This window comes from Chryseobacterium sp. (assembly GCF_029240215.1).
Classification (GTDB): Bacteria; Bacteroidota; Bacteroidia; order Flavobacteriales; family Weeksellaceae; genus Chryseobacterium.
In genome coordinates, this window is the sequence record NZ_JARBTK010000003.1 from 346,028 (window position 1) to 535,598 (window position 189,571).

175 protein-coding genes and 1 other RNA gene (1 of these 176 only partly in view) are annotated in these 189,571 nt (G+C 33.9%); 117 read left to right on the forward strand and 59 right to left on the reverse strand.

What is annotated here, in order from left to right; translation table 11 throughout:
- Nucleotides 1–980, forward strand: the final stretch of a protein-coding gene (gene cphA / locus K0R77_RS08750; protein WP_300351247.1) for a cyanophycin synthetase. It extends 1,648 nt beyond the left edge of the window; only the last 980 of its 2,628 coding nucleotides appear in the window; the start codon falls outside the window, past its left edge; the stop codon is at nucleotides 978–980.
- A gap of 97 nt (nucleotides 981–1,077) precedes the next feature.
- Here the strand turns inward: cphA and K0R77_RS08755 are convergent, their stop codons facing one another.
- The 8 genes from K0R77_RS08755 to K0R77_RS08790 form a co-directional block, all read right to left on the reverse strand.
- Nucleotides 1,078–2,259: a hypothetical protein gene (locus K0R77_RS08755; RefSeq protein ID WP_300351250.1), complete on the reverse strand. Its 1,182-nt coding sequence runs from the start codon at nucleotides 2,257–2,259 to the stop codon at nucleotides 1,078–1,080.
- 78 nt (nucleotides 2,260–2,337) lie between these two features.
- Complete coding sequence (locus tag K0R77_RS08760; protein ID WP_300351253.1) at nucleotides 2,338–3,171, reverse strand: GMP synthase; 834 nt, start codon at nucleotides 3,169–3,171, stop codon at nucleotides 2,338–2,340.
- Between the two features lie 33 nt (nucleotides 3,172–3,204).
- A complete protein-coding gene (locus tag K0R77_RS08765; RefSeq protein WP_300351257.1) occupies nucleotides 3,205–4,323 on the reverse strand; it encodes a carboxylate-amine ligase in 1,119 nt (372 codons plus the stop codon).
- 24 nt (nucleotides 4,324–4,347) lie between these two features.
- Nucleotides 4,348–5,301, reverse strand: a complete 954-nt coding sequence (locus K0R77_RS08770) for a RimK family alpha-L-glutamate ligase (protein ID WP_264750139.1) — start codon at nucleotides 5,299–5,301, stop codon at nucleotides 4,348–4,350.
- Between the two features lie 42 nt (nucleotides 5,302–5,343).
- On the reverse strand, nucleotides 5,344–6,057 hold the full coding sequence (locus K0R77_RS08775) for an alpha/beta hydrolase-fold protein (protein WP_300351262.1): 714 nt from the start codon (nucleotides 6,055–6,057) through the stop codon (nucleotides 5,344–5,346).
- A 137-nt stretch (nucleotides 6,058–6,194) separates the two neighbouring features.
- Nucleotides 6,195–7,406 carry an ATP-grasp domain-containing protein gene (locus tag K0R77_RS08780; protein ID WP_300351265.1) on the reverse strand — a complete coding sequence of 404 codons (1,212 nt, stop codon included), beginning with the start codon at nucleotides 7,404–7,406 and terminating at the stop codon, nucleotides 6,195–6,197.
- Nucleotides 7,407–7,546: 140 nt separating this feature from the next.
- Entirely contained in the window at nucleotides 7,547–8,962 is a 1,416-nt protein-coding gene (locus tag K0R77_RS08785; protein ID WP_300351268.1) for a leucyl aminopeptidase family protein, read from the reverse strand.
- A gap of 8 nt (nucleotides 8,963–8,970) precedes the next feature.
- Nucleotides 8,971–10,092 carry an alpha/beta hydrolase-fold protein gene (locus tag K0R77_RS08790; protein WP_300351270.1) on the reverse strand — a complete coding sequence of 374 codons (1,122 nt, stop codon included), beginning with the start codon at nucleotides 10,090–10,092 and terminating at the stop codon, nucleotides 8,971–8,973.
- Between the two features lie 217 nt (nucleotides 10,093–10,309).
- Here K0R77_RS08790 and glgB point away from each other — a divergent pair, with 217 nt between their 5' ends.
- From glgB to apaG, 8 genes are all read left to right on the forward strand, one after another.
- Entirely contained in the window at nucleotides 10,310–12,256 is a 1,947-nt protein-coding gene (glgB, locus tag K0R77_RS08795) for a 1,4-alpha-glucan branching protein GlgB (RefSeq protein ID WP_300351726.1), read from the forward strand.
- Complete coding sequence (locus tag K0R77_RS08800) at nucleotides 12,253–12,798, forward strand: hypothetical protein (RefSeq protein WP_300351273.1); 546 nt, start codon at nucleotides 12,253–12,255, stop codon at nucleotides 12,796–12,798. The genes glgB and K0R77_RS08800 overlap by 4 nt, the downstream gene beginning before the upstream one ends.
- Before the next feature lie 37 nt (nucleotides 12,799–12,835).
- Nucleotides 12,836–14,242 (forward strand): glycogen synthase, encoded by a 1,407-nt coding sequence (locus K0R77_RS08805; RefSeq protein WP_300351275.1) that lies wholly within the window; start codon nucleotides 12,836–12,838, stop codon nucleotides 14,240–14,242.
- A gap of 135 nt (nucleotides 14,243–14,377) precedes the next feature.
- Nucleotides 14,378–15,646 (forward strand): glucose-1-phosphate adenylyltransferase, encoded by a 1,269-nt coding sequence (locus K0R77_RS08810; protein ID WP_300351277.1) that lies wholly within the window; start codon nucleotides 14,378–14,380, stop codon nucleotides 15,644–15,646.
- A gap of 145 nt (nucleotides 15,647–15,791) precedes the next feature.
- Entirely contained in the window at nucleotides 15,792–16,832 is a 1,041-nt protein-coding gene (locus K0R77_RS08815) for an SRPBCC domain-containing protein (RefSeq protein ID WP_300351280.1), read from the forward strand.
- Between the two features lie 123 nt (nucleotides 16,833–16,955).
- On the forward strand, nucleotides 16,956–19,772 hold the full coding sequence (locus K0R77_RS08820; RefSeq protein WP_300351282.1) for a 2-oxoglutarate dehydrogenase E1 component: 2,817 nt from the start codon (nucleotides 16,956–16,958) through the stop codon (nucleotides 19,770–19,772).
- Nucleotides 19,773–19,812: 40 nt separating this feature from the next.
- Nucleotides 19,813–21,063, forward strand: coding sequence for a 2-oxoglutarate dehydrogenase complex dihydrolipoyllysine-residue succinyltransferase (gene odhB, locus K0R77_RS08825; protein WP_300351285.1), 1,251 nt, complete (start codon nucleotides 19,813–19,815; stop codon nucleotides 21,061–21,063).
- Between the two features lie 79 nt (nucleotides 21,064–21,142).
- Entirely contained in the window at nucleotides 21,143–21,529 is a 387-nt protein-coding gene (gene apaG, locus K0R77_RS08830) for a Co2+/Mg2+ efflux protein ApaG (RefSeq protein WP_300351287.1), read from the forward strand.
- 10 nt (nucleotides 21,530–21,539) lie between these two features.
- On the opposite strand, the gene K0R77_RS08835 is transcribed toward apaG, so the two are convergent.
- Genes K0R77_RS08835 through K0R77_RS08845 form a run of 3 tightly spaced genes read right to left on the reverse strand, consistent with a single transcriptional unit; the run spans nucleotide 21,540 to nucleotide 24,001 of the window.
- Nucleotides 21,540–22,094, reverse strand: a complete 555-nt coding sequence (locus K0R77_RS08835; RefSeq protein WP_300351290.1) for a 3'-5' exonuclease — start codon at nucleotides 22,092–22,094, stop codon at nucleotides 21,540–21,542.
- A gap of 32 nt (nucleotides 22,095–22,126) precedes the next feature.
- Nucleotides 22,127–23,110 (reverse strand): glycosyltransferase family 2 protein, encoded by a 984-nt coding sequence (locus K0R77_RS08840; protein WP_300351292.1) that lies wholly within the window; start codon nucleotides 23,108–23,110, stop codon nucleotides 22,127–22,129.
- A gap of 6 nt (nucleotides 23,111–23,116) precedes the next feature.
- Nucleotides 23,117–24,001, reverse strand: a complete 885-nt coding sequence (locus K0R77_RS08845; RefSeq protein WP_300351295.1) for a lysophospholipid acyltransferase family protein — start codon at nucleotides 23,999–24,001, stop codon at nucleotides 23,117–23,119.
- A gap of 162 nt (nucleotides 24,002–24,163) precedes the next feature.
- Between K0R77_RS08845 and K0R77_RS08850 the strand changes: the two genes are divergently transcribed.
- Complete coding sequence (locus tag K0R77_RS08850; protein WP_300351298.1) at nucleotides 24,164–24,751, forward strand: thioredoxin family protein; 588 nt, start codon at nucleotides 24,164–24,166, stop codon at nucleotides 24,749–24,751.
- A gap of 33 nt (nucleotides 24,752–24,784) precedes the next feature.
- Here K0R77_RS08850 and K0R77_RS08855 read toward each other — a convergent pair whose 3' ends face one another.
- The 7 genes from K0R77_RS08855 to K0R77_RS08885 form a co-directional block, all read right to left on the reverse strand.
- Complete coding sequence (locus K0R77_RS08855) at nucleotides 24,785–26,146, reverse strand: aldehyde dehydrogenase (protein ID WP_300351301.1); 1,362 nt, start codon at nucleotides 26,144–26,146, stop codon at nucleotides 24,785–24,787.
- A 112-nt stretch (nucleotides 26,147–26,258) separates the two neighbouring features.
- Entirely contained in the window at nucleotides 26,259–26,777 is a 519-nt protein-coding gene (gene rplI, locus K0R77_RS08860) for a 50S ribosomal protein L9 (RefSeq protein WP_300351304.1), read from the reverse strand.
- Between the two features lie 182 nt (nucleotides 26,778–26,959).
- The gene (rpsR, locus tag K0R77_RS08865) at nucleotides 26,960–27,262 is read right to left on the reverse strand and encodes a 30S ribosomal protein S18 (protein ID WP_034757623.1); all 303 of its coding nucleotides are present in this window, start codon (nucleotides 27,260–27,262) and stop codon (nucleotides 26,960–26,962) included.
- A gap of 32 nt (nucleotides 27,263–27,294) precedes the next feature.
- Entirely contained in the window at nucleotides 27,295–27,636 is a 342-nt protein-coding gene (rpsF, locus tag K0R77_RS08870) for a 30S ribosomal protein S6 (RefSeq protein WP_264750155.1), read from the reverse strand.
- A gap of 132 nt (nucleotides 27,637–27,768) precedes the next feature.
- Nucleotides 27,769–29,133, reverse strand: a complete 1,365-nt coding sequence (locus K0R77_RS08875) for a chloride channel protein (protein ID WP_300351316.1) — start codon at nucleotides 29,131–29,133, stop codon at nucleotides 27,769–27,771.
- Between the two features lie 444 nt (nucleotides 29,134–29,577).
- Nucleotides 29,578–30,894: a dihydrolipoamide acetyltransferase family protein gene (locus tag K0R77_RS08880; protein ID WP_300351319.1), complete on the reverse strand. Its 1,317-nt coding sequence runs from the start codon at nucleotides 30,892–30,894 to the stop codon at nucleotides 29,578–29,580.
- A 63-nt stretch (nucleotides 30,895–30,957) separates the two neighbouring features.
- The gene (locus K0R77_RS08885) at nucleotides 30,958–31,785 is read right to left on the reverse strand and encodes an SAM-dependent chlorinase/fluorinase (protein WP_300351322.1); all 828 of its coding nucleotides are present in this window, start codon (nucleotides 31,783–31,785) and stop codon (nucleotides 30,958–30,960) included.
- A gap of 127 nt (nucleotides 31,786–31,912) precedes the next feature.
- Here K0R77_RS08885 and K0R77_RS08890 point away from each other — a divergent pair, with 127 nt between their 5' ends.
- The 5 genes from K0R77_RS08890 (at nucleotide 31,913) to K0R77_RS08910 (ending at nucleotide 35,845) form a co-directional block, all read left to right on the forward strand.
- Nucleotides 31,913–32,869: a PhoH family protein gene (locus K0R77_RS08890; RefSeq protein ID WP_300351325.1), complete on the forward strand. Its 957-nt coding sequence runs from the start codon at nucleotides 31,913–31,915 to the stop codon at nucleotides 32,867–32,869.
- A 95-nt stretch (nucleotides 32,870–32,964) separates the two neighbouring features.
- Nucleotides 32,965–33,621 (forward strand): porin family protein, encoded by a 657-nt coding sequence (locus K0R77_RS08895; protein WP_300351328.1) that lies wholly within the window; start codon nucleotides 32,965–32,967, stop codon nucleotides 33,619–33,621.
- A 129-nt stretch (nucleotides 33,622–33,750) separates the two neighbouring features.
- Entirely contained in the window at nucleotides 33,751–34,254 is a 504-nt protein-coding gene (locus K0R77_RS08900) for a hypothetical protein (RefSeq protein WP_300351331.1), read from the forward strand.
- 209 nt (nucleotides 34,255–34,463) lie between these two features.
- The gene (locus K0R77_RS08905) at nucleotides 34,464–35,120 is read left to right on the forward strand and encodes an outer membrane beta-barrel protein (RefSeq protein ID WP_300351334.1); all 657 of its coding nucleotides are present in this window, start codon (nucleotides 34,464–34,466) and stop codon (nucleotides 35,118–35,120) included.
- Between the two features lie 89 nt (nucleotides 35,121–35,209).
- Nucleotides 35,210–35,845 (forward strand): OmpW family outer membrane protein, encoded by a 636-nt coding sequence (locus tag K0R77_RS08910; RefSeq protein ID WP_300351338.1) that lies wholly within the window; start codon nucleotides 35,210–35,212, stop codon nucleotides 35,843–35,845.
- A 118-nt stretch (nucleotides 35,846–35,963) separates the two neighbouring features.
- On the opposite strand, the gene ffh is transcribed toward K0R77_RS08910, so the two are convergent.
- Nucleotides 35,964–37,325 carry a signal recognition particle protein gene (ffh, locus tag K0R77_RS08915; protein ID WP_300351341.1) on the reverse strand — a complete coding sequence of 454 codons (1,362 nt, stop codon included), beginning with the start codon at nucleotides 37,323–37,325 and terminating at the stop codon, nucleotides 35,964–35,966.
- Between the two features lie 459 nt (nucleotides 37,326–37,784).
- Here ffh and atpB point away from each other — a divergent pair, with 459 nt between their 5' ends.
- From atpB to K0R77_RS09100, 37 genes are all read left to right on the forward strand, one after another.
- Nucleotides 37,785–38,936 (forward strand): F0F1 ATP synthase subunit A, encoded by a 1,152-nt coding sequence (gene atpB, locus K0R77_RS08920; RefSeq protein WP_267607490.1) that lies wholly within the window; start codon nucleotides 37,785–37,787, stop codon nucleotides 38,934–38,936.
- A gap of 38 nt (nucleotides 38,937–38,974) precedes the next feature.
- On the forward strand, nucleotides 38,975–39,193 hold the full coding sequence (locus K0R77_RS08925) for an ATP synthase F0 subunit C (RefSeq protein WP_056014715.1): 219 nt from the start codon (nucleotides 38,975–38,977) through the stop codon (nucleotides 39,191–39,193).
- 104 nt (nucleotides 39,194–39,297) lie between these two features.
- Nucleotides 39,298–39,792, forward strand: a complete 495-nt coding sequence (locus tag K0R77_RS08930) for a F0F1 ATP synthase subunit B (protein WP_300351354.1) — start codon at nucleotides 39,298–39,300, stop codon at nucleotides 39,790–39,792.
- A 2-nt stretch (nucleotides 39,793–39,794) separates the two neighbouring features.
- Nucleotides 39,795–40,334, forward strand: coding sequence for an ATP synthase F1 subunit delta (atpH, locus tag K0R77_RS08935; RefSeq protein WP_300351357.1), 540 nt, complete (start codon nucleotides 39,795–39,797; stop codon nucleotides 40,332–40,334).
- 17 nt (nucleotides 40,335–40,351) lie between these two features.
- Entirely contained in the window at nucleotides 40,352–41,929 is a 1,578-nt protein-coding gene (gene atpA, locus K0R77_RS08940; RefSeq protein ID WP_300351360.1) for a F0F1 ATP synthase subunit alpha, read from the forward strand.
- Nucleotides 41,930–42,001: 72 nt separating this feature from the next.
- The gene (gene atpG / locus K0R77_RS08945) at nucleotides 42,002–42,871 is read left to right on the forward strand and encodes an ATP synthase F1 subunit gamma (RefSeq protein ID WP_300351363.1); all 870 of its coding nucleotides are present in this window, start codon (nucleotides 42,002–42,004) and stop codon (nucleotides 42,869–42,871) included.
- 96 nt (nucleotides 42,872–42,967) lie between these two features.
- A complete protein-coding gene (locus K0R77_RS08950) occupies nucleotides 42,968–44,329 on the forward strand; it encodes a hemolysin family protein (protein ID WP_300351365.1) in 1,362 nt (453 codons plus the stop codon).
- Between the two features lie 12 nt (nucleotides 44,330–44,341).
- The gene (locus tag K0R77_RS08955; RefSeq protein WP_300351367.1) at nucleotides 44,342–44,647 is read left to right on the forward strand and encodes an ATP-dependent Clp protease adaptor ClpS; all 306 of its coding nucleotides are present in this window, start codon (nucleotides 44,342–44,344) and stop codon (nucleotides 44,645–44,647) included.
- A gap of 132 nt (nucleotides 44,648–44,779) precedes the next feature.
- On the forward strand, nucleotides 44,780–46,633 hold the full coding sequence (locus K0R77_RS08960; protein ID WP_300351369.1) for a T9SS type A sorting domain-containing protein: 1,854 nt from the start codon (nucleotides 44,780–44,782) through the stop codon (nucleotides 46,631–46,633).
- A gap of 114 nt (nucleotides 46,634–46,747) precedes the next feature.
- A complete protein-coding gene (gene udk / locus K0R77_RS08965; RefSeq protein WP_129536889.1) occupies nucleotides 46,748–47,362 on the forward strand; it encodes a uridine kinase in 615 nt (204 codons plus the stop codon).
- Nucleotides 47,363–47,365: 3 nt separating this feature from the next.
- Nucleotides 47,366–47,722, forward strand: coding sequence for a septum formation initiator family protein (locus K0R77_RS08970; protein WP_300351375.1), 357 nt, complete (start codon nucleotides 47,366–47,368; stop codon nucleotides 47,720–47,722).
- Nucleotides 47,723–47,829: 107 nt separating this feature from the next.
- A complete protein-coding gene (locus tag K0R77_RS08975) occupies nucleotides 47,830–48,993 on the forward strand; it encodes a methylmalonyl-CoA mutase family protein (protein WP_300351377.1) in 1,164 nt (387 codons plus the stop codon).
- Nucleotides 48,993–49,433, forward strand: coding sequence for a DinB family protein (locus tag K0R77_RS08980; protein WP_300351380.1), 441 nt, complete (start codon nucleotides 48,993–48,995; stop codon nucleotides 49,431–49,433). The genes K0R77_RS08975 and K0R77_RS08980 overlap by 1 nt, the downstream gene beginning before the upstream one ends.
- Before the next feature lie 5 nt (nucleotides 49,434–49,438).
- Nucleotides 49,439–50,587, forward strand: coding sequence for a class I SAM-dependent methyltransferase (locus K0R77_RS08985; protein ID WP_300351383.1), 1,149 nt, complete (start codon nucleotides 49,439–49,441; stop codon nucleotides 50,585–50,587).
- 126 nt (nucleotides 50,588–50,713) lie between these two features.
- Nucleotides 50,714–50,971, forward strand: a complete 258-nt coding sequence (locus tag K0R77_RS08990; RefSeq protein ID WP_300351386.1) for a hypothetical protein — start codon at nucleotides 50,714–50,716, stop codon at nucleotides 50,969–50,971.
- 137 nt (nucleotides 50,972–51,108) lie between these two features.
- Complete coding sequence (locus tag K0R77_RS08995) at nucleotides 51,109–52,488, forward strand: dipeptidase (RefSeq protein ID WP_300351389.1); 1,380 nt, start codon at nucleotides 51,109–51,111, stop codon at nucleotides 52,486–52,488.
- A 115-nt stretch (nucleotides 52,489–52,603) separates the two neighbouring features.
- On the forward strand, nucleotides 52,604–53,596 hold the full coding sequence (locus K0R77_RS09000) for a T9SS type A sorting domain-containing protein (protein ID WP_300351392.1): 993 nt from the start codon (nucleotides 52,604–52,606) through the stop codon (nucleotides 53,594–53,596).
- A gap of 127 nt (nucleotides 53,597–53,723) precedes the next feature.
- On the forward strand, nucleotides 53,724–54,470 hold the full coding sequence (locus K0R77_RS09005) for a hypothetical protein (RefSeq protein ID WP_300351395.1): 747 nt from the start codon (nucleotides 53,724–53,726) through the stop codon (nucleotides 54,468–54,470).
- 25 nt (nucleotides 54,471–54,495) lie between these two features.
- The gene (locus K0R77_RS09010) at nucleotides 54,496–56,226 is read left to right on the forward strand and encodes a T9SS type A sorting domain-containing protein (protein ID WP_300351398.1); all 1,731 of its coding nucleotides are present in this window, start codon (nucleotides 54,496–54,498) and stop codon (nucleotides 56,224–56,226) included.
- Nucleotides 56,227–56,305: 79 nt separating this feature from the next.
- The gene (locus tag K0R77_RS09015) at nucleotides 56,306–57,013 is read left to right on the forward strand and encodes an SDR family oxidoreductase (protein ID WP_300351400.1); all 708 of its coding nucleotides are present in this window, start codon (nucleotides 56,306–56,308) and stop codon (nucleotides 57,011–57,013) included.
- Between the two features lie 192 nt (nucleotides 57,014–57,205).
- Nucleotides 57,206–57,952 carry an electron transfer flavoprotein subunit beta/FixA family protein gene (locus K0R77_RS09020; protein WP_300351404.1) on the forward strand — a complete coding sequence of 249 codons (747 nt, stop codon included), beginning with the start codon at nucleotides 57,206–57,208 and terminating at the stop codon, nucleotides 57,950–57,952.
- Nucleotides 57,953–57,993: 41 nt separating this feature from the next.
- Complete coding sequence (locus tag K0R77_RS09025) at nucleotides 57,994–58,941, forward strand: electron transfer flavoprotein subunit alpha/FixB family protein (protein ID WP_300351406.1); 948 nt, start codon at nucleotides 57,994–57,996, stop codon at nucleotides 58,939–58,941.
- Between the two features lie 175 nt (nucleotides 58,942–59,116).
- A complete protein-coding gene (locus K0R77_RS09030; protein WP_300351409.1) occupies nucleotides 59,117–59,716 on the forward strand; it encodes a bifunctional nuclease family protein in 600 nt (199 codons plus the stop codon).
- A 17-nt stretch (nucleotides 59,717–59,733) separates the two neighbouring features.
- Nucleotides 59,734–60,993, forward strand: a complete 1,260-nt coding sequence (locus tag K0R77_RS09035; protein ID WP_300351411.1) for a nucleoside permease — start codon at nucleotides 59,734–59,736, stop codon at nucleotides 60,991–60,993.
- 205 nt (nucleotides 60,994–61,198) lie between these two features.
- Nucleotides 61,199–62,173, forward strand: coding sequence for a M43 family zinc metalloprotease (locus K0R77_RS09040; protein ID WP_300351414.1), 975 nt, complete (start codon nucleotides 61,199–61,201; stop codon nucleotides 62,171–62,173).
- 107 nt (nucleotides 62,174–62,280) lie between these two features.
- On the forward strand, nucleotides 62,281–62,835 hold the full coding sequence (locus K0R77_RS09045) for a sigma-70 family RNA polymerase sigma factor (protein ID WP_300351416.1): 555 nt from the start codon (nucleotides 62,281–62,283) through the stop codon (nucleotides 62,833–62,835).
- Nucleotides 62,801–63,496, forward strand: a complete 696-nt coding sequence (locus tag K0R77_RS09050; RefSeq protein WP_300351418.1) for a hypothetical protein — start codon at nucleotides 62,801–62,803, stop codon at nucleotides 63,494–63,496. The genes K0R77_RS09045 and K0R77_RS09050 overlap by 35 nt, the downstream gene beginning before the upstream one ends.
- Before the next feature lie 80 nt (nucleotides 63,497–63,576).
- Nucleotides 63,577–64,659, forward strand: a complete 1,083-nt coding sequence (locus K0R77_RS09055; protein WP_300351420.1) for a hypothetical protein — start codon at nucleotides 63,577–63,579, stop codon at nucleotides 64,657–64,659.
- Between the two features lie 158 nt (nucleotides 64,660–64,817).
- Nucleotides 64,818–65,201 (forward strand): hypothetical protein, encoded by a 384-nt coding sequence (locus K0R77_RS09060; RefSeq protein WP_300351423.1) that lies wholly within the window; start codon nucleotides 64,818–64,820, stop codon nucleotides 65,199–65,201.
- Nucleotides 65,198–65,602, forward strand: a complete 405-nt coding sequence (locus tag K0R77_RS09065) for a hypothetical protein (protein WP_300351425.1) — start codon at nucleotides 65,198–65,200, stop codon at nucleotides 65,600–65,602. Before K0R77_RS09060 ends, K0R77_RS09065 begins: the two co-directional genes overlap by 4 nt.
- A gap of 24 nt (nucleotides 65,603–65,626) precedes the next feature.
- Nucleotides 65,627–66,805 (forward strand): acetyl-CoA C-acyltransferase, encoded by a 1,179-nt coding sequence (locus tag K0R77_RS09070; protein ID WP_300351427.1) that lies wholly within the window; start codon nucleotides 65,627–65,629, stop codon nucleotides 66,803–66,805.
- A 7-nt stretch (nucleotides 66,806–66,812) separates the two neighbouring features.
- The gene (locus tag K0R77_RS09075) at nucleotides 66,813–67,022 is read left to right on the forward strand and encodes a gliding motility protein GldL (protein WP_300351429.1); all 210 of its coding nucleotides are present in this window, start codon (nucleotides 66,813–66,815) and stop codon (nucleotides 67,020–67,022) included.
- Between the two features lie 525 nt (nucleotides 67,023–67,547).
- Nucleotides 67,548–69,038, forward strand: a complete 1,491-nt coding sequence (locus K0R77_RS09080) for an MFS transporter (RefSeq protein WP_300351431.1) — start codon at nucleotides 67,548–67,550, stop codon at nucleotides 69,036–69,038.
- Nucleotides 69,039–69,100: 62 nt separating this feature from the next.
- On the forward strand, nucleotides 69,101–70,027 hold the full coding sequence (locus tag K0R77_RS09085) for a mevalonate kinase (RefSeq protein WP_300351433.1): 927 nt from the start codon (nucleotides 69,101–69,103) through the stop codon (nucleotides 70,025–70,027).
- A gap of 11 nt (nucleotides 70,028–70,038) precedes the next feature.
- Nucleotides 70,039–70,968: a UbiA family prenyltransferase gene (locus K0R77_RS09090; RefSeq protein ID WP_300351436.1), complete on the forward strand. Its 930-nt coding sequence runs from the start codon at nucleotides 70,039–70,041 to the stop codon at nucleotides 70,966–70,968.
- A 65-nt stretch (nucleotides 70,969–71,033) separates the two neighbouring features.
- Complete coding sequence (locus tag K0R77_RS09095; RefSeq protein ID WP_300351439.1) at nucleotides 71,034–72,200, forward strand: proline dehydrogenase family protein; 1,167 nt, start codon at nucleotides 71,034–71,036, stop codon at nucleotides 72,198–72,200.
- 187 nt (nucleotides 72,201–72,387) lie between these two features.
- Nucleotides 72,388–73,407 carry a T9SS type A sorting domain-containing protein gene (locus tag K0R77_RS09100; protein WP_300351442.1) on the forward strand — a complete coding sequence of 340 codons (1,020 nt, stop codon included), beginning with the start codon at nucleotides 72,388–72,390 and terminating at the stop codon, nucleotides 73,405–73,407.
- A gap of 53 nt (nucleotides 73,408–73,460) precedes the next feature.
- Here K0R77_RS09100 and K0R77_RS09105 read toward each other — a convergent pair whose 3' ends face one another.
- Nucleotides 73,461–73,997 (reverse strand): helix-turn-helix transcriptional regulator, encoded by a 537-nt coding sequence (locus K0R77_RS09105; protein ID WP_300351445.1) that lies wholly within the window; start codon nucleotides 73,995–73,997, stop codon nucleotides 73,461–73,463.
- 847 nt (nucleotides 73,998–74,844) lie between these two features.
- On the opposite strand from K0R77_RS09105, the gene K0R77_RS09110 reads away from it, so the two are divergent.
- Nucleotides 74,845–75,954, forward strand: a complete 1,110-nt coding sequence (locus K0R77_RS09110) for a M14 family zinc carboxypeptidase (RefSeq protein ID WP_300351448.1) — start codon at nucleotides 74,845–74,847, stop codon at nucleotides 75,952–75,954.
- Nucleotides 75,955–76,002: 48 nt separating this feature from the next.
- Here K0R77_RS09110 and K0R77_RS09115 read toward each other — a convergent pair whose 3' ends face one another.
- Nucleotides 76,003–76,509 carry a DUF4920 domain-containing protein gene (locus tag K0R77_RS09115; protein WP_300351451.1) on the reverse strand — a complete coding sequence of 169 codons (507 nt, stop codon included), beginning with the start codon at nucleotides 76,507–76,509 and terminating at the stop codon, nucleotides 76,003–76,005.
- A 142-nt stretch (nucleotides 76,510–76,651) separates the two neighbouring features.
- Between K0R77_RS09115 and K0R77_RS09120 the strand changes: the two genes are divergently transcribed.
- From K0R77_RS09120 to K0R77_RS09130, 3 genes are all read left to right on the forward strand, one after another.
- The gene (locus K0R77_RS09120) at nucleotides 76,652–78,067 is read left to right on the forward strand and encodes an APC family permease (protein WP_300351454.1); all 1,416 of its coding nucleotides are present in this window, start codon (nucleotides 76,652–76,654) and stop codon (nucleotides 78,065–78,067) included.
- Between the two features lie 625 nt (nucleotides 78,068–78,692).
- Nucleotides 78,693–79,133, forward strand: a complete 441-nt coding sequence (locus K0R77_RS09125; RefSeq protein WP_300351457.1) for a GPW/gp25 family protein — start codon at nucleotides 78,693–78,695, stop codon at nucleotides 79,131–79,133.
- A gap of 20 nt (nucleotides 79,134–79,153) precedes the next feature.
- Complete coding sequence (locus K0R77_RS09130) at nucleotides 79,154–81,037, forward strand: type VI secretion system baseplate subunit TssF (protein WP_300351460.1); 1,884 nt, start codon at nucleotides 79,154–79,156, stop codon at nucleotides 81,035–81,037.
- Between the two features lie 214 nt (nucleotides 81,038–81,251).
- Here the strand turns inward: K0R77_RS09130 and K0R77_RS09135 are convergent, their stop codons facing one another.
- On the reverse strand, nucleotides 81,252–82,688 hold the full coding sequence (locus tag K0R77_RS09135; RefSeq protein ID WP_300351463.1) for a hypothetical protein: 1,437 nt from the start codon (nucleotides 82,686–82,688) through the stop codon (nucleotides 81,252–81,254).
- Between the two features lie 271 nt (nucleotides 82,689–82,959).
- On the reverse strand, nucleotides 82,960–84,555 hold the full coding sequence (locus K0R77_RS09140) for a helix-turn-helix domain-containing protein (RefSeq protein WP_300351466.1): 1,596 nt from the start codon (nucleotides 84,553–84,555) through the stop codon (nucleotides 82,960–82,962).
- Between the two features lie 856 nt (nucleotides 84,556–85,411).
- On the opposite strand from K0R77_RS09140, the gene uvrA reads away from it, so the two are divergent.
- The 4 genes from uvrA (at nucleotide 85,412) to K0R77_RS09160 (ending at nucleotide 90,195) form a co-directional block, all read left to right on the forward strand.
- Nucleotides 85,412–88,240 (forward strand): excinuclease ABC subunit UvrA, encoded by a 2,829-nt coding sequence (gene uvrA / locus K0R77_RS09145; RefSeq protein ID WP_300351468.1) that lies wholly within the window; start codon nucleotides 85,412–85,414, stop codon nucleotides 88,238–88,240.
- A gap of 432 nt (nucleotides 88,241–88,672) precedes the next feature.
- A complete protein-coding gene (locus K0R77_RS09150) occupies nucleotides 88,673–89,077 on the forward strand; it encodes a hypothetical protein (RefSeq protein ID WP_300351471.1) in 405 nt (134 codons plus the stop codon).
- Between the two features lie 107 nt (nucleotides 89,078–89,184).
- A complete protein-coding gene (locus K0R77_RS09155; protein ID WP_300351474.1) occupies nucleotides 89,185–89,697 on the forward strand; it encodes a DUF421 domain-containing protein in 513 nt (170 codons plus the stop codon).
- A 3-nt stretch (nucleotides 89,698–89,700) separates the two neighbouring features.
- Nucleotides 89,701–90,195 carry a GNAT family N-acetyltransferase gene (locus K0R77_RS09160; RefSeq protein WP_300351477.1) on the forward strand — a complete coding sequence of 165 codons (495 nt, stop codon included), beginning with the start codon at nucleotides 89,701–89,703 and terminating at the stop codon, nucleotides 90,193–90,195.
- A 712-nt stretch (nucleotides 90,196–90,907) separates the two neighbouring features.
- Here the strand turns inward: K0R77_RS09160 and K0R77_RS09165 are convergent.
- Nucleotides 90,908–91,222, reverse strand: coding sequence for a DUF4286 family protein (locus K0R77_RS09165; protein ID WP_300351480.1), 315 nt, complete (start codon nucleotides 91,220–91,222; stop codon nucleotides 90,908–90,910).
- 147 nt (nucleotides 91,223–91,369) lie between these two features.
- Here K0R77_RS09165 and gyrA point away from each other — a divergent pair, with 147 nt between their 5' ends.
- The 7 genes from gyrA (at nucleotide 91,370) to K0R77_RS09200 (ending at nucleotide 99,929) form a co-directional block, all read left to right on the forward strand.
- The gene (gene gyrA / locus K0R77_RS09170) at nucleotides 91,370–93,964 is read left to right on the forward strand and encodes a DNA gyrase subunit A (RefSeq protein WP_300351483.1); all 2,595 of its coding nucleotides are present in this window, start codon (nucleotides 91,370–91,372) and stop codon (nucleotides 93,962–93,964) included.
- A gap of 24 nt (nucleotides 93,965–93,988) precedes the next feature.
- Nucleotides 93,989–95,044, forward strand: a complete 1,056-nt coding sequence (locus K0R77_RS09175; protein WP_300351486.1) for a tetratricopeptide repeat protein — start codon at nucleotides 93,989–93,991, stop codon at nucleotides 95,042–95,044.
- A 166-nt stretch (nucleotides 95,045–95,210) separates the two neighbouring features.
- Nucleotides 95,211–96,047 (forward strand): 1,4-dihydroxy-2-naphthoyl-CoA synthase, encoded by an 837-nt coding sequence (locus K0R77_RS09180; RefSeq protein WP_300351729.1) that lies wholly within the window; start codon nucleotides 95,211–95,213, stop codon nucleotides 96,045–96,047.
- Nucleotides 96,048–96,175: 128 nt separating this feature from the next.
- Nucleotides 96,176–96,721 carry a PH domain-containing protein gene (locus K0R77_RS09185; protein WP_300351489.1) on the forward strand — a complete coding sequence of 182 codons (546 nt, stop codon included), beginning with the start codon at nucleotides 96,176–96,178 and terminating at the stop codon, nucleotides 96,719–96,721.
- A complete protein-coding gene (locus K0R77_RS09190) occupies nucleotides 96,705–98,204 on the forward strand; it encodes a PH domain-containing protein (RefSeq protein WP_300351491.1) in 1,500 nt (499 codons plus the stop codon). Before K0R77_RS09185 ends, K0R77_RS09190 begins: the two co-directional genes overlap by 17 nt.
- Nucleotides 98,205–98,214: 10 nt before the next feature.
- A complete protein-coding gene (gene menA, locus K0R77_RS09195) occupies nucleotides 98,215–99,144 on the forward strand; it encodes a 1,4-dihydroxy-2-naphthoate octaprenyltransferase (RefSeq protein WP_300351494.1) in 930 nt (309 codons plus the stop codon).
- Between the two features lie 98 nt (nucleotides 99,145–99,242).
- Complete coding sequence (locus K0R77_RS09200) at nucleotides 99,243–99,929, forward strand: metal-dependent hydrolase (protein ID WP_300351497.1); 687 nt, start codon at nucleotides 99,243–99,245, stop codon at nucleotides 99,927–99,929.
- 66 nt (nucleotides 99,930–99,995) lie between these two features.
- Here K0R77_RS09200 and ffs read toward each other — a convergent pair.
- An RNA gene (ffs, locus tag K0R77_RS09205) (signal recognition particle sRNA small type) lies at nucleotides 99,996–100,093 on the reverse strand.
- Between the two features lie 132 nt (nucleotides 100,094–100,225).
- On the opposite strand from ffs, the gene K0R77_RS09210 reads away from it, so the two are divergent.
- The 9 genes from K0R77_RS09210 (at nucleotide 100,226) to K0R77_RS09250 (ending at nucleotide 108,630) form a co-directional block, all read left to right on the forward strand.
- Nucleotides 100,226–100,819, forward strand: coding sequence for a DUF4199 domain-containing protein (locus K0R77_RS09210; protein ID WP_300351499.1), 594 nt, complete (start codon nucleotides 100,226–100,228; stop codon nucleotides 100,817–100,819).
- A gap of 17 nt (nucleotides 100,820–100,836) precedes the next feature.
- The gene (locus K0R77_RS09215) at nucleotides 100,837–101,787 is read left to right on the forward strand and encodes a glycosyltransferase family 2 protein (RefSeq protein WP_300351502.1); all 951 of its coding nucleotides are present in this window, start codon (nucleotides 100,837–100,839) and stop codon (nucleotides 101,785–101,787) included.
- A gap of 1 nt (nucleotide 101,788) precedes the next feature.
- On the forward strand, nucleotides 101,789–102,490 hold the full coding sequence (locus tag K0R77_RS09220) for a DUF2807 domain-containing protein (RefSeq protein ID WP_300351504.1): 702 nt from the start codon (nucleotides 101,789–101,791) through the stop codon (nucleotides 102,488–102,490).
- A gap of 94 nt (nucleotides 102,491–102,584) precedes the next feature.
- On the forward strand, nucleotides 102,585–102,866 hold the full coding sequence (locus K0R77_RS09225) for a hypothetical protein (protein ID WP_300351507.1): 282 nt from the start codon (nucleotides 102,585–102,587) through the stop codon (nucleotides 102,864–102,866).
- A 26-nt stretch (nucleotides 102,867–102,892) separates the two neighbouring features.
- Nucleotides 102,893–104,608 carry a phospho-sugar mutase gene (locus K0R77_RS09230; protein WP_300351732.1) on the forward strand — a complete coding sequence of 572 codons (1,716 nt, stop codon included), beginning with the start codon at nucleotides 102,893–102,895 and terminating at the stop codon, nucleotides 104,606–104,608.
- Nucleotides 104,609–104,699: 91 nt separating this feature from the next.
- A complete protein-coding gene (locus tag K0R77_RS09235) occupies nucleotides 104,700–105,953 on the forward strand; it encodes an aminotransferase class I/II-fold pyridoxal phosphate-dependent enzyme (RefSeq protein ID WP_300351509.1) in 1,254 nt (417 codons plus the stop codon).
- Between the two features lie 535 nt (nucleotides 105,954–106,488).
- Nucleotides 106,489–107,211: a 3-deoxy-manno-octulosonate cytidylyltransferase gene (gene kdsB / locus K0R77_RS09240; RefSeq protein ID WP_300351511.1), complete on the forward strand. Its 723-nt coding sequence runs from the start codon at nucleotides 106,489–106,491 to the stop codon at nucleotides 107,209–107,211.
- Nucleotides 107,212–107,367: 156 nt separating this feature from the next.
- On the forward strand, nucleotides 107,368–108,030 hold the full coding sequence (locus tag K0R77_RS09245; RefSeq protein ID WP_300351514.1) for a histidine kinase: 663 nt from the start codon (nucleotides 107,368–107,370) through the stop codon (nucleotides 108,028–108,030).
- Nucleotides 108,031–108,054: 24 nt separating this feature from the next.
- Nucleotides 108,055–108,630: a glutathione peroxidase gene (locus K0R77_RS09250; protein ID WP_300351517.1), complete on the forward strand. Its 576-nt coding sequence runs from the start codon at nucleotides 108,055–108,057 to the stop codon at nucleotides 108,628–108,630.
- A 91-nt stretch (nucleotides 108,631–108,721) separates the two neighbouring features.
- Here the strand turns inward: K0R77_RS09250 and K0R77_RS09255 are convergent, their stop codons facing one another.
- Entirely contained in the window at nucleotides 108,722–109,378 is a 657-nt protein-coding gene (locus K0R77_RS09255) for an NAD(P)H-binding protein (protein WP_300351519.1), read from the reverse strand.
- 133 nt (nucleotides 109,379–109,511) lie between these two features.
- On the opposite strand from K0R77_RS09255, the gene K0R77_RS09260 reads away from it, so the two are divergent.
- From K0R77_RS09260 to K0R77_RS09270, 3 genes are all read left to right on the forward strand, one after another.
- Nucleotides 109,512–109,865, forward strand: coding sequence for an MmcQ/YjbR family DNA-binding protein (locus tag K0R77_RS09260; RefSeq protein WP_300351521.1), 354 nt, complete (start codon nucleotides 109,512–109,514; stop codon nucleotides 109,863–109,865).
- 226 nt (nucleotides 109,866–110,091) lie between these two features.
- The gene (locus K0R77_RS09265; RefSeq protein ID WP_300351524.1) at nucleotides 110,092–110,322 is read left to right on the forward strand and encodes a hypothetical protein; all 231 of its coding nucleotides are present in this window, start codon (nucleotides 110,092–110,094) and stop codon (nucleotides 110,320–110,322) included.
- A 62-nt stretch (nucleotides 110,323–110,384) separates the two neighbouring features.
- Nucleotides 110,385–111,236: a GLPGLI family protein gene (locus K0R77_RS09270; RefSeq protein ID WP_300351527.1), complete on the forward strand. Its 852-nt coding sequence runs from the start codon at nucleotides 110,385–110,387 to the stop codon at nucleotides 111,234–111,236.
- Here K0R77_RS09270 and K0R77_RS09275 read toward each other — a convergent pair.
- Entirely contained in the window at nucleotides 111,233–112,153 is a 921-nt protein-coding gene (locus tag K0R77_RS09275) for a bifunctional riboflavin kinase/FAD synthetase (protein ID WP_300351529.1), read from the reverse strand. The two genes, K0R77_RS09270 and K0R77_RS09275, sit on opposite strands and share 4 nt — an antisense overlap.
- 208 nt (nucleotides 112,154–112,361) lie before the next feature.
- Here K0R77_RS09275 and atpD point away from each other — a divergent pair, with 208 nt between their 5' ends.
- The 3 genes from atpD (at nucleotide 112,362) to K0R77_RS09290 (ending at nucleotide 115,143) form a co-directional block, all read left to right on the forward strand.
- Entirely contained in the window at nucleotides 112,362–113,870 is a 1,509-nt protein-coding gene (gene atpD / locus K0R77_RS09280) for a F0F1 ATP synthase subunit beta (protein WP_300351734.1), read from the forward strand.
- Nucleotides 113,871–113,952: 82 nt separating this feature from the next.
- Complete coding sequence (locus K0R77_RS09285) at nucleotides 113,953–114,234, forward strand: F0F1 ATP synthase subunit epsilon (protein WP_300351532.1); 282 nt, start codon at nucleotides 113,953–113,955, stop codon at nucleotides 114,232–114,234.
- 78 nt (nucleotides 114,235–114,312) lie between these two features.
- Nucleotides 114,313–115,143: a hypothetical protein gene (locus K0R77_RS09290; RefSeq protein WP_300351534.1), complete on the forward strand. Its 831-nt coding sequence runs from the start codon at nucleotides 114,313–114,315 to the stop codon at nucleotides 115,141–115,143.
- A 198-nt stretch (nucleotides 115,144–115,341) separates the two neighbouring features.
- On the opposite strand, the gene K0R77_RS09295 is transcribed toward K0R77_RS09290, so the two are convergent.
- The 3 genes from K0R77_RS09295 to K0R77_RS09305 form a co-directional block, all read right to left on the reverse strand.
- Nucleotides 115,342–117,534, reverse strand: coding sequence for a radical SAM protein (locus tag K0R77_RS09295; protein WP_300351537.1), 2,193 nt, complete (start codon nucleotides 117,532–117,534; stop codon nucleotides 115,342–115,344).
- A 191-nt stretch (nucleotides 117,535–117,725) separates the two neighbouring features.
- Complete coding sequence (locus K0R77_RS09300; protein WP_300351539.1) at nucleotides 117,726–118,988, reverse strand: pyridoxal phosphate-dependent aminotransferase family protein; 1,263 nt, start codon at nucleotides 118,986–118,988, stop codon at nucleotides 117,726–117,728.
- 74 nt (nucleotides 118,989–119,062) lie between these two features.
- A complete protein-coding gene (locus tag K0R77_RS09305; RefSeq protein WP_162089074.1) occupies nucleotides 119,063–120,100 on the reverse strand; it encodes a PLP-dependent cysteine synthase family protein in 1,038 nt (345 codons plus the stop codon).
- A 224-nt stretch (nucleotides 120,101–120,324) separates the two neighbouring features.
- Here K0R77_RS09305 and K0R77_RS09310 point away from each other — a divergent pair, with 224 nt between their 5' ends.
- From K0R77_RS09310 to K0R77_RS09345, 8 genes are all read left to right on the forward strand, one after another.
- Nucleotides 120,325–123,810 (forward strand): DUF2723 domain-containing protein, encoded by a 3,486-nt coding sequence (locus K0R77_RS09310; RefSeq protein WP_300351544.1) that lies wholly within the window; start codon nucleotides 120,325–120,327, stop codon nucleotides 123,808–123,810.
- 98 nt (nucleotides 123,811–123,908) lie between these two features.
- Nucleotides 123,909–125,399 carry a hypothetical protein gene (locus K0R77_RS09315; RefSeq protein ID WP_300351547.1) on the forward strand — a complete coding sequence of 497 codons (1,491 nt, stop codon included), beginning with the start codon at nucleotides 123,909–123,911 and terminating at the stop codon, nucleotides 125,397–125,399.
- A 140-nt stretch (nucleotides 125,400–125,539) separates the two neighbouring features.
- Nucleotides 125,540–126,073 (forward strand): DUF1697 domain-containing protein, encoded by a 534-nt coding sequence (locus K0R77_RS09320; RefSeq protein WP_300351549.1) that lies wholly within the window; start codon nucleotides 125,540–125,542, stop codon nucleotides 126,071–126,073.
- A gap of 104 nt (nucleotides 126,074–126,177) precedes the next feature.
- Entirely contained in the window at nucleotides 126,178–126,987 is an 810-nt protein-coding gene (gene kdsA, locus K0R77_RS09325) for a 3-deoxy-8-phosphooctulonate synthase (protein WP_300351552.1), read from the forward strand.
- Nucleotides 126,988–127,029: 42 nt separating this feature from the next.
- Nucleotides 127,030–129,234 carry a TonB-dependent siderophore receptor gene (locus tag K0R77_RS09330; protein WP_300351555.1) on the forward strand — a complete coding sequence of 735 codons (2,205 nt, stop codon included), beginning with the start codon at nucleotides 127,030–127,032 and terminating at the stop codon, nucleotides 129,232–129,234.
- Between the two features lie 133 nt (nucleotides 129,235–129,367).
- Complete coding sequence (locus tag K0R77_RS09335) at nucleotides 129,368–129,745, forward strand: hypothetical protein (protein ID WP_300351558.1); 378 nt, start codon at nucleotides 129,368–129,370, stop codon at nucleotides 129,743–129,745.
- A gap of 97 nt (nucleotides 129,746–129,842) precedes the next feature.
- Nucleotides 129,843–130,316: a DUF3347 domain-containing protein gene (locus K0R77_RS09340; RefSeq protein ID WP_300351561.1), complete on the forward strand. Its 474-nt coding sequence runs from the start codon at nucleotides 129,843–129,845 to the stop codon at nucleotides 130,314–130,316.
- Nucleotides 130,317–130,416: 100 nt separating this feature from the next.
- Nucleotides 130,417–133,200 (forward strand): multicopper oxidase domain-containing protein, encoded by a 2,784-nt coding sequence (locus K0R77_RS09345; protein WP_300351564.1) that lies wholly within the window; start codon nucleotides 130,417–130,419, stop codon nucleotides 133,198–133,200.
- A gap of 79 nt (nucleotides 133,201–133,279) precedes the next feature.
- Here K0R77_RS09345 and K0R77_RS09350 read toward each other — a convergent pair whose 3' ends face one another.
- The 4 genes from K0R77_RS09350 to K0R77_RS09365 all read right to left on the reverse strand — a co-directional run bounded on the left by K0R77_RS09350 (nucleotide 133,280) and on the right by K0R77_RS09365 (nucleotide 137,144).
- Nucleotides 133,280–134,398 (reverse strand): FAD-dependent monooxygenase, encoded by a 1,119-nt coding sequence (locus K0R77_RS09350; RefSeq protein WP_300351567.1) that lies wholly within the window; start codon nucleotides 134,396–134,398, stop codon nucleotides 133,280–133,282.
- Nucleotides 134,399–134,407: 9 nt separating this feature from the next.
- Entirely contained in the window at nucleotides 134,408–134,875 is a 468-nt protein-coding gene (locus K0R77_RS09355) for a hypothetical protein (protein ID WP_300351570.1), read from the reverse strand.
- Nucleotides 134,876–134,941: 66 nt separating this feature from the next.
- The gene (locus tag K0R77_RS09360; protein WP_034757900.1) at nucleotides 134,942–135,808 is read right to left on the reverse strand and encodes an RNA polymerase sigma factor RpoD/SigA; all 867 of its coding nucleotides are present in this window, start codon (nucleotides 135,806–135,808) and stop codon (nucleotides 134,942–134,944) included.
- A 544-nt stretch (nucleotides 135,809–136,352) separates the two neighbouring features.
- Nucleotides 136,353–137,144, reverse strand: coding sequence for a S1/P1 nuclease (locus tag K0R77_RS09365; RefSeq protein ID WP_300351577.1), 792 nt, complete (start codon nucleotides 137,142–137,144; stop codon nucleotides 136,353–136,355).
- Between the two features lie 277 nt (nucleotides 137,145–137,421).
- Here K0R77_RS09365 and K0R77_RS09370 point away from each other — a divergent pair, with 277 nt between their 5' ends.
- The 3 genes from K0R77_RS09370 to K0R77_RS09380 are packed head-to-tail and all read left to right on the forward strand — an operon-like array spanning nucleotide 137,422 to nucleotide 140,486.
- The gene (locus tag K0R77_RS09370) at nucleotides 137,422–138,363 is read left to right on the forward strand and encodes a type VI secretion system baseplate subunit TssG (RefSeq protein ID WP_300351580.1); all 942 of its coding nucleotides are present in this window, start codon (nucleotides 137,422–137,424) and stop codon (nucleotides 138,361–138,363) included.
- Between the two features lie 53 nt (nucleotides 138,364–138,416).
- The gene (locus tag K0R77_RS09375) at nucleotides 138,417–139,316 is read left to right on the forward strand and encodes a TssN family type VI secretion system protein (RefSeq protein ID WP_300351582.1); all 900 of its coding nucleotides are present in this window, start codon (nucleotides 138,417–138,419) and stop codon (nucleotides 139,314–139,316) included.
- A gap of 24 nt (nucleotides 139,317–139,340) precedes the next feature.
- Nucleotides 139,341–140,486, forward strand: coding sequence for a hypothetical protein (locus tag K0R77_RS09380; protein ID WP_300351584.1), 1,146 nt, complete (start codon nucleotides 139,341–139,343; stop codon nucleotides 140,484–140,486).
- A 79-nt stretch (nucleotides 140,487–140,565) separates the two neighbouring features.
- Here K0R77_RS09380 and K0R77_RS09385 read toward each other — a convergent pair whose 3' ends face one another.
- On the reverse strand, nucleotides 140,566–141,219 hold the full coding sequence (locus tag K0R77_RS09385) for a metal-dependent transcriptional regulator (protein ID WP_300351586.1): 654 nt from the start codon (nucleotides 141,217–141,219) through the stop codon (nucleotides 140,566–140,568).
- Between the two features lie 85 nt (nucleotides 141,220–141,304).
- Here K0R77_RS09385 and K0R77_RS09390 point away from each other — a divergent pair, with 85 nt between their 5' ends.
- On the forward strand, nucleotides 141,305–142,336 hold the full coding sequence (locus K0R77_RS09390) for an aminotransferase class V-fold PLP-dependent enzyme (protein WP_300351589.1): 1,032 nt from the start codon (nucleotides 141,305–141,307) through the stop codon (nucleotides 142,334–142,336).
- A gap of 69 nt (nucleotides 142,337–142,405) precedes the next feature.
- Here K0R77_RS09390 and K0R77_RS09395 read toward each other — a convergent pair whose 3' ends face one another.
- The 8 genes from K0R77_RS09395 to K0R77_RS09430 all read right to left on the reverse strand — a co-directional run bounded on the left by K0R77_RS09395 (nucleotide 142,406) and on the right by K0R77_RS09430 (nucleotide 152,361).
- On the reverse strand, nucleotides 142,406–142,909 hold the full coding sequence (locus K0R77_RS09395) for a hypothetical protein (protein WP_300351592.1): 504 nt from the start codon (nucleotides 142,907–142,909) through the stop codon (nucleotides 142,406–142,408).
- 583 nt (nucleotides 142,910–143,492) lie between these two features.
- The gene (locus tag K0R77_RS09400; RefSeq protein WP_300351595.1) at nucleotides 143,493–145,376 is read right to left on the reverse strand and encodes an LTA synthase family protein; all 1,884 of its coding nucleotides are present in this window, start codon (nucleotides 145,374–145,376) and stop codon (nucleotides 143,493–143,495) included.
- Nucleotides 145,377–145,571: 195 nt separating this feature from the next.
- The gene (locus K0R77_RS09405) at nucleotides 145,572–146,771 is read right to left on the reverse strand and encodes a HAMP domain-containing sensor histidine kinase (RefSeq protein WP_300351598.1); all 1,200 of its coding nucleotides are present in this window, start codon (nucleotides 146,769–146,771) and stop codon (nucleotides 145,572–145,574) included.
- A gap of 92 nt (nucleotides 146,772–146,863) precedes the next feature.
- Entirely contained in the window at nucleotides 146,864–147,541 is a 678-nt protein-coding gene (locus K0R77_RS09410; RefSeq protein ID WP_300351601.1) for a response regulator transcription factor, read from the reverse strand.
- 110 nt (nucleotides 147,542–147,651) lie between these two features.
- Entirely contained in the window at nucleotides 147,652–149,493 is a 1,842-nt protein-coding gene (locus K0R77_RS09415) for a chloride channel protein (protein ID WP_300351604.1), read from the reverse strand.
- Nucleotides 149,494–149,798: 305 nt separating this feature from the next.
- On the reverse strand, nucleotides 149,799–150,389 hold the full coding sequence (locus tag K0R77_RS09420) for a nucleosidase (protein ID WP_300351606.1): 591 nt from the start codon (nucleotides 150,387–150,389) through the stop codon (nucleotides 149,799–149,801).
- A 21-nt stretch (nucleotides 150,390–150,410) separates the two neighbouring features.
- Nucleotides 150,411–151,109, reverse strand: coding sequence for a DsbA family oxidoreductase (locus tag K0R77_RS09425; protein WP_300351608.1), 699 nt, complete (start codon nucleotides 151,107–151,109; stop codon nucleotides 150,411–150,413).
- Nucleotides 151,110–151,164: 55 nt separating this feature from the next.
- On the reverse strand, nucleotides 151,165–152,361 hold the full coding sequence (locus tag K0R77_RS09430) for an MFS transporter (protein ID WP_300351610.1): 1,197 nt from the start codon (nucleotides 152,359–152,361) through the stop codon (nucleotides 151,165–151,167).
- A gap of 165 nt (nucleotides 152,362–152,526) precedes the next feature.
- On the opposite strand from K0R77_RS09430, the gene K0R77_RS09435 reads away from it, so the two are divergent.
- Entirely contained in the window at nucleotides 152,527–153,567 is a 1,041-nt protein-coding gene (locus tag K0R77_RS09435; RefSeq protein WP_300351612.1) for a serine hydrolase, read from the forward strand.
- Here K0R77_RS09435 and K0R77_RS09440 read toward each other — a convergent pair.
- The 4 genes from K0R77_RS09440 to K0R77_RS09455 form a co-directional block, all read right to left on the reverse strand.
- Nucleotides 153,560–154,474, reverse strand: a complete 915-nt coding sequence (locus K0R77_RS09440; protein WP_300351615.1) for a helix-turn-helix transcriptional regulator — start codon at nucleotides 154,472–154,474, stop codon at nucleotides 153,560–153,562. The two genes, K0R77_RS09435 and K0R77_RS09440, sit on opposite strands and share 8 nt — an antisense overlap.
- Nucleotides 154,475–154,517: 43 nt before the next feature.
- Complete coding sequence (locus K0R77_RS09445; RefSeq protein ID WP_300351618.1) at nucleotides 154,518–155,417, reverse strand: SDR family oxidoreductase; 900 nt, start codon at nucleotides 155,415–155,417, stop codon at nucleotides 154,518–154,520.
- A 93-nt stretch (nucleotides 155,418–155,510) separates the two neighbouring features.
- Nucleotides 155,511–156,425, reverse strand: a complete 915-nt coding sequence (locus K0R77_RS09450) for an AraC family transcriptional regulator (RefSeq protein WP_300351621.1) — start codon at nucleotides 156,423–156,425, stop codon at nucleotides 155,511–155,513.
- Nucleotides 156,426–156,561: 136 nt separating this feature from the next.
- The gene (locus K0R77_RS09455; RefSeq protein WP_300351623.1) at nucleotides 156,562–157,401 is read right to left on the reverse strand and encodes an SDR family NAD(P)-dependent oxidoreductase; all 840 of its coding nucleotides are present in this window, start codon (nucleotides 157,399–157,401) and stop codon (nucleotides 156,562–156,564) included.
- Between the two features lie 291 nt (nucleotides 157,402–157,692).
- Between K0R77_RS09455 and K0R77_RS09460 the strand changes: the two genes are divergently transcribed.
- The 5 genes from K0R77_RS09460 to K0R77_RS09480 all read left to right on the forward strand — a co-directional run bounded on the left by K0R77_RS09460 (nucleotide 157,693) and on the right by K0R77_RS09480 (nucleotide 162,532).
- Entirely contained in the window at nucleotides 157,693–158,400 is a 708-nt protein-coding gene (locus K0R77_RS09460; protein ID WP_300351626.1) for a DUF2071 domain-containing protein, read from the forward strand.
- A gap of 30 nt (nucleotides 158,401–158,430) precedes the next feature.
- Entirely contained in the window at nucleotides 158,431–158,820 is a 390-nt protein-coding gene (locus K0R77_RS09465) for a 2-dehydro-3-deoxyphosphooctonate aldolase (RefSeq protein ID WP_300351628.1), read from the forward strand.
- Nucleotides 158,821–159,017: 197 nt separating this feature from the next.
- Complete coding sequence (locus K0R77_RS09470) at nucleotides 159,018–160,031, forward strand: SDR family NAD(P)-dependent oxidoreductase (RefSeq protein WP_300351631.1); 1,014 nt, start codon at nucleotides 159,018–159,020, stop codon at nucleotides 160,029–160,031.
- A gap of 239 nt (nucleotides 160,032–160,270) precedes the next feature.
- On the forward strand, nucleotides 160,271–161,506 hold the full coding sequence (locus tag K0R77_RS09475) for a hypothetical protein (RefSeq protein ID WP_300351634.1): 1,236 nt from the start codon (nucleotides 160,271–160,273) through the stop codon (nucleotides 161,504–161,506).
- Between the two features lie 276 nt (nucleotides 161,507–161,782).
- On the forward strand, nucleotides 161,783–162,532 hold the full coding sequence (locus K0R77_RS09480; RefSeq protein ID WP_300351635.1) for an NUDIX domain-containing protein: 750 nt from the start codon (nucleotides 161,783–161,785) through the stop codon (nucleotides 162,530–162,532).
- A gap of 43 nt (nucleotides 162,533–162,575) precedes the next feature.
- Here K0R77_RS09480 and K0R77_RS09485 read toward each other — a convergent pair whose 3' ends face one another.
- Together K0R77_RS09485 and K0R77_RS09490 are read right to left on the reverse strand one after the other, a co-directional pair.
- Nucleotides 162,576–163,202 (reverse strand): chloramphenicol acetyltransferase, encoded by a 627-nt coding sequence (locus tag K0R77_RS09485; RefSeq protein ID WP_300351637.1) that lies wholly within the window; start codon nucleotides 163,200–163,202, stop codon nucleotides 162,576–162,578.
- A 46-nt stretch (nucleotides 163,203–163,248) separates the two neighbouring features.
- Complete coding sequence (locus tag K0R77_RS09490; RefSeq protein WP_300351640.1) at nucleotides 163,249–163,596, reverse strand: helix-turn-helix domain-containing protein; 348 nt, start codon at nucleotides 163,594–163,596, stop codon at nucleotides 163,249–163,251.
- A gap of 135 nt (nucleotides 163,597–163,731) precedes the next feature.
- Between K0R77_RS09490 and K0R77_RS09495 the strand changes: the two genes are divergently transcribed.
- The 9 genes from K0R77_RS09495 (at nucleotide 163,732) to K0R77_RS09535 (ending at nucleotide 171,485) form a co-directional block, all read left to right on the forward strand.
- Complete coding sequence (locus K0R77_RS09495) at nucleotides 163,732–164,793, forward strand: NADH:flavin oxidoreductase (RefSeq protein WP_300351643.1); 1,062 nt, start codon at nucleotides 163,732–163,734, stop codon at nucleotides 164,791–164,793.
- A 358-nt stretch (nucleotides 164,794–165,151) separates the two neighbouring features.
- Nucleotides 165,152–166,135, forward strand: a complete 984-nt coding sequence (locus K0R77_RS09500; RefSeq protein WP_300351645.1) for an aldo/keto reductase — start codon at nucleotides 165,152–165,154, stop codon at nucleotides 166,133–166,135.
- A 36-nt stretch (nucleotides 166,136–166,171) separates the two neighbouring features.
- A complete protein-coding gene (locus K0R77_RS09505; protein WP_300351647.1) occupies nucleotides 166,172–167,293 on the forward strand; it encodes an aldo/keto reductase in 1,122 nt (373 codons plus the stop codon).
- A gap of 118 nt (nucleotides 167,294–167,411) precedes the next feature.
- Nucleotides 167,412–168,257: an NAD(P)-dependent oxidoreductase gene (locus tag K0R77_RS09510; RefSeq protein WP_300351649.1), complete on the forward strand. Its 846-nt coding sequence runs from the start codon at nucleotides 167,412–167,414 to the stop codon at nucleotides 168,255–168,257.
- A 37-nt stretch (nucleotides 168,258–168,294) separates the two neighbouring features.
- On the forward strand, nucleotides 168,295–168,810 hold the full coding sequence (locus tag K0R77_RS09515) for a cupin domain-containing protein (protein WP_300351652.1): 516 nt from the start codon (nucleotides 168,295–168,297) through the stop codon (nucleotides 168,808–168,810).
- Between the two features lie 11 nt (nucleotides 168,811–168,821).
- Nucleotides 168,822–169,217 (forward strand): MauE/DoxX family redox-associated membrane protein, encoded by a 396-nt coding sequence (locus tag K0R77_RS09520; RefSeq protein ID WP_300351655.1) that lies wholly within the window; start codon nucleotides 168,822–168,824, stop codon nucleotides 169,215–169,217.
- Between the two features lie 4 nt (nucleotides 169,218–169,221).
- The gene (locus tag K0R77_RS09525; RefSeq protein WP_300351658.1) at nucleotides 169,222–169,677 is read left to right on the forward strand and encodes a PPC domain-containing DNA-binding protein; all 456 of its coding nucleotides are present in this window, start codon (nucleotides 169,222–169,224) and stop codon (nucleotides 169,675–169,677) included.
- A 36-nt stretch (nucleotides 169,678–169,713) separates the two neighbouring features.
- Nucleotides 169,714–170,295, forward strand: coding sequence for a Crp/Fnr family transcriptional regulator (locus K0R77_RS09530; protein ID WP_300351660.1), 582 nt, complete (start codon nucleotides 169,714–169,716; stop codon nucleotides 170,293–170,295).
- Between the two features lie 116 nt (nucleotides 170,296–170,411).
- Nucleotides 170,412–171,485, forward strand: coding sequence for an SDR family oxidoreductase (locus K0R77_RS09535; RefSeq protein ID WP_300351663.1), 1,074 nt, complete (start codon nucleotides 170,412–170,414; stop codon nucleotides 171,483–171,485).
- 237 nt (nucleotides 171,486–171,722) lie between these two features.
- On the opposite strand, the gene K0R77_RS09540 is transcribed toward K0R77_RS09535, so the two are convergent.
- Both K0R77_RS09540 and K0R77_RS09545 read right to left on the reverse strand, forming a co-directional pair.
- Entirely contained in the window at nucleotides 171,723–172,547 is an 825-nt protein-coding gene (locus tag K0R77_RS09540; protein WP_300351665.1) for a tyrosine-protein phosphatase, read from the reverse strand.
- 9 nt (nucleotides 172,548–172,556) lie between these two features.
- On the reverse strand, nucleotides 172,557–175,421 hold the full coding sequence (locus K0R77_RS09545; RefSeq protein ID WP_300351668.1) for a TonB-dependent receptor: 2,865 nt from the start codon (nucleotides 175,419–175,421) through the stop codon (nucleotides 172,557–172,559).
- 260 nt (nucleotides 175,422–175,681) lie between these two features.
- Here K0R77_RS09545 and K0R77_RS09550 point away from each other — a divergent pair, with 260 nt between their 5' ends.
- From K0R77_RS09550 to pdeM, 5 genes are all read left to right on the forward strand, one after another.
- A complete protein-coding gene (locus tag K0R77_RS09550; protein WP_300351671.1) occupies nucleotides 175,682–176,827 on the forward strand; it encodes an AraC family transcriptional regulator in 1,146 nt (381 codons plus the stop codon).
- Between the two features lie 68 nt (nucleotides 176,828–176,895).
- The gene (locus tag K0R77_RS09555) at nucleotides 176,896–177,918 is read left to right on the forward strand and encodes a ligase-associated DNA damage response exonuclease (protein WP_300351674.1); all 1,023 of its coding nucleotides are present in this window, start codon (nucleotides 176,896–176,898) and stop codon (nucleotides 177,916–177,918) included.
- Nucleotides 177,919–178,230: 312 nt separating this feature from the next.
- On the forward strand, nucleotides 178,231–179,811 hold the full coding sequence (locus K0R77_RS09560) for an ATP-dependent DNA ligase (RefSeq protein WP_300351677.1): 1,581 nt from the start codon (nucleotides 178,231–178,233) through the stop codon (nucleotides 179,809–179,811).
- 169 nt (nucleotides 179,812–179,980) lie between these two features.
- Nucleotides 179,981–182,437 carry a ligase-associated DNA damage response DEXH box helicase gene (locus K0R77_RS09565; RefSeq protein WP_300351680.1) on the forward strand — a complete coding sequence of 819 codons (2,457 nt, stop codon included), beginning with the start codon at nucleotides 179,981–179,983 and terminating at the stop codon, nucleotides 182,435–182,437.
- Nucleotides 182,438–182,542: 105 nt separating this feature from the next.
- Nucleotides 182,543–183,187 carry a ligase-associated DNA damage response endonuclease PdeM gene (gene pdeM, locus K0R77_RS09570; RefSeq protein WP_300351683.1) on the forward strand — a complete coding sequence of 215 codons (645 nt, stop codon included), beginning with the start codon at nucleotides 182,543–182,545 and terminating at the stop codon, nucleotides 183,185–183,187.
- A gap of 3 nt (nucleotides 183,188–183,190) precedes the next feature.
- On the opposite strand, the gene K0R77_RS09575 is transcribed toward pdeM, so the two are convergent.
- Nucleotides 183,191–183,493, reverse strand: a complete 303-nt coding sequence (locus K0R77_RS09575; RefSeq protein WP_300351686.1) for a LuxR C-terminal-related transcriptional regulator — start codon at nucleotides 183,491–183,493, stop codon at nucleotides 183,191–183,193.
- Nucleotides 183,494–183,834: 341 nt separating this feature from the next.
- On the opposite strand from K0R77_RS09575, the gene K0R77_RS09580 reads away from it, so the two are divergent.
- On the forward strand, nucleotides 183,835–184,428 hold the full coding sequence (locus K0R77_RS09580; protein WP_300351689.1) for a Crp/Fnr family transcriptional regulator: 594 nt from the start codon (nucleotides 183,835–183,837) through the stop codon (nucleotides 184,426–184,428).
- Between the two features lie 38 nt (nucleotides 184,429–184,466).
- Here the strand turns inward: K0R77_RS09580 and K0R77_RS09585 are convergent, their stop codons facing one another.
- Both K0R77_RS09585 and K0R77_RS09590 read right to left on the reverse strand, forming a co-directional pair.
- Nucleotides 184,467–185,210 (reverse strand): SDR family oxidoreductase, encoded by a 744-nt coding sequence (locus K0R77_RS09585; RefSeq protein ID WP_300351692.1) that lies wholly within the window; start codon nucleotides 185,208–185,210, stop codon nucleotides 184,467–184,469.
- Between the two features lie 49 nt (nucleotides 185,211–185,259).
- Nucleotides 185,260–185,874, reverse strand: a complete 615-nt coding sequence (locus K0R77_RS09590) for a Crp/Fnr family transcriptional regulator (RefSeq protein ID WP_300351695.1) — start codon at nucleotides 185,872–185,874, stop codon at nucleotides 185,260–185,262.
- Between the two features lie 359 nt (nucleotides 185,875–186,233).
- Here K0R77_RS09590 and K0R77_RS09595 point away from each other — a divergent pair, with 359 nt between their 5' ends.
- Both K0R77_RS09595 and K0R77_RS09600 read left to right on the forward strand, forming a co-directional pair.
- Nucleotides 186,234–186,740: a pyridoxamine 5'-phosphate oxidase family protein gene (locus tag K0R77_RS09595; RefSeq protein ID WP_300351697.1), complete on the forward strand. Its 507-nt coding sequence runs from the start codon at nucleotides 186,234–186,236 to the stop codon at nucleotides 186,738–186,740.
- Between the two features lie 27 nt (nucleotides 186,741–186,767).
- Nucleotides 186,768–187,121, forward strand: a complete 354-nt coding sequence (locus K0R77_RS09600; protein ID WP_300351700.1) for a hypothetical protein — start codon at nucleotides 186,768–186,770, stop codon at nucleotides 187,119–187,121.
- 48 nt (nucleotides 187,122–187,169) lie between these two features.
- Here the strand turns inward: K0R77_RS09600 and K0R77_RS09605 are convergent, their stop codons facing one another.
- The 5 genes from K0R77_RS09605 to K0R77_RS09625 are packed head-to-tail and all read right to left on the reverse strand — an operon-like array spanning nucleotide 187,170 to nucleotide 189,426.
- Nucleotides 187,170–187,763, reverse strand: a complete 594-nt coding sequence (locus K0R77_RS09605) for a Crp/Fnr family transcriptional regulator (RefSeq protein WP_300351703.1) — start codon at nucleotides 187,761–187,763, stop codon at nucleotides 187,170–187,172.
- Entirely contained in the window at nucleotides 187,760–188,143 is a 384-nt protein-coding gene (ytxJ, locus tag K0R77_RS09610) for a bacillithiol system redox-active protein YtxJ (protein ID WP_300351706.1), read from the reverse strand. Before ytxJ ends, K0R77_RS09605 begins: the two co-directional genes overlap by 4 nt.
- The gene (locus tag K0R77_RS09615) at nucleotides 188,140–188,601 is read right to left on the reverse strand and encodes a DUF1569 domain-containing protein (protein ID WP_300351709.1); all 462 of its coding nucleotides are present in this window, start codon (nucleotides 188,599–188,601) and stop codon (nucleotides 188,140–188,142) included. The genes ytxJ and K0R77_RS09615 overlap by 4 nt, the downstream gene beginning before the upstream one ends.
- Nucleotides 188,595–189,131, reverse strand: a complete 537-nt coding sequence (locus K0R77_RS09620; protein WP_300351711.1) for a YfiT family bacillithiol transferase — start codon at nucleotides 189,129–189,131, stop codon at nucleotides 188,595–188,597. The genes K0R77_RS09615 and K0R77_RS09620 overlap by 7 nt, the downstream gene beginning before the upstream one ends.
- A complete protein-coding gene (locus K0R77_RS09625) occupies nucleotides 189,118–189,426 on the reverse strand; it encodes a hypothetical protein (RefSeq protein WP_300351713.1) in 309 nt (102 codons plus the stop codon). Before K0R77_RS09625 ends, K0R77_RS09620 begins: the two co-directional genes overlap by 14 nt.
- Nucleotides 189,427–189,571 lie beyond the last annotated feature (145 nt).

Here is a 189,571-nt window from a genome sequence, read left to right on the forward strand (position 1 = left end):
TTCTGGAAACTGCAAGAGGTGGAATTCTTCGTTCAGGATTAGGTTTTTCTCAATGCGATATTGGGGTTTTAACCAACATTAAAGAAGATCATTTAGGTTTGAATGATATCCATAACCTCAAAGATTTAACCAAAGTAAAAAGGGTAGTGCTCGACAGTGTGAAGAAAAACGGCTGGAGCGTTCTGAATGCCGAAGATGAGTATTCGATGAGAATCATCAACGATTTACCGAGCAATGTTGCAATTTTCAGTCTGGATGAAAATAACGAATACATAAAAAAGTTTGCAAAAGAAGGTAAAACAACCTGCGTTTACGAAGAAGGTTTTGTAACCATCAAAAAAGGTGACTGGAAAATCAGAATCGGAAAAGCCAAAGACTTCCCAATTACGATGGATGGTAAGGCGAGATTCATGATTGATAATGTTTTGGCGGCAAGTTTAGCGTGTTACCTGTATGGTTTCGGAATTGAGGATATTTCAAATTCACTTCGTACATTTATTCCAAGTGCGCAGCTTACACCGGGTAGATTAAATGTTTTTAAATTTAAAAACTTTAAGGTTCTTATTGATTTTGCCCACAATCCTGCAGGATATGAAGCAATTGAAGATTATCTTAAGAATGTGGAATCTACCAAAAAAATTGGTATTATTTCCGGAGTTGGTGACAGAAGAGATGAAGATATCACACTTTGCGGAAAAATTGCCGGAAGAATGTTTGATTATATTATTATTCGCAATGAAAAGCATCTTCGCGGAAGAAAAGAAGAGGAAATCAATGGTTTAATCATCGACGGAATTCAAAACTCGGGAAGAGATGTGAGCTATGAAATTATTCCAAAAGAAATCGAAGCCCTAAAACATGCGATGAGCATGGCAGAAGAAGGAACTTTTATCACGGCATTGAGTGATGTAATTTCTAATGCTATCGATTTGGTACAGGAATATCAGGCGAGAGAATTGCTTGAGGATGGTAAGATTTAATAAGATTCGGCGGGCTTCGGAGAAGCCCGCCGAAAATCAATATCATAAAAAAAACTCAGAAATATTTCTGAGTTTTTTTTATGATATTGATTTTGATTTATTCAGCAAAAAACGCATTAGAACTTCCAATCCAAATGGCATCTTTTTTATTAAAGTCAACGTTGACCATTGCAGCTTTCGTCATTCTACCCAAATTTTCCAGTAAAATCGGACGTTCATCCTGCTCTCTCCAGATGTAAAGCAAACGAATCTCTGCCTTTGAAAATTCGCCGTTAATGTCTTCAAAAATCGGCTCGTAGGTTACTTTTCTTTGCAAAATATAGTTTTCTTTATCTTCAATTGCATCTGCAATTTCTTTTGTTGGATTTAAATTAACTCCGCTTCCTGCGAATGAAAACAAGGGTTTTAGAACGAAATTTTCAAGATTTTCGCTCTCGGGAAATTCATGTAAGAAATAACTTTTCGGAACAAATTGATGTTTCAGCATCGGCAAAAGGAATTTTGAAATTTTAAAAAACCAATTCGGATGCGTGATCCACTTTACATCTGCATCTTCACGGAAATCAAATTCAAGCTTTAGATCAGGAATTCTGTCTAATTCGTCAAAAATTACACGGTTGTAAATTCTATTAATCTGAATTTTTTTACCGTCATTTTCGTAAAATAACTTTTTACCTTCTTTTTTTACTTTCGTCAGACAAACTGTTTTTATTCCCAATAGCTTTTCAGTTAAAGCAAAATCAATGGCAGTTTTTTGTTTTTCAGGATAAATTTCAAGTAAAATAACGTTTTCTGGATTTTCACCTCCAACAATGAGTTCTTTCAAATAATTCTGAAATTCTTCCTGTGGCATTTTACTTTTAATTTCATTTAAAAACGGGTAAACTTGACAGAATGTTTCTTCAAAAACTTTCTGAAAAGCATACAATGAAGGGAAAGCTTGCAACTCTATCAATTGTGGTTCTATTTCGCCGTTTTCACTTCTACAGATTCCAAAATCAATCGTGAAAAAATGAGGCTGCTTTGTATCGTTTGGAACTTTACAGTTTTCGGGAATGGCTTTCTCTAATGTGCCTTCCGGTAAAGCTTTGATCTGATCAATAATGCTTTCACTAGCATCAATCAGTTTGCTTTTAAATTCATTCGTAAGAAACATCGGACTTTCGGAAAGTCTGAAAGAAGGTATTAAACCACTTTTTTCCTTTAAGATTTCTTTAAACTGTTCATATTTTTCCTGAGTAAACTTCTCATTAAACTGTTTTCTGTATTTTGGAATCATATTCTTTTTCTTTTGTGATTTAAAAAATCGAGCAGCTTTGCTCGATTTTTATTGATAATTTTATTTTTTAGTCATGTTTTAAGCCATCACTTCAATCTCTTTCAAAATGTTTTTTTTTGCAAGTCTCAAAAATCTTGGAAGAATTTGTGCCTGTGTAAGTACGATCTTATCTTCATCATCCATTCTGTCAATAGTTTCAAGATATTTTTCCATTCCGAAATTTTCGATCATGGCATTTTTGTTCTTTTCATCTTTAAGGTTTTCTATCATGCCTTCAGGATTGGCTTCAGGATGAAACTGAGTTCCGAAGATCTCTTCTGAAAAACGAATCGCCATTACTGCTCTTTCTAAATTCACATGAGGACGGAATTTTTCAATTGCTGCGATTTTCATTCCCAATTCTTCAAAACGATCATGATCCGGCTCTATAAACTGATACGCTCTCGAATCTACGGCATAAAAAGGATCCGGAAGATTTTTAAATAAAAATTCCTGCTCACCATCTTCAGTTTTATGTACAGGCATTACTCCAAATGAATAAGAATTTCTTTTGCAGATATTTCCCAATTTCCAGTGAATGCTTGCTAACTGAAATGAATGACAAATTAAAAACAGAAATTTTTTAGCTTCATTCTGTTGATTATGCCTGTAAACTGAATCTAAAAAGTCTGCGAATTTCTGTTCCCAGTCATGTCCTTCTCTATGAGGATTTCCGGGACCTCCCGACGATATGAAAATGTCAAAATCTTCAATATTCGGAATTTCATTTTTAAATCTTACGTCAAAAACTTTAATACTTATATTTTCTTCAGATTGTTGCTGAAAGGCTTCAGATATCTCTTTAATATTTTTAAATCCCTGATTTGCCTGATTATTGTTCATATCCAGCAAAGCAATTCTTACATCTCTCATAACTTCATATTTTATGCAAAGTTATTAAAAATATTATGAAGCATTTCCGCCGTGAGTGATTCCATATTCGGTCTCAGAGATCATGTAATCAACGACTTTCTTCAGATCACCGGTTTCTTCGAATACTTTAAGCTGTCTGTCGGCACCTGTGCCGTTTTCTAAAATTTTCCATGCATATTCCACTTCTTTTCTGCATCCTAAATCGTCTACTACATCATCGATGAACTCAAGCAATTCTTTTAACAAATCAGGATAAGGTACAGATTCTTCTTTACCAAAATCAATTAAATGAGAATGAATTCCGTCTCTTGAAGCGCGCCATTTATTTTCATTAAGCAACAATCTTCTGTAACTTCTGAAACTTAAATTCTGCTGATGCAGCTTGTAAATTTTGGCCACTAAACTTTGCATAATTGCAGCCAGACAAACCGTTTCTTCGATTCTTAAAGGCATATCGCAAATTCTGAATTCGATAGTAGGGTAGAATGGATGTACGCGTAAATCCCACCAGATTTTCTTAGCGTTATCAATCGTTCCGGTTTTCACCAAAAGATCGACATAGCTGTCAAATTCAGCCAAAGAATTGAAGTAACTTGGAATTCCTGTTCGTGGAAATTTAACGAAAATTTCCTGTCTGTAAGATCTGAATCCTGTATTTCTGCCAATCCAAAAAGGAGAATTTACAGAAAGCGCGTAAACGTGCGGAAGAAAATAACGCATCACATTCTGAATTCTTACCCCTTCTTCACGATTTGGGATTCCAATGTGAACGTGCAGACCAAAAATAAGATTTCCACGGGCAACGTCGCCCATATCGTCAACAATTTTGTTGTAACGTTCACCGTTTGTGATGGTATTGTGTTCCCAATTTGAAAAAGGGTGTGTTCCGCCACCGGAAACGCGAAGTCCCTGTTCGTGAGCTGTATTGATAAGATGTCTTCTCAAATTCGTCAGTTCAGCCTGTGCTTCCTGAATGTTTTGGCAGATTCCGGTTTCCATTTCAATCATTGATTCGTGCATTTCGTGCTTTAAGTTTTCACTCAAAACAGCTTTTCCGCCTTCAATGATTTTAGAAACGTGAGAAACCAAATCTCTGCTTTCTAAATCGATGATTTGATATTCCTCTTCAATTCCAATAGTAAACTGATGCATTTTTAATTTGTGTTTTGTATGGTTTTATTTTACTGAATCTTTCACGAAAGTTCCCCAAGAGATATTCTGTTTTCCCGGAACATATTCTTTAGCTTTTTCGATTGCCAATTTTGCAGAGTGCTCAACAATCCATGCGAAGTTTTCTTCACCAACAGAATTTCTGTCAGCATCCGGAGCAGGGTTACAGAAGTCGATTGCGTAAGGAATTCCGTCTCTTACGGCAAATTCTACAGTATTGAAATCATATCCCAAAGCTTCATTCATTTTAATCGTATAATCATGAATTACTTTTAGCAATTTTTCTAAATCTTTCCCTTCTGTCTGGTGTGTCGTTGCATATCTCAAATGGTGAGGATTTCTCGGTTCGTAAGGCATGATGTGAACATATTTCTTGCCTAAACAATACACTCTGTAATAATCCTGAAAGACAATTTCTTCCTGTACCATCATCACCAATTGCTCTGTCTCAGAAAGTTTATCCCAAAGATCTTCAGGGCTTTCAACTCTGTAAACACTTTTCCAGCCACCACCGTCATGAGGTTTCATATAAGCCGGGAAACCAACGTAATTGAAGATATAATCCCAATCGTGTGGAAATTTAAGGTTTCTGAATGATGTTTCCGAAGTATCTGTCGGTCTTTCGTATGATGGTAATAAAACTGTATTGGGTAATGGAATTCCGAGTTTAGACATCAATGCATTATTGAAAAACTTTTCGTCTGCACTCCACCAGAATGGATTGTTGATGACGTAGGTTCCGTTCAATGCAGCATTTTTAAGATATGCTCTGTAAAAAGGAACGTCTTGGGAAATTCTGTCAATAATAACGGCATAACCGTAATCTGCACCTTGCTCCAATTTATCGATTGTTACAGCTTCTGCAACTATTTCCCCTTTTCCAAGTTCGTTAACTTTATCTATAAATGCCCATGGAAAAGTGTCTTCCATACCAAATAAAATTCCTACTTTTTTTGCCATAATTTGTTTTTTAATGTTTTAATATTGAATAGTTTTTAAAATTTAAGAAAAAAATGTTCCTATAAAATTAGGAAAAGCCATTCTCCAAAGAGGCCAGTCGTGGTTGATCCATTTTTTTTCGTCATACCAGAAATCAATCCCTTTTGATCTGAGAATTCCTGCCATTTCTACGTTCTTATCTTTGCAAATGTCTTCATCTGAAGTGCTGAGAACGATGTGCATGTGTTTGTATTTCCAGGCTTCGTCATTTTTGACAAATTCTCTCGGACAGTTAAAATATACAAGCTCGTCAGAATATCCATCCATGAAATTTCTGATGCTGAATGCTCCGGAAAGACTGAATAAATGCGAAACTACGTCAGGAAATCTAAATGCAAAATTTGATGCATGATAACCTCCGAAACTTGCTCCGGCTACAGCTACACGATGTGTACCATGAAGTTTCTGGATGTACGGTACAAATTCCTGAATCAGAAACTGTACATATTTTTCGTAATTTCTGATTCTCTGTTGTGGTGAAATGCTTTCATCATAAAAGCTCCACGCATCAATCGTCTGAATATTATATAATTTTACTTTTCCCTGCTCAATAAACCAATTGATGCTGCTGTTCAGATGAAAATCATGATTTTGGGTATACTGTCCTTGTGAAGTTGGAAACATGATAATCGGATAGCCAAAATGTCCTGTAACTTCCACTTTAAGGCTTATTCCTAATATGTGTGAGTAATAATCTGTGTGTTCTATATGTGGCATGTACTATAGATTTTTAGTTTTTTTGTTTAAATTTTACAACGAAAGAATATTTTAAATTATCACTACCCAAGTTCCAAATTAATTCATTTCAAACTAATAAGTCTTTGGATTTCAATTAATTTAATAATAACTAATCGTTACGCAGTCGGTTTTTCTTTCGGAGGAATAATGTTGAGCAAATGCGCATGAATTTTTTCTGCAGCACGATCCAGTCTTTCTACCACTTTCTCAGAATCTTTCGATTTATAAACGATTCCTATATGATAATCTATCGGAAGAAATTTTACCACTTCTTCACATTCAAATTCATTATAATCGGGTTCTTTATCTTTAATTAAAGCAACGATCAATCCTGAATAATAACCCGTGGGTTTAGAAACTTCGTAATTTTTTCCTCTCAGAAGTGCATCTTCAATTTTTGCCCATTCACGCCAGATATTGATGTTGCTGGAAGCTTCTACCAAATCCGGAATGTGTGCACCACCAACTCTTGAAGAAGTTTCCAGAAAATACCATTTTCCATCTTCTTTTCCACGGATAAATTCTGTGTGAGTAGCACCATTCATCAAGCCAAAGTTCATCAAAACTTTAGAATTGGCTTCATCCAATGCGATAAATTCTTCAGAATATCTTCCTAATGTTTTAGTTCGGAAAACACCGCCTTCGTGAGAAACTTCCATTGGTGGAGCGAGATATTTTGAAGCTGATGTAAAAACAATTTTTTTATTAAAAGTAAGGCTGTCAACGTGATAAACATCGCCAGGTTTAAAGCTTTCCAAGAGAAAAAGATGACGCTCTTCGCCTAATTTTTCTAAAGCTTCCCAAAGTTCTTCTTTGGTTTTTAATTTTTTAATTCCTGATGCTGAAGCTTCTGATCTTGGTTTTAAAACCCAAGGTGCATTTATTTTATTAGTAAAATTTTCTACTTCCTGATCGTTGAATACCGCGGTAAATTCCGGGACATTGATTCCCGAATCTTTAGCTTTCTGGCGCATTGCCAGTTTATCTCTAAAATAGCGGTGTGTAGTCTGTCCCATCCCCGGAATACGGAACGTTTCGCGAATCAGTGCAGCTTTTTCTACATCATAATCATCTAATGCAATTACGGCATCAACTTTTCGGGTTTTCATGAGGTGTGAAAATCCCTGAATAAGATGGTCAAGATTCCAGACAGACGGTTTCATTTCGGGCATATAGAAAACCTCATCAATAGCGTGCCACGGCCAGTTTTTTTCTTTGAGGTTTTCAGATGTTACTAAGATAACTTTATTGCCAAGATTCTTCATCTCGTCCATAAAATCATAACCCTTGTAATAGCACGAAATGCATACAATAGTTTTCTCCTCCATATAATGTTTTTTAAAATTTAATGAATATTCAAAAATAAAAGCAATTTTTTATTGATATTTTAATGTTAAAAACCAATAATCGATGCGTATTTGAAAATCACTAATCAATTATACAGAGATTTTTTGAAATAAACTAATTTTTAGTGATAATTTTCAATTAAATCGGCTAATAATTGTACGCCATAACCCGTTGCGGCTTTATCTTTTGCATATCCTACATTTCCAAACGCAACTCCGGCAATGTCTAGGTGAGCCCAGTTTTTGTGTCCTCCTATAAATTCTTCTAAAAATTTTGCTGCAACAATGCAGTCACCGATAGGTTTCATTGAGATATTTTTAAAATCAGCCACATCAGATTTAAAATCATTTTTCCAGATATCCCATAAAGGTAAATTCCATAATCTTTGGTTGGTTTTATCGCCTGTTTTAATCAAGAGATTTTTCAGGTTCTCATTATTTGAAAACATAGCTCCACAAGTATCACCAAACATTCTTACTGAGCTTCCCGTTAAGGTTGCCAAATCAATTAAAACATCAGTTTTAAAGTTTTTAGACATATATGAAAGTCCGTCAGCCAAAGTCATTCTTCCTTCTGCATCGGTATTCAGAACTTCTATCGTTTTTCCGTTATAAGCTGTGATAACGTCGCTTGGTAAATAAGCGTTTTCAGAAACAGCATTGTCTGTGATTGGTAAAATTGCAATAATGTTGACAGGCAATTTCATTTGTGAAGCATAGATTAAAGCGCCGATCACGGCTGTTGCACCGCCCATGTCAGATTTCATGTAATGCATATTGTCGGATGCTTTAATGGAAATTCCACCGGTATCAAACAAGACACATTTTCCGACCAAGCCAATTGTTTTAGCATTTTTTACAGCTGTTTTGTATTCTAAAATAGTGAATGCAGCATCGTAAGCGCTTCCCTGATTGACAGAAAGGAAAGCGCCCAATCCTAATTCTTCACATTTTTTTCTATTGAATGCAGTATATTTTAATTGATTTTTTTTAGCTAAATTTTTCAGATAAGCATTGACAGCATCAGGTCTTTTTAAGTTGGCGGGTTTGTTGAGCCAATCCTGGCAAGCGGTTTGTCCTTCGCAAATTGCATCGGCTTTGCTGATGATATTATCTAATTTTTTCTGACTTAAATTTCCAAAATGAAATTCAAATTTTTCATTCCAGAATGGATGGTTTTTCTCAAAAGGATAATTGTAAGTTCCAAGAAAAAGTCCTTTCACGAATTCTTCAAACTGTTTTTCATTAATAAAATCTGCTAAAATTAAAGTTGAAACTACTTGAAAGTTTTTCTTCTGACTCTGAGAGAATTTTGTGGCAACCTGTTGAAATTCAAAATTCTGCAGATTAGATTTTCCAAATCCGATAAAATAAGTAATGGTTTCTTCTTTAGCATCAATGAAAACTTCATTTTTCTTTCCTGAAAAAAGAAGAGAGATATTCTTATTGTATTTTTTGCTGTTTTCCGACCAAGATTCTTCTGTGAAAAGTTCGAAAATCTGTGCGTAATTTTTATTTCTTTTATTTAATAATTTCATAATTTTTTTTAGTTTTCTATTGTATCCTGATGTGGCGTAACTTCCACAGGATTTTCTGTATTATTGTAAAATAACCATTCAATTGCTCTCGGAAATTCCTGCGACCAGTAAAATTCATTATGAGAACCTTCAGGATTGATGTTGGTTTTAAATTCAAAATCAAAAAGGTTTTTCTTTTCCCATCTTTTCAGATAATTTTCAAAAACCTGTATTCTTTTCACCATTTTTGATCCTTCCTGTTCACCTCCATAAAGGTAAATCTTAGTTTTAAACGGAACTCTGAAACTCATCATCGGAAAATTGTTATTCGGCTCAACCCAAAGCGATGGGGAAAAAATCAAAAGCTTTGAGTATACTTCAGGATATAAAAATCCGCTGTAAATGCTGATTAATGCTCCTAAAGAACTCCCTCCAATTCCGGTATTTTCACGATCTCTTTTTGTGCGGTAATGTTCATCAACAAAAGGTTTTAAAGTGTCTGTAATAAAACGGATATATTTTTTGCCTTCAGAACCATTGGCAACATTATCATTGTCGAAAATATATTCTTTAATTCTTTCTTCACTTCCGTGTTCGATAGCGATGATAATTACATCACCACGACCATATTCTGCAAGGATTGAGAGTTTTTTGTCGATTTCCCAGTTTCCGTAAGGGCTTCCTTCATTAAATAAATTCTGCGCATCCTGAAGATAGAGAACAGGATATTTTTTGTCTGAAACATAATAGTCGTAAGGTAAAAGTGCCCAGACTTTACGGTGTCTTTCAAGCTGAGGAATATAGAATTCTTCCGAAATAATCTCAACAATAGGGAAAAACTCTTTTTTAAAAGGCCCCCAATTGAATCTCCACTTTTCTACGGTGTGAGAGATTGATCCCTCAGATTTCTGAACTTTTTTGTTGGGAGTAATGCTTCCGTATTTATCTAGTTCAACGTTTTCCCAGCCGCCTTTTGTGAATTTAAATTCAACAATGTCCGGTAGAAATTCATCAGATATTTCAATGTAGTAATTGTTTTGATCTATTTGTGCGAGTTGATAACGCAGGTCTTTAGGATTCCAGATATTGAAGTTACCGGTGATAAATATCGGTCTTTCATCTGCCTCCTCTGTGTAAAGTATAAACTTCATTTTTGTGTTTAAAAAGTAGGTAATTCAATTAAACCGATAAAAGTATAAAAAATCTTTTTATATAAGTTATTTAAAATTAATAAAAAAACTAAGTCTTACCACAAGAAAAATTTATATATTTGATAGTCATCGAAACTTACAGATAAGCCATTTAACATAATATTCTTTGGTTTTTTTATAAAAGTTAATGATGCTGTCGGGTTAAAAAAACACTATGATGAACTCTGTAAAAACGTATACACTTTTCACGGATCATGACGTATATCTTTTTAAAGAAGGTAAACATTATCGTCTGTATGAAAAATTTGGGGCACATTCAGTTGAAAAAGACGGGGTGAAAGGTGTTTACTTTTCAGTCTGGGCTCCTAATGCAAAAAAAGTTTCGGTGATCGGTAATTTTAATAACTGGAATCATCAGGATCATATTCTTTTCCCGAGATGGGATGGGTCGGGAATCTGGGAAGGCTTTATAGCGGGTCTTACCTGGGGAACATTGTATAAATACGCCATAGAAAGCTTAGGGAAAATTTTGGAAAAAAGTGATCCTTATGCCTTAAGCTGGGAGCAGAATCTTCAGGCTGCATCATTGGTTTCCACAACGTGGTACGAATGGGATGATAATCTCTGGCTTGAAAACCGCTGGAAAAAAAACAGTCTTGAATCTCCGATTTCTGTGTACGAAATGCATTTGGGATCATGGGTCAGAGACATTGATAATCCTGAAAGATTTCTTAATTACAGAGAGATTGCTGCAAAATTGGTTCCTTACATCAAAGATTTGGGCTTTACTCATGTAGAATTCATGCCCGTAATGGAATATCCGTATGATCCGAGTTGGGGATATCAGATTACAGGATTTTTTGCTGCGACTTCACGCTTCGGTTCGCCACAGGATTTAATGTTTTTAATTAATGAGCTTCACAAAAATGATATCGGAGTTATTTTAGACTGGGTTCCTTCTCATTTTCCCGGTGATGCTAATGGTTTGCATCGTTTTGACGGAAGTTATCTGTATGAGCCTGAAGATCCTCGAAGAGGCTTTCATCCAGACTGGAAATCCTATATTTTTAATTACGGAAGAAATGAGGTTAAATCTTTCCTGATTTCTAACGCAATGTTCTGGCTCGATCGTTATCATGCAGACGGTTTGCGCGTAGATGCAGTAACATCGATGCTTCATCTTGATTATTCAAGAAATGAGGGCGAATGGGAACCGAACATTTACGGTGAAAACGTTAATCTTGAAGCTAAAACTTTTTTACAGGAATTCAATACAGCAGTTTATAAAGAATTTGGTAACAGTATTATTACGATTGCAGAAGAAAGTTCAGATTTTCCTTTACTGACAAAACCCGTTCATGACGGTGGAGTAGGTTTCGGGATGAAATGGATGATGGGCTGGATGCACGATACTTTAGATTACTTTAAAGAAGAACACAACGCCAGAAAATATCATCATCATAAACTGACGTTTGCATCGATGTATATGTACAATGAAAATTATATGATGCCTTTGTCTCATGATGAAGTTGTACACGGAAAAGCGAGTCTTATTTATAAAATGAAAGGTGATGAATGGCAAAAATTTGCCAACCTCAGAGCTTTATTTGTGTATATGTTTACTCATCCCGGTGCAAAACTGCTTTTCATGGGGGATGAATTTGGACAAACTGGTGAATGGAATTTTAAACAAAGTTTAGATTGGCATTTATTGGATTTTCCTGTACATAAAGGTTTGCAGAATTTGGTTAAAGATTTGAATCATTTATATAAAAAAGAAACGGCTTTTTACGAAAATCAGTTTAATCAAAATGGGTTTGAATGGGTAGAAGCTGATGATACTGATAATTCTGTATATATTTATTTAAGAAAAGGAAAGAAAAGAGATGATGTTTTGATGGTGATTTTAAATCTTACCCCAAACTGTTTTGATTATAAAGTAGGTGTTGATGACGGAACTCATTGGAATGTAATTTTCAATTCAGATGAAAAAAAATACAGCGGAAGCGGTGTAGAAAGCATCGTTTTCAAAGAAGAAAATGAAGAATGGATGAACCGACCGAAATCAATTTTCCTGAAATTGCCGCCACTTGCAGGAATCGTTTTGAAAATGAAAAAAGATAAAAAGTATAAGATTCAAAGAATAAAACAACACAAAAAATGATTCAGGTTTCAGATATTTTAGGTAAAGATTATGATGACATCAAAGATTTAATCATAAGAACAGACTTTGATGAGGAAACGTTAAAATCGTTTTCTGATGCTGGTATTAATCCACCTTTGACTGACGCAAAACTCAAAAAAGAAATTTATTTTTTTGAGTTTAAAATTGAGAGGAACAAGATTTCTTTTTTCGAAAATAAAGTTTTTGAAATTCTTTTTGCTTGTGACAGACAGAAAACTGCTGACATTATTCAGGATCTTTTAAACCAGAATATTTTTGAATTTAAATTTTATACTAATAAGCAGATTGAAAATACTGAATGGTTAAATAAGGATGATGATTCAGAAGAGGGATTTTTAGAATGGAAATTCAAAAGACTTGAATTCGATAATTCGTTAGTTTTTGACGTTAATAATCTTGATATGTATAGTCGTATAACATTTCATTCAGAAAAATTAAGTATCATTATTAAAAATCAGATTATTGATGATGAGGCTGTATATTTATTTGAGTTAAATCAAAATCTTAATAAAAGTTTTTAAAGATAATTTCTTAAAATAATTAAATTATAAAATAAGAATGACAATTTATCACCTTAGCACAGAATGTTATCCCGTAGCCAAAGTCGGAGGTTTAGCAGATGTTGTGGGAGCGCTTCCAAAATATCAGAACAAAATAAAAGATGTTGACGCCAAAGTAGTAATGCCATGGTACAACAAAGCTTTTGTGTACGATCATGACTTTGAAGTGGTTTTTGACGGCTTCATTCATCAGGGGCAAAATATGCTTCAGGTTCAGGTAATGAAAGAGAAAACAAACACTTTAGGTTTTGAATTGTTTTTGGTTAAAATTCCGGGACTTTTAGATCGCGAAAATCCTTACGGTTATCAGGATGAAAGTTTTCAGTTTCTGGCATTTCAGCACGGTGTTTTGCATTGGCTGACTGCAATGAAGATTCGTCCGGATGTTCTTCACTGTCACGATTACCATACAGGATTGGTTCCTTTTATGGTAGAGCATTGTGATGAATTTCAGTTTCTAAAAGGAACTAAAACGATAGGGACCATTCACAACGGGGAGTATCAGGGAATGATGCGTTGGGACATGATTCATTTCATGCCTGCATTTGATCACCACAAATGGGGACTTCTCGACTGGAACGGGTTTATCAATCCTTTAGCAAGTATGATTAAATGTTCTCATGCATTCACAACAGTTTCCGAAGGGTATCTTGAGGAACTTTTTGTGAGTTTTAAAGGTCTGGAGAGCTTAGTAAGAGATGAGTTTGGCAAAGCATACGGAATCATCAACGGTATCGATACTGATGTTTGGAATCCTGAAACCGATCCTATGCTTGATTTTAATTTTAATAAAAAAAATGTTCTTAAAATTAAAAAGAAAAATAAACAAAAACTTTGTAAAGAATATGGTCTGAATCCTGATTTACCACTTTTTGCCTTCATAGGCAGGTTTGCTACAGAAAAAGGAGCAGACTTGCTTCCTGAAGTAGTATGGAGAAGTATAAAGCAGACTTATGGTTCGCTTAATATTATGGTTTTAGGTTCCGGGAATTCCTATATTGAAGATAAATTAAAAGAATTAAATTACGTTTACGCCAATTTTGCTACAGATATTGGTTATAAAGAACATTTATCTCACAAAATATACGCTTCGGCAGATTTTTTGTTGATGCCTTCAAGAATAGAGCCTTGCGGTCTCAATCAGATGTATGCAATGCGCTACGGAACAGTACCTGTTGTAAGCTACACCGGTGGATTGAGAGATACTGTGAAAGATATTTCTACAGGTGGCTCAGGATTAAATTTTACCTATCCGGGAGTTGATGATATTATTCATGCAATGGTTCGCGGTTTAGCAATTTATAATCAGAAAAAAGCAATGGATGATCTTGTGCTTTCAAATATGAATTTTGATTTTGCATGGGAGAAATCTGCAGAAAAATATATAGCTTTATATAAGAACTAAAATTTCAGAATTTAAGGATCAAATTATTTAAATTTAAGCGTAAAATAGTTTTAAATTTTTCGCATTGAAGAATGATTGAAATGTAATTAAAAAGTCAAAAAATATACTAATATAAGGTAAACCACAAATAAATTTATGAATCCAAATGTTATTTCAATCGTTTTAGGAGGGGGAAGAGGTACAAGGCTTTTCCCGTTAACATACTCAAGATCAAAACCCGCTGTCCCAATTGCCGGAAAGTACAGATTGGTAGATATTCCCATTTCAAACTGTCTAAATTCAGGATTAAATAAAATCTTGGTTTTAACGCAGTTTAATTCGGCATCATTAAATGCTCATATCAAAAACTCATATCACTTTGATATCTTCAGTAAAGGTTTCGTAGATATTTTAGCTGCCGAGCAGAATGTGGAAAACGAAAGTTGGTTTCAGGGAACTGCTGATGCAGTACGTCAATCGATGAAGCATTTGGAAAAATATGATTATGAATATATCTTAATTCTTTCGGGAGATCAACTGTATCAGATGGATTTTAACGCAATGCTGGATTTCCATATTGAAAATGGCGGAGATGTTACTATTGCCACAATTCCTGTAAATGCAAAAGATGCCACAGGTTTTGGTATTTTAAAATCTGATGACGAAGGAAACATCACTTCGTTTATTGAAAAACCAAGCTATGAAATGTTAGACGGTTTGCAGTCTGAGGTTTCCGAAAAAAATAAAGCTGACGGAAAAGAATATCTTGCCTCAATGGGGATTTATATTTTTACTAAATCTATCTTGAAGAAAATGTTTGAAGATGGAGCAGGAGACGATTTCGGTAAAGATATCATCCCAAGCTCAATCGGGAAATACAGCACTTTAAGTTATCAGTACGAAGGATATTGGACGGACATTGGTACAATTGAGTCATTTTATGAAGCTAATTTAGATCTCTGTCAGGATTTCCCTCAGTTTAATCTGTTTTCATCTTCCCCCATTTATACCAGAGCAAGAATGCTTCCGCCTTCAAAAATCAACGGTTCATATGTGAGTAAGGCTGTTTTTGGTGACGGATGCATCATCTTAGCGGATAAAATTGAAAATTCAGTGATTGGGAACAGAACGAGAATTGATAAAGGCAGTACGATCGTTAATTCTTATGTAATGGGAGCCGATTTTTATCAAAAAACAACAGAAATTGTACACAATGACAGCAAAGGGCAACCTAATATGGGAATCGGAAAATACTGTTATATTGAAAAAGCAATTCTTGATAAAAACTGTTACATCGGAGATAATGTGAGAATTATCGGAGGTAAACATCTCAGTGACGGAGACTACGGAACACACTCTGTACAGGATGGAATTGTCTGCGTGAAAAAAGGAGCAGTTTTGCCTCCAGGAACACATATCGGATAAAACTTTCATTTTAATTTTAAACAGTTTATAAGAATAAACATTGTTTCTGGAACATATAAATTATAAAATTAAACAAGTTCTAAATTAATAACACAAGAGTGACCAATATATTGGTCACTTTTTTTATTTGTATTACTTTTGTGCGATGCGTTTTTTCAAAATCATAGCCGTAATTATCATTTTGCTTGTGGGTGCTTATGCTGCTTCCATGTATTATTTCGTGGACGAAAGCAAAAGTTTTAAAGTAGAAAAAGAAGTAGATTTTCCTCTTGATAAAGTTTATAATCAATTTAATAATCTCCAGCATTTCACAAGATGGAATAATTTCTTTACGAGTTCAAAAACCATTACCATTGATTATTACACACCATACGAAGGGCAGGGAAGTGCGATCAGTTATAATGATCCTAAGAGCGAGGACGGTGGCGAAATGTTTATCCGTTATGAAAATCCAAATAAAACTTTGAGATATCAGCTTTTCGAAGATGAAGATGAAAATCCGACGCTAATTGATGTCAAATTCACACCCGTTTCTGCTGAAAAGACAAAAATTACCTGGTTTGTACACACTCCGAAGTTATCTGTTTTGACGAGAGCTCAAAACTTCTGGACTGAAGATAAATTCACCGAAAATATTGAAAAAAGTATGGTGAATCTGAAAAACGTTTTAGGAAATAAGGTTTCAAAAGACAATCAGCTAGCTTCCATAAAATACGACAGTTTGATGGTTGAAAATGAAGAGGCGAGAATGCTCTTGGGAATCAGCGTAAGCACTTCCAATAAAAAAGATGCATTGTACAGAAATATTGTGATGAATTACAATAAAGTCTACAATTTTGTGACGATGGATTTAGGCAAAAAAGATGACGAATTCGGTTATCCAATCCTGATTACAGATGCAGACAATTTTAAAGACAACGAGGTTTCGTATTATTTCGGAATTCCTCTTTCAAAGAAATTTGGAGTGAATGATAATAATTTTAGTTTCAGATCTGTCAATCCTACCCAAAATTATGTAATTTATTACAAAGGAACTTATGCGGGGAGAATAAAAGCAATACAGCAATTGATGCAAAAAGCAAAAACTGACGAAATGAGATATGGCGACATTTATCAGACTTTCATAGAACAGCCTGTAGAAGATAAAGATGTCAATATGAAGCTTTCTCTATCTGTTTATAAATAAATATGATACAAATCATTTCTTTATGTTTTTTTTAATAGTTTGGTTCTGCCCAAAGTCGGTTTTTTTTATTAAATTTGAGGATTAATATTACTAACAAAATTTAATAATAGATAAACTGTAATAATGGACAGATTTTCATTCCTAAACGCAGCTCATTCTCAGTTAATTGAGGATTTATACCAACAATACTTAAAATTCCCGGATTCTTTAGAACCATCATGGAAAGCCTTTTTTCAAGGCTTTGATTTTGCATTGGAGAACTACAGTGATGACGACAGCATTCAGATTGTACAGAATTCTGTGAATTCTGCACCTGCAGTTCAGCAGATTTCTCAGGCAGCAGTCAATGGTGAAGTTCCGGAGCATATCAAAAAAGAGTTTAAAGTGGTAAATCTTATCGAGGCTTACAGAACGAGAGGTCACTTATTCACAAAAACCAATCCTGTCCGTGAAAGAAGACATTATACGCCGACTTTAGATATCGAAAATTTCGGTTTAGATCAATCAGATTTAAATACAAAATTCAACTGCGCTACAGAAACAGGGATGAAAGGTCCTGCAACTTTACAGGAGTTGATCAGACATCTTGAGAACATCTACTGCGACTCAATTGGTGTAGAATATACCTATATCAACAATGTTGAAGAGAAAGACTTTATCAAGCAGTGGATTCAGGTAAACGAAAATCATCCAAGCTTAAATGCAAACGAAAAAACTGAGATTTTATTAAAATTAAATCAGGCTGTAGCATTTGAAAACTATCTTCACACAAAATTTGTAGGTCAGAAAAGATTTTCATTGGAAGGAGGTGAAACTCTTATTCCTGCTTTGGATCAATTGATTTCAAGGTCTTCTCAATTAGGAGTTGATGAGGTTGTTTTGGGGATGGCTCATAGAGGGAGATTAAATGTTTTGTCTAATATTTTCGGGAAATCTTACAAGCAGATTTTCTCAGAATTTGAAGGGAAAGAATTTGAAGAAGATGTATTCTCAGGTGATGTTAAATATCACTTAGGTTCGTCTAAAAAAATAAAAACGGCGTCAGGAGAAGAAGTTTCTATCAACTTGACTCCGAACCCATCTCACTTAGAAACTGTTTCTGCTTTGGTAGAAGGTATTTGCCGTGCAAAAGTAGATGACCGATACAAAGGTGATTTTTCTAAAATTTTACCAATCGTTATTCATGGTGACGGAGCTCTTGCCGGACAGGGAATTGCTTACGAAGTTGCTCAAATGATGACTTTGGAAGGTTACAAAACCGGTGGAACTGTTCATATCGTTGTGAACAATCAGGTTTCATTTACTACAAACTATGCAGACGCAAGATCTTCAACATATTGTACAGATATTGCTAAAGTTACAGAATCTCCTGTAATGCACGTGAATGCAGATGATGCTGAAGCGGTAGTTCATGCAATCCACTTTGCGGCTGATTTCAGAGCTAAATTTGGTAAAGATGTATATATTGATTTATTAGGCTACAGAAAATATGGTCATAACGAAGGGGATGAGCCAAGATTTACACAGCCTAATTTGTATAAATTAATTTCAAAACATCCGAATCCAAGAGAAATTTATAAAGATAAATTGATTCAGGACAGCGTGATTTCTGATGAAGTTCTTAAAACTATGGAAACTGATTTCAAAGCGCTTTTAGATAAAGACTTTGACGCTTCCAAAGAGATTGAGAAAAACGTAATGGATTTATTTATGTCAGAAGACTGGACTAATTTCCCGATTGCAAAAAGAGGAGCCGTTCAGAATGCTGTTGATACAAAATATGATTTGGCTAAATTGAAAGAGTTGGCAATCAAAATGTCAACCCTTCCTGCTGATAAAAAATTCATTAATAAAATTACAAGGCTTTTTGATAACCGTCTGAAAGCGATTGATGCCAATTCTTTAGACTGGGCATTAGGAGAATGGTTGGCTTATGCTACATTGCTTACAGAAGGGCATAATGTAAGAATTTCCGGTGAAGATGTTGAAAGAGGAACTTTTTCTCACAGACATGCTGTCATTAAAACTGAAGATACGGAAGAAGAATATATTCCATTAAGACACGTTTCAGAAAGTAGATTTGATGTATTCAATTCTCACCTTTCAGAATATGGAGTTTTAGGATTTGATTATGGTTATGCGATGGCATCTCCAAACACGTTAACGATCTGGGAAGCTCAGTTCGGAGATTTCGTGAATGGAGCACAGATTATCGTTGACCAATATTTGGCTGCAGCAGAAGAAAAATGGAAGATTCAGGATGGTTTGGTGATGTTATTACCTCACGGTTCAGAAGGACAGGGAGCAGAGCACTCTTCAGCAAGACTGGAAAGATTTCTTACACTTTGTGCTAATGAAAATATGGTGGTGGCGAATATTACCTCTCCTGCCAATTATTTCCACTTGTTGAGAAGACAGTTAAAATGGTCTTTCAGAAAACCATTAATTGTAATGAGTCCGAAATCTTTGTTAAGACACCCAAAAGTGGTTTCTCCGCTTGAAGATTTCTCAGAAAAAGGATTCCAGCCTATTTTAGATGATCCTACAGCTGATCCTAAAAAGGTTGAAAAATTAGTTCTTTGTTCTGGTAAATTGTACTTCGAACTATTAGCTAAAAAAGAAGAATTAAATTGTGAAAATGTTGCTTTAGTGAGATTTGAGCAGTTATATCCTCTTCAGACTGATGCTATCGAAGCTGTTTTTGCTAAATATGAAAACAAAACATCAATCGTTTGGGCTCAGGAAGAACCGGAAAATATGGGAGCTTGGTCTTACATTTTAAGAAATTTCAGAGACACAGGGATCCAGGTAATTTCCCCGGTAGCAAGTGGTGCTCCGGCTCCCGGAAGTCACAAAATGTTTGAGAAAAACCAAAACTTAGTAATCAACAGAGTTTTTGACAGAGATGATGCTCCTGCAAAAAGACCTGTTACCGCTTAATTTTAAATAATATTCAATTAAAAAATAAAAAATACTCAATATGTCAATTTTAGAAATGAAAGTTCCTTCACCGGGCGAATCAATTACAGAAGTTGAAATTGCAACTTGGCTTGTAAAAGATGGTGATTACGTAGAAAAAGATCAACCTATCGCTGAAGTAGATTCAGACAAAGCAACTCTTGAATTGCCTGCAGAACAAAGTGGTATCATCACTTTAAAAGCTGAAGAAGGTGATGTGGTACAGGTAGGTCAGGTAGTTTGTTTAATTGATATGGATGCTGCTAAACCTGAAGGTGCTGCTGCTCCTGCTGCTGAAGCTCCAAAACAGGAAGAAGCGCCTAAAGCTGCTGAACCTGCAAAACAAGAAGCTCCAAAACCGGCTCCTGTTGCTGCTCAATCTTACGCTACTGGTTCTCCTTCTCCGGCTGCAAAGAAAATTCTTGACGAAAAAGGAATTGACGCTTCTCAGGTTGCAGGACAGGGAAGAGACGGCAGAATCACTAAAACTGATGCTGAACTGGCTGCTGTTCCTGCAATGGGCGGAAATTCATTAACTGCTACAGGTACAAGATCTACAACAACAACAAAACTTTCAGTTCTTAGAAGAAAAATTGCTCAGAGATTGGTTTCTGTAAAAAACGAAACTGCGATGTTAACGACTTTCAACGAAGTTGATATGTCTGAAATTTTCAGATTAAGAAAGCAATATAAAGAAGAATTTGCTCAGAAGCACGGGGTAGGACTTGGTTTCATGTCTTTCTTTACAAAAGCGGTTACAAGAGCTCTTAAATTATATCCGGATGTGAATGCATCAATCGACGGAGATTTTAAAATTAATTATGATTTCTGCGATATTTCAATTGCGGTTTCAGGTCCTAAAGGATTGATGGTTCCTGTATTGAGAAATGCTGAAAATATGTCTTTTAAAGGTGTTGAAGCTAATATCAAAGATCTTGCGGTAAAAGTAAGAGACGGTAAAATTACAGTTGACGAAATGACTGGTGGTACTTTCACGATTACAAACGGAGGTACTTTCGGATCAATGTTGTCAACTCCTATTATCAACCCTCCTCAATCTGCAATCTTAGGAATGCATAATATCATTCAGAGACCGGTTGCAGTTGACGGACAAGTTGTGATTCGTCCGATGATGTACGTTGCGATGTCTTATGATCATAGAATTATCGACGGAAAAGAGTCTGTAGGATTCTTGGTTGCTGTAAAAGAAGGTATCGACAATCCTGTTGAGTTCTTACTTGGCGGTGATGAGAAGAAAGGTTTAGAGCTTTAATTGATTATTTCAATATAATTTACAATCTCGCCTTTCAAAAAAAGGCGAGATTTTTGTATAAAATATAAAAACCAACAAAATGTTTTCTAAAATTACTTCGAATATCAAGGTGTCTGTGACGCCTGAATATGATAGCAAAAACAGTTATCCTTCCGAAAACCGATTTGTTTTTAAGTACAATATTGTGATTGAAAACGAAGGGGATTTTCCTATAAAAATTCTAAAAAGAAAATGGTTGATTTTCGATGTAGGATTTGGATTTACAGAAGTTGTAGGTGATGGTGTAATCGGTCTCACTCCGGAAATAGTTCCTAATGATCAGTTTGCTTATTTTTCTAACGTAATGCTGCGCTCGGGAGTAGGTAATATGAGCGGTAAATATTTGGTAAGGAATGAAGAAACGCAGGAGAATTTTGAGATTGATATTCCCAAATTCAATTTACTTTCGGCAATTCTTATCAACTAAAAATATTTTGCTAAAGTTTTTTTAGCTTTGATTGGAAACTCTCTTGAATTTCCTCATTCCTTGTGATGAATAGTTTTTCGAAAGCTAATAAAGAGATTCTTGCGCAAGCTTCTGCATCGTCTCCGGCTCTGTGATGTTTAAATTTGATCTGATGTGTCTCTGCCAGATGTTTTAAGCCATATTTCGGAAGATAGTTCCATGATTTTTTTGCCACCTGAATGCTGCAGAGATAGTTTAAATTGGGTTTAAACATTCCATAATAATCAAGACAACTTCTTAGAACCCCTGCATCAAAACTCGCATTGTGAGCGATCATTAAAGTTCCGTACATCATTTCCTGAACTTCATACCAAATTTCGTCAAAAGTTGGTGCATCTTTTACATCATTTGGCAAAATTCCGTGTACATCGATATTTCTTTGGTTAAAATAAGGAAAACTAGGCGGTTTGATGAGCCAGGTTTTAGTAGAGATAATCTGTGAATTTTCAACTACGCAAATTCCCAACTCGCAAGCCGAATGTCTTTCGTGGGTAGCCGTTTCAAAATCTATTGCGCAGAAATCCATAAATTATTGTAAATGATAAGTAATTGTTGATTTTAACTTTTTTTACCTCCTAAAAAGTGCTTAAAAATGAGCCATTCAGTTTGATAATATTTTTTGATCTGGTTATTTTGTCTGAGTTTCAAAGTTCCCGGAATATGTGTGTAAAAACCAAAATGTCCCCGTAAAACTGCCCAAAGATGTGAAAAACCATTCTTGTAAGCAAAATAAAAAGCTGCCGCTCCGTCGAGAATCATTCTTGAAAATAATACCCAGATCAAATTCGGAAACGGTAAATTTTTCAACATCATTGAAAGATTATTTCTGATGTTTAAAAAAGTTTTTTGAGGACTTTGTTTGTTTAAAGTTCCGCCGCCAACGTGATAAACTTTTGATTTTCCGGTGTAGTATATTTTTTTACCAGAATTTTTTAATCTCCAGCACAAATCAATTTCTTCCTGATGGGCAAAGAATCTTTCGTCAAAGCCATTTTGTTCCCAAAAATCTTTAGATCTGATAAATAAACAACATCCTGAAGCCCAGAATATTTCAGTCTCATCATCATATTGACCTTTATCTTCTTCCACATCGTCAAAAACACGACCTCTGCAGTAAGGATAGCCTAAATTGTCAATCAATCCGCCTCCTGCTCCTGCAAATTCGAAATAATTTTTATGAGTGAAAGACAAAATTTTTGGTTGAATTGCTGCAATTTGAATGTTTTTTTTAAACAAATCTAAAATAGGATCAACCCAGTTTTCTGTTACTTCTACATCAGAATTCAGAAGACAGTAAAATTCTGCGTCAATTGATTTTAAACCTTCATTATAACCTCCTGCAAAACCATAATTTTTATCATTTCTGACGATTTTAACTGTGGGAAACTGAGTTTGCAGAAAATTTACGGAATCATCTGTAGAAAAATTATCAATAACATACACTTCAGCATTTTGGGAATAGCTGATTACGCTTGGAAGAAATTTTTCAAGCCAGTTTTTTCCGTTCCAGTTGAGAATGACAATTGCTAAGTTTTCAGACATTGCTTTTTAAATTTTTTCAGAATCAAAAGTTTTGATAGAATCCTGATATTTCCATTTTCTGTGTGACCAAAGATAATTATCGGGTCTTTTTTTAATGGTATTTTCAAGCAAATGATGAAACTTTCTGACCACCTCATTATTGACGAATTTTTCCCCATCAGGTTCGATTCTGTAATAATTAATCTGATAATGACCTCGTTTTACTTTCTTCATCTCAGTGTAAATAAAAATCATATCCATTCTTGTCGCCAATTTATCATAACCGATAAAAGCCGGTGTTCTTTGATTAAGAAATTCTAATCCGTAGTTGACGTGAGATGAGTGAGGTGTTTGATCTGCAACAAAAAGATAAATGGAATCACCATCATTTTTGCTCCTGAAAATATTCATGATTACTTCGTTGGCTTCCAAAGCTTCATTTCCAAATTTACTCCTTACTTTCTTCATCTGTTTTTCCCAAAATTCACTGTTTACCTTTCTGTAAACGGGATGACAGTTGTTTTGCGGAACTACGGTTGCCAAAGCATTCATCCATTCCCAATTGAAGACATGACCTGCCAAAAGAATAATGTTTTTACCTTCCTGTTTGGCTTCGTGAAACAGATGTTGATTGATGTGCTGCATTCTCACCCGCGTCTCTGTCTTAGACATGGTAAATGACTTTACCGTTTCAGCCAAATAATCTGAGAAGTTTAAATAAAATTTCTTTCTGATTTCGGCAATTTCTTTAGCCGATTTTTCCGGGAATGAATTTTTAAGATTCTGGGTGATGATTTTCTTTCTGTAACCGACAAAATTATAATTTAAAAAGAAAATAATGTCCGAAAAAATATACAATATTTTAAGCGGCATCTTCGAAATTAAGTAAAGTATTTTGATCAGAAAATTCATAAAGTTTACAAATTTAGCAATAATAAAATTATGGTTTCATTTTTGCTGCAAATAAGTATTATTTTTTTAATTTTATAGTATGAAATCGCCGTACTTTAGAATCACAAAGCCGATATAAAGTGCGCGATTACATATGATCTTTTAAACAATTTTAATTTACATATGAAAAAGATTTCAAAAAACATAGCAATTCTGGGATTTCTCTTCATTGGAAGTTTAGCGTTTGCTCAAAATACAAAAGAAATTCCGGCAGTAAAAAATTCTGATGATAAAGCTCTGATTGTAAAAACAGATCATCAGGAACTTGAAGCCAAGAAAAAAGCTGCTGAAGAAAAAGCGAAACTCCCAAAACCTTATGATGCCAAAGCAGATGCTGAAAAAGATATTGAGAATTTGGTTGCAAAAGCTAAAAAGGAGAAGAAAAACATTATGATTCAGGCGGGAGGAAATTGGTGTATCTGGTGTTTGAGGTTTAACCAATATGTGCAGACAACTCCTGAACTTAAAAAATTGGTAGATGATAATTATTTGTATTACCATCTGAATTATTCACCGGAAAATAAAAACGAAAAAGTTTTTTCTAAATATGGAAATCCAGGAGATAAGTTTGGTTATCCTGTGTTTATTGTTTTAGATCAAAACGGGAAGATGATTCATGTGCAGCAAAGTGATGTTCTTGAAGAAGGAAAAGGGTACAGTCTTGAAAAAGTAAAAGAATTTTTCAAGACATGGACTACTACAAAATCATAACAAAAAAACCGAGAATTTTCTCGGTTTTTTATTTTACAAAAGTTTCTTAATCCACTTTATTTTATTTTCAGAGTAGGGCGGGTATTTCAAATCCGGTTCTCCCCAAGTTACACGATCTAAAACTGCTTTTTGATGCGAAAAAGTTTCAAAACCAAATTTCCCGTGATAACTTCCCATTCCTGAGTTTCCAACTCCGCCAAACGGAAGATTATCATTTCCTAAATGCATGACCACATCATTGATACAACCGCCTCCAAAAGATAATTTTTGCGTAAACAGATTTTTTTCTTCATTATTATTTGTGAAAAGATATGCTGATAAAGGTTTTTCTAATTCTAAAACAGAATTCAATGCCTGATGAAAATTGGTAAATGAAATTACCGGAAGTATCGGTCCAAAAATTTCTTCCTGCATCACATCATCTTCCCAATTGACATTATATAAAATTGTTGGTTCTATGAAAAGAATTTCTTCAGTGCATTTCCCTCCAAAATAAATTTTGTCAGGATTAATCAGTTTCACAAGTCTTTCGAAATTTTTCTTGTTGATAATTTTTGTGTATTGTTCAGAATTTGGTTCGTACTTAAATTCATTGATATATTTTCTCAGTATTTCTAGAAATTGCTCTTTCACTGATTCCTCAACTAAAATGTAATCTGGTGCAACGCAGGTTTGTCCGGCATTTAAGAACTTACCCCAAACAATTCTTTTGGCAGCAACTTCTATATTAGCTTCTTTAGTGACGATTACGGGTGATTTTCCACCCAATTCTAATGTTACGGGAGTCAAATGCTCTGCGGCAGCTTTATAGACGATTTTACCAACTTTTGTACTTCCTGTAAAAAATATTTTGTCGAATTTTAATTTTAAAATTTCCGTTGTCTCATCAATTCCGCCCTCAAAAACGTAAATGTATTCTGGTGGAAAATTTTCATTGATAATTTTCGCCATTGCTTTCATTGTGTTTTCCGCCATTTCACTGGGTTTTAGGATACAGCAGTTTCCGGCGGCAATTGAGGCAATTAAAGGCGATAAAGAAAGTTGATAAGGGTAATTCCAAGCTCCGATAATTAAAGTGCAACCAAGAGGCTCAGAGTGAATTTTACTGGTTGCAATCTGATTGGATAAATTGGTGGTAACTTTCTTCGGTTTTGAAAGTGAAGTTAAATTTTTCAAATAATAATCAACATCTTTCAGAATAAATGAAATTTCTGTAACATATGTTTCAAACTGAGATTTTCCAAAATCTTTATCAATCGCTTCGTAGAGTAAATTTTCATTCTGAATAATTAAGTCTCTCAGTTTTTCAAGATAAATTTTTCTGAATTTTACATTTTTGGTTTTATGTGTATTGAAGAATTCTCTTTGCGATAAAAGTATATCCTGATAATTCATTTTCTGTAATTTAATAATAATGGAATAAGGTAAAAAATATGCCAAAGTAACTGCACAAAAAAAACCACTTCGTAAGAAGTGGTTTATATATTTGAGAAAATCTCTTGAAATCTTAAGCTTCTTCAGCTGGAGTTTCTTCTACCTTTACAGGCTTAGGAGCAGCTGGTTTAGGAGCTTCTACCGGAGCATCAGATACTACATCAAACTCGAAGTTGTACTCTACATTTCTGTGAAGTCTAACTACTGCAGTTACTTTACCAGTTCTCTTAATCGTGTTTCCTGGGATTTTAATGTATTTTTTCTCAACTTGTACACCAGCTTTAGCCAATGCTGCAGAAAGATCTGCATTGTTGATAGATCCGAATAATTTGTCACCAGAACCTACTTTTGCAGGAATAGTGATAGAAGTTTTCTTCAATTGATCAACGACAGCGTTTGCAGCAGCAACCAATTTAGCTTCTTCTTCTTTTCTAGCTTCCAAAGTAGCCTCTAAAGTCGCTTTGTTTTTTGGTGTAGCTAAAAGAGCGATTCCCTGAGGTAACAAGAAGTTTCTTGCGTAACCTGGTTTTACATTTACTGTATCGAATTCAAGACCTAAGTTTTCTACGTCTTTTTTAAGGATAATTTCCATTGTTGTTGTCCGTTTTTTAGTTTTAGAGAAAAGAACAAAGAAAAAAGAAGAAAGACTGTTGTCTTAAAAATTATTTCTTTTCTTCAATCTAAAAATCGTTAGAATTAATTATTTATTCAGCAACTTAAAAAAAGAGAAAAAGACTAAAAATCTTTTCTCTTTTCTCTTGTTTCTTTTTTGTCTTATTTTAATAAGTCAGCTACGTAAGGCATCATTGCAAGGTGTCTTGCTCTTTTGATTGCCGAAGAAACTTTTCTTTGGTATTTTAAAGAAGTACCAGTATATCTTCTTGGTAAAATTTTACCTTGCTCGTTAACGAACTGTAATAAGAAATCAGCGTCTTTGTAATCAACGTGCTTGATTCCGAATTTTTTGAATCTACAGTACTTTTTATCAGTTTTTGTATTGATATCAAGTGGAGTAAGGAATTTTACTTCAGATTCACCTCCAGCAGAGGCTTGTTTAGCCATATCATCTATTGCCATGTCTTTGTCTTTTTTAAATTTGGGGTTAGTAATTAAGCTCTTGAAGCTTTAAGTTTAGTTCTTCTAGTTACAGCGTACTCTACAGCGTGCTTGTCTAGTTTTGTAGTCAGGTAACGAATTACTCTTTCGTCACGTTTGAATGCCAATTCTAAGTCAGCAACTACAGTTCCTTCACCTTTAAACTCGATTAAAGTGTAGAATCCATTCTTTTTTAATTGAATTGGATAAGCTAATTTCTTCAATCCCCAATTTTCTCTAGTGACAATCTCACAGTTTTTTTCTTTGATAAGATCTTCAAATTTTTTCACTGCTTCCTCCACCTGAGCATCAGATAGAACGGGAGTTAAAATGAAAACAGTTTCGTAATTGTTCATAATGTAAATGAATTTGTTAATTATTTCGAGGTGCAAAAATATGAATTATATTTATAATACACAATGAATCAGATGTTATATGATGAAATTATTTAATGATTTTTGTGGATTTAAATTTTTAAATAGAAAAATCTAAACCGTTTCATTTTCTTTACTTCTAATTTCAGCAAGGAAATTAACTTTCAACACATCATATAAGGAATGCCTGCTTACTAATATTGAAGCAATGGAAGAAACCATTCCTGCCAACATCAGGTGGAAAATCAATGAATGTCTGTCTGTCATTTCCAAAACGATAATTGCGGAAGTAAAAGGAGCTCTTGTAATTCCTGTAAGAAATGCAACCATTCCTGCAAGAATTACCACATTTGTTTCATTTGGAGTTAAATGAATTGCTCCTGAAATAACCGACCCTATACTTGCACCTGCTGTCAAAGCCGGAGCAAAAATTCCACCTGCGCCACCAGAAGTAAAAGATAGGGCAGGACCCAACATTCTTAGAATAGGAACATACCAGTCTTCATGCTTATCCTGAGTGAAAAGGACACGTTCCATAATTTCTTTACCCGAACCTAAAATTTCTTTACTGATGAAAAAGGAGATAGAAGCAATAATTAAAGCACATAATATTAAAAAGGCTACATTGGCTCTGTCATTTTTTAATTTTCTTTTCTTCCACTCATTGATTTTAAGCATGGTTACCGAAAGCTGACTTGCCAAAATTCCTGCAACTCCACCAACTAAAATAATAGGAAACATCACCATTAAGGAAACATCATTTGTTTTCGGATAACCTAAATATAAATAAGAACCAGCTAAAGTCTGTGCCGTTAAACCTGCAATGATTACCGCTGTGAAAAGTGCTGTTTTAAAGTAATTAATATGTGTTTTTGAAAGTTCTTCAACCGCAAATACAATTCCACCAAGCGGAGTATTGAAAGCAGCTGCCAATCCTGCGGCGGCGCCAGTCATAATCATATTTTTCTTCGAAATTTTCGGCCACCATTCCGGAAGATATTCATTGACTTTTCTAAAAATTGAACCGGCAATCTGAATAGTTGGACCTTCACGACCTACTGCACCACCTCCAATTACTAAAACAACGGAAGAGATGATTTTAAAAACAATAATTTTTAAGCTTAAAAGACTTCGTATTTTTTTGTGTTCTTTCGGGTTTGCCAATTCTACGGCAGCCATCACTTGTGGAATTCCGCTGCCTTTTGCGTTGGGTGCAAATTCTTTTACCAGCCACCACGACAAAACAAAACCGATCGGAGCAACAATAAAGATCATCCAGTCGTGCCAGTTAAGCATCCAATCTAAAAGCTTTTCTCCCCAAGCGAAAATTTCAGCATACATCACTGCAAAAAAACCGGTAATCACTGAACCAATCCAAAAAGGAATTGCCTGAAGCAGGTTGTACTTCAGTTGTTCGTTTCGGATGTTGTCGAAGGATTTTTTGAGTCCTTTGCGGATCGATAACAAAATTTTGCGCATAACTCAAAAATAGATTAATTTTTATTAAAATGAAAATTTCAGGTGTTAATGATGTTTAATAATTTCGATATTTATAATTACAGATGTGATTATTTAATACAGTACATAATTTTCAGGAATAATTAGGATCAGTAATTAACAGCTGGCTTGTCATGCTGTAAGCATCTCTATAAGTTTATTTAGATTCCACCGCAATGACAAATTTAGCGTTGGATGACAAATAAAAAGGCTGTTGAATAATAATTTGGATTAGGACTTTTGAATAATTGTAACAGCATCTTTGTCATTCCGGGGGAATCTAAACAACGCATATAAAAGCCATACCGAGATTCCTACGGAATGACAAACTTTGTGTGCTAGAATAACAAAAAAACCTCCGGAAAAATCCGAAGGTTTATATTTAAAAGAACAATTGGCAATTACTCATTACCAATTATCCATTACTTATATCTCAGTGTTAAGATCCCAATTTTGCAGGTAATCGTGAACGTGCTTCAACATCATTCCACCTAAAGAACCGTCTACCACTCTGTGATCGTAAGAGTGAGACATGAACATTAACTGACGGATTGCAATCACATCACCATCTTTAGTCTCAAGAACAGCAGGTTTTTTAACGATTGCTCCAATGGCCATAATTGCAACCTGAGGTTGAGGAATAATAGGAGTTCCCATCAAATTTCCAAAACTTCCTACATTTGAAATTGTATAAGTAGCTCCTTGAGTATCTTCTGGTCTTAATTTTTTGTTTCTTGCTCTATAAGCCAAATCGTTGATTGCTTTTGCCAATCCGGAAAGTGACAACTGATCTGCGTTTTTGATTACAGGAACGATAAGGTTTCCGTCTGGTAAAGCAGTTGCCATACCAATATTGATGTTTTTCTTCTTAATGATATTATCACCATTAATAGAAACGTTGATCATTGGGAAATCCTGAATTGCTTTCACAATCGCTTTCACGAAAATTGGCATGAAAGTCAGTTTTTCACCTTCACGTTTTTCGAACATGTCTTTGTTTTTAGCTCTCCATTTTACAACGTTGGTTACGTCTGTTTCGATGAAAGAAGTCACATGAGGAGCAATATGTTTTGCTTTTACCATGTTTTCAGCGATGATTTTTCTCATTCTGTCCATAGGAATGATCTCGTCACCTGCAGCTACTGAAATTGTAGAAGCAGGAGCTGAAGTTACCGCTGGTGGAGTAGACGCTGCCTGAACCGGAGCAGATTGTTGTGGAGCTGATTGAGGCTGATTTCCTCTGTTGGAAACGTGTGCCAAAATATCTTCTTTAGTGATTCTTCCTTCTAAACCGCTCCCTTTAATGGTTTTCAGTTCAGTTTCAGAAATATTTTCCTGTTGAGCAATAGATTTTACAAGAGGTGATAAGTAAAGATCACCCGAAAATTCTACGTGAGAAGTAGAAGTTGGATTTAAAGGCTTTTCAATTGCTTTGATTGTTTCTGCATCCGGAGCTGGAGTTTCAGTTTTTACTTCTTCTGCAGCTGTGCTTCCGCTTTCTCCTTCAATTTCTAAAATAGCGATGGCTTCACCTACTTTTGCAACTTCGTCTTTTTGTTTAAGGATTTTTACAATTTTCCCCGAAACCGGTGTTGGTACATCCGAATCTACCTTGTCTGTTGCAATTTCTACTACCGAATCATCTTCTTTTACCTGATCACCTTCATTGAATAACCAAGTGATCACCGTAGCTTCCATCACGCCTTCACCCATAGAAGGAAGCAATAATTTGTATTCTGCCATTTTCTAATTTTAGATTTTGACAAATATATAAAAAAAATCGGTTTTTTTATGAAATAGATAATTTTAGAAAAATTCGATGTAAATATTTTCGCCGACATTTAATCCGAAAAGGGTTTTGGCACCGTTCTTTTTGCTGCCTTTGTAAATGGTCAGTTCCAGTTGTTGACTGTCGTTGAAAATGGCCGCTGATTGCCCGTGGTATTCGGTTTCTCTGTCCCAGTCGGTGACTACTTCGGTATGGCTTGAGTATATTTTCGATAAACTCAAATTTCTGAACTTTATGGTAAATTTTTCGAAACCTTTCGCTAAAGTTTCAAAGAATTCTTTACTGATATTTGATATTATGTTTCCGAAATTATCAATGTACATTACTTCACCGATTATCATCTTTTCGGGTTCATTATAAACCGGTTTTGGAAACAAAAGCTGTTTTACATCCTCAATTTTTCTTCCAATCACTTCAGGAAGTCCGCCATTTGCCAAATGTACAGCAACGGGAACGAAAACATCCGTCGACGTAAAATTTACGACATCATCAAATCTGTTGTTTAAAGTAATTTCGTAAATCGCTTCAGGTTTAATATCAAAAAAAATCAAACTCAGCAATCCGTTGTCAGCTGCTAAAAAATAAGAGCCATCAGCTTTATATAAAATGTTTCTTCTTGATTTATGAAAAAAGCTGTCAACGGCGATAATGTGAATGGTTCCTTTGGGAAAATAACGGTACGCATTCCTTACAATGTAGGAGGTCTGAATAAGGTTATATGCCTGAATATCATGACTGATATCGATACTGTTGACTTTAGGATTCAAAGACAGGATTTTCCCTTTCATAGCCGAAACTCTGTAATCTAAACGTCCGAAATCTGAGGTAAGGGTAATAATTGACATGAATAAATCTGATAGAAGTGCAAATTTATCTAAAATAAAAGGAAAGAAATAAATAATGTGGATAAGAATTTGATTTGAATCTGAAAAAAAACTTCTAAATTTAAAATCTAATAATAAAAATATTTGCATGTTTGAATTAACGTATGATTTAGAAGGTATTGATGCAAAAAACTTTTACGGAGTTAATAACCAATATTTCAATTTAATAAAATCCAGCTTTCCAACCCTTAAAATTACCGGCAGAGATCACCATATTTTTGCGATGGGAAATCAGGAAGCTCTTGATATATTTAAGCAGAAACTTGATGATATTGTCAGTTTCATTTCCAAAAACAATTCTATCGGGCTCAAAGACATAGAAAATTTTCTTAATCTGAAGGATGAGAATGAAAAACACCTGGTTTTTGATCAGGACATCATTGTAAAAGGCGTCAACGGAAAAATAATAAAAGCTAAGACTACCAATCTTAAAAGACTCGTAAAGGAAACCGAGAAAAAAGATATGGTTTTCGCGATCGGACCTGCAGGAACGGGTAAAACGTATACAAGTGTTGCTTTGGCAGCAAGAGCTTTGAGAGATAAGGAAGTGAAAAGAATTGTTCTGACAAGACCTGCAGTTGAAGCAGGGGAGAGTCTTGGGTTTTTACCGGGAGATTTAAAGGAAAAGCTTGATCCTTATTTGCAGCCTTTATATGATGCGCTTCGGGATATGATTCCGCATGAGAAGCTGGAAGGTTTTATGGAAAAGAAAATTATTGAAGTTGCTCCGCTAGCATTTATGAGAGGAAGAACTTTGGATGATGCGTTTGTAATTTTGGATGAAGCTCAAAATACAACCCACGCTCAGATGAAAATGTTTTTGACAAGAATGGGTATGAATGCTAAATTTATCATCACAGGAGATCCAACACAAATAGATTTGCCACCGAAACAACATTCAGGTTTAAAAGAAGCCATGAGAATTCTGAAAGATGTGAAAGAAATAGGTTTTGTTTACCTTACGGAAGAAGACGTTGTAAGACATCCTGTAGTAAAGAAAATCATTCTTGCATACAACGAAGAAGACAAGAGGTCAAGAGAATAAGTTTTTTTAAGTTTTGATATTTTTTTTGAAAATATTTTGTCATTCTATAAAAAGTGATATATTTGGGCTCTTAAAATTTGTTAAAACTTTAAACTATGAAAAAATTATTATTAGTTGCCTCTGTTATTTTAATGGGAGTTACAGTGAAAGCTCAAGAAACAAGATTTGGTGTGAAGGCTGGTTATTCTTTATCAACAATAAAGGTTGACGAAGATCAAGACGACTTGGAAGAAAGAAGCACAGATCCATCACATACTTTTTATATAGGTGGGCTTGTAGAACATAAGTTCAGTGATACATTTGGTATTCAGGGAGAATTGCTATATTCACCTCTAGGTGGTAAGGAAGATTATAATGTAAGCGAGGGTCAGACTTATTTCAGAGAAAAAACAAAAATTACTTTTGGAACTCTATTAATTCCTGTTTCGGCAAAATATTTTATTACTGAAAATCTTTCGGTAGCTTTAGGTGCAAGTTTTGGAGTAATTCTTTCTGCAAAGCAAAAAACTGTTGTAGATGCAGGTATCGGTATTCCTGGTTTAGAACTTGAAGGTGATGATGATGTAGATATTAAAGATGAAGTTAACACTTTAAATATAGCTCCTTTTTTAGGTGCAGAATTCATGTTGGAAAACGGTTTGTTCTTTGATGCAAGATATAACTATGGTGTATCAGATCTTTCTAAAAGTGAAGGAAAGGTAACTAACAGCTTCTTACAAGTTGGTGTAGGTTTTAAATTCGGAGGAAATTAAGATTTAAAAATTAATAAATACAATAGAGCAGGGCAAATTTTGTCCTGCTTTTTTTATGATGTGGTATCAAGCGGCATCTATTTTGCTGTAGAGAATCATTAATTGATAATAAACTTTAAATAATTAGAAATGAAAAAATTACTATTATTAGGTGCATTTGCATTGTTTGGTGGTGCAGCTCAGGCGCAGGAAGGTTTTAAATTGGGAGGTCACATTGGTGCTCCGGTTGGTGATGCGGCAGATTATGCTTCATTTACTTTGGGGGTAGATGCAGCGTATATGTGGACTGTGATGAAGGGTCTAGATGTAGGTATCGCAACAGGATATTCACATTTTTTCGGGAAAGACCGATGGGATGATTTCGGATTTGTTCCTCTGGCAGCTTCAGGTAAATATAAATTCAGCAGCGTTCCACTTTTTGTAGGTCTTGATCTTGGTGGAGCTATTTCTACAAAAGACGGTATCGACAGCGGTTTGTATGTTTATCCTAAAGTAGGATTTCAGTTGCCAAAAGCTGAAATTTATTTGGGATACCAGAATATAGGAAGTGAAAGAGGAGATTTCGACAGAGACAGAAGGGTAGATTCTAATTTCGGGGCCGTCAACTTAGGAATCAATTTCTTCTTAAAGTAAAATATTTTTAAAACAAGTAATATTAAACTCCAGTTGCAAAATTGGAGTTTTTTATTTGGTTTCTTTAAATTTTATTTAATTAATTCTCTCTGATTTGATTTTAATCCGAAAAAGTCAATATCCATGAGTGATTTTTATCATGTTAACAAATTTTAATATTAGATTTGGTCATTATACATTTGCACTCAGAAAGTATAAAATTATTCAAAATGAAAAAATTATTAATTGCAAGTGCTGTTGCACTTTTCGGTTTATCAAACGCTCAGATCGCTAAAGGAACTGTATATTTATCAGGATCTGTTGGTTATTCTCAAGAAGAAACTAACAACGGAAATTCTAAATCAGAAAACTTTAACGTACTTCCTACAGCTGGATTTTTCGTAGCACCAAACTTTGCAGTAGGTTTAGGAGTTGGTTTCCAAACTCAAAAAGATACTTCAATTACAACTACTATTAATCCTTTATCAACTACAGTAAACACTTTTGAAACTAAGAACCCAGCTTTCGTTGTGGCTCCTTTCGCAAGAAAATACTGGACTTTATCTGACAAATTGTATTTCTTCGGTCAATTGGCTGTACCAATGCAGTTCGGAAAAACTGAAGTTGAAAATTCTTCTGTAACTACAACAGGAACTACTACGTCTACTTCTTCTGTTTCTTCTGAAGCGAAGTATACTTCTGTAGGGGTAACTGTAAAACCAGGTTTAGATTATTTCTTAAACAAAAACTGGACTATTGAAGCTACAATCGGAGAATTTGGTTACAATAACTTCAAACCAAAAGACGGTGATGCTACAAATAACTATAGCTTTGGTTTAAACCTTGCTAATGTAGGAATCGGTGTTAAATATGTATTTGCAAAGTAATTAAACAATTACAAAATATATAAAATTAAGTCCTGAGTTAGTTCTCAGGACTTTTTAAACTTAATAAAAACTTTTAAACTATCATTACAATGAAAAAAACATTACTTATTGGTGCAATTGCACTTTTCGGATTGTCAAATGCTCAAATGACTAAAGGTGACTGGGTATTCAGTGGAAATACTGGTGCTGGATTTAACAATGTAAGCACAAAATTTAAAGCAGAAGGAATGTCTGAGGACGGACCAAAAGTGAGTACTTTTTCTGTATCACCTTCTGTAGGATATTTTGTTATTGATAAATTAGCTGTTGGTATTGAAGCAAATCTTTTGACTGCCACTACTAAATACGAGGGAATTAAATCTACTGCTACAAGCTTTTCTATCATGCCAAATGCAACGTATTATTTTGCTAATGACAGCAAATTAGTACCTTATGTTGGTGCAGGGATTGGTTATGCATCTGTGAAAAACAGTGGAGAAACAGAATTCTTAGGTGAAACTTTCAGTGATGAGACTACGACAGATGGTCTTGCATGGAAAGCTAAAGCGGGAGTTACTTATATGGCTACTCAATCTTTGGGTATTAATTTAGGTGTTTCTTTTGATCAGTTTTCAAACAAAGAAACGTATTCAGGTGTTGATGTAAAAACTCAGGTAAATACTTTCGGTGTTAATTTAGGTTTTTCTTACTTCCTGAAATCTAAATCTCAAAAAACAGATAAATAATCTGTCATTTTGATTTAAATAGAAAAATCCGATTCAAAACTGAGTCAGATTTTTCTATTTATCACAAAAAAACTCCCAGAGAATTCTGAGAGTTATATGTGTTTTGAAATTGAGATAATTATTTGCCAAACATTCCGCCCATTCCAGGCATATTTGGCATTTTGCTCATCATCTGCATCATCTGTTTTCCTTGTGGTCCCTGCATCATCTTCATCATTTTTCCCATTTGGTCAAACTGTTTCATCAAAGCGTTGACATCTTCAATTTTTCTTCCTGCACCTTTGGCAATTCTGCTTTTTCTTTGAGTATTGATAATAGAAGGTCTTCTTCTTTCGTCCGGAGTCATAGAATAAATAATTGCTTCAATATGTTTAAATGCATCATCGCTTATCTCAACATCCTTAATGGCTTTTCCGACTCCCGGAATCATTCCCATCAAATCTTTCATATTCCCCATTTTTTTGATCTGATTGATTTGCTTCAAGAAATCATCAAAACCAAATTCATTTTTAGCAATTTTCTTATGAAGTTTTTTTGCTTCCTCTTCATCAAACTGTTCTTGAGCTCTTTCAACCAAAGAAACAACGTCTCCCATTCCTAAGATTCTGTCGGCCATCCTTTCCGGGTAGAAAAGATCTAAAGCTTCCATTTTTTCTCCGGTAGAGATAAATTTGATTGGCTTTTCAACCACAGAACGTATCGTTAAAGCAGCTCCACCACGAGTATCACCGTCTAATTTCGTTAAAACAACACCGTCAAAATTCAAAGCTTCGTTAAATGCTTTTGCCGTATTCACAGCATCCTGACCAGTCATTGAGTCAACAACAAATAGAGTTTCATTTGGTTTAATGAAATAATGAACCGATTTGATTTCGCTCATCATCTGCTCGTCAATTGCTAGACGACCAGCTGTATCCACGATAACAACATCGTGACCATTAGATTTAGCAAAGCTGATAGCATTTTCAGCAATTGTAGAAGGATTTGTTGCACCTTCTTCAGTATAAACAGGTACACCGATTTGTCCACCAAGAACTTTCAGCTGATCAATTGCAGCAGGACGGTAAACGTCACACGCAACCAATAAAGGTTTTTTATTCTTTTTAGTTTTTAAATAATTAGCAAGCTTTCCAGAAAAAGTAGTTTTACCCGAACCTTGAAGACCTGCGATCAAAATTACAGACGGTTTTCCTGAAAGATTGATTCCTTCCTGAGAACCTCCCATCAAATCTACCAGCTCATCATGAACAATCTTCGTCATCAACTGTCCCGGAGTAAGAGAGGTAAGAACGTTTTCACCTAAAGCTTTATCCTGAACTCTTTTTGTAAGGTCTTTAGCAACTTTATAATTAACGTCGGCATCTACCAATGCTCTACGGATCTCTTTTACGGTTTCCGCAACGTTGATTTCGGTAATTTTTCCACGTCCGGAAAGATTGTGAAGTGCTTTGTCTAATTTATCCTGTAAACTATTGAACATATTGATTGTAAATTATAGTGTGCAAAAATAAGGAATTTTTAATAATTTATCATATATAGTATAAAGAGATTTGTTTTGAATGTAAATTATAATCTTATTTTTGCAAAATGAATTTTTGGGATAGCTTTATTGTCATTTCTTTAATAGCAATTTTGAATATTATCGTATTTATAATATTTAAAAAATATCTGTACGGGAAAGAAAACGCCGGAATGAAATTTCTGACACTTAATATTTCTAAAGATTTATTGTGGCTGATCATTTCATTATTAATAATAGAGAAGACAAAAAATAATTTTTTATTGATTATAATTTGCTTTATCGTTGCATCCGTAACTATATATACGCCGGTAATAAAGCAGATTAACAAACCGTGATTTTTTTGATGATAAATATCAATTTTTAATATTGGTAGAGTTTAATAAAATCAATATATTTGCACACGATTAAAAAAGAGATATGAACAGAAAAGTTTCTTCGTTATTTTTCGCATTTTTATTTGTGTTTATGAGCAGTTTTGCCGCTGCACAGCACGAGACTGAAGGTGAAAAATCAGCTGAAAAGGTAGAGCATGCAGAAGGCGACAAGCCCTTCAATGCTACAAAGATGATCATGGAACACATCAGTGATTCTAACGAATGGCATTTATGGACTACTAAAGATGAAAACGGAAAAGAAGATCATTTTTCTATCCCATTACCTATTATTATTAAAGATAATACAGGATGGCATACTTTCTTATCTAAAGATATTGCTCACGGTCACGAACATGATGGCTATACTTTACATGAAGGTCAGGTTGTCTCAACTAAAGGAATCGAAAAAGCAACTCTTTTTGCTGTGATTTCAGGAAAACAAAAAGCAAGCGACGTATTTTTTGATATGTCGATCACAAAGAATACTGCATCAATGTTTTTATCAGTAATCTTTATGCTGGTGATTTTCTTAGGAATGGCTAAAAATTACAAAAAATCTCAGTTACCGAAAGGAGCAGGGAAATTATTAGAGCCAGTAATTGTATTCATCAGAGACGAAGTGGCTATTCCAAATATCGGTTCTGTAAAGTATAAAAGATATATGCCTTATTTATTGACAGCATTTTTCTTTATCTGGTTCAACAACTTATTCGGATTGATTCCTTTCTTTCCTGGTGGAGCTAACTTAACAGGAAATATTGCAATCACTTCAGTTTTGGCAATCATTACATTGTTGATTACATTATTCAGTGCTAATAAAGATTATTGGAAACACATCTTTATGCCACCGGTTCCATTATTGTTATACCCAATTATGGTTCCAATCGAGATCATCGGGATCTTTACAAAACCTTTTGCTTTGATGATGCGACTTTTCGCAAACATTACTGCAGGTCACATTATGATCTTAGCGATTATCTCATTGATCTTTATTTTTAAATCACCATTCTTAGGATTTGCATCTGTACCATTGGCATTATTTGTTTCTGTATTGGAACTTTTGGTTGCGGCATTACAGGCTTATATCTTTACAGTATTGTCAGCATTGTTTATCGGTATTGCAGTTGCAGAGCACGATCACGATCATGCACATAATGATGATGATAGTGTAGGTCACGACACAATGGTAGCTTAATTAAACGAAAAATAATTTTAACTAAATATTTATTTATTATGGACATCACAACTGGAACAGGATTAATTTACGTAGGTATCGGTTTAGCAGTATTAGGAGTAGGTCTTGGTATTGGTAAAATCGGTGGGCACGCTATGGATGCTATCGCTAGACAGCCAGAACAAGCTGGTAAGATTCAAGGAGCAATGCTTATTGCTGCTGGTCTTATCGAAGGTGCTGGTCTTATTGCGATTATCTTTGGTGCTTTCATCAAGTAATTATCCTCAGAAAAAATATTCTTAGCAGTGAAGCGGTTGGCTGCTGCTAAGGATTTTTAAAAAAGATATCCATAAATTATTACACTAAAAAAAGAATTACAGATATGGGAATTATAGAACCTGGAATTGGACTTTTGTTTTGGATGACGCTTACATTCGCTATCCTATTATTTATCCTTGCTAAATTTGCTTGGAAACCAATTGTAAATGCAGTAAATGACAGAGAAGCTTCTATCGTTGATGCTTTGAATCAGGCTAAATTGGCTAAAAAAGAAATGGAAGATCTTAAATCTGATAACGAAAGAATCATTCGTGAAGCTAAAATTGAGAGAGATTCTATCCTTAAAGAAGCAAGAGAAATTAAAGACAGAATTGTAGGAGAAGCTAAAGATATTGCTAAAGCTGAAGGAGATAAAATCATTGATGCTGCTAAGCAAACCATCCAAACTGAGAAAAATGCTGCAATGTCAGAAATCAGAACTCAGATTGGTGCTTTATCTGTAAATATTGCAGAATCTATCTTACAGAAAAATTTAGAGGACAGCGAAGCTCAGAACGAGCTGGTTCAAAATTATTTAAACAAATCTAATCTTAACTAAGAATGCTTACATCTAAAGTAGCTAAAAGATACGCACAAGGTTTACTTGATTTCGCAAACGAATCAGGACAAACTGCTGCTGTGTTTTCTGAAATGAAAGATGTTAAGAAAGTGATGTCTGAATCTGAGGATTTAAACAAATTTTTCAAGACGCCTTACATCGATGCAAAAAAGAAAGAGGACGTTGCTAAAGAGATTTTTAAAGGTTTCTCACTTGTTTCTCAGAATTTGATTACTTTAGTGATCAGACATGGTCGTGAAAATCATTTAAAAAATATTGCTCAGGAATTCATCAATAAAGTTGAAGATATCAATGGCGTACAGAGAATCACTCTTACAACAGCAACTCAGCTTTCAAAAGAAAACATTGATCAGATTTTAAAATCTACAGACTTAGTAAAAGCAGGTTCAAACTTTGACTTAAATCTTACCATCAATCCTGATATTTTAGGAGGATATATTTTAAGAGTAGGTGATCAGCAGATTGATGCATCTGTAAAATCTAAGCTTAATAATATCAAAAAAGATTTTCATTTAAATTAAGAAAAAACAACCATATAATGGCAGAAATAAATCCGGCAGAAGTATCTGCGATCTTAAAACAACAGTTGGCCAACTTCGACACTCAATCAAACGTTGAGGAAGTAGGTACAGTTTTGACCATCGGTGATGGTATTGCTCGTGTATACGGGTTAGAAAATGTACAATACGGTGAGTTGGTAAAATTTGCTAGCGATGTAGAAGGTATCGTACTAAACTTAGAAGAAGACAACGTAGGTGTAGCTCTTTTAGGTGAAAGTAAATTGGTAAGAGAAGGAGATACAGTAAGAAGAACAAACAGAATCTCTTCTATCAAAGTAGGAGAAGGTATGTTGGGTAGAGTAGTTGATACTCTTGGTAACCCAATCGATGGTAAAGGACCTATCGAAGGTGAATTGTACGAAATGCCGTTGGAAAGAAAAGCTCCTGGTGTTATTTACAGACAGCCGGTAACTGAACCTTTACAGACAGGTATCGTTGCAATAGACTCTATGATCCCTGTAGGAAGAGGCCAGAGAGAATTGATCATTGGTGACAGACAGACAGGTAAAACTACTGTTGCAATTGATACGATCATCAACCAAAGAGAATTTTTTGATGCAGGAAATCCTGTATATTGTATATATGTTGCAATCGGGCAAAAAGCTTCTACGGTAGCTCAAATTGTTAAAACTCTTTCTGATAAAGGAGCTTTAGCATATACCGTAATTGTTGCTGCGAATGCTTCAGATCCGGTTCCTATGCAGGTTTACTCTGCAATGGCTGGTGCATCTATTGGTGAGTTCTTCAGAGACACTGGTAGACCGGCTTTGATCATTTATGATGATTTATCTAAACAAGCAGTTGCTTACCGTGAGCTTTCTCTACTATTGAGAAGACCACCGGGACGTGAGGCTTATCCTGGAGACGTTTTCTATCTTCACTCAAGATTATTGGAAAGAGCTGCAAAAGTTATCGCTGATGATACAATTGCAAGCCAAATGAATGATTTACCAGAGTCATTGAAGCCAATCGTAAAAGGTGGTGGTTCATTAACTGCACTTCCGATTATTGAAACTCAGGCAGGTGACGTTTCTGCATATATTCCAACAAACGTAATCTCTATTACTGACGGACAGATCTTTTTGGAGTCTGATTTATTCAACTCAGGGGTGCGTCCTGCGATCAACGTAGGGATCTCTGTATCAAGAGTAGGAGGTAATGCTCAGATCAAATCAATGAAAAAAGTTTCTGGTACTCTTAAATTAGACCAGGCTCAATATAAAGAACTGGAGGCATTTGCTAAATTCGGTTCTGATCTTGATGCTTCTACTTTAGCGGTTATCTCTAAAGGCGAAAGAAACGTTGAACTTTTGAAGCAGCCGGTAAACTCTCCGCTTCCTGTTGATAGCCAGGTAGCTATGATTTATGCAGGTACAGAGAACTTATTGAGAAACGTTCCTATCAACAAAGTAAAAGAATTCCAGATCGAGTACATCTCTTTCCTAAGATCTAAGCACCCTGAAACAATGGCTGCAATCAAAGCTGGGAAAATTGATAACGATATCACAGGTGTTCTTAAGCAGGCAGCTAATGATTTAGCTTCTAAATATAACTAAAAATCAAATGTTTAAGGTTTAGATTTATTTTAAACCTTAAACTTTAGACCATAAACTTTTGAATCCAAATTAATGGCAAACTTAAAAGAAATACGAGGAAGAATCAGTTCAATTTCATCTACGATGCAAATCACGCGTGCTATGAAAATGGTTTCGGCAGCGAAACTAAAAAAAGCGCAGGATGCCATCGTAATGTTGAGACCGTATTCTGAAAAATTGCAGGAGATCATTCAGAATGTAAATTCTAGTTCAGATCCTGATCAGGTTTCTATTTATGCTCAAAAAAGAGAGGTTAAAAAAGTACTTTTCATCGCTGTTACATCAAACAGAGGTTTGGCTGGTGCATTTAACTCAAATATTGTGAAAGAACTGAATATTCAGTTTCAGAATAATTCTCAGTACGAAATTGAAGTTCTTACTATTGGTAAAAAAGCTTATGATGCGGTAAGAAGAAACCGTACAGTGTTTTCAAATGAAAGCAGTGTTTTTGATAAGTTAAGTTTTGATGTAGTTTCAAACGTTACCGAAACGGTAATGAGCAACTTCAGAGAAGGTAAATTTGATGAAGTGTATGTAATTTACAATAAATTCGTTAACGCTGCTACACAGGAAGTGATCACGGAAAAAGTTCTTCCGATTTCAATGGTTGAAACTGATGCTGTAGAAACTCAGGTTGAAACAGATTATATCTTTGAACCAAACAGAAACGAAATTTTGGATAATTTAATTCCAAAATCGATCAAAACTCAGGTTTTCAAAGCAGTTTTAGATTCTGTAGCTTCAGAGCACGGTGCCAGAATGACAGCGATGCACAAAGCAACAGACAATGCACAGGAACTGAAGAATGATTTGGTGATCTTCTACAACAAAGCAAGACAGGCTGCTATTACAAATGAGATCTTAGAAATCGTTTCAGGAGCAGAAGCTTTGAAAAACTCGTAATAAAATATTCAAAAAATATTAAAGCATCGATATCTTCGGTGCTTTTTTTGTTAGTTTTATTTTGTATATCTTTGTACAATAAATTATAATTTCTAAATGGACTCGGACATAGTCAGGCTACTATTAGCTTTGTTTCTTGTATTATTAAATGGCTTTTTCGTAGCCGCAGAATTTTCAATTGTTAAAGTTCGTTATTCTCAAATTCAGCTCAAAGCCGCCGAAGGTGATTCTATGGCGAAGCAGGCAGAGCATATTATCAAACATCTTGATGAGTATCTTTCTGCAACGCAGCTTGGGATTACTTTAGCTTCACTAGCTTTAGGTTGGGTAGGTGAAAGTGCAATGCATCATGTAATAGATAACTTATTTCATTCACTTAATATTAATTTTAGCGAATCTACTGTCACTACTATTTCTGTTGTGATCAGTTTTTTGATTATCACGGTAATGCATATCGTTTTTGGTGAATTGATTCCGAAATCCATTGCCATCAGAAAAGCTGAAGCTACGACAATGGCAACCGCAGTTCCGTTGAGAGTGTTTTATACCATTTTCAAGCCATTTATCTGGTTGATGAATTTAATGTCAAACGGAGTTTTAAGATTAATGAAAATTCATCCCGCATCTGAACAGGAAATTCACTCTACAGAAGAACTTCAGCTTCTGGTAAAACAAAGTGCAGACAGCGGTGAAATTGAAGAAGAAAACTACGAGATTATCAAAAATGCATTTGATTTTACAGACCATTCTGCAAAACAAATCATGGTTCCGAGACAGAATATCACGTCAATTGATTTTGCAGATGATTTAAACGAAATTATCAATAAGATCATGGACAGCGGATATTCTAGAATTCCGGTGTATGAAAACTCTATTGATAATATAATTGGTGTCTTTTACACAAAAGAAATCATCAGAGAATTCGTTAAAAGAAAAGGAGAATTGAGCCATGAAGATCTTAGAGAACTGATGCGTGAATCATTCTTTGTGGTCGGAAGCAAGAAGATTTCAGATTTGCTTAAAATTTTCCAGCAGAAAAAACAACATTTGGCAATCGTAATTGATGAATTTGGTGGTACTGAAGGAATTATTACTTTAGAAGATATTTTAGAAGAATTGGTAGGAGAAATTCAGGATGAAGAAGATGATGAAGAAAAATTGGTTGATAAAGTAGGAGACAATATATTTTGGGTAAAAGCGACTCAGCCTTTGGATGAGATTAACGAATCTTTACCTAAAAAACTAACGGTCTCTGAAGAAAGTGAGTACAATACTTTGGCCGGATTTATTCTGCACGCCTTAGAAGACATTCCTGAAGAGAACCAGGAATTTGATTTAGAAAATTATCATTTCAAGATCTTAAAAATGAATAATAAGAGTGTTGAAATGGTAGAGTTGATTTATAATGGACCTAATAATATCGTAGATGATATTTTAGATAAATTTGGAGATGATTAAAATTTTTAGGAAATGATTTTTTATAATAGAATAAAAGATTACGAAAATCCGAAACGTCAGTACGAAGAAGAAGTTCTTGTTTTGGATGAAACTGATGAAGTGTACAAACTGATCTTGCATAACGATGATATTCATACTTTTGATGATGTGATCGAAGCATTGATAGAGATTTGTAAACATGATCTCATACAAGCCGAGCAATGTACAATGCTCGTACATTACAAAGGCAAATGCACAGTAAAAACAGGCTCTATGGATGTTTTGAAACCCATGCACGAAAAATTAATTTCAAGAAGCTTAACAAGCGAAATCGTATAATATAAACTCTAACAATTGTTGGAGTTTTTTTGTTTAATTATTAGTTTTTTATATTTTTTTAATACGGATTTTTGAATAAATTGTTGTTTTTCAAATAAATTAACTATTTTAGTAGGCAATAATTAAGCAAATATGAAGTTAAAAATTAATTCTCTGTTATTAGGATGTTTGTTATCCTATTCAAATGTAGTTGCTCAAGAGTCACCATTAGAAGGTCCTGCAAAGAAATGGATCACCGAAAACTCAAGGAATTTGCAAATTCCGAATTACACTTCTTTACAATTAAGCTTTGTCAAAAAAGGATTTTCGGGAGAAACACTACGTTTTCAACAGACGATAAAGAATGTTCCGGTTTTTCAGTCCGAAATTATAGTTCATTTTAATAAATCAGGAAATATTTCTTATACAGGAACAGAAAATCTGAAAAATGGTATAAAAGAAATCAATACAATCCCTTCATTTTCCGCTTCGGAAGCTTTAACAAAAGCACATATTGCTGCAAAATCAGCAGGTAAAACGATCTATGAAGAAAATAAACTGTTTGTTTATCTTACAGATATTGGTGATACAAAATTGGTATATAGAGTTTTAACCAATTCTCATGACAATCCCGGAAGTTGGGAAACAATTATTGACGCACAAACAGGAGAAATCATTAGCGTGAAAGATATTGCTGTATATCATCATGATGAAAAGGAAGATCCTAAGAAAAAAAATAAAGAAAAAAAGTCTGAAAGCCAAAAAACGATATTAGGAACAGGTTCCGGTTATATTTTTGAACCAGATCCGCTATCCAAAGTGCAGATAGCTTACGGAGGACAATATGTTGACGGAAGTGATGCTACCAATGCAAGTCTCGATGCAGCACGAACTTTAGTTACAATTCCCGAATTGGAGTTGGCTGGAGGTGTTTATAAATTAAAAGGAACCTTTGTTGAGATTCAGGAATTAGAATCTCCTGCGACAGGATTATTTACACAGGCATCAAATCAGTTTCTTTTTAACAGAAATGAGCAGGGTTTTGAAGCTGTAAATGCTTATTGGCATCTCGATAACAACCTTCGTTATATTAATCTTACTTTGGGAATCCAATGTGTGCCTTTACAATATAATGGAGTATTAAGGTTTGACCCTCACGGGTTGAGCGGATCTGATAATTCTCATTACATTCCATCAAATGATACGTTAGCTTTTGGGGAAGGTGGTGTTGATGATGCAGAAGATGCAGATGTAATTATTCATGAATTGGGGCACGGTATTCATGATTGGCTGACCAATGGAAATGCATCTCAGACTCAAGGCTTGGGTGAAGGCTCCGGAGATTATTGGGCACAATCTTACAGCAGAAGTTTGAATCAGTGGAGCTCATCTGCTCCTGCTTATCATTGGATGTTTAGTTGGGATGGTCACAATCCGTTTTGGGCAGGTAGAGTTACCAATTATACAGCAACTTATCCATCCGGAATCGTAGGTTCAATTCATACTGACGGACAGATCTGGGCTTCGGCTTTGATGAGAATTTACAGTCAGATCGGAAAAGAAAAAACTGACAGAGCTTTTCTGGAAGGCTTATCATTAACAGGATCTTTTACGAATCAGCAAAATGCAGCAATCGCAGTAAGACAGGCTGCAATTGATATGTTGGGACAATTTGGCTTTACCTGTAATGATGTCGATATAATTACACAGGAATTTACTACTACAGGATATGTACTTCCGGCTTACAGTTGCCAATTAAGTGTAAGTGATGTTGATAAGAGAGATATTATTTCAATTTATCCTAATCCTGTTTCGGATATTCTAAATGTATCTTTAAAATTCACCAAGAATGAAAAGGTAGAAATTTATAACATGGAAGGCAGATTGGTGTTGGAAACAACCCTTGGAAAAGATAAAAATAAAATCGATGTTTCAGGTCTTGAAACCGGAAATTATCTTTTAACCATAAAAGAGTTAAATCTCTCAAGCAAGTTTATTAAAAAATAAAATTAAAGAATCCGATGTATTTTACGTCGGATTTTTTTTTGAATGATGAATTCCAAATACAATAAATTTATTTGCTTTAAAGTAAAATAGTATATTTGTAAAAACTATATTAGAATGCTTGTAATAGGAATTGCGGGAGGAACAGGATCCGGCAAAACTACGGTTGTTGATAAGATCATTCAGCAGCTTGACATTGAAGGAATGAATATTTTGTCTCAGGATAATTATTATCATGACAATCATAATCTTACATTGACGGAAAGAGAAGCGTTGAACTACGATCATCCCAAGTCAATAGATTTTGAACTGATGCTGAAACACGTAAAAGCATTAAAGAATAATGAAGCGATTGAGCAGCCTGTTTACAGTTTTGTAACGCACTCAAGAACTGGAGATCACGTTACCGTAGAACCGAAAAATGTATTGGTTGTAGAAGGTATTTTGGTTTTAACGAACAAAGAATTGTTGAAAGAATTTGATTTAAAAGTCTTTGTACACGCAGATTCTGACGAAAGACTGATCAGAAGGATCAGAAGAGACACTCAGGAAAGAGGAAGAGATCTTAACGAGGTTTTACATCGTTATCAAACAACCTTGAAACCGATGCACCAGGAATTCATCGAACCATCAAAAAATGATGCAGATTTGATAATTCCCAACATGAAACAGAATTCTGTAGCGATAGATTTTTTAACGACAGTTATTAAAAATTCACTTCGAAAACATTAAAAAATGGCTGAAAAAGAATTAATTAAAGACATTCAACCCAAATCGGAAACCATTAAGTTTTTTCAGAATTATGTTTTGAATAAATATGTGATTGCGATATGTCTTTTTTTGGTGTGGATGATATTTTTCGATAAAACCTCGTTTCTCGTAATCAATGAACTGAACGGTGAGATTGGTAAATACGAAGAACAGCTCGAATATTATAAATCAGAATACGAAAAGAACGACAAATTCTATAAAAAGCTGATGAATAATAAATCTGAAAAAGAAAAATATGCCAGAGAAAATTATTTCATGAAAAAACCGAATGAAGAAATTTTTATTCTGGTGGTAGACAGCGCAAATATTGCCAAAAAATAATATTTTTAGTGAATGGTCAAATGTCAATTTTGCTCCGTAAGTGAATTTGAAATTGACAAGCAAAGCGAATTGACCTTTCACAATTGATTAATTCATACTCATTATTTATGTCACACATAGAAACTTTTTCCAACTGGGAAAATTTAGTTAAAAAGCAGCTGAAAACTGAAGATATTTATACCATTCTGAAAAAAGAAAATTTAGAAGGAATTGATGTAAAGCCCTTTTATAATGACGTTCAAAAGCTATTGACCAATCTTCCGAAAGTTGAAGAAAATACTCATTTGGTAGCAACTTATCACGAAACTTTGGAAGAGGATGTTTTTGCATTTTTGCTTAATGAAAATGTAGAAAATCTTGTAAACAAGACAATATTTATCAATAATAAAGACTTGGCAGAACACATCAGTCCGCAAGACGAGGATCAATATTTTTCTCTGATTGATGTTTTTGATGAAAATAATGCAGTGATTGATGATCAATTAGTCAGAGAATTATTGGCAAAAAGTTTCAAAAGAAATATCTGTGTTGATATTTCAATTCACCAAAATTCAGGAGCGTCTATCGTTCAGCAGTTGGCAATTGCTTTGGCAAAAACAAAAGAATTAGTTGAAATTTATGGCGCTGAGATTTTAAATAAATTAATTTTCAGATTGGCAATTGGAGGAAACTACTTCTTTGAAATGGCTAAAATCCGTGCATTTAAGCTTGTTTTTAATCAGCTTTCTAAAGAATACGGTTTGGATGATATTCCTTACATTTTTACTGAAACATCTTTAAGAAATAAATCAATTTCAGACAGTGAAAATAATTTGATTCGTTCTACTTTAGAACTCGCAGCAGCGATGATTGGCGGTGCAGATGCAGTTTTCAGTATCAATTATCAGATAGGAAAAAATACTGAGAATTCTGAGGAAATTTCATTCAAACAACAGATTGTTCTGGCTTACGAAAGTATTATTAATGTTTTCGAAGATGCGGCCAACGGAAGTTATTATATTGAAGATATCACCCGGCAAATTGCAGAAAAATCTTGGAATTTCTTTTTAGAAATTGAAAATTCAGGAGGTTATTTGGAAACTTTAAAAAAAGGAATCCTTCAGAAAAAAATCTACGATCAAGCTGTAGAAGAACAGAAATGGGTTGAAGAAGGAAAGATAAAACTGATTGGAGTTAATTTATATCCGAAATTAGACGTTAAAAAGTCTGTAGAAGAGCTTTATAATGAAAAAGAAATTAAAGCCGTTCGTTGGGCTGAAATGTTTGAATAATGAAGGATAAGTTAATTGATCTGTTCGAATACACCTATCATTTCAACAAAGAAATGATAAAAACTATTTCTGAAAATATTTCAAAAGCAGACGAAAAAGCAATCAGCTTAATCAATCATACCTTAAATGCCCAACAGATTTGGAATTCAAGGATTTTGAATGAAAAATCTTTTGAAGTCTGGCAAATTAATCCATTTGAAAGTTTAAACGAAATCAATCATCAAAACTATCTGAAAAGTATTGGAATTATTAAAAATTCAGATTTTGACAAAAGAATTGAATATCACAATTCAAGAGGTGCAAAATTTGAAAATACTGTTTTCGAAATACTTTTTCATGCAGTCAATCATTCGACTTATCACAGAGGTCAGATCAATTCTTTATTGAAACAAAATGGTATTAAACCAATACTAACAGATTATATTTTCTATAAAAGATAAGCTCTTTGGAAATTCCAATTTTAAATAAAGAAATTCAAAATTATATTGACGCAAATCTACATGCAGATCTGCATTCTTTATTATTGAAAAAATCACCCTTTCCAGAAGTTTCCATGCAGGAAATCGTCCAGCAGATTAAAGGAAAACAGGTTGCACAGAAAAAGTTTCCGTTTTTGTTGAAAAAAGAAATTGTTTTTCCACCACAGCTCAGTCTTGAGCAATCTTCATCGGAAAAGACAGCTTTTTATAAATCTCAAATTTTAAATGGAAAGAAATTCATTGATCTCACAAGCGGCTTTGGGATTGATGCTTATTATTTTTCTGAAAATTTTGGTGAAATTACTCTGATCGAACAAAATACTGAGCTTTTAAAAATTGTAGAACATAACTGGAGTATTTTAGACAAAAAAGCAAATTTCATTAATCAAAAACTGGAAGATTTTCTCAATGAAAACACTGAAAATTTTGATGTAATCTATCTTGATCCGGCGCGAAGAGACAATCAAAAAAATAAAGTTTTTCTTTTGGAAGATTTGTCGCCAAACATTCTTGAAATCCAGGAAAAGTTGCTCTCAATTTCTAAGCAAGTTGTAATTAAACTTTCTCCGCTTATAGATTTGAAATATCTCATATCTGTTCTGAAAAACATTTTGAGAATTGATATTATTGCGGTTAAAAATGATGTGAAAGAAGTCGTTGTTTTTTTATCCAACGAAAATTCGGGAAAGATTAAATGCCACTGTATCAATTTAGAAAGTGAAGAATCTGAATTTATTTTCGAATTTGGAAGCGAGGAAAATGCTCATGCAGAGTTTTCGGAACCCGAAAAATTTATTTATATTCCCAATAATACGATTTTAAAGGGAGGAATTTTTAATTTAATTTCTGAAAAATTTAATCTGAAAAAACTTCATCCAAACACTCATATTTATACTTCTGAAAATAAAATCAATGCCTTTCCAGGAAGGATTTTTGAAATGGAAGTAATTGACAGTAAGCAGATTAAAAAGAAAGAACAATTTAATATTATTTCTAAAAACTATCCGCTAAAACCTGAAGACATTAAGAAAAAATATGGATTGAAAGATGGCGGAAATGACTATCTTATTTTTACACAATCCAAAAAAGGGAAAATAATATTAAAATCAGTATAAAAATGTTGCCGAAAAATGCAATATTTCTTACTTTTGGGCAATCAAAATTTAGACATGAAATCGCTCTGCCTGTCATCAATGAAGATTTAGCGATTGCAAATGACCTTTAAAAAATAAATAAATCATATGAAAAAATTCATTATATGTTTGGCCATCGCAACAGTTGCAGTAAGCTGCAAAAAGATTCAGGCAGGAGGAAACAAGAATACTTTGAAACTTGAAGAAGGAGTAGAAAGATATTCTGACGATCATCAAGGCGGTCACGACGGTCACACTGCTGAAGCAGCAAGTGAAACTCCGGCTCATGGCGCTCACGAAACTGAAGCTCCTAAGAAAGACAGCGCAACAGCAAAACACGCAGATTCTGCAAAAGCAGGACACTAATTGTTTTCAAAAAAATATACGTAAATCCTGCACTTGTGCGGGATTTACTGTTTTTAAAGCTTTCCTAAAATATAAAACAAGGTTTTTGTTTGTTGGGACAGTTCAATTTTTTTAAATTTATCCAAATTAAATTTACAATGCAAGAGACATTAAATTACATCAACGAAAACAAACTCCGTTTCGTAGATGAATTGTTTGAATTATTGAGAATCGCTTCAATTTCTGCTGATCCGGCTTATAAAAATGAAGTATTATTATGCGCTGATAAAGTAGCAGAACATCTTAAAAATACAGGTGCAGACAATGTAGAAGTTTGCCAGACAAAAGGTTACCCAATTGTTTTCGGAGAAAAAATCATCGATAAAAATTTGCCAACGGTTTTGGTTTATGGTCATTATGACGTTCAGCCACCAGATCCGCTAGAATTGTGGAGAAAACCACCTTTCGAGCCTTACATTGAGAAAACAGAACTTCATCCTGAAGGAGCTATTTTTGCAAGAGGTTCTGCAGATGATAAAGGACAGTTTTTTATGCAGATCAAAGCTTTTGAGGCGATGATGAAAACAAATTCTCTTCCCTGTAATATTAAATTTATTTTTGAAGGTGAAGAAGAGGTAGGTTCTGTAAGTTTAGGTGATTTTGTGAATGAATTTAAAGAAAAATTATCTTGTGATTGTATTTTAATTTCTGATACTCATATTTACAGTAACGAGCAACCGACTGTGACTACCGGTCTGAGAGGTTTAAGCTATGTAGAAGTGGAAGTGGAGGGTCCAAACAGAGACTTGCACTCAGGTCTTTATGGTGGGGCAGTTCCGAATCCTATTCATGTACTTTCAAGAATGATTGCTAAATTGATTGATGATGACGGACAAATTACCATTGATGGTTTTTATGATAATGTAGAAGATGTTTCAGACGAAGAAAGAGCTGAAATGAATAAGCTGAAAGATAATCCTGAAGAATTCAAAAAATCTATCGGCTTAAATGGAGTGGAAGGTGAGGCTGGTTACACCACTTTAGAGAGAACTTCGATCCGTCCGACTTTAGACTGTAATGGAATTTGGGGTGGTTATACGGGAGAAGGTGCAAAAACTGTCATTCCATCAAAAGCTTCTGCGAAAATCTCTATGCGTTTGGTTCCTTATCAGACCCCGGAAGAAATTACAGAAAAGTTCACGAAATATTTTGAAAAAATAGCTCCTGATAATGTGAGAGTAAAAGTTACTCCGCATCACGGTGGATTACCTTATGTTTTGCCAACTGATACAAAAGAATATTTAGCCGCTAAAAATGCAATGGAAACTGCTTTCGGAAAAGAAGTTCTTCCTTACAGAGGTGGTGGAAGTATTCCTATCACGTCAATGTTTGAGCAGGTTTTGGGTGCAAAATCTGTACTGATGGGATTTGGTCTTGATTCTGATGCAATACATTCACCGAATGAACATTACGGTTTATTCAATTTCTATAAAGGAATTGAAAGCATACCTTTATTTTTTGAAAACTATTCTAAATAATGATAATAAGTCCTTAAGAATTTTTTCTTGAGGATTTTTTAAATTTTAACAGTTTTTTTTAATTCACTATGTTAAACTTTATTATATTTACGCTAAATAATTTAAAATTAATTTTATGAAAAAAATTCTATCTTCTTTATTGTTGACTTCTGCAACAATGATGATGTTTGGGCAGGTTATAGTAAACGAAAATTTTAGCTCATTAATATCAGGTAATCTTGGAACGCAAAATTCTTGGTTAACATCTGGTGGTACAGCTACTGACTATCAAATTACTACGATAGATGCGGCACATGGTCTATCATTAACTACTACAAGTGGAAATGGATATGTAGCAACATCAAATCCTAATAATAGAACTGCAGCAAGAGTAACAACCGTTGTTGCTACAACTTCAAATAATATTGTACAAGCTACAGCTGATATTTATACAGGGTCTTCTAACGGAGCAGGCGAGTACAGATTTGTTGTAGTAGGCACCGCAGGTACAACAACAGTAGCTATTGGAGGATTTACATATAATGTTACTACGAAAAAGTTGAATGGATTAGGAACTTTTTATAATGCTACTAGTGTACCAACTCTTTATCTTGCTGTAGCAGATGCTAGTGCACCAGTTTTTCCTGTTAATACTTGGGTAACTGTAAGTTATACATACAATAAAACAACAGGAGCTATGACGTGGTCTTGGCCAGGAGGGGGAAGTTCTGTTACCACTGATCCTGATCAAATTATTGGAATGGTTGCAAAAGATGTATATCTTCAAAATCTAACTGCAACTGGAAACACAGTAAATAATACTGTTGGTATTGATAATATTTTGGCACAATTTGGAAATACTGCAACATTATCCATTAATGATGTAAATACTGTCCCTGTAAATAAAAGAAGTGTCATTTCTGTTTATCCTAACCCAACTTCAGATATCCTAAACATCAAAACAGATTCTAAAATCAATAATGTTTCTGTAACTGATATGACAGGTAGAAAAGTAAGTGTAAAATTAGATGGAGATAAAGTAGATGTTAAATCTCTTTCAGCTGGAACTTATTTAATCAACGTAGAAACTAAAGATGGTATTTCTACTGAGAAATTCATCAAAAAATAAATACTAATACATTTAGTATAATATAAACGCTCCAATTGGGGCGTTTTTTTGTTAAAATAAGAAAATTTAATTTTTATATATTAATATTTTAACTAAATTTATAACTTAATCATAAAAATCAATAACCATGAAAAAAATTGCTTTACTGGCGACGTGTGCCTTGTTTTCAAATTCTTTATTCTCTCAACAATGGGATGGTGCAACAAATTCTACAGATTATATTTTTAGAAATGGAAAAGTTAGCATAGGAACAGATAATAATAATGATAAGCTAAATCTTAATGGCAATTTAAGGTTAACTGGAAATTTTGGAAATAAAATTGTTTTTGGTGGAGGCTCTACGTCATCTAATGGTTCTACGATTGTAGGTGATGGTGGTGATTTTCATATGGAATTAAGTGGCTTTAAGCTTTATCTGCATCCTAACGTTTCCGCTTATTTCGGAGATATAGACCCAAATCCAGAGTTAAAAAAGTCATTCTCAATGGGCCTTAGCGGATTAATTGGAATGGGAACAGATAATTTTTATTGTAGCCAATGTACAGATTACCGCCTCTTTGTAAAAGACGGTATTAAAACAGAAAAAGTAAAAGTAGAAATTGCAGCTAACAATGGCTGGGCTGATTATGTTTTCAAAAAAAATTATAAACTAATGCCTTTACAGGATCTCCAATCTTACATTGATGAGAAAGGGCATTTACCTGAAATTCCTACTACAGAAGAAGCGATTGCTAATGGTATCGAGCTTAAAGAAATGAATATTCTTTTGCTTAAAAAAGTGGAAGAACTTACTTTATATACTTTGCAACAACAAAAGAATATTGAAGAGCAGAATAAACGTATTGAAACGTTGGAGAAAAAATTGAATAAATAATTATTAATCATGTAATAAATTATTTATGAAAAAGTTTTTTTTAATAATGCTTTTGTGTTTATATTCTTGGGGATATTCACAGGGTGAGAATGATAATTGGTATTTTGGGCAAAAAATCGCAATAAATTTTGCAGGAACAAGTCCCCAGCTCTTAACTAACAGTTCGATGATAGCAAATCTTTCATCAGCAACAGTCAGTGATGACAATGGAAATTTATTATTTTATACTGATGGAAACTACGTTTGGAACAGGCAGCATGTAATCATGCAAAATGGAAATGTTGATCAGTATGGAATGCAGATTTCAATTGTGAAACATCTGACAAATCCTAATTTGTATTATATTTTTAGTGCAAATACAGCAGGTTATGTTGCTCGTTATTCAATAGTCGATATTTCATTAGGTAACATTGGCTCAAACGGACAGCCTTTAGGAGCTGTTTTACAGAATTTCAAAAATATTCCAATTTTAGATGAATTTGGTAATGACTTTACAAATGCTAGAGGAATAACGGTTGTTCCACATGGAGATAATAGTTCTTTTTGGGTCTTAATAACAACAGGATTAAAGATTTACTCTTACTTATTAAATAATTCAGGAATGAGCAGTACTCCAATTGTAAATAATCTAAATACAACTGGTTTCTTTACCTATTATAACGGAATTTCTATTAAAGCATCACCAGAAATAAAAGCTTGTAACTTTTCACAATTTTTAAGTATAACCATGGCTAATCTAGGCACTGGTGAAAATGCAGGACTTGTTCGTTCATTTGATAATCTTTCAGGTTTATTAACTACAGATTATAATTTGTCAATTGCTTCTAGTGAACCTATATATACTGAATTTAATAAAAATTCAGATATATTATATATAGCAAGATACGAAAATGGAATTTCAACAAATCAGATGATTTATAAAATAGATCTGTTAAATTCTACAAATAGTAATATTATTTACAGTCCGTTAGATACTGGACAAGCAGATATGTATAATACAGGATCTATACTTACTATACAGAGAAATACAAAGGGGGACATATACTTTTATATACCCTATTATAATTCAGGAAAATATTTAGGTAAAATTAATAATCCTGATATTTATGGATTAAGTAGCGCCAACTTAAATGGAATTGACTTATCATTTTATCCAGATAACGCAATCTATGTAGGCTCTACAAATAATTTACCACAATTAGTACCAAATCTTCAAGAGTCTGGGATTAACTCATGTTTAGCATCTATTCATTTATCATCACCTGAAATTAATAGTACGTATAATTATCAAGTTAGTAATACGATTTTAACAGATCAGGATTACACTATCTCCGCAGGAAAAAATATTCTAATGAAAGCTGGTAATAGTATTACACTTTTACCCAATACAAATATAGAATATGGGGCAACTTATTTGGCTAAAATCGAGGATTGTAATTGTTCTGGTGAAGAAATTGAAGGCAAAGCTCACAAATTAAAAAATAATATGTTTTTAGATTTAAGAAATTTACCATTTAAATATTCAATTAAAAATATTAAAGAAATAGAGATTTACCCCAACCCAACTTCAGACATCCTACACATCAAAACGGACTCTAAAATCAACGTAGTTTCTGTTTCAGATATAACAGGTAGAAAAGTCAATGTAAAATTAGATGGAGATAAAGTAGATGTAAGAGCTCTTCCGGCTGGAACTTATTTAATCAATGTAGAAACTAAAGATGGTATTTCTACAGAGAAATTCATCAAAAAATAAAATACTGATAAATCTTAGTATATTAAAAACGCTCCAATCGGAGCGTTTTTGTTATTTTAGAGAAATAAATTTTAATAATATGATTGAAAATAAAGTAGCATACATCACAGGAGGAACAAAAGGAATTGGTTTTGGCATTGCTAAAATTTTACTCGAAAACGGAATCTCAGTTGCATTTTCGGGAAGAAAAAAAGAAGATGTTGTAGAGGCAGAAAAGGAACTGCAAAAATATTCTGCACAAGTTTTAGGAATCGTTTCCGATGTCAGAAGTTTAGAAAGTGAAGAAAAAGCAGTTCAAAGTATTGTAGAGAAATTCGGGAGATTAGATTTTGTAATTGCCAATGCAGGATTAGGAATTTTCAAACCCGTTGACGAATTAACTTCCGAAGAATGGAATTCTATGATAGAAACTAATCTTACCGGGGTTTTCCATACTTTGAAAGCTTCAATTGAAGAATTAAAGAAAAATGAAGGATATTACATAACCATTTCAAGTTTGGCAGGAGCAAATTTCTTTGAAAACGGAACAGGCTATAATGCGTCAAAATTTGGTGTTGTAGGTTTTACCCAGGCTGCTATGATCGATTTGAGAAAATACAATATTAAATCTACTGTCATCATGCCTGGTTCAGTAGCAACTCATTTTAACGGAAATGAGCCTTCTGAAAAAGATAATTGGAAAATTCAACCTGAAGATATGGGGAATTTGGTCTTGGATATTTTAAAAATGAATCCGAGAGTTTTACCAAGCAAGATAGAGTTTAGAGCAACAAAACCAAAGAGTTAGAAACTTATAATGCGCTGAATAATAATTAAATAAGTATTATGCATGCATAATATATTTTTTATTTATATTTACAAAACTTAACAAACAAAAATTGCTTCCTCAATTTTATTATCTGATGAAGTAAAAAGAAAAATATATAATTTATGAAACCGTAAGGTTGCATATGGTAAATAAAAATAATTAAAACAACATATGAAAATATTAGTTTGTATTAGTAGTGTTCCGGATACTACTTCTAAAATTAACTTTACAGCAGATAAATCTGCGTTCGACAAAAACGGGATTCAATGGGTGATCAATCCTCTTGATGAATTTGCTTTAACAAAAGCAATCAAATTACAGGAATCTCAGGGAGCAACTGTAACGGTAATGAATGTTGGAGATGCTACTACAGAACCTGTGATCAGAAAAGCTTTGGCAATCGGAGCTAACGATGCGGTAAGAGTGAACTTAGATCCTAAAGACAGCTATTCTACAGCAAAAGAAATTGCTTCTGTTGCTAAAAACGGAGGTTATGACTTAGTTCTTTGTGGTAAAGAATCAATCGATTATAATGGTGGTTGTGTTCCCGGAATGGTTGCCCAGTTATTGAATCAACCTTTCGTAAATGCTTCAGTTGGTTTAGACGTAAACGGAAGCGAAGCGACTGCTGTAAGAGAAATTGAAGGGGGTAAAGAAACTATTTCTGTGAAATTACCTGCTGTAATTGCAGGTCAGAAAGGATTGGTAGATGAAAAAGATTTGATTATTCCAAATATGAGAGGGATTATGTCTGCAAGAACAAAACCTTTGCAGGTTGTTGAGCCTACTTCTTCTGAAGTAAAAGTTCAGGGAGTTTCTTATGACTCTGTTCCGCCAAGAGCAGCGGTAAAAATCGTTTCTCCTGATAATTTAGATGAATTGGTAAGATTACTTCACGAAGAAGCTAAAGTTATCTAATCTTTTTAATTATTAAATTTTTTAATCTTAAATTCAAGAAAATGGCAGTATTCGTATACGCAGAAAATATAAACGGAGTTTACAAAAAAGCAGCTTTTGAGGCAGTTTCTTATGCTAAAGCAGTTGCAGATCAGGCAGGTGAAACTGTTACAGCGATCTCGGTAAACCCAACAGATTCTTCAGATTTATTGTATAAATATGGAGCAACAAATGTAATCAATATCAAAGACGAAGGTCTTAAAAATTTCTCGGCAAAAGCTTATGCTCAGGCAGTAAGTGAAGTTGCTGACGGAAACATCATCGTTTTTCCTCACACTACAGATGCTTCTTCGGTTGCGCCAATGTTGGCAGTGATGAAAAATTTTTCATTAATTACTAATGTTTTGGAAGCACCGGAAAGCCAGTCTCCATTTCAGGTAAAGAGAAAAGCATTTTCAGGAAAAGGATTTATGCATGCAAAAGCTGAAGGAACAGGAGTAATTCTTACCGTTTCTCAGAATGCTTTTGGTGTAAAAGAAAATGCAGTTTCAGGTTCTGAAGAAGTGAAAAATCTTTCAGTAGCTAATGAAGATACAAAAGTGATTTCTCACGAGCAAAGTTCAGGAAAATTAGACCTTAAAGAGGCTGAAATAGTAGTTTCTGCAGGTAGAGGAATGAAAGGTCCTGAAAATTGGGGAATGGTAGAAGAATTGGCAAACGTTTTAGGTGCTGCTACAGCTTGTTCAAAACCAGTTTCAGACATCGGTTGGAGACCTCACACAGAACACGTTGGACAAACTGGTAAAGCAATTTCGCCAAATTTATATATTGCGATCGGTATTTCAGGGGCAATTCAGCATTTGGCTGGAGTAAACTCTTCTAAAACGATCGTTGTAATTAACAGTGATGCAGAAGCTCCGTTCTTCAAATCAGCTGATTATGGTGTTGTGGGAGATGCTTTCCAAATTATTCCTGCATTGACGGAGAAAATCAAAGCACTTAAAGGATAGTCGATTGTGAATTTTACTTCGCAAGTCAATGGTGAATTTTTAAAATTGACAAAGAAGTAAATTGACATTTGACCATTTAAAATTCAAATAAATATAATAAAAGCTCGGCTTCCGGGCTTTTATTTTTGTCTAAAAAGTAAAACCTACAATAAAAAATTAATTTATATTTGTAGTCATGGATTATAAACAGCTAATCATTCGCGGAATATCGTACAGCCAGACCCAATCGGGAGCTTACGCATTGTTATTGGAACATGAAGAAACACACATTAAATTACCTGTTGTTATAGGAAATTTCGAGGCGCAATCCATTTCATTAGGCCTTGAAAAAGATATTCATCCGCCGCGTCCGCTTACTCATGATTTATTTACGAAATTTATAGTTTCTGCACAGTTTGAATTAGTGTCTGTCATCATTTATCAGATTGTTGACGGAGTTTTCTTTTCAAATATCAATTTTAAAAATAAACTTAACGAAGAAGAGTTGATCTTGGATGCCCGAACTTCTGATGCTGTTGCGATGGCAGTAAGATTTGATGCACCTATTTTTACAACGCAGCAGGTTTTGAATGAGGCGGGAATTCTTCTTGAATTGGAAGAAACAGCTAAAGAAGATGATGTTTTCTCAGAAGCTGTTCAGGATGAAGACAATTTGAAGCATATTTCTATGGAAGAGCTTCAGAAATTATTGGACGAAGCAGTAAAAGAAGAAGATTTTGATACGGCTCTTGAGATTCAGGAAGAGATCAAAAGAAGAAAAAAGAAAATTGATTAAGATATTATAAATATACAATGAATTTAAAATTACGATTGACGATCCTCAGCTTTCTTCAGTTTTTTGTTTGGGGAGCATGGCTTATTACCTTTGCCAATTATTGGTTCGGAACGATGCAATGGGGAGGAGAGCAGTTTGGAATTGTTTTCATGACTTTAGGAATTGCTTCCATCATTATGCCTGCTGTTACCGGAATTATCGCTGACCGATGGATGAATGCCGAAAAACTCTACGGAATTTTGCATTTAGGGTATGCCATCACTTTGCTTTATTTACCACAAGTAGATAATCCTACGACATTCTTTTGGGTAATGCTGATTGCGATGCTTTTTTATATGCCTACAATTTCTCTTTCAAATTCTATTGCATATTATGTCTTAAAAAATAATAATTTCGATGTAGTAAAGGTTTTCCCGCCAATACGGGTTTGGGGAACTTTAGGTTTTATTGCTGCGATGTGGATTACAAATTTAACGGGTAACAAAGCTTCAGCAAATCAATTTTATATTGCGGCAGCTTTTGCGGTAATTTTGGCTGTTTATTCATTCACATTACCTCCTTGTAAACCACAGAGTCTTATTCCAAAAGATGCATCAATTGCGGAAAAATTAGGTCTAAATGCCTTTAAGCTTTTCGGAAATTATAAATTAGCATTGTTTTTCATATTCTCAATGTTTTTGGGAGCTGCATTGCAACTAACGAATATGTATGGAGATGTGTTCTTATCAGATTTTGGTAAAAATCCGGTTTATGCAGAGAGTTTTGTAGTGAAACGTTCTACACTGATCATGTCGATATCGCAGTTTTCAGAAACCGCATTTATTCTTGCAATTCCGTTTTTCTTAAAAAGATTTGGAATTAAAAATGTAATGTTGATTTCCATGTTTGCCTGGGTTTTGCGTTTCGCATTCTTCGCTTATGGCGATCCTTACGGATTTGGATTAGGTTTGATAATCCTTTCTTGTATTGTTTACGGAATGGCGTTCGATTTTTTCAATGTTTCCGGTTCTCTTTTTGTGGAAACAACAACAGATTACAAAATTAGATCTTCTGCACAAGGTCTGTTTATGATGATGACCAATGGTTTTGGAGCGATAGCAGGAAGTTTTGGAAGTGGATGGATTATTTCAAATTTCTTTACCTTAGAAAACGGAGATAAAATGTGGCATGAAATATGGCTTATTTTTGCGGGTTATGCATTAATTATTACCATTTTATTTGCTATTTTCTTCAAACATAAACATGATCCGGAAGCTGTTGCTAATGTCAATCATTGATTTTTTTAATTTAAATACAATATTTATTAATTTTTTTTAAATCACTTATCTAAGTTTAATGCTTATTTTAAATATATTGGGTGAATTTTTTTTCTTTTTTTTTCGTAAAATGATTTTCATTTAATTAAATTTTTTATATTTGTTAAAGAACTGTTATTTTATTAAGAATAATAAAATAATTTATATTAATTAATACAAATATAGAATGAAAAAGACAATTTTTATGCTAGGAATAGTAAGTGCTATTTTAGCTGGCTGTGAATCAGACGAGAAAATGGAAACCCTTTCCGACGAAAATCAAATTTCTAATACTAATGTACGTAGAGGTTGTGCTTCTGATGAGGTTTTAAAAGATCAGATTGCAAATAATCCTGAATTGGCGAAGAAAATTGCACAAATTGAATCCTTTACTCAATCAAAGATGAATGATAATTTTCAATCTAGGCTGGTAAATGGCGTTATTGAAATTCCTGTTGTTGTAAATGTACTTTATAGAACTGCTGCCGAGAATATTTCTCAAGCACAGATTCAATCTCAAATTGATATTTTGAATAAAGATTTTAATGCTACAAACAGCGATTTCAATAATGTACCTACTAATTTTTCTAATGTGAAAGCTAATGTAGGAATACGTTTCGTTTTAGATCAGGTTGTAAGAAAATCTACTAAAAAAACTTCTTGGGGTACTAAAGATGCAATGAAAAAATCTGCTCAGGGAGGTTTAAATCCTATTTCGCCTACAACAAAACTTAATCTTTGGGCATGTACGATTGGTGGCGGAATATTAGGATATGCACAATTTCCCGGAGGTGCAAGTGCAACAGATGGTGTTGTTATAGATTCTAAATATTTAGGAAATACAGGAACGGCAACTTACCCTTTTAATTTAGGTAGAACTGCTACTCATGAAATAGGTCACTGGATGAATCTTCGTCATATTTGGGGAGATGCTACCTGTGGAAATGATTTGGTTGCTGATACACCTTCGCATAATGCTGCTAACTATGGCGCACCGGCATTTCCTCATTATAGCACTTGCTCAGGAAGTCCGATAGAAATGACAATGAATTATATGGATTATGTAGATGACAGAGCAATGTATATGTTTTCTACAGACCAGAAAAGTAGAATGTTGGCAATTTTCCAGTCTGGAGGACCAAGATATTCTTTTGCTCAATAATTTTTTTAATTTATTATATGATTGCACTTTTGAAAAAAAGTGCAATTTTTTTTTATTTTCGGGCAACCATTTCAAACTTTTGCCGTCTTATAGATAGAAACCGATACATGAAGAATTTAGAAGAGAATTTTAAACTTGCCAAAAAACAAGACCGGAGAGCCCAGAAAGCTCTTTATGAATTGTTTTCAGCTAAAATGTTGGCGGTTGCAAATTCTTACACAAATAATATTCATGATGCTGAAGATATTTTATTGAATGCCTTTTTGAAGTGTTTCAATAAAATAGAAGACTGTAAAGAATGGAAAAGCTTTCCGTTTTGGCTGAGAAAGATTGTGGTAAACGACTCTATCACTTTTGTCAGGAAAAACAGAAATATTCTTTATTCAGATATTGAGATTGCAGATGATCTTCCGGAAGAAAATTTAGATGAAAAACTAAACGAAATTAATCTCGAAGAAATATTCTCTCAAATGCCTGAAGGATATAAACTGGTATTTAATCTTTACGTATTTGAAGATAAAAAGCATCAGGAAATTGCCGAAATCCTTAACATTTCAGAAGGCACAAGCAAAAGCCAATTAAGCAAAGCTAAAAAATGGATTGCTGATTATTTAAAAGCAAAAGAAAATGGAAAGAAAAATACTGAAACAATTAAAATCTGATTACGAAGAGCTCGAAATAAAGCCTTCTGCAGATCTTTGGGATCAGATAGATGCAGCTTTGGAAAAAGAGTCTGAATCGTCTCTGAAATCATCTTTCTCTCCTAATTGGTGGAAATATGCAGCTGTTGTTTTATTATTGATTTCTTTTGGAACATTAATTTATTATAACCGTGATTTTAATACTGAAAAAACTGATTATATCGTAAAAGAAAATCTAAGGAAAGAAGTTTTAAAAACTGAGGATAATTTTGAAATAATTCCACAAAAAGAGAATCCAATCAAAGAAACTGATCCGAAAATTGTAAAAGATGTTGGTCAGAATTTACAGGAAAATAATTTTCAGAATTTAAAGACAAAAAAAGAAATTTCTCAACCTCAAATTTTAGAATCTAAAGAATCAAAAATCGTTATTCATCAACCTGAAAACAATATTGACAAGCAAGAAAATATTGAAAATAGTAATCAGCCCATTATTTCAGATGCAAAAAAAATCAGCTACATCAGTGCAGATGATCTTTTGTTAGGAAGAGAACTCGACAAGTCCCGCGAAAAAGCTAATATGGACACAAGAAAATTTGGAGTTATCCATATTGATAAAGTGATTCCTAAGTTGGGTAATGTGACTGTTTTGGGAGTTACGGTTTACATAGATCCTAAATAATTTAACAACTTTTTTAATGAAAATTAACTGTTACATTTTATGTACGGTCGTAAAATAATGTCTAAAAATAATTACTAAATATGAAACCAAAAATTGCCTTACTCGCTGCTGTCATTGCATTTTCCTATACAAATGCTCAGGAAAATCCTTATACAGACATTCATATGAGAAACTATTCCAAAAAAATTGATAGTATTATCGTCTCCGAAAAAGCTAAAATGAATAATGAGTTGGATGATTTAGAAAAAACTTTTAAAGAAAATAAATTATCTGCAGAAGAAAAACAAAAACAGAAAACCGAAGTTGCAAAAAAATACGAGCAGATCATCAATGGGAAAGTTGATGATGAGAAAGTTAATTTAGAAAATGCAACAAGAGAATTGGTAAAAAGTTCTGTGATGGGAAAAGGAAAAGTTTTTGATCAGATAGGTTTTGCACAGAACAATGCGATTCTTAGTTTTAGAGATACGAAACGCACCAAAAAAGAATTGCTGAAAGCAGATGATTTAAATATATCTTTTGCCTTTCCAAATCTTACAAAATCGGCAGGTTCTTTGAATCTGGCAAACAAATCTTCTGAAGCTAAATTTGGAAAATCTACGTCTACTGTTTTTGAATATCGTGCTACGAGACAGTTTGGTGCACTTACTTCTCCTGTTTTCTACAGAATCGGATTGGGATTAAGAAGTGATACTTATGGATTAGATAATTCTAAAGTTTTTGTACAGCAGGATCGCCAGATTTACCTTACAGATTTCACTCAGGGAAATTTAAAAAAATCAAGAATTTCTAATTATTATGTGACCGTTCCGATTGATTTTGTTTTTGTATTAAATCCTAAATACACAACTGAAAACGATGTGAAAATGCTTGATAATTCCAAGGGGAATTTTAGAGTTTCAGCCGGAGTTTATGGTGGTGTGAGATATTTAAGTCAAAACCAAATCATTTACAAAAACTTTGAGGATCATAGAACAAGTTACAGAGAAAACATCAATGGATCTGTGAATAACTTCCTTTTTGGAGGTAAGATATCTTTAGGATATGGTGCATTGAATGTTTTTGTGAAAAAAGATTTTACCCCGATTTTTAACGATAATGCTAAAATCAATAACAAATATGGGATACAGATTGGTTTAGAATTACTGTATATTAATTTTTAATTATTAATCATTATTTAATTTTTATTAAATAATGATTAATTTTTTATTAAATATTTTGTCGATATTAATAGTTAGTAGTCAAATAATTGATTTTGAAACACACTCAAAAAAAGTGTGTTTTTTTTTGTACTTTGGCTTTCTAAGAATCTTATAAAAAGATGAAAAATATACAGTTGATCGGATTGATTTTAGTGGTTGTGGGAAGTTTCCTTCCGCTCGTTCATGTTCCTGTTATTGGTAACTGGAATTATTGGAAAGTCGACCATTATCTGGCAATTGCTTGTTGGGTTTTCTCGGCAATTGCATTATTTGGGATCATGAATAACAGTCCGAAAATCGTCAAAACCTTTGCTGTTTTGCTAATTCTGTTGTTTCTGTTTACCATTTTCGCTACAAAATATCAGGCGTTCAGCTACTTCAGTTTTCTTCCATTCAAATCATGGACAGAAGCTTTAGCCGCAACAGTAAAATTAAAATGGGGTTGGGCAGTTGAGTTTTTAGGAGCTATAATCATGTTAATTGCGACGAAGAAAAAAATATGAAAGCATACTCAATTTTAGCAAGCATATTGATTTTCTGTTCATCTCAACTGAAATCTCAGGAGCATTTTTTGCTGCCAGATTCTCCTGCAAAATGTCACCTTATCAAAGAAGGCAAATTCATTAAAGAAGGTGATTCTGCTAAAAAATGGAATATAGTTATCAAAAAAGATTCACAGCGAGAATATTTCAATAATAATAAAGATTACATCAAATACAAAATCGAATTTCTTGATGACTGCACTTACAAAACTACAGTTACAGGAAAATCAGACGGCAAAAACCCAATGAGAATAGGTGATGTCATCACCAATAAAATTATAGAAACAGACCATCATTTTATTAAAATTCAATCTCAGTACTTTAATAAAACTGATGAATTTGTTCTTGAAAAAATAGAGTAAATTAAAATTAAATAAATATATAAAATGAAAGAAGTATTCATAGTTTCCGCAGTAAGAACACCAATGGGAAGTTTTATGGGAAGCTTATCTACAGTTCCTGCTACAAAATTGGGCGCAACTGCAGTAAAAGGAGCGTTAGACAAGATCAATCTTGATCCAAGAAACGTTCAGGAAATTTATATGGGTAACGTGTTACAGGCGGGTGAAGGACAGGCTCCGGCTCGTCAGGTCGCTTTAGGAGCAGGACTTTCAAACGAAACTCCATCTACAACAATTAATAAAGTTTGTGCTTCAGGAATGAAGGCTGTAACAATGGCTGCACAGGCGATAAAAGCTGGTGATGCAGATGTGATCGTTGCAGGAGGTATGGAAAATATGTCTTCAGTTCCGCATTACTATAACGCAAGAAATGCTACAAAATTAGGAGATGTGAAAATGCAGGACGGAATGGTTTTAGACGGTCTTACAGACGTTTACAACAAAGTTCACATGGGAGTTTGTGCAGAAAAATGTGCTGCAGATTATCATTTCACAAGAGAAGATCAGGATAATTTTGCCATCGAATCTTACAAAAGATCTGCAAAAGCTTGGAGCGAAGGGAAATTTGCTGAAGAGGTAGTTCCTGTTTCTATTCCACAAAGAAAAGGAGATCCGATCATTTTTTCTGAGGATGAAGAGTATAAAGCGGTTAATTTCGATAGGCTTCCAACACTTCCTACAGTTTTCAAAAAAGAAGACGGAACTGTTACGGCAGCCAACGCATCTACTTTAAATGACGGTGCTTCTGCATTAATCCTTGTTTCAAAAGAGAAAATGGAAGAATTGGGATTGAAGCCTTTGGCAAAGATCATTTCTTACGCTGATGCAGCTCAGGAGCCTGAAAACTTTACTACTGCACCTTCAAAAGCATTACCTATAGCTCTTAAAAAAGCAGGTTTAGAAATTTCAAATATAGATTTCTTTGAATTCAACGAAGCATTTTCTGTAGTTGGTTTAGCAAACAATAAAATCTTAGGATTAGATGCTGCAAAAGTAAACGTAAATGGTGGAGCAGTAGCTTTGGGACATCCGCTTGGCAGTTCAGGATCAAGAATCATCGTTACTTTGATCAATGTTTTAAAACAAAACAACGGAAAATACGGTGCTGCAGCAATCTGTAACGGCGGCGGCGGAGCTTCTGCAATTGTTATTGAAAATATGTAAGATACTTATGAAAACAAAATACGCCATTATGATTTTTTTAGTAGGCTTACTTATCAATTTATTTGGAGCCTTGCTGAAAATTACACACTTCTCATTTGGACCGCTTAATGGTAATATTTGCCTTACAGTAGGTTCTATTGTTCAAGGGTTGGGTATTTTGCTAATTATCTTTAAAGTTCTGACTAATCAAAGATTTAAAGATTTTTTAAATAAATAAAATTTTTTACGATAAAATTAAAGCCAAAAACATACATGTTTTTGGCTTTTTTTATTTAATTATTGATACAAATTTGAATTTAATTGCATTCAAAACGATAGTTAACTCTGTGAGATGCTCCGTAGGAGCAAAATGTTTGTAAAAAAATGATCAACTAAATGAATAAGCTCCGTAGGAGCGACACTTTAAGAGCCTGTAATTTCTACACAAACAGATATTCTTTACAATAAATATTCATTTACTTCAAGAAAATCAACACTAAGAATTTCTCCTGCAATACTAAAATATTGTTATGCTGGAATTCCCGACCATCAAAACCAAACGAGGAGAATGCAGTCGGAACTTTCGACAAAGTAGCCCTAAAAATAAAGAATCATTGAAGTTCAAACGATGGGAAAAATAAACTATTATTAAAGAAAAATAACACTCATTATTAATTCTTAGCTAAATATGAAAAATAACAAACAAAAAACAACCGAACATTCAGCGGTTTTTCTATTTTTGTGCAACTAATTCATTTGAAAAATGTCTGAAACTGAAATTCAACCAACAAATAATATCAAAAACAATCCGAAGATCATGAAAGCCTGGGCAGTTTACGACTGGGCAAACTCTGTATATTCTTTGGTAATAACATCCACTATTTTTCCAATTTATTATTCTATTCTCACTACAAAATTTGAGCAAAAAGAATATGTAGAAGAGACGGGAAAATATATTGATGTACCTATAAGGCATCTGATAAAAATTTTCGGAAAAGAATACCAGCCAGATGCTGTATATGGATATTCACTTACGATTTCGTTTTTTATTGTGGTTTTGCTTTCTCCATTTTTGTCGTCATTGGCAGATACTATTGGTAATAAAAAGTCTTTTTTACAGTTTTTCTGTTATTTGGGCGCTACTTCTTGCATGGGACTGGCAATGTTTACAGGGATGCATAACGTTTTTTTAGGATTGCTTTTCAGTATTACCGCAAGTGTTGGATTTTGGGGAAGCCTTGTGTTTTATAATTCATTTCTACCCGATATTGCCACACGGGACAAGCAGGATGCACTTTCTGCAAAAGGATACGTTTACGGGTATATTGGTTCTGTAGTTTTGGTGGTTCTTTGCTTAGTTTTGATCATGGTTTTAGCTAAAGGAGAAGAACAGAAACTCATTTTTACAAGAATTACTTTCCTTTTGACAGGAGCTTGGTGGTTTGGTTTTTCACAATATACCTTTAAACATTTACCTCAGTTTGGAGACGTAAAAGAAAAACTTCCGAAAGATTTAGTATTATTAAATTATAAAAATATCTTCAAAAGACATGAAGAACAAGGTGGTTTTTTTGAAGTTCTGAAAGATAATGTCAGCTTCTATAAAGATATTGCCAAAGAAAGTTTCAATGAATTATTCAAAGTAGGAAACGAGTTGTTTAAAGACAGAAACCTTAAGTTTTTCTTATCAAGTTTTTTCTTTTACAGTGTGGGAATGCAAACAATTTTCCTGATGGCAACATTATTTGGAAAGAGCGAAATAAACCTTGCGCAGGATAAACTGATTGGTACACTTTTGATTATTCAGATAGAAGCAATTGTTGGTGCGATTCTATTCTCAAGACTTTCAAGAAAAATAGGGAATAAAAATGTTATTTCAATTGCTATCGTGTTATGGATTGTTGCCTGTACATGGGCTTATTTTCTGAATAAAGAAAATCCTAATGTAGAGTATCAGTTTTATGGTGTTGCAGCAGTTGTAGGTCTGGTAATGGGTGGTCTTCAGGCAATGTCGAGGTCTACATATTCTAAACTTCTTCCGGAAGACTCTATGGAAAACACAACATATTTCAGTTTTTATGATGTACTAGAAAAATTAGCAATCATTGTCGGAACATTTATTTTTGCAACTCTGATTGATCAATTTAACAATATGCGGTATGCTGCACTTTCTATGACTCTTTTTTTCGCAGCAGGTTTGGTCTTAATTCGCTTCCTCAATGTGAAGATGACAAAAAACAGGGATATATTATAAATGGCTTAAATTTTGTTAATATTTAGCAAAATGAGTTAACTTTGCAAAAAGATTTATTATCAATGACAAACCCTCTATTTTACGCTAAAATAATTCTTTTTGGAGAATACGGAATGATAGAAGATTCTCAGGGTCTTGTAGTTCCTTATAGTTTCTATAAAGGCACATTGAAATTCTCAGATTCTGAATCAGAATTTGAAAAAAAATCAAACAAACATTTACAAAAATATTCTGATTTTCTTATTAATTTAGATTTGCCGGAAAATTTCAGATTAGATGTTTCCCGTTTTAAAGAAGATATTTCAAATGGACTTTTCTTTGATTCAAATATTCCTCAGGGATACGGAGTAGGAAGTTCAGGAGCTTTGGTAGCCGCTATTTTTGAAAAATATTGCTTCACAAAACACGATCCTGAAAACATTTCGAAAGACGATCTGAAAAATATAAAAGCTATTTTTGGCGAAATGGAAAGCTATTTCCATGGTAAAAGTTCAGGAATGGATCCTTTGATCTGCTATATGAATTTACCGATTCTTATCGAAAACAAAGAAAATTTAGGAAAAGTTGCCATTCCGACGGGCGAAGAAGGAAAAGGAGCAATTTTCCTTATCGATTCAGGAATTACAGGAGAAACCGGGCCAATGATTCAAATTTTCTTTGAAAAAATGAAGACTGAAGGTTTCCGTAAGACTCTGAAAGAAGAGTTTATTCGTTACAATAATGCTTGTATCGATTCTTTCCTGAAAAAAGATATGAATCCGTTCTTCAGAAATCTTAAAAAGCTTTCACACTGGGCTTACGAACATTTCCGTCCTATGATTCCTGAAAGTATTTTCAACATCTGGAAAAAAGGGTTGGATTCTAATGCTTATTACCTTAAACTCTGCGGAAGCGGAGGTGGCGGTTATATTTTAGGATTTACCAAAGACTATGAAAAAGCTGAAAAAATGCTTGATGGTTTCCATAAAGAAGTGATTTACAGATTCTAAAAATACCGGGAATGAATTCTGAAAAAGAAACTTTCCAGGAAAAGAATTTTGTTTCCAAATCTCTGTTTTACAGACTTTCACAATTTGTCGGTTTTTTATTAGGAGCAAGATTTTTTGTTGCTATTCTGTTAACATTTGCATTATACGTTTCTACTTTTTTCCTGTTTAATCAGGAAGAATCTTTCAGAAATTTCGTTTTTGATTTTAAAGTTCACGGTATCATTTTCTGTACTGTTCTGTCGATTCTTGCTGGCGGAATTATCAATCAGTTTTATGATTTTGAAAAAGATCACATTATTAAGCCTTTCCGGACAAGAATTCAAAGTTTTATCAAGCAGAAATACTTTTTGTATGCATATCTTGCTCTTACGGTAATTTCTTTGGGAGTTGCAAGTTTTATTTCTTACAGAGTTTTGATTTTCTTTATTGTTTATCAATTTTTTATGTGGTTTTACAGTCATAAACTGAGCCGTATTTTAATAGTAAATAATCTTACGTTTGTAAGCCTTACTTTATATCCATTCTTCGGAATGATGGTTTATTATGAGACTTTTTCAAAAAAAGTTCTTCTGATGGCGATCTTTTTATTTCTGATTCTTCTGTGCATTGATATTGTGAAAGATACTTTGACAAAAAGAGCAGATAATGTTTTTGGGTACAGAACGATTCCCAATTCATTGAAAGATAAAACTTCAAAATCAATTATTATATTCCTGATTATTTTGACAATGGCAGTTTCTATGAAGCTGATAGCAAAAACGGGAATTTCAGGATTTATGTCTTATTACTTTTCTGCCGGATTATTTGTGATGATTTTCTGTATTTATTTACTTTTAAATTATACTAAAAGGAGTAAGTTTATCACAATCAATATATTACGTTTCTGGGTTTTCATCGGAATTCTCTCAATGCTCCTCAACGGAATCGAAGGTAAATTGTAGAAAATATATTTTAATAACGTGACGGTTATTCTTACATTTGCCAAAATCAAAATTTAATAAAAAGAATGCCCATTTTTAACGATACTAAAGTTGCGTTTGCTGATAAAACAGATGCACAGTTAAGAAAAGCGTATTGGATGTTTAAAATGATAGAACAGCCCGCTTTGACAAGTCTTGGAACTTCTGTCCTTAATTTCACCGTTCATAACAATTTTCCGTTCGTTACCGGAATTGTAAAGAAAACCTTGTTTGAACAATTCGTAGGTGGAGAAACGCGTGAAGAAAGCATGAAAGCGGTAAAGCAGCTTTTCAAAAGAGGGGTCGGAAGTATTTTCGATTATTCGATTGAAGGCAAAGAAGATGAGGAGACTTTTGATGCTGTTTGTCAGGAAATTAAAGATATTATTAAGTTTTCCGTAGGAAATCCTGCGATTCCTTTTATTGTTTTTAAACCCACAGCTTTCGGAAGAATTGATCTGTACGAAGCCGTTGGAAAAAATGCAGAACTGACTTCAAGCCAGAAAGAAGAATGGGCAAGAGTTGTGAAAAGATTTGATGAAGTCTGCAAACTTTGCCATGAGCATGATAAAAAAGTGATGATTGACGCAGAAGAATCCTGGATGCAGGACGCAGCAGATCAGCTTTGCGAAGAAATGATGGAAAAATACAATCAGGAAAAACCGATTGTCTGGAATACTGTCCAGATGTACAGAACTCACCGTTTGGAATACATGGAAGAGAATCTTCAGAGAGCAAGGGAAAAAAATTATTTTATTGGGTATAAAATCGTTCGTGGTGCTTACATGGAAAAAGAAAGAGCGAGAGCTGCCGAAAAAGGATATGCAGATCCCATCCAGCCAACCAAAGATGCTTCAGATAAAAATTATAATGCAGGAATTGATTTCGTATTGAATCATCTCGATAAAGTTTCGGCTTTCTTTGGAACCCATAATGAGATTTCTTCTGAACTTGTGATGGACAAAATGAAAGCGAAAGGTCTGGAAAACGATAATCCTCACATCTATTTTGGACAGCTTTATGGGATGAGTGATAACATTAGTTTCTATCTGTCAGATAAAGGTTATAATGTGGCTAAATATCTTCCCTACGGGCCTGTGAAAGATGTTGTTCCGTATCTTACAAGAAGAGCCAGAGAAAACACTTCTGTTGCCGGACAAACAGGAAGAGAATTGGGTTTGATTAAAAAAGAACTTGACAGAAGAAAAAAATAATTTTCAGTAAATAAAACTTTAAAAAACTTCATTTTAATATGAAGTTTTTTTGTTTTTTAATTATTTATAAAATTAATTAAAAAGCTTTCATTTATTGATTTTCGTTATAATATATTAAATTATATTATAATTAGTTATTAATATAATATTATTTTTATAATTTCGTTATGAACTTAAAATTAATAACATGAAAAAAACTCTACACATTGCTATTTTTTTATTAGCTAATCTTACAGTCGCCCAAACTTACAACAATGGTGGATTAAGTACCGGAGCTACATCAAAAAGTGGTACAGCAGCACCTGCAGGTTATACTTGGTCCGAAGTACAGAATGATACTGCAAATCTTACTGAAACGAATACCAGTGCAGGATTTTCTGGCAGCTATGTATCGGCAACAAATAACTTTTATTTAGCTGACGATTTTGTAGTGCCACCCGGTGCAAATTCATGGCAAATCTCAACGATAGATTTCTTTGCATACCAAACAGGTTATACAGGAACTGCAAGTCCATTTAATACTGTTAGGGTAAATATTTTCAGTTCAGATCCATCAGTTACTGGAGCTGTGAGCGTATTTGGTGATGATACTACCAATAGATTTGCCTCAAGTTTAGATTCTAATATGTACAGAATTTTCAATAGTTCTGTACCTGCTCCTGGTAGCGCAGTGGGCAGTACAAGAAAGATATGGAAAGTTACCGCAAACGTACCTAAAACTCTTGCTCCCGGAACGTATTGGGTTAAATTTCAACTACAAAATTCTACCTCAACTGCTAATTTCCTGCCATCTGTTACGATCCCAGGAAGTCGTGGTCTTGCATCATTTAATGCAAAGCAATTTAACGCAGTTGTTCCTACAAGCTGGTCAGCTATTATCGATGACGGACTTCCTACAACTGCACCTGATGTAACTGTTGATATGCCTTTTGTAATCACCTATACTTCTGTATTAGGTACAGATGAAGTGATGCAATATGATAATAGAATTCAGGTGTACCCGAATCCTGTAAAAGAATCGTTTAAAATTAATAATCCCGGGAAAATTAATATCAGTATCGTAGAAATTATGGATGTTTCAGGAAAGTTGGTAAGAACTTTAAAAGGTGCAGAAGATTATAATGTCTCAGATTTACCTAAAGGAAATTACATTTTAAAAATTAAGAGTAATGAAACAACAAAAATTACAAAAATGATAAAGCAATAAATTTCATTTTCATAAATTTTAAAAATCTGATCTGTTTGTAAGATCAGATTTTTTTATGGTTCAAAACTTTCAAATTTTCCGTTTTCGTAGAACAAAACAATACGTTTTATCTTATGATTTTGATTTTCAATAACTTGATTGATTATTTGTTCATTAGATTTTTCTAATCGCTGAGAATCGGATATTTTTTTATCAGCTTTACTTTGATGCGAAATAGCGGATTCTCGCATGACCGGAATTTCTTCAGTTTTTTCTTCTTCACTTCCAAAATCTTCATCATCATTCATCATCGTAAATAAATCGGGAAGTGATGTTGGTTTTGTTTTCTCTTCAGAATTTTCTTCGCTTATAATATTTTCTGTTTCAGGCAATTCGGACTTTAGCATTTCACCATCGCCATTTACCAACCAGTCCCATAAAATCTCTGGAAATCTAGATTTTATTTTTATAATAAATTCTAGAGAAGGTTTATTTCGCCCAGAAGTAATATGCGAAATGGAAGAACGCTGTACATCGATTTCATCTGCAAATTCAGATGAACTCAATTTTGAGTATTCTATAACCTTTGAAATTCTCTCATTTAAACTCATAAAATAAGCTTTTAACTTGTTACAAATGTAAAAATAATGTTTACAATTGCAAAATACAAATGTAAATAGTTTGAAATTATTTAAATATACAAAAGTAAATTATTTAACGTGTTATTTATCAGTACTTTATGTTTGTATTGTTAATAACATTCAAATTTGTTACAAAATTTAATTGATAAATATCTTTCTAACATTGCACTTAAAGTATAACTCGAGATAATATTTTTAACTAAAAATTTATTCTATCAACTCACTTGATAAATCGCTTATAATTCCCGACATCTCCCATATACAGCTATTTTGCTCCCATTACAATCTTGTAGAGTGGGAGAGTGGCTATATGATTGGTTTTGTAGTGAATTAGAGTCTTGACGTATTATCAATAGATCGTTTACCGCTAATAAAGCTTGATGTATGCATGTTTTAACAAATTTTTAAGAATTAAATACGTACCTAAAAAGAAGAAATTGTGAATTTATTTTAAAGCGAATACTTCTACCATCATTAACTTATAATAACTAAGAAATTACTACAAATAAATATAGTTTACATTTGTATAATATGCTTAATACTAAGCTTAATCTACATTCGGCATGTTTAGCAAAATAACACTCATTTTCAGATATTTACACTTATCTACACTTAAAGCATATCTATTGTAACTGTTGAGTTAAAATTTATAAATTACTGATTTTAAATGTTTTAAATAGTGTTAATTAAATTATTATCAATCCACAATTTAACTAACAGACTTTTTGGCAATTCACACTGTTTAATGAGGTTACAAATGTGAATTTTATTTTATCGCCAAAAAACATTATTTTTGACTCTTGTAAATTGAGTTTAAATGAGTTTTGAACATTTGTATATCCAAAATCCTGATTTCCAAAATCGCTATATTTCCCCGGAAAAATTATTTTCTTATTTACAGACCAATCTCAGCGATTATATTGTCGAGATAGGAAGATCTTATTTAGATAAACCTATTTATAAATTAACTATAGGAAACGGGGAGATAAAAGTTTTGGCATGGTCACAAATGCACGGCAACGAATCAAACGCTACTCATGCAATGCTTGATCTTTTGACAACATTGGATAAAACTCCTCAGATGAAAGATGAACTTTTCAGTCAGATAAGTTTAGATTTTATCTTTATGTTAAATCCTGATGGCTCGGAAAGATGGACGAGACTTAATGCTGTAGAAATTGATCTGAACAGAGATTTCCATAATGAAGCAAGTACAGAAATCAAATTCCTAAAAAAATTGGCTGCTGAGAAAAAATATGATTACGCTTTGAATCTTCATGAGCAACGTACGATTTTCACAACTGACGGAGTTCATCCTGCAACACTTTCCTTTTTGGCTCCTTCAGAAAATGAGGAAAGAACTGTAACGGAAAACAGAAAAAAATGTATGGCTGTAATCGGACAGGTTTATGAGCGTTTAAAAGAACTAATTCCCAATCAGATCGGAAGATATTCTGATGAGTTCTATCCCACTTCTACGGGTGATAATTTCATCAAAGCAGGAATGCCGACTATTTTATTTGAAGGCGGACATTTCATCAATGATTATACAAGAAAAGGAACGAGAAAATACTATACAATTGCTCTTTATTATGCCTTAAAAGCAATCGGCGAATTAAAATCTGGAATTACAGGCTGGGAAAAATATCTGGAAATCCCGGAAAACCAGGAAACACATTATGATATTGTGTACAGAAATGTCAAGTTGAATACAGATCATGAATGTATTCTTGATATTGCAGTTCAGTACAGAGAAATTTTGGAAAAAGGAAAAGATGAAATATCATTTATCCCGTTTGTAATGGAAGTCGGAGATGTAAATAAAAGAAAAGGCTGGCTGGAAATCGACTGTACAGGAAAAAAATTCCTAAGCGATACAAAATACCCGAAATTGGATGCAGAAGTCAATTTCAAAATAGAAGAATAAAAAAAGCGGAACCAATTGTTCCGCTTTTCTTTTAAATTTTATCGTGTATTAGTTGACAACTTTAATTCCGTTGGCTACAAATCTGATCTCTTCTTTTGGTTTTATAATAGCGTCAATTTCGGCTTGAGGTTTTTTAGCATCTTCTGCGTAATGTTTCTGTTCGTCGATAGAAGTTACTTTTCTTTCAGCATTACCTTCTAAAACTACATTTTTACCTTTTAAAGCAGTCGGTACGAAAAACCCATAATCTTTCATTTTTACGAAAAACTGAGTATCATCTTCAGTTTGAATCGTCAACCAGCAACCTTTTTTATCGCAAACATCAACTACTTTTCCTTTGATGGCTACATTTTCAACTTTTTTGTTGTCTTTCTTAAGCTTTTTCGCAAGTTTATCAACAGTTATTGCTTTAGATTCTGACGAAGTCACGACAGATCCGTAAGTGTCACCCACGATTGCGTTTCCTGCAGGTGGACCAGATTTCTTCTGTTCCTGTGCGAATGCTAATGATGAAGCAGTTACTGCCACTAAAAATAATATGGATTTTAATTTCATTTTTAATATTTTTTCCAAAATTAATAATAAAATTTGAATTGAGAATGATTATCAGGTTGATAAAAAACAGGTACTTCTCAAATTCAAAACAAAATTCAAAAACAATTGCATATTTATCTATATTTGAGGGTAATATTTCAATATGCAAAAAAAACTAAAACTCTGGGACGCAACCATGCTCGTAATGGGCTCCATGATCGGTAGCGGAATCTTTATCGTAAGTGCAGATATGATGCGAAACCTCGGTTCAGGCTACTGGATGATCGTTGTCTGGATCATTACTGGAATCATGACAGTTGCTGCAGCAATCAGCTATGGTGAACTCTCTGCATTATTTCCTAAAGCTGGCGGACAATACACTTATCTTACAGAAATTTTCGGTAAAAAAATGGGTTTCCTTTACGGTTGGGGATTATTTACGGTGATTCAGACAGGAACGATTGCCGCCGTTGCAATGGCTTTCGGTAAGTTTACTGCTTATCTGATTCCTTCGCTTAATGATGCAGCTCCTATTTTCCAAAGTGGAGAGTTTAAAATTACATGGATTCAGATGTTGGCAATAGCCATCATTTTGCTTCTTACCTACATTAATACAAGAGGCGTAGAAAGCGGAAAAATTCTTCAAAATGTATTTACAGGTTCAAAAATAGTAGCTTTATTAGGATTAATTGCTGCAGGATTTATTTTCGTAGATTTTTCTCATTTGGCAGAAAACTTCAGTTTCGGAAACAATGCATTTAACAATATCGATAAAGACGCAGAAGGAAATTTTCTGAAAACCGGTTGGGAATCGATTGACGGAATGACTTTAATGGGCGGAATTGCCGCAGCAATGGTGGGTTCAGTTTTCAGTTCTGTAGCTTGGGAAAGCGTAACCTTCGTTTCAGGTGAAATTGAAAATCCAAAGAAAAATGTTGTAAAAGCAATGATCTTAGGAACTTCGGCCGTGATGCTTTTATATATTGCAGTAAATTTTGTCTATTTAAATGCTATCGACCGAGACTCTATCGCATTTGCGGCGAATGATAGAGTAGCGGTTGCTGCATCTCAGAATATTTTCGGAAGTGCAGGTACTGTCATTATTGCTGTTCTCGTAATGGTTTCGACTTTCGGTTGCAACAACGGATTGATTTTAGCCGGCGCAAGAGTTTTCCAGACGATGGCAAAAGATGGTCTGTTTTTCAAATCTGCCATCGAGAACAATAAAAACGATGTTCCGTCAAATGCATTGTGGATGCAGGGAATATGGGCATCTGTTTTATGTCTGAGCGGACAGTATGGAAATCTTTTAGACATGATTTCATTCGTCATCGTTTTGTTTTATATGATCACCGTTTTCGGAGTTATTTATCTGAGATTCAAACAGCCTAATCTTGAAAGACCTTATAAAACCTGGTTGTATCCCATTACTCCGATTATTTATCTGGTAATAGGAACGGTTTTTTGCGTTCTTCTTCTGATCTACAAACAGCAATACACCTGGCCAGGTTTTTTGATCGTTTTACTCGGACTTCCTGTGTACTATATTATCAATATGAATAAGAAAAGAGATTCCTGATTTTTTCAGGAGCTTAATCCCGCTTTCACTACTCGCTTTTTCTTGAATTTCGGCGGCGGCTTTGCCGCCGCCGAAATTCAAGAAAAGAGCTCAAACATGCCGTTCAATCGGGGCTAGGAATTTGTGTATAGTTCAAGTTTCGTCATTGCGAGGAGCGCAGCAACGAAGCAATCTTTAAATAAAATAAAGAGCATTTTAATAGAATGTCAATTTTTCAAACTAAACAATTGTAAGTTATAAAAAACTTTGTGACCTTCTTATAAGTGAAACGCCTTCGTGTAACTTAAAAGTAGGAAGTAATCAAAAATCTTTTTGAGCTCTGCATTTAAAATAATTTTAGCTAATAACTTAGTATGGATGTACGTTTTTAATCATAACACTAAATTATCATTCATTTTGTCATTCCGGAGGAATCTAACCTGCTTTATTTTCAGTGTGTTGAGATTCCTCCGGAATGACAAACAAACCGTTAAAAACTAAGTTATTACTAATTACGGACATTCATTTAACTTAGACAAACAATTAAAGTTTCAAAATATTACTGTACATTATTTCCCGAAAATGATTAATTTGGTATTTCATTTTAAATAATGACACCAAAAAAATAAAATAGAGAATAAAATCTATGGACACACCAAATTACAGAATGCCTTTTGTACCATCTATACTGATGTCTGAAGGTGGGAGTATAGACACCTGCGATATGGGTGAAAGTATAGCCCACAACATCATGCTCCTGATCACGACAAAAAAAGGCGAAAACAGATATGATGAAAATTACGGAAACGACGTTTGGAATCTGGAATTTGATAACGGAGTTACATCAGCCGTATGGGAAAGCGTCTTTATAAAAAGCCTTAAACGGCAGATTCAGGAATTTGAACCCAGAATTGTTCAGCCACAGATTGATGCTCATGTAGAAATTGTGGAGCACAACTACGACACCAAAGAACATACGGAAATCAAGAAAAAAGTAAAAATAGCCATCAATGCTAAAATGGAAGATTCAGGAGAACGATTCAGTTTTTCTACTGAGCTTTTTCTGAGTCCTATGTCTATCGATTAATCACCTACCTTATCACAAACATGAATTTAGATCAGAATATATATTCAAAAGAATCTGTAAAAGCCAGAATGTTGCAGAACGCGACCAAAGTCTGGGGATTAAAAAGTCCGCAGTCGCTGGATCCTTTTGTTAAACTTTTAATTGATGCTTTCAGTACGGAAGTTTTTAAAGCCAATAATGAAATTCAGACTGTTAATGCGAGAATTTTAGAAAAACTGGCAAAACTTTTGACACCATCAATTTACACCCATCCGATTCCGGCTCATGCTGTTGCATATACTTTACCTTTTGAATCATCAGAGATTTTGCTGGAGCATACAGAATTTTTCTTTAGAAAACAGATGAATTCCACGGTAAAATCCGAATCAGATAAACAGCTCAATATTCCTTTTACACCGATTGGAAGTGTAAGAACCAATAAAGCGCAAACTGCCATTATGTTTGTAGGAAATACCTGCTACAGCATTGATGAGCGTCTAAACAAAATTCCGATTTCAAGATTTCAGGGAAGACCTTCTGATTACAGAAAAGTTACAATAGGAATTGATGTTTCAAAATATTCAAACGAGAAATTTCCGAGAACATTAGGGATTTTCTGTTCAAATCCTGCATTTGAGCATTTGGATTATGTGTATAAACTACTTCCCTACATCACAGTTTCAAGCAACGGAAATCCGTTATTTATAAAAGAAGGTTTAACGTATATTAAAAAAGAACAGTCTGAAGGATATGAACAGCTTTTTCACGAGCAGTCGATTCAGACAAAAATCATTGAAGATATCAAAAGTATTTATCATCATAAATTCATTGAGGTGATGGGACTTTCGAGAGATCTGTTTTCAGAATCCGGAAAGCTTCCCCAGGATTTAGATTTTCTAGATGGCAGAGAAGAAATTGAAAAATACATCAACGGAAAATCTTTTCTTTGGTTAACTTTTGAATTTCCACCTCAGTTTTCGGCTGAGATTTTAGATAATTTTACGTTTGTACTCAATGCGTTTCCAATATACAATCGTGGTTGGAAAAAAACTGAGTACAGTCTTGATATCATGGGAAATAATATTCCTCTCATTACGGAAGAAGGAGAACATTTTCTATACGTAGATGAAGTGCAGGATGGCGACGGAAGAAAATATACAGAGATACCTTTCACGCCTTCGGATGATTTAAAGAAAGGTTTATACACCGTAAGAAAAGGCGGAATGGAGCGTTTCAACAATAGAAATGCCGTTGATATGATTTCCAATGTTCTGGAATTGACAAGAGATGAAATCGCCGCTTTCTCATTATTAAACCGTGATAATGTAAAAGGAATGCTCAGCGAAATGTCTGACAAAATGAAATCGATGATGCAGAAAGTCAATAATGCTAAAAGGAACATCAGACAGGAACTCAATTATGTTATCATGGAACCAGTGGAGAAAACCGATCATACTTACGCTTCTTTTTGGATCACACATTGCACATTTGCTAATCATATGCGACCGGGAACTGAACTTTCCAATCAATTAAAATCCCAATCACTGGTGCTTTTAACAGAAACCATAGGTGGTGCAGAAGAACAAAAGGGTTCAGACAGTATTCAGGCTTACAAATATGCTTTGACGACACGAGATAAAATAATTTCTCTGGAAGATGTGAAAAACTATGTTAGAATGGTTTTGAAGGACGAATTAAAAGATGTCCGTGTAAAGCGAGGAACGATGATCAGTAACAAGCCAAAAGAAGGTTTTGTTCGTACGGTTGAGGTAGAAGTTATTCCACAAAATTATGCTTTCTACGGAAGAGTGTATTGGGAAAACGTGGCAAATATTCTACGGAATCAAATTATTTCCAAAGCGATTGACGGAATTGAATATCGTGTAATGATTACCAATGAGGATGTAGATTTTTTTGAGAATTAATCCTTAATTGGAATGACAATATGATTTATCAATTTATACAAACAATATTAAAAATTTCTTTCCACCATTTTGATAAAAAAACTGTCATTAACTTAAAAGTTAACAACAGTCAATATTATTAAAATAATCTAAATAGCCTGATTACAAGTTGAAAATTTGTATTGCTTAATTTATTAGAATATTTAAGGGTGTCTGAATAGAATTCTAAATTTACTTATAATTTAATTCTGATTTCGCCAGTACTTGTTTTGTATAACTTACCAACTGCCAAACCTCCTGTAGCCGCAGCTGCATCATTAGCATATGTTGGAAGGGTACTAAAATTAAAATCTGCGGCAGAAACAGACGCTCTTGTTACAGATTTTATAACACCTGTAGAAGTTGCAACTACAATTCTGTCTGCTGATGTTCCTGTGTAAGCAGCTGCATTGATATTTCGGATTCTTAGACCACCTCTTCCTGCAAATTGTGTACCTCCTAAGTCTAATAATTCAGTCGGTTTTGCATCATCTTCTTCACCATTTACGCCTATTGCAGTGTTACCATTTCTAAGTACAGTCATCGCATTATTGAAAGTGTAAGGTGGTGTATAAGAATTACCATTACCTATCTGAAATAAAGCATCATCCTGTACGGGTGTGGAAGTAAGTGATCCTGTTCGAATAGCATTTCTTTCTCCAATGGCAGTTGAAACAAATCCGGCTGCTAATGTCTGTCTTCCCATAGCAGTCGAAGCATTTCCTGCAGCAGTTGTATAGGCTCCAATGGCTACGGACTGATCTCCGCTTGCAACAGCCGTATGTGTACTTAATGCTAGAGCGTAGATACCACTAGCTTTTGCATTCAAACCAACAGCAACACTGTAAATATTGCTGGATTCAGGCTGTATACCAATTGCTGTCGAGCCATAACCGCTAGCTTTCGCATAAAACCCAACTGCAGTTGATATATATCCTGTAGCTTCTGAACTTTGGGGTCCTGCTGCAAAAGAATATTCTCCACCGGCAATATTGAAATTTCCGATTGCTTGAGACCTGTCACCACTTGCCACATTTCTCCAGCCAATTGCAGAAGAAGTTAAGCCGGATGCTTTATTTTCCAGCCCTAACGCAGTAGAATTTACTCCAATTAAAGAGCTGCCATTAAGTTCATCTGCGTGTGGTGTTCCCCCTCGCAAAGCACCACGCACATCTAATTTTGCGATAGGATTAGCTGACGAGAAATTACCTATTCCCACATTGCCATTTTGATAAATACTCTGATTATTCAGAGTAGCTGTTGCTGTTGTGTTTTCCAAATTCCATGGGCTTGTAAAAGCTGTTCCCGTTCCGGTCATTTTTTGCCAAATACTTCCATCAAAATAGAAATAGCCTACTGCTGTTACATTTAACGTTTTTGATGATGTGTCGGCGGGCATCAATGCCTCGGTAACATATACAATTGCACCCGTTTGCGGTGCCGCATAGTTGGTGTCTTTTGCTTTCAGCTCAGAGCCTTTTAGTCGTGGAGCAATAAATCCGTCTGTTTTACTAAGATCTGTGGGCGATGCTATTACATCTAATGTAGCTTTGGGAAATTCTGTATTGATTCCTACTTGCGAAAAAGTAAATCCGGTGATTAGACTGCTTAAAAAAATAAATTGTTTTTTCATTTGTTTGTAGATTTTAGAACTGTATATTTTATTTGTATTTTTTGTGTTTTCAGAATTAATATTTGTGAATTTGTGTTTTTGTTATGTTTCAAAAGTACATTTGTAAAATTACTTAGACAAACAATGATTTATTTTAATTCGGGAAAATGGATGCTGTAATAATCTATTTAAGTTATTGAATTATAGTGTTTTAATTTGTTTTTTTTGAAAAAAAATGAATAAATGTAAATTCGTGGTTTTTATAAAAGAAAATTGAATGATTTAAAAGATATTAGTCATTTTTTTTATCTTTTAATGTCTGCAGATAATGAGATGGAGAGGTATTCGTAATTTTCTTAAATGCAGTTGCAAATTTACTTTGGGATGAGAAACCTGCTTCAGCAGCTAAACTTGCTATTTTATACTTCTGATATTTTGAATCACTTTTGAGCTTTCCAATAATATAATTGATGCGTAGCTCATTGATGTAGTTATTGAAATCTTTATGCTTAAAATTATTGATTATATAGGATAAATATTTGGTATTAGTATCACAGTAAGTTGCTAAATAGGGAAGAGATATAGAATTTCGTGTAAAAAGGATAGAGTTTTCAAATTTTTCAAGTTTAGCTAGAAGTTTTTTTTCGGTAGCCGGTGTCATCATTGAAAATTGGTCATATTCAAGAACAGGAATGACTTCTGTGTTATCATTGTTTTTTTGAATACTTTCTTTCAAATTAATATATTCTCGATGTTTCTCTTGTGCTTGATAAAAATTTTGTTCTAGATTTTTCACATGGGCTTTTTGTTTCCTGTTGTCTAAAAATCTTACGATAGTAGATATAGTAAACAATATAATAAGCAAAATCAATAAAAGAGTATTTGTAGTAGATTTTTTTTCATCATCTGTATTTTTTTGTTGTGACTCGTTATATTGTTTATCTATAAATGCTAATATGTTATGTGAAATTTTCTCCCTTGTTGAATCTTGTTTAATCTTTACTTCTGCTAATTTTTCAATATTTTTTGTAGCAAAATAGTATTTTTGAGAAGTGTCATAGATTTCATTTTTTAAGCTGAGATGATTAGACTTTTCAGCAATGCTTTCCGCTCTTTTAAAATATAATTTTGCTTTTTTAAGATTTTTTGTTTCTATGTATACTTGTGCAATTCCACTAAATACTAAGCCTTTTAAATAATTATCAGGCATTAACTCTAAAATAGATTCCGCAGCTCTATAGCATGTAAGAGATTTATTATAATTGCCTAATCTATCATAACAAAGACCTTCAACCTGCCTATTATTGGCAATCAGAAAGAGCTTTTTATTCCCCGAAGCATTAAAAAGACTGTCTGATTTATAAATAAAATTTAGTGCTTTTTTATAATTTTTAAACTTTATCTCATAGTAGGCTTTCTCCAACATTACAAAAGCCAGCAGATTATTAGTGATGAGTATATTATCAATTTTTTTGATTGCATACTCAGATTTAATAACGTAATTTTTAGATTGACTAAACAATCCGAGGCTTCGATACTGAGAAGATAAAAAGCCATAAATCTTTGATTGCAACACATAATCCTCAGAATTTGCAACATACTGTTCTGCTGTGAGAGCATATTCTAATGATTTTTTATCATCACCATATTGTTGTAGAAGAGTTGCAGAAAGCATAAGACTCTTTGCTTTGAATTTTGGAGTTTCTGAATTAATATAAAGAGAATCTGCAACTAATAAAGCTTTTTTAAAATTTTTCTGAGACGTTTCTAAATAAGTTTTATTGTAAGTTTTGTTATAGCTTTCTGGGTTTTGTGCATTCAGATTTTCTGAAAGGATTAAAAATAGAACAAAATACAATGGTAGTCTTAATAGTTTTTTTATCAGCATATGCTTAACTTAAATTCGTTACATTACAATTCAAAATTTCAATGATAACTTAGCAGAATATTATTAAATAGGTAGGAATGTAATATTAAGCTTTGAGCTAATTGAATCATTATTTATTGAAGGTTTATGAATTTTAAGCTGCATCATTAATCTGAAATTTATAAATGAGCAGTTTTTTATATTTAATTTCTAAGTCATTAAAATATAATATGATAATTCAAAGTATTTTATGAATTATTTCAGTAAAAATATGGTTTTGAGAATAGTTTGAAAAGAAAAGGTTTGCCGTATTCCTGAAAACGAATAGTTCAGTTAATTGCTTTATATCTTTAATATATTGAGTATTTGCTTCTTATATTTTATTATCATATTATCAAAGTTTTTTTATAAAAAGCACAATAGCCCCAATTTAGATTTTCTTTCTGAGTTTATTAGCTATCATGGTAAAAGCTCAAAATCCTGGATTGAAAAATGAGTTTGATGCAAAAATATATTAATCTCTGTTTTCATGAAAATGATCAAATTTCTGTTTTATTATTCATTCAACTAGTGTAAATTTATATTTAACATATAAATCACTTACAGATGTTAGCATATTTTAAGGAATGTAGATTTTGTTCACTTTTTAACTATTAAAAACTAAAATATCTTTATCTGGAAATCTTGCTAATTTTACAGACTATTAGACTTGCATCAATTTGATTGAAATTGGGAACATAATGATAATATAGAAAAATAATTTTGTTTAAAAATATTTGATATTATGATTTTAATCGATACTATTTTTAGCTAAAGAAATTCCATAAAATTCCGTAATTTTGCAAATCGTGATTTTCATGTAAGGTCACCCCAAATTATGAGTGAATCAAAAGAATATATAGAAGTTTACGGAGCCAGAGAACACAATCTTAAAAACATTGATGTCAAAATTCCGCGTAACGAACTTGTCGTGATTACCGGACTTTCCGGAAGCGGAAAATCGTCATTGGCTTTTGATACCATTTTTGCCGAAGGCCAGCGTCGTTACATAGAAACTTTTTCTGCTTATGCCCGTCAGTTTTTAGGAGGTTTGGAACGTCCTGATGTAGATAAAATCGAAGGACTTTCTCCCGTAATTGCGATTGAGCAGAAAACGACTAATAAAAATCCACGTTCTACTGTCGGAACGGTGACTGAGCTTTATGACTATCTTCGACTTTTGTTTGCGAGAGTTTCAGATGCTTATTCATTATCTTCAGGAAAAAAATTGGTGAGTTATACGGAAGATCAGATTCTGGATACCATTAAAGAAAACTACAAAGGCGAAAAGCTGATGTTGATGGCGCCTGTTGTCCGTTCGAGAAAAGGTCATTATCACGAACTTTTTGTTCAGATGGCTAAAAAAGGATACGGACAGGCAAGAATTGACGGTGAATTGCAGGATATCGAGTATGATCTAAAACTCGACCGTTACAAAACCCACGACATCGATATCGTGATTGACCGTTGGATCATTGGTGAATCTGCTTCCGAAGCCAGAATGGAGAAATCACTGAGAACCGCAATGGAAATGGGTGAAGGCGTAATCGGAATTCAAAAGCTTGGGAGTACAGAAATCGAATATTTTTCAAAAAATTTGATGGATGCCGAAACAGGTCATTCATTGGCTTTACCGGAACCGAATACGTTTTCTTTTAACTCACCGAAAGGAAGCTGCCCAAGCTGTAAAGGTTTAGGAACAATTAAAAAAATCAATACCGATTATTTTGTTGAAAATCCTAAATTATCAATCAACCAGGGAGGTTTATTGCCTTTAGAAGATATTAAATCGAATAAATGGATTGTAGCTCAGATCAAAAATATTCTTGAAATATTTGGTTTGGGATTGACGACTCCGTTTAAAGATATTCCGCAGGAAGCTCTGGATTATATGTATCATGGTTGTCATAAAGAATTTAATAAAGACCTGAAATACGCAGGAATTACCAAAAAAATAAAGATCAGTTTTGATGGTTTGATTCCTTTTATGGAAGAAATCATCGATGAAAAAGAATCTTATGAAGGTATTTTGCTTGAAAGACATTTTACGACCGAAGAAACCTGTCCTGAATGTAAAGGAACACGTCTTCAGCCCGGAAGTTTAAGCTTTAAAATAGACGGAAAAAATATCGCTGAAATTAATGCTTTGAGTTTATCTGATCTGAAAGAATGGTTAGCAGATGTGAAAGATAAATTTTCAGAAAAAAATGGAATTATTGCTCACGAGATTTTAAAAGAAATCGAAACCAGACTTCAGTTTTTACTGGATGTAGGTTTAGAATATTTAAGTCTCAGCAGAAGTTCAAAAACGCTTTCTGGAGGAGAATCTCAAAGAATCCGTCTCGCAACGCAAATTGGTTCTCAGTTGGTGAATGTTCTCTATATTCTGGATGAACCAAGTATCGGTTTGCACCAGAGAGACAACGAAAGACTGATCAAATCACTAAAGAATCTTCGCGACATAGGAAACTCTGTGTTGGTGGTAGAGCATGACAAAGATATGATCATGGAAGCCGATGAGGTTTTGGATATTGGTCCGAGAGCCGGAAAATTCGGTGGAGAAATTCTTTGGCAGGGAAAACCGAAAGATTTATTAAAAGCAGATACAATTACTGCAGATTACATCAACGGGAAAAGAAAAATTGCCATTCCGGAAGTCAGAAGAGAAGGAAATGGTAAAAGTATTGTCTTAAAAGGTGCTACAGGAAACAATCTCAAGAATGTAACGCTTGATATTCCATTAGGAAAACTGGTTGTTGTGACAGGAATTTCAGGAAGCGGAAAATCTTCTCTGATCAACGGAACTTTATATCCGATTCTGAACAAACATTTTTACAGAGCCGTTCAGGAACCTTTGCCATACAAAAAAGTAGAAGGTCTTGATAACATTGATAAAATTGTAGATGTAGACCAGACTCCGATTGGAAGAACGCCCCGTTCAAATCCTGCAACCTATACAGGAATGTTTACCGATATCAGGAATTTATTTTCTGAATTGCCTGAAAGTAAAATTCGTGGCTACAAACCCGGAAGATTTTCTTTCAATGTAAAAGGCGGAAGATGCGAAACCTGTCAGGGAGGCGGCTTGAAAGTCATTGAAATGAACTTTTTACCCGATGTTTACGTGCATTGCGAAACGTGCAACGGAAAACGTTTCAACAGAGAAACACTGGAAGTCCGTTACAAAGGAAAATCAATTTCTGATGTGTTGGATATGACGATTGATGAAGCGGTAGATTTCTTCCAGCCGATTCCTAAGATTTTTGCAAGAGTGAAAACTTTACAGGATGTTGGTTTGGGTTACATCACAATGGGACAACAATCGACCACACTTTCAGGAGGTGAAGCGCAGCGTATTAAGTTAGCAACAGAATTAGCAAAAAGACAAACCGGAAATACTTTATATATTCTTGACGAGCCAACAACCGGACTTCATTTTGAAGATGTGAAAATTTTGATGGATGCGATCAATAAGTTGGTAGAATTAGGAAATTCATTCATCATCATCGAACATAATATGGATGTCATCAAGTTGGCAGATCACATTATTGACGTTGGCCCTGAAGGAGGGAAGTATGGTGGTGAGATTATTGCCAAAGGAACTCCTGAGGAAATTATTAAATCGAAGAAGAGTTTGACAGGGAAGTATTTGAAGAAGGAGATGTAATAAATTTAAATCTAAAAATTTAAACACATATTTTTAACCATCATCTTTGTCATTCCGTAGGAATCTAAACTGTTACTTTAAAATTCACTGTCGAGATTCCTACGGAATGGCAAACACAATATAAAAAGGCTAAACTGATGATGTTTAGCCTTTTTTATGCACATAATCCAAACTCCAATGTTAACAATTCAATTATTTTTTAAATTTAATTAATTGAATATCAAGGTTTTAAATTTTAATGTTAACCCAATATTAACTGAATGTGAAATTAATATGAATATTTTTTTATATCTTTGAATTAGAAATCAAAACAAGTTTAATATATAATTTAAAATCAAAGACTTATGAAATCACTATTTACACTTTTTATGTAAAAAACTAAAACAGGTGGTGATAACATATGACAATTAAAAACAATAAAAAAATCTACATATGAAAAATAAAATCCAAATATTTGTTGCTTCTCTTTTCGTGTTAGGATTAACAGCAATCGCAGGAAATGTAAAAGCTCAAACGACTTCTAGCAATACCATTCAGGAAGTTCAGTTAAATAAAAATGACGCCTTCAATGAAATCAGAAATTTATTAATTGCAAATTTTGACTTTACAAACTCTGATTATAAGCAGGGCGTTGTAAATTCTGAAGTGAAATTTGATATTGCAGAAAACGGAAAAATCGTTAATGTACGTTCAAAAGGAGACTGTAAAAATGTAAGCAAAGAAATTGAAAATGTTTTAAGTCACCTTCAGTACAAGATTGATGCAAACAAACTTAATGAAAATATGATCGCATCATCTTTCGTAATGCCGGTAAGAGTTGACATTAACAACAGATAATCAGAATTAATTGTTAATAAACTATATAATAATTTCCTTAAACTGCTTGAAAAAGCAGTTTTTTTATTTCCGTGAATTGTATACATTTGATCTCAAATTTTCATAGTGTGAATTCTATTCTCGATGTTGTTGTCCGTTCTCTTTGCGTTTATCTTTTTATGGTAATTGCGATTCGTCTGTTTGGGAAAAATCAGCTTTCACAGCTCAATGCGGGTGATGTTGTTTTGCTGTTATTAATTTCAAATGCAGTGCAGAATGCAATGGTCGGCGAAAATACATCGCTTGAAGGCGGAATTGTTGCTGCTTTGGTTTTGTTTGCTGCTAATTTTACATTAAAAAGACTGATGTTTTCCAACCGCTCATTTGCCAGTTTCATGGAGGCAGATCCTGTAATTTTGGTGAAGGACGGAACTGTAGATCATGTCGCTTTGCGAAAAGTAAAAATTACCTTTGACGAAATCAACGAAGCAGTCCGAGAACACGGAATTGAAACTATTGAGAATGTAAAACTCGCAATTCTGGAAGTTGACGGAAATATAAGTGTGATTTCGGAGGACGAGAAAGACAAGCAGACGCATTATTCGAGAATTAAGAGAAAAAATAAAAGAAAATATCATTAAAAAATGAACTACGAAATAAGAGAAATGCTTCCTAAAGACGAAATTCGTGTAATGGAAATTTTTCAACAAGGTATAGACAGCGGAATTGCGACTTTTGATACCGAACTTCCCAACGTTGAGGTTTGGAATACCAGTTTCATCAACGACTGTCGTTGGGTTTTGGAAATTGAAACGAGCGAAGTGATTGGTTGGTGTGCTTTAAAGCCCGTAAGCAAAAGAGAATGTTTTAAAGGTGTGGCTGAAGTAAGTATTTATTTTGACCAAAATTTTGTAGGAAAAGGTTTGGGTACACTTTTGTTGAAAAAACTCATTATCGACAGCGAAAACCATGGATTCTGGACTTTACAATCCAATATTTTTCCGGAGAATGAAGCCTCAATTAAATTTCATTTAAAAAATGGTTTCAGGAATGTAGGGGTTCGTGAAAAAGTGGGTCAACTTCATGGTGATTGGAAAGATCTTGTGATGTTGGAAAGAAGAAGCCCTAATATATTGTAGGATTTAAATTAAATATTTTTTAAAATTACAGTAATAATCTTTTGGCATTTTGATTGTATCATTAATATCGTCAATTAAATTTCAAAGATTATGAAACCTATCAAAAATATAGTCGTAATAATAGTTATTGCAGGATTTTTTTCATCATGTGTTCCACATCCCAGCCGAAGACCAATGCCACCTGGTCACGATAAAAAAGTAGAAGAGCTAAAAGAACGTCATCCCAGTAACAGAAATAGATAAAGGTTTATACATATTATTTTAGGGAATATTCCGTGATTCAATTTTAATCTTCTCAATTTTTGGCATCAGTATTGTAATTTTTGAGAAGCTAACTTTAAATTTATTATCATTATGAAATTTTTATCTAAAGTAATTGGAGTGTTCTTAGTTATTTTTGCTGTAGCATTTTATCAGGCAGAACCGATCCAAAAACGTCACCATCCTCACTCATACAAAAATCATCATAGAGGACATCATAAAGTAAAGTATAAAAGAGTTGCGTACCACAAGGCTCCTAGGCATTATTACAAAAAGCATCATTATAGACCTGTAAGACCTCGCAGATATTATGTTCAAAAGAGGTATAGACAACCTCGAGTTTATCATAGCAGACCGGTTGTTGTAGTAAATTTATAAATAATTAGGCTGTCTTATTTTTGAGACAGCCTAATTATTTTATTAGTTTAAAAGTATTTTTACTAGAGTACACCTAAATTTTCTTTTTCTTAGGATTTAAAGAAGTAGTGAAGATCATTACATCCTGTCCAAATTTATTTTCGATTCTTTCAGAGATATTTAATAATTCACTTTCGATAAACTCAGTCCTTTTTTCATCATCATCAAAAATCAGAAGAAGATTATAGTTTTTACCGTCATCAATGTAGTCACTGTGCACTTCAGACAAGATATATTTTTCCACATCCATTAGATTTTCAGTCATCAGAACCAACGTGTCGTCAACGTAATTTTCCCATTCTCCGATATTGTTTTTTGTACAATGGAAAGTAATGCTCAATACGCTCATTTTTTAAGAATTTTTAAGATTATTGAATAAATAGTTCGGCAAAAATCGGTAAAATTTTCGTAAATTAGCCCGTTATTAAATATTCAAAATAAATAGTTTTCAGGTTGTTTTTTAAACATCTGATTATCATTACAATAAAAGTTATATATGCAAAAAGAAGGAGAAAGATTGATTCCTATCAACATCGTTGATGAAATGAAGTCATCTTATATTGATTATTCAATGTCCGTTATTGTTTCAAGAGCTTTACCGGATGTAAGAGATGGCTTGAAACCTGTTCATAGAAGAGTACTTTACGGTATGTATGGATTAGGGGTTTTTTCAAACAGAAAATACTTAAAATCTGCAAGAATCGTAGGGGATGTTTTAGGTAAATATCACCCACACGGAGATTCTTCTGTATACGATGCAATGGTAAGAATGGCTCAGCCGTGGAGTTTACGTTATCCACAGGTTGACGGGCAGGGTAACTTTGGTTCAATGGATGGTGATCCGCCTGCAGCAATGCGTTATACCGAAGCGAGATTAAAGAAAATTTCAGACGATATATTATCAGATCTTGATAAAGAAACGGTAGACTTTCAGAATAACTTTGATGACAGTTTAACGGAACCAAGCGTGATGCCTACAAAAATTCCAAATCTTTTGGTAAACGGTACTTCAGGTATTGCAGTAGGTATGGCAACCAATATGGCTCCGCACAATTTATCTGAAGCCGTTGACGCAATCACTGCATACATCGATAACAGAGAAATTACAATTGATGAATTGATGCAGCACATCGTTGCTCCCGATTTTCCAACAGGTGGAATCATCTATGGATATGACGGTGTAAGAGATGCTTTCCATACAGGAAGAGGAAGGGTAGTTTTGAGAGCAAAAGTAAGTTTTGAGGAAGTTCATAACAGAAATGCTATTATTGTAACTGAGATACCTTATCAGGTGAACAAGGCTGAAATGATTGCCAGAACAGCTGAGTTGGTGAAAGACGAAAAAATTCCAGGTATCTTCGAAATCAGAGATGAATCTGACAGAAACGGGATGCGTATTGTTTATGAATTGAAAAACGATGCGATTCCTAATGTTGTTTTAAACTTATTATATAAATATACTTCGCTTCAGACTTCTTTCAGTGTCAACAATATTGCGTTGGTACACGGAAGACCGGAGCAGCTGAATTTAAAAGACATTATCCATCATTTTGTTGAGCACAGACACGTTATCATCGTAAGAAGAACGGAATATGAGCTTAAAAAAGCGAGAGAAAGAGCGCACATTCTTGAAGGTTTCATGAAGGTGATCGGTACTCAGGATTCTTTAGATAAAGCTATTTCTATTATTCGTCACAGTGCTACTCCACAAGCGGCAAAAGAAGGAATTATTCAGGAATTTGATTTGTCTGAACTTCAGGCTCAGGCGATTCTGGATCTTCGTTTGGCTCGTTTGACAGGAATGGAACTTGACAAGATCCGTGATGAGTATGAAGCGATTATGAAAGAAATTAATAATTTGGAAGATATTTTGGCAAACGAACCAAGAAGATTCCAGATCATTAAAGATGAATTAATTGAAATTAAAGAAAAATACGGCGACGAAAGAAGAACGGAAATCGATTATTCAGGAGGTGAAATGTCGATTGAAGATATTATTCCGAACGAAGCGGTAGTTCTAACTATTTCTCATGCAGGATATGTGAAGAGAACATTGCTTTCAGAATACAAAATTCAGAGTAGAGGTGGTGTAGGTAATAAAGCAGCTACGACAAGAGATTCCGATTTCTTAGAATACATCGTATCTGCGACCAATCACCAGTATATGTTGTTCTTTACAGAAAAAGGTAAATGTTACTGGTTAAGAGTATTTGAAATTCCTGAAGGTTCTAAAACTGCAAAAGGAAGAGCTGTACAAAACTTAATCAACATTGAGCCGGATGATAAGATCAAAGCTTACATCAGAACCAATAACTTAAAGGATGCTGAATACGTCAATCAGATGAGCGTGGTAATGGTAACCAAAAACGGTACCATTAAGAAAACGTCTCTTGAAGCGTATTCCAGACCGAGGGTGAATGGTGTCAATGCAATTGAAATCAGAGATAATGACATGTTGCTTGGTGCATATCTTACAAACGGAACTTCTGAGATCATGATTGCTACAAAGAATGGTAAATGTATCCGTTTTCCTGAAGCAAAAGTAAGAGAAGTAGGCAGAGGTTCTATCGGAGTTCGAGGGATCAGCATGGAAGATAATGATGAGGTAATTGGTATGATTGTTGTGAACGATTTGGAAAATGATACAGTTCTTGTGGTATCTGAAAAAGGATATGGTAAGAGAACTGCTGTTGAAGACTACAGAATTACCAACAGAGGTGGTAAAGGAGTTATTACCTTAAATATCACTGAAAAAACAGGTAATCTTATTGCTATTCAAAATGTTACTGATGAAGATGGATTAATGATTATCAATAAATCTGGAGTTGCCATCAGAATGAATATGAATGAGATGCGTGTAATGGGTAGAAATACTCAGGGTGTGAAAATGATCAATCTTAAAAAGAATGACGAAATTGCAGCCATCGCAAAAGTTGAAATGGATAAAGACGTTGTGGAAGAAGAGGAACTTTTAGAAGGTACAGAAGCAACAGCAATTCCTACAGACGAAAATGATGCTCCGGAAATAGAAAACAATACTGAAAATGAAGATTCAGCAGACGAAACTGAAAATTCAGACTCTCAAGAATAATTAATATAAAAAAAAATTGTTATTATGAAAAAGCTAATTTTAGGTATAGCTATCGTTTCATCAGCATTTGTTTTCGGACAGAAGCAAGATGCAAAAGATGTAAATGCGCAATTACAGGCTTCTAATAAAGCAGCAATGGATGCTTATCAGGCAAAAAATTATACCGTAGCTGCACCAAAGTTTTTAGAGGTTTATAATTTGATGAAAGCAAATGGTCAGGACGATAAAATCTATATGTATTATGCAGGATTAAGCTATGCTCTTGCAAATAATATTGATGAATCCATAAAAATTTATACTGATTTAATTAATTCGGGTTATACAGGAGTACAAACACAGTATACAGCAAAAGCCATAAAGACAGGCGAAGTAACTACACTTGATAAAAATACTTGGGATTTGCTAAAAAAATCATCTTCAAAAGATTATACAGATTTCAAAACTGAGCAGACAAAAAGTGTTGAACCGGATTTGTACGAAACTTTGTCAACATTACTTTTAAATGCTAAAAAGAATGACGAAGCTTTAGCAATTATTGAGAAAGGTTTGGCAAAATATCCTAACAATGCAAAATTGAAAGAGTATCAAGGTTCAGCTTTGTATGCAACTGGGAATACCGATAAATTTATGGCAAATCTGAAAGAGCAGTTAGCCAAGAATCCTAATGATGGAACCAATTGGTACAATTTAGGAGTTTTGCAATCGAAAAATCCCGCCACCGCAAACGATGCGATTGCTTCATTTCAAAAAGCAATTCAACTCGCTTCTAATGATCCTAAATTATCTAACAATGCTAATCAAAATTTAGTATATACACTCATTGGTGATGATGCTAAAGCGGTTGAAAGTATCAATGCTTTAAGAAAATCTAATCCGGATGAAGCTACAAAGTTAATTGAAGAAAGAAGAGATAGATTTAATAAAGCTTTGCCTTACGCAGAGAAATGGTATCAGACAAATTCTGAAAATATTGATGCTGTATCAACTTTGAGAGAGATCTATAGCATAACAAAAAATCAGGCAAAAGCAAACGAAATGAAAGCTAAACAAGCTGAACTTGAGGCTAAACAGCCAAAATAATTTCAAGCAATTGAATTTTAATATCAACCGAAACAATTTGTTTCGGTTTTTTTATGATTAATATCTTTTAAAGACTCAAAATTCAACAAGTTTACACACGATTATGATCAAAAATCACCTTAAAATTTCTCCGCAATTCCGTATCTTTGGGAAAAATTTTTACAAAATGATCGAGTGGAAAACCGTCAAAGAATACGAAGATATTACCTATAAAAAATGTAATGGTATTGCAAGAATTGCCTTCAACAGACCTGAAGTTCGTAATGCTTTCAGACCAAAAACAACCTCAGAATTATATGATGCTTTTTATGATGCTTACGAAGATTCTTCGATAGGTGTTGTTTTGCTCTCGGGTGAAGGACCTAGTACGAAAGACGGAGGTTGGGCTTTCTGCAGCGGAGGTGATCAGAATGCAAGGGGTCAGCAAGGTTATGTAGGTGATGACGGAAGACATCGTTTAAATATTTTAGAAGTTCAGCGTTTAATCCGTTTTATGCCAAAAGCTGTAATTGCAGTTGTTCCCGGTTGGGCAGTTGGTGGCGGTCATTCTCTTCATGTAGTTTGTGACTTGACTTTAGCAAGTAAAGAGCACGCAATTTTCAAACAAACAGATGCCGATGTGACAAGTTTCGACGGTGGTTATGGTTCTGCTTACTTGGCAAAAATGGTCGGACAGAAAAAAGCCCGTGAAATTTTCTTTTTAGGTAGAAATTATTCAGCTCAGGAAGCTTTGGAAATGGGAATGGTAAATGCCGTAATTCCTCACGAAGAATTAGAAGATACCGCTTATGAATGGGCACAGGAAATTTTAGCTAAATCTCCTACCTCTATTAGAATGCTGAAATTTGCAATGAATTTAACTGATGATGGAATGGTCGGTCAGCAGATTTTTGCAGGTGAAGCAACTCGTCTGGCTTACATGACGGAAGAAGCAAAAGAAGGCAGGAATGCATTCCTTGAAAAAAGAAAGCCTGATTTCGGAAAAGATCAATGGATTTCTTAAATATCACATGATTAATTTGTTTTTTCAAATTAATCAACAATTTAAACTCTCACAGATTTATCGAATTCTGAAGATCATAAACAATAAAGTCTGCTTTATCTGTACAATCTGTGAGAGATTCATATAATATGGAGCAAAACTTTCAAAACCCTCAGATTTTTGATCTGGATATTCCTGATTTCAGTGATGTAAAACTGACTTCAGTATCATCAAAATATCTCAAGATTATTCTATTGAATCTTAGCTTATTTTCGGTTGTATTAATCGGAGCGGTTTCTTTGGCTTTTTATTTCTTTTACTTCAATCTCAGTTTGATTCAGGTTTTGGCGATTGGTATCGTAATTTTTCTGATGATCATTTTTCTCTTTCTGAATGCTGTTATTGGTTTTAAATTCAGAAAATATGCAGTTCGCCAAAAGGATTTGGTTTATCAGTATGGTTGGCTGAAACGAAGTTTAATTATTGTTCCGTTCAACAGAATTCAGCATATCAAAGTAGAACAGGGATGGTTTTCGAAAATACTAAATTTAAAATCAATATCTGTCTTCACAGCCGGAATAAACGGTGGTGATATTACTGTCAATGGATTACCGGAAGATATTGCAGAGGGAATTAACAATTTGATTCGGAAAAGTATTTCGAAAGAAAAAACTGAAGATGGAAAAGAAGCATAATTCTTTTTTTCAGCCTCAACGACAGTCAAAAACAGGTATTGTCCTTCTTTTTCTGTATAATATAGGAATGGTTATAAAAAACTTATGGGTTTTTGTCATTCTTTTTTTTGTGAATAAAGACAGAGTAAATTCATGGATTATTATCGTTGCAATTATCGCAGCTTTATTGATTCTCATTGCTTCGGCAATTTTGAAATATTATCATTTTACATACTACATTGATGCAGAAAACGAAGAGTTTGTGATTCACGAAGGAATCATCAACAGATCGGTAACCAAGATAAAAAAAGAAAATATTCAGGAGGTCAATATTTCTCAACCTTTCGTTCATCGGTTTTTTAATATCTACAAGCTCGAAATTGATACGCCCGGAAGTTCTGAAAAAGAGGTGAAGATTTCTGCGCTTTCTAAACAAAATGCAGTTGATCTCAAAAAATATCTTTTATTAGAATCAAAAGCCGAAACAATTACTGATCAGTCGGAAGAAGTTCCTGCAAAAGAAAAAATAAAAGACCTTCGACAAATAAAAATTTCAACATATAGCTTGTTGAAATACGGAATCACAGCCAATTATATTCAGAGTTTTTTTGCTTTGGTAAGTTTGGTAATTTATGGTTTTTCAGAAATTAATAATCTTTTGAAAAAAGCAAAATTCGATGCAGAATTGGATTATGATACAATTGAATCTCAGGTTCTTGCATTTTCTATTCCGATGGTACTCGGTCTTGTTTTGGTGGTTATGATTTTAGGTATTTTGATTAATGCGGTTCGCACACTGATTAAATATTACAATTTTAAAATTACCGAAAATATTCAGAGTTTCTCATTTGAATTTGGTTTGTTTAATACTAAAAATTCTATTGTAACGAAGTCGAAAGTACAGGTTGTGACCGAAACGCAAAATTGGCTTCAGAAAAAAATGAAAATTTCTTTTGTGAAATTTTTGCAGATCGGAAAAAATGAAGACGAGAAAAATGTCTCGGCAATTCCCGGGATCAACAAAGCTGAAAAACGAAAACTCACTTCATCGATTTGGAATGAAGATCCGGTTTTCAGCAATTATTTAAAACCTAATTTCAGATTAATTATTGTAAATAATTTTCAATGGATTATTCTGCCATTATTTTTAATTTTCATCATAGAGAAAGATTTATTTATAAACTACTGGTTCTTAGTGGTAATTTATACTGTTTTGACAGAAATATTGATCTTGTTTTCATTTCGAAATTTAACATTGTTTTTTAACGAAAGATTTATCAGACTAAAATCAGGAATTTGGGATGTAGATTACCGAACTTTTGAGGTGGAAAAACTTCAGACTGTGAAAATTTCTCAGTATTTTTGGCAAAGAAAAACAAACTTAGGAAGTATCACTTTTTATACGTCTGCCGGACATTTTAAAATAGTAGCTTTAGATTTTTTGAAAATCAGAAAACTGCTGAATTACTGTATTTATAAAATTGAAAATTCTAAGAATAATTAAATAAAATTTAATGTCAGATTGGATAAAAGCCGCAAGGCTGAGAACTTTACCGCTTTCTTTAAGCGGAATTATTATGGGCTCATTCATCGCAAAGTGGAGACTTTGGGGTGAAGGCGGAGCCTGGGACTGGAAAATTTTTGCCTTGGCACTTTTGGTAACTTTATTGTATCAGATTTTGTCAAATTATGCCAATGATTACGGCGATGGAATAAAAGGAACCGATGCAAAAAGAGCATCTGAGGCAGAGACAAGAGCTGTAGCTTCCGGGAAAATTACGGCAAAGCAAATGAGAAATGCTGTAATTTTATTTTCCATATTGTCTTTTGTGGCAACTATTGCTTTGTTGTACATCGCTTTTATTCCGGAATATATGAATGAATTTTACATCTTCATAGGATTGGGATTAACAAGTATTTTAGCTGCAATAGGGTATACAGTAGGTAAAAAACCATACGGATACATGGGATTAGGAGACCTTTTCGTATTTATCTTTTTCGGATTGGTTTCTGTTTGCGGAAGTTATTTTCTATTCACAAAAACATTCAGTTGGGACATGCTTTTGCCTGGAACAGCTGTTGGAATGATGAGTATGGCGGTTCTTAATCTCAATAATATGAGAGATATAGAAAGTGATAAATTATCAGGAAAAAATAGTTTTGCTTTGAGAATCGGTTTTAAAAATGCCATGATCTACGAAATGGTTTTATTACAATTTCCATTGATATTAATTCTTATATTTTTAGCATTAAACGGATTCTTGCAGTCACAGAATTACTACGTTTTTATTGTGATGATTTTAATTATTCCATTTGCTAAACTGAGAAGAAAAATTATGGAAGTAAAAGAGCCAAAACAACTTGATCCGTTTTTGAAACAGGTTGGAATTCTTACGTTTATGATGGCGGTAATGACTGCAATCGGACTTAATTTTTTCAAATAATATTATTTAATTTTTTGCTTATTCTAAAATTAGAAATTTGTGTAATTCGTGAAAAATATTAGTGCTATTAGTGTTTAAAATAATTCAAAATAAATAAAATGAAAATACAATATTTAGGACAAAACTGTTTTCTATTCACTTACAAGGAAAAAACAATCTTATGTGATCCGTTTTATAATTATAAAAAAGCAGAATCGGGATTTGATATTTCAGCTCAGAAAATAGATTATATTCTTTTGACTCACGCTCACGGAGATCATATTGCCGATGTAGAAGAAGTGTTGCAACATTATCCGGAAGCTACAATTATCGGTCAGCCTGAGATTTGTGCTTACTTCAAGGATGCTAAAAATAAAGATGATGTAAACTTGGGAGGGTCTGCAAAAATCGATGATCTTAAAATCTCTATGGTTCCGGCTCATCATACAAGTTCGTTTCCTGACGGTAGCTATGGTGGGGTTCCTGTAGGGTATATTTTCAGACTTCCTGAAGGTAAGAATGTTTATTTGGCAGGAGATACGGGAGTAATGGCAGATATGCAGTTGTTTCCACAATTATTCGGAAATTTAGATTTATCAATTCTTCCGATCGGTGGTCATTACACGATGTGTTCAAGAAAAGCAGCTTTTGCAGCTTCAGAATTATTGAAAACTCCGAAAGTGATCGGATGTCATTTTGATACATTTCCTGCGATTGAAATTAATCATGAAAGTGCAATGAAAAATTTCAGCGAAAAGAATGTGGAACTGATTCTTCCAAAACTGGGCGAAAGTTTCGATATATAACAAAAAAATTAAGAGATTAAGTAATTTAAATAAAATCATCTTAATCTCTTAACTTATAAAAATAAAAAATGGCAAGCTACCTAAATCACACCGCTACGACCAATTACCTTTGCTGCGTTCCCACCCTGGAGGATTCTCAGGAGCTGGTTGTTTAGGACTTGCCGTTGCAAAGATAGGAATTAATTATAAATTTGGAAATATTATTACAGAAAAAACTATTTAAAAATGCTTTGTCAGAGCTAAACTGCTGAAATTTAGGGCAATATTTTTCAATATTTTTTCGAAAAAATTAAATTATGACGAAAAGTCCAACCACATTAGGAATTTTATTATTTGGAGCTACAATGCTGATTTTCTTTGTAGTATACTATTTTTTCTCAGGAATCACGTATTTCGATACCTCTTTAAAAGTAAATGCGTTTGTTTTGCCGATTTTTTATGCTTTAGCGGCATTCTGGTCTGTAAAATCCCGTTGGAATGACCATAGAATGGGCTTCAGAGAAGCGTTTAAAAGAGCTTTTACTCCAATGTTTATCGGCGGAATTTTATCAATTGTGAGTATTTTTGCATTCCTGAATTATATAGATACCGATGCGAAAAAATTGCTCAATTATCAGTATGTTCAGAGACAAAAATCAGAATTGGATAAAGAATATTATTCTGCTAAAAAAATTCTGAAACATCAAAAAGACATTGATGAACTCGAGCAAAAATATCAGGAAGGTCTTCAGAGATTTGACCCTAAAACGGTTAAAGGAAAAGATATGTTGACAGCCAGTCATTTTTCAGGATATTTTGCCGCAATTCTTATATTTTACGTAGTTTTGTCAGTATTTTTCGGGGCGTTTTTCAGAAAGAAAACAATGCCCGAAGAAATCATTGAAGAGTAATTTTTTATTGAAATTAAATGAATTTATCTATAGTTATTCCGTTGCTTAACGAAGAAGAATCTCTTGAGGAGCTTTTTACAAGAATTGATAATGTTTGCAAAACAGGCAACTTATCCTACGAAGTTTGGTTCATCGACGACGGAAGTACAGATTTATCGTGGAGCATTATTGAGAATTTAAAAGTACAGCATCCACAGATCCACGGAATAAAATTTTCCAAAAATTATGGAAAATCCCAGGCTTTACATGCAGCTTTTGAAAGAACAAACGGTGATGTCATTATCACAATGGATGCCGATTTGCAGGATTTTCCGGAAGAAATTCCTGAGTTGTACAAAATGGTGATTGAAGATAATTATGACATCGTTTCCGGATGGAAAAAGAAGCGTTTTGACAATGTGATGACTAAAAATATTCCGTCAAAACTATTTAACGCAGCTGCAAGAAAAGTTTCCGGAGTTTATCTTCACGATTTTAATTGTGGTCTGAAAGCTTATAAAAAACAAGTTGTAAAATCAATCGATGTTTACGGAGATATGCATCGATATATTCCGGTTTTGGCTGCCAATGCGGGTTTCAGAAGAATTACCGAAAAAGAAGTTCCGCATCAGGCAAGACCTTACGGAACCTCAAAATTTGGAACTGAAAGATTCGTCCGTGGGTTTTTAGATTTGGTAACACTTTGGTTTGTAAGCCGTTTTGGTGGAAGACCGATGCATTTCTTTGGTGCTGTTGGAACTTTAATGTTCATCATCGGTTTTCTTTCGGCACTTTGGTTGGGAGTTTCAAAATTAATTGATGTTGCAAGAGGGATTTATGGACATCTAATTACTAATAATCCTTGGTTTTTCATTGCATTAACGATGATGTTGATGGGAACTTTACTTTTCATCGCAGGATTCTTGGGTGAAATGATCATCAGAACAAACAGAGAGCACAAAAATTATAATATTGACGAAGTGATATAAGATGAAAAAGATTTTTTATGTGCTTTCAATTTTAGCTTTGGTTTCTTGCGGGAAAGTTTCCCCAAAAGGAAATCTTGAAAAAAAAGACATTGATGTTGAAGAGTTTGTGAATTTAGATTTAGACGGAAAATTCCGAGTATTCTATGCAAGAGGTCCGAAAAATTTTGTTGAAATAGAAACTTATCCAAATATTGCTGATAATCTGGATGTTGATGTAGATGAGAAAACACTTTCTATCAAAGAAAATAGGGGTACAAAAGGAGTGGATTTTTATAATGTGACCATTTATTCCAAATATAATTTAGAAAAAGTTTCTCTTTCAGATTCTGTTGAAATGAATATTTCGAGCGAAATTAAAACCGATAATTTTAAACTCAATTTAAAAAATAATGCTACTTTTATGGGCTCGGTCAACACGAGAAGAGCAGAAATTGAAATGATGAATCGAAGCCGTGCTAATTTTTTGGGTGAAACTAAAGATGCAGTGATAAAGATCTCAGATACAGCAAGTTTGATTGCTCCGTATTGGAAAATCGTTAATTTAAACATAGATTCCAAAAACGGAAATTATGCAGAAGTTAACGTAAAAGATTCATTGAAAGGAAATATACAAAATACAGCAAAGTTTTTGTATTATAACGATCCGATTAGAGCTTTTAAGGTTGATAAAACGACAAGAGTTGAGAATAAAAAGCTTCAGTAGAATTTCTAAAATGTATTTGTATAAGTAGATGAAAACTGTTTTACTATTTTTAATACTGATCGCAACGTGCTCAACATCTTGTGTATCAACAAAAGTGAGTTCCAAAAATAATTATGATTATTCTGTTTTAAGAAATAATTCAAAATATATAATTGAAACAAAAGACGGAAATAAAATAAGACAGTTTGAATTTTTAAACCAGACCGAAAATGCAATTATCGGAAAACAAGAAAATTCAGAAGTTCAGATTGAGAAAAGTAATATTAATAAAATTTTAAAATCAAGTACAGGAAAAACAATTCCTCTGATCGTAGGAATAGTAGGCGTTGCAGTTGTCATACCTGCTTATATTGGTAATAAACCTGTTGGACAATAATAAATAAACTATAAATAATGTCAGAAATATCAACCATCGATAAAGCTAAATTATGGCTTTCAGATACATTTGATCAGGAAACAAAAGATGCTGTTCAATTGTTAATCGACAGCAATTCTCCTGATTTGGAAGATTCTTTTTATAGAGAATTAGAATTCGGAACTGGAGGAATGCGTGGAATTATGGGTGTTGGAACTAATCGTTTAAATAAATACACGTTAGGTCAAGCAACACAGGGACTTGCGAATTATATGTTACAGCAATTTCCAGGTGAGGAAATCAAGGTTGCGATTGCGTATGACGTTCGTCACAACTCAAAAGAATTCGGAAAACTGGTTGCTGATGTTTTAACAGCCAACGGAATTAAAGTTCTTCTTTTTAAAGATCACAGACCAACTCCTGAATTATCTTTCACCGTTCGTGACAAAAAATGTAACGGTGGAATTGTGTTGACAGCTTCTCATAATCCACCAGAATACAACGGTTACAAAGTATATTGGAACGACGGAGCACAAATCGTTCCGCCACATGATGAAGCGATTATCAATGAGGTATATTCTGTGAAATTTGAAGAAATTAAATTTGATGGAAACGATGATTTGATCGAATGGATCGGAGAGGAGCAGGATGATGTTTATATCGATGCCTGTATCGAAAATTCTACTTACCAAGATGTTGGAAAAGGTAATTTGAATATCGTTTTCACATCAATCCACGGTACGACTTATACTACTGTTCCAAAAGCTTTGGAAAAAGCCGGTTTCAAAAAGGTTGATTTAGTTAAAGAACAAATGATTCCGAGCGGAAATTTCCCGACTGTAGATTCTCCGAACCCGGAAGAACCTGCAGCTTTGGAAATGGCAATGGATTTAGCGAAAATCACAAACGCAGATATCGTAATCGGAACTGATCCAGATGGTGACAGATTGGGAATTGCGGTAAGAAATCTGGAAGGCGGAATTCAGTTACTGAACGGAAATCAGTGTAATACAATTTTGACGTATTATATTTTAGACCAATTAAAAAAACAAAATAAAATTACCGGACAAGAATTTATCGGCTCTACAATTGTTACTTCAGATATTTTCTTTGATATTGCCAAAAAATTTGGAGTTGACTGCAAAGTCGGATTGACAGGCTTCAAATGGATCGGAAAAATGATCCGTGATTTTGAAGGTCAGGAAAAATTCATTTGCGGTGGTGAAGAAAGTTTCGGATTTATGACCGGAGATTTTGTGCGTGACAAAGATTCTTGCGGGAGTATTGTCTTAGCTTGCGAAATTGCAGCTTGGTGCAAAGCCAACGGAAAAACGGTGTATGAATATCTTATCGAAATTTATCAGGAAACCGGAATGTATTATGAAGGTTTGGTAAATTTAGTAAGAAAAGGTAGAGACGGAGCGGAAGAAATTCAGAATATGATGAAGAATTTCCGTGAAAATCCTCCAAAATCATTGGCTGGTTCACCAGTGGAAGAAGTTAAAGATTTTAAAGAGCAAACTAATTTTGTGGTCTCTGAAAATAAAAAACATGCGATGGATGATATTCCAAAATCAAATGTTTTAATTTATTACACACAAGACGGAACAAAAGTTTGCGTAAGACCTTCAGGAACAGAGCCTAAAATCAAATTTTATATTTCTGTAAAACAAAATTTAAACTCAAAAGAAGATTTTAAATCAACCTTAAAAGCTTTAGAAGCAAAGATAGAGGAAGTAAGAAAAGATCTTCAATTAAATTAATAAGAATTTAGAAATTAGATTCATTGCATTTTTTATGATGTTTTAAATCTAATTTCTAGTTTCTAAATTCTAATTTCTAATAATAAAAAAAGTGAAAGTTTCAAAATTAGCGGCGAACCTGATCGGTTCTGAAATTGTAAAAATTGGTAATGAAGTAAATGATTTAAAGGCAAAAGGAGCAGAAATAGCCAACCTTACCATTGGCGACCTGAATTCTAATCTGTATCCGATTCCGGCAGAGTTGAAAGAAGAAATTCAGAAAGCGTATCAGAATAATTTAACAAATTATCCGCCTGCAAACGGACTTTTATCTTTAAGAAAAGAGGTTTCTAATGATCTTAAAAGAAGATGGAACCTTGACTATGATGCGAATGATGTTTTAATCACAGCAGGTTCAAGACCATTGATTTATGCAGTTTACAAAGTAATTGTTGACGAAGGCGATAAGGTGATCTATCCAACTCCTTCTTGGAACAACAACCATTACGCATATCTTACTTCAGCAGATGCAATCGAAGTAAAGACAACTCCCGAAAATAACTTTTTACCAACTGCAGCAGAGCTTAAACCTCATTTGAGCGGCGCTGTTTTGTTGGCACTTTGCTCTCCGTTGAATCCTACAGGAACGATGTTTACAGAAGAACAGCTTTCTGAAATCTGCGAGCTTGTTTTAGAAGAAAACAAAAGAAGAGGAGCAGATGAAAAGCCATTGTACATAATGTATGATCAGATCTACTCAAATCTTACTTTTGGAGCAAAGCATGTTGATCCTGTTTCACTTTTCCCGGAAATGAGAGAATTTACGATCTATATTGATGGAATTTCAAAATGTCTTGCTGCAACCGGAGTACGTGTTGGTTGGGGATTTGGTCCTGCAAACATCATTGATAAAATGAAAGCACTTCTTACTCACGTTGGAGCTTGGGCACCAAAACCTGAGCAGGAAGCAACTGCAAAATATTATCAAAACTCTGATCATGTGGATACTTTCGTTAATGAATTTAAAGGAAAGCTTGAAGCTAGTTTAAAAGTTCTTCACAACGGAATTCAGGATCTGAAAGGAAAAGGTCTTGCTGTAGAAAGCATCGAACCAATGGGAGCATTGTATCTGACAATCAAATTGGATTATATCGGAAAAACAAAACCTGACGGAACTGTGATTGAAAATTCTTCAGACTTGGTATTTTATTTAATCAATGAAGCCGGTGTAGCTTTAGTTCCTTTCTCAGCTTTCGGAGAGGCAAAATCTGAGCCTTGGTTCAGAGCTTCTGTGGGTGGTTTAGATATCACTGAAATTGAAGTAATGATGCCAAAATTGGAAAATGCTTTAAATAATTTGAAATAAATTAATTTTTTAAAATTTTATAAAATGTTGATTCTTTCATTAGAGTCAACATTTTTTTAACTTCGATTTTACACAAGGTTTTGGTTCGAAACAGTTTTTTTACTGAAGAAAGCGATCAAAGGAAATAATAAATCAAGACAATTCTTTGGAGAAAGGCAGGATATACTTTCGGGACCAAAAACCGTGATGGCGGAAGTGTACCTCTATTATTCAGACTGAAGACAGGAACGAAAAATTTTCGTTTTCCAGAGCCGAAAAGAAAATAAATGAGAAAGTGACAGCAAAATTATCAATAGGAGAATTTGAGTTTTAGAAAAAATCATATAAATTGCCGGAGATTTGTACTTCGGCGATCTTTTTGGAATTTTAAGGCAATATTCATGAACAGTTTTATTTTTATGGCAGCTTTTTCCGCCTTCCACTCCCGCTTTTTTGCTTTCACTTTGTTACAGCAAAAAGAGCTCCGCTCAAGTCGGGCTGCAAACGATTTGTATTTTGTACAATTTTGATTTTAATTAGAAAGTAAAGAAAATATATGAAAATAATCGCCGTCATCCCCGCGCGTTACGAAGCAAGCCGTTTTCCCGGAAAACTGATGCAGATTTTAGGTGAAAAAACCGTCATTACGACTACTTATCAGAATGTCGTGGAAACAGGTTTGTTTGATGAAGTTTTTGTAGCTACAGACTCTGAAATTATTTTTGAAGAAATAAAAAATAATGGTGGAAAAGCCGTTATGACGGGCCAACACGAAACGGGAAGTGACCGAATCGCAGAAGCTGTGCAAAACATTGATTGCGACATTGTAATCAACGTCCAGGGTGACGAACCTTTTCTAAAATTAGAACCTCTGAAGCAACTGATTGAAGTTTTTAAACAGGATGATAATCAGGAAATTTCTTTAGCATCTTTGAAAATTCAACTCACTGAAAAAGAAGAAATTGAAAATCCTAATAACGTAAAAGTAATTACTGATAATAATGGTTTTGCGCTTTATTTCAGCCGTTCTGTGATTCCTTTCCATAGAGAAACTTCTTATGACATCAATTATTTTAAACATATCGGAGTTTATGCTTTCAGAAAACATGCTTTGCTTCAGTTTTCAAAATTAGAAATGAAACCTTTGGAAATTTCAGAAAAAATAGAATGCATCCGTTATTTGGAATATGGCATGAAAATCAAGCTGATAGAAACCAATTTCGTTGGAGTAGGAATTGACACACCGGAAGATTTGGAAAAAGCAAGAAAGTTATTGTAAAAGAGCCAAGTGTAAGGTAAAAAGTCTCAAGCCAAGGGTGAGGGAAAGCTGATAAAACCAATATACTACAAAATTGATATATTTGTTGCACCATTAGATTTCTACATTGTTACATTAGGAAAGAAAGACTTATATTTGAATTTATAAATTGATTGAATGAAGAAATTACTCTTAGTACTCGTCCTGGTATTTTCGCAACTGTCTTTTGCTCAGACTGCAAAAGAAATTATTGATAAAAACATCGAATTGTCCGGAGGATTAACAAGTTGGAAGCTTTTAAATTCAGTATTACTGCAAGGGAAAGTAATTTTAGGGATTAAAGACGAATATCCTATTAAAATTTATCAGCAACGTCCGAATCTTACAAAAACCGTTCTTACGATCAACGGTAAAGAAACTGCTATTGAAGGCTATGACGGGAATAAAGGTTACGCAATGAATTATGCAACCAATAAACTTCAGGTGTACCCCGATTATGTTTCCGAAAGTTTTGATAATGATTTTATCGATTGGGAAAACAAAGGTTTTGAGGCTAAATATTTAGGAAAAGAAAAAGTAGGAGAGATCTATTGCCACAAAGTGGAACTTACCAAAAATGTGAATAAAAATCTTTACTATTTTGACACAAAAACATACATGCTTTTAAAAGAAATAAAGAGGGAAGAAACATTGAGTTATTCTGATTACAAAAAGGTGGGAAATTTATTAATGCCATTCAGAATCGAATCTTCGAGCTCAAAAAAAGATGGGGATTTTGTGATGCTACTCAATAAAGTAGAAATCAATAAAGTTTTTCCTACCAATATTTTTAAGTTTTAAAATTCATCATTAATATTAAATCTAATGAAAAAGTTATTTATCATGCTGCTTTCATTTGTAGCATTTTTCAACAGTTGCGCACAGAAAAAAAGTGCATCAAAAACTAAAAGTAAAGAACTTATGGGAAAAACAATATACGATTACAAAGTTGATGCTTTGGAAGAAGGAAAGCAAATCAATTTTGCCGATTTTAAAGGAAAGAAAATCCTTATTGTGAATACGGCTTCAGAATGTGGTTTTACCCCTCAATATGCTGATCTTGAGAAGTTATCAAACGAATATAAAGATAAATTGGTTGTTGTGGGTTTTCCGGCAAATAACTTTGGAGGGCAGGAACCCGGAACCAATGTTGAAATCGGAGCTTTCTGCCAGAAAAATTATGGCGTTACATTTCCATTAGCAGCAAAAGTTTCTGTAAAAGGCGATGATACGGCTCCAATCTTTAAATATTTAACTGAAAAAGAACTTAACGGAGTGAAAAATACAACGATCCTTTGGAATTTTACAAAGTTCTTAATAGATGAAAACGGAAAATTAGTTGATACTTTTATCAGTACTACGAAACCTACTGATAAAGCGATTACTAAGTATTTGCAGTAGAAATATTTTGTAAATAAAAATCAACTCCGCTTAGAAATTTTTCTGAGCGGAGTTATTATTTTTGTGAAAATTGACCATTCACAATTAAAAATCAGTCATTGCTTTTCTCAGCGAATCCAAAAATATTGCCCAATTTTATACTGGAATAACCGTTGCTTTTTATTTTTGAAGAATTCACCATTGCTTTAGCTAAAATATCTGTAGGAAGTGGTTTCTGGCTTTCAAAAAGCCCGAGTTTATTGGCAAATTTAATGATTCTGCTTCCTAAAACTTCTCCGGTTCGTTCAGAATCTTTTCTCTCCAACATTCCTGGTTTAAAAATCGTGATTTTATTGAAGTGTAGCTGTTTTACGGCTTCTTCAAGTTCACCTTTCATTTTAGAATAGAAAATTTTAGACTTCGGACTGGCTCCGTAAGCTGAAACTAAAATGTAATCATCCACATTATTTTCTTTGGCAGCTTTTGCAAATTCATACTGATAATCAAAATCAACTTTTTTCTGCGCTTCCTTGCTTCCTGCATCTTTCAGGGTTGTCCCCAGACAGGAAAAGGCAACATCACCTTTTACGAAACTTTTCCATTCTTCAGGTTTTTCAAAGTTGACAACATGAACTTTCAGTTTATCATTTTGAAGATTGATTGGTTTTCGTACAAAAACATTTACTTCTTCAAAGTCTTTATCATTCAATAATTGTTGTACCAAATCTTTTCCTGTGGCGCCTGTAGCACCGATTACCAAAGCTTTCATAATAAAATGTGATTTTTGTGTTGGTATTTTCTTTCTTAAATTTACTAAATTTGATAGAATTATTAGGATTAAAACATAAATAATTTAATCTTCTTAAAATTGCTCATTACATATTATCAATTACTCATACTAAATGGATGCCAACCAAATTTTAGATTATTGCCTTTCAAAAAAAGGCGTTACAGAAAGTTTTCCTTTTGATCAGGAAACACTTGTGATGAAAGTCGGAACAAAAATGTTTCTCTTAATGTCATTAGAAAAACAACCCCTAGTAATCAATGTAAAAACCGATCCTGAATGGAGCGCCGAACTTCGAGAACAATACCCACAAATTAAAGGTGCTTTTCATATGAATAAGACACATTGGAATTCGGTAGCAGTCGACGGTTTAAGAAGAGAACTTATCTTAAAAATGATCGATCAGTCTTATGATCTGGTGTTTAAATCTTTAACGAAGAAAGCGAAAGAGGAAATTGAAAATTCTTAAATTAATTTTTAGTTAATATAATCTGATTATTTTTATTTATTTGTGACTTTTATTTAAATATAACTATCATATAATTAGTTACTTAACATAATAAATTTATCAATAAAAATTACTGAAAGCCATTGTAAATATTACTTTTTTATTTTTTTTCTTTGAAGCGTTAAAACCCAAATGCGCAAAAAAGTTTAAACACAAATTTATTATTTAATTAAAAAATTTATTTACAATGAAAAATTTATTTACAATGAAAAATTTTAAAAAATTATCTCGAAATGAACTTAAAACAGTAACAGCAGGTCAAGTTTGGATAGCAGAAACTAAATGTGGTTTTACTGCTACGACTACTCAAGATTGGACTTCACAGCAAGCAACTGCATGGATGCTAGAAATCGAAAAAAATTACTGTAAAAAACCTACTTATTCAGGTAATGATATTGCCCATTTAGCAATTAACTAATATAAATTTCAGCACTTATAGTATATTTAGACTATAAGTGCAATTTTATAATTTTATCTCTTATGTATTCCCCTAAAAAACTATTTCAAATATTAATACTATTTTACAGTGTTTTATCTTTTGCTCAATCGTATAAAAAGGATACTTTGCGTGGTGAGTTTATTTATCTTGTAAAAGCAAAATTCGATAAACGAACTGACAATAGAGACGAAGAATTTTTTTCGTTACAAATAGCTGATAATCGTGCATTTTTTGCGAGTAGCGTATCGCTGAAAGGTGATTCGGTAATGGCGGTTTCTGGAACAATGACAAATAATCCCGATGGTAGTATAACTCTTGGCTGGAAAAAAGGAGTTGAAATTCCGAAATCACATTTTAATTTTACTATTATACAATCAAATGAAAATATACAATTTTTTGACTATGCTGGAATGTCGTTACTCACCTATAAAGAGCCTGTAATAAAGAATTGGAAACTTATAAATGAAATAAAAGTCATCAATACTATTAAATGTAAAAAAGCAGAAGTTACTTTTAAAGGGAGAAACTGGATTGCTTGGTATTCCCCAGAAATTCCATTTCCTTATGGTCCAATGAAATTCAGCGGATTACCTGGATTAATTATTAAAATAACAGATGATAAAGGTGAGTTTGATTTTGAATTGGTAAAATCTGTATCTGATTCTAATTTAAAAGGGAAATTAGTAAACATCAGAAAAAGTAGATATATCGAAGCTATCGAAACAACACAATCGAAATTGAAACAAGCAAAAAGAAATGCTGATGCTAATGCAGCCGGTGTAATGGCAAGTTATGGAACAACGATTATAAAAGGACAGGAAATTTTAAGGGAAAGAGAAAAAAGAAGAGAAGAAAATGAGAAATACGCAAATCCGCTAGAATTAGAAAACTAAAAATTAAAATTCTCAGTTAGCCTTTTATCCTCATCCAGTCTTTCAATCAATTTTTCCAAACCTTCAAACTTAATTTCCTCATGTAGGAAATCTCTGAATTTCACTGTGATATTTTCATCATAAATATCTTCGTTAAAATCAAGAATATAAACTTCAACAGTTAATTTTTCACCGTTCACGGTAGGATTTGTTCCGACGCTCAACATTCCTTTGTATTGTTGATTATTTATAAAAACTTCAACAATATAGGCACCTTTTTTGGGTAAAAGTTTAATCGATTCTGTATCAATATTCGCAGTTGGATAACCAATCGTTCTTCCTAATTTCTTTCCATGGACAACCATTCCGGAAACAGAGTAGGAGTAACCCAACATTTCGTTGGCATCTTTTATATTTCCTGCTAAAAGAGCATTTCTCACTTTCGTAGAACTGATATTATTTTCATGAATATTGATAGCTTCCATTTGTTCGACTTCAAAATCTAGTTCTTTTGATAGTTTTTGGAGCAATTCAAAATTTCCGCTTTTATTTTTTCCGAATGAATGGTCGTAGCCGATGATTAAATATTTTACGTTTAATTTTGCAATTAAAATCTGACGTACAAATTCTTCTCCTGTAAGATTTCTGAACTCATCATCAAATTCTTTTACAAATAAATTATTGATGTTATATTTTTCCATCAAAAATTTCTTTTCCTCAATCGTATTGAGAAGCTTTAAATCTTCAATCGGATTAAAAACAAACCTCGGATGTGGCCAGAAAGTAAGAATTGCCGTTTCTAAATCGTTTTCAGAACCCACCTTTTTCAACTCGTCAATAATATACTTATGACCAAGATGTACGCCGTCAAACATACCTAAAGACAATGCCAAAGGCTTTTTTGAGTGATAATCATTAAAATTTCTGAAGATATTCAAAACGGAAAAATTTTGACAGCAAATATAAGTATAATGTAACAATGTATCGATATAACAATTTACCAATGTTTTTTAGCCGCAAAATGATAGGTAAATTGCTACATTGTTATATTGCTAAATTGTTTAAAAAAGCATGATAAAAATCTTTTTTTTAGCAATTGCAGGTTTGTCAAGATTCATTATATTTGCACCAAGAAAAAATTTAGCAATGGCAAACCAAATTAAAGGAAAAATTTCTCAAATTATTGGTCCTGTAATCGATGTAGTTTTTAATAATGTGGAAGCAATTCCCAGTATTTATGATGCGTTGGAGATTACTAAAGGAAACGGTGAAAAAGTAGTCTTAGAAGTAGAGCAACATATTGGTGAAGATACAGTAAGATGTATCGCAATGGATGCTACAGACGGTCTTCAAAGAGGGCAGGAAGTTATAGGATATGGTAATCCTATCATGATGCCAATCGGTGAAGCTGTAAACGGAAGACTATTCAACGTTGTTGGGGATGCTATCGACGGACTTCAAAATATTTCTAAGGAAGGTGGTCTTCCTATTCACAGACCAGCTCCGAAATTTGATCAACTTTCAACTTCTGCAGAAGTTTTATTTACAGGTATTAAAGTAATCGACTTAGTTGAGCCTTACGCAAAAGGAGGTAAAATTGGATTGTTCGGTGGTGCAGGTGTAGGTAAAACAGTATTGATTCAGGAGTTGATTAATAATATTGCAAAAGGGCACGGTGGTCTTTCTGTTTTTGCCGGAGTAGGTGAAAGAACGAGAGAAGGAAATGACCTTTTGAGAGAAATGCTGGAATCTGGTATTATTAAATACGGTGATGACTTCATGCACTCTATGGAAAACGGAGGTTGGGATCTTTCTAAAGTTGACCTTGAGGTGATGAAAGAATCCAAAGCTGCTTTCGTTTTCGGACAAATGAATGAGCCGCCAGGAGCAAGGGCTAGAGTAGCACTTTCTGGTCTTACATTAGCTGAGTACTACAGAGATGGTGGAGAAAGCGGACAAGGTAGAGACGTATTGTTCTTCGTAGACAACATCTTCCGTTTTACACAAGCTGGTTCTGAGGTATCTGCACTTCTTGGTCGTATGCCTTCTGCGGTAGGTTACCAACCAACATTGGCATCTGAAATGGGTGCTATGCAGGAAAGAATTACTTCTACTAAAAATGGTTCAATTACTTCAGTACAGGCGGTTTACGTACCTGCAGATGATTTAACTGACCCGGCTCCTGCAACAACTTTTGCTCACTTAGATGCAACAACTGTATTAGATAGAAAAATTGCTTCATTAGGTATTTATCCTGCTGTAGATCCATTGGCTTCAACGTCAAGAATCTTAGCTCCGGAAATCATCGGTGAAGAACATTATAACTGTGCTCAAAGAGTAAAAGAAATTCTTCAGAGATACAAAGCTCTTCAGGATATCATCGCAATTTTAGGTATGGAAGAACTTTCTGAAGAAGATAAATCAGTAGTTTACCGTGCAAGAAAAGTTCAGAGATTCTTATCTCAGCCTTTCCACGTAGCTGAACAGTTTACAGGTATTCCGGGATCATTGGTAGATATCAAAGATACTATCAAAGGATTTAATATGATTATGGATGGTGAGTTGGATCACTTACCGGAAGCTGCTTTCAACCTGAAAGGAACTATCGAAGAAGCTATCGAGGCAGGACAAAAAATGTTAGCGGACAACGCTTAATTAGAAATATAGAATAAAGAAAAAAGAGTAAAGACATTTCTCACTCTTTTTTCTTTTCTCTTTACTCTTTAATCTGAGAAAAATGAATATAAAAATTTTAACACCAGAATACGTAGTTTTTGAAGGAGAAGTAAACTCTGTATTGTTGCCTGGAAAAAATGGTGAATTCCACATCATGAAAAGCCACGCAGGAATCGTTTCTTCATTAGTTGGCGGTAAAGTAAAATTGTATACAAATTCTATCAACGAATCTTACGCAAAACACTTTACGAAAGAAAACGAAAAAGACTCTGTTTTTTCTTATCCTATAAAAAGCGGTGTAATAGAATTTAATCATGATAAAGGAATTATCCTTTGCGAATAATTAAATGAGAAGCTAAATATATTTTCAAGAAAGTGTAACTTTGTTACACTTTTTTTATGCCTTGTAAAAATTTGATTTATGCAAAAAAGTTTAATCATGTTCTTTACAGTTCTGAGTTTTATTTTCAATGCTCAGATCATCAAAACAAAGAGAGGAATTGTAAGTCTCGACGGAACTCATGTAGCAAAAATTTCTAATAAATCTAACGAATATACTTTTATGGATTTAAAGGAAACCCCGATTTTCACTGTTGAATTTGTTGATAAAAGTGTTGTAGATTCAGTACGAGACAGTTATGTGAAAATTAACCGTGTTTATAATCGTGAGAAAACTTTAGATGTAGATTACATATCGCCATCTGCATTTTCGGGTGATGAAAAATCGGCAGTCTATACCTGTATAAAAGGTTTGAAAATCATTGATGAAAGAGGAATCAACATCAAAAATTTAGATGAGCTTTTTACAAATATGCCAAAACGAAAACTCGATAATAAAACAAAAGAAGCTTATACGATCCGAACAAAAATTGATAAACTAAATCTTGAAGTCAATAGCGTAGGAGAAATTTTGAGCAATGGTGTTCCGGTAGGATATTTTACTAATTTACCGGTAAGTTTTGGTTCGGATGATAGAATTACTGACAAAACATTTGTTGACATTGAAATTTATGATGCTAAAAGCAAATACATTGGAAAATATATTACGACGACAAAACAGATTAAAACTGCTGGAGGAAAAACTTTCACTCTTTATAGGGAAATGTCCGGAAGAGCATCTATTTTAAAATTCCCAACTTATAAAGCAATCGCAGAAAGAATGGCAATTTTAGACCCGAACTTTATTAAAATTAAAGAAAAAGTAATTGTGGGTGATGTGGTAAAAGATGGAGTCGAAAAAGATAAAAAGTAAATTTTCTGAAAACTAAATAAAATTCAATTGGCTTTAGCCCAAACCTATAAAAAATTCCGAAATTATTTTTCAGGATTTATTTATATTTGTGACACTTAGTTTGTCATTCCGTAGGAATCTCAACAAAGGTTTGATGAAATTGGAGTCTAGATTCCTACGGAATGACAAACATTATTTTTAATTTTAAAAACTAAAAAATCACAAACTCAAAATCACCCCATTTTCTTTCAACTGCTGCATCTGTTTTGAAAACCAGAATAATTCAAAATCTTCAAAATTATTTTCAAAATCATTTTTCAACTGCTGTAAAGTAATTCGTTTCGGATTTTCAAAAGTATTTTCCTGCAAAACTTTGATCAGCCATTCTCCTTTTTCCTGTTCAAAATCTACAGAAATAATATTTGTTTTTAAATGGAGCGTAATTCTCTTGTACGCCCAAGAGTTTTGTTTTTTTGTTTTTATGTAATTCTCAGCGATTACGTTTTTCTCCAGAAAAACAATTTTTGAATTTCCTTTAAATTTAAAATCTTCTTCTTCTAAAAGACAATCATGAATATAATCAGAATGAATCGTTGTTTTTGGAATTTTAAAATCAAACCAGTTTTGCAACGGCAATTCAAAATTAATTCCGTGCATATAATTGAACAAAGATTTTTTTAAACCAAAACTAAATTTGCTGTGATCGATTCCTGTTTTATCTGTAAAATCAATATCGTTGTTGGCGAATAAAATTTCCTGTTTGATTGGGGTCACTCCAAATTCCTCAGGATTCAATCCGACAGGTGAATGAGCCGTCATCGCAAATTGGTGCCAAAATGCACTTTGCAAAATTCCCATTTCAAAAAGCTGACGAACCATTTCCAGAGAATCCACCGTTTCCTGAATCGTCTGAGTCGGGTAGCCGTACATCAGATACGCATGAATCATCACTCCGGCTTCCGTAAAATTTCTTGTGACTTGTGCAACCTGTTCAACAGAAATTCCTTTATCGATTAATTTTAGCAATCGGTCACTAGCAACTTCAAGTCCGCCAGAAACAGCAACACAACCAGAAAGTTTTAGTAGAAAACACAAATCTTTGGTGAAACTTTTTTCAAATCTGATGTTTGTCCACCAGGTTACGACAAGATTTCTTTGCAAAATTTCCAAAGCAACTTCCCGCATCAAAGCCGGTGGAGCCGCTTCATCCACAAAATGAAATCCGGTTTCGCCAGTTGTTGCGATCAATTCTTCCATTCTGTCAACCAGAATTTTGGCTGAAATGGGTTCGTAAATTTTTATATAATCTAATGAAATATCACAGAAAGTACATTTTCCCCAATAGCAACCGTGTGCCATTGTCAGCTTATTCCACCTTCCGTCACTCCACAAACTGTGCATCGGATTGGCAATTTCAATGACCGAAATATATTGATCTAATTGTAAATCAGTGTAATCTGGAGTTCCGACTTGTGCCTGTTTGTAATCGTGCTTTGTGGAATTGTTTTTGTAGACAACTTCTTCGTTTTCAAGTAAAAAAGTTCGTTTGGCTTCGACAGGCTCAGCCAACGGATTGGTTATAGTTTTATAAAGTAATTCAAGAGGAACTTCTCCGTCATCTAAAGTGATAAAATCAAAAAACTCAAAAACTCTTTTGTCTTTAACTTCTCTCAATTCGGTATTTGGAAAACCTCCACCCATTGCAATTTTAATATGTGGATAATTTTCCTTGATAAATTTCGCAGATCGAAAAGCAGAATATAAATTTCCGGGAAATGGAACGGAAAAACAGACCAATTTAGGATGAACTAATTCCAGTTTTTCGTGAAGAATCTTTAAGGTAATGTCATCAATAAAAGTTTGATTTGAATTTAATTTTAAATATAATTCGTCAAAAGAATTGGCAGATTTTCCTAATCTTTCGGCATATCTGCTGAAACCAAAATCAGAATCAATATGTTCAACTATATAATCAGATAGATCTTCTAAATATAAAGTAGCCAGATGTTTAGCTTTATCTTGTAAACCCATATTTCCAAAAGCAAATTCCATATCATCTAGCTGATTGAAACGGGAAGCTTCAGGTAAAAAATTCATCGAACAAATCTGTCTCGCTAAAGTTGGGTTTCTATTTTGTAAAAAAAGAATAACCTGATCGATGGTTTTAATATACTCATCTTGTAAAGCAAAAATTCTCTGTGAGTTTTCAGATGTATTTTTTAAATCAATTTCTTTCGCAAAAATTTTTTGAATTCCTTCTTTTGAGAATAATTCCAAAATCACCTCAATCCCCAAATCGATCTGATAGCTGGATATATTTTTGGTATTTAGAAAACCTTTGATATAAGCTGTCGCCGGATAAGGAGTATTGAGTTGCGTGAAAGGTGGAGTGATGAGAAGGAGATCTTTCAAAAGTAATTTTTTGCAAATTTATTGTAAATCTTTAAGAATCTGCTTAGATTTTCGAAAAGTTTTGTCGCCACGAATGCACGAATTTTTTTACCGTTCTAAAAAAAATATTTGTGTATTCGTGGCAAAAAAAGAAACAAAAAAACCGCTAGAAAATTCTAACGGTTCTTATTATATTTAATTGAAAATCAAAATTACATTTGTTTGTATTCGATGTTCATTTGTTTTTCCATTTCTGCGTAAGTTCCAGATTCTAATTTTTCTTTGATGCCTTCAAAAGCAGCCAAAGTTTCATTAATTTCTGAGTCTGTATGAGAAGCGGTAGGAATTAATCTCAACAAAATCATTCCTTTTGGAATTACTGGGTATACTACAACTGAGGTAAATACTCCGTAATTTTCTCTTAAATCTTTAGCCAAAAGTGTTGCTTCGATAGTAGTTCCCTGAATGAAAACCGGTGTTACACAAGTATTGGTGTTTCCAAGGTTGAAACCTCTTTCTTTTAATCCGTTTTGAAGTTTGTAAACATTTTCCCATAATTTAGCTTTAATTTCGGGACGTGTTCTCAAAAGCTCTAGTCTCTTTAAGCCTCCTATTACCATTGGCATTGTTAAAGATTTAGCAAAAATCTGAGAACGAAGATTGTATTTTAAAAATCTGATAATCGTTTCATCTCCAGAAAGAAATGCTCCGAAACCAGCCATAGATTTAGCAAAAGTTGAGAAGTAAACATCAATCTGATCCTGACATCCTTGCTCTTCACCAGCTCCGGCTCCGGTTTTACCCAAAGTTCCGAAACCGTGTGCATCATCAACCAAAAGCCTGAAATTGAATTTAGATTTTAAATCACAAATTTCTTTCAGTTTTCCTTGCATTCCTCGCATTCCGAAAACACCTTCAGTAATCACTAAGATTCCACCGCCGTTTTCTTCGGCAACTTTGGTTGCTCGTGCTAAATTTTTCTCTAAACTCTCAATATCATTATGTTTGAAAGTAAAACTTTTTCCCATATGAAGACGAACTCCATCAACGATACAAGCGTGAGAATCTGCATCATAAACAATCACGTCATGTCTAGTCACCAATGCATCGATACAAGAAACCATTCCCTGGTAACCGAAATTTAAAAGATAAGCAGCATCTTTTTGAGTAAATTCTGCCAATTCTTTTTCCAGTTGCTGATGCTGTTGAGTTTCTCCGGACATTGCTCTTGCGCCCATCGGATAAAACATTCCAAATTCTGCGGCAGCTTTCGCATCTGCTTCCAAAACTTCCGGGTGATTACACAATCCTAAATAATCATTAGCACTCCAGAAAATTACATCTTTACCCTGAAATTTCATTCTCGGACCAATCGGACCTTCCAATTTTGGGAATACAAAATATCCTTCTGCGTAATCTGCAAACTGACCAAGTGGTCCCGGATTTTGTTTTATTCTTTCAAAAATATCTACCATTGTATGAGTATGTTTTATGTAAAAAAGCCTTTTGTGATTTACGAAAAGGCTTGATTTGTATTTATTAATTCTTATTATTTGATGAATTCTGTTTTGAAAACTTCATCGTAATTGTGGAAACAGTTATTAATGAATCCTTGTTCTTCCATCCATTTGTCACTGTACACTTTTGTAATATATCGAGAGCCGTGATCAGGATAAATCATCACAACGAAATCATTTTCAGTCAGTTCATGAGATTGTGCATATTGAATCAATCCCTGAGTAACAGCTCCTGTGGTGTAACCTCCCATGATGGCTTCTTTTAAAGCAATCTCACGAGTTCTGTACGCAGACATTTCGTCGTTTACTCTTACAAATTCATCCACTTTATCAAAAAGAAGAGCAGAAGGAATTAAATTTTTCCCCATACCTTCGATCTGGTAAGGATGAACGTCTTCTTTATGAATTTCTCCGGTTTCGTGGTAACTTTTCAAAATAGATCCGTCAGCGTCTACACCGATGATTTTGATATTTGGATTTTTTTCTTTTAAGAATTTCGCAGAACCGGATAATGTTCCGCCAGTTCCTGTACATGCAAAAAGGTGAGTAATTTTCCCTTCGGTTTGTTCCCAAATTTCGGGGCCAGTGGTCTGATAATGCGCATCAACATTCAATTCATTAAAATATTGATTGATATAAACAGAATTAGGGGTTTCGGCAGCAATTCTTTTTGCTACCTCATAATATGATCTCGGGTCATTCGCAGGTACATTCGCAGGACATATATATACTGTAGCACCAAGAGCTTTAAGATAAGCTATCTTTTCAGCTTTTGTTTTATCACTTACTGCTAAAATACATTTGTACCCTTTAATGATACAAACCATAGCAAGTGAAAAACCCGTATTTCCGGAAGTCGTTTCTACAACTACAGAATCTTCCTTTAATAAACCTTTTTTCTCAGCGTTTTCAATAATATGAAGTGCGATTCTATCTTTTGTGGAATGTCCAGGATTATATGATTCTAACTTGGCATAAACTTTTGCAGGAATCTCTTTAGTTACCGTATTTAGTTTTACCAAAGGGGTGTTCCCAATCAAGCCAAGAATATTATCGTAAACATTACTCATTATTTGTTATTTTTCAAATAAAAATCTGACCGCAAAAATACAAAAAAATAAATAATTTTTAAACTTTTCAGAAATTATAAGTGTTGAAAGTAGAATTATCTGTTTTTAAGCTTCCCATTACAGCCCCGAAACATTCGCAAAAAGCAAGCCAATCTTTTAAATTTTGTTAAAATCAACATAAAATGAAGTAAAAACCTTATTTTCGCAATAATTGATTTTATACTATGAAAAACTGGACTTTTAGGCAATGGAACACCCTTCTCGGATGGGTGATTTTCGTCATTGCATTTTTCACGTACTTGTCAACGATAGAACCCAACTTCAGTTTTTGGGATTGCGGTGAGTACATTTCTTCAGCCGTAAAATTAGAAGTAACACACGCACCGGGAGCAGCTTTGTTCCAGATTGTGGGCGCAGTTGCTGCTATTTTTGCTTTTGGAAAAGGTGAAAATTATTCTGTTGTAATTAATGCTATGTCTGCATTATTCAGCGCATTTACGATTCTGTTTTTGTTCTGGACGATTACCCATTTTGTAAGAAGACTTCTGAACAAAGATTTTGAGGAAGTTACCAAACATCAGGAAATTGCTATTCTTTTTGCCGGAGTGATTGGTTCTCTCTGTTTTACTTGGTCAGATACTTTCTGGTTTTCGGCGGTAGAAGGAGAGGTTTACTCTATGGCTTCGTTATTTATTGCTATTCTGGTTTGGCTGATCACGAAGTGGGAGAACGAATATAAAGAATCTGACAATGAGCGCTGGATTATTCTGATTTTCTTTATTGTGGGACTTTCTGTGGGGGTTCACATGATGTGTATGTTGGCAATTCCGGCAGTTTGCTTAGTATATTATGCAAGAAATTATGAGTTTACCTGGAAAAATTTTCTTTGGGCAAATCTTATTACATTAGGAATACTAATTATTGTTTTCAAAATTATTTTCCCTGTAATCATGTCATTATTCGGAAAGCTTGAAATATTCTTTGTAAATGGGGTAGGTCTTCCTTTCCACTCAGGAACGATTGCAGGTTTCGTTATTTTGGTTACGATATGTTACTTCATTCTAAAATATGCGAGACAGGCAAAGAAAAATATTTATCAGACGATCGCTTTGTCGGTGGTTTATATGATGATTGGTTTCTCTTGTTGGATGGTAATTCCGATCAGAGCAAATGCTAATCCGCCAATGAACTTAAATGATCCCGATACTGCTATTGGTATGCTTGATTATTATAACAGAGAGCAATATGGTGACTGGCCAACAATTTACGGACAAAATTACACCGCTTTTCTGGATAACAGCGGAATCGAAAAAAATGAAGACGGAAGTTTTAAAACAAACAAAACGGGCGAGATTTACGAAAAAGATGAGAAACTAGGAACGTACAGAAAAACAGGTGACCGTTTCAATTATGTTTTTAATCCGGCGCATGTAAGTTTGATGCCAAGAATGTTTAGTGAAGATAAAGATGTGATGGCTAATTACATTTCGATGTATGGAGCACCCGATTTTCAGTTTAATTATGCTAACGAAAACATTGCAGACGATCCGCAGGCTAAAGAAATTTTTGAAGAATTAAGAGGGAAATATGAAGACGGAAGTATAACTGCAGCAGATTATTTGAAGGTAAAACCTTATGAAGTTATTACCGTTCAGAGACCATCATTTGCTCAGAATATGGATTATTTTATCACGTTCCAAAACGGATACTATTTTATAAGATATCTATTGTGGAACTTTGCAGGAAGACAAAATGATCTTGAAGGAAACAGTGAAAACACAAGAGGGAACTGGATTTCAGGGATTCCTGCTATTGACAATACTTTATTGGGAAGTCAGGATGCAATGCCAGCAAAATTCAAAAATGAAAGCACTGTAGCATTCTTATTTTTACCCTTATTATTAGGAATTATTGGATGTTACTTCCAGTTTATGAGAGATTTTGGAAGATTTTATGCGCTTCTTTCCTTATTTATATTAACAAGTGTTGGAATTGTTTTCTACACAGGAATGAAGCCTTTTGAGCCAAGAGAAAGAGATTACGCAGTAGTTGGTTCCTTCTACGCCTTTGCGATTTGGATAGGTCTCGGAGCCGGAGCGATTCTCTGGTATTTGCAGTCAAAAGTAAAATCGAATGCTGCCAATATCGGTTTTGGAGTTGTTTTGTTAGGAATTCCTTTGATGATGGGCTTCCAGAATTATAATGTTCATGACAGAAGCGGAAGATATACAGCTTATGATTATTCATATTCAATGTTAAAATCTTTACCTAAAGAAGACATTCTTTTTGTATATGGTGACAACGATACTTATCCGGTTTGGGCAATGCAGGAAACCGAAAGATTCCGGGATGATGTGAAAGTGGTGAACTTTACCCTTCTTTCAACTCCTTGGAATATTGATCAGGTAAAGAGAAAAACCTACAATGCCAATCCGATCCCAAGTCAATTGACGCATGAAGATTACAGAGACGGTGTGAACGATCAGATCTATCTGATGAAAAAAGAAGATTGGCAGGGAGTTTTGAGCAATCTGAAAGAATCTGGTGCACCCGAACAAATGCTTAAACCATTTGAAAAATATCTTGTTCAGGATTCTATGACTTTAAAAGAAGCAGTAAATTTCCTTAAAATAAAATCTCCTGAAAAAGATGAAGTTTTAAAAATGATTTTCGGTGAAGCACGTTATGAGAAATATAATTTCTTACCTGTAAACAAATTTATTTTGCCTGTAAATAAACAAAATGCAGTAAAATCAGGAATCATCAATCCTTCTGATGTTCCAAATGCGGTTGATCAGATCATGATTACTTACAAGTCGGGGACATTATATAAAAATAACCTGATGATGTTTGATATTTTGGCAAATTTTGACTGGAAACGTCCGATCAACTTCTCTTCAGGAGGAGTTTATGACAGTGAAAATATTTTCTTCTTGGATGAATATCTTCAGTTTGACGGTTTCAGCTACAGATTGGTTCCTATTAAAACACCGAGAAGCAGCGATGGTGAAATGGGTAGAGTAGATGCTAATTCCTTATATAATGTAGTTAAAAATTTCAAATGGGGGAACTTCAAAGATCTGAACGTTCATTTTGATGAAACAGCTACATCAAATATTGTAAGCTACAGAAGTTCAGCAAGTAGAGCAGCGGCAGCTTTAGCATTATCAGGACAAAAAGGAAAAGCATTAGAAATCCTTGATTTGGCGGCCAAAGAAATTCCAGCAGAAAAATATAACGATCCACGTTCTTTGAGCTCAATGGTTTACGGATATATCGTTGCCGGTCAGGAGCAAAAAGCATTAAAGCTGGCTGAGATTCTTAAGAAAGGAATTTTTGAGGAATATGATTATTATTTAACTTTAAGCAAAGCTGATCAGAGATTTGTAAGAAGACAGATGGGATCAAAACCAATGGAATATTCTCTTGTAGTTTCCTCAGTTACAGATGCTTACAAAAAGATCGGTCAAAATGAGAAAGCATATGCTTATCTGGTGAAATCTATTGAGCCAATTGATAAGAAATTTAATGTTTTCATCAAAGATCTTCAGCAGATGGGCAAAGAAAAGGCAATGAAAGAATCTGAAAATGTACAGAGAATTACGCCTTTCTATCAGTATTTATTTGATGTGATGGAACCTTTTGATTCTACCTATTCGAAAGAAAAAGAAGATCAGATTACCAATTCAATCATTAAAGCAACACAGTAAATTTTATTTTCAAATACTTTAAAACGGGACTTCGGTTCCGTTTTTTTATGTTGATATTCAAGAATAATAGGATTATATTTGTACCTCAAAAAAACGCAATGGCCGAGAACAAAAACAAGAATCTACCATTATATGCTGTAATATTTGCAATAATTGCAAAACTTTATTTTCTTCTGACGCATCACATTCAGGAAGATGCTTTCATCACTTGGCGTGTTGCCCAGAATTTATTGGATTACGGAGTGATTGGTTTCAACGGTGATACCAAAATTTCAGCTTCTACAACGCATCTGTATGTTTTCGTTTCTTATTTTTTCAATTTAATTTTTGGGAAAGAAAACTTTATCGAACCTCTTTTGATTTTAAACACCATTCTTTTCACGATTGGAAGTTTATTTCTGTCTCATTTATTATTAAAAAACCCGTGGCATAAAGCAATTTTCATCTTTCTGTTCGGACTATTACCGCCTTCCATCAAAATTTCAATACTCGGAATGGAGTATGGGATTCTGTTTTTTCTCGAAATGGCTTTGCTTTATTATGGCTTTAAAAAAGAGAAAAAGTGGGCATTGATTGTGCTTCCTATTTTGATTTTATTTACAAGAATTGATACCGTTATTTTCTTAGGGATCGTATTCTTGGTCGATGTTTTCTGGAATAAAAAAATAAAATGGTTCTATGTTTTAGGTGGGATTTTAGGTGTTTCCGCAGCAGTTGCTTTCAATTGGTTTTACTTTGGTGAATTGGTAAATAATACGATTGTTGCTAAAAAATTGGCTTATGACAGAGTGTATACTTTAAGTCAGGATTTTGAATATTTCAGATTAAATTATGGTAACTTTTGGGGAATGCTGAAACTTCCCGGAGACTTCAATCCGATTACAATTCTTATTGCAGTTTTTGAATTGCTGTGCTTTATATTCCTGATCAGACAAAGAGAAAAAAGAAATTATTTCCTTTGGATTATTTTCCTATTTGCATGGATAAAACAAATCATTTTTCTTTCACAGAAAAGTCTTTTTGACTGGTATTACTGGGTTCCGCAAATTTTACTTTTCGTTCCGGTTTTGATATTTGTTATAGAACAAAAAGTAAAAAGAAACTGGTGGCTTTCAGCATTAATTATTTTTTATATTGTACCGATGTTGGCTTTCCAAACCATACATTCTATAGCAACCGGAAACGGAGAATGGAATTACAGACGATCAATCGGAATATTTCTAAATAATTACGAGAAAGACAAAAAACAATGGATTTTGCTCGAACCAGCTGGTTATATTCCTTATTTTTCGGGTTTAAAAGCAATCGATGAAGTTGGATTGGTTGACAAGCAAATTCAGGAAGAAATCAAAAAAGATAAACCCAATTATTGGCTAAATACCGTTAAAAAAAGAAAACCAAAATATCTCTTATCTTACAACAGTTTATTTGAAGGAAAAGACGGTCTTTACTACAAAACTCATTACAAATTGTTGAATGAATTCAGAATAAAAAATCATTTACAAAGCGATAATAAAATTCTGGAGAAAATCTATAAGCTTAAACCTTCCGGAACTGATTATAATTTGTATGAAAAGATTAAAGATTAAAGATTAAAGATTAAAGATTAAAGATTAAAGATTAAAGATTAAAGATTAAAGATTAAAGATTAAAGATTAAAGATTAAATTTTACTCTAAAACTCTAAAACTCTAAAACTCTAAAACTCTAAAGCTCTAAACTCTAAAACTATGAAATACTGTGCTTTCCTCCGCGGCGTGAACGTAAAAGGAACCAATATGAAAATGGCGGAAGTCTGCGAAGTTTTCAAAAATGCAGGAATGAAGCATGTTGTTTCGGTTCTGGCTTCCGGTAATATTATTTTTTCGTCTGATAAAAATTTTGAAGAATTAAAAACAATTCTTGAAAAAGCGATGTCTGAACATTTCAGTTATGAGGCTTTTTTATTTGTAAAATCTCAGGAAGAAATTGACAGTTTTTGGAATTCAAATCCGTTTGAGAAAAACGAAGACTTACATATTTATACTTTCGTTGGTCATAATGAAGTTGAAAATGTTTTAATGAAAGAATTTGAAAATGCTTCAAAAACAGAAAATGAAGACGGAAAGATTGTCAATAATATTTTTTACTGGCAAGTTCCGAAAGGAAATACTTTAGATTCTAGATTCGGGAAAATTTTAGGTAAGAAAAGTCTGAAAGATCAGTTTACAAGCAGGAATATCAATACTTTTGAGAAGATTTTGAGGAAAATAAATTCTCAGTAATCTCAAAACAAAGTGATTAAAACTGATTATAAAAACCTGAAATAAATAATTTCCAATTCTGAAACTTTATAAGTATTTTTACTGAACTTTTTAATTTAAATAAAATGATTCAGTATCTAGACAACATACAACACAAAGATTCAAAAAACTTTTTCTTAATTGCAGGACCATGCATCATCGAAGGTGAAGATATGGCTTTGAGAATTGCTGAGAAAGTAACTGAACTGACCAATAAGTACAACATTCCTTATATTTTTAAAGGGAGTTTCAAAAAGGCCAACAGAAGCCGAGTAGACTCTTTCACAACAATTGGCGAAGAAAAATCTTTGGAAATTCTTAAAAAAGTTGGAGAAACTTTCAATATTCCGACCACGACAGATATCCACGAAAACGAACATGCAGCTTTGGCTGCTCAATATGTTGATGTATTGCAGATTCCGGCATTTTTGGTTCGTCAAACAGATTTATTAATTGCTGCTGCAAAAACAGGAAAATGCGTTTCATTAAAGAAAGGACAGTTTCTTTCTCCGGAATCGATGAAATTTGCTGTACAGAAAGTGACAGATTCTGGTAATGAAAAAGTTGCAATCATTGAAAGAGGAAATTCTTTCGGATATACCGATTTGATCGTTGATTACAGAGGAATTCCTACGATGAGAGCATATGCTCCGGTAATTTTGGATGTGACTCATTCTTTACAACAGCCAAATCAAAGCTCGGGAGTTACAGGAGGAAGACCAGATCTTATAGAAACGGTTGCTAAAGCCGGAATTGCAGTTGGCGCAGACGGAATTTTCATTGAAACTCATCCTACACCTGAAACCGCTTTATCTGATGGTGCAAACATGCTTCGACTGGATTTATTAGAAGATTTATTACAAAAACTAACAAGAGTTAGAGAATCCATTTTGTAATTGTTAAAAAATCATTAATTTTAGAATTCTAAATAATTTCTTTTGAAAAAACTAGTTTTACCACTGAGCCTCATGGTTCCGATGTTAGTATTCTCCCAAACAAAAAAGAGAGATACGACAAGAACAACAGATATTCAGGAAGTCGTTTTCCAGAAAAAAGTAGTTGGAAGTACGAATGACATTACAACAGTAAAAATATCTGCCAAAGATGCTCAGAATGTTGCAAGCATTTCCGGAGGTATCGAAGGAATTATTAAAACTTTACCTTCTGTAAATTCCAATACTGAATTGTCTTCGCAATACATGGTGCGTGGTGGAAACTATGACGAAAACCTTATTTATATCAATGATATTGAAATCTACAGACCTTTTCTGATCAGAAATTCTCAGCAGGAAGGTTTAAGTATCATCAATCCGGATATGGTTTCTACAGTGAATTTTTCTGCAGGAGGTTTTGAACCGAGATATGGTGATAAAATGTCTTCGGCATTAAATATTTATTATCGTGAACCGGAAAAATTTGAACTTTCCGGCGAAGCAAGTTTGATTGGAGGAAGACTGACAACAGGTTTAGCTTCTAAAAATAATAAACTGACCGCTTTATTTTCAGGAAGATACAGAAATACCAATCTGGTTTTGAATACGCTGAATGAAGATACAGATTTTAACCCGAAATACTTTGATTTTCAGACTTATCTGAATTATCATGTGAGTGATAAATTTACGATGTCATTTATTGGTTATTATTCAAAGAATGACTACGAAATGTTTCCTAAAGAACGATCTGTAGATTTTGGATCTTTACAAAGACCAATTAATCTTTCCGTTTTTTATAATGGTAAAGAAAACGATCAGTATAAAAACATGATGGGAACGTTCTCGATGAATTACAAGCCGTCTGATAAATGGAGATTTACTTTAGACAGTTTTGCGTATCAAAACAGAGAAAGAGAATATTATACGATCGCTTCAAGTTATATTTTACAGACTTTTGATCCGATCACAGGAAATCCTGTTACGTCTTATGATGTTGGCGGACAAATAGAACATGCACGAAATGATCTTTTTGTAAGAACATACGGAACGCAGTTCAGAACCCGTTTTTCACCAAATGTCAATACAGATATTGAGGTTGGATTTAAATTTGAAAAAGAAAACCTTAGTGATTTAACGAATGAATGGAAATTGGTTGACTCTTCAGGATACAGCATACCGCACCCTGTTGATGATCCTAGATTTCCTGATGCTTCAGAGTTGGATCTTTTTTACAGCATTGCAGGAAATAATAAAATTGAGCCGACAAGACTTTCTGCATATGCTCAATATTCTCAGAAATTTTTCTGGAACTCGAGTAAAATTTTTGTAAATGCAGGAGCGAGGGTAGCTCACTGGAGTTTTAATGATGAAACGATATTTTCACCAAGAGCTCAGTTTGCCATTAAGCCGGATTGGGATACCGATATGTTGTTCAGAGTTTCGGGAGGAATTTATTATCAGGCGCCTTTTTATAAAGAAATCAAAGATTTAAACGGAAATTTCAATCCAAATATAAAATCTCAGCGATCCATTCAGGCAATTGTTGCCAATGATTATGAATTTGAATTTGACGACCGCCCATTTAAGCTTACAACAGAATTGTATTATAAGAAAATGGATAATCTGATTCCATATTATATGGATAATGTGAGAATCCGTTATTCAGGAAAGAATAATGCTTCAGGATATGCTTACGGAATTGATACAAGATTATTTGGTGAATTTGTTCCTGGTGTAGATTCTTGGTTATCTGCAAGTTATGCAAGAATTTTTGAAAATATAGATGGGAGAGGAGATATTCCAAGACCGACTGATCAACGTTTCAGATTTGCAATGTTTTATCAGGATTATATGCCAAGATTTCCACAAATGCGTGTGAATCTTACTTTAACTTATGCGATGGGGTTACCAAACGGAGCGCCTGTTTTCACAGATCCTTATCAGTATCAGAAAACTCTGCCTTCTTACAAGAGAGTAGATTTAGGTCTTTCTTATGCATTTGTAGATGCTAAAGAAAAAAAACAGACTTATGGTTTCTTGAGTAATTTTGATGAATTAACATTAGGAGTTCAGGTCTTCAATGCATTTAATATTAACAACACAGTTTCTAACCAATGGATTACTGATGCAAATACAAATTTGATGTATCCGGTTCCTGTACGTTTGACGGGAAGGTTCTTTAATGTAAAACTTGAATTTAAGATTAAATAAAAATTTAAATTTTATCAAAAATATACAATGACTCCTGAAATTTTCAGGAGTTTTTTTTATCCTTAATTTTATAACAATATCCCTCAATTTTGTAACAATCATTCAACGGATATTTTTACCTTTGTTTCAGCTTATGAAAAAGATTCTTGCCATACTATTTTCTATTTTCTACTTCGGTTTTTCTTCCGGAGCAGTTTTTAGCATGCATTATTGTATGAAAGAATTGGTTTCAGTGACTCAAAAATCTGATGATACCTGTAGCAAATGCGGAACTAAAGAAAAAAGAGACTGCTGCAAAACTGAAATAAAATTGGTGAAAGTTGATGATTCTCAAAAATCAGATTTCTTGAAAATTGATTTTCTGCCAACTATTTCAGAAATTCAAAATCATCAGTTTATCTTCACAGACAGATCTTTTTCAGCTACAAAATTCACTCAAATTCAGATCAATGCTCCGCCGGAAAACCGGTCGGTTCCTATCTTTATTAATCATTGTAATTTTAGAATTTAAAATTTGTTAGTCGTTTGATATTCATATCATAATGAACGACATACTTTGTCGCATCATGCGTTTTTCAAATTATTATTCAATCTAAAATTTTCAAACAATGAAAAAATATATCATTACAGCCCTATTTTCTTTATTTGCAATTATTTCTGTTTCTGCTCAGCTAAAATCTGACGCTCAGGTAACGAAGCTTTACCAAAACTATATCACCATCAAAGATGCGTTGGCTTCAGATAATGCCGATAAAACCTCTAAAGCCGCAACAGAGTTTATTAAAACGGCTTCAGCTATCGATTACAAAGTTCTTTCTGAAGGAAATGTAAGTGTTTTGAAAAAAGATGCTACGGCGATTTCAAATGCCAGAGATATTGCGGCTCAAAGAGAGAGTTTCTTTAATCTTTCAGACAACATGATTGCTTTGGCTAAGCAATATAAAGTTTCAGCAAATCCGGTTTTTGTTCAGTATTGCCCGATGGCAGACGGAAGCTGGCTCAGCAACGAGAAAAAAATTATCAATCCTTATTACGGCAGCTCTATGCTTTCTTGTGGTTCTGTAAAATCAGAGATTAAATAAATATTGTATTTATTTGTAAAATAATCAGTTGAATATATTTAATTAAAATCTACTTTAATATTGTGGATTAATGTTCAGCTATAAAGAATTTTGAAATATTATGAAAAAAATAATAATGTTTCTGATGCTTTTGTTCTCTGTTTTCAGTTTTGCACAATCTGTTAGGACGTATTACACTTGTCCGATGGATAAGGATGTTGTTTCATCAAAACCCGGTGACTGTCCTAAATGCGGAATGACTTTGGTAAAAAAAACCGTTGTCATAAAACCTAAAATTGTAGAAAAACCATCAGTAAAAAATATACCGAAAGCAACAGCAAAATCAGAAATAAAAACCAAGGCTAAAGCTAAGGTGGAGAAAAAAGTTGAAGTTAAAAAAGTAAGCAGTGGTAAGAAATCCAAAGAGATTAATAAAACACTTAGAGCTAAACCTATTTTAAATTCAAAAACTCAAACTAAACCTCAGTCTCAGCCTCAACTTAAAAAAAGCTATACTTGTCCGATGCATTCTGAAGTAGTTTCCGACAACCCCGGAAAATGCCCAAAATGCGGAATGGATTTAGTGGAAGTTGAAAATAATGCTCAGTCTGAGCCTGAATCTAAAGCTAAAAACTCTGTTTTAAAAAGAAATTCCGAAAATGGAAAAGTATCTTTTGGAGGAAAAACAGTTCGATATGATTTGTATGTAAAAGATACGATTGTCAATTTCACAGGAGAAAACCGCAGAGCAATCGCCGTAAATGGAAAATTGCAGGCTCCAACCTTATATTTTACAGAAGGAGACACCGCAGAGATTTATCTTCATAATATGTTGAAAGAAAATACAGGTTTCCATTGGCATGGTGTTATTTTACCAAATGAGCATGACGGTGTTCCTTACCTTACAACAAAACCTGTGGAGCCCGGAGAAACTCATTTATATAAATTCAGAGTTTCCCAGAAGGGAACGTATTGGTATCATTCTCATGAAGGTTTGCAGGAGCAAATTGGGATGAACGGAATTCTTGTTTTCAATAAAAGAGAAGATGAGCCTAAAACGGAATATACAAAAGAAATTCCGGTGCTTTTAGGTGAATGGAGTGATGAAAATCCGATACAGATTGCAAGAAGACTTCATATGGCAAATACCGATTGGTATGCGATTAAAAAAAATGCAGTCCAGAGTTATTGGGAAGCAATAAAATCCGGAAACTTCGGAACAAAAGCTCTTAACGAGTGGAAAAGAATGGAAGCTATGGATGTAAGCGATGTTTATTATGATAAATTTCTGATCAACGGTCTTCCAAGTTCTGAATATTCTGATTTGAAAGAGGGAGATAAAGTACGTTTGAGAGTCGCTAATGGAGGATCTTCTACTTATTTTTGGCTGAATTTCGGAGGTGGAAAAATAAAGGTAGTAGGAAATGACGGAAATGATGTCGTCCCTGTAGAAGTCGATCGCCTGATTGTTGGTGTTTCGGAAACGTATGATATTGAAGTGACGATTCCAGAAAACAAAAGTTTTGAATTTCGGGCAACTTCAGAAGACAGAATTGGCCATGCGTCACTGTGGTTAGGTTTAGGTGAAAAAATCGAAGCTCCGAATTTACCGAGACTAAAGCTTTTTGAAGGGATGAAAATGATGAATGGCATGATGAAGATGAGCGGAAATATGAAACCGATGAACATGGTCATGGGAAATCAGATGATGGACATGAATGAGGTAATGTATCCTGAACTTTCTGAAAGTCAGCGAAAAATGACGATGAAGCACATGAATGAAATGATGGGAATCAAAGAAAAGAAATCAGAAAAAGAAGATGAACATTCTCAACATTCGGGAATGGAAGAAGAGAAACCCATCAAAAGATTATCTTACAATATTTTAAAATCTCCCGAAAAAACTATTCTCCCCACAGAAAATGTTCGCGAAATGAAATTTACGCTGGAAGGAAATATGAATCATTATCTCTGGACTTTAGATAATAAAACGGTTACAGAAACAGATAAGATTTTAGTAAAAAAAGGAGAGGTGTTGCGAATTACTTTGTATAACAATTCGATGATGCGGCATCCGATGCATTTACATGGTCACGATTTTAGGTTGATCAACTCGAAAGGAGAATATTCACCGCTAAAAAATGTTGTAGATATTATGCCGATGGAAACCAATACGATTGAATTTGCAGCCAATCAGGATGGCGACTGGTTTTTTCACTGTCATATTCTGTATCACATGATGGCAGGAATGGGAAGGATTTTCAGTTACGAAGACTCAAAACCTAATCCGCAACTTCCCAACAGAAAATTAGCCTGGAAAAACTTTTTAAAAGACAACAGAATGATCAGCTCTATGGCAATGGTTGATCTTCACAGCAATAAAATGCATGCAGAAACGATGACAATGTTCGGACCGAGATGGGCAAATCTGAATGAGTTTCATTCGAATTGGGAGTTTGATCATTTTGATGGAAATTTTAAAGTAGGTCGTTTTTTAGGAAAATTCCAATGGGCAATTCCTTATGCAGGTTTGAGAATTCAAAAAAATCATGAAATCATGGAGCGAAAAATGGCTGAAGAAATGGGAGAAGATTTTCATGGAAAGAAAACCTGGTTCGGACAGCAAAAAGCTTCGAAAAATAAAGCTGCCTTTATCATTGGTGCACAATATATTTTGCCGATGCTGATCACAGCTGATGCAAGTGTTGATCAAAATGGGAAAGTATTGTTGGAATTAAGTCGGGAAGATATTCCGATTTCCAGAAGATTGAGAGGGAATTTCAGTGTCAATTCTGATGGAGAATTTACCTCGGGATTACGATATATTTTACAAAAATGGTTATCCGTTTCCGGAAATTACGATAACGAAATGGGATGGGGAGGCGGAATCACGCTTACCTACTAAATCCAAAGGCTGCTTTAATTGTTAAGCAGCCTTTGTTTATTTATCTGTTTAGAAACTTTTAGTCAGCATTGGAAAACAATCACATCTCCAACTGTAGAATTTTCTCAATCATTTTTTGATTAAAACTTTCAGGAATTGATCTCATCAAGAAATTTCGGATTGAGTTTCCTTTTTCCCATTGCGAAAGCTTTCCGATTTTCCAACTTGTATTGACGATGTAATCAACTTTCTTCCGTCTTATTTTTTGAAACTCTTTAAAAATCGAATTAAAATCTTTGCTTTTCGCTAATAATTTTCCAATAATATAAGCATCTTCAATCGACTGACACGCACCTTGCCCCATATTTGGAGTTGTGGCGTGAGCTGCATCACCAACCAAACAAAGATTATCAGCAAACCATTTTGGAATAGGAGCGAGGTCAATAATATCATTTAAAATAATATTTTCCGGTTTTGTAGCTTCCAAAATTTGTAGAACCAATGGATCAAAATCTCTGAAAGTCTCAATTAAATTTATGTTTTCTCTATAATTGTTTTCGTTGATTAAAGCATACCAATACACTTTATTTTCAGATAGTTTCACAAAACCAAAACGTTTTCCTTTTTCCCAAATTTCTAAAGCATGATGATCATATTTTTCAGGAAGATTAAAATCAGTCAATCCGCGCCAACATTTTTGTTTTGCATTTCTGATTTTTCCAGTTTGTAGAATCTGATCGCGAATTTTAGAATGAATACCATCTGCGCCGAAAACTATTTTGCTTTCAATCTCGTTTCCATTTTCAAATTTTAAAAGATAATTTTCTTTTTTATCAATTTTATTTAAATTGTAATCAAGCTTAATATTCTCAAAACCAATATTTTCTGCTAAAATATTCTGCAAATCAGCTCTGTGAATGGCAATGTTGCAAGAATTGAATTTCTTTTCTAAAGCTAAAACATCTGTTGTAGAAATTGTCTTTAGTTTTTCATCCGTAATTGAAATTTCATGAATTTTGTTTCCTGCGTTTTCAATTTTTTCTTTTAAACCTAATTTCTCAAAAATCTGCATCGCATTGACTGCCATCATAATCCCGGCTCCGACAGGTTTTATTTCCGGTGCAGATTCGTAGATGGTAAAATCTAAATGGTGTTGTTTCAGAATATTTCCTAAAGTCAAACCTCCAATACCAGCTCCAATGATTGAGATTGAATTCATTTAAAATAATTAAAATTTAAAATAAGTTAAATCACATTTTTTTTCGCTAAAATCCAAGATAATTCCGTAATCGATCTTTGCTAATCCTCTTTTTGAATAACCTTTAATCCTAATTTTATCATCAACCTTCTGTTTTGAAATATAATTGATTTCCTCCCAAACGTAAGCAAAATTTTCTCTATTTTCAATCCTGCTTATTTGCAGGATGGGTTGAGCTACGTTAAAAATTTTACTTTTGATAAGTAAAAAAATATGGTCATTCAAAAGAATGATGATAGATTTATTAATCTGATAATTATAAATAGATTTACTACTTGATATATCAATATCAGTATTAATATTATTCAGTTTGATAAATCCTTTTCCGGATAAAGATGCTAAAAACTTTTCATGCTTATTTTTATTATAATTGTGAAATGCTAGATTTCCTATAGTAAAAAGAAAAATTAGTGTTCCAAAAGCTAAATAGATTTCCATATTCAAATATAAAAAAACGGAGTCTGAAAAATCAAACTCCGCTTAATAAATTATTTAAACTAAAAATTATTTACCTAAATAAGACTTCAAAATCTTACTTCTGGTATTGTGTTTCAGTCTTTTGATCGCCTTTTCTTTGATCTGACGAACTCTTTCTCTTGTAAGATCGAAAGTTTCACCGATTTCTTCCAAAGTCATTGGATGTTTACCGTTTAGTCCGAAGTATAATCTTACCAAATCTGCCTCTCTTGGAGTCAACGTGTTCAATGCTCTTTCAATTTCAATCTGAAGAGATTCAAGCATCAAATCTTTATCTGGACTCGGAGATTCTCCAGAACGCAATACGTCATACAAGTTAGAATCTTCACCTTCTACCAATGGAGCATCCATCGACAAGTGTCTTCCGGAGTTTTTCATTGATTCTTTGATGTCTTCTTCACTCATGTCAAGAACTTCAGCCAATTCTTCAGGAGAAGGTGGTCTTTCATTTTCCTGTTCAAGGTGAGCGTATGCTTTATTGATTTTGTTGATCGAACCAATTTTGTTCAGCGGTAATCTTACAATTCTCGACTGCTCAGCCAATGCCTGTAAAATCGACTGACGAATCCACCATACGGCGTAAGAGATAAATTTAAAACCTCTTGTTTCATCATATCTTTTTGCAGCTTTCATCAATCCTAAATTCCCTTCGTTGATCAAATCGGGAAGAGAAAGACCTTGGTTTTGGTACTGTTTAGAAACTGAAACTACGAAACGAAGGTTGGCTTTGATTAATTTTTCCAATGCGACTCTATCGCCGGCGCGGATTTTTTGCGCCAAATCTACCTCTTCGTCTGCGGTAATCAATTCTACTTTACCGATTTCCTGCAAATACTTGTCTAGTGAAGCGGTTTCCCTGTTGGTAACCTGCTTGGTTATTTTTAATTGTCTCATTTATTGTTATTCTCAAAAATAGAGTTACTATAGTATTATACGTTTCCAATAGCAAAAAGGTTACAAAGGTTTTAATAATTTTTTATTTAATTAAAATGATGTTGGAAAATTAGTTGTAAATTATCGGTCTTGTTTTATTTAAATTGTTATCTAGTGTTGTCATTTCGAGTAGCTTTCAAAAAGCGTATCAAGAAGTTTTTAAATAATGACTTAATTTGTATGAAGTTCACTAGTTCTCAATACATTTTTCTCCACTTTGCTTCGAAAAAAACTCGAACTAACGAAGCTGCTAATATCAGCAATCGATTTTTATGGATGGTTTTCTGCTACGTCACTTCGAGTAGCTTTCAAAGAAAGCGTATCGAGAAGTTGTTGATCAATGACTGAATTTGTTGGAAGTTCACGGGTTCTCGATACATTTTTCTCCGCTTTGCTTCAAAAAATACTCGAACTGACGGAATAAAAAAAAGTGAAACCGAAGCTTCACTTTAGATATAGAATTTAAAAATTGACTTTCAAAAATTCACCTATTCACAATTGATTTTTAAAACAAATCATTCAATACTTTAGCCAATCTCAAACCGCCGTAAAGAAGCTGTCTTTCCATGGTGTCGTTGAATTTATATTGGTAATCGTAACCCAATTTTGATCCGTCCGGAGTTTGTGCGTAGATTTTATTGGCAATCTGATGAGAATCATACAGCCAGTTTTCTAATGTTCCCGACTGAATTTGCTCTACTTCATTTTTAGACTTAATATCTAAAAGTTTTGCATATTCTGTGTAGCTGTATTTTTGAGAATCTACCAATTTGCCGTCCCAAACTGAGTGTAAATTTGTTTTTTCTCCAAAATAAGTGACGTTAATTTTATTTCCGCCTAAATCTTCAGATCTTCCGGTATGCATCGGCTGAGAAAGATCTCCCATCATGTGGATCAGGAAAATCAACGCAATTTTTCTGTCTTTTTCAGAAGTTTTTTCGTCTTTGATCTGTGCAGACAAAGTTTTGATCTGAGAGTAAAGACTTGGTCCTGACTGAGCTTTTAAATTTTTTTCAAATGCTGCGAGATCTGTTTGTGGATCAATGTTTACATAATGCCACACTGAGGTCTGCTTCCAGACTCCGGTCGTATCAGATTTAATGAAATCCGGCCAGTTTGCCCAATAAGCAAGACGTTCCTGTCCCATCATTTTTTTTATTTCTCTTTTTGCTTTACCAGACAAGTGGTTTTCTGCGATTTCTGCAATCACACGATGTCCTGTCAATCCCCATGCATAAGAATATACGGAGCTGGAGATCATGAATAAAAGCAGCATTTTAGAATAAATACTTTTCATTTTTTTAGTAATAATTTTAGATCGACAAAGATAGTATACACTTTCCAGAAACAAATAATTATAGAAATCTTTTATGATGACTTTTTCGGTTTGTTAAATAAATTTAATCTGTCTCAGTTTTATAATAAATTTCTAAATTTTAATTTTATAGTCATCAATTCACAATTTTTATTACTAAATTGGATTAAATAAAATATTTCAAAATTTGAAATAAATACTTTTTCAAATTTAAGAGATATATTATCTTTACACTAACAACCACATCACAGAACAGAGTATGTACGACAATAGCATTGTAGATATGCATTATAACAAACTGCAGACAGATTTTAAGGCTGAAGCAGTTGCCGTAAATCTCCTGAAATACCATCGGGCGGTCAGCAATATTTTTATCGACAGAATAGGGATCAACGACAGAGCTTATCTGAAAGATATTAAAAGTATCTCTAGCCAATATCTTGGTTTTGATGAAGAGGTTTTGAATATAAAGACTTATAGAGAAGGTATTTACGACTATTTACCTGAAGGAATTTTTCATCCGCCTTCTTTAAATACTTCAAGAAAAAATGTCGAGAGTGTAGTCAACGAAATCAGAAAACAAAAAAGAGTAGAAGATGATGCAAGAAAGTTTTTCAGACCTTTTGAGCTTGAAATTTTTTTTACGGAAATCGGTGCCTTATTAAAAGAATATGACTTTGATCTTGCAAGTGATACAGATTCTCTTTTAAAGGTTTTTTCTGAACTTTGGCCGGTTGTAAAAATGCTCGATAAAAAAAATGCTTATATTTTTATTCATATTTTACCGTTTTTTCATCAGATACGAGGAGATAAAAAGTGGTTTGAGCGTTGTATGACCTCATTTTTGCAGGTTCCTGTGGAAATTACTTTTACTCCCAACATTATCGATAGGATTGAAGAAGAGGACGATTCTATGCTTCTTGGAAATTCAAGATTGGGAGTTACCTACATCCCAAGCGGAAAACATATGGATGGCGAAAGAAACTGGATCGTGAACATAGGTCCGATTCCGTATGATGAGATGAAAAAGTACATTCCAGGAAATCCTTTCAGAAAAGTTCTTCAGGCTTTGTACGATTATTGCCTTCCTGTAAGTGTCGATATCGAAGAAAATTTTATTACCGAAAAGAAAGAATATTCATTCATGCTGGAAGATGACGAAAGAAATTCCAACAGGCTTGGTTTCTCTACTTTTCTGTAAAATATTTTATTATATTTACATTCATCAATCACAATCACTATTAATTTAATTAAATGGAATTTTCTTCAGTAAAAGGTGTATTTCTAAGATATATTTTAGTGCCGTTGCTGGCGGTAATCATGATGGGCATTTTAGGTGCGATCAGAAGAAATCAGCCGGCAATAAAGATTAAAGTAATTATCATTTATGTATTGCTGTGCAGTTTATGTTTAGCAATTCCGGGATTTTTGGGGTTTTCGGGGAATCTGTTTAATCCTTATTATTATCTGATTTCGCAGCTTATTTATCTATTGCTAGGGATTTTTCATGTCAATTTAATGCACCGATTTTTTAGAAAACACATCCAGTCATTTGGATTAAGTGTTTTGTTTGAATCTGTACTTTCAGTTACCTGTGTGCTTTTGGGAGCCTACTTATTTGTGCTTATTTTCATATGGGTCAGCAAAGATCAAGGATTTCCTATCATGTCTGCAACGAGTGCTCTGATCTTTTTTGTACCGATGGCATTTCATTATTGCTATATTCAGTTTATCAGTATTCCTGTTGATATTTATAAAACATGGCGATATTCTCCGGATCAGAAGCCGCCGGATTTCGAAGGGGCAGATTTTGACCGATTGATGGTTTTGAATGTTGAACTGAGTAAAAATCTCGAAGATGCCAACAGATTCAGAATCAAAGCTAAAACTTTACCGACTGGAGTTACTTTCGGAGACTGGTTTTTCCGTGTGGTAGACGATTATAACCATAAGAATCCTAAGTCAATCATTCATCTTTCGGATGAAGAAAAGGAGTCATACTATTGGATATTTTACACTAAAAAATCTTTTTTCAGTTTTAGGAAATATATCGATTTTGATCAGGATATCAACACCAACAATATTTCTGAAAACGAAGTGGTCGTCTGTAAAAGGGTTATCCAGCATGAAGAAGAAGGAAGAAGATCATCATAATCACAAATTTTAAAAAGTATTACTATGATACAGCCAATCAAACATTTTGCAATCAACTGGGTCGACGGGATGAAAGTTTCTCAGAGACACCTCAATGACCAGGATAATTTTTTAATAGACACAATCAGAGATGCCAATTCTCTTGCAATTACAACATATAATTACGGTCTGTTGCCAATTCCCAACGAGTTTACTGACAAGACTATTTTTGATGTTCACAATACGGCAACCAATGACGTACAACTTGTTATTAAACATTGCAGCGCTGTTACATTGGCCGGATACAGAATCGAACTGAAAGATAGGAGAGTAAGCGTAAAATCTCTTGCAAAGTCAATGAATTTGGATGAAAATCAGATCGATGGAGAATATTATATCTTAATTTCTGTCAATCCTTTTGATAAAGTACCGTTTGGTGATATTGATCCGGAAGAGATTCCACCGCGTCATCCGAATGCTCATGCCAATTATCATATCGAATTATTAGCAGTTTCTTCGTTGAACAGCAGCTATTCTGGAGGGAATTATCTCGTTGTCGGAAAGGTAGATTTTAAAGGGAATATTGCGCAAGTCAATTCAACTTTTATTCCGCCATGTACGTCTGTACAAAGCCATCCTGCATTGATCGATTACTACAACGGATATGCAAAATCAATTGGAAATCTTCAGCAATATGCATTTAAAATTATTCAGAAAGCATCGCATAAGAATCAAAACACAGCTTTAGCATTAAATGTAAAATCTCTGTGTACGGTTTTGGTCAATACTTTCGGAGATATGTATTTTCAGTTTAGAAATGTCATTCCTTATCAACCGCCAGTTTTTTTGATAGAAACTTTTGCTAAACTGGCTTTAAGACTTTACAATGCAACACAGGTTTTAGTTCCTGCAGAATTGGAAGAAATGTTAAATTACAGTTTAGAATGGAGTGAAATTGCGCCTCATACTTTACTCAACCAATTATCAACCGTTGCGGAAACCAATTACGATCATCACAATTGTGGTGAACCGCTTTTGTATATTCAGCAAATGCTGAGAAGTTTAGAAATCATTTTCTCTAAATTGAGCGAACTTGATTACATTGGTCAAAGAAAAGAAAATATCATTGTCAACGAACAGGAAGTTTCTTCCAATACCAATCCGAAAAGAGGTTGGAGTGTTTTAGATTAATCATTTCAAATTTTAAAATAAATAAATCCCGAGCTTTTGTAGTTCGGGATTTTTATATAATGTCAAAAATTCTGAATTTCTATTTTTTAACCAAGATTTTCTCGGTTGCTTTTTTACTTAAAACTTCCTGTTTTTCCTCAACTTCAACTGTTACTGATCTGTCAAAATCTTCAATCTTGATAATCTTAATTTTGGTATTTAAAAGAAGTTTTCTCTCAGTGAGATAATTTAGAAAAGCATCGTCAGAAAGTGTTACCGAAGCAAAAATCACATTTTCACCAACTTTACAATCGCTTAATTTCTGTAAATCCTGAGAAATAATATTTCCGTCTTTATCAGGAATCGGTTCTCCGTGAGGGTCAAATTTCGGATAATTAAGAATCTCATCCATTTTATCAAAAAATATTTTAGAATGTACGTGCTCCAGCTGTTCAGCAATTTCGTGAACGTTTTCCCAGCCAAAATTCATTTTTTTGACAAGAAACATCTCTGTCAATCGGTGTTTTCTTACCACTAAAGCTGCTTCACGTCTTCCTTTTTCGGTGACTTTCAGAGGTTTGTAGGTTTCATACACTACCCATTTTTTATCAGCAAATTTTTTCATCATATTATTGACGCTCGGCATTTTTACATTCAAAAATTTGCTGAGTTCGTTGATCGTTACTTTTCCTTCATTGTCAACTAAGTGAAACAAGGCCTTCAGATAATTTTCTTCTGTTAATGTTGTTCTCAAAATGTTAGATGGTTTTCATTACAAATCTAACAAAATAATATTTAAAATTCAGTCTTATTATTTTAAGTTTTTTTAATTTTACTGAATGAAATTTTCATTTAAGAACGACTATTCCGAGGGTTGTCATCCCCGAATTTTAGAATCACTTTTACGTCACAATACCGATCAACAGGGGGGTTATGGAGAAGATGAATATTCTTTAAAAGCTAAAAATTTAATTAAAGAAAAAATAGACAATAAAGATGCTCAGGTTTACTTCGTTTCAGGAGGAACTCAGGCAAATCTGATTGTTATTTCTTCGGTTTTAAAACCTTATCAATGTGTGATTTCTACTTCTACAGGACATATTTTGAATAACGAAACAGGTGCAATCGAAGCAACCGGACATAAAGTTTTAAGCATAGAAACGGAAGATGGAAAACTGAAACCATCAGATATTCAGCCAATTTTAGACAGTCATAAAAATATTCCGCATCAGGTGATGCCGAAATTGGTCTATATTTCAAATTCTACAGAGCTTGGAACAATTTACAAAAAGGAAGAGCTCGAAAATCTTTCGAGGTTTTGTCGTGAAAATAATCTGTATCTATTCATGGATGGCGCAAGATTGGGACATGCAATTACTTCCGAAATAAGTGATTTATCTTTAAAAGATATTGCTAAACTGACCGATATTTTCTATTTGGGAGGAACAAAAAACGGAGCTTTAATAGGAGAGGCGATTATCATCAACAATCAGTCGTTGCAGGAAGATTTCGCTTTTAATATTAAACAAAAAGGAGCTTTGTTGGCAAAAGGAAGGTTGTTGGGAATTCAGTTTTTAGAACTGATGAAGGATGATCTGTATTTTGATTTGGCAAAACATGCGAATCAACAGGCTATGAAAATTAAAACAGCTTTATCAGAAAAAGGAATTTCTTTTCTTTCAGACACTTTTACCAATCAGATTTTTCCTGTTTTAAATCACCAAATTATTGAGATTTTATCTGAAAAATTTGAATTTTATGTCTGGAAAAATGTTGATGAAAATTTTTCGGCAGTCCGTCTGATTACCTCATGGAATACAAGTAATGAAGCTGTCGGAGATTTTATTAAAATCATTAATAATAACCTATAACTAAAAAAAATGCAACCGGATTGAGTTGCATTTTTTTATGTTTTATAAAAAATTAATTTGAAATTAAAATTATTTTAGAGCTTTTGAAACCAATGTGCAATCTGCGGTTTCCAGCTTCTGACCGTCTTTGTAAGCTACTTTAGCTTCGTCGGCATATTTCATCTGACCATTGTCATCTTTTTGATTTCCAATGCCTTCAAGTAAATTTCCGTCTTTTTGTAGAAAGAAAATATCTCTTTTGCTTGTAGTACCTTCAGATGCAAATTCATAAGTCAGTTTCAGTGTATCACCAGATTTGAAACCTGTAAGATCGCCTTTTGAACTGTCTTTTTCGCTATTTTTATAAGCCATTTTTCCAGTGACTGTGCCTAGATTATCATCAATGCTCACGAAAACACTATCTTTTCCGGTTACTCCAAAATAACAGTAAGATTTTGCGCCCAAGGTATCAATTACAGCTGTAGTTGTGTCTGTGAGCGAATCTGCATTGGCGGTTGGTACAGTAGTTTCAACTTTTTTATTACAGTTGATCAGAAATAAAGATAATGAGCCTAATAGAATGTACTTTTTCATGACTTTTTATATTATGTTAAATTGATTTGTATTGCTAAAATAATGATTGTAATCTGAATGGTTGGTAAATTATAGGAAAATTATATCTCAATATTTTATATATTTTTTATTAAATCATTCAACAAAAAATCTTCCAAACTCAATACTCAATACAAACTCTAATCGCTGAGAATCGTCTAAAAATATTTTTCTGGAATGATATTCGAAATTTCGTGAAATTAAATGATAAAAAATTATCATAAATCTTATTATTAGAAATCGAAAAATTTTATGCCTAAATCTAATTTGCAATCGCTAAGAATGAAAATATTTTTCAGAATAGTATTTAGAATAAACTTCAAGCTAAATTTATTGCTAAACAAGATCTCTTAATTTTCACTACAATTTACATTGATAAACTACTTTATATTATTTTTAAAAAAGTCCTATAATTTATATTATGTTAAATAGAATATTTTTCAAATTTCTTATTATTTATAATAAATGTTTGAAAATCAATTTATTACAGAATATCTGAAGTAAGGAATTTAGAATAAAATATACACAACAAATTGCCGTATTTTAAATTATTATTTACAAGAAATTATTTAGCTTTCATTTTACCATTCTTAAATCTTTCACTTGCAGTCTGATAATATGCTACCGTTTCAGAGACCAGATTTTTCTTAATATTAGAAATTTCTGTGAATGATTTATCTTTTTCGGAAACTTTAAACTGCTTTACCCTTTTGCGGTCATCGATCTGGTTAAAAGTATTTTCTTTCAGCATTCCAAGAGTTCTGTAGTTTCCTATAAATGCTCTTTCGTCTCCTGCTTTTGTTTGATTGATGTCTTTACCGTAAAGACGTGTTGAGTAATTCCAACCGAGATAACCGAATAAAGTCGGCATCAAATCAATCTGTGAAGTCAGACGATTGATCTTTTCAGGTTGTTGATTTAAATTATAAATAATTGCAGGAATGTGATGTTTAGCAATATTAATTTCCCATTTTCCTGCACTGCTTGCGCAATGATCTGCAACAATAACAAAAACTGTGTTCTTAAACCAAGTCTTTGTTTTTGCATTGGTGATAAATTTTCCCAAAGCATAATCTGTATATTTCACAGCAGCATTTCTGTCGCCTTGCGGAAGATCTATTTTACCGGCAGGAAAAGTATATGGTTTGTGATTGGAAGTCGTCATCACAAACTGAAAAAACGGTTTGTTTGCTTTGGTACTTCTATCAGCGTATTTTATAGATTGCTTGTAAAGATCCTCATCACAGATTCCCCAGGCATTTTCAAAACTTACTTCGTTATCGTTTATTGCAAATCTCTGTGTTTTAATTTCGTCTGATAAAGGATTTCCTCTATTTCTGTCAACAATATCAAAACCCTGTCCACCGAAAAAATTATTCATATTATCAAAATAACCATCGCCGCCGTAAATAAAATAAGGCTGATAATTTTTTGATTTTACAATTGTCGAAACTGAAAATAAATTTTGGTTATTGGGTCTTCTTACGATGCTGTTTCCAGGAGTGGGCGGAACAGACAATGTTAATGCTTCCATTCCCCGGACGGTTCTGGTTCCTGTTGCATAAAGGTTTGTGAAGAAAATACTTTCTTTAGACAGTTGGTCATAATTTGGTGTAAGATGATCTTTATTTCCGAATTCTGTTAAAAAATCGGCACTGAAGCTTTCAATTGCAATGACAATAATATTAGGATGTTGCTCCTCACCACCTTTTGTCGATCTTGAAATATCATCAAATTTTACTGAATTATAATTTTGATTTTCCTGTAAAAGTTTACTTTTTAGAATAGAATAAGCTTCTTTTTCAGGAAGTTTCGGATAAAATGTTTCATAATCTAATTCATTGGATTGATATGCAGAAATAAAAGAAAATGCACCATTTTTCCCGATTTCATTGACAACAAGATTATTGCTGAAATCAGCCTGCTTATTTCTCATTATAATTCCTAAAACAGATCCGATAATCAGTACAGAAAGTGCAGGTAAAAGACGTGAAGAAATTGGTTTTCTGTCTGAAAAAGTATTTTTGAAAGCACGTTTCTTTTTTAATACAAAAAATGTCAATACAATGATTCCAACCAAAACACCTGCAATTAAGGGTAACGGATAAGACTGGTTTATATTTTCTACCACTTCGTATGTGTAAATCAGATAATCAACAGCAATAAAATTAAATCTAACTCCAAACTCATCCCAGAAAGGAATTTCTGCCATGATACTAAAATAGATGATGACAAAAATTATCGTTAAATAAATGTAGGTAAAACATTTGTCTATTAAGGAACCTATCCATTTTTTTGGGAAGAATAAAAGATAAAATGCGTACAGAAATAAAAATAATGTACCCATGGTAAGATCATAAAGAAATCCTGTAAAAAATGCCCGCAAAATGTAAAACGGATTAAAATCTGCATCGGATGCTGACCAGACCAAGAGTGTCACCCTTATCATAAAGGATAAAATCAAATAAAAACTTAAAACATAAAATAATACTGAAAATCTGCCTTCAAAAATTTTTAAAAAACGCTCTAAACGTTGTTTTGTCATAGTCATTGCTTGTCTGTTAAAATCAGACAAAGGACTTAATCAATTTAGAAGAAATTTAGAATTTTTAAAATTTAATCTTGAAAGAAGTATGGATGAAATTTACAACTTCACTGAAAAAACATGATTATTATCGACAAAATTGTACTGAACGTCCCATTTTTGAGATTTGGAAATTTCTTTTATAATTGCCAATCCTAAACCGCTGCCCCTGTTACTGGCAGATAATTTAGAAAATCTTTTAAATAAAAGATCCTCATTCAGCTTTTGCACTCCGGAATTGGCTACAGAAAAGACTGCATTATTTAAGCTTATAGAAATAGAACCATTAACTGCGGTATGGCGAATTGCATTCAGAAGCAAATTATTGATCAGAATTTCTGTCAGACTTGTATTACCGTTTACAGTAGTATTTTGCAATGCATTAATCTGCAAAGTAATGTTTTTCTGATCAAGATGTTCCTGAAGATTTTCTATGCTTTGTCTTACCAATTCGTCAAAATTGATGATCTCAGATTGATCAAACTGGCTGTTTTCAATTTTTGCAAGAAGCAAAAGATTTTGATTGATTCTTGCACTGCGGGAAAGTGCTTTGTTCATATCTTCAGCAATGTTGTACTGCTTTTCGGTAAGGTCAGCGTTTTGCATCAACAGATCGAGCTTATTTTTCAGGATTGCAAGAGGTGTCTGCAATTCGTGTGATGCATTTTCTGTAAATTCTTTCTGTGTTTTGTAAACCGACACGTTATGTGCAATCAGTTTCCTTAAAGATTGATTGAGTTCTTCAAATTCTGTGGTGTCTGTACTTTCAAATTCAATGTGCGTTTGTGTGTTAAGATTGAAATTTTTAAGCCTATCTAATGTATTTCTAAAAGGTTTCCAAATCGTTTTGGATAATCTTCTGTTCAGAATAAATAAGCCTGTTACAATTAAAATAAAAAATAAAAGAGTAATGATTCCGATAATCATTATTGTTCCCTGTGTTTCCTCAATATTGGTTTCTATGGTAAAAAGATAAGGCTCGTTTTTAATATAAATCACTTTTTTGAGACATCGGTAGCGTTCGATTTTCTTGTCGGCAGAAAAAGGTTTATACTTTTCGGTCGTAAAAATTAAATCTTTTTTTAAATTGTTATATGGCAGTTTTATAATGTTTGTTCCCGGTTGAATCTGATTCCAAAGACTGATGTTTCGTTGTATTTCTTCGTCGGAAATTTTCATCCGATTAAATTCATATGATGTTTTTTCTGCAACAATTTCATTATGTTCATCAAGCTCATCTTGCCAGATTGTATCCACCATAACGTAATAAACAGGTATACTGATTATTAGAACAATCAGTACAAAAATTAAAAAAGGCTTTGTTGTTTTACTTAGTAATGGTTTCATTCATATTATAGGCTTTCCCACTTATAACCTGTTCCATAGACTGTTTTCAGATAATGATCACAACCGGCATCGTACAGTTTTTTCTTCAGGTTTTTTACGTGAGCATATACAAAATCGTGGTTTTCTAGCATATCTGCAAAGTCTCCTGAAAGATGTTCTGCCAAAGTACTTTTAGAAATCACCCTGTTTTTATTACCGATGAAATATACTAATAAATCAAATTCTTTTTTGGTTAAAGCAATGATTTCGTTACTGACGGAAACTGTTTTTGCCAAAAGATCAATCTGCAACTCGTTTTGAGTCACCACATTGGTGTTGCTGAACTGCTTTCTGCGGATTACAGAATAGATACGAGCGGCTAATTCAGAAAGATGAAAAGGCTTTGTCAGATAATCATCTGCACCAATCTGCAATCCTTTAATCTTGTCGTCGAGTGCATTTTTTGCAGAGATGATGATTACACCATCCTGCTTTTGTTCTTTTTTAAGTTCTTCTAAAATTTTCAGACCGTTTCCGTCCGGCAAAGTAATATCCAGCAAAATACAATCATACTGAAACACTTCAATCTTTCCCATCGCTTCACTAAATGTTGAAGCAAATTCACATAGATAGTTTTCTTCCGAAAGATATTCCGCAATACTTTTCGCAAGCTCGACTTCGTCTTCTATAATCAGGATTTTCATCAATACTTATTTGTTTAATGATCTGATGGAACATAAATGGTTCATTCTGCTAATTTATAGATCAATTCTGAAGAAATTTTGAATTAATAATTTTAAAATTCAATAAGCTATTAATTTGAATACTCTTTTAAAAGCTGTCTGTAGCTCATCAGAATTGTTGATTTTGAGATAAATCCTATAAACTCATTGTTGTCAGAGATGACAGGCAGATTCCAGACTCCTGTATCATCAAATGCCTGAATAATTTCTAAGGGATCATTTTTAAGATAAATCACTGCAGGCGGAGCTTTCATAAGTTTAGAAATACTGAGTTCTTCTTTATCTTTATTTAAAAGCAAAGGACGAAGGTCGTCCATCGTTAAAATTCCTTTCAAAATATTCTGATCATCTACGACGGCAAAAGTATTTTTCTTACCGTTCACAATCAAATCATAAAGGTCGGTAATGGGTGCATCATATTTGATGACCTGCGAATCTCTGTCAATCAGTTCATTGGTGCGTAATGAAGAAAGAAGATTTTTATCATGCTCATGTGTAAAGATTTTTCCTTGATCTGCCAAAGCCTTCAGCTCTGGAGAAATACCGGAAAACCATCTCGCCATAAGATAAGAAATCACCGATACAATCATCAAAGGAATAAAAAGATCATACCCGAAACTCGATTCTGCAATCAGAAATATAGCGGTAAGAGGTGCGTACAATACTCCGCTCATTGCTCCTGCCATTCCTACCAGAACGAGATTGGTTACAGGAACGTCTTCAAAGCCTATCTGCTTACAGATCATCGCAAACAAGAAACCAAGTGTTCCTCCCGCAAAAAGTGAAGGTGCAAAGTTTCCGCCATTTCCCCCACTGAAAATGGTAATTGAGGTTGCAAAAACTTTTAAAAGACAGATTAAAATTAAAAATATAATGACCGTCCAGTTTCCGATTTCGAAATATCTGAAAAGACTGTTCTGAATAATGTAATTGGCGTTTCCATTGGTAAAAGCTTTTACCGTTTCATATCCTTCACCAAAAAGAGGTGGGAAAAGTACACAAAGTAAAGACAAAGCTGCACCACCAATAACCGCTCTTCGTAATCGAGATACGTTCATGCTTTTGATAAAATGCTCAACTTTTTGGGAAACAACAACAAAATATCGTGCATACAAACCCGTCATAATCCCAAGAATCAGATAATATGGGATATTATGATAGTTGAATGATTCCCGTGCATGGAATCTGAAAAGAATATCTTCCTGAAGCAAAATTCTGGATAAGAGACTTCCGCAAACCGCAGCAACAACCAAAGGAATAAAGTCTGAAAACACAACACCTGTAAGAAGGATCTCAAAAGCAAACATAATTCCTGCAATCGGTGCGTTGAATGCAGAGGCAACACCCGCTGTAGCTCCTGCTGCAAGTAAAAGTGTACGCTCTTTATAACCCAATCTGTAAGTCTGTGCATAATTAGAACCTATGGCAGCTCCGGTTACCGCGATCGGACTTTCCAGACCTGCAGATCCTCCAAGACCAACCGTAACAGCACTCTGAACGATCTGTGAATACATTTTCACTGATGAAACGATGCTTGAGTTTTGGGCAATTTCGTAGAGAATAGCTCCGATTCCTTTTCTATCCTGCCCCTTAAATAAAGTAAGAACAATACTTGTGGTAAGTACAATCCCTAAAAAAGGAAATATGATATAGAAAAGAATCTGATATTCAAAATGAACTTTGCTGATCAGATAATGAATCTGATGAACAAGTGTTTTCAGAAGTACACCTGCCAAACCTGCAGTGCATCCCACAAGAATACCAGAAAGAATCAAAAACTGACTTCGGCTGAGCCTGTTGTTGAGCCAATGCAGAATGATCTCGTAACTACGGACTTTTTTAATACCAAATTGCTGAAAATCTCTCTTAAACTTCAGAAAATTAAGGTATTTTTTTTTATTTTGAATCTTCACCGATTTAAATATTTAAAGATATTACAGGGAATAACGTCCAGAACTTTATTCACAAGAACCTTTATCTTGATTAATAAAATTTAATAAGGATCAATTGTTTCACAATTTAACTGTAATTTTTTACAATTTCCTTTATCAAATCAAAATACGAATGTCTACAAATATAAGGAAAATAGTCTGGTTATCACTTGTTGCGAGCCTCAATAAACCTTAAGTCGGTACTTGAAATATAATGGAAATTTATTTTAAAATAAATAAATACTTTGCTGTAAACTTAAAATCCTGATTATTTAAAATATTTATATCTAAATTTCATCATTGAATAAAATTTTTCTGAACGCTTCAGAAGCAAGATGCACCTGTACCGACCAGTCGTCTGCAGCATCACTTCCTGCATCATCAGAAATATATTTCAGACACAAAAACGGAATATTTTCTTGTCTTGCAATCAGAGCGAGCGGATAAGCTTCCATGTCGATCACGTTGTATTCTGTGTTGATATGATTCGTCTCAAAACTGTCGCCGCTTCCGCAGATTCCTTCTTTCAGACTATCCATTTTCAATCCGTTTTCTAAAATGATCGGAATATCAGATAATGGAGTTTCAAATTTTTTAAAACCAAGACCTCTCGCATCCATATCTCGTTGGATAAATTGTGTACAACATATAATTTCACCTTTATGAAAACCAATTCCTCCTGCAGAACCGAGATTGATGATCAGTTTTGGTTTGTTTTTTTGAATTGCTTTTGTAAGTTCAATAGCAGCATTTACTTTGCCGATGCCTGTTATCAGTTTATTGATGTGATCAAATACTTTTCCGGCTTCGGAACCTAAGGCAAAAACAAAAAGTGTATCTTGAATCGAAAATGATATTTCGTTGTTTATTTTTATCATTGTTAATTAAAATAAGTTGAATTAAATGATGCAACCGTCTGTATCACAAGATGTATTACCATCGTTTGTACTTTTGAAAGGCTGAACGGTTTCGTTATAAGTTTTCGTCAAAGCTTCCTGAAAAAGTTCTGTTGGCTGCGCTCCTGAAACTGCATATTTACCATTTAAAATAAAGAAAGGAACCCCAGAAACACCGTTATTTCGGGCTTCCAGAATATCCTGATTGACATCATAATCAAATTGCTCTGAACTAAGAGTTTGTTGTGCTTCTTCTTGATCGATTCCTAATTTCTGAGCTAAAGACACTAAAACTTCAATATTTCCCACATTTTCACCATTCAGAAAATGAGCCGTGAATAATTCTTCTTCCATTTCTGAAGATTTATGATGTTTTTTAGCCAAATGAAGGAGTTTGTGTGCGAGAAAAGTATTGGTAATCAAAGCTTTTTCAAAATTAAAATCAATTCCGGAAGCTTTTCCCATTTGTACAACTTGTGCGGTCATCTGTTTTGCCTGCTCTTCGGGGAAACCTTTCTTTTCTCTGAAATATTCTGCGGTGGTTTTTGTTTCTGTAGGATCTAAAGTCGGATCAAGCTGGAAACTCTTCCACTCTACTTCTACTTCATCTTTAAATGGCAATTTTTCAAGAGCCTGTTCAAAATTTTTCTTTCCTATATAACAAAACGGGCACATCACATCTGACCAGATTTCTATTTTCATTATTTTGATTTTAAAATTTAAAGATATTTATTTCAATAGGAAAACTCATCCATTTTTAAGAATTTATTCTCCCATGATCTGCTTTTCTGCTAAACAGGATATGAGCCGCCAAAGCAAAAAATCCCATGATTGTTCCGACTGTACAAACTCCTTCCCACTGTGCATATTGCCAAGCTATGGAAGCCAGCCACGTTCCCAATGATCCTCCAATGAAATAAGAAACCATGTAAACGGTGTTTAAACGGTTAACTGCATTGGTTTTTAATAAAAAATAATTGGTTTGATTCATGATATGGCTCGACTGTACTCCTAAATCAATCAAAATCACACCAACGATCAATCCCCAATACGTATTTCCTGCAAAATAAGTAAATCCCCAACTTCCGATTAGGATTAGCAAGGCAAAAAGTATAATTTTATTTAAGCTGATTATTTTCTGTAATTTTCCAACTTTTGCGGCTGCCAAAGCACCTACAGCACCTGCCAAGCCGAAACTTCCTACCACAGAAGCTCCCACTTCGAAAGGTGGTCTTTCCATATGAAAAACCAACGTTGTAAATAGTGCACACATCGATCCGAAAGCCATTGCACCACGAAACGATGCCAACTGTAATACAGGCTGTGTTCTTGCTAAACTCACCACAGAACGCATCAGTTCTATATAAGTTCCTTTAAAATTCGGATGCAGGACAGGCAACATTTTATAAACAAAAAGCCAGACCAAAAGCATTAGTCCCGCAGCAATTCCATACATAGTTCTCCATCCCCACAACTCTCCTACTATTCCGCCGACAAATCTTGAAAGCAATATTCCTAAAAGTAAACCTGAAACTACCAATCCGATATTTCCTGATTTTTCATCTTCCGAAGAAAGTTCCGCAGCGATCGGTACAAAAAGTTGAGGAATAACGGAAGTAGTTCCGATCAATAAACTTGCTGCATACAACATCCAGAGTTCTGTAGCAAGAGCCATCCAGACCAATGCTCCGAATACCAAAAGCAGATCGATCAGAATTAGTTTCTTACGCATGAATTTGTCTCCCAAAGGGACAATGAGAAGTAATCCGAAAGCATATCCCAACTGCGTAAGCACAGATATTTTACCCGCTGCAGTTTCGGAAATATGAAGATCTTTGGAAATAAGCCCTAATAAAGGCTGATTATAATAATTATTGGCAACGACGAGTCCGGAAATAACCGCCATAAGCCAGACCACGGTTTTTGAAATGCGTGAATGAGATACAATAGGCATTGAAAGTTTTATTTGAAATTTCTGTGAATGCAAAAACTCCGTAAAGGTATAGATTGTATGAGGATTTTCCCTGATTGAATTATGAAGAAAGATAAAATCTATGGGATAATCTCATTATTATAAATCCTATATTTGGCTAAAATTATTTTAAAATTATAACTACAAATGATCGTAAACAAAACTGTTCTGCCTTTCTTTTTATTTCTTTGTATAAATACATTTGCTCAACATAAGGAAAGCTGGTCTGCAAAAATTGACAGTTTAATTCAAACTAAACAGCCTACAACTTTCAACGGTGTGATTCTGATAACTAAAAAGGGAAAACCACAATACTCAAAAGCTTTCGGATTAAAAAATCTTAAAACAAAATTACCTTTGACAATGAATGATCAATTTGAAATCATGTCAAATTCAAAGCAAATTACCTCTGTTTTGCTTTTAAAAGAGGTTGAAAAAGGGAAAGTCGATTTAGATTCACCCATCAAAAAATATTTACCTTATTTAAAGCAATCGTGGGCAGATTCTGTGACAGTTCATCAGCTTTTAAATCATACACACGGAATTTCAGATATTGAGAAACCATTGTTATTCAAACCCGGAACTGATTTCAAATATGGAAATTTATCAAATATTCTTTTAGGAAAAATCATCGAAAAAAGTTCAGGTAAAACCTATAGTGAAGCTGCAGACGAATTGTTTAAGAATTCTAAAATGAAAAATACGTTTTGCTTTTCAAAAGATAACAAAAGAAATCTGGTAAGTGGTCATATGATCACTGAAAATGATTTTAAAGTTGTTGACAGTTCATTTATTAATGAAGAAAATTTACCTGCCGACGGAATAATAACCACAGCAAAAGATCTTGCAATCTGGAATGACAATCTTCATAAAGGCAAAATTTTAAGTCATAAAATGTACAAAAAGATGACTACAGAATCTGCAAAATCTCAGCATGACGTTTTTGGTAAAGAAAAAATGGGCTATGGTTACAATATCAGAATTGCAGAAAATATCGGTATAAAATATTTAGGTCATACAGGATTGGGAGATGGTTTTTCTTCATTAAATATTTACATTCTGAAATCTGATATTAGTCTGATTATTCTGGAAAATCAAATGAATGAAAACAGCGAACTATTTTATTATTTTGAAACCCTAATTAAAGATATTGTTCTTAGAAGTGAATTGGTAGATAGTCTCAATTAAATGACTTTCTAAATTCCAAAGGCGAAACATCAGTTTTTGCTTTAAACAATTTACTGAAAGACTGAGAATGTTCGAATCCTAATTCATAAGCAATTTCACTTATGGAAAGTTCGGTTGTTGAGAGTTTTTCTTTGGCAATTTCAATTACTTTTTCGTGAATATGCTGTTGCGTAGTTTGTCCGGTCAACGTTTTCAGGAGACTTCGCATATATTGCGGCGACATATTCAATTCATCTGAAAGAAACTGTACACTCGGCAAGCCTTTTTCCTTAAAATCATCTCTTTCAAAATAATCATTAAGTAAAGCTTCTAATTTTTCCAAAAATTGATGGTGCGCTTTATGACGGGTAATAAACTGTCGCTGATAAAACCGTTCGGAATAATTGAGAAGTGTTTCTAATTGAGAAATGATAATATTCTGACTGAATTTATCAATATTCGTCTGATATTCCTGCTTGATATTTTCAGTAATCTGCTGGATTTTTATTTCCTCATCTTCGGATAAAAAAAGTGCTTCGTTCACCGAATAATCAAAAAATTCATATTTCCTGATTGCACTTGCCATGGGTGTGTTCCAAAGAAAATCCGGATGAATCATCATCATCCATCCGGAAGGGTTTTTGCCATGCTCTTCCCGTATAACGCTTAAGATCTGATGAGGCGCCATACAAAACATCACACCTTCATCAAAATCATAATCCTGCTGCCCATATCTGTATTTATGATTCATATCTCTTTTGACAGAGATCATATAGAAATCAAATATTAAACTCTGCTTTCCACTTTCCAGAGCAGGAGCCATATCTTCAAAGTTGATCACACTGATCAGCGGATGTTTCGGCTTCGGCAAACCTCTCAACGTATGAAATTGAGAAATGGTTTTTATTCTTATCGGCGTGTCAGACATTGGTTTAATATTTAATCAAATTTAATGAATATAAAGGTACAGATTATTGTGGCTCAGGGAAATAAACATCACCTTTCAAATCTTCCATTAAAGTTGGATGTTGCGGTTCCCAACCTAAAATTGACTTTGTATGTTCACTTGAGGTTAAATTATTAAGCTTTGCAAAATGGGCAAACCAACCGAAATGTTCTGTTGCTTCATCATTTGTAAGAGAAACAACTGGAACATCTAATCTTTCTGCGATAAATGTTGCAATGTTTTTGAATGGAATTCCCTGTTCTGCAACGGCGTGATATCTTGTTCCACTTTCGAAGGGTTTTTCCAAAGCTAACCTGTATAATTTCGCAGCATCCAATTTGTGAACTGCAGGCCAAAAGTTATCACCGTCATTGATCACGGCCGATTTGCCTTTTTCTTTTGCAATTCTTATCAATGTCGGAACAAAACCAATGATATCACCTTTACCGTGAACCGATGGTGACAATCTGATAACCGCAACTTTCACACCTTTTGCAGCAATAGCATCTGCTGCATTTTCCGTTGCTATTCTTGGATGCGGGTTTACTGAACGGTCTGTTTCTATTGTAAGCCCGTCTTTGGAAAAAAGTGCAGTTCCTGAAGTAATAAGAAACGGTTTATTACTTCCTATCAAAGCTTCACCAATTGCTTCAATCACTTGTCCGTCAAGTTGACACATTTCCTCGAATCTTGTAAAATCGTGAACAAATCCTAAATGAATCACAGCGTCTGAAATTGAAGCTCCGGATTTCAAGCTTTCAAAGTCGTTAAGATCTCCGCGGTGTGCTTCTGCCCCGGCTCCCATTAGTTTGTTTGCTGATTCTTCCGAACGTGCCAATCCCAAAACCTGGTGACCATTGGCTAATAATTCCTGAACTACGGCTGTTCCTACGAAACCTGTAGCACCTGTAACAAATACTTTCATTTTGATATTTTTTAAGATAATTTAATGAAGTAAAGTTCAGGTTTCGCTTTTGTACTCTTGTAGCCGAAAAGTATTTTCTTGTAGCCGAAAAATTTAATTAAATGATTTCCTGAATTCCAGAGGAGAAATGTCAGTCTTAGCTTTAAATAATTTACTAAAAGACTGAGAATGTTCAAACCCCAATTCATAGGCAATTTCACTTACGGAAAGATCAGTTGTAGAAAGTTTTTCTTTCGCTTTTTCGATCAGCTTTTCGTGAATATGTTGTTGTGTCGTTTGTCCTGTTAATTGTTTTAATAAACTTCCAAGATAATTGGTTGAAATATTGAGCTGTTCGGCGATGTAATTGGCGGTTGGTAATCCCTTATCAATCACATTATCATTAAAATAATCTTCAAGAATGATTTCTAATTTCTCTAAAATTTGATGACTTCCTTTTTTTCTTGTAATGAATTGTCGTTGATAAAACCTTTCACAATAATTTAAAATAACTTCGATTTGTGAAATGATGATGTTTTGAGTAAATTGATCGATTCCCGACTGATATTCTTTTTCAATACCTTTAAAAAGTCCGATCAGAGTTTCTTCTTCTTTTTCAGAAAGGAATAAAGCTTCATTCACATCATAACCGAAGAATTTATAATTATGAATCGTTTTTGCCAAAGGTGTATTCCAAATAAAATCGGGATGAAAAGCCAGTAAATAGCCGGAAGGTTTCACATCATATTTACTGATAATCATTTTTACCACTTGTCTTGGTGCGATGAAACACATCAGACCTTCGTCAAAATCATATTGACTTTGTCCATAGTGAAGCTTGCCCTGAATATCTCTTTTAAAACCCATAAAATACAGATCCTGAACCCAGCTGATTTCCGATTCTTCAATCTGATATTCTACTAAGCTGTAATCTACAAGACTTATAAGAGGATGTTGGGGTTTAGGCAATCCTGAAATTCTGTGAAGTTCAGAGATTGAGTCGATGGTATATAATTTCCTGTTATTCATTTGTTGATATTTATTGTTTTTCGGTCAAATGCAATTCGCGTATCATAAATTGGTGTTTGCAAGCAATTTTCGGTAACGCTCATTTCATAATTTAAAAAATTAAAGGCAACAGCAAGAAACTGTTGCCTTTACAAATTTAGTAATCTGTAGATATACTCAATGTTTTGAAATCCGAAATTTCGCTTTGAAGCGCATTTAATTTGTTTCCGGCAATCTGGAAAGCATCAGAACCTAAAACCAAATGAACCGGCGGATTTTCCATTGCTACCAATTCTATCAATGCTACAGCTGCTTTTTCTGGATCGCCCGGCTGATTTCCGTTGATGTCTTTTTCATGTGCGGTTTGAAGTTGTCTTGCTACAGTGTATTCTTCAATTTCAGTTTTCGGGGTTCTGAGTGAACCTCCAGTTAAGAAATCTGTTCTGAAATATCCAGGATAAACCACTGTTGCATTTACTCCGAATTCTTTAATTTCTGCTGCCAAAGCTTCTGTAAAACCTACAACTGCAAACTTAGTTGCGCAATAGATTCCCCAACCTGCAAATTCTCCGGTAAGTCCGCCAATTGAAGCAATATTGATGATAAATCCGCTTTTCTGTTCTCTTAAATAAGGCATTGTTTTTCTGATAATATTCAGAGAACCGAAAACATTGGTGTCGAAGTTTTGACGACTTTCCAGATCTGAAATTTCTTCTAAAGTTCCCAACTGCCCATAACCTGCGTTGTTGACGACAACATCTAATTTTCCGAATTTTTCTACTGTTTTTAAAACTGCTGTTTCAACAGAATTTTCGTCGATCAAATCAACTTCGAGCGGAAGAAACTTTGAATTTTCTTCACTTACAGCTTTTTGAAGTTCAGTAACATTTCTTGAAGTCGCCGCTACGGAATATCCTTCAGCTAATAATCTTTTTACTAAAGTTAAACCTAAACCTTTTGAAGCTCCTGTCACGAACCATACTTTTTTTGTGTCCATTTTTTGATTGTTTTAATTGATTAATTTTACAGTACAAAGTTGAGAAACAACGAAAATTTGGCTGTAACTAAATCAAAGATTGTTGTAGCCAAAACAAAGATTTTAAGTTTTACGATTTTTAAATGTTAAAGAGTTCGGTGAAACCAGCTAAGAAATCAATGACTGCTACATCACGTACAATTACAAAGAAAATACGTGATTTTATAAACGGTTGTTCACATCTGAAAAATACAAAAAAGATTAAAGTAAATGATGAAATTGAAACGTCTCAATTATTAAACATTCTTGTTTATGAAAATTCCCACCATTCACGGATACATTGATCGCCGGATTTTAATTAATTTTACTGCTGATCCTCAATTGGTTGAAAAAATACTTCCTTATCCTTTTCGTCCGAAAATCTATAAAGACAAAGCAATCGTCGGGATTTGTCTGATCAGATTAAAAGATATAAAACCAAAAGGTTTCCCCAATTTCTTAGGAATAAATTCTGAAAATGGCGCTCACAGAATTGCTGTTGAATGGAATGAAGACGACGAAGTAAAATCCGGAGTTTATATTCCCAGAAGAGACACTTCTTTACAACTGAATACTTTGGTTGGTGGAAGAATATTTCCCGGAAAGCATTATTTGGCAAAATTTAATGTTGATGAAAAAAATGGAAATTATCATATCGATTTTAAAAGTTCAGATAATACCAAAATTTCTATTGACGCTAAGGAAACGCAAACTTTTAATAAAAATTCAATCTTTGAAAGTCTGGAAAATGCATCTGATTTTTTTGAAAAAGGTGATTTAGGATATTCTCCGAATAAAAATAAATTTGATGGATTAAGACTGAATGCCTATAAATGGCAAGTGAAACCGCTTGATGTTTCAGATGTAAAATCAAGCTTTTTTGAAGATGAAAATATCTTTCCGAAAGGCTCTGTGAAATTTGATAATGCTTTACTGATGGAAAACATAGAACATGAATGGAAAAGCGAAAAGACTAAATAATTAAGGTAACTATAAAAATTAAACAAAACCATGAAAAAACTTCTTTTAAGCACTTTGATAATATTGGCAATATCATCATGCGGAACAGCAAAAACATCATCAGAAAATCCAGCTGAGTCTTCCACAGATTCTACTTACGGCTTTACTGAAAAAAATCCCGTAAAAGTTGGAGGTGTTGGAAGCGGTCCTCTCAATGAAAGAAATTATCTGAATGCTCTTACCGGACCCAACGGTGAAAAAGTATCTTATGACAGACAAGGAAGCTGCTGTGAATTTAAATCTAAAAACAGCCCGTTCGGAATGGGACTGCTTGACAGATATGCGGTAACATACGAAGGAAAAAAAGATACGATAACGATTTATCTCAATATGTATGATAAAGCAAAAACAATGGCTCCTGTAGGATTTAAAATGAAATAGTCCAAGTTTGGATATACCTCTCCCCGACTTGGAAATACATAAAATTCAAAATCTGCGTTTTCAAGAAAAAATAAATAATTTTCGCCCAATCCTTTTCAAAATTCAATTTTATTTAAAATAAATCTGATTTCATAACGCTTTGGTGTAAAAATAGATAGTTATAAGCATCAACTCTATGTATTCAAAACCACCAAAATATGAAATCAGAAAATAACTTACAAAAAAGAAGTCTCAGAGGTAAAACCGTAGTCGTTACGGGAGGAAGCAGCGGAGTCGGAAGAGCTACCGTAGAAGCATTTGCGCTGGAAGGATGCAACATCGTCATCGCAGCTCGCGGACAGGAAGCTCTGGACGAAACCTTACACCTTTGCAACGAGCTTGAAGTAAAGGCGATTGCCGTTTCTACTGATGTATCGGTTGCGGAAGAAGTAGATAATTTAGTAAAAAAAGCAATCCTTGAATTCGGGCGAATTGATATCTGGGTAAACAATGCAGGAGTTATGGCAAGCGGAAAGTTTGAAGAAATCCCGATGTCACTTCACGAGCAGGTCATCAAAACCAATCTTTTCGGATATATGCATGGAGCTTATAGTGTACTTCCTATTTTCAAAGAACAAAATGAAGGAATTCTCATCAACAATGTATCGATCGGTGGATTCATGCCTGCTCCTTACAGCGCAGTATATTCTTCTACAAAATTCGGAATCCGTGGAATGATGGAATGTCTTCAGGGAGAAATTTCAGATTTTGCAGATATTCATATAGCCAATTTATATCCGCAAATTCAGCGTTCGACAGGTAATGCACATTCGGCAAAATATTCGGGACTAGATTTTAAAGTTCCGCCATTCGCATCTGATCCGAGAGACACGGCAGCAAAAATCGTACAGCTCGCCAAAGAGCCGCAAAAAGATCTTTTCCCTGATTTTACTTCAAGAGCTTTAGTCAATATTTACGGAATGTTTCCGAAAGCAATCATCAACACGGCTTCTGCCGGAATGAGACTGATGATGAGGTTGAAAAACGGCGAATCCACTTCAGGAAATGTTCTTAAACCCTCATCGGAACCACATCAGATCTACGGAGATACCATATTACCTATTCCAGGTAAAAAAACAAAAATGGCTGTGGTAGCAGGTGTTACGTTAGGATTAGCATATATGTTTCTTACTTCTAAAAGTTCTCGAAATAATAAACATTCAGCAGATTAATTAAAGATGAGTTTATATAAAAAATCACCCCGATCAGAAATTGGGGTGATTTTGTGTTTTAGATGATGATTTGTAGAATTATTTATTCTGCAAATCCTGTAAAATTGACAGTGTATTGTTTGACATTATTAGAAGCTAATTTTAATTATTCATTCATTAAAATACTACAAAAGTGTAATTTTTCTGGCTTAGCATAATTAATACATTTGAACAGGATTATCTAACTAAAACTTTTAAACATGAAAACAAAAATTTTGCTACTGCTTTTTTTAATGATTACTTTAAACATTTCAAAAGCCCAGACTGCTGCCGTATTACTATCAGGTACACAAGCACTTGATCACACAGTGAATAATGCTTTGACAAAAGCTGACAATATTTTATCTGATCAGCAACGAACATTGTATGTTAACCTGGCTAATTATACGGCATATTTGACAGGTAACTTAAAATACTTGAGTGATGATTTAGATAGAAAATTAACTCAAAAAGAGTTGGCTATTTTAAATGATATCAATGCTATTCAAACAAAGTTAAATCAACCTGTTGAAGAATTAGTAACTAAATTTGAAGATATTGCTGTAATAATTGAAAGCTCATCTGCGAGAATTATTGGTTCAGATAAAAAACCATCGCCACTTTTCTACAAGATTCCATTAATAACAACAATACAGAACAAAAATATCATAATTGACGTTAAAGGTGTTCGACTTGATAATTCAAAAAACTATATTGTTTTTAATGGAAAGAAAATTCCTGTTTCATCCATAAGTAGTGATAAACTCATTTCGTTTACAATACCTTTGACGGAAGCGGATGTATTAAAAGCAGATACATTAAATGTTTTTAAATTAGTTTTATTTAAAAAACGTATCATTGGAAAAGATAAGTTATACGAATTTACTCCAAGATTTGTAGTATCTCCCAACTATATTGGTGTTGTTAAGGTTTTTTACAAAGTAACTAATCCGGAAAAAGAAGTTAAAAGGGATTATTCTGATCAGGTTTCTGCAACTTCTGGGAGCAATAACGAAAGAGAAGTACATAAGCAATTTAACATCAGAAATTCAGCAGCTGATGGTTGGAAAATTGATAGAAATTCAATTAGATGCTGGAAAAGTTCTGGTCATGGTGACGAACATGGTTATGGTGGTCCTTATACAAATACGATGACTGATATTTCATTTGTTGCTAAAGCTTATGCAACCGATGGACGTGCCGTTTGTACTTGTAAATGGGACGAATACAGATATGTAAATAAAGAATCGATTGAATCTTCTGAAGTTAATGTGAATTTTAATAAACAAGAAATAATTCAACTACCCAATAATCTAGTTAGTTTATATAAAACTGAAATAACTTATTATGACAATTCAATATATAAATCCTCAAAAAGCTATTTTAAATATAATAATATTGAATTTGATTTTAGACAACTTGAGAAGATATATGAAGTTAAATTTGCTGGAAATTAATTTCCAATTAAAAAAAACCTGCTCTACAGCAGGTTTTATATTTTATCTTAATGTCCCGATTTTGTATCATCATCCTGTTCCACGTCACCTATTATTAATTCTTTCAAGTTATCTACAAATAAAAAGTATGAATAAATATGAATAAATAAGTTTTGCTCTATAAAATAATGATAATTTAAGACTAGATAAATCTTAAAAAATAATTCAAAACATCATTTTTAAGAAATTCTTAATTTTTAGTATTAAATTTGTAACATTAGGTATTTCTCAAAATATATGGATTCACAAAAACAATTTTTACAAAAATCTGAAGAGGCAAAAGACCTTTTTCTTCCACATCTTTCAACTGACCCTGTAGTTTTTGGTTTTGATAAAAATGAACTTAAAGTTCTTCTCCTTCAAATGACCTATCGTAAACAGTGGCTTTTGCCGGGAGGTTATGTAAAAAAAGATGAAGATATGGACGATGCTGCAAAAAGAGTTTTGAAAGAAAGAGCGGGAATTTCAGATGTTTATCTTGAAGAATTTGCAGTTTTTGGTAAGAAAAAAAGAAGTGAATTTTATTTCGAAGACTTTGATGATTCTTTGTGGCATAAACAACGCTTCGTATCGATCGGATATTATGCGTTGTATAATCCAGATAATGCCAATCTGATCGTTGATGAATTCAGTGATAAATGTGAATGGATTTATTTAAGTCAACTTCCTGAAATTGATTTGGCAATGGATCATCGTGAAATTATTGAGAAAGCTTTATTAACTTTAAGAGAAAGAATTTCTTACAAGCCAATCGGCTACAATCTTTTGCCGGAAAAATTTACGCTTTCAGAATTACAGAAATTATATGAAACTATTTTAGGAAAAGAGCTCAACAGAGGAAATTTCTATAGAAAAATCAAAAACTTAGGAATTCTTAAAAAATTAGACGAGCAGCGTCGTGGTGGTGCACACAAATCTCCCGATCTATACTCTTTTGACGAAGAAAATTATAAAAAGGCTTTAGAAAACGGTTTGAGTAATTGGTAAAAATACTGATAAGCGGAAGGGCTCAAACTTTCCGCTTATCATCTTACATATCAAGCTGTCTCTGAAATTCTTCAAGATATTTTGAAAGATGAAGACCATCTGCCAAACCGTGATGTGCTTCAATAGAAACCGGCAGATATTTTTTACCATCTCTCGTATTAAATTTTCCAAAAGCTATTTTAGGAATACATTCTTTGGGATCAAAATTTGTAGGATGCAGCAATGCGCTGAAGGAATTCCAGGGAATTGTGGTGTGTCTGATGTGATTTATCGGCAAAACGTCATTGCTGATTCCTAAGCCAACAGAATTTTGCACGGTTTTTATCTGATCTTGTAAACCTTTATTAAAAATATCAAAATCTGCTGAATAATGGAAAAAAGAGAATCCGAAAGTTCCGTCGGCTCTTCCGATTGTGCTTCCTACATGCACTTCATCATATAAAATTACCTGATCATCTACAATTCTCATTTTAAGTTCGTCAACAGAATTTATCGCAACCATCGATTTGTAAAGATAGTAAGCAAAGAATGAATAGCCGTTTTCCTGTGCTTTGTTATAAGCTTTTGTACAGTCAACTTCTGTAGTAAAACCAAAATATGGACTTGTCATTTTCGAGAAAAATTCAAAATGCTCTTTTCTGTTCCATTTTTCGATGTCTATGATTTTCATTTGATTCTTGTAATATTTATTAATAGTTTTTTAATTATGAATGTAATTAAACCGGAATTTCAAGTGTTTTCTCGTGTGTGTCAAATTGTTGCTCCCATTCTTCAAGTAAATTAAGAATAGGTAATAAAGCCAACCCTTTTTTGGTAAGTCTGTACTCAACTCTTGGCGGTAATTCTTTGAATTCCTGTCTGATTACGAGATTATCTTCTTCCATTTCTCTTAACTGATCTGTCAGAACTTTTCGGGAAATGACCGAAATTCTTGCGGCAATTTCGCCAAATCTTAAGATGCGGTCTTTAATGACCATAACAATGACGGGTTTCCATTTACTGCCTAAAGCCGACATGGCTTTTCCGAGTGGGCAGCTGCAGTGTTTAATTTTTTCTTGTCTCATGGTTTGGTTACTAATTGGTTACTAATATAGGTTACAGCAAAGTTACCTGTTTTTTTCACATTTAAGATACAAAAGTAAACTATTATTAGTTACTTTGTGTAACAATTAAATAATAAAAATTTAAATTAATTTAAAATGAGTATAAATACATTATTTACACCTTTTACTTATAAAAATCTTACCTTAAACAACCGTTTGGTAATGGCACCTATGACGAGAGCACAATCAGATAATGGTGTTCCTACAAAAGAAATCGAAGCGTATTATGCAAGACGTGCTGCTTCTCATGTAGGTTTAATCTTATCTGAAGGAACGGTAATCAACAGACCTGCATCAAAAAACATGCAAAACATTCCCGATTTTTACGGAACGGAAGCATTGCAAGGTTGGAAAAAAGTGATTGATGCTGTACACAAGAATGGTGGTAAAATGGGACCTCAAATCTGGCACGTTGGTGACACCAGAAGTTCAGTAGATTATCCAGCTGTTGATATGGAAAAAGCTTCTACAATGTCTTTGGAAGATATTCAGGAGACGATTGCACAATTCGCAGCGTCAGCAAAATCTGCTAAAGATCTTGGGTTTGATTGTTTAGAAATTCACGGTGCTCACGGTTATCTGATCGATCAGTTTTTCTGGGAAGTAACTAATACAAGAACTGATGAATACGGAGGAAAAACATTAAAAGACAGAAGCAAATTTGCAATTGATGTTATCAAGGCAATGAGAGTTGCGGTAGGTGAAGATTTTACGATCATCATTCGTCTCTCTCAGTGGAAACAGCAGGATTACAAAACCAGATTGGCGGCTACTCCATCTGAAATGGAAGATTGGCTTCTACCGATGAAAGAAGCGGGAGTTGATATTTTCCACTGTTCACAACGTCGTTTTTGGGAACCTGAATTTGAAGGCTCCGATTTAAATTTCGCAGGTTGGGCAAAAAAAATAACAGGTCAGCCGACAATTACTGTAGGATCTGTTGGTTTAAAAGGCGATTTCATGAGCGCATTTGCTGGCGAAGGAAGTGAAAAAACTGATCTTACCGAATTAATTCGCAGATTTGAGCGTCAGGATTTTGATCTGGTTGCTGTAGGTCGTGCATTATTGACAGATCATCAGTGGGTACAAAAAATAAAAGAAGGAAGAACTGAAGAAATTTCAGATTTTTCTGCTGAAAGTCTTGGCGTACTTTATTAATTTGATTTAAATAAATAGTTAGTGAAAGCAGTTTCGTTGTGAAACTGCTTTTTTATGCTGTGGTGTGTGATATTGGAAATATTTTATTAAAATATATTGCAATGTTTTTTTTTAATGTCAAAAGATACACAGTGATTAAATCCGGAGATAAATATTTATTTCCGGTAAAGTAAGCATTATCAGGTTTAATCAAAAAACTTGGTCGATTTTTTGATGTTTTATAACCTGTTAAATAATTTTCACAGGTAAATGATGTTTTTTTGAGTTAAAATAACTCAGGAAAATCAAATGATGAATGTTATTAAAAAATTTCAAAAAAAGTCAAATAAAATATTTACTCACCACTTATAAAAATAAAATGGAATACAGAAAATTAGGAAACAGTGATTTAAAAATGTCAACAATTACTTTCGGAGCTTGGGCTGCAGGAGGCTGGATGTGGGGAAGTACAGACAGAAACGATGCTATCGAAGCCATAAAAGCATCTTATGAAGCCGGCGTAACATCAATCGACACTGCACCAATCTACGGACAGGGAACCAGCGAAGAAATCGTAGGTGAAGCCATCAAAGGAATCTCAAGAGATAAGGTTCAGATCCTGACAAAATTCGGGATGCGATGGGATCTCGCAAAAGGAGATTTTGGGTTTAATAGCTTCAAAAATAATGGTGATGCGATCGATGTCTACAAATATGCCGGAAAAGAAAGTATCATGTATGAATGCGAACAAAGTTTAAAAAGATTAGGAACAGATTATATCGATTTATATCAAATCCACTGGCCAGATTCTACAACTCCGATTGATGAGACTTTTGAGGCTGTTTCAAGGCTGATTGAGCAGGGAAAAGTACGTTTTGCAGGAGTCTGTAATTATGATGCAGCACAAATGAGCGAAGCTGAAAAAACGTTGAACTTAGTTTCGAATCAGATTCCTTTCAGCATGGTGAATCGTGAAATTGAAAAGGAAACTGTACCCTACTGTATTGAAAATAACAAATCTATTTTGGCATACAGCCCATTGGAAAGAGGATTGCTGACAGGAAAAATCACGCCAGATTACAAATTTCAGGAAGGTGATCACAGAGCAAATCATCCACATTTTCAGCCCGACTTTATTGAAAAAACGAATAAGCTTTTAGAAAGAATAAAACCCATTGCAGAAGAGCATAATGCAAGTCTGGGACAGTTGGTTCTTCGCTGGACGATTGAAAGACCGGGAATTACAATCGCTTTGGCGGGAGCAAGAAATGCTGAACAGGCTGTGCAAAATGCAAAAGCAATTGATATTCAATTAAGCAAAGAGGAATTAAATATGATTGATAATTTGGTTAATGCTTTTTAAATTTTAAAAAACACCACACACAAAATTATTAATACAATGGAAAGAAGAACATTCATCAAAAACAGCGGACTTGCAGCAGCGGGATTAATGGCTTCTTCGGCAGTACCCGTTTTTGCGTCAAATTTATTTAAAGAAAATAGTATGGAACAATTTGAAAATACAGGATTAGGAAAAAGATTCAGACCAAAAAACAAATCAGGTTTCGGCGGTGTTGCTTTAGGAAATGGATTCAATATAAACCCCGATATCGAATGTTTACAATCTATAGAAGCGGCATGGAACTCTGGAGTACGGTATTTTGATACTTCACCTTGGTACGGTTTGGGACTCAGCGAACACAGAATGGGATTGTTTCTGAAAGATAAAAAACGTGATGAGTTCACACTTTCTACAAAGATGGGAAGAATTCTGAAGCCTCATGACGATTTTAAATTAGATGGTCTTTGGAAAGGAAAACTTAATTTTTCTTACGAATACGATTATTCTGCGGCAGGAGCTAGAAAAAGTGTTGAAGACAGCCTTCAAAGATTAGGAGTTGCCTCATTAGATATCGTTTTCATTCACGATTTGTCTCCTGACAATAAAGATATGAAGAGCGATTGGCTAAAATATTTTGATATTGCTGCAAAAGGTGCAATGCCTGAACTGATCAAAATGCGCGAAGAAGGTTTGATCAAAGGTTGGGGATTGGGTGTCAATACCATTGAGCCGATTCTGAAAGCGATTGAGGTTTCAGATCCGGATATTTTCCTTTCTGCATGTCAGTATTCTTTAATTCATCACACCGATGATCTGAATAAAGTGTTCCCGAAAGCTGCTGAAAAAGATATTTCAATTGTTGTCGGAGCGCCATTATGTGCCGGTTTTCTTTCAGGAAAAGACAGATACTTATACAATGGAGATTTTCCAACTGGTGTCAAAGAAAAATTAGCAGCATTACAAAGAGTTGCCAATAATCATAAAGTAGATCTCAGAACTGCCGCATTACAGTTTGCAGCTGCTCCGGATGTTGTATCAGGAGTCATTCCCGGATCGCATACCGTAAAACAGGCTCAGGAAAATGCAGCATCTTTTCTTGCAAAAATTCCCGCAGATTTCTGGGCTCAACTTAAAAAGGAAAAACTAATTGAAGCCGACGCTCCGATACCCAAAGGATAAATAGCGAAATCTAAAAAATATCTTTAAAGATTAACCGAAAGCATCAGTTTTTTGAAAGACAGAATTCGGCGATTTCAGGTTTCAAGAGAAATTAGAGTTATTAATTTAAAAGAGTAAAATGAATTCAGAAAAAATAGGTTTCATAGGTTTAGGAAATATGGGACATCCGATGGCAAAAAATCTTGAAAAAGCAGGAGTTCCGTTATCAGTTTTTAATAGAACAATTGAAAAAGCAGATGATTTTAAAGAAAAATCAAAAGTCTGCAAAAGTGTAACCGAGCTTGTAGAAAACAGTGATATCATCTTTACAATGCTTACTAATGATGACGCTTTGAAAGCAGTGTATGAAGAAATTTTAAAACTCAATATTACCGGGAAATTATTCGTAGACATGAGCACGGTTTCTCCCGAGGCCTCAAACGAAGTCGGAAATGCTCTAAAAATAAAAGAAGCCTCTTTCATTGACGCTCCCGTTGCCGGAAGTACGAAACCTGCAGCCGAAGGAACTTTAATTATCATGACAGGTGGCGAAGAAAAAGACCTACAACGTGCAGAGCCTTACTTACAAATATTAGGAAAAAGCATTAAACATTTAGGCAAGAACGGGAAAGGTTTGGCAGCAAAATTGTCGGTCAATTATTTTATTTCAACGATTTATCAAGGATTGGCAGAGACGGTTTTATTTTCAGATTCATTGGGAATTGACCGCAAAGATATGTTGGAAATCATCAATGAAAGTGCAAGCGGAAGTGGTGCTACTAAAGTGAAAACTCAGTTGTTGGTCGATGAAAATTTTGCCCCTGCGTTTGCTTTAGATTTGATGTTGAAAGATATTTTGCTTGCTAAAAATGCAGGAGCTGATTATCCGTTATCAAAAACGCTGATCGAAACTTACCAAGCTGCTCATGATGCAGGTTTCGGGAAGGACGATGTGATCGGAATTATCAATTATCTGAAAAAATAAAAATAACATTAGCCTTATAATAATTCCTTTGAATGCTATGCTGAATCAAGAAACTGTTCCCGAAAAATATCTTTTTAAAGATAACGGAATAATTCCGAACAGTAAATATCCCGTTTTGATCTATCGGAATGTCTTTACAGATCGTGGAATAAAAGGTGCAGAATGGCTTGAGCAAAAGTTTAAACAAAATAATTGGTATAATTCATGGCGATGGGGAATTTACCCCTTTCATCATTATCACAGTAATACGCACGAGACTTTGGGAGTTTTTCAGGGTTTTGCGGAAGTTCTGATAGGTGGTTTCAAGGGAAAGAAAGTGAAAATTTCTGCTGGTGATATTATCATCATTCCTGCAGGAGTAGGTCATAAATGTCTTCGTCATTCTGAAGATTTTACGGTAGTCGGAGCTTATGCTGAAGGAAAAGAACCTGATCTTGTAAAAGAAAGCGAAACGGTAAAGCGTGATGCTGCATTGAAAAATATTACTGAAGTTCCAATTCCGTCACAAGATCCTTTGATGGGAAATAAGGGATTAGTTCATATCTGGAAATGAAAAATAAAACTATGAAAGATTTTAAAACAATTTTCTTCTTTTTAAAACTTCCCATATCCATTTCATTAGCAGGACACGGATTGGTAAGAATACCGAAATTACAGATATTTGCTGAAGGAATGGTCAAATCAATGGAAAAATCTGTGATACCTGAAGCGTTGATGATGCCTTTTGGATATATTTTGCCGTTTCTGGAAGCAATCGTAGGAATTTTTCTATTGATTGGTTTTAAACCTAAACTGTCAATCTACGCTGCAATTTCTCTAATGACAATTTTGATTTTTGGAAGCAGCTCTGTTGAAAATTGGTCAGCAGTTGAAGCACAACTACTCCATTCTTTATATCTTTTTGTTCTTTTGTGGTTTTATTTAAAATATAGTTCTGAAGAAAATCAACCATTAATATAAAGTTATGAATGAACGAATTTTAAAAGGCGAACTTTGGACTGCCAAAAAAGTTGAGAACAAATATGTTGTCAGTATCAAAGACCAATCAAGTATTGTACAGGCTTTGACATATTTTGTTTTGAATCAGAATATCAAATCAGGTCAGGTTACAGGAATTGGTGCTGTAAATGAAGCTGCGTTGCGTTTTTTTGATTTTTCAACTAAAGATTATGTCGACAAAAAGTTTGACGAACAGATGGAAGTTACCAATATTTCAGGAAATGTTTCTTTGCTTGACGATAAACCATTGCTTCATCTTCATATTACTTTAGGCAGACAGGATTATTCTGCAATTGCCGGACATTTACTGGATGCAAAAATACGAGGAGCAGGAGAATTTTTCTTTTACCCATTGGCAATAGAAATTCATAAATCTAAAAACGAAGATGTAGGAATCAATTTTTATGATTTTGAAAAGTAATTTGAGAAACAGTAATTTTACACTATATTTTTTCAAATGTTTGACATTCTCATTTCTCATATTCAAAATAAAGTTGAGTTAACTGATGATCAAAAAGATGATTTACAGTCATTTTTTATGGTTAAAAAACTTCTTAAAAAGCAATTTCTGTTGCAGGAAGGCGAGATTTGCACCCATCTTTCTTTTGTAAGTAGAGGTTTGCTGAAATCTTATTTTATCGATGAAAAAGGAAGTGAGCACATCAATATGTTTGCTTTTGAAGGTTGGTGGATTTCTGATTTCAAAAGTTTTATCAGTCAGGAAAAAGCAGTTTTGAATATTGATGCAGTCGAAGAAACTGAATTATTAATGATAAGTCTCGAAGATTATGAAAAACTGATGATTAAAATTCCGGTGATGGATCGCTATTTCAGGATTTTGTATCAGAACAGCTTAGTGACAAAAGATTATCGGTTAATTGCTTCAAACAGCTACACAGCCGAAGAAAAATATCTTGAGTTGGCTCAAAGAAATCCTGAAATGATCAAAAGAATTCCACATAATTTGATTGCTTCATTTTTAGGATTGGCTCCTGAAACAGTCAGCAGAATTCGCAAAAAATTATTATTGAAAGGCTAAATTCAAGCTTTCAGGTAAACTTTAAATTTAATTAATTGAGATCAACTGAAACTCATGATCTGGATCAAGTGCTTTCTATTGTAATCACCATAGCTTTGTAGAAGAAATTTTACAAAATGGAAAACAATAAAATAGCATTAGTCGTTGGTGCAACCGGAATTACGGGAAGCAATCTCGCCAACGAACTTCTTTCTCAGGGCTGGACAACCTACGGAATATCCAGAAATACAAGCAATAATATTGAAGGATTGATTTCGGTAAAAGCTGATCTGTTAGATACAGAAAGTTTGGAAGCTGCATTAGAAAACATCTCTCCTACTCATGTTTTTTTCACAACTTGGATGCGAAATGATACCGAAGAAGAAAACATCCGTATCAATAGTGCTTTGGTGAGAAATCTTTTAGACGTTTTATCTTCGAAAAAATCGGTGCAGCATGTTGCTTTGGTTACAGGACTGAAGCATTATTTAGGACCATTCGAAGCATACGCAAAAGAAGGAAAACTACCTGAAACTCCTTTGAGAGAGGAACAGCCAAGACTTCCTTTACCTAATTTTTATTATGCTCAGGAAGATGAAGTTTACGCTGCTTCCAAAAGAGATGTTTTCTCATGGAGCATTCACAGACCTCACACAGTGATCGGTTACGCTGTAGGAAATGCAATGAACATGGGAACTACTTTGGCAGTTTATGCAAGTATTTGTAAAGAAATCGGCAGAAAATTTATTTGGCCTGGATCTTCCGCACAGTGGAACGGAATTTCTGATGTGACGGACGCAAGAATTTTAGCAAAACAATTAGTTTGGGCATCAACGGCAGAAGAAGCGAAAAATACTGCATTTAATATTACAAATGGTGATATTTTCCGTTGGAAATGGTTGTGGTATAGATTAGCAGACTATTTTGGTGTGGAAGCAGTAGGTTTTGAAAAAGAAATTATACCTCTTGAAAAAGAAATGCAAAATGATCAGGAAATCTGGAGTAAGATAGTTCAGAAATATGATTTAAAGGAAGAAAATGTAGAACGATTGTCTTCAGCTTGGCATACAGATTTAGATTTAGGAAGACCGCTTGAAGTAATGACCGACATGACCAACAGTAGAAAAGCAGGATTTACTGAATTTCAGAATACCGAAGAATCTTTCTTTGATTTATTCAAAAAATTAAAAGAAGAAAATATTATCCCTTAAAATATTTACGAGAAAGAGCTGTTTTAAACAGCTCTTTTTTTATCACAGACTTCAGAAAATTTTGATTTAAATAGCAAATAAACCGTGCGAAAAATCACACGGCTTATTCTAAATTTAATTATAACTGAGTTTTTAGCGAATAATCAATATTGGCCATTTTGCTTAGCAACCCAATGATGAATTTTTGAAAGTAATTTAAGAATTGACAAGCAAAGCGAATTGACCATTTATCATTCATTATTTCAAATATTTCTGTTTTAAAACGGCAACTTCTCTCGGTCCAATCCCCATTTCAACCTGAAAGAAATTTTCTACGCTTCCGTATTTTTTATTGATGGCTCCAAAGAAATTTCTGATCAGTTCCGGTCTGAGTTCCATCTGCTGTTTGATTTCTGCTTCACTCATCCCTGACATTTTTGATAATCCGGAATACATTCCTTTCATCGTTGGATTTTTTGTCAGATAAAAATTGGAAGCTACATAATCGCTCTCAATGACTTCCTGCGGAACTCCTAAAATTTTCAGAAATAAAGCAGAAGCCATTCCCGTTCTGTCGCGTCCTCCCGTACAATGGAATAAAAGCGCTTCATCAGGTTTTAAAGTCAATAACTGAACAAATAACGATCTATATCTTTCTCCAAAATAAGGCAATCCGCCTTCGCCGTACATATCAAACAAAAAGTTTTTGTCTTTCAAAAATTTAACCATATCCTGCGCTGTTGGAAGATTATTGCTTCCTGCAGGACACAAAATATAACTTGTGTTTTCCGGCAAACGATCCTGAGCTTTTTTAGCTTCTTCCACACCTCGGAAATCCACCACGGTAACGATTTTTTTATCTTTAAAAGTTTTTAAATCATTATCCGTCAGTTTATCGATCGCATCACTTCTGAAAACTTTTCCTAAAACAACTTCTTTTCCGTCTGCAGTTTTGTAACCTCCTGTATCTCTGAAATTGTATGCTCCTTCCATTTTCACGACACGTCTCAAACTGTCTGTAATCTGTGCATTTGCAGTTGCTCCGAAAGCAATGATTGCCAATATTAATCCTATTTTTTTCATATATAAATTTTAAAATATTTGCCAACGAACTCCCAGTTGTCCTCTGCTTCCGTACCATTCGTTTGAAGTAATTCTTTTCTTGTTGTCTCCCATGTAAAGTCTTAAGCTTTCATTGCTTAAATTATTCAATTCAATAAATACTTTAACTTTTGAAGTGATGTCATAACTTGCCGAGAAATCAATCGTGAAGTTTTTATCTGACCAGATATAATAATCCGGCCCCAATTTTTGGTTGATCGTTTCAACTGATTTCCCTCTGTAATTTCCCGCCAAACGAACCATCACTTTGTTACTCTCGTAGTATAAAATGGCGTTGAATAGACTTTTAGACTGATTCGGTAAAGAAGTCTTATCAAAAATATTGGCCGTTCTCGGAACTTCAACTTCTGAATCGATATAAGTATAATTGAATTCTACTCCGAAACCATTCCAGAAGCCCGGTAGAAAATCAAGACGCTTGTTAATTCCCGCTTCAAATCCTAATAATTTTGAATCCTGAAGGTTTTTTGACTGAGTTACCGTGTAATTTGTTCCGTCGATATTCATCACAGAAGTATCAGAGAAAACAATGTCTGAGATTTTTTTATAAAATACACCTCCTGAAAGTATACCAATATTGTTGAAATAATATTCTCCCATCAAATCAAGATTCTGGCTGAAAGTAGGCTTCAGATCAGGATTTCCTCGCGTAATGACAAATGACGAATTGTCAATGCTTGATCCCGGAGACATATCACCAAAATTGGGTCTGATAAACGATTTAGTATAAGCAAACCTTACGTTGGCTTTCGGCGAAAAATTGTAACGCAAATGAAGCATCGGTAAAAAAGCATCGTAATTACTTTCAACTACAGATGGACTTAAAGTAGAAACAGTTCCTTGTTTGGTTAATTTTGAACCATTTAATGTTAATCTTGTAGATTCATTTCTGAAACCTCCGATAATTTTAAATTTATCTGTCGCTTTGATTTCTGCCATTGCATATGCTGCAAAAACTGATTCTTCACCTGTGTAAAGACTCGTATTTCTCGCAGGATCATTTAATTCATTAAAGCCGTTTTGTTGTAAAGTCTGTGGCGAAAACAAATTAAAAAGCTGATCTTTCGTTGGCGGATTCATGACATACTGATCATAATTTCCGTTCATATTTCCTAAGAAAGATGTTCCTTTTGGCGGTTCCGAAGTTGCCAACTGAGAAAGTGTTAAAGAATTACCAGCTGATGGAAGATAAACTGCATTGTAACCAAATGTACTTGTACGATCTTTTTCACGGTATTTTGCACCGGCTTTTAAGGTAATATTTGAATTGATATCATACTTGAAATTGACTCTTCCAATTTTATCTCTTTCGTTATTATCTAATTTAGAAATCACCAATTGAGAAAGAAGTAATTTGTTGGCACTCATCACATCGCTAGGATTAGCAATATCCGAGCTGTAATCCATATATTCACCACCTATTCCCGATGGAGAATCAAATCCCCAATACCGTTTTCCATTTGTAAGATTGTTGAAACCTCCGTTTATTTTTTGTCTGAAAGTTGCAATAGGAAGTCCTTTTGTGTCATTTGTAGGAGGGGTGTCTAAGAAATATTTCGCAGAATAATCACTCAACATCCAGTCTAAACTTAATTTTGAAGTAAGACTGTGCTCACCACCCAATTCCATTCCGTACAATTCTGTCTGGTAATGAGAATATCTGAAATTATATTGATAACGGGTATTTGTATAATCTACATACGTTTCATAAACCGGACGGATGTCATCAAATTTATTAAACATTCCACGGAAATAAACTTTATTGTTGGCGTTGAATTTATATTCCAATCCACCATTCAAACCAATTGTTCTTCTCGTTCCCATGTATCTTTTCATCATCACGGTATTGATCGATTTTCTTTCAACATCATTGGCTGCATTGGTGTTATAAGTCACATCAAAAGAATCTGCACCCCACTGTCTGTCCCAAATCGCTCCAGATAAAAGTACTCCCAGTTTATTTTTAAAGAAACGGTCACCATAAACCACAGATGCATTATAAGTTCCGTCCTGTGAAAAAGTATTGTAACCTCCTGCTCCGCTTACGCTTAATGTTTTCTTTGCAGGAGCCGTTCTTGTAATGAAGTTGATACTTCCACCGATCGCATCACCGTCCATATCGGGAGTTACCGCTTTAGCAACCTGCACAAACTGAATCAATTCCGAAGGAACAACATCCAAAACGAAGGATCTGTTTCCCAAAACATTGGCACTCGGAAGTCGGTTTCCGTTAAACAAGGCCGAAGTCCACGCAAAAGGAGTTCCTCTTACAGTCGCCTGATCTGCTTCACCGTGATATCTTGCGACAGCTACTCCCTGAACCCTCTGTACAGCTTCCGCCGCATTTCTGTCCGGAAGTTTTCCGATCGCATCAGCAGCTATAACTTCCATGATGGCATTATTGTTCTTTTTTATCTCGTAAGCCTTTGCCTGTGTTAATGCATTCGGTCTTGTAATGGTAACTTCCTGAATGTCTTTCAATTTATCTTTAGTGGCAAGATTTTCAGGATCAATCGTGATGTATCCGATGTCATTGGTACCTTCTTTTACTGTGATTGGGAAGTATTTGGTTTCGTAACCGATGTATTCTATTTTAAGATTGACTTCACCCAATTTCGGAGAAAGTAAGTTGAAATCTCCATCTAAAGATGATGCAGCTTTTGCATCTTCATCAACGATAGAAATATTTGCGCCGGGAAGAGCTCCGTTTGTTTTTCCGACAACAGTTCCTTTAATAATCTGTGCATGAATGGTTCCAAAAGATGCCATTAGAAAAAATGCAGATACCTGAATGATTCTCGACCTCTGTTTTAAAAAACCAGTAGAATTTTTCATTGATTTATTTTTTTCTGCAAAATTGGACGGTTTATCGTTTGTATTCGTCCTGAGAAAAAAATCATCAATCAAAACGTATCACTCGTTGGATTGATACTTTTAACTAATTGATTATAAGTAAATTAAATAGGTTGAACTATTTGTTATTTATTTATGAACTGTGTATTAAATCATTTTTGAAATGTTTAATAGATATATAACAGTATTCTCAATGATAAAATATTGATTTTGTATTTACTTTGTACAAACCTAAAGGAAGAATGCAATATATTATTATAATCGGGGCTTTTCAGGCACTTGTTGCGCTTTGGCTGTTGATTGTCAAAGAGAAAAAAGTACTGTCTAATTATCTGTTTATTTTTCTGCTTTCTGCGATTGCTGTACATCTCACAATCAAGTTCGTTATTTTCAGATTTATACCCGATGAAAGTATCAGACAGCAGATGAATACGTTTATCTCGGTTTGTTATGGACCTTTGATCTATCTTTACACACTTACCAAGACAAAAAAGGATTTTTCTTTGCCGCAAAAATGGTTTATTTTCATTCCTCTTTTTGTTTTAATGATCGCTTACTTTACGATTTCATGTGTTTTTATTATTCTCAATAAAGTAAATCATCATCTTTTAGACAGTTATAATAGCTTTAGTTTGGGGTTGATTTTTGCTGTCAATTTATATTATCCTTTAAAAAGTATTTTGATCATCAGAAAAAATAAAAATCTTATTTCTGATAAGAATGAATTTGATGTAATCCTAAGAATTTCAGCCTGTATTCTATTAATGGAATCTTTAGTTGTTATTTCTAAAATACTTCTTCAGTTTTTTCCGCAAAGTATTGAAATTGTAAATATTGCTCTAAGAAGCGTTTCTTATTTTCTTCTATTAATTATTTGTCTTTTAATAATCAGAAAAAACTTTAAAACAGAAATTGTAAATAATTCTGAATCAAATGTTCAGTTAGAGATTAAAAACACTGATGCCGAGAAAAAAATATGGGTTAATACAATAGATTATGATAACAAATTCAAAGATATCTGGCTTAAATTGGATGATTTTGTAGGAACAAAACAACTTTTTAGAGATTGTGACCTGACTTTAGATTCATTAGCTTCAAAAACAGAAATTAATAAATACCAAATCAGTGAAATGCTGAACAGCTATAAAAATAAACCGTTTTATCGCTATATCAACGAATATCGGATAGAATATTTTAAAAAAAGTGTGGAATTGGCAATCGAGAGAAATGACAACATCAATTTTTTATCGTTTGCTTACGATGCAGGTTTTAAATCAAAATCTTCCTTTAACCGCTATTTTAAAGAAATTATAGGAAAAACACCTTCTGAATACTATAAAGATTTGTTGAAGAAAAATTCACTACAACTTACAATAGATCAAGTTTAAAATATCTACAGTTTCTTGACAAATTGGTTAGGTTTTTGAATATTCAAAATACACCAATATAATCTCTTTTGAAACTAATCACATTCACAAACAAAGGTATTTACTGTCCACAAGGAAAATTTTACATTGATCCGTGGCGACCTGTCGATTTCGCAGTCATTACGCACGGTCACGCCGATCACGCAAGATGGGGAATGAAAAAATATCTTTGTCACCACTTTACCAAACCTATTTTACACCAAAGAATTTCTCCGGACATCGAATGTCAGACCTTGCAGTACGGCGAGGTTTTGGATATTAATGGTGTGAAACTTTCTCTTCATCCTGCTGGTCATATCATTGGTTCGGCACAGATTCGTTTGGAATATAAAGGTTATGTGAGTGTAGTTTCAGGAGATTATAAAGTCCAGGATGATGGCTTGAGTACACCTTTTGAACTCGTAAAATGCAATGAATTTGTTACTGAAAGCACTTTCGGGCTTCCTATTTACAATTGGCTCGAAGTTCCGGATTTAAACAAAAGACTTCAGAATTGGGTTTTACGAAATCAGGAAAATCAAAAGACCTCAGTTTTTATCGGTTATTCTTTGGGTAAAGCTCAAAGAATTATGAAAGCCGTTGAAGGAATGGGAAAAATCCACGTCCATTATTCGATTGGAAAGCTCAATAAGGCCTTTGAAGAAGTCGGAATCGTCCTTCCCGATTATGAAGTTCCCGATTTCAGGGAAAGTATCAAACAGGTTGCAGGTGACATTGTGATTGTTCCGCCGGCTTTGTTGGACAGTAATGTCATCAAGAAAATTCCGGATGCTGCCACTGCGATTTGTTCCGGCTGGATGCAGGTTCGAGGTGCCAGAAGATGGCGAAGTATGGACGCAGGTTTTCCGATGAGCGACCACGCAGATTGGAAAGGATTATTGCAAGCTATAAAAGCTACGGAAGCAGAAATTGTTCACGTAACACACGGACAAACCGAAGTTTTCTCGAAATATTTAAACGAACTCGGAATTAAATCTGATGTTGTGGAAACCCTGTATGGTGATGGTGATGATGAAGTTACTGAAAAAGAAGTAGTAATAAATAATGATTGACTTTCGAAGTTGCCTTTTCAAGGTTTTGAACTTTGATAGCATACTTTCAGAACGAATTTTTAAAAATGCTGAATACTTTTTAACAGCTCCGTAGGAGCGAAATGTTTATAGTAATAAGGCATAATAAAAGTTTGAGTTCCGTAGGAACGGCACTCAACAATTAGTTTTAAACGCCGAATTGCTCGCAGCCCGACTTGAGTGGAAATCCTTTTTTTGCGTAAACGCAGATTTCAACTAAATGACAAAACGTCTAGCAAAAAAAGATTGGGAACGGAAGGCGGATAAAGCTGCCCAAATAAAGAAAAGATTAGAATGAAAAATTTCGCAGAACTCATCAACGCTTTGGAAAGCACCAATAAAACAAATGCAAAAATCGACGCCATCATCAATTATCTTGAGCGTGCGCCTGATGATGATAAATTGTGGTTTATCGCTCTTTTTACAGGCAAGAGACCTAAGCGAAATGTGAACACCAACTATATGAAAGAATGGGCATTGGAAATTACCCAATTACCGTTTTGGCTCTTCCAGGAAAGTTATTCTTCGGTTGGAGATTTAGGCGAGACTTTATCACTGATTCTTCCGCCACCAAAGGAAAAAATTGAAAAAACGCTGTCTGAATGGATGAACGAAATTATCGGATTAAAAACTAAATCAGATTCAGAAAAAAAAGAATTTGTTCTCAATTCCTGGAATGGTTTGGATTATACAGAACGATTGATTTTCAATAAACTATTAGGCGGAAGTTTCAGAATTGGCGTTTCAGGGAAAACTTTGATTAATTCTTTAACTAAATTTTCCGGACAGGAAGCAAGCACTTTGATGCACAGTCTGATGGGAAAATGGCAACCGGACGAAGTTTCATTTCAGGAACTGATTTCAGCAGAAAATATCAATCCAGATAACTCAAAACCCTACCCTTTTTGTCTCGCTTATCCTTTGGAAAAAGACTTGGAAGATTTAGGAAAACCCGACGAATGGCTCATCGAATATAAATGGGACGGAATTCGTGGACAAATCATCAGAAGAAATGACGAAGTTTTTATCTGGTCTCGAGGAGAAGAATTGGTTACGGAACAATTTCCCGAAATTGCGGAAACTGTAAAAGCAATGAAAGGTAACTTTGTGATTGATGGAGAAATACTTGCGGTAAAGGAAGGTAACGTTTTAAATTTTAATGAATTACAAAAACGTTTAAATCGCAAAACTTTAACCAAGAAAATGCTCGCCGAAATTCCGATTGAAGTTTTTGCTTATGATATTCTTGAACTCGAAGGAACGGATTTAAGGGAAAAACCGATTTCTGCCAGAAGAGCAATGCTGGAAGAATTATTGTTGAATGAGGCTCCAGGAAACATTAAAATTTCTCAGCCAATTGATTTTGAAGATTGGAGCAAATTAGATTTAATCAGAGAAAATTCAAGGGAAATAAACAGTGAAGGATTAATGTTGAAGCAGAAAAATTCACACTATCATTCCGGACGTAAAAAAGGAGATTGGTGGAAATGGAAAATCAGTCCGTTGACGATTGATGCGGTTCTCATTTATGCCCAAAAAGGAAGCGGACGACGAAGCGCTTATTATACTGATTATAGTTTTGCAGTGAAAAGTGGCGATAAACTGGTCACGATTGCCAAAGCTTATTCCGGATTGACCGACAAAGAAATAATGGAGGTCAGCAAGTTTGTAAATAAAAATGCAATTGAAAAATTTGGCCCGGTTCGTACAGTTAAAGCGGAGTTGGTTTTTGAAATTGCGTTTGAAGGAATTGGCTTCAGTAACCGTCACAAAAGCGGTGTGGCATTGCGTTTCCCGAGGATTTTAAGATGGCGGAAAGATAAGACGGTGAATGATATTGATGATATTGAAGAGATTAAGAAATTGATACAGTAAATTTTTAAGAAGCAATGTGCACAAAGATATTTTACAACTTCCTGCATATTTTCCGTTCGCAAGGGATAGCAGTCTGTCTTGGCTGAGTGAAACGTCTTTGCGAACGGAAAATGTTTTCAAAAATTTAGAACAAAACCTTGCGAACTTCGCGTTAAAATAAAATTAATAATTGAGCAACTACGAAAATACCGAAGGCTTCAAAATCATTCAAAACTGGATGATGGAAAAAGGCAATTCCCCATTCAAATTTCAGGTTGATACCTGGAAGAAATTTGGCAATGGTTACAGCGGAATGGTAGTGGCTCCGACGGGTTTTGGTAAGACATTCTCAATATTTTTAGCTTTAATTTCAGACTTCCTGACTTATCCAGATAAGTACAAAAAAGGACTGAAAATGATTTGGATTACACCACTCCGTTCGCTTTCAAAAGACATCGCCAAAGCAATGCAGGAAGCGATTGATGAGATTGGTCTGGACTGGTCTGTTGGAGTAAGAAATGGTGACACTGACCCGAAAGTCAGACAACAACAGGTCAAAAATATGCCTGAAATTCTGGTTGTTACTCCTGAAAGTTTACACTTGCTTTTAGCTCAGAAAAATCATCCGCGATTCTTCACAAATATGCATTGTGTTGCGGTGGATGAATGGCACGAATTGTTGGGTTCAAAACGTGGTGTAATGGTCGAACTGGGAATTTCGCAACTTGTTCATTACGTTCCGAAAATTAAAATCTGGGGAATTACCGCAACCATTGGAAACCTCGATGAAGCGCAGGAAGTCTTAATTCCGTATGACATCAAAAAAACAAAAATTACGGCTAAAGAACTTAAAAAAATTGACATCATTCCTGTTTTTCCGGATGAAGTTGAGATTTTGCCTTGGGCAGGACATTTGGGAGCAAAACTGGCAGACAAAGTCGTTCCTATCATTTTAGAATCAAAATCGACGATTGTTTTTACGAATACCCGAAGTCAGAGTGAAATGTGGTATCAGCTTTTGCTGAATGCATATCCCGATTTTGCCGGACAAATAGCTATTCACCACAGTTCGATTGATGCCCATCTGAGAATTTGGATTGAAGAAAATTTAAGTTCAGGAAAATTGAAAGCAGTCGTTTCTACTTCATCTTTGGACTTGGGAATTGACTTTAAACCTGTTGATACCGTGATTCAAATCGGTTCTGCAAAAGGTGTTGCAAGATTTCTGCAACGAGCCGGACGAAGCGGTCACTCCCCTTTTGAAACTTCAAAAATATATTGCGTTCCGACACATTCTTTAGAACTAATTGAAGTTGCCGCTTTAAAAGAAGCTGTAAAACAAAAAGTCATTGAGCCTCGTGAGCCTGTGGTTTTGTGTTTCGATGTTCTGGTTCAGTTTCTGATGACTTTGGCGGTTGGTGATGGATTTTTCCCCGATGAAGTTTATAAAAGAATCAAAAAAGTGTATACTTTTCAGGAAATCAGAGATGAAGAATGGAAAGGAATGATTGATTTTCTGACAATTGGCGGAAGCGCATTGAAAAATTATGAAGAATATCACAAAGTTGTGGTTATGGAAGACGGTTTGCACAAAGTCACTTCCCGAAAAATCGCAATGCTTCACAGAATGAATATGGGCGCGATTGTCAGTGATGCGATGCTGAAAGTGAAATTCATTTCCGGCGGTTATATCGGGATGGTTGAGGAATATTTTATTTCAAAACTTAAAAGAGATGAGAAATTCATTTTAGCAGGACGTGTTTTGGAAGTTGCAATGGTAAAAGATATGACGGTTTTCGTAAGATTGTCGAAGGGAAAAGCTTTTGCACCAAGTTATTTGGGCGGAAGATTGCCTTTGAGTTCAAACTTAGGACATTTTTTAAGAGAGAAATTGTCAGGCGCATTAAATCCGAAAGCTTCAGAAAAAGAACTTAAATTTTTGCATCCGTTGCTGGTCAATCAGGAGAAAAAAACACATATTCCGAGAGAAGATGAATTTTTGGTCGAATTAATTAAAAACCGGGAAGGCTACCATTTATTTATGTATCCTTTTGAAGGGCGATTGGTACACGAAGTAATGGCTGCTTTGATAGCTTACCGGATTTCAAAACTGGCTCCGATTTCCTTTTCAATGGCGATGAATGATTATGGTTTTGAGTTGTTTAGTGACAAAGAAATTCCACTTAATGAGGATAATTTAGAGAAAATTCTGACGCGAGATAATCTGATGATTGATGTGATTTCAAGCATTAATTCGGCTGAAATGGCTCGAAGGAAATTTAGAGATATTGCCGTAATTTCAGGAATGGTGGTTCAGAATTTTCCGGGACAACAACGTTCGAATAAATCTTTACAGAGTTCGGCAGGTTTAATTTTCAAAGTATTGGAAGATTATGACCCGAATCATTTTCTCGTGAGACAGGCTTATACCGAAGTTTTTAATATGCAATTACAGGAACAGCGTTTGGTAGAAGCTTTTAAACGAATTGAAAAATCAAAAATTATCTTGAAATATTCCAATACTTTTACACCTTTGAGCTTCCCGATCAAGATTGACAGTTTGAGACAGACACTTTCAAGCGAAGGTTTGGATGCGAGAATACAGAAATTGATTAAGCAGTCAGGATGGAATATTAAAGATGAATGATTAAAAAAAATATACGTAAAGTTTGTCATTCCGTAGGAATCTAAGCATTTCAAATCAAACTCTGTTTAGATTCCTACGGCATGATAAAAATGAGAAGAAATTTAAATGAACATAGCAACAAAAAATATAACAATTCAAAACGAAATTTTCACGTTAACCAATCAACGTGCATTGTTTTGGGAAAAGGAAAAAGCGTTGATTTTTTCAGATCTTCATATCGGTAAAACGGCTCATTTCCGCAAAAACGGAATTGCTTTGGCGAGTCATATTATGAAAAATGATCTTGAAAGATTATCTATTTTAATCGAATATTTTCAGCCCCAAAAATTTATCATTGTCGGAGATCTTCTTCACGCCGGCGACAACTCTGATGTGGATAAATTCTGTGACTGGAAAAGTCAATACCCGGAAATAAAGTTCTGTCTAGTGGAAGGAAATCACGACAAAATTTCAAAAAAATTAGAGAAAAAACTATGTCTTGACTTAAGATCAGATTCTTTAGAAATTGATGACATTGCTTTTGTTCACGACTTTGACAAATCAAATTCTAAATTCCAGATTACCGGTCATATTCACCCAGGTTTTGTGATTAATTCCCCTGTAAAAAGAATAAAACTGCCTTGTTTTGCCCAGACTCCCAAGCAATTATTATTGCCGGCTTTCAGTGAGTTTACGGGTTTAGATACAAGAAATATTCCTAAAAAAGGCAGTTATTTTGTCTTTACGGATTCTGAAATTTATGAGATCTGAAGCTTATAAATGTTCATCAAACCATTTGTAAATATCTACAGATGAAGCAATATTGAGTTTTTTTCTGATTCTGTTTTTTCTGTTTTGAACGGCTTTAGGAGTGACAAACGTGTAAGTTGCAATTTCTTTTGTGCTTAAATTCAGTTTAAGGTAAATGCAGAAAATAAGTTCCGAATTTTGAAGATTGGGTTGTATTTCTGCAAGTTTTTCAAAAAAAGCAGGATGTAAAATTTTAAACTTACTCAAAAGACGTGGAGAATTTTCTTTCGCCAATCTTATAGTTTCATCTTCTGCTAAATTTTTCATAAAATATTCTGTACATTTAAATTATTTCTCTTTTAATTCACAATCAGACGTATTTTCGAAAATCATGTAATTTCGATGAATTCGAGGTTTTTAGAATGATTTTTTTTTTGGTCTGTATTGATTAACATCAAATATATTAGATTTTATCACTGACTTTTTATGATCGAAATCACGATAGAATAAATTTATCATTGCTTTATATTCTTAAATAATGTGGTATCTGTGTGGTATCATATTAATTCACCATTAATAAAAATTCCGTTTTCTTTACACCTTATTAAAACAGACCCTTTTTAAAGCAGTTTTTTGGCATTTAATGACATTTTATTTAAATATTATTTATGATTATTGAAGATCTCCTACTTTCATACGGTGCAGATTATAAAGACTATGATACCAATGATATAATATTTGCTGAAGGAGACAAGCCATCTTATTATTTTCAGATTTTAAAAGGAAAAATTAAAATAAACAATTACAATGATCAAGGGAAAGAGTTTATTCAGGGTATTGTTTCTACAGGCGGAAGTCCCGTTGTCAGTGTACTTTTTACTGAAAGATCTTATCCTGTAAATGCAATTGCCTTTGAAGATTGCAGATTGCTAAGGTTGCCAAAACAACATTTTTTTGATTTACTGAAGGAAAAACCTGATCTGTACGAAAAAATCTTAAGCTGTATTTCAGAAAACATGTATTATAAATATATTATGATGCAGACTATGTCTTTTCAAAACCCTGAAAATAAGCTCAAAACATTGATGAATTATCTTAAAGGTCATTATGAAAATAAGTCTCAATATTCATATCAAATACCTTTTACGAGGCAGCAATTGGCTTCGCTTACAGGGTTGAGCGTTGAAACTGTTATTCGGGTAACAAAAAGTATGGAGAAAAATGAAGTTCTTAAAATAAAAAACAGGAAAATATTTTATTGAAAATAATTTCCTGTCTTTTTAAAATATAATTAAAAATTTTATCCGTTTACAATGATACCTCCGTTCGGATGAAAAACCTGTCCGGTAATCTGTGCAGCCTGTTCTGATGCAAGAAAAAGATAGCTTGGTGCAACTTCTTCTTCTGTAGCATTACGTTCAAATGGTGGTTTTGATGTGTCTTCTTCCTCCTCCCCAAAAGTTTCTTCGGTAAGAGGTGTTGCAACCGGTCCTGGTGCGACTGCATTCACGCGGATTCCTTTGGATTTTGCCTGTAATGCGAGAGATCTCGTAAATGATACAATTGCGCCTTTGGTTGCTGAATAATCCAGTAATTCCGCATGTCCTTGATAAGCCGTAGCAGAGGTTGTATTGATTACAGAGCTTCCTTCTTTTAAATATGGAAAAGCAGCTTTCGTAAGCAGAATCATTCCAATAATATTAGAATTGAACGTTTCCCGGATGTTTTTTTCTTCGAGATCTTCAATTTTTTTTGAGGGAAATTGTGTTCCTGCATTATTGATGAGGATGTCTAATTTCCCAAATTCTGCAACTGTTTTATCTACAGATTCTTTGCAAAATTCAGAATCATTCACGTCTCCCTGTAAAATAATAGACTTTCTTCCCATAGAGATAATCTCCTTCATTACTTTTGCAGCCCCTTCTTCATCGCTGTGATAAACGATTGCGATGTCGGCTCCTTCTTTAGCAAAAAGCAATGCTACTGCCTTACCTATTCCACTGTCTGCTCCTGTAATGAGTACCGATTTGTTTTGTAATTGCATTGGTTTTTGGTTTAAATTATAAGTTTTATTGATTTAAAAGATTTCTGGATTAGTAGAAAATCTTTCTGTTGTCAATTTTTACTGTGTTTTCTTTTTCCATTTTTTTTATGGTTCTGATTACCGTCTCTACACGAAGTCCCGTAAGATTTGCAATCTGTTGTCTGGTAAGCTGTACCTGAAACGACTTTGGAATATCGTCACTATGAAAGCTCTTCAGATACTCCAGTAAACCTGTAAGTCTGATAACAGGATCGTTGGAAGCCAAATTCTGCATCATCAGAAATTGATAATGCATTCTTTGAGACATGCATGAATTGATCTGAACAGAAACTTCCGGATGTTTTTCAAGCATATTTAAAAAATTTGACTTTGATAATCTGATGATCCTGCAGCCTGTAATTGCTTCAGCATTAATCGGATATCTCTTATCAATAAACAACATTGAGTCGCCGAAACTCTGACCTTCACCCAGAATATTATGAATGAATTCCCGACCTTCTTTGTCTTGATTGTTCTCCTTCACTTTTCCTTCCACAATCTGATAGTAATACATAGGAATTTCTCCCTGTTCAAAAATTCTGTCACCTTCTTTATAAGGCTTTATTTCACCTCCAAAAGATTTTAAGAGATCTTCATCTAACTTGGTACAGCTAATAGTTTTCATATCATTAGAGATTAATTTTTTTGATTTGTTTTTCACATATTTTATGCCAAATTAATTTATACAAAGAGGATTTATTATTTTTAGCTTTATATTATTGTTTTATTTCTTCTCCAACTCTGAAAAGTAATTTGATGTCACTAATTTAATGATATTTTTTTTGTGATCTCAATCATATTTGAATGTTATTTTTAAATATTTTCAAATAATATAGGGTGTTTTTTGAAAATTTAAACAAATTTAAAGATTTTTGAATTTTTGGTTAGATTTTTGAAGTTGAAAATCAGAATCGATAAGATTCCACAAAACAGAGAAATTACACCTTCTCTTTTTTTATTAAATCACACTTAAATATTAATATTATGTCAAAAGAAAACCTTACAAACACAGAGGCAATTAAAAAAATTAAAGAACTTTCAGAAAAAGCGAAGTTTTGTATGTTTGCAACCGATCTTGAAAGCCTTCCCATTACTTCAAGACCTATGGGGCTTCAGGAAACTGACGATTCAGGAAATCTGTGGTTCATCAGCAGCGATGCGAGTAATAAAAATTTCGAAATCAAAGAAGATAAGAGAGTTCAGTTATTTTTCATGAATAACAGCGATTCGGAATACCTTTCCGTGTACGGAGAAGCAACAATTTATAAAGATAGATCTACGATCGAGGAAAAATGGTCTGCAATGGCAAATGCATGGTTTGACGGTAAAGATGATCCCAATGTATCCATCATTCGTGTAGAGCCTAAAGAAAGCTATTATTGGGACACAAAAGCAGGGAAATTGGTCAGTATGCTAAGCTTTGTCGCAGCAGCAGTTTCGGGAAGTAAAACCGATAATTCTGACGGCGTTGAAGGAAACGCAACTATCTAAGCAATCATTAAAAAAACCTGATTAATCATGATTTTCGAAGATAAACCGCATACCATTTTGCAAGAGAAAAGCAGTATGCCACAGGAAAACTTTAAGTTCATTACCAATATCATTGCTTTTAATGGAGATAAGTCTTTTATTTTAAGTTCTTTACAAAGAATTAAAAATAGTACATTATGCAAAATTAAGAGGAAAACGATCGATAAATTTATCAAAGAATATGCTACGATTCATTTTGACGGATATGTTGAAAATGACAGTTATATCCTTCATTCTGAAGAATACCAGATGACTCCTGCGTATGCAAAACAATCTTACGAAAAAGTTTTGAAAGAACAGGAATACCTTAACAGGCTGATCACAACACTGAATATTGATTAATATTCGGTGTTGTGCTTTTTAAATCTTTACTAAAAAATTATAGCAGAATTATTTATCTGTAATGAAATTTTTTCTTGCCAATTCTTTCCTCACCCGACTCAAACTTTCCGGTGTGATTCCAAGATATGAGGCAACCATCCATTGAGGCACTCGCAGCAGCAAGTCAGGATACATTTTTATGAATTTTAAATATCTTTCCTCGGCTGTTTCACCTAATAAAGAATTGATTCTGTCTTGTAAACTTTTGACGTGTTTCTGAAGAACCAAATTATTTTTCTCGATACTGTTGGGAAATTCTTTCAAGAGATTATTGAAAAAATCACGTTGAAGAATCGAAACTTCTGAATCTTCTATAGCTTCAATATAGTAGTTTGATTTTTCATTAAAATACAAACTGCTTCTGTCACCGATCAGCCAGTTTTCCGGTGCAAACTGAATAATGTGCTCTTTACCGTTTTTATCAATAGAGAACATTCTCAAAAGTCCTTTTTCAACGAAAAAGGTGTTGCGGCAGACATCTCCCTCCTGTAAAAGAAGTTCTCCTTTGGTCACCTTTTTTATTTCGTATTGCACACTGCAAAGACTCAATCTTTCCTCCGGAACTTCGAGTACTTTTGCTAAATAAGTGGTCATATTGCTCATGAGATAATCTGGCTTAAGGTGATATCCTGATGGGAAGCGTTATTAATGGCTTTACCGTTCTCGATTACAATCAATTGCGGGCTTTCATGTCTGATTGCAAAATCTTCAGCAATTTTGTTGGAAAGACTTCTGTAAGCCAAAAGATCAAGAAAGTAGAATGCCGCTCCCCGTTCTTCTGCTTCTTCAATTTCTCTTTCAAAATTTCTCAAAACCGTTTTACTTATAAAGCAACTTGTAGAATGTTTGAAGATGGCAATTTTTCCTTCAAAAGACTTTTTAATTGCCTGTTCCAGATCTTGCTCAGATTTTATGGTATTCCAAAAAGATTTTGATTGGTTTTCTTCTGGTTTTCCGCCAAATATTTTATCAAAAAAACTCATACATTAAATTGTTTCAGGTGATGATTGAGATGTTTGTATTCTAAAAATCCCCAATCTTTTTCTTTCATAGCTCCGAAAAGCGCATGATCTTGTGCCAAATTCCCCTTTTTGTAGGCTTCCCAATACTCGTTGAGAGTCTTTACAAGGCAAAGTTTTGATTCTTCAAAATCACATTCAAAATTAACGATTACTTTTTGAAAACTCGGCATATTGTGCGGAATTCCGTTATTGAAAATCTGGATCTCTTTTTTAGTGAAAATCCCTACCGCTCTAAAAAGAAAATTAATCTTAGGAAGTTCTATCTTTTTTAATGCAATTTGAAGAATAAGATCACAGTGACAAAGCATTTGGGCGACATTCATTTTCCCCCATTTTCTTTTAGAATGTTCTGAAAGATGAGAAATTCTTTCAATGATTTCATCGAAATCTTTTTTATTGTGAAGACTTTTTTTTACCAACCTTTTTCTTTCTTTAAATTTTCAATATGAGCAAAATGATGATTGCAATGCCAAGAGTAAAGTGCTAAATAATATCTTAAATTATAATCATCATCTTTTTCAGGATGGCGAAAAGTTCTTTCAAACTGTTTGTTGGTCAAAGTTTTCAGTAAAAAATACCATCTCTGATGAATTCCTTTGATCATTCTCATTGCCGGTTTTATAGGAATATTGATACTGTCCTGAAGTTCTGCCCATTTTGCTTCGGCGTAAGGTTTTATAGTCGGATTATCCTCAGTTAAAGCCAATTTAAAACGGATAAAACTGTTTGCATGGCTGTCTGCCAAATGATTGACAAGTTGCCTTACCGTCCAACCTCCGTTTCTGTAAGGTGTATCGAGCTGTTCGTCAGAAAGATCTTCAATTAATTTTTTTAATTTTTCAGGAAAGTTTTTGATGACTTTGATATGACTTTCCAGTTCGATGTCGCAACTTGTATTGCCTTCCTGAAAATCCCCGATGGGAAATTTTTTAATATCAATATGATCCATTATTTTTTATAATTGTTAAAAGGTTTGATAAAATTACGGCATTTTCATCTTTTAAATAGTACAGCATTTTATTGTGATATTTGTCCTGATTAGAATAGATTACATAATGATGTTTGTATTTCTTGATTTCAAGATCTTTAAATAATAATTCTTTATTGTTAAATTTTATTTTGTCAGCCAAAAACTGAACTCCACACAATTCAAAATTCTCTCCATGATTGAATTTGTCTAAATAACTTTGTGAAAGATCATCAAGATAATTGTCCCACAATTTATCAATAATATCACAGAACAACTGATGCTTTTCCTGTAATTTTCTACCGTAAAAAAGTTTAAAATTAATTGTAAATCGTCATCAAAAAGTGGACATTAGATATTAAAGATTTAAGGAGTGTTTTCATAAAAAGAGTAATTTTAATTATGGCAACACCAAAAAAGAA

Excerpts from the sequence above, each read along its gene's own strand:
- K0R77_RS08755 (WP_300351250.1), bottom strand. The coding sequence starts at position 2,259 with ATGATTCCAAAATACAGAAAACAGTTTAATGAGAAGTTTACTCAGGAA.
- K0R77_RS08760 (WP_300351253.1), bottom strand. The coding sequence starts at position 3,171 with ATGAGAGATGTAAGAATTGCTTTGCTGGATATGAACAATAATCAGGCA.
- K0R77_RS08765 (WP_300351257.1), bottom strand. The coding sequence starts at position 4,323 with ATGCATCAGTTTACTATTGGAATTGAAGAGGAATATCAAATCATCGAT.
- K0R77_RS08770 (WP_264750139.1), bottom strand. The coding sequence starts at position 5,301 with ATGGCAAAAAAAGTAGGAATTTTATTTGGTATGGAAGACACTTTTCCA.
- K0R77_RS08775 (WP_300351262.1), bottom strand. The coding sequence starts at position 6,057 with ATGCCACATATAGAACACACAGATTATTACTCACACATATTAGGAATA.
- K0R77_RS08780 (WP_300351265.1), bottom strand. The coding sequence starts at position 7,406 with ATGGAGGAGAAAACTATTGTATGCATTTCGTGCTATTACAAGGGTTAT.
- K0R77_RS08785 (WP_300351268.1), bottom strand. The coding sequence starts at position 8,962 with ATGAAATTATTAAATAAAAGAAATAAAAATTACGCACAGATTTTCGAA.
- K0R77_RS08790 (WP_300351270.1), bottom strand. The coding sequence starts at position 10,092 with ATGAAGTTTATACTTTACACAGAGGAGGCAGATGAAAGACCGATATTT.
- glgB (WP_300351726.1), top strand. The coding sequence starts at position 10,310 with ATGAACTCTGTAAAAACGTATACACTTTTCACGGATCATGACGTATAT.
- K0R77_RS08800 (WP_300351273.1), top strand. The coding sequence starts at position 12,253 with ATGATTCAGGTTTCAGATATTTTAGGTAAAGATTATGATGACATCAAA.
- K0R77_RS08805 (WP_300351275.1), top strand. The coding sequence starts at position 12,836 with ATGACAATTTATCACCTTAGCACAGAATGTTATCCCGTAGCCAAAGTC.
- K0R77_RS08810 (WP_300351277.1), top strand. The coding sequence starts at position 14,378 with ATGAATCCAAATGTTATTTCAATCGTTTTAGGAGGGGGAAGAGGTACA.
- K0R77_RS08815 (WP_300351280.1), top strand. The coding sequence starts at position 15,792 with ATGCGTTTTTTCAAAATCATAGCCGTAATTATCATTTTGCTTGTGGGT.
- K0R77_RS08820 (WP_300351282.1), top strand. The coding sequence starts at position 16,956 with ATGGACAGATTTTCATTCCTAAACGCAGCTCATTCTCAGTTAATTGAG.
- odhB (WP_300351285.1), top strand. The coding sequence starts at position 19,813 with ATGTCAATTTTAGAAATGAAAGTTCCTTCACCGGGCGAATCAATTACA.
- apaG (WP_300351287.1), top strand. The coding sequence starts at position 21,143 with ATGTTTTCTAAAATTACTTCGAATATCAAGGTGTCTGTGACGCCTGAA.
- K0R77_RS08835 (WP_300351290.1), bottom strand. The coding sequence starts at position 22,094 with ATGGATTTCTGCGCAATAGATTTTGAAACGGCTACCCACGAAAGACAT.
- K0R77_RS08840 (WP_300351292.1), bottom strand. The coding sequence starts at position 23,110 with ATGTCTGAAAACTTAGCAATTGTCATTCTCAACTGGAACGGAAAAAAC.
- K0R77_RS08845 (WP_300351295.1), bottom strand. The coding sequence starts at position 24,001 with ATGAATTTTCTGATCAAAATACTTTACTTAATTTCGAAGATGCCGCTT.
- K0R77_RS08850 (WP_300351298.1), top strand. The coding sequence starts at position 24,164 with ATGAAAAAGATTTCAAAAAACATAGCAATTCTGGGATTTCTCTTCATT.
- K0R77_RS08855 (WP_300351301.1), bottom strand. The coding sequence starts at position 26,146 with ATGAATTATCAGGATATACTTTTATCGCAAAGAGAATTCTTCAATACA.
- rplI (WP_300351304.1), bottom strand. The coding sequence starts at position 26,777 with ATGGAAATTATCCTTAAAAAAGACGTAGAAAACTTAGGTCTTGAATTC.
- rpsR (WP_034757623.1), bottom strand. The coding sequence starts at position 27,262 with ATGGCAATAGATGATATGGCTAAACAAGCCTCTGCTGGAGGTGAATCT.
- rpsF (WP_264750155.1), bottom strand. The coding sequence starts at position 27,636 with ATGAACAATTACGAAACTGTTTTCATTTTAACTCCCGTTCTATCTGAT.
- K0R77_RS08875 (WP_300351316.1), bottom strand. The coding sequence starts at position 29,133 with ATGCGCAAAATTTTGTTATCGATCCGCAAAGGACTCAAAAAATCCTTC.
- K0R77_RS08880 (WP_300351319.1), bottom strand. The coding sequence starts at position 30,894 with ATGGCAGAATACAAATTATTGCTTCCTTCTATGGGTGAAGGCGTGATG.
- K0R77_RS08885 (WP_300351322.1), bottom strand. The coding sequence starts at position 31,785 with ATGTCAATTATTACCCTTACCTCAGATTTCGGACGTTTAGATTACAGA.
- K0R77_RS08890 (WP_300351325.1), top strand. The coding sequence starts at position 31,913 with ATGTTTGAATTAACGTATGATTTAGAAGGTATTGATGCAAAAAACTTT.
- K0R77_RS08895 (WP_300351328.1), top strand. The coding sequence starts at position 32,965 with ATGAAAAAATTATTATTAGTTGCCTCTGTTATTTTAATGGGAGTTACA.
- K0R77_RS08900 (WP_300351331.1), top strand. The coding sequence starts at position 33,751 with ATGAAAAAATTACTATTATTAGGTGCATTTGCATTGTTTGGTGGTGCA.
- K0R77_RS08905 (WP_300351334.1), top strand. The coding sequence starts at position 34,464 with ATGAAAAAATTATTAATTGCAAGTGCTGTTGCACTTTTCGGTTTATCA.
- K0R77_RS08910 (WP_300351338.1), top strand. The coding sequence starts at position 35,210 with ATGAAAAAAACATTACTTATTGGTGCAATTGCACTTTTCGGATTGTCA.
- ffh (WP_300351341.1), bottom strand. The coding sequence starts at position 37,325 with ATGTTCAATAGTTTACAGGATAAATTAGACAAAGCACTTCACAATCTT.
- atpB (WP_267607490.1), top strand. The coding sequence starts at position 37,785 with ATGAACAGAAAAGTTTCTTCGTTATTTTTCGCATTTTTATTTGTGTTT.
- K0R77_RS08925 (WP_056014715.1), top strand. The coding sequence starts at position 38,975 with ATGGACATCACAACTGGAACAGGATTAATTTACGTAGGTATCGGTTTA.
- K0R77_RS08930 (WP_300351354.1), top strand. The coding sequence starts at position 39,298 with ATGGGAATTATAGAACCTGGAATTGGACTTTTGTTTTGGATGACGCTT.
- atpH (WP_300351357.1), top strand. The coding sequence starts at position 39,795 with ATGCTTACATCTAAAGTAGCTAAAAGATACGCACAAGGTTTACTTGAT.
- atpA (WP_300351360.1), top strand. The coding sequence starts at position 40,352 with ATGGCAGAAATAAATCCGGCAGAAGTATCTGCGATCTTAAAACAACAG.
- atpG (WP_300351363.1), top strand. The coding sequence starts at position 42,002 with ATGGCAAACTTAAAAGAAATACGAGGAAGAATCAGTTCAATTTCATCT.
- K0R77_RS08950 (WP_300351365.1), top strand. The coding sequence starts at position 42,968 with ATGGACTCGGACATAGTCAGGCTACTATTAGCTTTGTTTCTTGTATTA.
- K0R77_RS08955 (WP_300351367.1), top strand. The coding sequence starts at position 44,342 with ATGATTTTTTATAATAGAATAAAAGATTACGAAAATCCGAAACGTCAG.
- K0R77_RS08960 (WP_300351369.1), top strand. The coding sequence starts at position 44,780 with ATGAAGTTAAAAATTAATTCTCTGTTATTAGGATGTTTGTTATCCTAT.
- udk (WP_129536889.1), top strand. The coding sequence starts at position 46,748 with ATGCTTGTAATAGGAATTGCGGGAGGAACAGGATCCGGCAAAACTACG.
- K0R77_RS08970 (WP_300351375.1), top strand. The coding sequence starts at position 47,366 with ATGGCTGAAAAAGAATTAATTAAAGACATTCAACCCAAATCGGAAACC.
- K0R77_RS08975 (WP_300351377.1), top strand. The coding sequence starts at position 47,830 with ATGTCACACATAGAAACTTTTTCCAACTGGGAAAATTTAGTTAAAAAG.
- K0R77_RS08980 (WP_300351380.1), top strand. The coding sequence starts at position 48,993 with ATGAAGGATAAGTTAATTGATCTGTTCGAATACACCTATCATTTCAAC.
- K0R77_RS08990 (WP_300351386.1), top strand. The coding sequence starts at position 50,714 with ATGAAAAAATTCATTATATGTTTGGCCATCGCAACAGTTGCAGTAAGC.
- K0R77_RS08995 (WP_300351389.1), top strand. The coding sequence starts at position 51,109 with ATGCAAGAGACATTAAATTACATCAACGAAAACAAACTCCGTTTCGTA.
- K0R77_RS09000 (WP_300351392.1), top strand. The coding sequence starts at position 52,604 with ATGAAAAAAATTCTATCTTCTTTATTGTTGACTTCTGCAACAATGATG.
- K0R77_RS09005 (WP_300351395.1), top strand. The coding sequence starts at position 53,724 with ATGAAAAAAATTGCTTTACTGGCGACGTGTGCCTTGTTTTCAAATTCT.
- K0R77_RS09010 (WP_300351398.1), top strand. The coding sequence starts at position 54,496 with ATGAAAAAGTTTTTTTTAATAATGCTTTTGTGTTTATATTCTTGGGGA.
- K0R77_RS09015 (WP_300351400.1), top strand. The coding sequence starts at position 56,306 with ATGATTGAAAATAAAGTAGCATACATCACAGGAGGAACAAAAGGAATT.
- K0R77_RS09020 (WP_300351404.1), top strand. The coding sequence starts at position 57,206 with ATGAAAATATTAGTTTGTATTAGTAGTGTTCCGGATACTACTTCTAAA.
- K0R77_RS09025 (WP_300351406.1), top strand. The coding sequence starts at position 57,994 with ATGGCAGTATTCGTATACGCAGAAAATATAAACGGAGTTTACAAAAAA.
- K0R77_RS09030 (WP_300351409.1), top strand. The coding sequence starts at position 59,117 with ATGGATTATAAACAGCTAATCATTCGCGGAATATCGTACAGCCAGACC.
- K0R77_RS09035 (WP_300351411.1), top strand. The coding sequence starts at position 59,734 with ATGAATTTAAAATTACGATTGACGATCCTCAGCTTTCTTCAGTTTTTT.
- K0R77_RS09040 (WP_300351414.1), top strand. The coding sequence starts at position 61,199 with ATGAAAAAGACAATTTTTATGCTAGGAATAGTAAGTGCTATTTTAGCT.
- K0R77_RS09045 (WP_300351416.1), top strand. The coding sequence starts at position 62,281 with ATGAAGAATTTAGAAGAGAATTTTAAACTTGCCAAAAAACAAGACCGG.
- K0R77_RS09050 (WP_300351418.1), top strand. The coding sequence starts at position 62,801 with ATGGAAAGAAAAATACTGAAACAATTAAAATCTGATTACGAAGAGCTC.
- K0R77_RS09055 (WP_300351420.1), top strand. The coding sequence starts at position 63,577 with ATGAAACCAAAAATTGCCTTACTCGCTGCTGTCATTGCATTTTCCTAT.
- K0R77_RS09060 (WP_300351423.1), top strand. The coding sequence starts at position 64,818 with ATGAAAAATATACAGTTGATCGGATTGATTTTAGTGGTTGTGGGAAGT.
- K0R77_RS09065 (WP_300351425.1), top strand. The coding sequence starts at position 65,198 with ATGAAAGCATACTCAATTTTAGCAAGCATATTGATTTTCTGTTCATCT.
- K0R77_RS09070 (WP_300351427.1), top strand. The coding sequence starts at position 65,627 with ATGAAAGAAGTATTCATAGTTTCCGCAGTAAGAACACCAATGGGAAGT.
- K0R77_RS09075 (WP_300351429.1), top strand. The coding sequence starts at position 66,813 with ATGAAAACAAAATACGCCATTATGATTTTTTTAGTAGGCTTACTTATC.
- K0R77_RS09080 (WP_300351431.1), top strand. The coding sequence starts at position 67,548 with ATGTCTGAAACTGAAATTCAACCAACAAATAATATCAAAAACAATCCG.
- K0R77_RS09085 (WP_300351433.1), top strand. The coding sequence starts at position 69,101 with ATGACAAACCCTCTATTTTACGCTAAAATAATTCTTTTTGGAGAATAC.
- K0R77_RS09090 (WP_300351436.1), top strand. The coding sequence starts at position 70,039 with ATGAATTCTGAAAAAGAAACTTTCCAGGAAAAGAATTTTGTTTCCAAA.
- K0R77_RS09095 (WP_300351439.1), top strand. The coding sequence starts at position 71,034 with ATGCCCATTTTTAACGATACTAAAGTTGCGTTTGCTGATAAAACAGAT.
- K0R77_RS09100 (WP_300351442.1), top strand. The coding sequence starts at position 72,388 with ATGAAAAAAACTCTACACATTGCTATTTTTTTATTAGCTAATCTTACA.
- K0R77_RS09105 (WP_300351445.1), bottom strand. The coding sequence starts at position 73,997 with ATGAGTTTAAATGAGAGAATTTCAAAGGTTATAGAATACTCAAAATTG.
- K0R77_RS09110 (WP_300351448.1), top strand. The coding sequence starts at position 74,845 with ATGAGTTTTGAACATTTGTATATCCAAAATCCTGATTTCCAAAATCGC.
- K0R77_RS09115 (WP_300351451.1), bottom strand. The coding sequence starts at position 76,509 with ATGAAATTAAAATCCATATTATTTTTAGTGGCAGTAACTGCTTCATCA.
- K0R77_RS09120 (WP_300351454.1), top strand. The coding sequence starts at position 76,652 with ATGCAAAAAAAACTAAAACTCTGGGACGCAACCATGCTCGTAATGGGC.
- K0R77_RS09125 (WP_300351457.1), top strand. The coding sequence starts at position 78,693 with ATGGACACACCAAATTACAGAATGCCTTTTGTACCATCTATACTGATG.
- K0R77_RS09130 (WP_300351460.1), top strand. The coding sequence starts at position 79,154 with ATGAATTTAGATCAGAATATATATTCAAAAGAATCTGTAAAAGCCAGA.
- K0R77_RS09135 (WP_300351463.1), bottom strand. The coding sequence starts at position 82,688 with ATGAAAAAACAATTTATTTTTTTAAGCAGTCTAATCACCGGATTTACT.
- K0R77_RS09140 (WP_300351466.1), bottom strand. The coding sequence starts at position 84,555 with ATGCTGATAAAAAAACTATTAAGACTACCATTGTATTTTGTTCTATTT.
- uvrA (WP_300351468.1), top strand. The coding sequence starts at position 85,412 with ATGAGTGAATCAAAAGAATATATAGAAGTTTACGGAGCCAGAGAACAC.
- K0R77_RS09150 (WP_300351471.1), top strand. The coding sequence starts at position 88,673 with ATGAAAAATAAAATCCAAATATTTGTTGCTTCTCTTTTCGTGTTAGGA.
- K0R77_RS09160 (WP_300351477.1), top strand. The coding sequence starts at position 89,701 with ATGAACTACGAAATAAGAGAAATGCTTCCTAAAGACGAAATTCGTGTA.
- K0R77_RS09165 (WP_300351480.1), bottom strand. The coding sequence starts at position 91,222 with ATGAGCGTATTGAGCATTACTTTCCATTGTACAAAAAACAATATCGGA.
- gyrA (WP_300351483.1), top strand. The coding sequence starts at position 91,370 with ATGCAAAAAGAAGGAGAAAGATTGATTCCTATCAACATCGTTGATGAA.
- K0R77_RS09175 (WP_300351486.1), top strand. The coding sequence starts at position 93,989 with ATGAAAAAGCTAATTTTAGGTATAGCTATCGTTTCATCAGCATTTGTT.
- K0R77_RS09180 (WP_300351729.1), top strand. The coding sequence starts at position 95,211 with ATGATCGAGTGGAAAACCGTCAAAGAATACGAAGATATTACCTATAAA.
- K0R77_RS09185 (WP_300351489.1), top strand. The coding sequence starts at position 96,176 with ATGGAGCAAAACTTTCAAAACCCTCAGATTTTTGATCTGGATATTCCT.
- K0R77_RS09190 (WP_300351491.1), top strand. The coding sequence starts at position 96,705 with ATGGAAAAGAAGCATAATTCTTTTTTTCAGCCTCAACGACAGTCAAAA.
- menA (WP_300351494.1), top strand. The coding sequence starts at position 98,215 with ATGTCAGATTGGATAAAAGCCGCAAGGCTGAGAACTTTACCGCTTTCT.
- K0R77_RS09200 (WP_300351497.1), top strand. The coding sequence starts at position 99,243 with ATGAAAATACAATATTTAGGACAAAACTGTTTTCTATTCACTTACAAG.
- K0R77_RS09210 (WP_300351499.1), top strand. The coding sequence starts at position 100,226 with ATGACGAAAAGTCCAACCACATTAGGAATTTTATTATTTGGAGCTACA.
- K0R77_RS09215 (WP_300351502.1), top strand. The coding sequence starts at position 100,837 with ATGAATTTATCTATAGTTATTCCGTTGCTTAACGAAGAAGAATCTCTT.
- K0R77_RS09220 (WP_300351504.1), top strand. The coding sequence starts at position 101,789 with ATGAAAAAGATTTTTTATGTGCTTTCAATTTTAGCTTTGGTTTCTTGC.
- kdsB (WP_300351511.1), top strand. The coding sequence starts at position 106,489 with ATGAAAATAATCGCCGTCATCCCCGCGCGTTACGAAGCAAGCCGTTTT.
- K0R77_RS09245 (WP_300351514.1), top strand. The coding sequence starts at position 107,368 with ATGAAGAAATTACTCTTAGTACTCGTCCTGGTATTTTCGCAACTGTCT.
- K0R77_RS09250 (WP_300351517.1), top strand. The coding sequence starts at position 108,055 with ATGAAAAAGTTATTTATCATGCTGCTTTCATTTGTAGCATTTTTCAAC.
- K0R77_RS09255 (WP_300351519.1), bottom strand. The coding sequence starts at position 109,378 with ATGAAAGCTTTGGTAATCGGTGCTACAGGCGCCACAGGAAAAGATTTG.
- K0R77_RS09260 (WP_300351521.1), top strand. The coding sequence starts at position 109,512 with ATGGATGCCAACCAAATTTTAGATTATTGCCTTTCAAAAAAAGGCGTT.
- K0R77_RS09265 (WP_300351524.1), top strand. The coding sequence starts at position 110,092 with ATGAAAAATTTATTTACAATGAAAAATTTTAAAAAATTATCTCGAAAT.
- K0R77_RS09270 (WP_300351527.1), top strand. The coding sequence starts at position 110,385 with ATGTATTCCCCTAAAAAACTATTTCAAATATTAATACTATTTTACAGT.
- atpD (WP_300351734.1), top strand. The coding sequence starts at position 112,362 with ATGGCAAACCAAATTAAAGGAAAAATTTCTCAAATTATTGGTCCTGTA.
- K0R77_RS09285 (WP_300351532.1), top strand. The coding sequence starts at position 113,953 with ATGAATATAAAAATTTTAACACCAGAATACGTAGTTTTTGAAGGAGAA.
- K0R77_RS09290 (WP_300351534.1), top strand. The coding sequence starts at position 114,313 with ATGCAAAAAAGTTTAATCATGTTCTTTACAGTTCTGAGTTTTATTTTC.
- K0R77_RS09300 (WP_300351539.1), bottom strand. The coding sequence starts at position 118,988 with ATGGTAGATATTTTTGAAAGAATAAAACAAAATCCGGGACCACTTGGT.
- K0R77_RS09305 (WP_162089074.1), bottom strand. The coding sequence starts at position 120,100 with ATGAGTAATGTTTACGATAATATTCTTGGCTTGATTGGGAACACCCCT.
- K0R77_RS09310 (WP_300351544.1), top strand. The coding sequence starts at position 120,325 with ATGAAAAACTGGACTTTTAGGCAATGGAACACCCTTCTCGGATGGGTG.
- K0R77_RS09315 (WP_300351547.1), top strand. The coding sequence starts at position 123,909 with ATGGCCGAGAACAAAAACAAGAATCTACCATTATATGCTGTAATATTT.
- K0R77_RS09320 (WP_300351549.1), top strand. The coding sequence starts at position 125,540 with ATGAAATACTGTGCTTTCCTCCGCGGCGTGAACGTAAAAGGAACCAAT.
- kdsA (WP_300351552.1), top strand. The coding sequence starts at position 126,178 with ATGATTCAGTATCTAGACAACATACAACACAAAGATTCAAAAAACTTT.
- K0R77_RS09335 (WP_300351558.1), top strand. The coding sequence starts at position 129,368 with ATGAAAAAGATTCTTGCCATACTATTTTCTATTTTCTACTTCGGTTTT.
- K0R77_RS09340 (WP_300351561.1), top strand. The coding sequence starts at position 129,843 with ATGAAAAAATATATCATTACAGCCCTATTTTCTTTATTTGCAATTATT.
- K0R77_RS09345 (WP_300351564.1), top strand. The coding sequence starts at position 130,417 with ATGAAAAAAATAATAATGTTTCTGATGCTTTTGTTCTCTGTTTTCAGT.
- K0R77_RS09350 (WP_300351567.1), bottom strand. The coding sequence starts at position 134,398 with ATGAATTCAATCTCAATCATTGGAGCTGGTATTGGAGGTTTGACTTTA.
- K0R77_RS09355 (WP_300351570.1), bottom strand. The coding sequence starts at position 134,875 with ATGGAAATCTATTTAGCTTTTGGAACACTAATTTTTCTTTTTACTATA.
- K0R77_RS09360 (WP_034757900.1), bottom strand. The coding sequence starts at position 135,808 with ATGAGACAATTAAAAATAACCAAGCAGGTTACCAACAGGGAAACCGCT.
- K0R77_RS09365 (WP_300351577.1), bottom strand. The coding sequence starts at position 137,144 with ATGAAAAGTATTTATTCTAAAATGCTGCTTTTATTCATGATCTCCAGC.
- K0R77_RS09370 (WP_300351580.1), top strand. The coding sequence starts at position 137,422 with ATGTACGACAATAGCATTGTAGATATGCATTATAACAAACTGCAGACA.
- K0R77_RS09375 (WP_300351582.1), top strand. The coding sequence starts at position 138,417 with ATGGAATTTTCTTCAGTAAAAGGTGTATTTCTAAGATATATTTTAGTG.
- K0R77_RS09380 (WP_300351584.1), top strand. The coding sequence starts at position 139,341 with ATGATACAGCCAATCAAACATTTTGCAATCAACTGGGTCGACGGGATG.
- K0R77_RS09390 (WP_300351589.1), top strand. The coding sequence starts at position 141,305 with ATGAAATTTTCATTTAAGAACGACTATTCCGAGGGTTGTCATCCCCGA.
- K0R77_RS09395 (WP_300351592.1), bottom strand. The coding sequence starts at position 142,909 with ATGAAAAAGTACATTCTATTAGGCTCATTATCTTTATTTCTGATCAAC.
- K0R77_RS09400 (WP_300351595.1), bottom strand. The coding sequence starts at position 145,376 with ATGATAAGGGTGACACTCTTGGTCTGGTCAGCATCCGATGCAGATTTT.
- K0R77_RS09405 (WP_300351598.1), bottom strand. The coding sequence starts at position 146,771 with ATGGTGGATACAATCTGGCAAGATGAGCTTGATGAACATAATGAAATT.
- K0R77_RS09410 (WP_300351601.1), bottom strand. The coding sequence starts at position 147,541 with ATGAAAATCCTGATTATAGAAGACGAAGTCGAGCTTGCGAAAAGTATT.
- K0R77_RS09420 (WP_300351606.1), bottom strand. The coding sequence starts at position 150,389 with ATGATAAAAATAAACAACGAAATATCATTTTCGATTCAAGATACACTT.
- K0R77_RS09425 (WP_300351608.1), bottom strand. The coding sequence starts at position 151,109 with ATGAAAATAGAAATCTGGTCAGATGTGATGTGCCCGTTTTGTTATATA.
- K0R77_RS09430 (WP_300351610.1), bottom strand. The coding sequence starts at position 152,361 with ATGCCTATTGTATCTCATTCACGCATTTCAAAAACCGTGGTCTGGCTT.
- K0R77_RS09435 (WP_300351612.1), top strand. The coding sequence starts at position 152,527 with ATGATCGTAAACAAAACTGTTCTGCCTTTCTTTTTATTTCTTTGTATA.
- K0R77_RS09440 (WP_300351615.1), bottom strand. The coding sequence starts at position 154,474 with ATGTCTGACACGCCGATAAGAATAAAAACCATTTCTCAATTTCATACG.
- K0R77_RS09445 (WP_300351618.1), bottom strand. The coding sequence starts at position 155,417 with ATGAAAGTATTTGTTACAGGTGCTACAGGTTTCGTAGGAACAGCCGTA.
- K0R77_RS09450 (WP_300351621.1), bottom strand. The coding sequence starts at position 156,425 with ATGAATAACAGGAAATTATATACCATCGACTCAATCTCTGAACTTCAC.
- K0R77_RS09455 (WP_300351623.1), bottom strand. The coding sequence starts at position 157,401 with ATGGACACAAAAAAAGTATGGTTCGTGACAGGAGCTTCAAAAGGTTTA.
- K0R77_RS09460 (WP_300351626.1), top strand. The coding sequence starts at position 157,693 with ATGAAAATTCCCACCATTCACGGATACATTGATCGCCGGATTTTAATT.
- K0R77_RS09465 (WP_300351628.1), top strand. The coding sequence starts at position 158,431 with ATGAAAAAACTTCTTTTAAGCACTTTGATAATATTGGCAATATCATCA.
- K0R77_RS09470 (WP_300351631.1), top strand. The coding sequence starts at position 159,018 with ATGAAATCAGAAAATAACTTACAAAAAAGAAGTCTCAGAGGTAAAACC.
- K0R77_RS09475 (WP_300351634.1), top strand. The coding sequence starts at position 160,271 with ATGAAAACAAAAATTTTGCTACTGCTTTTTTTAATGATTACTTTAAAC.
- K0R77_RS09480 (WP_300351635.1), top strand. The coding sequence starts at position 161,783 with ATGGATTCACAAAAACAATTTTTACAAAAATCTGAAGAGGCAAAAGAC.
- K0R77_RS09485 (WP_300351637.1), bottom strand. The coding sequence starts at position 163,202 with ATGAAAATCATAGACATCGAAAAATGGAACAGAAAAGAGCATTTTGAA.
- K0R77_RS09490 (WP_300351640.1), bottom strand. The coding sequence starts at position 163,596 with ATGAGACAAGAAAAAATTAAACACTGCAGCTGCCCACTCGGAAAAGCC.
- K0R77_RS09495 (WP_300351643.1), top strand. The coding sequence starts at position 163,732 with ATGAGTATAAATACATTATTTACACCTTTTACTTATAAAAATCTTACC.
- K0R77_RS09500 (WP_300351645.1), top strand. The coding sequence starts at position 165,152 with ATGGAATACAGAAAATTAGGAAACAGTGATTTAAAAATGTCAACAATT.
- K0R77_RS09505 (WP_300351647.1), top strand. The coding sequence starts at position 166,172 with ATGGAAAGAAGAACATTCATCAAAAACAGCGGACTTGCAGCAGCGGGA.
- K0R77_RS09510 (WP_300351649.1), top strand. The coding sequence starts at position 167,412 with ATGAATTCAGAAAAAATAGGTTTCATAGGTTTAGGAAATATGGGACAT.
- K0R77_RS09515 (WP_300351652.1), top strand. The coding sequence starts at position 168,295 with ATGCTGAATCAAGAAACTGTTCCCGAAAAATATCTTTTTAAAGATAAC.
- K0R77_RS09520 (WP_300351655.1), top strand. The coding sequence starts at position 168,822 with ATGAAAGATTTTAAAACAATTTTCTTCTTTTTAAAACTTCCCATATCC.
- K0R77_RS09525 (WP_300351658.1), top strand. The coding sequence starts at position 169,222 with ATGAATGAACGAATTTTAAAAGGCGAACTTTGGACTGCCAAAAAAGTT.
- K0R77_RS09530 (WP_300351660.1), top strand. The coding sequence starts at position 169,714 with ATGTTTGACATTCTCATTTCTCATATTCAAAATAAAGTTGAGTTAACT.
- K0R77_RS09535 (WP_300351663.1), top strand. The coding sequence starts at position 170,412 with ATGGAAAACAATAAAATAGCATTAGTCGTTGGTGCAACCGGAATTACG.
- K0R77_RS09540 (WP_300351665.1), bottom strand. The coding sequence starts at position 172,547 with ATGAAAAAAATAGGATTAATATTGGCAATCATTGCTTTCGGAGCAACT.
- K0R77_RS09545 (WP_300351668.1), bottom strand. The coding sequence starts at position 175,421 with ATGAAAAATTCTACTGGTTTTTTAAAACAGAGGTCGAGAATCATTCAG.
- K0R77_RS09550 (WP_300351671.1), top strand. The coding sequence starts at position 175,682 with ATGCAATATATTATTATAATCGGGGCTTTTCAGGCACTTGTTGCGCTT.
- K0R77_RS09560 (WP_300351677.1), top strand. The coding sequence starts at position 178,231 with ATGAAAAATTTCGCAGAACTCATCAACGCTTTGGAAAGCACCAATAAA.
- pdeM (WP_300351683.1), top strand. The coding sequence starts at position 182,543 with ATGAACATAGCAACAAAAAATATAACAATTCAAAACGAAATTTTCACG.
- K0R77_RS09575 (WP_300351686.1), bottom strand. The coding sequence starts at position 183,493 with ATGAAAAATTTAGCAGAAGATGAAACTATAAGATTGGCGAAAGAAAAT.
- K0R77_RS09580 (WP_300351689.1), top strand. The coding sequence starts at position 183,835 with ATGATTATTGAAGATCTCCTACTTTCATACGGTGCAGATTATAAAGAC.
- K0R77_RS09585 (WP_300351692.1), bottom strand. The coding sequence starts at position 185,210 with ATGCAATTACAAAACAAATCGGTACTCATTACAGGAGCAGACAGTGGA.
- K0R77_RS09590 (WP_300351695.1), bottom strand. The coding sequence starts at position 185,874 with ATGAAAACTATTAGCTGTACCAAGTTAGATGAAGATCTCTTAAAATCT.
- K0R77_RS09595 (WP_300351697.1), top strand. The coding sequence starts at position 186,234 with ATGTCAAAAGAAAACCTTACAAACACAGAGGCAATTAAAAAAATTAAA.
- K0R77_RS09600 (WP_300351700.1), top strand. The coding sequence starts at position 186,768 with ATGATTTTCGAAGATAAACCGCATACCATTTTGCAAGAGAAAAGCAGT.
- K0R77_RS09605 (WP_300351703.1), bottom strand. The coding sequence starts at position 187,763 with ATGAGCAATATGACCACTTATTTAGCAAAAGTACTCGAAGTTCCGGAG.
- ytxJ (WP_300351706.1), bottom strand. The coding sequence starts at position 188,143 with ATGAGTTTTTTTGATAAAATATTTGGCGGAAAACCAGAAGAAAACCAA.
- K0R77_RS09620 (WP_300351711.1), bottom strand. The coding sequence starts at position 189,131 with ATGGATCATATTGATATTAAAAAATTTCCCATCGGGGATTTTCAGGAA.